Source organism: Bartonella sp. LJL80 (assembly GCF_054871565.1).
Map to the genome: position 1 here is coordinate 345,093 of NZ_JBTXLM010000002.1, position 199,842 is coordinate 544,934.

At 48.5% G+C, this 199,842-nt stretch carries 191 protein-coding genes, 4 tRNA genes and 2 pseudogenes (1 of these 197 cut by a window edge); 125 read left to right on the forward strand and 72 right to left on the reverse strand.

The annotated features are described in order from the left end of the window. On the forward strand, positions 1–52 hold the 3' end of the coding sequence (locus ACYSNS_RS05850; protein WP_461722201.1) for an HAD family hydrolase. It extends 647 nt beyond the left edge of the window; 52 of the gene's 699 nt are visible here — the last part of the coding sequence; its start codon lies beyond the left edge, outside the window; the stop codon is at positions 50–52. 9 nt (positions 53–61) lie between these two features. Here ACYSNS_RS05850 and ACYSNS_RS05855 read toward each other — a convergent pair whose 3' ends face one another. The 5 genes from ACYSNS_RS05855 to ACYSNS_RS05875 all read right to left on the reverse strand — a co-directional run bounded on the left by ACYSNS_RS05855 (position 62) and on the right by ACYSNS_RS05875 (position 2,382). Then, positions 62–343 carry a hypothetical protein gene (locus ACYSNS_RS05855; RefSeq protein ID WP_461722202.1) on the reverse strand — a complete coding sequence of 94 codons (282 nt, stop codon included), beginning with the start codon at positions 341–343 and terminating at the stop codon, positions 62–64. Between the two features lie 200 nt (positions 344–543). Beyond that, positions 544–1,227: a hypothetical protein gene (locus tag ACYSNS_RS05860; protein ID WP_461722203.1), complete on the reverse strand. Its 684-nt coding sequence runs from the start codon at positions 1,225–1,227 to the stop codon at positions 544–546. Positions 1,228–1,235: 8 nt separating this feature from the next. Beyond that, positions 1,236–1,493 carry a hypothetical protein gene (locus ACYSNS_RS05865; RefSeq protein ID WP_461722204.1) on the reverse strand — a complete coding sequence of 86 codons (258 nt, stop codon included), beginning with the start codon at positions 1,491–1,493 and terminating at the stop codon, positions 1,236–1,238. An 89-nt stretch (positions 1,494–1,582) separates the two neighbouring features. Continuing rightward, positions 1,583–1,954, reverse strand: a complete 372-nt coding sequence (locus ACYSNS_RS05870) for a TIGR02301 family protein (protein WP_461722205.1) — start codon at positions 1,952–1,954, stop codon at positions 1,583–1,585. Then, the gene (locus tag ACYSNS_RS05875) at positions 1,954–2,382 is read right to left on the reverse strand and encodes an NUDIX hydrolase (RefSeq protein WP_461722206.1); all 429 of its coding nucleotides are present in this window, start codon (positions 2,380–2,382) and stop codon (positions 1,954–1,956) included. The genes ACYSNS_RS05870 and ACYSNS_RS05875 overlap by 1 nt, the downstream gene beginning before the upstream one ends. A gap of 64 nt (positions 2,383–2,446) precedes the next feature. On the opposite strand from ACYSNS_RS05875, the gene ACYSNS_RS05880 reads away from it, so the two are divergent. From ACYSNS_RS05880 to rarD, 4 genes are all read left to right on the forward strand, one after another. After that, the gene (locus ACYSNS_RS05880; RefSeq protein WP_461722207.1) at positions 2,447–3,202 is read left to right on the forward strand and encodes an SOS response-associated peptidase; all 756 of its coding nucleotides are present in this window, start codon (positions 2,447–2,449) and stop codon (positions 3,200–3,202) included. 103 nt (positions 3,203–3,305) lie between these two features. Next, entirely contained in the window at positions 3,306–4,808 is a 1,503-nt protein-coding gene (gene cysS, locus ACYSNS_RS05885; protein ID WP_461722208.1) for a cysteine--tRNA ligase, read from the forward strand. A gap of 48 nt (positions 4,809–4,856) precedes the next feature. Further along, complete coding sequence (locus ACYSNS_RS05890) at positions 4,857–5,528, forward strand: DUF421 domain-containing protein (RefSeq protein WP_461722209.1); 672 nt, start codon at positions 4,857–4,859, stop codon at positions 5,526–5,528. A gap of 43 nt (positions 5,529–5,571) precedes the next feature. Further along, entirely contained in the window at positions 5,572–6,516 is a 945-nt protein-coding gene (gene rarD / locus ACYSNS_RS05895; protein ID WP_461722210.1) for an EamA family transporter RarD, read from the forward strand. A 55-nt stretch (positions 6,517–6,571) separates the two neighbouring features. Here rarD and ACYSNS_RS05900 read toward each other — a convergent pair whose 3' ends face one another. Next, on the reverse strand, positions 6,572–7,171 hold the full coding sequence (locus tag ACYSNS_RS05900) for an LOG family protein (RefSeq protein ID WP_461722404.1): 600 nt from the start codon (positions 7,169–7,171) through the stop codon (positions 6,572–6,574). A gap of 153 nt (positions 7,172–7,324) precedes the next feature. Here ACYSNS_RS05900 and ACYSNS_RS05905 point away from each other — a divergent pair, with 153 nt between their 5' ends. The 4 genes from ACYSNS_RS05905 (at position 7,325) to pssA (ending at position 11,865) form a co-directional block, all read left to right on the forward strand. Beyond that, complete coding sequence (locus ACYSNS_RS05905) at positions 7,325–8,272, forward strand: LysM peptidoglycan-binding domain-containing protein (protein WP_461722211.1); 948 nt, start codon at positions 7,325–7,327, stop codon at positions 8,270–8,272. Positions 8,273–8,301: 29 nt separating this feature from the next. Further along, positions 8,302–10,194, forward strand: a complete 1,893-nt coding sequence (locus ACYSNS_RS05910) for an ABCB family ABC transporter ATP-binding protein/permease (protein ID WP_461722212.1) — start codon at positions 8,302–8,304, stop codon at positions 10,192–10,194. A 103-nt stretch (positions 10,195–10,297) separates the two neighbouring features. Further along, a complete protein-coding gene (locus ACYSNS_RS05915) occupies positions 10,298–10,996 on the forward strand; it encodes a phosphatidylserine decarboxylase (protein WP_461722213.1) in 699 nt (232 codons plus the stop codon). Positions 10,997–11,004: 8 nt separating this feature from the next. Beyond that, complete coding sequence (gene pssA / locus ACYSNS_RS05920; RefSeq protein ID WP_461722214.1) at positions 11,005–11,865, forward strand: CDP-diacylglycerol--serine O-phosphatidyltransferase; 861 nt, start codon at positions 11,005–11,007, stop codon at positions 11,863–11,865. A gap of 5 nt (positions 11,866–11,870) precedes the next feature. On the opposite strand, the gene ACYSNS_RS05925 is transcribed toward pssA, so the two are convergent. The 11 genes from ACYSNS_RS05925 to rpsF form a co-directional block, all read right to left on the reverse strand. Beyond that, entirely contained in the window at positions 11,871–12,419 is a 549-nt protein-coding gene (locus ACYSNS_RS05925; protein WP_461722215.1) for an AAA family ATPase, read from the reverse strand. A 333-nt stretch (positions 12,420–12,752) separates the two neighbouring features. After that, complete coding sequence (locus tag ACYSNS_RS05930; protein ID WP_461722216.1) at positions 12,753–13,505, reverse strand: SDR family NAD(P)-dependent oxidoreductase; 753 nt, start codon at positions 13,503–13,505, stop codon at positions 12,753–12,755. Continuing rightward, positions 13,505–14,995, reverse strand: a complete 1,491-nt coding sequence (gene purF / locus ACYSNS_RS05935) for an amidophosphoribosyltransferase (protein WP_461722405.1) — start codon at positions 14,993–14,995, stop codon at positions 13,505–13,507. Before purF ends, ACYSNS_RS05930 begins: the two co-directional genes overlap by 1 nt. 77 nt (positions 14,996–15,072) lie before the next feature. Then, a complete protein-coding gene (locus ACYSNS_RS05940) occupies positions 15,073–15,648 on the reverse strand; it encodes a CvpA family protein (protein WP_461722217.1) in 576 nt (191 codons plus the stop codon). Between the two features lie 156 nt (positions 15,649–15,804). After that, complete coding sequence (radA, locus tag ACYSNS_RS05945) at positions 15,805–17,205, reverse strand: DNA repair protein RadA (RefSeq protein WP_461722218.1); 1,401 nt, start codon at positions 17,203–17,205, stop codon at positions 15,805–15,807. Between the two features lie 5 nt (positions 17,206–17,210). Beyond that, a complete protein-coding gene (locus tag ACYSNS_RS05950) occupies positions 17,211–18,713 on the reverse strand; it encodes a replicative DNA helicase (protein WP_461722219.1) in 1,503 nt (500 codons plus the stop codon). A gap of 359 nt (positions 18,714–19,072) precedes the next feature. Beyond that, the gene (locus ACYSNS_RS05955) at positions 19,073–20,413 is read right to left on the reverse strand and encodes a class I SAM-dependent methyltransferase (RefSeq protein WP_461722220.1); all 1,341 of its coding nucleotides are present in this window, start codon (positions 20,411–20,413) and stop codon (positions 19,073–19,075) included. A gap of 233 nt (positions 20,414–20,646) precedes the next feature. Beyond that, complete coding sequence (gene rplI, locus ACYSNS_RS05960) at positions 20,647–21,219, reverse strand: 50S ribosomal protein L9 (protein ID WP_461722221.1); 573 nt, start codon at positions 21,217–21,219, stop codon at positions 20,647–20,649. A gap of 24 nt (positions 21,220–21,243) precedes the next feature. After that, on the reverse strand, positions 21,244–22,224 hold the full coding sequence (locus ACYSNS_RS05965; protein WP_461722222.1) for a DUF2232 domain-containing protein: 981 nt from the start codon (positions 22,222–22,224) through the stop codon (positions 21,244–21,246). Positions 22,225–22,335: 111 nt separating this feature from the next. Then, positions 22,336–22,584, reverse strand: a complete 249-nt coding sequence (gene rpsR / locus ACYSNS_RS05970; RefSeq protein ID WP_461722223.1) for a 30S ribosomal protein S18 — start codon at positions 22,582–22,584, stop codon at positions 22,336–22,338. Next, positions 22,584–22,994: a 30S ribosomal protein S6 gene (gene rpsF / locus ACYSNS_RS05975; RefSeq protein WP_461722224.1), complete on the reverse strand. Its 411-nt coding sequence runs from the start codon at positions 22,992–22,994 to the stop codon at positions 22,584–22,586. The genes rpsR and rpsF overlap by 1 nt, the downstream gene beginning before the upstream one ends. Before the next feature lie 355 nt (positions 22,995–23,349). Here rpsF and ACYSNS_RS05980 point away from each other — a divergent pair, with 355 nt between their 5' ends. The 12 genes from ACYSNS_RS05980 to ACYSNS_RS06035 all read left to right on the forward strand — a co-directional run bounded on the left by ACYSNS_RS05980 (position 23,350) and on the right by ACYSNS_RS06035 (position 36,135). After that, complete coding sequence (locus ACYSNS_RS05980) at positions 23,350–23,937, forward strand: undecaprenyl-diphosphatase (protein WP_461722225.1); 588 nt, start codon at positions 23,350–23,352, stop codon at positions 23,935–23,937. Between the two features lie 79 nt (positions 23,938–24,016). Beyond that, on the forward strand, positions 24,017–24,961 hold the full coding sequence (gene fabD / locus ACYSNS_RS05985; RefSeq protein WP_461722226.1) for an ACP S-malonyltransferase: 945 nt from the start codon (positions 24,017–24,019) through the stop codon (positions 24,959–24,961). A gap of 15 nt (positions 24,962–24,976) precedes the next feature. Continuing rightward, a complete protein-coding gene (fabG, locus tag ACYSNS_RS05990) occupies positions 24,977–25,714 on the forward strand; it encodes a 3-oxoacyl-[acyl-carrier-protein] reductase (RefSeq protein WP_461722227.1) in 738 nt (245 codons plus the stop codon). A gap of 414 nt (positions 25,715–26,128) precedes the next feature. Beyond that, entirely contained in the window at positions 26,129–26,365 is a 237-nt protein-coding gene (locus ACYSNS_RS05995; protein WP_461722228.1) for an acyl carrier protein, read from the forward strand. Positions 26,366–26,477: 112 nt separating this feature from the next. Continuing rightward, positions 26,478–27,740, forward strand: a complete 1,263-nt coding sequence (gene fabF / locus ACYSNS_RS06000) for a beta-ketoacyl-ACP synthase II (RefSeq protein WP_461722229.1) — start codon at positions 26,478–26,480, stop codon at positions 27,738–27,740. A 94-nt stretch (positions 27,741–27,834) separates the two neighbouring features. Continuing rightward, complete coding sequence (gene mltG / locus ACYSNS_RS06005; protein WP_461722230.1) at positions 27,835–28,941, forward strand: endolytic transglycosylase MltG; 1,107 nt, start codon at positions 27,835–27,837, stop codon at positions 28,939–28,941. A gap of 430 nt (positions 28,942–29,371) precedes the next feature. Next, a complete protein-coding gene (locus ACYSNS_RS06010) occupies positions 29,372–31,123 on the forward strand; it encodes a thiamine pyrophosphate-binding protein (RefSeq protein ID WP_461722231.1) in 1,752 nt (583 codons plus the stop codon). Between the two features lie 90 nt (positions 31,124–31,213). Continuing rightward, on the forward strand, positions 31,214–32,506 hold the full coding sequence (locus ACYSNS_RS06015) for an MFS family transporter (protein WP_461722232.1): 1,293 nt from the start codon (positions 31,214–31,216) through the stop codon (positions 32,504–32,506). Positions 32,507–32,576: 70 nt separating this feature from the next. Continuing rightward, positions 32,577–33,344, forward strand: a complete 768-nt coding sequence (locus tag ACYSNS_RS06020; RefSeq protein ID WP_461722233.1) for an IclR family transcriptional regulator — start codon at positions 32,577–32,579, stop codon at positions 33,342–33,344. A 51-nt stretch (positions 33,345–33,395) separates the two neighbouring features. Further along, the gene (locus tag ACYSNS_RS06025) at positions 33,396–34,268 is read left to right on the forward strand and encodes a YicC/YloC family endoribonuclease (protein ID WP_461722406.1); all 873 of its coding nucleotides are present in this window, start codon (positions 33,396–33,398) and stop codon (positions 34,266–34,268) included. 52 nt (positions 34,269–34,320) lie between these two features. Further along, complete coding sequence (gene gmk, locus ACYSNS_RS06030; RefSeq protein WP_461722234.1) at positions 34,321–34,989, forward strand: guanylate kinase; 669 nt, start codon at positions 34,321–34,323, stop codon at positions 34,987–34,989. A 75-nt stretch (positions 34,990–35,064) separates the two neighbouring features. Beyond that, positions 35,065–36,135, forward strand: a complete 1,071-nt coding sequence (locus ACYSNS_RS06035) for a serine endopeptidase (RefSeq protein WP_461722235.1) — start codon at positions 35,065–35,067, stop codon at positions 36,133–36,135. 114 nt (positions 36,136–36,249) lie between these two features. On the opposite strand, the gene rsmA is transcribed toward ACYSNS_RS06035, so the two are convergent. From rsmA to lptF, 6 genes are all read right to left on the reverse strand, one after another. Beyond that, positions 36,250–37,080 (reverse strand): 16S rRNA (adenine(1518)-N(6)/adenine(1519)-N(6))-dimethyltransferase RsmA, encoded by an 831-nt coding sequence (gene rsmA / locus ACYSNS_RS06040; protein WP_461722236.1) that lies wholly within the window; start codon positions 37,078–37,080, stop codon positions 36,250–36,252. Beyond that, positions 37,077–38,084, reverse strand: coding sequence for a 4-hydroxythreonine-4-phosphate dehydrogenase PdxA (gene pdxA, locus ACYSNS_RS06045; RefSeq protein ID WP_461722237.1), 1,008 nt, complete (start codon positions 38,082–38,084; stop codon positions 37,077–37,079). Before pdxA ends, rsmA begins: the two co-directional genes overlap by 4 nt. Further along, positions 38,084–39,040, reverse strand: coding sequence for a SurA N-terminal domain-containing protein (locus ACYSNS_RS06050; RefSeq protein WP_461722238.1), 957 nt, complete (start codon positions 39,038–39,040; stop codon positions 38,084–38,086). The genes pdxA and ACYSNS_RS06050 overlap by 1 nt, the downstream gene beginning before the upstream one ends. 123 nt (positions 39,041–39,163) lie before the next feature. Further along, positions 39,164–41,527 carry an LPS-assembly protein LptD gene (locus ACYSNS_RS06055; RefSeq protein ID WP_461722239.1) on the reverse strand — a complete coding sequence of 788 codons (2,364 nt, stop codon included), beginning with the start codon at positions 41,525–41,527 and terminating at the stop codon, positions 39,164–39,166. After that, complete coding sequence (gene lptG / locus ACYSNS_RS06060; RefSeq protein WP_461722240.1) at positions 41,528–42,619, reverse strand: LPS export ABC transporter permease LptG; 1,092 nt, start codon at positions 42,617–42,619, stop codon at positions 41,528–41,530. Beyond that, positions 42,616–43,800, reverse strand: coding sequence for an LPS export ABC transporter permease LptF (gene lptF, locus ACYSNS_RS06065; RefSeq protein WP_461722241.1), 1,185 nt, complete (start codon positions 43,798–43,800; stop codon positions 42,616–42,618). Before lptF ends, lptG begins: the two co-directional genes overlap by 4 nt. A 355-nt stretch (positions 43,801–44,155) precedes the next feature. Here lptF and ACYSNS_RS06070 point away from each other — a divergent pair, with 355 nt between their 5' ends. From ACYSNS_RS06070 to ACYSNS_RS06085, 4 genes are read left to right on the forward strand one after another with little or no spacing between them, the layout of a single operon-like run. Continuing rightward, positions 44,156–45,643, forward strand: a complete 1,488-nt coding sequence (locus tag ACYSNS_RS06070) for a leucyl aminopeptidase (RefSeq protein ID WP_461722242.1) — start codon at positions 44,156–44,158, stop codon at positions 45,641–45,643. A 1-nt stretch (position 45,644) separates the two neighbouring features. After that, positions 45,645–46,094 carry a DNA polymerase III subunit chi gene (locus ACYSNS_RS06075; protein ID WP_461722243.1) on the forward strand — a complete coding sequence of 150 codons (450 nt, stop codon included), beginning with the start codon at positions 45,645–45,647 and terminating at the stop codon, positions 46,092–46,094. Continuing rightward, entirely contained in the window at positions 46,094–46,261 is a 168-nt protein-coding gene (locus ACYSNS_RS06080; RefSeq protein ID WP_461722244.1) for a hypothetical protein, read from the forward strand. The genes ACYSNS_RS06075 and ACYSNS_RS06080 overlap by 1 nt, the downstream gene beginning before the upstream one ends. Continuing rightward, on the forward strand, positions 46,258–46,521 hold the full coding sequence (locus ACYSNS_RS06085) for a hypothetical protein (RefSeq protein ID WP_461722245.1): 264 nt from the start codon (positions 46,258–46,260) through the stop codon (positions 46,519–46,521). The genes ACYSNS_RS06080 and ACYSNS_RS06085 overlap by 4 nt, the downstream gene beginning before the upstream one ends. A 49-nt stretch (positions 46,522–46,570) precedes the next feature. Here the strand turns inward: ACYSNS_RS06085 and ACYSNS_RS06090 are convergent, their stop codons facing one another. Both ACYSNS_RS06090 and ACYSNS_RS06095 read right to left on the reverse strand, forming a co-directional pair. Then, on the reverse strand, positions 46,571–47,860 hold the full coding sequence (locus tag ACYSNS_RS06090; protein WP_461722246.1) for an MFS transporter: 1,290 nt from the start codon (positions 47,858–47,860) through the stop codon (positions 46,571–46,573). Between the two features lie 185 nt (positions 47,861–48,045). Next, positions 48,046–48,384, reverse strand: a pseudogene (locus tag ACYSNS_RS06095) (dihydroxy-acid dehydratase); the annotation flags it as partial. A gap of 383 nt (positions 48,385–48,767) precedes the next feature. Here ACYSNS_RS06095 and ACYSNS_RS06100 point away from each other — a divergent pair. Next, positions 48,768–49,999 (forward strand): annotated as a pseudogene (locus ACYSNS_RS06100) (metal-dependent hydrolase family protein). Between the two features lie 57 nt (positions 50,000–50,056). On the opposite strand, the gene ACYSNS_RS06105 reads toward ACYSNS_RS06100, so the two are convergent. Then, positions 50,057–50,656 carry a LuxR C-terminal-related transcriptional regulator gene (locus ACYSNS_RS06105; protein ID WP_461722247.1) on the reverse strand — a complete coding sequence of 200 codons (600 nt, stop codon included), beginning with the start codon at positions 50,654–50,656 and terminating at the stop codon, positions 50,057–50,059. 113 nt (positions 50,657–50,769) lie between these two features. Between ACYSNS_RS06105 and ACYSNS_RS06110 the strand changes: the two genes are divergently transcribed. Then, complete coding sequence (locus tag ACYSNS_RS06110; protein ID WP_461722248.1) at positions 50,770–52,035, forward strand: MFS transporter; 1,266 nt, start codon at positions 50,770–50,772, stop codon at positions 52,033–52,035. 903 nt (positions 52,036–52,938) lie between these two features. On the opposite strand, the gene ACYSNS_RS06115 is transcribed toward ACYSNS_RS06110, so the two are convergent. Next, positions 52,939–54,822 (reverse strand): ABC-F family ATP-binding cassette domain-containing protein, encoded by a 1,884-nt coding sequence (locus tag ACYSNS_RS06115; RefSeq protein ID WP_461722249.1) that lies wholly within the window; start codon positions 54,820–54,822, stop codon positions 52,939–52,941. A 231-nt stretch (positions 54,823–55,053) separates the two neighbouring features. Here ACYSNS_RS06115 and ndk point away from each other — a divergent pair, with 231 nt between their 5' ends. Continuing rightward, positions 55,054–55,476: a nucleoside-diphosphate kinase gene (gene ndk / locus ACYSNS_RS06120; RefSeq protein ID WP_461722250.1), complete on the forward strand. Its 423-nt coding sequence runs from the start codon at positions 55,054–55,056 to the stop codon at positions 55,474–55,476. A gap of 110 nt (positions 55,477–55,586) precedes the next feature. Here ndk and ACYSNS_RS06125 read toward each other — a convergent pair whose 3' ends face one another. The 10 genes from ACYSNS_RS06125 to ACYSNS_RS06170 form a co-directional block, all read right to left on the reverse strand. Next, the gene (locus tag ACYSNS_RS06125; protein ID WP_461722251.1) at positions 55,587–56,438 is read right to left on the reverse strand and encodes a YbaY family lipoprotein; all 852 of its coding nucleotides are present in this window, start codon (positions 56,436–56,438) and stop codon (positions 55,587–55,589) included. A gap of 441 nt (positions 56,439–56,879) precedes the next feature. Next, on the reverse strand, positions 56,880–57,341 hold the full coding sequence (locus tag ACYSNS_RS06130) for a molybdenum cofactor biosynthesis protein MoaE (RefSeq protein ID WP_461722252.1): 462 nt from the start codon (positions 57,339–57,341) through the stop codon (positions 56,880–56,882). Continuing rightward, the gene (gene moaD, locus ACYSNS_RS06135; RefSeq protein ID WP_461722253.1) at positions 57,341–57,592 is read right to left on the reverse strand and encodes a molybdopterin converting factor subunit 1; all 252 of its coding nucleotides are present in this window, start codon (positions 57,590–57,592) and stop codon (positions 57,341–57,343) included. Before moaD ends, ACYSNS_RS06130 begins: the two co-directional genes overlap by 1 nt. 10 nt (positions 57,593–57,602) lie before the next feature. After that, complete coding sequence (gene pgsA, locus ACYSNS_RS06140) at positions 57,603–58,184, reverse strand: CDP-diacylglycerol--glycerol-3-phosphate 3-phosphatidyltransferase (protein ID WP_461722254.1); 582 nt, start codon at positions 58,182–58,184, stop codon at positions 57,603–57,605. Between the two features lie 185 nt (positions 58,185–58,369). Continuing rightward, positions 58,370–60,379: an excinuclease ABC subunit UvrC gene (gene uvrC, locus ACYSNS_RS06145; protein WP_461722255.1), complete on the reverse strand. Its 2,010-nt coding sequence runs from the start codon at positions 60,377–60,379 to the stop codon at positions 58,370–58,372. 2 nt (positions 60,380–60,381) lie between these two features. Next, the gene (locus ACYSNS_RS06150; RefSeq protein WP_461722256.1) at positions 60,382–61,143 is read right to left on the reverse strand and encodes an SDR family oxidoreductase; all 762 of its coding nucleotides are present in this window, start codon (positions 61,141–61,143) and stop codon (positions 60,382–60,384) included. Positions 61,144–61,361: 218 nt separating this feature from the next. Further along, a complete protein-coding gene (locus ACYSNS_RS06155) occupies positions 61,362–61,949 on the reverse strand; it encodes a glutathione S-transferase N-terminal domain-containing protein (protein ID WP_461722257.1) in 588 nt (195 codons plus the stop codon). Further along, positions 61,949–62,425 carry a hypothetical protein gene (locus ACYSNS_RS06160; RefSeq protein ID WP_461722258.1) on the reverse strand — a complete coding sequence of 159 codons (477 nt, stop codon included), beginning with the start codon at positions 62,423–62,425 and terminating at the stop codon, positions 61,949–61,951. The genes ACYSNS_RS06155 and ACYSNS_RS06160 overlap by 1 nt, the downstream gene beginning before the upstream one ends. Before the next feature lie 55 nt (positions 62,426–62,480). Then, positions 62,481–63,338: a 23S rRNA (adenine(2030)-N(6))-methyltransferase RlmJ gene (locus ACYSNS_RS06165; RefSeq protein ID WP_461722259.1), complete on the reverse strand. Its 858-nt coding sequence runs from the start codon at positions 63,336–63,338 to the stop codon at positions 62,481–62,483. A gap of 29 nt (positions 63,339–63,367) precedes the next feature. Then, positions 63,368–64,042 (reverse strand): L,D-transpeptidase, encoded by a 675-nt coding sequence (locus tag ACYSNS_RS06170; RefSeq protein WP_461722260.1) that lies wholly within the window; start codon positions 64,040–64,042, stop codon positions 63,368–63,370. Positions 64,043–64,044: 2 nt separating this feature from the next. On the opposite strand from ACYSNS_RS06170, the gene ACYSNS_RS06175 reads away from it, so the two are divergent. From ACYSNS_RS06175 to ACYSNS_RS06235, 13 genes are all read left to right on the forward strand, one after another. After that, a complete protein-coding gene (locus ACYSNS_RS06175; protein ID WP_461722261.1) occupies positions 64,045–64,173 on the forward strand; it encodes a hypothetical protein in 129 nt (42 codons plus the stop codon). A 215-nt stretch (positions 64,174–64,388) separates the two neighbouring features. Further along, the gene (locus tag ACYSNS_RS06180; RefSeq protein WP_461722262.1) at positions 64,389–65,240 is read left to right on the forward strand and encodes an EamA family transporter; all 852 of its coding nucleotides are present in this window, start codon (positions 64,389–64,391) and stop codon (positions 65,238–65,240) included. Positions 65,241–65,295: 55 nt separating this feature from the next. Next, positions 65,296–67,425 carry a molybdopterin oxidoreductase family protein gene (locus ACYSNS_RS06185; RefSeq protein WP_461722263.1) on the forward strand — a complete coding sequence of 710 codons (2,130 nt, stop codon included), beginning with the start codon at positions 65,296–65,298 and terminating at the stop codon, positions 67,423–67,425. A 44-nt stretch (positions 67,426–67,469) separates the two neighbouring features. Continuing rightward, positions 67,470–68,486, forward strand: a complete 1,017-nt coding sequence (gene nagZ, locus ACYSNS_RS06190; protein WP_461722264.1) for a beta-N-acetylhexosaminidase — start codon at positions 67,470–67,472, stop codon at positions 68,484–68,486. 61 nt (positions 68,487–68,547) lie between these two features. Further along, positions 68,548–69,342: a segregation and condensation protein A gene (locus ACYSNS_RS06195; RefSeq protein ID WP_461722265.1), complete on the forward strand. Its 795-nt coding sequence runs from the start codon at positions 68,548–68,550 to the stop codon at positions 69,340–69,342. Further along, positions 69,335–70,021, forward strand: a complete 687-nt coding sequence (gene scpB / locus ACYSNS_RS06200; RefSeq protein WP_461722266.1) for an SMC-Scp complex subunit ScpB — start codon at positions 69,335–69,337, stop codon at positions 70,019–70,021. Before ACYSNS_RS06195 ends, scpB begins: the two co-directional genes overlap by 8 nt. An 85-nt stretch (positions 70,022–70,106) precedes the next feature. Then, on the forward strand, positions 70,107–70,448 hold the full coding sequence (locus tag ACYSNS_RS06205) for a twin-arginine translocase TatA/TatE family subunit (RefSeq protein ID WP_461722267.1): 342 nt from the start codon (positions 70,107–70,109) through the stop codon (positions 70,446–70,448). Between the two features lie 42 nt (positions 70,449–70,490). Further along, positions 70,491–71,132, forward strand: a complete 642-nt coding sequence (tatB, locus tag ACYSNS_RS06210; protein WP_461722268.1) for a Sec-independent protein translocase protein TatB — start codon at positions 70,491–70,493, stop codon at positions 71,130–71,132. Continuing rightward, positions 71,129–71,926, forward strand: coding sequence for a twin-arginine translocase subunit TatC (tatC, locus tag ACYSNS_RS06215; RefSeq protein WP_461722269.1), 798 nt, complete (start codon positions 71,129–71,131; stop codon positions 71,924–71,926). Before tatB ends, tatC begins: the two co-directional genes overlap by 4 nt. Before the next feature lie 62 nt (positions 71,927–71,988). Then, a complete protein-coding gene (serS, locus tag ACYSNS_RS06220) occupies positions 71,989–73,266 on the forward strand; it encodes a serine--tRNA ligase (RefSeq protein ID WP_461722270.1) in 1,278 nt (425 codons plus the stop codon). A 21-nt stretch (positions 73,267–73,287) separates the two neighbouring features. Then, positions 73,288–74,052, forward strand: coding sequence for a 5'/3'-nucleotidase SurE (surE, locus tag ACYSNS_RS06225; protein ID WP_461722271.1), 765 nt, complete (start codon positions 73,288–73,290; stop codon positions 74,050–74,052). 2 nt (positions 74,053–74,054) lie between these two features. Further along, a complete protein-coding gene (locus tag ACYSNS_RS06230) occupies positions 74,055–74,714 on the forward strand; it encodes a protein-L-isoaspartate(D-aspartate) O-methyltransferase (RefSeq protein WP_461722272.1) in 660 nt (219 codons plus the stop codon). A 374-nt stretch (positions 74,715–75,088) separates the two neighbouring features. After that, on the forward strand, positions 75,089–76,201 hold the full coding sequence (locus ACYSNS_RS06235) for a peptidoglycan DD-metalloendopeptidase family protein (protein ID WP_461722273.1): 1,113 nt from the start codon (positions 75,089–75,091) through the stop codon (positions 76,199–76,201). A 93-nt stretch (positions 76,202–76,294) separates the two neighbouring features. On the opposite strand, the gene ACYSNS_RS06240 is transcribed toward ACYSNS_RS06235, so the two are convergent. Further along, positions 76,295–77,161, reverse strand: coding sequence for an ATP-binding protein (locus ACYSNS_RS06240; protein WP_461722274.1), 867 nt, complete (start codon positions 77,159–77,161; stop codon positions 76,295–76,297). 248 nt (positions 77,162–77,409) lie between these two features. On the opposite strand from ACYSNS_RS06240, the gene yajC reads away from it, so the two are divergent. The 4 genes from yajC (at position 77,410) to ACYSNS_RS06260 (ending at position 81,552) form a co-directional block, all read left to right on the forward strand. Then, positions 77,410–77,826: a preprotein translocase subunit YajC gene (gene yajC, locus ACYSNS_RS06245; RefSeq protein ID WP_461722275.1), complete on the forward strand. Its 417-nt coding sequence runs from the start codon at positions 77,410–77,412 to the stop codon at positions 77,824–77,826. A 232-nt stretch (positions 77,827–78,058) separates the two neighbouring features. Then, positions 78,059–80,299 carry a protein translocase subunit SecD gene (secD, locus tag ACYSNS_RS06250; RefSeq protein WP_461722276.1) on the forward strand — a complete coding sequence of 747 codons (2,241 nt, stop codon included), beginning with the start codon at positions 78,059–78,061 and terminating at the stop codon, positions 80,297–80,299. 9 nt (positions 80,300–80,308) lie between these two features. Then, positions 80,309–80,695, forward strand: a complete 387-nt coding sequence (locus ACYSNS_RS06255) for an Mth938-like domain-containing protein (RefSeq protein ID WP_461722277.1) — start codon at positions 80,309–80,311, stop codon at positions 80,693–80,695. Continuing rightward, positions 80,692–81,552: a phytoene/squalene synthase family protein gene (locus tag ACYSNS_RS06260; RefSeq protein ID WP_461722278.1), complete on the forward strand. Its 861-nt coding sequence runs from the start codon at positions 80,692–80,694 to the stop codon at positions 81,550–81,552. Before ACYSNS_RS06255 ends, ACYSNS_RS06260 begins: the two co-directional genes overlap by 4 nt. Here ACYSNS_RS06260 and ACYSNS_RS06265 read toward each other — a convergent pair. The 5 genes from ACYSNS_RS06265 to ACYSNS_RS06285 are packed head-to-tail and all read right to left on the reverse strand — an operon-like array spanning position 81,547 to position 86,975. Continuing rightward, the gene (locus tag ACYSNS_RS06265; protein ID WP_461722279.1) at positions 81,547–82,779 is read right to left on the reverse strand and encodes a molybdopterin molybdotransferase MoeA; all 1,233 of its coding nucleotides are present in this window, start codon (positions 82,777–82,779) and stop codon (positions 81,547–81,549) included. The genes ACYSNS_RS06260 and ACYSNS_RS06265 overlap by 6 nt on opposite strands. A gap of 4 nt (positions 82,780–82,783) precedes the next feature. Beyond that, positions 82,784–83,263, reverse strand: coding sequence for a cyclic pyranopterin monophosphate synthase MoaC (gene moaC, locus ACYSNS_RS06270; protein WP_461722280.1), 480 nt, complete (start codon positions 83,261–83,263; stop codon positions 82,784–82,786). After that, positions 83,256–84,056: an indole-3-glycerol phosphate synthase TrpC gene (gene trpC, locus ACYSNS_RS06275; protein ID WP_461722281.1), complete on the reverse strand. Its 801-nt coding sequence runs from the start codon at positions 84,054–84,056 to the stop codon at positions 83,256–83,258. The genes moaC and trpC overlap by 8 nt, the downstream gene beginning before the upstream one ends. A 2-nt stretch (positions 84,057–84,058) precedes the next feature. Continuing rightward, positions 84,059–85,078, reverse strand: a complete 1,020-nt coding sequence (trpD, locus tag ACYSNS_RS06280; RefSeq protein ID WP_461722282.1) for an anthranilate phosphoribosyltransferase — start codon at positions 85,076–85,078, stop codon at positions 84,059–84,061. 7 nt (positions 85,079–85,085) lie between these two features. Further along, positions 85,086–86,975 (reverse strand): peptidyl-prolyl cis-trans isomerase, encoded by a 1,890-nt coding sequence (locus ACYSNS_RS06285; RefSeq protein WP_461722283.1) that lies wholly within the window; start codon positions 86,973–86,975, stop codon positions 85,086–85,088. 159 nt (positions 86,976–87,134) lie between these two features. Here ACYSNS_RS06285 and tpiA point away from each other — a divergent pair, with 159 nt between their 5' ends. The 16 genes from tpiA to ACYSNS_RS06365 all read left to right on the forward strand — a co-directional run bounded on the left by tpiA (position 87,135) and on the right by ACYSNS_RS06365 (position 103,193). Further along, positions 87,135–87,899, forward strand: coding sequence for a triose-phosphate isomerase (tpiA, locus tag ACYSNS_RS06290; protein ID WP_461722407.1), 765 nt, complete (start codon positions 87,135–87,137; stop codon positions 87,897–87,899). Between the two features lie 81 nt (positions 87,900–87,980). Continuing rightward, positions 87,981–88,430 carry a preprotein translocase subunit SecG gene (gene secG, locus ACYSNS_RS06295; protein WP_461722284.1) on the forward strand — a complete coding sequence of 150 codons (450 nt, stop codon included), beginning with the start codon at positions 87,981–87,983 and terminating at the stop codon, positions 88,428–88,430. A gap of 240 nt (positions 88,431–88,670) precedes the next feature. Then, positions 88,671–89,285 carry a L,D-transpeptidase gene (locus ACYSNS_RS06300; RefSeq protein ID WP_461722285.1) on the forward strand — a complete coding sequence of 205 codons (615 nt, stop codon included), beginning with the start codon at positions 88,671–88,673 and terminating at the stop codon, positions 89,283–89,285. Positions 89,286–89,518: 233 nt separating this feature from the next. Next, positions 89,519–91,147 (forward strand): CTP synthase, encoded by a 1,629-nt coding sequence (locus ACYSNS_RS06305; RefSeq protein WP_461722286.1) that lies wholly within the window; start codon positions 89,519–89,521, stop codon positions 91,145–91,147. Between the two features lie 3 nt (positions 91,148–91,150). Continuing rightward, complete coding sequence (locus ACYSNS_RS06310) at positions 91,151–92,020, forward strand: VOC family protein (protein ID WP_461722287.1); 870 nt, start codon at positions 91,151–91,153, stop codon at positions 92,018–92,020. A gap of 1 nt (position 92,021) precedes the next feature. Then, entirely contained in the window at positions 92,022–92,855 is an 834-nt protein-coding gene (gene kdsA, locus ACYSNS_RS06315) for a 3-deoxy-8-phosphooctulonate synthase (protein ID WP_461722288.1), read from the forward strand. Between the two features lie 92 nt (positions 92,856–92,947). After that, on the forward strand, positions 92,948–94,222 hold the full coding sequence (gene eno / locus ACYSNS_RS06320) for a phosphopyruvate hydratase (RefSeq protein WP_461722289.1): 1,275 nt from the start codon (positions 92,948–92,950) through the stop codon (positions 94,220–94,222). Positions 94,223–94,481: 259 nt separating this feature from the next. Next, the gene (locus ACYSNS_RS06325) at positions 94,482–94,892 is read left to right on the forward strand and encodes a TM2 domain-containing protein (protein WP_461722290.1); all 411 of its coding nucleotides are present in this window, start codon (positions 94,482–94,484) and stop codon (positions 94,890–94,892) included. Between the two features lie 338 nt (positions 94,893–95,230). Then, positions 95,231–95,560 carry an FtsB family cell division protein gene (locus ACYSNS_RS06330; protein ID WP_461722291.1) on the forward strand — a complete coding sequence of 110 codons (330 nt, stop codon included), beginning with the start codon at positions 95,231–95,233 and terminating at the stop codon, positions 95,558–95,560. 129 nt (positions 95,561–95,689) lie between these two features. Beyond that, positions 95,690–96,730, forward strand: coding sequence for a pyruvate dehydrogenase (acetyl-transferring) E1 component subunit alpha (pdhA, locus tag ACYSNS_RS06335; protein ID WP_461722292.1), 1,041 nt, complete (start codon positions 95,690–95,692; stop codon positions 96,728–96,730). A gap of 55 nt (positions 96,731–96,785) precedes the next feature. Then, a complete protein-coding gene (locus ACYSNS_RS06340; protein ID WP_461722408.1) occupies positions 96,786–98,132 on the forward strand; it encodes a pyruvate dehydrogenase complex E1 component subunit beta in 1,347 nt (448 codons plus the stop codon). 13 nt (positions 98,133–98,145) lie between these two features. Then, positions 98,146–99,462, forward strand: a complete 1,317-nt coding sequence (locus ACYSNS_RS06345; RefSeq protein ID WP_461722293.1) for a pyruvate dehydrogenase complex dihydrolipoamide acetyltransferase — start codon at positions 98,146–98,148, stop codon at positions 99,460–99,462. 2 nt (positions 99,463–99,464) lie between these two features. After that, positions 99,465–100,106 (forward strand): SGNH/GDSL hydrolase family protein, encoded by a 642-nt coding sequence (locus tag ACYSNS_RS06350; protein ID WP_461722294.1) that lies wholly within the window; start codon positions 99,465–99,467, stop codon positions 100,104–100,106. A 126-nt stretch (positions 100,107–100,232) separates the two neighbouring features. Next, on the forward strand, positions 100,233–101,693 hold the full coding sequence (gene lpdA, locus ACYSNS_RS06355) for a dihydrolipoyl dehydrogenase (RefSeq protein ID WP_461722295.1): 1,461 nt from the start codon (positions 100,233–100,235) through the stop codon (positions 101,691–101,693). Between the two features lie 74 nt (positions 101,694–101,767). Continuing rightward, a complete protein-coding gene (gene lipA / locus ACYSNS_RS06360) occupies positions 101,768–102,730 on the forward strand; it encodes a lipoyl synthase (RefSeq protein ID WP_461722296.1) in 963 nt (320 codons plus the stop codon). Between the two features lie 4 nt (positions 102,731–102,734). Continuing rightward, positions 102,735–103,193 carry a type II toxin-antitoxin system RatA family toxin gene (locus ACYSNS_RS06365; protein WP_461722297.1) on the forward strand — a complete coding sequence of 153 codons (459 nt, stop codon included), beginning with the start codon at positions 102,735–102,737 and terminating at the stop codon, positions 103,191–103,193. A gap of 51 nt (positions 103,194–103,244) precedes the next feature. Here ACYSNS_RS06365 and ACYSNS_RS06370 read toward each other — a convergent pair whose 3' ends face one another. Genes ACYSNS_RS06370 through rirA form a run of 3 tightly spaced genes read right to left on the reverse strand, consistent with a single transcriptional unit; the run spans position 103,245 to position 105,420 of the window. After that, positions 103,245–103,724 (reverse strand): CinA family protein, encoded by a 480-nt coding sequence (locus ACYSNS_RS06370; RefSeq protein ID WP_461722298.1) that lies wholly within the window; start codon positions 103,722–103,724, stop codon positions 103,245–103,247. Next, positions 103,721–104,980, reverse strand: a complete 1,260-nt coding sequence (locus tag ACYSNS_RS06375) for a bifunctional 2-C-methyl-D-erythritol 4-phosphate cytidylyltransferase/2-C-methyl-D-erythritol 2,4-cyclodiphosphate synthase (protein WP_461722409.1) — start codon at positions 104,978–104,980, stop codon at positions 103,721–103,723. Before ACYSNS_RS06375 ends, ACYSNS_RS06370 begins: the two co-directional genes overlap by 4 nt. Continuing rightward, positions 104,962–105,420, reverse strand: coding sequence for an iron-responsive transcriptional regulator RirA (gene rirA / locus ACYSNS_RS06380; RefSeq protein WP_461722299.1), 459 nt, complete (start codon positions 105,418–105,420; stop codon positions 104,962–104,964). Before rirA ends, ACYSNS_RS06375 begins: the two co-directional genes overlap by 19 nt. 433 nt (positions 105,421–105,853) lie before the next feature. Here rirA and ACYSNS_RS06385 point away from each other — a divergent pair, with 433 nt between their 5' ends. The 9 genes from ACYSNS_RS06385 to ACYSNS_RS06425 all read left to right on the forward strand — a co-directional run bounded on the left by ACYSNS_RS06385 (position 105,854) and on the right by ACYSNS_RS06425 (position 117,497). Further along, positions 105,854–108,067 carry a sensor histidine kinase NtrY-like gene (locus ACYSNS_RS06385; protein WP_461722410.1) on the forward strand — a complete coding sequence of 738 codons (2,214 nt, stop codon included), beginning with the start codon at positions 105,854–105,856 and terminating at the stop codon, positions 108,065–108,067. A 1-nt stretch (position 108,068) separates the two neighbouring features. Continuing rightward, entirely contained in the window at positions 108,069–109,433 is a 1,365-nt protein-coding gene (gene ntrX, locus ACYSNS_RS06390) for a nitrogen assimilation response regulator NtrX (protein ID WP_461722300.1), read from the forward strand. Between the two features lie 3 nt (positions 109,434–109,436). Next, a complete protein-coding gene (gene trkA / locus ACYSNS_RS06395; RefSeq protein WP_461722301.1) occupies positions 109,437–110,813 on the forward strand; it encodes a Trk system potassium transporter TrkA in 1,377 nt (458 codons plus the stop codon). 12 nt (positions 110,814–110,825) lie between these two features. Then, complete coding sequence (locus ACYSNS_RS06400) at positions 110,826–111,629, forward strand: glycosyltransferase (protein ID WP_461722302.1); 804 nt, start codon at positions 110,826–110,828, stop codon at positions 111,627–111,629. After that, positions 111,629–112,180, forward strand: a complete 552-nt coding sequence (locus ACYSNS_RS06405; protein WP_461722303.1) for a hypothetical protein — start codon at positions 111,629–111,631, stop codon at positions 112,178–112,180. The genes ACYSNS_RS06400 and ACYSNS_RS06405 overlap by 1 nt, the downstream gene beginning before the upstream one ends. A 64-nt stretch (positions 112,181–112,244) precedes the next feature. After that, positions 112,245–112,877: an ATP-dependent Clp endopeptidase proteolytic subunit ClpP gene (clpP, locus tag ACYSNS_RS06410; protein WP_461722304.1), complete on the forward strand. Its 633-nt coding sequence runs from the start codon at positions 112,245–112,247 to the stop codon at positions 112,875–112,877. Between the two features lie 230 nt (positions 112,878–113,107). After that, positions 113,108–114,382 carry an ATP-dependent Clp protease ATP-binding subunit ClpX gene (gene clpX, locus ACYSNS_RS06415; protein ID WP_461722305.1) on the forward strand — a complete coding sequence of 425 codons (1,275 nt, stop codon included), beginning with the start codon at positions 113,108–113,110 and terminating at the stop codon, positions 114,380–114,382. Positions 114,383–114,559: 177 nt separating this feature from the next. After that, positions 114,560–116,983: an endopeptidase La gene (gene lon / locus ACYSNS_RS06420; protein WP_461722306.1), complete on the forward strand. Its 2,424-nt coding sequence runs from the start codon at positions 114,560–114,562 to the stop codon at positions 116,981–116,983. Between the two features lie 235 nt (positions 116,984–117,218). After that, complete coding sequence (locus tag ACYSNS_RS06425; protein ID WP_461722307.1) at positions 117,219–117,497, forward strand: HU family DNA-binding protein; 279 nt, start codon at positions 117,219–117,221, stop codon at positions 117,495–117,497. 54 nt (positions 117,498–117,551) lie between these two features. Here ACYSNS_RS06425 and ACYSNS_RS06430 read toward each other — a convergent pair whose 3' ends face one another. From ACYSNS_RS06430 to trmFO, 3 genes are read right to left on the reverse strand one after another with little or no spacing between them, the layout of a single operon-like run. After that, a complete protein-coding gene (locus tag ACYSNS_RS06430; RefSeq protein WP_461722308.1) occupies positions 117,552–118,169 on the reverse strand; it encodes a YrbL family protein in 618 nt (205 codons plus the stop codon). A 48-nt stretch (positions 118,170–118,217) separates the two neighbouring features. Further along, on the reverse strand, positions 118,218–118,892 hold the full coding sequence (locus ACYSNS_RS06435; RefSeq protein ID WP_461722309.1) for an HAD family hydrolase: 675 nt from the start codon (positions 118,890–118,892) through the stop codon (positions 118,218–118,220). Position 118,893: 1 nt separating this feature from the next. After that, positions 118,894–120,291, reverse strand: a complete 1,398-nt coding sequence (trmFO, locus tag ACYSNS_RS06440) for a methylenetetrahydrofolate--tRNA-(uracil(54)-C(5))-methyltransferase (FADH(2)-oxidizing) TrmFO (protein ID WP_461722310.1) — start codon at positions 120,289–120,291, stop codon at positions 118,894–118,896. Between the two features lie 171 nt (positions 120,292–120,462). On the opposite strand from trmFO, the gene ACYSNS_RS06445 reads away from it, so the two are divergent. The 7 genes from ACYSNS_RS06445 (at position 120,463) to ACYSNS_RS06475 (ending at position 126,117) form a co-directional block, all read left to right on the forward strand. Beyond that, a complete protein-coding gene (locus ACYSNS_RS06445; RefSeq protein ID WP_461722311.1) occupies positions 120,463–121,047 on the forward strand; it encodes a hypothetical protein in 585 nt (194 codons plus the stop codon). Positions 121,048–121,285: 238 nt separating this feature from the next. Then, positions 121,286–121,368: transfer RNA gene (locus ACYSNS_RS06450), tRNA-Leu, on the forward strand. A gap of 148 nt (positions 121,369–121,516) precedes the next feature. Continuing rightward, positions 121,517–122,971, forward strand: a complete 1,455-nt coding sequence (gene tig / locus ACYSNS_RS06455; RefSeq protein WP_461722312.1) for a trigger factor — start codon at positions 121,517–121,519, stop codon at positions 122,969–122,971. 131 nt (positions 122,972–123,102) lie between these two features. Then, positions 123,103–124,602: an Asp-tRNA(Asn)/Glu-tRNA(Gln) amidotransferase subunit GatB gene (gatB, locus tag ACYSNS_RS06460; RefSeq protein WP_461722313.1), complete on the forward strand. Its 1,500-nt coding sequence runs from the start codon at positions 123,103–123,105 to the stop codon at positions 124,600–124,602. 5 nt (positions 124,603–124,607) lie between these two features. Then, positions 124,608–125,096, forward strand: a complete 489-nt coding sequence (locus tag ACYSNS_RS06465) for a GNAT family N-acetyltransferase (protein ID WP_461722314.1) — start codon at positions 124,608–124,610, stop codon at positions 125,094–125,096. Positions 125,097–125,200: 104 nt separating this feature from the next. Beyond that, positions 125,201–125,599, forward strand: a complete 399-nt coding sequence (locus ACYSNS_RS06470; protein WP_461722315.1) for an NADH:ubiquinone oxidoreductase subunit NDUFA12 — start codon at positions 125,201–125,203, stop codon at positions 125,597–125,599. Between the two features lie 89 nt (positions 125,600–125,688). Beyond that, complete coding sequence (locus ACYSNS_RS06475; protein WP_461722316.1) at positions 125,689–126,117, forward strand: DUF2155 domain-containing protein; 429 nt, start codon at positions 125,689–125,691, stop codon at positions 126,115–126,117. Positions 126,118–126,172: 55 nt separating this feature from the next. On the opposite strand, the gene prfH is transcribed toward ACYSNS_RS06475, so the two are convergent. Together prfH and ACYSNS_RS06485 are read right to left on the reverse strand one after the other, a co-directional pair. Continuing rightward, the gene (gene prfH, locus ACYSNS_RS06480) at positions 126,173–126,790 is read right to left on the reverse strand and encodes a peptide chain release factor H (protein WP_461722317.1); all 618 of its coding nucleotides are present in this window, start codon (positions 126,788–126,790) and stop codon (positions 126,173–126,175) included. After that, positions 126,787–127,953: an RNA ligase RtcB family protein gene (locus ACYSNS_RS06485; protein WP_461722318.1), complete on the reverse strand. Its 1,167-nt coding sequence runs from the start codon at positions 127,951–127,953 to the stop codon at positions 126,787–126,789. Before ACYSNS_RS06485 ends, prfH begins: the two co-directional genes overlap by 4 nt. Before the next feature lie 396 nt (positions 127,954–128,349). On the opposite strand from ACYSNS_RS06485, the gene ACYSNS_RS06490 reads away from it, so the two are divergent. The 4 genes from ACYSNS_RS06490 (at position 128,350) to ACYSNS_RS06505 (ending at position 131,342) form a co-directional block, all read left to right on the forward strand. Further along, on the forward strand, positions 128,350–128,853 hold the full coding sequence (locus ACYSNS_RS06490; protein ID WP_461722319.1) for a hypothetical protein: 504 nt from the start codon (positions 128,350–128,352) through the stop codon (positions 128,851–128,853). Between the two features lie 164 nt (positions 128,854–129,017). Beyond that, a complete protein-coding gene (locus tag ACYSNS_RS06495; protein WP_461722320.1) occupies positions 129,018–129,452 on the forward strand; it encodes a L,D-transpeptidase in 435 nt (144 codons plus the stop codon). A 284-nt stretch (positions 129,453–129,736) separates the two neighbouring features. Then, positions 129,737–130,615 (forward strand): hypothetical protein, encoded by an 879-nt coding sequence (locus ACYSNS_RS06500; RefSeq protein WP_461722321.1) that lies wholly within the window; start codon positions 129,737–129,739, stop codon positions 130,613–130,615. Between the two features lie 13 nt (positions 130,616–130,628). Beyond that, positions 130,629–131,342: a rhomboid family intramembrane serine protease gene (locus ACYSNS_RS06505; RefSeq protein ID WP_461722411.1), complete on the forward strand. Its 714-nt coding sequence runs from the start codon at positions 130,629–130,631 to the stop codon at positions 131,340–131,342. On the opposite strand, the gene ACYSNS_RS06510 is transcribed toward ACYSNS_RS06505, so the two are convergent. Then, positions 131,343–132,173, reverse strand: coding sequence for a TrmH family RNA methyltransferase (locus ACYSNS_RS06510; RefSeq protein WP_461722322.1), 831 nt, complete (start codon positions 132,171–132,173; stop codon positions 131,343–131,345). A gap of 207 nt (positions 132,174–132,380) precedes the next feature. Between ACYSNS_RS06510 and ACYSNS_RS06515 the strand changes: the two genes are divergently transcribed. The 12 genes from ACYSNS_RS06515 to rpoC all read left to right on the forward strand — a co-directional run bounded on the left by ACYSNS_RS06515 (position 132,381) and on the right by rpoC (position 146,562). Then, positions 132,381–132,464, forward strand: a tRNA-Tyr gene (locus tag ACYSNS_RS06515). A 22-nt stretch (positions 132,465–132,486) separates the two neighbouring features. After that, positions 132,487–132,560 (forward strand) — tRNA-Gly (locus tag ACYSNS_RS06520). 167 nt (positions 132,561–132,727) lie between these two features. Further along, positions 132,728–133,903, forward strand: coding sequence for an elongation factor Tu (gene tuf, locus ACYSNS_RS06525; RefSeq protein ID WP_461722323.1), 1,176 nt, complete (start codon positions 132,728–132,730; stop codon positions 133,901–133,903). A 42-nt stretch (positions 133,904–133,945) separates the two neighbouring features. Beyond that, positions 133,946–134,021, forward strand: a tRNA-Trp gene (locus tag ACYSNS_RS06530). Positions 134,022–134,237: 216 nt separating this feature from the next. Beyond that, the gene (gene secE, locus ACYSNS_RS06535) at positions 134,238–134,450 is read left to right on the forward strand and encodes a preprotein translocase subunit SecE (protein WP_461722324.1); all 213 of its coding nucleotides are present in this window, start codon (positions 134,238–134,240) and stop codon (positions 134,448–134,450) included. A gap of 20 nt (positions 134,451–134,470) precedes the next feature. After that, positions 134,471–135,001 carry a transcription termination/antitermination protein NusG gene (gene nusG, locus ACYSNS_RS06540; RefSeq protein WP_461722325.1) on the forward strand — a complete coding sequence of 177 codons (531 nt, stop codon included), beginning with the start codon at positions 134,471–134,473 and terminating at the stop codon, positions 134,999–135,001. A gap of 144 nt (positions 135,002–135,145) precedes the next feature. After that, a complete protein-coding gene (rplK, locus tag ACYSNS_RS06545) occupies positions 135,146–135,574 on the forward strand; it encodes a 50S ribosomal protein L11 (RefSeq protein ID WP_461722326.1) in 429 nt (142 codons plus the stop codon). Between the two features lie 4 nt (positions 135,575–135,578). Beyond that, positions 135,579–136,280 carry a 50S ribosomal protein L1 gene (gene rplA / locus ACYSNS_RS06550; RefSeq protein ID WP_461722327.1) on the forward strand — a complete coding sequence of 234 codons (702 nt, stop codon included), beginning with the start codon at positions 135,579–135,581 and terminating at the stop codon, positions 136,278–136,280. 310 nt (positions 136,281–136,590) lie between these two features. Further along, positions 136,591–137,109 carry a 50S ribosomal protein L10 gene (gene rplJ / locus ACYSNS_RS06555; protein ID WP_461722328.1) on the forward strand — a complete coding sequence of 173 codons (519 nt, stop codon included), beginning with the start codon at positions 136,591–136,593 and terminating at the stop codon, positions 137,107–137,109. A gap of 104 nt (positions 137,110–137,213) precedes the next feature. Then, a complete protein-coding gene (rplL, locus tag ACYSNS_RS06560; protein ID WP_461722329.1) occupies positions 137,214–137,585 on the forward strand; it encodes a 50S ribosomal protein L7/L12 in 372 nt (123 codons plus the stop codon). A gap of 479 nt (positions 137,586–138,064) precedes the next feature. Beyond that, on the forward strand, positions 138,065–142,201 hold the full coding sequence (gene rpoB, locus ACYSNS_RS06565; protein ID WP_461722330.1) for a DNA-directed RNA polymerase subunit beta: 4,137 nt from the start codon (positions 138,065–138,067) through the stop codon (positions 142,199–142,201). Positions 142,202–142,353: 152 nt separating this feature from the next. After that, positions 142,354–146,562, forward strand: a complete 4,209-nt coding sequence (gene rpoC / locus ACYSNS_RS06570) for a DNA-directed RNA polymerase subunit beta' (protein WP_461722331.1) — start codon at positions 142,354–142,356, stop codon at positions 146,560–146,562. A 622-nt stretch (positions 146,563–147,184) separates the two neighbouring features. On the opposite strand, the gene ACYSNS_RS06575 is transcribed toward rpoC, so the two are convergent. The 4 genes from ACYSNS_RS06575 to ACYSNS_RS06590 all read right to left on the reverse strand — a co-directional run bounded on the left by ACYSNS_RS06575 (position 147,185) and on the right by ACYSNS_RS06590 (position 150,485). After that, on the reverse strand, positions 147,185–147,973 hold the full coding sequence (locus ACYSNS_RS06575; RefSeq protein WP_461722332.1) for an ABC transporter permease: 789 nt from the start codon (positions 147,971–147,973) through the stop codon (positions 147,185–147,187). Continuing rightward, a complete protein-coding gene (locus ACYSNS_RS06580) occupies positions 147,970–148,734 on the reverse strand; it encodes an ABC transporter ATP-binding protein (RefSeq protein WP_461722333.1) in 765 nt (254 codons plus the stop codon). The genes ACYSNS_RS06575 and ACYSNS_RS06580 overlap by 4 nt, the downstream gene beginning before the upstream one ends. Positions 148,735–148,738: 4 nt before the next feature. After that, the gene (locus tag ACYSNS_RS06585) at positions 148,739–149,767 is read right to left on the reverse strand and encodes an ABC transporter substrate-binding protein (RefSeq protein ID WP_461722334.1); all 1,029 of its coding nucleotides are present in this window, start codon (positions 149,765–149,767) and stop codon (positions 148,739–148,741) included. A gap of 316 nt (positions 149,768–150,083) precedes the next feature. Beyond that, positions 150,084–150,485: a hypothetical protein gene (locus ACYSNS_RS06590; protein ID WP_461722335.1), complete on the reverse strand. Its 402-nt coding sequence runs from the start codon at positions 150,483–150,485 to the stop codon at positions 150,084–150,086. Positions 150,486–150,654: 169 nt separating this feature from the next. Between ACYSNS_RS06590 and mgtE the strand changes: the two genes are divergently transcribed. Together mgtE and ACYSNS_RS06600 are read left to right on the forward strand one after the other, a co-directional pair. Next, positions 150,655–152,070, forward strand: coding sequence for a magnesium transporter (mgtE, locus tag ACYSNS_RS06595; RefSeq protein ID WP_461722336.1), 1,416 nt, complete (start codon positions 150,655–150,657; stop codon positions 152,068–152,070). A gap of 5 nt (positions 152,071–152,075) precedes the next feature. Continuing rightward, positions 152,076–152,462, forward strand: a complete 387-nt coding sequence (locus ACYSNS_RS06600; RefSeq protein WP_461722337.1) for a MerR family transcriptional regulator — start codon at positions 152,076–152,078, stop codon at positions 152,460–152,462. Between the two features lie 52 nt (positions 152,463–152,514). Here ACYSNS_RS06600 and ACYSNS_RS06605 read toward each other — a convergent pair whose 3' ends face one another. Further along, entirely contained in the window at positions 152,515–153,498 is a 984-nt protein-coding gene (locus ACYSNS_RS06605; protein ID WP_461722338.1) for a DUF1624 domain-containing protein, read from the reverse strand. 97 nt (positions 153,499–153,595) lie between these two features. Between ACYSNS_RS06605 and ACYSNS_RS06610 the strand changes: the two genes are divergently transcribed. The 3 genes from ACYSNS_RS06610 (at position 153,596) to ACYSNS_RS06620 (ending at position 156,483) form a co-directional block, all read left to right on the forward strand. Beyond that, positions 153,596–154,273 (forward strand): nitroreductase, encoded by a 678-nt coding sequence (locus ACYSNS_RS06610; RefSeq protein ID WP_461722339.1) that lies wholly within the window; start codon positions 153,596–153,598, stop codon positions 154,271–154,273. 372 nt (positions 154,274–154,645) lie between these two features. Beyond that, positions 154,646–156,043: an L-serine ammonia-lyase gene (locus ACYSNS_RS06615; protein ID WP_461722340.1), complete on the forward strand. Its 1,398-nt coding sequence runs from the start codon at positions 154,646–154,648 to the stop codon at positions 156,041–156,043. Between the two features lie 8 nt (positions 156,044–156,051). Then, positions 156,052–156,483 (forward strand): DUF1489 family protein, encoded by a 432-nt coding sequence (locus tag ACYSNS_RS06620; RefSeq protein ID WP_461722341.1) that lies wholly within the window; start codon positions 156,052–156,054, stop codon positions 156,481–156,483. A gap of 31 nt (positions 156,484–156,514) precedes the next feature. Here the strand turns inward: ACYSNS_RS06620 and ACYSNS_RS06625 are convergent, their stop codons facing one another. Together ACYSNS_RS06625 and ACYSNS_RS06630 are read right to left on the reverse strand one after the other, a co-directional pair. Then, the gene (locus tag ACYSNS_RS06625) at positions 156,515–156,790 is read right to left on the reverse strand and encodes a hypothetical protein (protein WP_461722342.1); all 276 of its coding nucleotides are present in this window, start codon (positions 156,788–156,790) and stop codon (positions 156,515–156,517) included. Between the two features lie 33 nt (positions 156,791–156,823). Beyond that, positions 156,824–158,188 (reverse strand): D-alanyl-D-alanine carboxypeptidase, encoded by a 1,365-nt coding sequence (locus ACYSNS_RS06630; protein ID WP_461722343.1) that lies wholly within the window; start codon positions 158,186–158,188, stop codon positions 156,824–156,826. A gap of 320 nt (positions 158,189–158,508) precedes the next feature. Here ACYSNS_RS06630 and clpS point away from each other — a divergent pair, with 320 nt between their 5' ends. Together clpS and clpA are read left to right on the forward strand one after the other, a co-directional pair. Beyond that, positions 158,509–158,808 carry an ATP-dependent Clp protease adapter ClpS gene (clpS, locus tag ACYSNS_RS06635; protein WP_461722412.1) on the forward strand — a complete coding sequence of 100 codons (300 nt, stop codon included), beginning with the start codon at positions 158,509–158,511 and terminating at the stop codon, positions 158,806–158,808. Positions 158,809–158,814: 6 nt separating this feature from the next. Continuing rightward, positions 158,815–161,163, forward strand: coding sequence for an ATP-dependent Clp protease ATP-binding subunit ClpA (gene clpA, locus ACYSNS_RS06640; RefSeq protein ID WP_461722344.1), 2,349 nt, complete (start codon positions 158,815–158,817; stop codon positions 161,161–161,163). Between the two features lie 159 nt (positions 161,164–161,322). On the opposite strand, the gene ACYSNS_RS06645 is transcribed toward clpA, so the two are convergent. From ACYSNS_RS06645 to ACYSNS_RS06655, 3 genes are read right to left on the reverse strand one after another with little or no spacing between them, the layout of a single operon-like run. Further along, a complete protein-coding gene (locus ACYSNS_RS06645) occupies positions 161,323–161,748 on the reverse strand; it encodes an HIT family protein (protein ID WP_461722345.1) in 426 nt (141 codons plus the stop codon). 30 nt (positions 161,749–161,778) lie between these two features. Beyond that, complete coding sequence (locus tag ACYSNS_RS06650; RefSeq protein WP_461722346.1) at positions 161,779–162,531, reverse strand: glycerophosphodiester phosphodiesterase family protein; 753 nt, start codon at positions 162,529–162,531, stop codon at positions 161,779–161,781. 3 nt (positions 162,532–162,534) lie between these two features. Further along, positions 162,535–162,996: a RidA family protein gene (locus tag ACYSNS_RS06655; protein ID WP_461722347.1), complete on the reverse strand. Its 462-nt coding sequence runs from the start codon at positions 162,994–162,996 to the stop codon at positions 162,535–162,537. A gap of 149 nt (positions 162,997–163,145) precedes the next feature. Here ACYSNS_RS06655 and ACYSNS_RS06660 point away from each other — a divergent pair, with 149 nt between their 5' ends. The 14 genes from ACYSNS_RS06660 to lpxB all read left to right on the forward strand — a co-directional run bounded on the left by ACYSNS_RS06660 (position 163,146) and on the right by lpxB (position 177,365). Beyond that, the gene (locus tag ACYSNS_RS06660) at positions 163,146–163,970 is read left to right on the forward strand and encodes a cell envelope integrity EipB family protein (protein ID WP_461722348.1); all 825 of its coding nucleotides are present in this window, start codon (positions 163,146–163,148) and stop codon (positions 163,968–163,970) included. Positions 163,971–164,184: 214 nt separating this feature from the next. Continuing rightward, positions 164,185–164,958 (forward strand): 30S ribosomal protein S2, encoded by a 774-nt coding sequence (gene rpsB, locus ACYSNS_RS06665; RefSeq protein WP_461722349.1) that lies wholly within the window; start codon positions 164,185–164,187, stop codon positions 164,956–164,958. 111 nt (positions 164,959–165,069) lie between these two features. Next, on the forward strand, positions 165,070–165,993 hold the full coding sequence (gene tsf / locus ACYSNS_RS06670) for a translation elongation factor Ts (RefSeq protein ID WP_461722350.1): 924 nt from the start codon (positions 165,070–165,072) through the stop codon (positions 165,991–165,993). 147 nt (positions 165,994–166,140) lie between these two features. Then, on the forward strand, positions 166,141–166,863 hold the full coding sequence (pyrH, locus tag ACYSNS_RS06675) for a UMP kinase (protein ID WP_461722351.1): 723 nt from the start codon (positions 166,141–166,143) through the stop codon (positions 166,861–166,863). A 34-nt stretch (positions 166,864–166,897) separates the two neighbouring features. Beyond that, entirely contained in the window at positions 166,898–167,458 is a 561-nt protein-coding gene (gene frr / locus ACYSNS_RS06680) for a ribosome recycling factor (RefSeq protein ID WP_461722352.1), read from the forward strand. Positions 167,459–167,487: 29 nt separating this feature from the next. Continuing rightward, on the forward strand, positions 167,488–168,216 hold the full coding sequence (locus ACYSNS_RS06685) for an isoprenyl transferase (RefSeq protein ID WP_461722353.1): 729 nt from the start codon (positions 167,488–167,490) through the stop codon (positions 168,214–168,216). An 80-nt stretch (positions 168,217–168,296) separates the two neighbouring features. Continuing rightward, positions 168,297–169,112, forward strand: coding sequence for a phosphatidate cytidylyltransferase (locus ACYSNS_RS06690; protein WP_461722354.1), 816 nt, complete (start codon positions 168,297–168,299; stop codon positions 169,110–169,112). A gap of 14 nt (positions 169,113–169,126) precedes the next feature. Beyond that, a complete protein-coding gene (rseP, locus tag ACYSNS_RS06695; protein WP_461722355.1) occupies positions 169,127–170,275 on the forward strand; it encodes an RIP metalloprotease RseP in 1,149 nt (382 codons plus the stop codon). A gap of 229 nt (positions 170,276–170,504) precedes the next feature. Beyond that, on the forward strand, positions 170,505–172,919 hold the full coding sequence (gene bamA / locus ACYSNS_RS06700) for an outer membrane protein assembly factor BamA (protein ID WP_461722356.1): 2,415 nt from the start codon (positions 170,505–170,507) through the stop codon (positions 172,917–172,919). A 47-nt stretch (positions 172,920–172,966) separates the two neighbouring features. Next, the gene (lpxD, locus tag ACYSNS_RS06705; RefSeq protein WP_461722357.1) at positions 172,967–174,010 is read left to right on the forward strand and encodes a UDP-3-O-(3-hydroxymyristoyl)glucosamine N-acyltransferase; all 1,044 of its coding nucleotides are present in this window, start codon (positions 172,967–172,969) and stop codon (positions 174,008–174,010) included. 4 nt (positions 174,011–174,014) lie between these two features. Continuing rightward, positions 174,015–174,494: a 3-hydroxyacyl-ACP dehydratase FabZ gene (fabZ, locus tag ACYSNS_RS06710; RefSeq protein WP_461722358.1), complete on the forward strand. Its 480-nt coding sequence runs from the start codon at positions 174,015–174,017 to the stop codon at positions 174,492–174,494. A gap of 9 nt (positions 174,495–174,503) precedes the next feature. Beyond that, entirely contained in the window at positions 174,504–175,325 is an 822-nt protein-coding gene (gene lpxA / locus ACYSNS_RS06715) for an acyl-ACP--UDP-N-acetylglucosamine O-acyltransferase (protein WP_461722359.1), read from the forward strand. A 5-nt stretch (positions 175,326–175,330) separates the two neighbouring features. After that, positions 175,331–176,203: an LpxI family protein gene (locus ACYSNS_RS06720; RefSeq protein WP_461722360.1), complete on the forward strand. Its 873-nt coding sequence runs from the start codon at positions 175,331–175,333 to the stop codon at positions 176,201–176,203. After that, positions 176,196–177,365 (forward strand): lipid-A-disaccharide synthase, encoded by a 1,170-nt coding sequence (lpxB, locus tag ACYSNS_RS06725; protein ID WP_461722361.1) that lies wholly within the window; start codon positions 176,196–176,198, stop codon positions 177,363–177,365. Before ACYSNS_RS06720 ends, lpxB begins: the two co-directional genes overlap by 8 nt. A 409-nt stretch (positions 177,366–177,774) precedes the next feature. Here the strand turns inward: lpxB and ACYSNS_RS06730 are convergent, their stop codons facing one another. From ACYSNS_RS06730 to ACYSNS_RS06755, 6 genes are all read right to left on the reverse strand, one after another. After that, entirely contained in the window at positions 177,775–178,515 is a 741-nt protein-coding gene (locus ACYSNS_RS06730; RefSeq protein ID WP_461722362.1) for an amino acid ABC transporter ATP-binding protein, read from the reverse strand. A gap of 62 nt (positions 178,516–178,577) precedes the next feature. Then, on the reverse strand, positions 178,578–179,834 hold the full coding sequence (locus ACYSNS_RS06735) for an NAD(P)/FAD-dependent oxidoreductase (protein ID WP_461722413.1): 1,257 nt from the start codon (positions 179,832–179,834) through the stop codon (positions 178,578–178,580). A gap of 42 nt (positions 179,835–179,876) precedes the next feature. Beyond that, positions 179,877–180,587: an ABC transporter permease gene (locus tag ACYSNS_RS06740; protein WP_461722363.1), complete on the reverse strand. Its 711-nt coding sequence runs from the start codon at positions 180,585–180,587 to the stop codon at positions 179,877–179,879. Beyond that, on the reverse strand, positions 180,584–181,303 hold the full coding sequence (locus ACYSNS_RS06745; RefSeq protein WP_461722364.1) for an ABC transporter permease: 720 nt from the start codon (positions 181,301–181,303) through the stop codon (positions 180,584–180,586). Before ACYSNS_RS06745 ends, ACYSNS_RS06740 begins: the two co-directional genes overlap by 4 nt. Positions 181,304–181,392: 89 nt before the next feature. Then, the gene (locus tag ACYSNS_RS06750) at positions 181,393–182,145 is read right to left on the reverse strand and encodes a transporter substrate-binding domain-containing protein (RefSeq protein ID WP_461722365.1); all 753 of its coding nucleotides are present in this window, start codon (positions 182,143–182,145) and stop codon (positions 181,393–181,395) included. Positions 182,146–182,328: 183 nt separating this feature from the next. After that, positions 182,329–183,387 (reverse strand): ornithine cyclodeaminase, encoded by a 1,059-nt coding sequence (locus ACYSNS_RS06755; protein ID WP_461722366.1) that lies wholly within the window; start codon positions 183,385–183,387, stop codon positions 182,329–182,331. A 295-nt stretch (positions 183,388–183,682) separates the two neighbouring features. Between ACYSNS_RS06755 and ACYSNS_RS06760 the strand changes: the two genes are divergently transcribed. Next, positions 183,683–184,120 (forward strand): Lrp/AsnC family transcriptional regulator, encoded by a 438-nt coding sequence (locus ACYSNS_RS06760; RefSeq protein ID WP_461722367.1) that lies wholly within the window; start codon positions 183,683–183,685, stop codon positions 184,118–184,120. Between the two features lie 49 nt (positions 184,121–184,169). Here ACYSNS_RS06760 and ACYSNS_RS06765 read toward each other — a convergent pair whose 3' ends face one another. Then, complete coding sequence (locus ACYSNS_RS06765) at positions 184,170–185,063, reverse strand: LysR family transcriptional regulator (protein ID WP_461722368.1); 894 nt, start codon at positions 185,061–185,063, stop codon at positions 184,170–184,172. A gap of 168 nt (positions 185,064–185,231) precedes the next feature. On the opposite strand from ACYSNS_RS06765, the gene ACYSNS_RS06770 reads away from it, so the two are divergent. Both ACYSNS_RS06770 and ACYSNS_RS06775 read left to right on the forward strand, forming a co-directional pair. Beyond that, positions 185,232–186,518 (forward strand): MFS transporter, encoded by a 1,287-nt coding sequence (locus ACYSNS_RS06770; protein WP_461722369.1) that lies wholly within the window; start codon positions 185,232–185,234, stop codon positions 186,516–186,518. A gap of 54 nt (positions 186,519–186,572) precedes the next feature. After that, the gene (locus ACYSNS_RS06775; RefSeq protein WP_461722370.1) at positions 186,573–187,742 is read left to right on the forward strand and encodes a M20 aminoacylase family protein; all 1,170 of its coding nucleotides are present in this window, start codon (positions 186,573–186,575) and stop codon (positions 187,740–187,742) included. 169 nt (positions 187,743–187,911) lie between these two features. Here the strand turns inward: ACYSNS_RS06775 and ACYSNS_RS06780 are convergent, their stop codons facing one another. Then, positions 187,912–189,219, reverse strand: coding sequence for an MFS family transporter (locus ACYSNS_RS06780; RefSeq protein ID WP_461722371.1), 1,308 nt, complete (start codon positions 189,217–189,219; stop codon positions 187,912–187,914). 197 nt (positions 189,220–189,416) lie between these two features. Here ACYSNS_RS06780 and ACYSNS_RS06785 point away from each other — a divergent pair, with 197 nt between their 5' ends. From ACYSNS_RS06785 to ACYSNS_RS06810, 6 genes are all read left to right on the forward strand, one after another. Beyond that, the gene (locus ACYSNS_RS06785) at positions 189,417–190,211 is read left to right on the forward strand and encodes a thymidylate synthase (protein ID WP_461722372.1); all 795 of its coding nucleotides are present in this window, start codon (positions 189,417–189,419) and stop codon (positions 190,209–190,211) included. Further along, a complete protein-coding gene (locus ACYSNS_RS06790; protein ID WP_461722373.1) occupies positions 190,208–190,717 on the forward strand; it encodes a dihydrofolate reductase in 510 nt (169 codons plus the stop codon). Before ACYSNS_RS06785 ends, ACYSNS_RS06790 begins: the two co-directional genes overlap by 4 nt. A 114-nt stretch (positions 190,718–190,831) precedes the next feature. Further along, complete coding sequence (gene hflK, locus ACYSNS_RS06795) at positions 190,832–192,016, forward strand: FtsH protease activity modulator HflK (protein ID WP_461722374.1); 1,185 nt, start codon at positions 190,832–190,834, stop codon at positions 192,014–192,016. A gap of 2 nt (positions 192,017–192,018) precedes the next feature. Continuing rightward, positions 192,019–192,915 carry a protease modulator HflC gene (hflC, locus tag ACYSNS_RS06800; protein WP_461722375.1) on the forward strand — a complete coding sequence of 299 codons (897 nt, stop codon included), beginning with the start codon at positions 192,019–192,021 and terminating at the stop codon, positions 192,913–192,915. Beyond that, on the forward strand, positions 192,915–193,097 hold the full coding sequence (locus tag ACYSNS_RS06805) for a DUF2065 domain-containing protein (protein WP_461722376.1): 183 nt from the start codon (positions 192,915–192,917) through the stop codon (positions 193,095–193,097). The genes hflC and ACYSNS_RS06805 overlap by 1 nt, the downstream gene beginning before the upstream one ends. Positions 193,098–193,238: 141 nt before the next feature. Next, entirely contained in the window at positions 193,239–194,732 is a 1,494-nt protein-coding gene (locus ACYSNS_RS06810) for a Do family serine endopeptidase (protein ID WP_461722377.1), read from the forward strand. Here ACYSNS_RS06810 and ACYSNS_RS06815 read toward each other — a convergent pair. Both ACYSNS_RS06815 and serB read right to left on the reverse strand, forming a co-directional pair. Continuing rightward, positions 194,713–195,276: a GNAT family N-acetyltransferase gene (locus tag ACYSNS_RS06815; protein WP_461722378.1), complete on the reverse strand. Its 564-nt coding sequence runs from the start codon at positions 195,274–195,276 to the stop codon at positions 194,713–194,715. The genes ACYSNS_RS06810 and ACYSNS_RS06815 overlap by 20 nt on opposite strands. Beyond that, positions 195,273–196,172, reverse strand: coding sequence for a phosphoserine phosphatase SerB (gene serB, locus ACYSNS_RS06820; protein ID WP_461722379.1), 900 nt, complete (start codon positions 196,170–196,172; stop codon positions 195,273–195,275). The genes ACYSNS_RS06815 and serB overlap by 4 nt, the downstream gene beginning before the upstream one ends. Before the next feature lie 15 nt (positions 196,173–196,187). On the opposite strand from serB, the gene miaA reads away from it, so the two are divergent. Together miaA and ACYSNS_RS06830 are read left to right on the forward strand one after the other, a co-directional pair. Then, positions 196,188–197,057 carry a tRNA (adenosine(37)-N6)-dimethylallyltransferase MiaA gene (miaA, locus tag ACYSNS_RS06825; protein ID WP_461722380.1) on the forward strand — a complete coding sequence of 290 codons (870 nt, stop codon included), beginning with the start codon at positions 196,188–196,190 and terminating at the stop codon, positions 197,055–197,057. 330 nt (positions 197,058–197,387) lie between these two features. After that, on the forward strand, positions 197,388–199,842 hold a 2,455-nt coding region (locus tag ACYSNS_RS06830), incomplete at its 3' end, for an autotransporter outer membrane beta-barrel domain-containing protein (protein ID WP_461722381.1).

Consider the following 199,842-nt stretch of genomic DNA (forward strand, 5'->3'; position numbering starts at 1 on the left):
GGTTGAACGGTTGGCCCAACTGGACTTTGTGCTGCAAACTCTCAAGTTATGAAGTCATTTCTTATTCTGCTTGTGATGGGTCAGGAGCCCCTTCATAGAGATTGTCGTCGATGAGGTCATGATCCTCATTTTGAAGAGGGCGGAGTGCCATGTCAATTTCATCATCGGCGATAGAGCCGGTGGGGTCATCTTCGAGCGACTGCCCAAACGATTCTTCAATAGCATCAACCATATCCGGCATTGTCTGATCGCTTTCGCCCTCGATCTCTGCAGGCGTCAAAGGTTGCGCGACGGTCTCATCTGTTGAGCGGCCTGTTGGGTTATTACTATTATAAGGTGACATATATTTTCTCCATTGCCTATGCAATCATGCATGAGAGCACTTTTCGACCTGATGCTATCCGGCCGACGTGTCTCAAGCTTTTGATTTGTCGCGGTATCGTATCCGATCGATGATTCGCATCAATCGGGAACCGTTCTAATAATGGAATTTTAAAGCAATGGTTCCGTTAGCACTATTGGTAAAAGCGTTTGGTGTACGGCTCAATCGCCGGTAACAAAAAAGCGCCATTTGCCATCCGGCGTGATGCCTATACGATAGAAAGCGTATGTGCCGATTTCTTTCATTTGCTCCAGGTCACCAGCGGTCATAATCTGAAAAAGCTGTACCAATTGCGGATTGGTCAAATGTTCAACCGGTATAGCTACAAAATAGGGCCACACGTATATTTCTTCATTTTCGCCCTCATCGAGGTGGACATATCCGGAATTGAAAAGGTCAATCAAGATGGCCAAAGTTTCAAGACCTTGCCCATCGCCCGATTGCTGCTTGATAAAAGCAATGGGATCTTTAACATCATCACCGACAGAAAGCTGCGTGGGCTCCGCGCTGTTCCCAAAGAGGTTCTTTAGATTATTAACATCGCCGGTTTTGGCAGCATCGATAATTTTCTGCCGCATGAGTTTCACAGGTGCGGGAAGTTTATCAATATCATATTCGATAGCAGGCGGGGGCGTATTTGCTTGATCCGTTGGCACTGCACTGCCGGCATCCATGCCGGGAAGAGGTATAGGGTTGGAGTCGTCATCACCGCTATTGTTTTTATCGCTATCCTGCCACCCACTTCCTGAAAAGTCAGTCAAGGCTGTCTGATAAGGACCAGCAACGGCACCTACCGTCATAGTAAAAACAAAAAAGAAACCAAAAGCCAGTGTTTTCAATACCATATCGATCTCTATTGAATCGTTTTATAATCAGCAAAATCACCCATGACCACTTTATCACGCATATGCGACAAAAGCTTCAATGCCTGTTTTTCAGAACGGTTGCGCATAAGATGACGCAGTGCTGTATCGAAGGCTGCTTCGGCTAGAATTTCAGGTTCTATACCATTGGAGATGCCACCTGCCCATGCTTCCGTCTGATATTCCACAGCCGCAAGCTTTTGTTCTTCAGCAATGACGGCGGCTAGGTCTGTGTTAGAATGGCTCATAGACAAACTCGTCAAATCCTCGTGCAAAATTCGATTTCAGACACTTTAGCAGATTTTGATACCTTGTCAGTTTGATAAGGCAAAAAAGGTTAATTGCCGAAACGGTTCAGTAATTCCTTCGACAAGGCTTCACCTTCGGCAATATAACGCCGGTCGGCATCAATGGCTGAAACTGTGCAACTATGATAACTATCCGAAAACGCGCGATATGCATCATTAAATGCGGCATAGAGCCGGGCGCGCCTTGCAGGATTGGGATTTTCAGCCTTTACAAGTTCTGCCATGCGATCACGCCATTGCGGTGTCGCTTCACCACACAAATTTCTAAGATAGTGTAGCGATCCAAGGATCTCGGCAAGACGCAACATTTTGGAATCATATTGTGGCGCCTGTTGCGCAAAAGCCGGGGTTGCTCCCAGCGTTAAACACACAATAATCAAACTTTTCAATACATTGCGCATTAAACCGGACTCTCATTTTGAACCAATTGGCGTGCCACATCGACAACCGATGGGATAACTCTATATTGCGTCATCTCGTCCAATGACAACCAGAAAACACCTGCAGCATCGTCGTCCGCCAAAGCTTCCCCCTGAAAACTCAAAGCGTGATAGACCGAGAGATAAAATCGCGCTTGCTGCCCATGGTTTTTTGCGAGATCAAGAGTTACAAGATGGCTCAATTCACCAGCTTTAAGATGCGTTTCTTCCATCAATTCACGTCTGGCGGCATGTTCTGGAAGTTCACCGGGTTCTATTCTACCGCCCGGAAAAGCCAGCCAGTTTTTATAGGCTGGCTTTGCACGCTCGATAAGCAGGAATAGACCGTCTCGACGGCAAACCACGGACACAGCTTGAACAGAATGCGACGGTGCGACGGTGAATTTCATGTGCAAAACAATATAGATTTGCTAGAAAAGTCGCAAGAGTCTTAATGAAGGCAGAAGGTAGCCTATGTGCGGTCGATTTTCAATTTGTGCTACGGCCAGACTGGTCGGAGAAGCTTTTGGCGCATGGATTGAGGGAGAGTTTCCCTATCGTTATAACATAGCGCCGACCCAGCCAATCTTGCTTATCCGCTCTCCCGAATCCTATCGTGATTCACGATCCAATCTGCCACCGCATGACATGATGCTTGCACGCTGGGGATTTATTCCGGCTTGGACAAAACAACCCGATAGCTGGCCTTTGACCTTCAATATCCGGGCAGAAACCGTGAGTGAAAAAAAATCGTTCCGCAATGCGCTTCACTATCATCGGGTTATTGTTCCGGCTACCGGTTTCTATGAATGGAAAAAAGCGCCTAACGCTAAGTCCCAACCGTTTTATATTCATCAAAAGGAAGGCTCGATCATCGGTTTTGCCGGCCTAATGGAAACATGGAGTGGGGCAGAGGGGTCGCAGGTAGATACCGCAGCTATTCTCACCTGCGCTGCAAAGCCTCCATTATCGGCGCTTCATCGCCGCATGCCAGTAGTGGTCAGGCGAGCAGATGTGGCACGATGGTTGGATTGCCGCAGGTATCGGCCGGACGATGTTATGGATATTCTGCAGCGATCCTCTATTGAAGATCTTGCTTACCATGCGGTGTCAGACAAAATTAATAACGGTGCTTATCTTGGAAGTGACGTGCAGGACGCCATTTTGTTGCAAGAAACGGAAAAAAGCGCTGGCAAAGAGACTGAAAACAAACAATTCGATCTTTTCTGAGCCAAGACGGTCAATATTCAGGGGTAAAGATTGTTAGAGTCTTGACCGCTCGTGTAAGGCTTGTCAGAACTCTTATCCCTATTAGGTTATCGAGAGAATGGTGATGACAGATTTACGCTTCTATAACACGCTGACGCGGATGAAAGAGGAGTTCTCTCCTATTGATGCGAAAAAAGTGCGTTTATACGTATGCGGACCGACTGTTTACGATTTCGCCCATATCGGCAATGCGCGCCCCGTCGTCGTTTTTGATGTTCTGTTTCGGCTTTTACGCCATATTTATGGCGATCAATACGTGATCTATGCACGCAATATCACCGACGTCGATGATAAAATCAATGCTCGGGCCGTTCGTGACTATCCGGATTTGCCACTCAATGATGCTATTCGCCAGTTGACTGAAAGCACAAACGCGCAGTTTCAAAAAGATGTCACAGCATTGGGGTGTCTCGCACCGACGACGCAGCCGCGCGCAACAGACCATCTAGACGACATGCGCGCCATGATTGAGCGCCTGATAGAAAAGGGACATGCTTATATCGCAGAGGACCATATCCTGTTTTCCGTTGCAAGCATGGGGCAGAACCCACGCTATGGAGCCCTTGCGCGTCGTTCGCTTGATGAAATGATGGCGGGTGCGCGTGTAGACGTTGCTGCCTATAAGCGCGATGAAATGGATTTCGTATTATGGAAGCCGTCACGTGACGGCGAGCCCGGATGGCCTTCTCCTGCTAATATCACTACGAACGGACGCCCAGGTTGGCATATTGAATGTTCGGCCATGTCGATGGCAAAGTTGTTAAAGCCCTTTGGCGGCGGACTGCAATGCGATGACCCGAATGAGAACGTCTTCGATATTCATGGCGGTGGGATTGATCTGGTGTTTCCTCATCACGAAAACGAAATTGCACAGAGTTGCTCGGCCTTTGGCTCGCATCGTATGGCAAACATCTGGATGCATAACGGTTTTCTTCAGGTCGAGGGGCAGAAAATGTCCAAGAGTCTGGGCAATTTCATCACCATACGCCAAGTGTTGGAAAGCAACGTTGGCGAACTTCATGGCGTTGTCGACGAAGCATTGAAGCAGGAGTGGATAGGCTTATCGGCGAGACTTTCCATGTTACAAACGCATTACCGCGAGCCATTGAACTGGACAGCACAGCGATTGGCGGAGTCCAGCACCGAATTGTATCGTTGGTATGAACTGCTGAGGCGGTCAGTGACGTCTGTGGATGATCTATCCCATGTGCCGGCTGAATTTGTTGCTGCCTTGGCAGACGACCTGAACAGTTGGAACGCGATCACGCTTTTGCGTCAATATTATAAACAGGATGACACTTCATTGCTCGCCCAGGGGATGGCATTGCTTGGATTGTTGAATGAGACGTGGGTTACAGATAGCGAATGTGCGCTGTTTAAGCGAGAAATGTCGCTCGATGAAAGCTATATTGCGAAAAAAATCGAAGAACGGCTGCAATTCATCGAAAATAAAAACTGGCAAGAAGCGGATCGAATACGCGACGAACTGGCAAGCAGTAATATTGCATTGAAGGATGGGAAAGATCCATCTACAGGAGCGCGCACTACCAGCTGGGAAGCAAAATAATAAACTGCCGCTGATTGGGTGCCGGTAGCTGCTTAAAAAGGTGAAAATATGGAATATTTCTACGGATACGGCTACGTTGCCCTAAAACTTGCTATTGGTTTGGCAGTTTTTTTGCTCATCCTGCGGACCACAGGTCGGGGCAGTCTCAGTCAAATGACGCCGGTGGACTTGGTAAGCAATTTCGTGATGGGTGGCATTATCGGCGGTGTTATCTACAATCCGGATATCAGCGTGATTCAATTGCTGATCGTCTTGCTTATTTGGGAAGTGCTCGTTGTCGGGCTTAATTATTTAAGGCGTCATTCTGTTTTCTTCCATCGTATCGTTGCCGGCGGAGATGTTGCGCTGGTGCTTGATGGTGAATATCAGATGGACGAGATCAAAAGGCTGAACATTGACATCAGCGATTTCGCCACGATGCTGCGTATCAAAGGCTGCAGCTTGCATGAAGTTGCCTTTGCGCGTCTGGAGTCAAACGGCGATCTTTCGGTTATCCGTAAAGAAGAAGGTAAAAGTTCAACGATATTGATTAAAAACGGTAATATCGTTGATGGCTGTCTGGAAGAGATAGGCAAGACAGAAACATGGTTGAAACAACAACTTAAGAAACAGGGCACATCCATCGAAGACGTTTTTGCGGCTGAATGGTATGAAGAAAAAAGCGCGAATGGCAAGATACGTAGCGGGCTGTTTGTTGTACCTGTTCCGAAATCGAAATAGTGCTTTGAAAAAGATGTAATATCATATCGAGAAAGTTTGTGACGTGAAAAAGTCTGAACCGCTGCCGATCATTCCGACTCCCAATCTTTCCGGTTTTGCAGCAGCATTCGGAGCTTATCTGATATGGGGTATCTTTCCGCTTTATATGAAAGCTGTTGCTCATATTCCGGTTATGGAAGTGGTTGCCCACCGCATTTTATGGGCATTGCCGACAGCTTTGATCATTTTGGTTTGCTTAGGCCGAACAAAAGACCTTATGGCTGCTTTGCGCACCCCACATATGGTTGCAATGGCCTGCCTGACGTCGGCACTTATTACCATGAATTGGAGTGTTTACATCTGGGCTATTGCTAACAATCACGCTGTTGATGCGGCATTGGGCTACTATATCAATCCGCTGTTCAATGTCATGCTGGGACTGGTATTCTTGCGTGAAAGGTTGGATTTCTGGCAGTGGATATCTGTTGGCTTGGCTTTTTTTGCCGTCGCCATCCTGACCATTCATGCAGGTGGTTTGCCTTGGGTTGCCGTGTTGCTTCCAATAACTTTCGGCCTATACGGATTCTTTAGAAAATCACTACCGATAGGGCCGGCTCAAGGCTTTGCTTTGGAAACAATTCTGTTGTTTATACCGGCAATCGCTCTGGCGGGCTATTTCTTCTGGACTGGGAATTATCATTTTGCCCATGGTTCATGGCAGGATACTGGACTGTTGATTATGGCGGGCCCATTCACAGCTATCCCGCTTATCCTTTTTGCTACCGGTGCCAAACGGCTTAGTCTGATTACATTGGGATTGATGCAATATCTTACGCCCACGTTCCTTTTTCTTATAGCTATTTTTGTGTTCAAGGAACCATTTTCGAGAATTCAGCTGATGGCATTTTCATTGATTTGGCTGGGATTGATCATCTACACAATATCAAGTTTCGTATCGATGAAACGACGTAAAACCATAGAAACTATCGTTAAATTGCCATCCCAATAAGCGGTTGCCACGACGATTTATGGACGCAGTTTCCCTTAAAGGTTACGGTTGATTGCTAGAGTTTTTCTATCGGCCCGTGCTGCGGATTGGTACGCGCCGCTTCGTTGATAATTGCATCGAGGATGAGTGCAGCATCGTCAACAACCAACGGTCTTACCTTTTGTTGGGTATGGATGAAGCCTTCTCTGGTCATATGATCCAGAAGCGCGACCATCGGATTCCAGAAACCGTTAATATTGGCAAATACCATGGGCTTGGTGTGGTGGCCAAGCTGTGCCCACGTCATCATTTCGACGATCTCTTCCAAAGTCCCTATACCGCCAGGCAGCGTGATGAATGCGTCCGAGCGTTCAAACATCAGGTGTTTGCGCTGACGCATGGTTTCGGTTACAATCAACTCATCCAAGCCATTGAGATCTTTTTCTGTGGCTTCTTTATCCATTAAAAAGCGCGGGATGATGCCGGTGACCTTGCCGCCATGTTCCTGCACAGCTCTCGCAACAGCACCCATTATACCCTTTGTTCCACCACCATAGACAAGGCGGATATCAGCCTCAGCCATCATCTGGCCGATAAGCTGCGCTGACCGTACGTAGGTTTCATCATGGCCGGTAGAAGAGCCGCAATATACACAAATCGATTGAATTTTTGTCATAGCCGATATTTGGATGGGCAAGTGGAGAACGTCAAGTGAAAAACAAAGATAGAGGATAAGGCAGGGTGTTATCCAGATAATCATTCCGTTTAACCCGCAATTGGAATAGAAAATGAAGTTTATAAACTGATATCGATGAAACAGGGACGGTGTATGGTATTCAATTTGCGCATCAAAAAGGCTTCTGCGATATTGGCTCTGCTTATATCGACAGTATTTTGCTGCTTGATTGCGCCCGTTAACGCGCAGACGGTTGAAGGACCCAAATTCAAAAGTTTTTCATTAAACGACAAAGGCCTTGCGGTCATTAATGGTGAAGCAGCGGCTTTTTCAGCGGTTGAGTTGATGGATGGTGCCCGTAAACTCGGAGATACAAAAGCGGATGATAAAGGTGGTTTCACAATTGAACTGCAAAAACGGCTTGGAAACGGGCAATATCAATTCGTTCTCAGGGCGACGGATCCGCAAGGTATGTCGATCACATCGGTTCAAACGGCCAATGTCTCAGTCGCAGGCCCACGCGAGCAAGATGTTATTGCACTTGTCAAACAACCCGATGGGACGCGGCGTTTTATTTCAGGCGAACCCCGTATTATAAAATCCGACAAGGCTCATGATGAAAGTTTTGACGTTGATCGTGTTATTTATCAAAGGGATTCACTCGCCATTGTAGGGCGTGGTCCTGCAGGTATGCAGGTTATGGCGAGTCTGGGGGATATGCGTATTGGCACCGAAACCATTGCAGCCGATGGTTCATTCCTCTTGCTGCGAATTTTGACCTTACCTGCTGGTGATCAGGTTTTTCGTCTGGACCTCATTAACGAAACCGGTGAAACCGTTGCCACATTGGGCGTGCCCTTCGGTTTGGATGATCAAAAGCGTATGATCAGCCAGATGTATCGCGATGGTAGGCCTGTCAGAACTGTTTTCGTTCAACGGGGCGATACACTGACGTCTATTGCACAAAAAGTTTATGGTGACAGTCGTTATGAGCCGCAGATTTATTTGGCCAACCGTGACACATTGCGAAACAAAGACCATATTGTTGTTGGTCAGGAAATCTTATTGCCCTCGATCGAAGATATACAGCCTCTGCGCTAAAACAAACCAGAAAACAGCTTGAAAGTCTTATGAAACAAGAAGAAAATTTAAAAACCGTTTCGGCGGAGTCCGGCCAGACATTTCGTACCTTGCTCAATCTGTGGCCTTATATGTGGCCTTCAGACCGACCAGACCTTAAAATGCGTGTCATATGGGCTCTGTTTTATTTGGTCTTGTCAAAGTTGGTGCTGATTTCGGTGCCATATTTTTTCAAATATGCTACGAATGCTCTCAATGTCGATTATACGCCACCAGCTTGGCTACCGGCTATTTTTGCCGCGCCGATCATGATGGTGCTGGCGTACAATGTTGCGCGCATCGTGCAGGCGGGCTTAAACCAGTTGCGTGATGCCCTTTTTGCAACAGTGGGCCAGCATGCAGTGCGGCAACTGGCATATAAAACATTCGTTCATATGCATGAGTTGTCGCTGCGTTTCCATCTTGAACGCCGTACCGGTGGGCTGTCTCGTGTTATTGAGCGTGGAACCAAAGGTATCGAGGCAATCGTTCGATTTACGATCCTCAATACAGCACCGACGATTCTCGAATTTGCCCTGACGGCGCTCGTATTTTATATCAGCTATGGCTGGCGCTACTTGATTGTCGTGGCGCTGACGGTGGGTCTTTATACATGGTTCACCATCAAGGCCAGCGATTGGCGCATAGCCATTCGTCGTGAAATGAATGAATCCGATACTGAAGCCAATACTCGCGCCATCGATTCACTTTTGAATTTTGAAACAGTGAAATATTTCGGCAATGAAGACCTTGAAGCGCGACGTTTCGATTCCTCCATGGCGAACTACGAAAAGGCAGCCACAAAAACGTGGATATCACTTGGCTGGTTGAATTTCGGACAGGCCGTAATCTTCGGCTTGGGTATGGCTGCACTGATGTTGATGTCGGCTTATGAGGTGTTCAACGGTACACAGACATTGGGTGATTTCGTTTTTATCAACGCGTTGTTGATGCAATTGTCCATTCCGCTGAATTTTATCGGTTCGATCTATCGCGAGGTACGGCAGGGGCTTACCGATATAGAAGCGATGTTCGATCTGCTTGATGTCCAGCAGGAAGTAACCGATCGCCCCGATGCCAAAGAGCTGGTCGTCGACAAGGGCGCGATACATTTTGAAAATGTCGAATTTTCCTATGACCCGAGCAGGCCCATATTGAAAGGCGTCGACTTCAAGGTTCCGGCAGGAAAAACAGTGGCGATTGTCGGGCCGTCCGGTGCCGGTAAGTCAACGATATCAAGATTGCTTTTTCGCTTTTATGACGTGCAAAATGGCGCGGTCACGATTGACGGGCAGGATGTGCGATCTGTCACCCAGAAAAGTTTGCGTCATGCAATTGGAATGGTGCCGCAAGACACGGTGCTATTTAACGATACCATAGCCTATAATATCCGCTATGGGCGGCCCGACGCAACAGACGAAGAGGTTAGAAAAGCCGCAGAGATGGCGCAGATCAGTGATTTTATCGAACAATTGCCCGATGGCTTCCAGTCAATGGTCGGTGAGCGTGGATTGAAGTTGTCGGGCGGTGAAAAGCAGCGTGTCGCTATTGCACGAACGCTTCTGAAAGCCCCTCCGGTTCTTATTCTTGATGAAGCCACATCTGCTCTCGATACTGCGACAGAACAGGAAATTCAACATGCGCTCGATATTGTCAGCCGTGGCAGGACGACTCTGGTGATAGCCCATCGATTATCCACAGTTATTGGAGCCGATGAAATATTGGTGCTAAAAAGCGGGCGCATAGTGGAACGAGGCAGACATGCCGAACTTTTAGATAAAAACGGGCTTTACGCTTCGATGTGGAACAAACAACTTGAAGCTTCTAAAGCAGAAGAACAGTTGCGTAAAATGCGTGAGGAGGATGAACTCGGGGTTGTTTCGCGTGGCGAGCCGGCCATATGAAACAAAGGGTCGCTTTTTGCTGCATAGTTGATTAAAGAAGAGCAATGCAGGGAAACAACCAAGGTAGGCCATGTTGGTAAGGCCAGTTTGAACGGGAATATACATGAGTATAGTACGATCAGTTCGCAACAGTTTTGCACCTATCCACAAAGAAGGCTATCCCTTCATTGCTGCGTTTTTTATCGCTTCGCTCATCTTGGGTTGGATTTGGAGCCCTTTGTTCTGGTTCGGTTTGGTCATAACCTTATGGAGCATATACTTCTTCCGTGATCCAGAGCGTGTCACACCGATAGATCCGCATCTGGTTACCAGCCCTGCAGATGGTCGCATCTCGTTTGTTGGCCCGTTTTTACCGCCTGAAGAACTCGGTTTAGGAAAAACGGAAATGATGCGTATTTCCGTTTTCATGGATGTGTTCTCATGTCACGTCAATCGTATACCGATGGATGGACGATTGCGCTCAGTTGTCTACCGGCCGGGGAAATTCGGTAATGCCGAGCTTGATAAGGCCAGCGACCATAATGAACGTAACGGGTTGGTTATCGAGACAGCGCATGGTGAGATTGGTGTTGTTCAGGTCGCCGGTCTGGTCGCACGCCGGATTGTTTGTTGGGCTAAGGAAAATGAACCTGTCGTTGCAGGTAAACGTTTCGGATTGATCCGTTTCGGCTCCCGCCTTGATGTTTACCTTCCTATTGATGTGAAAGTTCGTGTAGCAATCGGCCAAAAGGCGATTGCGGGTGAAACAGTTTTTGCATCTTTTGATAAAAGCGCTACCATTACCGATTTTAGACTGGATTAGATTTAACGATGGAGAGCCCTTCGCCATTTCCTTCTTTCGATCCTGAAGGCCACAGGCCTGACGAAGCACATCGTCGTCGCTCGCCGATACCGATGCGTTATGTCATACCCAATGTCATTACCATCCTGGCGATTTGTGCTGGCGTAAGCGGAATAAGGCTTGCTTTCGAACATCGATATGAGTCTGCAATCCTCATGGTTCTTCTGGCTGCTATTCTGGATGGCGTCGATGGGCGTGTAGCCCGCTTGATGAATGGTAGCTCGCCCTTCGGTGCGCAGATGGATTCGTTGGCGGATGTTGTAAATTTCGGCGTAGCACCAGCGTTAGTCGTCTATTCCTTTGTGCTTGATCAAGCCCACCAGGTCGGTTGGATCGCGGCACTGGTTTATTGTGTTGCCTGTTGTCTGCGTCTTGCGCGCTTTAATGTCATGCTTGACAATGCTGATATACCCGGCTGGCAAAAAGAATATTTTGTCGGTGTTCCTGCGCCCGCTGGTGCCCTCTTGGTTTTGTTGCCAATTTATCTTGGAACGCTGGGATTGGAACCTGGTGTAGGTTGGGCTCTGCTATTTAGTTTATACACCGTTGTTATAGCTTTCTTATTGGTCAGCCGCCTCCCGGTCTGGAATGGCAAAAGCATAGGACAGCAATTACGACGGGATATCGTTGTCCCGGTCATGCTTGTCATCGTCATTTATGTGGGCTTTCTAGCAACCTATACTTGGCAGACACTTCTCGTGACAGCCGTCGGCTATATGATTTTCCTACCCTTCAGCGTTATCGCCTATCGCAAGCGTGCAAGGTTGGAAGCCGCAAGAATAACTGATGATGCGCCAGATTCCTCCGCAGAGCAATCTTCAGAAAAGTAGCAACATCATTGCTTGCTCAGAGAGTTGTTGATGAACGCCAGCCGCTCTTCGATGCTATCACATGGCAATGTCACGGTTTGATATCCGCTCTGTTTATAGACGTGGCGCATTGCTAAGAATGTCTGTTCGGCTAAAGCAAAGTCCTGCTTTCTTTCTCGATCATTATGATAAATGTCCTTCCAGGCTGGCGCTATGAATACAAGCGGGTTGTAACGATATTGCCTTATCGCATGAGAAAAATGCGCGGGAACATCCAAGTTGGAGAGATAAAGGTAACCGGCTAGATCTGGAAGACCACGGTCGAAAAACACGTTGTCTTGCTCCAGTTTGGCTTCTTGATAGTTCCTTAAGTCCCACGTCAACATAGCTTCGGCAAAACATTGCGCTGATTTCCATGGTAACGCTGGCCCATCTATCAATGTTTGATATTTTATGATCGCACGGCCTGCTTCAGGCATAACTGCATAACCTTTGCGCTTCAATGCATTCAGCAGGGTGGTTTTCCCTGAACCCGGGCCACCGGTAATGATGTAAAATTTTTTGTATTGTTCCATGTATATCCTTCATGATTTGTAAGAAAGACGTACCGACTGAAAAAATGCAGCGTGAGGGCTATAAGTGTGGGTCTAAAAGAGTGAATCGCCTATATAGGAATATAAACGATAACGGATCCTTTTCTTATCCTGTTGCCATCGGGAGAAGAGGGAGAATAGACATCAAATTGCATAGTATCCGCGAACAAAAAAATCGAAGTGTTCGAATGATATTAGTCAGAAAAGGCGGACTTAATTGCCTAACCTCATAGATTTTGTGGTTCTATCCCATGCAAAAAAAACGCTAGATACGGTCGCTGCAGCTTACAGTTGGGTTGCTTGAAACCGACTGTGTTAATCGGGATTGTGGTAATTCAGAAAACAATTTTTGCGGGCGTCGAATAGACGACCATTTTCCTGCAGATCAGGCGATGCAAGCTGTGCTATTTTTGCTGCTATCTCTTCTGCAGTCGGCAAAATCTCTGGGTCTTCTCCCGGCATAGCGTTGGCACGCATAGATGTGCGCGTAGCACCGGGATTGGCAATATTCACCTTGACGTTTGTTTGTTTCAGTTCGTCGGCCCAGCAACGACCTAAAACTTCGATGGCAGCTTTTGATGCAGCATAGGGGCCCCAAAATGCACGCGCAGTATGTGCTACACCGGACGACATGATGATAGCACGCCCTGCATCAGAGTGCCGCAATAATGGTTCCACCGCACGAATCAAGCGCCACTGGCTGATAAGGTTGATTGTAAAAACGTCTTCGAATATCTTCGCCTCAACATGCGCAACGGGCGCGATTGTACCCAATACACCTGCATTAGCGACCAATACATCAAGCTTTCCCCAACGCTCGCGAATGGAGTCACCCAAACGGTCTATCGCAACCATGTCATGAAGATCGAGCGGCACCAATGTTGCACTGGCACCCATGGAGCAGATATGATCATCCAATTCTTCGAGACCGCCTGTCGTGCGTGCGACAGCAATGATATGCGCGCCCCGTTTGGCGAATTCCAACGCAAGCTGATACCCTATCCCGCGGGATGCGCCGGTAATGAGAGCAATACGACCGGAAAGATCGAAGGGGTATTCAACATCCATTAACGGCTGCTTCTCAGAACCGATAACTTATGAACATTATTGACATTTTCCTGGTCAACCAGACGGGTAGGATAATCGCCCGTAAAATAATGATCAGTGAATTGCGGATCGTCATTATTGCGCACGGTGCCACCCACTGCCTCATACAGACCGTCAATAGACAGAAACTGCAAGGAATCGGCGCCAATAAAAGCACACATTGATTGCAGGTCAGGATACTGATTGGCCAAAAGCTTAGCAGCTTCCGGTGTGTCGATGCCATAAAAGTCTGGATGAAATATCATCGGGCTTGCGACGCGGATATGGACCTCGCTTGCACCCGCATCCCGCAGCATCTGCACAATCTTGACGGAAGTCGTCCCGCGAACAATCGAATCATCGACAAGGATAACTCTTTTTCCCTCAATCACTGGACGGTTGGCCGAATGCTTCAGCTTAACACCGAATGCACGGATCTGCTGTGTTGGTTCGATAAAAGTGCGGCCAACATAATGGTTACGGATGATGCCCAGTTCGAATGGAATGCCACTTTGCTGCGCATATCCGATTGCGGCAGGCGTCCCGCCATCAGGCACGGGCACGACAACATCGCCTGCATAAGGAGCTTCTTTGGCCAGATGAATGCCCATGTTTTTTCGTGCTGTATAAACGCTTCGTCCACCAACGATGGAATCCGGACGGGCGAAATAGACATATTCAAAAAGGCATAGCTTTTCAGGTTTTTGAACTTCCGGTTTGATAACGGTCGTTGTGATTTCGCCGCTTTTCTGGATTTCACAAATGATGATTTCGCCATTTTCAACGTCACGAATGAATTTAGCCCCAATAATGTCGAGTGCACAACTTTCCGAGCAGAAAATAGGTTTTCCATCAAGTTCACCCATTACCAAGGGGCGAATACCAATAGGGTCACGTGCGGCAATCAGTTTTGTGCGGGTAAGTGCCAGCATGGCATAACCGCCTTCGACCTGCCTTATAGCATCAACAAAACGGTCGGACGATGACACATGGCGGGAGCGGGCGATAAGGTGCAGAACAACTTCCGAATCGGATGTAGACTGGCAAATGGCACCCGAAGCAATCAATTCACGCCGCAATGTCAGACCATTGGTCAGATTGCCATTATGGGCAATGGCGATGCCCCCCACTTCAAGCTCGGCAAAAAGCGGCTGCACATTTCGCAATGCTGTTTCGCCCGTTGTTGAATAGCGGGTATGTCCAATTGCACGATTGCCGGGCAATCGCGCCAATGTTGCCGGATTTGTATAGTGATCCCCAACAAGACCCATGTGTTTTTCCTGATGAAAAACAGAATCATGGTAGGAAACGATGCCCGCCGCTTCCTGCCCGCGATGTTGCAGGGCGTGCAGACCAAGAGCGGTTAACGTCGCCGCATCCTCATGTCCTAAAATGCCGAAAACACCGCATTCTTCATGCAATGTATCGTCATCAAGCGAAAAATTCTGGTGAGAAGGATCGTTCTTTGCCATCATGGCCTTCCGGTATAGATGTTAAAAACAGTTAATATCACAAAATAGGAGCCGCTTGAAGGTTGGCAGCAAAAAAATTAGTCGCCACTTTGTGCCGGTGTCTCTGCAACGCCGCTTTCGTTTGCCGGTTCATCTTTTTTCAGAACACTGGAGGCCTTGTCAAAGATCCACTCGGGGTCTTTGGGAAGCAAATCCCAAACCTTCATGCTGAGTGAATCCAACATAGGTTTGGTCTTGGCATCTTTCAACCAAGGCGATTGTTCTTCTGGCTTAATCAGCTGATTTACCAGCAGCATGGCGATAACCATAATAAAAAGGCCGCGCAAAACACCGAAAATAAAGCCGACGGTCCTGTCTAATGCACCGATACGGCTATCGATGATCAAATCCGCAACCTTCATCGTAATGACCGACACGATGATAAAAACGACGATGAAAACGATGGCAAGGCTTGCAATCAATGCGATTGTTTTGTTGGAGAGGTAAGGCTCGACAAAGGGAAGGATGTGTTTGTAAAGCAGTAATGCTGCAATGGCGGCGATACCCCAGGATGCCAGCGACAAAACCTCACGTGAAAAACCACGTACCATGGCCAAAAACGCTGAAACCAAAATTACAGCGATAACGATGCCATCAAGGGCTGTTATGAACATCAGTGTTGTCCTTACGTGTCGCGTCGGTGGGCTATCAAGATCAGCAAAGCTTTACTGACAATGCTCGGCTATTGGTATGATGCTTTTAGGGTCAATATCAATATTTTTTTCAAGTTTACAAAGGTTTCCACCCGATATCGGCTTGGCAAAACGCATTCAGTAATCCTGTGTTGGTGATGTGCGCTTTTTTCCCGATGCAATGGCTGCAACCAATTCGGGCAAATCGGAAAAACTTGTCTGCCGGAAAGAAGGCGATTTCAAGGTTTCACTGGTGCCGGAAGGTTGGATAGCACCTTTGAAGCCCAGTTTTTCAGCTTCTTTCAGTCTTTGACCTGAATGTGCAACCGCGCGCACAGCGCCAGAAAGGCTAACTTCGCCGAAATAAACAAAATTTGCTGGCAGAGCTATGCCGGCAATTGACGAAACCAAGGCTGCAGCGACCGCTAAATCGGCTGCTGGCTCCGAAATACGATAGCCGCCCGCCACATTGAGATAAACATCATGCTGGCCAAAACGCACGCCGCAGTGGGCTTCAAGCACGGCAAGAATCATTGAAAGCCTGTTACCGTCCCATCCAACTACAGCGCGTCGAGGCGTGCCAAGGGAGGAGGGCGCAACCAAGGCCTGTATCTCGACAAGAATGGGACGTGTACCTTCCATGCCGGCGAAAACAGCGGCACCGGGAGCTTTTTCATTCCGTTCGCCCAAGAATAATTCCGAAGGATTGCTGACTTCGCGTAAACCTTTGTCAGACATTTCGAAGACTCCGATCTCGTCGGTCGGCCCAAAACGGTTTTTTACTGTTCTAAGAATACGATAATGATGTCCGCCTTCACCTTCAAAATAAAGCACGCCATCAACCATATGCTCGACGACGCGAGGGCCAGCAATCTGGCCATCCTTGGTCACATGGCCGACGAGAACCACGGCAGCGCCGGTTTGTTTGGCAAAACGGATCATCGCTTGCGCACCGGTGCGTACCTGCGTGACCGTGCCGGGGGCAGAATCCGCCATATCCGACCATAAGGTTTGGATAGAATCAATGATGACCAGATCGGGCCGCTTTGATTGGGTCAAAGTTGCAAGAATATCTTCAACATTGGTTTCAGCGGCCAATTCAACACTTGTATCGGCGGCATTCAAGCGCTGAGCCCGTAACCTTATCTGCGCGACGGCCTCCTCACCCGAAACATAAACAACACTGTGGCCCTGTCGTGCCAAGGCTGCTGCTGCTTGTGTCAACAGGGTGGATTTGCCAATGCCTGGATCGCCGCCCACCAATAATGCCGAACCGCGAACAAAGCCACCGCCCGTTACCCGATCCAGCTCTGCTATGCCTGACTGGATGCGGGGTGCATCTTCAATATCGCCCGATAGTGTGGTTAAAGCAACGGCGCGTCCCTTGCGGCTGCTTTTGGCGGGGCCACTCCCTATACCGCCAGCCGTACCTTCTTCGACGAGCGTGTTCCATTCTCCGCAGGCATCGCATTTACCTGCCCAACGCGTATGGATGGCGCCGCAGTTTTGACAGATGAATTGCGTGCGGTTTTTTGCCATCAGGTCTAACCAAACTGGTCCGGCAGGTAATCGCTTTCGGCCAGGTCGGTAAAGCGGGTGAATTCAGATTGGAAGGCCAGTCTTACGGTTCCGGTGGGGCCATGGCGCTGTTTGGCGACGATAACTTCGGCCTTGCCAAATACGTCATCCATGGCTGTCTGCCATTCCAAATGCTCTGTACTGCCGAGTTTCGGCTCCTTATTCTTGATATAGTATTCTTCACGATAAACGAAGAGCACAACGTCGGCGTCCTGCTCGATAGAACCCGATTCACGAAGGTCGGAGAGTTGCGGACGCTTATCTTCACGGGTTTCAACCTGACGGGAAAGCTGTGAAAGAGCAATAATGGGAACATTAAGTTCCTTCGCCAAAGCTTTCAGGCCGGTCGTGATCTCTGTTATTTCCTGCACGCGGTTTTCAGATGCACGTTTGGAGGCACCGGTCATTAGCTGGACATAATCGATGATCAGGACGTCGAGACCATGCTGGCGTTTGAGACGTCGGGCACGGGCAGCCAATTGCGCGATGGATATACCACCTGTTTGATCGATATAAAGCGGCGCTTTCTGTAAACGGCTCATGGAGCGCAGTAGTTTGGCAAATTGATCTTCCGAGATGTCACCACGTCGGATTTTCGATGATGAAACTTCTGCTTGTTCCGAGATGATACGTGTTGCCAATTGCTCAGACGACATTTCCAGTGAGAAGAAGCCGACAATGCCGCCTTCATTTTCTTGGCCTGATGCCTTGTTTTCCTCACCCTGAATAAATGCATTGGCTACATTGAAGGCAATATTGGTGGCCAATGACGTCTTACCCATGCCGGGGCGTCCTGCCAATATGATAAGATCGGAACGTTGCAGACCGCCCATCTGTTCGTCGAGCTTTCTGATTTGCGTAGGAATACCGGAAAGACGGGATGTTCTTTTCTTGGCGGCACCAGCCATATCGATTGCTTTTTTGACAGCATCATTAAAGCTTTCGAAGCCGCCGCCATATTTGCCTGTTTCTGCCAAGGTGAACAGTCGTTGCTCGACCGTCTCGATCTGTTGCGACGGTGCCACATCAATCGGAGCATCAAAGGCGGTGTTAACGATCTCGTTTCCCAAATCAATCAGCGAACGGCGGATATATAGATCATAGATCGCACGTCCATAATCTTCGGCGTTGATAATCGTCACTGCTTCGGTTGCCATACGGACAACATAGTTGAATACAGTCATGTCGCCGATCTTATCATCCGCCGGTATAAACGGTTTGATTGTAACGGGATTGGCAAGTTTGCCTTTTTTAATCGTCTCGCCCAGAACGTCGAATATTGTTTGGTGCAAAGGTTCAAAAAAGTGTGTGGGCTTTAAAAAGTCCGATACCCGGTCGAGTGCATCGTTGTTGATGAGGATAGCACCCAAAAGCGCCTGTTCCGCTTCTATATTATGCGGCACCTGCCTGAAGGTAGAACCTTCTTCACCTTTTGCCTGGCCCAGATTGAGAACTTTTGCGTCTGCCATGGATGTGTCGCTATCCGCCTGTATGTGTCCGAATTAATTTAATGTCGTCGCCAAAGACCGTGTTAAGGAGTTAACGCTTTCAAGCACTATAATTCCTGCCGATCAGTCACAATGAGCTTATTGATCTCTTAGATAAGAGATCGGGCGTGGAAACTCAAATGCTTCGTCAACTTTTGTATGAAAATAATTTGATACAAATACCGGCATCACTGCATTAGCATTTAACGGTCTCGGTCCGGAATTTGCAAGCATAAACACAGAACATTGCGCACATTAAAAATAGTGCCGGCGGCATAGGCCTCTTTGACACATAGTCGTCGCTGATCCCGAATTGAGAGCGGGAAGACAATCTGCTTTGTTTAGCTTGATACCTGCTTTTTCTTGGTTTTCGATGAAGCTGGTTTATCCTTTGTAGCCATCGCAGCTATTTTTTTCGTATCCGCCATTGGGTTCTTTTTTTGCACCAAATTGGGGTCGGCATCGATTTTGCGCAAACGCGCTTCTTCCTGTGTGATGTAATCGCGTGTCAACGGCACCGCATCCTGTTTATGGGCCAATTGTATTTGGAACACCATCATGCCCTGCCAGCGGAAAGCACTTTCGGATGCAGCGAGATAAAAATCCCACATGCGGCAGAAACGTTCGTCATAGAGCGCTTTTGCTTCATCCCAATGGGCAAGAAACGATTCGCGCCAAGCCTTGAGTGTGTCAGCATAATGTAAACGCAAAATTTCAATGTCAGTGACAATGAGGCCGCTACGTTCAATGATCGGCAGAACTTCTGATAGAGAAGGAATATAGCCGCCTGGAAAAATGTATTTTGCAATCCAAGGGTTTGTCGCTCCCGGCTCGCCTGAACGACCGATCGAATGCAGCACAAAGCGTCCTTCCGGCTTCATCAGGCGTTTAACGTGGTCGAAATATTCTTTGAAGTGACCTATACCGACATGTTCAAACATCCCGACAGAAACGATCTTGTCAAACTGGCTTGTCAGGGCACGATAATCTTGGAGAAGAAACTTGGCTTTATTGTCTAGTCCCATATCCTTAGCACGTTGATTGGCAATTCCATGCTGCTCATGCGACAATGTCACACCCGTAACATCCGCACCCAAAACTCGCGCCATATAAAGACCTAATCCACCCCAGCCGCATCCGATATCAAGTAGCTTCTCACCTTCTTTAAGCTGTAACTTTGCGGCAAGGTGGCGCTTTTTTGCCAATTGCGCGTCATTCAAGCTTGTTTCAGGTGTTTCGAAATAGGCACAGGAATACTGGCGATCGGGATCAAGGAACAAATCATATAGTTCCCCTGATAAATCGTAATGATGGCGAACATTGCGGGCTGAACGATTGAGCGTATTCATCTGTGCAAAGCGTTTGGTCGCTGCGCGCATGAAAGAAAGTGCTTTCATCCATACCTGGTTTTCAGCAATAGGCCCGGTGCTTTCGAAAATGATTTCGAGCAGCACTAAGATATCGCCCTCGATAAATTCAAAACCACCTTCCATATAGGCTTCGCCCAATTTCAGTGCAGGATCAAGCGCAACTTCGCGCTCCCATTTGGGTGATGTAAAACGGATATGGACGGGAGTGCCGGTGTTATCGCCAAATTGATACGTAACACCGCTGCTGTCAGTAATGGAAAAATTGCCTTTGGAAATGATATGGCCAGCCGCCGTTTTCAATAAAGCAAACATCTAAACCGTTCCTGTTTTCGCTCAATAACCATACAAGCATCACCGCTTGATCCTATTGTTTTAAAGAAAACTAGCGGCAAATCGTCTCTCTATCAATAATGCCATTTTCAAAAAAAAACACCCGACCAGAGGGCCGGGTGTGTTCATATTTTGGTGACCGCTTGACATGCTAACTGTTCCAGTGAACCGACATGTTTGCGACCCGATGGCTCAAACTATGGATAGATAGACGCTTATGCGTCTTCTCCCATATCATCTTCATCCTCATCAAAGACTTCTTCAGCGAGAGGCTTTTCTTCAATGCCGTAAATTGCTTCGATTGAAGTCAGATCTTCACCAGCTGCCTGACGTTCGGCTTCATCGGCCGAGCGAGCAATATTGATAGTGACAGAAACCTGTACTTCAGGATGAAGGCTGATTTCAACGCTGTGGAGACCGATGGTCTTGATCGGATGGTTCAGTTCGATCTGATTGCGACCTACAGAGAAGCCCTCCGAAGTGATGATGTCTGAGATATCGCGTGTGGAAACAGAACCGTAAAGCTGACCAGTTTCACCAGCAGAACGCACAACGATAAATGATTTGCCATCAAGCTTATCAGCAACCTGCTGAGCTTCGCTTTTACGCTCAAGATTACGGGCTTCAAGCTGTGCACGCTGTGCTTCGAACTGCTTTTTATTCGTGTCATTGGCACGCAGCGCTTTGCCCTGAGGAAGAAGGAAGTTACGTGCGTAACCATCCTTAACCGACACAACGTCGCCCATTTGACCGAGACGGGCAATGCGTTCAAGTAGAATAACATCCATGATTATTTCCTTTCAGATAAAGTTTTAAGATTTTACGCCGCTTGTTTGGCGGCGGTGTTGGATGGCTGCCCAAACCCCCATCAGGAAAATCATGATAGAGATCGGAAAAGCAAAGACGAATGTAAAAATGGCTATATAAACGAGTGACAAAATGACGGTGCGTCCACGAACACCGCGCGTCAGATTGTGCAAATAAGCCAGACCGCTAATTGAAAGCGCAAGCATAAACGTTGTGTAGAAAACGATCGCACAAAGATCGATGATGGAACCGAACTCGACGAATGTTGCAAGAAAAGTGACAAGAAAAATAACAACCGCTGCTAACGGCAACCGAAAACTCGTCGGCCAATCTTCACGGGGGCGAGCCAAACGCTTCATCCGTTGCGCGCCCACAAGCGAAAAATAAAGATTTCCAATCAGAAAGATCAAGCTGTAAGTCGCAAGCCCACTTGAAAGTAAGGGTACTATATTGCTCACAATCATATCGCGGAAAGCGAGAATATCCGCTTCATTCGCAGACTGGGCCTGCCGCATGGCGTTGGCAAACAAATCGGCAACCTGTTGCGCTATCATCGGGGTTGATGGCTGGCTATGAAAATACGCGCCAATAAGAACGCAGATGATGGCAATAAAGCTGGTAAGAAGAAAGATGACAGATGATAGTGGATACCATTTTACACTGCGCCCATCAGCATCGGGTTGCGCCAACCCCAAAAGCCATGAAGCATAGACGGCAGGCAAAAAGAACAACAGCATAAAGCCGAAACCGACATGAAAATTCTGAGCGATTCCGAGGACGAGCGTAGCTGTTAAAAGGGCAATGACGCTTGAAAGCGTGCCCCAACCGAATGCAGCAATAAAAATCGGTAAAGAAATGAAACAGCCTAAAATAATGGATAAAACCGGTAGAACGGTAACCAGACTGACAATCGCCATGCCAAGCACAGCGGCAAACAAACCGGCTAAAAGACCGACCGATAAGTTTTGAGAATTTGTCTGTGTCATACTCGCTGTCCTGCTGTGGCAGTTAGGGGCGGGGATTCGCTCCAACTCCGGGTTTTTATCATCCTGCCCGAACAGGAAAATATTGCCGGGATTGCTCCCGGCAATACATAATCACTTTACGACGTATGGCAACAGGCCAAGGAAGCGGGCACGTTTAATGGCTTTGGCCAATTCGCGCTGTTTCTTCTGGCTTACAGCTGTAATACGGGAAGGAACGATTTTGCCGCGCTCTGAAATGTAGCGCTGCAACAACTTAACGTCCTTATAGTCGATTTTCGGTGCGTTAGGACCAGTAAAAGGGCAGGTCTTACGACGACGGTGAAAAGGACGGCGTGTCGGGATCTGATTGATATCAACCATTATTCTTCTCCTTCGGCGGCATCGTCTTCACGTGGGCGGCGCGGACGGCGCGGACGCTCTTCATCCTTGCCGAAGCGGTCATCACGGTCACGGCGCGAAAGCATTGCGGATTGGCCTTCTTCATGTTGCTCAACACGAATGGTCATATAACGCAGGATATCTTCGTTAATGCGCATCTGACGTTCAACTTCAGCAATTGCTGCTGCCGGTGCATCGATGTTCATCAGTGCATAATAAGCCTTACGATTCTTACGAATACGATAAGTCAGGGGACGCAAGCCCCAATTTTCGATACGCCCGACTTTTCCGCCATTTGCTTCGATAACACCCTTGTAGAGTTCTACAAGCTGGTCAACCTGCTGTGGCGCAATGTCCTGTCGGGCAAGGAACACATGTTCATAAAGAGCCATTGTTTTGCCTTTCTTCCATTAATCTATGCCAGCTTTGACGCAGAGCCTCTGCGACTTGTCTTTTCAGGGGAGTACCCCAAGAAGAAAGGACGCGTGACTTCGAGACATTCGAGAGCGGAGACACGGGAGGCCCGAAACAGTTATGCTTCTTACCGGAAATAAACCGGTCCTCCGTTCAACCCCCAGCCAAATGCTGACAACGAACGTGCGGTCATTACAGTCAATTTGTGAAAATAGCAAGCCAAGCCTGCAAAAAACCATTATTGCGTTCAAAAAGAGGCTTGATCATAGCAATGTATATTAAAGATGACATGCTTATGGAGCATTTTAGTATGAAAGCGAAGGTGAAGGCGGAATGGCTTTTTTAGCGCAGATTGACACGGTACTTTTTACTTTTTTGGCCGGAACAGCACAGACATGGACGATTCTCGTCTGGTTCGGCGTCTTCTGCGCAAAATTTCTTATCTATTTTATTCCGTTCCATTTGTTGATCTTATGGTTCATCGGTGGACTTGTTGAAAGGAAAGCCGCTGTTGCGGTTGTGTTGGCGGTGTTTTTAGGGTTGATTATCAGTCATGCCATTGGCGTATTATTTTTCCGTCCGCGTCCATTTGCGGCCGGTTTAGGTGCTGCTCTCATAGATCATAAGAACAATGCATCTTTTCCAAGCAATCACGCATTGATCTTTGCCGCATATGGTGTGACGCTCTATCTCTGCCGATATAAAAATGCCGCCATGGTAGCGCTGGCTCTGGGCGTGCTGACATGTTGGGCGCGCGTTTTCACCGGTGTTCATTATCCTTTCGATATCGTTGGTGGCGTTGTGATTGGCGCAATTATGAGCGCTGTCACTTTGCGGTTCATTTTGCCTTTGGTTCCCACGCTTTGCTATCATATCCCGCCATTGAGGGAGCAGAAGATGCGAGATATCCAGACGGATTAGGCGGCTTTTTCTTGACTTTATCATGATTGATGGGCCAAGAGCGGAGTGGCTATGTTTTTCAACCAAGGAGTAAACACGAATGGTTGCTGCATTTACTTTTCCCGGACAGGGAAGTCAGGCTGTCGGTATGGGCAGAGCTTTGGCGGAGCAATTTGTCGAAGCACGCGCCGTATTTGAAGAGGTTGACGATGCCCTTGGCGAAAAACTCTCGGCAGTTATGTTTGATGGGCCCGATGATGTGCTGACACTGACCGCAAATGCACAGCCTGCTTTAATGGCTGTTTCGATGGCCGTCATTCGAGTGCTTCAATCGCGAGGATTGAATATCAAGAGTAAGGTTGCTTATGTTGCCGGCCATTCGCTGGGTGAATATTCGGCGCTTTGTGCAGCCGGTACGTTCAGCCTCGCTGATACGGCCCGTTTATTGCGGACGCGCGGCAATGCGATGCAAGAGGCGGTTGCTGTGGGTGAGGGTGCAATGGCGGCGATTATCGGCCTCGACGAAGAGGCTGTTGAGGAAATTTGCAGTGCTGTCTTGGGGGATGGTTCCTGTCAGATCGCCAATGATAATGGTGGTGGGCAACTAGTTATTTCCGGCGAAACTAAAGCCGTGGAAGCCGCCGCTAGGCTGGCGTCAGAAAAAGGCGCGAAACGGGCTATCATGCTGCCGGTATCGGCACCGTTCCATTCAAGTCTGATGCAGCCTGCAGCAGACGCGATGAAAGACGCTTTGTTGGATGTCAATAAGTTTGCGCCAGTCGTGCCGCTTGTTCCTAATGTCACGGTTGCACCTGAAAGTGATCCGCAGAAAATCATTGAATTGCTTGTGCATCAAGTGACTGGAAGGGTCAGATGGCGTGAAACCGTAGAGTGGTTTGCCGGTAACGGTGTCGATACACTGTTTGAAATTGGTTCTGGTAAGGTTCTTACGGGGCTTGCCCGGCGTATCGATAAAGATATCGCGGGTATAACGGTCGGTAGCGGGGAAGAGATTGAGAATGCGCTGAAAGCGCTAGGTGTATAGGTCGAGGATTTCAAAATGTTTGAACTGAACGGGCGCAAAGCGCTGATTACGGGTGCAACAGGTGGTATTGGCGAGGCAATTGCGCGGGCGTTTCATGCGCAGGGTGCAATCGTCGGACTTCATGGGACTCGGGTTGAAAAGCTGCAGGAATTGGCAGATAGCCTTGGAGAAAACACTTTTGTCTTCCCGGCGAATCTTTCTGATCGTGCCGCGGTCAAAGAACTTGCAGAGCGCGCAGAAAAAGAGATGGATGGGGTTGATATCCTGGTGAATAATGCCGGCATTACCCGTGACGGTCTCTTTGTGCGCATGAGTGATGAGGATTGGGATGATGTGCTTGCTGTCAACCTTTCTTCTGTGTTTACTCTGACGCGAGAGCTGACCCATCCTATGATGCGCCGTCGTTTCGGCCGTATAATCAACATTTCCTCGATTGTTGGTGTTATTGGTAATCCCGGTCAGACGAATTATTGCGCGACCAAAGCAGGTGTCATCGGTTTTTCCAAATCTTTGGCCCAGGAAATTGCAAGCCGTAACGTTACGGTCAATTGTATTGCACCGGGCTTTATTGAGTCGGCGATGACAGACAAGTTGAATGACAAGCAAAAAGAAACAATCATGTCGGCAATCCCGATGAAGCGCATGGGGACAAGCGCTGATGTTGCGGCTGCTGCTGTCTATCTAGCCAGTGACGAGGCCGCGTTCGTGACGGGGCAGACAATGCACGTCAATGGCGGGATGGCGATGATTTAAGGCTGTTTGCCTCAAGAGCCTAAATTTCGAGACAATCAAAAGCTGCGATCTTGTGATTCAAGTCCGCAGTTTTTTTGCATTTTGAACGCTTTTTGACGTTTCAACTCCCATTCCGGCCCATATGATTATCGCTGATGAGCCGTTTTGACACCGTTTAATCGTTGAATACAGGCGAAATTCGGCTGAAAACTGAAGAAAGACGACTTATTTGCTAAATTATCTTTGCGTCTATGCGTTTGCCATGGTAATTGCCGCGCTTGAACCCGGTTACTTAAATCGGTTCGTCCCGCAGGGGATATCCACAGGATGCGTATGAAACCCTAAAAATGGTTGGGGGAAACGCATCTATTGCTTGATTAGATGAGCCCATGCCGCTAACCAAGGCAGGGAAACAACAAAAGTCGAGGATCCGACATGAGTGATACAGCAGACCGCGTCAAGAAAATCGTCGTAGAACATCTTGGTGTTGATGCAGACAAAGTAACCGAAGGCGCAAGCTTCATCGATGATCTGGGCGCTGATAGCCTTGACACCGTAGAGCTGGTTATGGCTTTTGAAGAAGAATTCGGTGTAGAAATTCCCGATGACGCTGCAGAAACAATCTTGACCGTTGGTGATGCGGTTAAGTTCATCGACAAGGCTTCTGCCTAAAACGATCTTGAAGACAGAAGCCTTACGGTTTTTGTCTTCAATTCTATCTCCGCCATTAGACGCTTTTTAAAGGCGTATGGTTATTGTTGACATTAAATTCAGGGTTGGAAGTATGAGGCGTGTTGTCATTACCGGTTTGGGGTTGGTTTCTCCGTTGGCCGGCAATGTAGAGCATAGCTGGAAACGGCTTCTCGAAGGGCGTAGCGGTGTCCGTCGCGTTACTGAATTTGAAGTTGACGATCTTCCTTGTCAGATTGCTGGCCGTATTCCTGTTGGTGACGGTAGTGATGGCACTTTTAATGCCGATCTACATATGGAGCCTAAGGAGCAGCGTAAGGTTGATCCTTTTATCGTCTACGCTATGGGTGCTGCAGACGAAGCACTTGATGACGCAGGCTGGCATCCCGAAAGCGATGAAGATCAGATACGTACTGGCGTTATGATCGGTTCGGGTATTGGTGGTGTCGAGGGTATTGTTGAAGCCGGTTATACGCTTCGCGATAAGGGTCCCCGACGTATTTCTCCGTTTTTTATTCCAGGTCGCTTGATCAATCTCGCATCCGGTTATGTGTCAATTAAGCACAAGCTGCGTGGCCCTAACCATTCGGTCGTTACAGCCTGTTCAACGGGTTCACACGCAATCGGTGATGCATCGCGACTGATCGCCTTGGGTGATGCCGATGTTATGATTGCGGGCGGAACAGAATCACCGGTGAATCGTATTTCACTGGCAGGTTTTGCTGCTTGCAAGGCATTATCAACAAACCGTAACAACGATCCTGAACATGCGTCGCGTCCTTATGATGTTGATCGTGACGGCTTTGTTATGGGTGAAGGTTCAGCTCTTGTTGTGCTTGAAGAATTAGAACACGCCAAGAAGCGCGGCGCAAAAATTTATGCGGAAGTGATCGGATATGGTTTGTCGGGCGACGCCTATCATATAACCGCGCCTACCGAAAGCGGTGAAGGTGCGCAGCGTTGTATGGAAGCGGCGATCAAACGTGCAAAAATATCGCCTTCTGATATTGACTATATCAACGCTCATGGCACTTCTACTATGGCAGATACTATAGAGCTTGCTGCTGTCGAGCGCGTTCTCGGTGCGCACGCAGCTGACGTTTCCATGTCCTCGACCAAGTCGTCAATCGGGCATTTGCTGGGTGCTGCGGGTGCGGCTGAAGCTATTTTCAGCGTTCTCGCAATTCGTGACAATATAGCGCCTGCGACACTTAATTTGGACAATCCTTCGGCTGAAACGAAGATTGATCTGGTTCCGCATAAGCCGCGTGAACGTAAAATCAATACAATTCTGTCAAACTCATTCGGGTTTGGTGGAACGAATGCTTCGCTGATTATGCGGCGTTTTTCGGAATAGTAAACATTCTTGTAGAGTCTCGCCTTTTTGCCTTATTCTGAAAATAAGACGATAAAAATGGCTTATGTCCACGAAGCAAGCAAGGTGTGCATTCATGTCTGACGATGAAAAGCATTTGACCTCAGAACCCCATGATCAGTCCTCGGGCCATTTTGAGAATGAAGTCACTGCTCCGTCAGAACAAAAAGCCAAGCGCTCGCGTATAGCACGCAATCCTCTAGTTATATTAGGCAATTTCTTTTTGATGCTGGTTGTTGTGGTCATACTGGCGGTTGGAATTCCAATTTACATCGGAAAGAACATGTTTGTCGGTGAAGGGCCGTCGACAGACGAGCAAACAGTTCTGATCCGTCCTGGTACCGGTATACGCGAAATCGCATCGATCCTTGAAAAACAGGGGCTGATCCGTTCATCTGATGTATTCGTATATGGTGTAGGCTATCACGACAAAGCCAAGATGTTGAAAGCGGGTGAATATGCAATTCCCGCCCATGCATCAATGCAACAGATTATGGACATTCTGGTGGGAGGTAAGTCGATTGAATATACCTTCACTGTACCCGAAGGATTGACTGTTCGTCAGGTATTCGATCGCTTGGCTGCTAATGAGGTTTTGACAGGAGATCTGCCGCAAGATCTTCCGCCGGAAGGCAGTTTGATGACCGATACCGTCAGCTTCATGCGTGGTACGACCCGTGCTCAGATTGTCAAAAGGTTGCGCGACGGGCAATCCAAGCTTATTGCCGATATTTGGGCAAAGCGGGCGGCCGATCTACCGCTCAAAAACATCAATGAATTCGTTACCTTGGCTTCCATTGTTGAAAAGGAAACAGGCATCGCATCCGAGCGACCGCAAGTGGCGGCGGTGTTCTACAATAGGCTAGCAAAAAACATGCGGCTACAGTCTGATCCGACTGTCATTTATGGTATTTTCGGCGGGGCTGGAAAACCATCTGATCGCCCGATTTATCGGTCCGATCTCGATCGTGAGACGCCTTATAACACGTATAAAATTAATGGGTTACCACCGACACCGATCGCCAACCCTGGTCGTGATGCGTTGGAAGCTGTTGCCAATCCACCGAAAAGTGACGCTCTCTACTTCGTAGCAGATGGTAGCGGTGGTCACGTGTTCTCCAAGACGTTGGATGAACATAACGCGAATGTGCGAAAATGGCGCGCTTTGGAAAAAAGCGAGTAATCGACCTCTAAACGACGCATTCTATCTATCTAATCTCTCATTCCTTCGTTCAGAACATTGCTGTGGGCGCTGTTTCAGCAGTCCCATGTGGCACGCTGTCTTTTTATTGCAGTCTGACAAACAGTCGTGTCGCGCTGCATCATTTTCTAACCCGGTCAATAACCATTATCCGGCGTTCCGTACTGTTATCCCAAAGTTTCCCATCGTTTATCGCTTGAAGAATTCGAAAGATGATTGATCGTCCCAGGCAATCCAACGATGTCCTTCGCTGTTTTAGACAACGCTATACCTCTGCATAATTTCCATTGAATAAGACAATAATTGTGATGAATGAAATATCTTGACGATATCCATTAGTCCAGTTTATTCTATTGGAAGGAATAAATATTTTAATGAACGGAACAAGTATCTTTTAGGGAGGAATGAAACGATGACGGCACAAGGTGATCAAGCTGAAAGTGGCCTGACAATGCAAGGTGGTGAAGCGGTAGCGCGAATGCTCAAAGCTTTCAACAGCGGGCCGATGTTAGGGATGGGGGGATTTCAGCTGCTGCCGATGTATGAAGCGGCACGCAAGATGGATATGCCGCATTATCTTATCAATGACGAGCGTGCAGCAGCATTTGCTGCTGACGCTTATGCCAAAGTGAGTGGTCGCGTGGGGTTGGCTGATGCCTCATTAGGACCTGGGGCAACAAATCTTGTTACAGGTTTAGGTGAGGCGTTAAATGCGGGAACGCCAATGGTATGCGTCATCGGCGACACCCACCGAGCGCATTCCTGGAAAAATATGACACAGGAAGTGCGGCAAATCGATATTTTGCGGCCGGTTTGCAAAGAACTCATTCGGGTTGAAATGATCGAGCGTATACCGGAGTTGATGTGCCGAGCTTTTTCCATCGCAACATCTGGCCGACCCGGCCCTGTGGTGGTTGATTTGCCAGAAGACATCATGCACGCAACTTACACGTTCCAGCCTGCGGATTTCTATGTTGATCCAGCGAATGAACAGGTTCCCGCATTGCGTTGTCGGCCTGAAAAGCGCGCAGTCGAGAAGGCGGCCGCTTTGCTTGCGCAGGCGAAGCGACCACTTATTCTGGCCGGTGGTGGCGTGCATATTTCGGGTGCGGCACAAGAATTAACGCGCTTTGCCAGTGCAACCAATATTCCTGTCGCGCATACTCTCACCGGAAAAGGCGCCATTGCCTGTACCCATCCCCTCAATGCCGGTTTATTTGGTCGCTATGATCGAATAGCCAACCGGCTGATCGAGGAGGCGGATGTATTATTTGTTGTCGGCTGTAAGCTGGGAGAGATCGCCACCAAGCGATATACATTGCCACTCAAGGGTACCCCCATCATCCATCTTGATACTGTAGCCGAGGAATTTGGGCGTACCACGCATGCCGATGTCAAGTTATGGGGTGATGCGCTGTGCGGTTTACAGGATGTCTACGAAGCGATGGGGGATGCCGCACGGTCATTACATGAAAGCCTGCAACCTTATGCAGATGATGTGGTCAATCGCATGGGCATTTGGCGCGAAGAGGTTGCAGAACGCTTATATTCAAGTGAACGCCCGATTAATATGGCGCGCTTGTTGACAGAGCTCAACAATATCCTGCCGGAAGATGCAATACTTGTCGCCGATGGCGGGTTTGCTGCGCATTGGGGAGGGTTACTCTATGATACCAAGCGTGCCGGCAGAGGCTTTTTACCCGATCGTGGATTTGCATCGATCGGCTATGGTCTACCTGGCGCTATCGGCGCAGCTCTGGCGGCACCTGAACGAACAGTTATGGCGCTCACCGGCGATAGTGGTTTTTGCATGGTGCTCGGAGATCTCGAGACCGCGAAACGCTTAAATTTGGACGTAACAATCATCGTCGTCAACAATGCGGCATCGGGATATGTCAAAGCTTTACAACATCTCGTCTATGGCAGCGGTCACTATCATTCATCGGATCTAAAAGAAGTCGATTTTGCTGCTGTTGCCAAATCATTTGGTTGTGCGGGCATACGTGTTGAAGACCCTGAAGAGATTCAGGATGCTTTGAAAAAAGCCATGTCCATAAAAGGGCCGGTTGTATTGGACGTCATTGTCACGCGTGATCCGGCAAAAATGCTCCCTGGTGTAGATAACCGCGCAGCGGTGATTAAAAAGGGTGATCGCATAGCCTGAGGCATGCAAACTGAGATATCGTCGAATAGCGAAACCGCTGTGCAGAAGGGGGAGGATGCCTTTTGTCGTGCGGCCACGGGGAGGTTTTTTATGAATGGTAATACACATGACACACGAAAGCGGATCATAGCGATCTTTTCAAGCGCTTCGGGTAATTTGGTTGAATGGTATGATTTCTATATCTACTCGTTCACAGCTTTATATTTTGCGTCATCTTTTTTTCCGGCTGGCGATACGACAACGCAATTGTTGAATGCCGCAGCTGTTTTTGCCGCCGGTTTTTTGATGCGACCGATTGGTGGCCTTCTTTTTGGCAAGATAGCCGATCGTGTAGGGCGTAAAAAGTCGATGCTCATCTCTGTCATGATGATGTGTTCTGGGTCTTTTATCATCGCAATATTGCCAACTTATGCGACAATCGGTGTGTTTGCGCCGATCCTTCTTCTATTAACACGGCTTATGCAGGGTTTATCTGTCGGCGGTGAATATGGAACAACGGCGACTTATATGAGCGAGGTCGCTATCTCTGGAAGACGAGGATTTCTTAGTTCTTTCTTGCACGTGACGCTGATTGGGGGGCAATTGACAGCAGTGCTGACACTTGTGGTACTGCAGACATTGCTCAGTGATCAACAATTGCATGATTGGGGCTGGCGCATTCCTTTTTTCATTGGCGGCGTATTGGCAATTGTTGCTCTTATTCTTCGCCGCAATCTTCACGAAACATCGACACAAGAAACAAGATCCACACGAGAAGCCGGCAGCCTTATCAAGCTCTGGAAACAACACAAACGGGCTATTTTATGTGTCTGCGGATTTTCGGCTGGTGGCTCCTTATTTTTCTACACATTTACAACCTATATGCAAAAATACCTTGTCAATACTGCTGGTTTTACCAAAGCAGACGCCTCCACAACTATGACCTGGGCTCTGCTCGGCTGCATGATCCTGCAGCCGATATTTGGATTTTTTTCTGATATCATAGGGCGTAAAAATGCCTTGCTGATTTGGAGTTTTCTTTCAATTTTTATCACGGTGCCGCTTTTGACGTTGATTGGTCGGGCAGAGACGTTGTTCATCGCTTTTGCGCTGATTATGCTCGGGCTTGCAACGGTGAGTATGTATAGTTCCATCAGCGGAATTGTTAAGGCAGAATTATTCCCACCCCAAGTACGGGCACTCGGTGTTGGCTTTCCTTATGCAGTTGCAAACGCACTCTTTGGCGGGACTGCCGAATACATCGCCTTATGGTTCAAATCGATAGGCATGGAATCCGGCTTCTTCTGGTATGTGGCATTTATGATGGTGGTTACGTTTGTTTCCGTCATGGCAATGCCGGACGCCCGCAAAAGTGGATATCTGCAAGGCGAGGGTATTCACTAAGCATGTGATTGCCCGTTGGAACAGGATGATATAGAAGCGGAAATATATGTAAAACCGCTTTAGAAAAGTCATGACTGTTTCATCAAATCAAAATCAGGGAATCGAGCGCACAGTTGCACTGCTCAACGTCGTTACCAATCATTCCAGCGATGGGGCGCGTTTGGCTGATATTGCCGAAGAAGCACAACTGTCGCGTTCTACAACACATAGGCTGTTGTCCGGTTTGATCTCGGTGGGCTTGGTTGAGCAAGATCCGGAGACACTCCGCTATAAGCCCGGTTTTATCCTTTATGCATTGGGAAAGAAAGCGTCTGCGCGATTTGGTTTGTTGCAAATTGCTGAAAGCAGCATGAAAAAGCTCGCTTTAGAAACTGGTGACACAGTTTATCTACAAATACGTTCAGGCGATGAGGCTGTCTGCATTGGCCGTCGCGAAGGCAACTATCCGATTAAAACGCTGACACTTTCGATTGGTGATAGAAGACTGCTTGGCATTGGCGCGGGCAGCCTGGCCCTGTTGGCAGCATTGCCCCGACAAGAGTGTGAGCGTATCCTAAAACGTCATGGCAACCGGCTTAACGGTTTTCCACAGGTGACAGCCGATGATATTGCGGACTTTGTGGAAGAAACCCGCGCGAAGAACTATGCATTCAATCCCGGTTTATTCATCGCAGGTATGGGCGCGGTCGGCATTGCCCTATCAGACAATCATGGTCAGCTACTAGGGTCATTGAGCATTGCAGCTATTGAAAGCCGTATGGCCGAAGAGCGCCGTCCTCTGCTTGTCGATCTCATGCGGCAAGAGGCGACCAAGATTGCCGATATAATTGGTGGTTAAAGAGTATAAGCGTTATTTTTATTTTATAGGAGTTTAACAACATTGCAGAGCATGACCGGATTTGCCAGGGCGAGTATCAATACAGAGCACGCTGATATTGTTTGGGAGGCCCGTTCCGTAAATGGCAAGAACCTTGATATAAGGTTACGTTCAACGATGGGGCTTGAAGCAATCGAAAGTGACTTGAAAAAAAGAGTCGCCGCTGTCTTCGCTCGCGGGTCGATTGGATTGTCATTGACGGTAACTTTCCAAAATGGAAATAATGGTCTGGTTGTTAACCGCGATTATCTGGAAAGCCTTATCTCGCTTGCCCGCGATCTTGAAGATAACTATGGATTGGCTAAACCCTCTATCGATGGGCTTCTCGCACTCAAAGGTGTGGTCGAACATAGCACGACAAGCAATGAAACGATAATGGACGATGTCTTGAAGCAGGCGGTTTTTCGCAGCTTTGATCAAGTCATTGAGGAACTTGCTTTGGCACGAAAAGCCGAGGGTGCCAATTTGCATGCCATATTGCTTTCACAGCTGGACGAAATTTCCGTACTTACCAGCAATGCACGAAATGATCCGTCCCGCTCGCTTGAGTCGGTGTGCGAGAGATTGAAGCAATCGGTTGAAGCTCTACTCGACGCCAATAGCACATTGGATCCACAGCGTCTGCATATGGAAGCTGTTCTTCTAGCAACGAAAGCCGACATTCAGGAAGAACTCGATCGGCTGGATGGGCACATCAAAGCCGCGAGAAGCCTTTTGGATGCAGGCGAGCCGGTCGGTCGCCGATTGGATTTCCTTGCACAGGAATTCAATCGCGAAGCCAATACGCTGTGCTCGAAAGCACATGCAAGCTCTCTTTCCACCACAGGTTTGGCGCTCAAGGCCGTTATTGACCAGTGGCGCGAGCAGATACAAAATATCGAATAACGATTTCTTTCGAAATCAAGATGATTTCATCTTTTTATAAGGACAATCGACTATGACCGATACAACAATGCGTGAGCAAAATTTGAAAAACGCTGGACGCAGGCGCGGCTTGCTTATGGTGTTATCATCACCATCAGGTGCCGGGAAATCTACGCTTTCGCGCCTTCTGCTCGAAGATGGAAATTTGGGTTTGTCGGTCAGTGTGACAACACGTCAACGCCGCCCAAGCGAGGTTGAAGGTATACATTATCATTTCATCACAAAAAAAGAGTTCGAGCGCAAACGTGACAACGATGAGTTGATAGAGTGGGCAGAAGTACACGGCAACTACTATGCAACCCTGCGTGAAACAGTTGAGACCGCTTTGGAAGCAGGACGTGATATGCTTTTTGATATCGACTATCAAGGAGCAGAGCAGCTGCAGGAGAAAATGCCCGACGATGTCGTCTCCATCTTCATTTTACCGCCTTCTATGAAAGAACTTAAAGCTCGCTTGAATAGACGTGCTGAGGATGCGCAGGATGTCATTCATTTGCGTTTGGAGAATGCACGCCGCGAAATCGAGCAATGGCGTTCTTATGATTATGTGTTGATCAATGAGGATTTGGAACAGTCATTTTCTTTGATCAAAGCAATCTACCTTGCCGAAGCCATCAAGCGCGAACGCTGCCTTTATCTGGATTCATTTGTTGATGGTCTGATAAGCGAAAAAATCGATTAACGTCTAGCGAATGCGAAAGGGGCTTGCTTTTATATCAAAAATATGAACATTGTTCATTTAAAGATGGAGCAAGATATGAAGAAGTCGCAACGCTGGACTGAGAAATGGTTTACTCTAGGCTTATGGCTGGTGGCCTTCATTTTTGCCGGTTTTCTTATCCAGCTTGGTGGTAGTCTGGTCGAGGATTTGCCTAAAGTTGAAAATGCAAAGTCGGTTGATGATTTCATTGATCAAAATGCTTTGTCCGCTTTGCAACTGAAGCAGCGTGCGGCGGAGAATACGCTTGCTGACGCGCGGACCAAAGCGCAGATCGCACAGGAAACGGCTGATCGATCTGCATTAATCTATCAATCGACGAAGGAACAGTTCACCAATTGGTTGGAAACACGTCGTACAACAGCACGCAGCAATCAGGACGATGAGCTGGTTGCCCAGACCAAGCAACTTAATAGTCTACAGCAGGCAGAGCTGGAAGCGCAGCAAAACAGGCAGTCAGCCGAAGAACAGCTGTCTCTTGCCCAGTCTACATATCGTCTAGAAATGTCGGATATTGACGACCGAACAGCAAAGATAAGGCAGGCCGCCTACGAACAATATGATTCTGCATCGCGCTGGTTGGAACTAAAGGTTTTTCTCTATCGGCTGGCTTTAACGATGCCGCTCTTGATCATAGCCGGTTGGCTCTTTGCTAAAAAACGCAAAAATGCCTATTGGCCCTTTGTCTGGGGCTTTGCAATCTTTGCTCTGTTTGCCTTTTTTGTCGAACTTGTTCCATACTTGCCAAGCTATGGCGGATATGTCCGTGCCATAACCGGTGTCATTCTCTCAGTCATTATTGGTATCAGCGCTATACGCGGCTTCCACCGCTATATCGAACGACAAAAACAGATTGAACAACAGCCTGAGCAGGAACGCCGTCTTGAGATAGAATATGATAAAGCCACGGCACAATTGGCAAAAAGCATCTGTCCGGGATGTGATAGGCAAGTTGATATGACTGGAGAACACGCTGATTATTGCCCCCATTGCGGTCTATGTCTGTTTAATCATTGCGACCACTGTAATGTTCGTAAAAGTAGTTTTTCGTTATTTTGCTACTCGTGTGGCGAAGCCGCCGCGCAGGAAAATACCAAAGCACATGGCTGATGCGAGATTTGATTAAACCAACACAGCCAACTAAAAGGGAATGGAAAAAACCAAGCGGAGCAGGAAAGCTGTTAGATGCGAACGGTTTAATGCATCAAAAAAACGGAATAACAATTACCGCTCAATTAAGTCTGCCAAACGAACAAATTCTTCGATACTAAGCGTTTCAGCGCGCCTTGTTCCTTCAATTTCGGCCTTTTGCAGAAGAGTCTCTCCGCCCAGAGGCTTCAGGCTTTGCCGCAGCATTTTTCTTCGTTGGCCAAATGCGGCTTTCGTCACGCGTTCCAAATTCTGCGCCGAACAGGGCAAGGGATGCTCCCGTGGGACGATATGTACCACTGAAGACGTCACCTTCGGGGGAGGTGTGAATGCCTGCGGCGGAACATCAAATGCTATCGTCGCTTGACTTCTCCACCCGGCCAAAACGCCCAGACGACCATAATGGTCGGATTGAGGTTTGGCAGTAATGCGTTCCGCAACTTCCCTTTGGAACATCAATGTCATCGACTGATAAAAGGGCGGCCATGATTGCGGCAACAGCCAATTGACAAGCAATTGTGTACCGACATTATACGGAAGATTGGCGACTATTCGGGGCTTTTCATCACCTGTTATAAGCGAAGCAAAGTCTTGATCAAGCGCATCGCCAAGTATCACGTTCAATTTTCCCGGATAGAGCGCAGCGATTTCATCCAAAGCAGGCAGACACCGTTCATCGCGTTCAATGGCTGTCACAATAGCGCCTTGCGCTAACAATGCCCGTGTAAGCCCGCCCGGTCCCGGACCCACTTCAATCACCGGTTTTCCAGCAAGATCGCCGGCTTGCCTTGCGATTTTAGACGTCAAGTTGAGATCAAAGAGAAAATTTTGTCCCAATGATTTTTTCGCTTGCAGGCCGTGTGTTTCTATCACTTGCCTGAGGGGAGGGAGGGTGTCGATGCTCATTGTGGTTGGCTGTTTTCTGCAAGCCTGTTCGCCAGTTTCAATGCAGCAATAAAGCTGTCAGGCGAGGCAATACCCCTATCGGCAATATCGAACGCGGTGCCATGATCGGGCGAGGTGCGAATAAAAGGAAGACCCAATGTCACATTGACTGTATCATCAAAGCCGATTGTCTTTACTGGTATCAATGCTTGGTCATGATACATGCACAAGGCAACATCATATGCTTTTCGCGCGCGCTCATGAAACATCGTATCGGCAGGCATAGGGCCAATAATATCCACACCTTTCTTACGCAAAATTTCAATGGCTGGTATGATAATGTTCTGTTCCTGTTCTCCCATAGAACCTGATTCACCAGCATGCGGGTTCAAACCTGCAACGGCAATACGCGGAGCAGCAAGTCCAAAGCGTGATTGCAGATCGGCAGCGGTAATCAAAGCTGTTTCTACAATAAGGTCAGTTGTCAGCACCCTTGAGACGTCTTCAAGCGGGATATGAACAGTAATAGGTATTGTGGATAATTCGGGGCCTGCCAGCATCATCACGGGTTGAACAGCTTTTCCGGTCAATCTTTCAGCCAATGCTGCTAGAAACTCTGTGTGCCCAGGAAACTTGAAACCCGCATCATAGAGCGTCTTTTTTGCTATCGGACAGGTGACGAGACCTTTGGAGTGCCCCTCGAGAGTGAGCTTCGCTCCGCGCTCTATCGCCTCAATAACACCCGCGGCATTGCCAACATGCGGTTGTCCTGCGCAGGCTTTCTGTCGGCTTTCCAGTGCAATGACAGGTAAAGCATTGGTGAAATCGAATTCTGGATTGTCTGACGATACGATTTGCAGTGGGACACTGAAATCTAAAAGCTTCGCACGTTCTCGTAAAACATCTGGATCAGCCAGAATGACAAAAGCCGGAACGTCCGCCGAATGCCGAAGTGACCAAGCTTTCAACGCGATTTCCGGCCCAATACCCGCCGGGTCGCCACTACTTACGGCAAGAGGCAACATTATGGATTTTGAATGCGGGCCTTATCCCGCAACTCCTTCACATATTTCGCGCTCAAGTCCTCAGCCTTTTTGTCTCCGGTCTTTTCATTGTCTTGAATAGAAAAGACCAATTGGGCTACTTTATCGTCAGAAACCTTTTTGATTTCACAAACGGCCAAAGCTTCCACTCCCCTTGGCGTTTCTTGGGGCGGCGTCATTTTTCCAGCCGGTGTCGCGCGTACCGCTTTATCCCATTCTTCAGGCAATTGCGGTTCCAGAATTCGGCCAAGATTGCGCACAGTCACATCAAGCATTTTGGTTGCTTGATTTTTAAGATTGTCACAGCCCGTAAAGTTAGCGCGGAAATTGTTCGCATCCTGTTTGCGTTTACCCAAAATCGTTGCACGACGGTTTGCAGGGACGACGAAAATAACCTGCTGGAGCGCATATTCATTGGTGGATGGTTTTACGCCACCATTTTTAATCATGCGCTGGACAGCTTCTTGTTCTGTAATCATGCCACCTTCAGCGCGATAACGTGCACTGACAAGCCGTCCCCATCCCATTTGCACGCGAATATAGGTTTTAAAGTGATCAGCAGTGACGCCCGCTTGTGCGAGCATCTGCGTCATTTGCGCAACTGTCATATGGTTACGTTCGGCAAAACCGGCAAAAGCATTGTTAACTTCATTGTCACTGACATCAATGTTGCGGCGTTTCATTTCAACGCGCTTCAACATCTCTTCAATCAGCTCTTCTTTGGCCAATGCATTGAGATTGCCATTGCGTCGTTGCAGTTTTAAAAATGCAGCGCGGCGCTGAATATCGTAGTTGGTGATCGCGTTACCATCAACGATTACAGCAACCGCCGTTTGAGCAGACGCACTGGGAGCAAAAGCTGCTTCGATGGATAATCCTGTTGCACCCAATGTTGCAGCAAGGACCAAAGCAAGAGCGCTATTTTTAAAGTTCTTCATCGTAATCAGCTTTCGCATTTTCCGCCTATTGGACAATATTAGACAGATTATAGACTTTTTATTACGTCAAAACAATGACAAGCCCTAAACGGGACCGGCCATCTGCCTGACGTCAATTGCATATCACATCGCTTGGCCTATATCGGCAATCGTTCTGAATGAAAGCATAAAGCCGAATTTATGAGACGGCTCATTCTCCCAAGGATTTCGCGTTTGCTGGTAACCGAGCATGAAGCCAAAGCATTCATCCAGATAATTTAACCCTGTGCCCGCTTTTACGAATGTGTCAGACACGAGATCGTAACTGGTATTGGCACTGATCGACCAGTAATCAGCAAATTTAAAGCCACCCTGTACCGAAACTTCCTGACGATCTTGTGCATAGCCGTAATCAGGCTGGCTCTGGATATAAGCATATTGCGTCGACGCCCAAACGCGCGACCAATTTTGGGATATTTCCATTTCACCACGACGGATGGCCCCGGTTTCTTCATCAAACCGACCGCGTGAAGCGATGGCAAAGCCACTTTCGTTGCTTGCACCAATCATCGCGACATAATCGGAACGTGCCGTTTCCAAGCCTGAATCCGAACCTACACTAACGAAGTCCTTGGCTTGATAAGAGTTTTTGCCACCGATCTGGAAAGATTGGCCAGCCAATGCATAGAGCGACCAGCCATTGTTGAAGTTACCTGAATAACGTAAACCGACATTGGCGCGACTGCCACCTTCTACACGGTCATAACCGGAGAATTTGTCGCGTTGGAACAGAGTTGTTGCGTCAAAAACAAAGCTTTGAGCATCTTCATTGGGTAGGCGTCCGGCATATTGTTCGTTATTACGAACAAACAGCTGAACCATTGGTTCCAAAATGTGTGTGGAATTGCCTGCCGTGAACAAAAGCGGATAACGCAATTCCAATCCGGCAGTCGCCATACCGCGGAAAGCATCCGATGCTATGTCGACATTGCTATAGCTACCGGTTGTTGTGTAACCGCCATAACTGCCATGGGCATCCGTCGCTATACCGTCACCACGCAGTGCAAGAATCGGTGTTAACACCAACCCGCCCTGTGTAATGAAGCTGCGCTTCCATTCTACATCCGTGGTTAAACGGAAACTGGTGCCGGCCATACCCGCAAGGCGAGCTGTATCAAGGGGATTACCCTGCCAGTCAGCAAATGCGAAGTCGGAACGATCGCGATAAATCGATTGCATATTGGCATGGAATGTAAATTCGCCGCCATAGACCGATTCATCTGGTATAAAGCTGTAATCTATGCGTGGAAGCACCCAAGGCTGCCTTGTGTAGCGCTCGCTTGGATTATCTTTCAGCATCGAATCTTGAACTTCGAAATGGTAGAAACGCATGTCGAAGTAATTTCTCCCAGCCAAACCGGTCAGGTAAATCTGTGAGCGGAAGACATCATTCTTATAGCCTTCCAAGTCATAGGTGCGGCTGAAGTTTCTGTCGGATTGCGCTAAGATATCCCAGCCATACTTCCAGCTGGAATTGATTTCAAAATCACCCTTTGTCGAAACCATATAACGATTGTCATTTTGACTATCGATGGAGTCGTGGTCGAAATCGCCGGGATTGACCTGATAGATATGTGCGAAACGGATATTGTAAGTACCCGTTTCCAAGCGATGCCGCCATTCACCCTCGGTCAATAAGCCTTGATTGGTAAAGCCAGTTGCTGAAAGGGTAAAGTCGTAATTCGGTGCCAAATTCCAGAAATAGGAATTGCGCACACCCAGCCCCATATCATTACTATAACTAAAACCTGGCGTCAGAACACCGGATTTACGTTTAACCGTCGGATCGGGCATTTCGAAGACGGGAAACCAAGCAACCGGAACACCGAAGATTTCAAAATGACTATCTTCGAAACGCATCGTTTTTGTTGCGCCATTCCAAATGATTTTCTTTGCTTTAACCTGCCATAAGACTTCACTGTCCGGCTTGTAATAACAAGGCTCACAGGCGGTATAAGCACCATTATTAAAGACAGTCATTTGTCCACCACTGCGCTCAGCGCTTTCGGCGGCAAATCTTGTATTATCGGCGGTTTCGGCGCGCAGCGAATTGACAAACCCTTCGCCGAGATCTTCTGTCATATCAATCTTGTCAGAATAAATCTTGCTACCGTCAGGTTGAACGATCTCAACATCACCTTCGGCCATAACACGGCCTGTCTGCTGGTTGTATGTTACTTTACGAGCAACGATTCGGTTGCCATCATATTCAATCTGCACATTGCCTTGTGCGGTAACAGTGTTAGCGTCGCGGTCGTATACCAATTCGTCTGCCGAAAGCAGCATACGAGCATTGGGATTGGTTTCATGGCTAGCGGATAAAACGCCTAATTCCTGCGCTGAAACAAAATCTATCAAGCCTAAACCAAACACACAGCCAAGCGCTGTACTAATGGTTAAAGCCTTCAGACTTTTCGCAATTGTCATTCCACTTTTCAACTGTCTCACCTAGCCATCCTCTTTATGCAACAAAAAGGAGATACCAAAAAATAACGCAATTACAACCGGTACCCATGCTGCAACAAACGGCGGGACATAGCCCGCCTTACCGAAGGCTTGAACAAGCACCGAAACGACATAAAGCACGAACCCGGCAATGATGCCACCCAGAATCAGCGTACCAGACTGTCCAAACCGTACAAATTTTAAAGAAACCGTCGCGGCGATCAGCGTCATTGCAATCAAAAGTGCAGGAAGTGCAATCAAAGATTGCAGCTGCATATCGAACGCATTGGCTGAATAACCGAATGATTTTGCTATTTCGATTTTTTGTGGAAGATCATAGAAAGGTATGGTGGCAGGGTCAGCCAACCGCTCTTCGACAAACTCGGGCCGCAAGTGGGTCTCAATCTTGAATTCTACAAAATTTTCAGGCTCTTGACCCGCTTTGTAGCGTGTGCCTTCCGATAGGTTCCAAGCGTTTTCTTCAAGCTTTGCAGAGGAGGTATTCAGCCAATCGTTGACCGTACCGTCATCATTATATCGCACGAAGGTTGCATCAATAAGCGTCAGCCCGCGATCGGCGACAGCTTTAGCACCTATGGTTGTAGTTCCCTGATCTGTACGTTGTGTTAACCATGGTATGCGATCACTGTCTGTGGATACCTGTGCATTGTCACCACGCCATTGCGTCATCAACTTTTCAGACTGGTTGGTGCCCCAGGCAGCCAAGGGATTGACAATGACAACACCGAAGAGGCCGAACAGAAATGCGCCAAAGCATGCTGGCATAAGAAACTGCCATGCGGATACTCCAATGGAGCGAGCAATCACCAGTTCGAGTTTGCGGTTAAGCGATATCAAAGTTGCCATAGCCGAAAACAACGCAACAAATGGAAAGAGTTGTTGCATGATAAATGGAATGCGCAATGCCGATATACTGAGTGCGCCCAATGCGGAATAACCGGGAAGCCCAGCAAGGCGCCCTGCATTTTCAGTGAAATCCATCAACAGAGCGAGAACGAAAATACCCAAAAGAAAATAAAGGGTTATCTTTATATATCGCATAAAGAAATAACGTCCGAGGGTCCAACCTATCATGACAGCCCCCCATCTGTTTGTTTGTTGCGACTGAACCTCGTTTTGATCGAATCAGCCACGCTGTGGATCTTGTCGCTCCATTTCGTAGGTAAGCCCATCTTACGATTTGTAATCAGCATGAAGAGAATGACTGCACTCACCCCAAGAGGCGTTATGTAAAGCAGGGGGATATAAGCAAGATCGCTGTCGGCGCGGTCGCCGAAGAAATAACCAAGCCAATAGACCAGAAGCGACAAGGAAATGGCTGAAAACGAGGCTGAAATGCGGGCTTGGCGGTGCGAGCGTGCGTCACCGGCGACCGCTAGAGCAATAAGGGCAAATACAAGCGGATAGAGCCATTCGGTAAAACGACGGTGAAGTTCGGCCGTGTATTGCAATGGGCGACGCTGATAATAGGTATCATTCACGTCGGGATTAAAGAGATAAGTCAAGGGACGGTCTTTAGGGAATATTGTTGGGGTACCGTCACTTGCAGTAAATTCGCCCAAATTGAACGTATAAGAACCGAATTTGATGATTGATACATCGCCGCTTTGATTGTTGCGTCTTTGCACTTCACCGTCATTCAAGATCAGAAAATCGCCCTTGCTGTTGCTTACAACGGCACCATTCACGGCATAATAGAACAAATCTGTCGATGGATCCCGTTGGTCGGCTATGAATAGACGACCAATGGTTCCATCATCATGTCGTTCACCGATTTCCATGTAAAGATTTGTCGTCAGCTCGCGAAAATTGCCTTCCTGAATAAATACGCTGATCAGGTCTGAATGCGCTGAAGCCATCATTTCACGCATTGTGAGACGCGCCTGCGGAGTAATAAAATTCGCGATGACAAATGATAGAAGCGATACGATAACCGCCAAGAATAAAACGGGCTTCCACACGGTGCTGCGCGGCGCGCCCGATGCGTTGATCACGACGAGCTCCGAATCCTGATTCATCGTCGAGAGAGTCTGGGCAACCGCAATAACCAATGCAAAAGGGATCACCAGTGGAATGGCGGAAGGAATGAAAAGCGATGAAAACTGCAGCACGGCGAGAAAGGTCTGGCCGCTGGTCGTCAGAAAATTTATCCGCGCGAGTACCTGTACAGTCCAGCTAATGCCAACTGATGCCACCAAAACGGCGCCAAACAGGATAAACACCCGTTTGAGGATGTATTGCTCGATAATGCGCATAGACGGAGTTCACACCCTCACAACCCGAATTTCAAAAACACACTTTGTGCAACCAGAACGCTACACGATAAAACCGATCTTAAATTCTCTCATTGTGGGTATCATTGCGAGCCTAACAAGAGACGAAAAAAAACAGTTAACAGAATCTTAATCAACACTTTCTTTTGCCACAAGTAGGATGAACCTTTCAAGCGCTTGGCGACATCTATTCATGAAAGTGATAAAAAAAGCACGGTCCGGCTTGAACAAGCGGAAAACCGGCGTCATTATAGATATATAATTGAAGCGGGCATGAAGTCTATCTGGTATATTCCCTCATGTCTTTTAAACAAAAACCTGAAGGCAGGAGCCTGACATGCCCAAATCCATCCAAATCAGTTATAGCACGATAGCTGCACCCAAGAAGGGGACGCTGATCGTTCTGGTCGATGACCAAGGAGGTATGGCTTTTGAAATTGAGAAGATTGTTGGAAAAGCGTTGATTGAGCGTATCCTTTCTGTCCGGGATTTCAAGGGAAAGAAATTTACCTGCGCAGATGCCGTATGCGACGGAAAAAAAGGGTTTGATCGCCTTCTCTTCGTTGGTATAGGCAACCGAGACGAATTACATGGTGATGATTGGCTGAAAATAGGTGGGGTTGCACGAGCAAAAGCGGCCCATGACTCCCATGTAACTGTTTGTTTGACGGCAGCTGGAGATCCATTGAAAGCCGCATCGATTGAAGATTTTCTCAATGGTTTTCGTCTTCGTGATTATACATTTGACCGTTATAAAACTGTCGCTAGCCGTGATCAGAAGAAGAAAAAGGGCCAGAAAATTGTTGTGCAGCTGGAAGAGCTTGAGCGGTTAGAAACAGCCATAACGCGCGCGGATGCATTAAGCGATGCGGTTGTTTTGGCCCGCGATCTCGTCAATGAGCCTGCGAATATATTGGGGCCTGAAGAATTTGCCGCGGCAGCGCAGAAATTGACGAATCTCGGCGTCAAAGTCGAAGTTTTGAATGAAAAAGACATGAAGAAACTTGGAATGGGTGCCTTGCTTGGCGTATCGCGCGGTTCAAGAAAACCGCCATTCCTTGTGGTCATGCATTGGCAGGGTAGTAAGGCCAAGTCAAAACCATTGGCGTTCGTGGGTAAAGGTGTGGTGTTTGACACCGGCGGTATTTCGCTCAAACCCGGTGCCGGTATGGAAGACATGAAGGGCGATATGGGCGGTGCAGCAGCTGTTACCGGCCTTATGATGGCGCTTGCTGCAAGAAAAGCTCCTGTCAATGTGGTCGGTGTTATCGGTCTGGTAGAAAATATGCCAGATGGCGATGCTCAGCGTCCGGGCGATATCGTAACCTCTATGTCGGGACAGACAATTGAAGTTATCAACACGGATGCTGAAGGCCGGTTGGTCCTGGCTGATGCGCTCTGGTACACAAAAGAAAAATATAAGCCGCAATTGATGATCAATCTTGCGACACTGACCGGTGCGATTATGGTTGCGCTTGGTACGGAGTATGCGGGGTTATTCAGCAATGATGACGAGCTGGCCGAAAAGCTCTATAGCGCCGGCACGAAAAGTGGTGAAAAGGTTTGGCGGATGCCGTTAAATGACGCTTACGATAAGATCGTCGATTCAAAATTTGCCGATATGCGCAACAGTTGCGGCCGCCATGCCGGGGCAATTACGGCAGCGCAGTTCTTGAAACGCTTTGTCGGCGAAACACCTTGGGCGCATCTTGATATTGCAGGGACAGCCATGGGCGCGCCGATGAACGAATATAATCAATCATGGGGGTCGGGCTACGGCGTGAGATTATTAGAGCGCTTCGTGACCGACTTCTACGAGGCTTAAAGTGGCTGAAATCCTTTTCTATCACTTGACCCAATCAACGCTCGATGATGCCTTGCCGGGATTGGTCGAGCGTTCGCTTGCGCGCGATTGGAAGGTAACGATACAATTTGTCAGCGAAGAACGACGCGATGCAATGGATGCCTATTTATGGGTCTATGCGGATGATTCTTTTATCGGACATGGCACCGAACGTGACCCCCACGCGCAGCTGCAGCCGGTTTATCTTACCACGGGATATGACAACCCCAACCAGTCACAAGTGCGATTTTTAGCGGAAGGGGCTATGTGTGAGGATGTGCGTCAATATGAACGTCTGGTGGTGATGTTTGACGGTCGTGACACAGAGTTGCTAGCGCAAACACGCGAGCAGTGGAAAGCGTATAAAGCGCAAGATCATGCTCTGACATATTGGCAGCAAACGGATGATCGCCGCTGGGAGAAAAAAGCCTGATGCGTCTTACTCCGTTCATTCTGGTCATCATTGGTATTTTGGGCTTAATCTATCCAGAGAAATTCATCGCTGAAGATTCAGGTGGCGGACGATGGATTTTCATCATCATAATCCTTTTGGGGGTTATAACGATGTGGCGGCATATTCAACGTATGAAGAATAAATGATGTTCGATCGTTTGCTGATTCTTGCATGGGCGATAGCTATCGCATTTCTCAGCGTATCCGCTTTGGGGACAACGCATCTTCTATCGACAACATTCATGGTGACCAACGTCGGACGGGCGGCAGACGTCTTATTTGTCGCAACGACTATTATAGTAGCCGGACTGCTGTGGTACTTCGTTCCTCAACCGTTGACGCCCATAAAAAAAGTGGCGGCCTCTCTGCCACCACTTTTTCTTTTACTCTATTTCATTTTTTCCTGATGTTAAAAAATCGAACATCAAGAAACATTTGAGTGAATGCGCATGATCATCATCCCGAGATTTCTTCATCGGTGAAACCGACAAAACAAATCAGTGATATGAAGGCCGAGAGCAACAGATAGTAACCGATATAGGCGGTTCCGAAGTTTTGCACCAAAGACTCGGCGATGTAAGGTGCGAAAGATGCGCCGACAATGCCTGCGAGATTGAAGGTCATTGAAGCACCACTATAACGGATCGCAGTGGGGAAGGGGCATGCCAGTGTCGCGCCGATTGGCCCATAAGTGAGGCCCATGAGACCAAGCCCGACGATTGACAGAGTGAAAACACCCCAAATTCCCGAATCCAGTAAGTAAGGCACGGCAAACGAGAAGATGCCAATGAAGATCGTAACCCAAATCATCAAAAGCCGGCGTCCGATACGGTCAGAAATCTTTCCTGCAAAAGGAATTAGGAGGCCGAAGAACACTGCGCCAAGCATTTGTACCTCAAGAGCTTTGTCAAATGGCAAATGCAGGTGGTTTGATGAATAGGAGAGAAGATAGGCACTGAAGAGATAGAACAGTACAAAGGTTGTCATACCGGCAAACGTGCCGAGGAACAATGCGCGCGGGAACTTCAAAAACACCTCGGCCATTGGTACCTTAACGCGTTCTTCCCGTTCGATTGCCTTTTTGAATTCAGGGGTTTCGCTGATAGACAAACGCACCCAGAGGCCAACGACGATCAAGATAAGTGATGCAATAAATGGAATACGCCAGCCCCATTCATAACGCTGGGTTTCAGACAGAAAATTCCACATCAGCCAGAAAGTCCCGGATGAGAGGATAAGCCCGATAGGCGCACCCAATTGTGGAAACATGGCGTACCAACCGCGTTTCTCAGGTGGTGCATTCTCCGTTGCCAGCAAAACTGCTCCGCCCCATTCTCCACCTAATCCCAATCCTTGGCCAAAACGGCAGAGCGTTAAAAGAAAAGGTGCCAGCCAGCCAATCGATTCATACGTTGGGAGAAAGCCGATCAAAACTGTCGATATTCCCATTGTCAGCAATGCAGCGACAAGAGTCGCCTTGCGTCCCACCTTATCGCCAAAGTGGCCGAAAATGATGGATCCAAGCGGTCTGGCGAAAAATGCGGCAGCAAAAACCGCAAACGAACTCAACAATGCAACAGCTGGGTCACCTTTAGGAAAAAACAAAGCTGGAAAAAGCAACGCGGCAGCTGTAGCAAAAACGTAGAAATCGAAGAATTCAATCGTCGTACCAATCAGACTTGCCAAGAGAACTTGTCCGACCGAATTTTTAGGTTGGGCACCTTGTGTTTTGGCATTGGGTGACATGAATGGAATGCCTCCTCCGGCTTTAGAGAAATGAAGTTACAAAAAACATCGGCCAGAGTTATAAAAATTTCTCATGCGTGTCGAGTCGGCTTTGAGGAAAAAGTGATTTCCAGCATAAAAACCTCATCTCTCAATATTCGAGATGAGGCCGCTGTCAGCTGTTTGAGGTTTAGGTGTCACAATGTTTAATGGCTTTCCCGTAGTACCTCGCTGCCGCGTTTGCCGATGAGAAAATCGAGATCAGCACCTGTATCGGCTTGCATGACGGTTCTGGCATAAAGCCCGGCATATCCGCTTTCTATCGGCTTTACCGGTGAAATCCAGACGGCTTTACGGCGCACTAATTCCTCATCGCTAATGTTCAGTGTAAGGGAACGCGCGGGCACGTCGAGACTGATGGTGTCACCGTTTTGAACAAGCGCCAACGTGCCGCCTTCTGCTGCCTCTGGCGCAGTGTTAAGGACCACAGTGCCGTAAGCTGTATCCGACATACGCGCATCTGAAATACGCACCATATCAGCTATGCTCATGTACTAGTTCAATGATTTGCTGGCATAATGTTTCTTAATTATTAACAGAGCGCTCATACGGATGATCCGTTTCTATTAAACGCTTAGAAATGTTCTATTTCCTTATAGAGCCCACCAAGCTCTATGAACACGCTCTTCTTATAAACAAAGTTATGTTGAATGCTATAAATAAAAAGCTACGGTTCCAACATATTGGAAATCAGGTACTTAAGTAAAAAAAAGCTTAGCTGCAATTTTCGTATCTTGTTATGGTTTATCAGGGGACTTTGTCCGTGAGGCTTTGGCTTAATCATAATTATCAAATATTGCCTCAACCAACTTGAGAGATATGAAAGGCGCGGTCATCCCCACGGAACAATCAAGAAAAGGGAAGATAAATGTCAACAATTCTGTTTAAAAATGCTCGACTGGTGGATGGTATTTCATCGGAGCGATCTGACCCAACAAACCTTCTTGTGGAAGATGGTAAAATAAAAGAGCATGGTAGCTCTGTCACCTTATCGGGCGTAGAAACCATTGATCTCAACAATAGAACGTTAATGCCAGGATTGATTGATGCACACGTGCATGTCATGGCATCAACACCAGATCTTAAAGCCAATAGCGAATTGCCTGATTCACTTGTTAGGTTCGGTCTCTTAAAATCATGTACGATATGATTCATCGAGGCTTTACCACAGTACGTGACGTTGGAGGTGCGACAGCAGGCCTTGTTCAGGGTTCTTTAGAAGCCATGACGCCAACCCCGCGACTTGTTATCAGCGGCAAGGCACTGTGCCAAACAGGGGGGCATACAGACTATCGTGGACGTTATGATGATGCACCAGTACGTCAGTATCACCTTCCACTAGGGGCTATGGGTCGTGTTGTTGATGGCGTTGATGCCATACGTAAAGCCGCCCGCGAAGAAATAAAAGGTGGTGCTGATTTCATTAAAATTATGGCAAACGGCGGGGTTTCGTCTCCAACAGATCCGATTCATTTTTTAGGTTTCTGCCGTGAAGAGCTGATTGCCGTTGTCGAAGAAGCAGAAAATGCAGGCACTTACGTCTCAGCGCATCTTTACACAGATAAAGCGATAAGGCGTGCCGTTGAATGCGGCGTTCACTCGCTTGAACACTGTAATATTATTGGTAAAGAAACAGCCATCTTGGCTAACCAAAAGGGGTGTATAGCAGTGCCCACACTGGTTACTTTCGAAAAACTGTTCAGCGAAGGTGCATCTATGGGCCTACCTGCAACATCTGTTGCCAAAGTTGATGATGTCCGCTTATCAGGCCTTCAGTCGCTAAAAATTATGCGCGAGGCTGGGTTGCCAATGGCTTACGGCACAGATCTTCTTGGCGGAATGCATGTTCACCAATCAGAAGAGTTTATCATTCGCACGCAGGTACTGCCTGCTCATGAAGTGATAGCATCTGCAACATCTGTGGCAGCAAAACTTTTACGCATGGAAGGCAAAATCGGCTGTTTAGAGTCGGGCGCTTATGCAGACCTCATTGTGGTTGATGGTGATCCGCTTGCTGATGTGAAGCTTCTGACCGGCCAAGGCCAACATATGCCGATTATCATGAAAGGCGGGCGTTTTGTGAAAAAAAACGGGTTCTGATTTGTAGTTTGCAAGACATTGCCGATCATAGGAATGAACGGCAATGTTCCACTTTTTCTATGATCTATTGAGTAATGGCTGCCGATTCAATAGATCAAGCAGGTCTTGTGTGGTTTTAACACGAAATTTTCTTAAGAGATTCAGCCGATAAACATCTATAGTGCGATAACTGATACCCAGTTTAATCGCGATTTCTTTGCTTGAGAGGCCATCGAAAAGAAGTCGTGCAACATCTTTTTCCCGATTAGTAAGCTCTTTAAATGTGGAGTGAATTCCATCGTCTTTCAAATCCTGAAATATCCAAATAACCCACTTATATGGATCGTCACGATGAAGTGATGTGCCTGAAACGCGGCACCAAAATGCCTTGCCGGTGTATTTTCGCAGCAGCTTGTCGTGTGTATAATGACCTTTTTGCGAAAGTATGGGGGCAACCGTTATTGCAACGGCACTAAAGTCTTCTTGAGAAGCATAAAACGCATCAAAAGATCTGTTTCTTAGATCAGTATCGCCACATTCCCAAAGCTCGGAAAATTGGTCATTATAGGCGTAAACACTACGATAGTTTAGTACAGCGCATGCAATAGGCAAACATTTGAAGACACTCTCAAATGAAACTTTGGGTGTATCAGTATCATAAATATTCTTTCCTCCCATATTCAGCCTCCTCATGATTACCTAGGTAAATGGCAAATGTGGACTCAATTCAATCTTATTTATACACATGATTGATTACCAAAAAGCATAATAATAAATATATGGGGAATATAATGGACACATTAAAACTAGCTTCGAAAAGAAGAAAAGCCATCATTGCTACGGTTATAGGAAATGGGCTAGAATGGTTTGATTTCACAGTTTATAGCTACTTCGCCATCATTCTGGCAACGGTATTTTTTCCAACCGGAAACTACCTGACATCGTTATTGTTAACGGTTGCGACCTTCGGTGTTGGTTTTATTATGCGTCCCATCGGTGGTATCATCTTGGGGATTTATGGTGATAAGGTCGGACGAAAAGCTGCACTGACAATTACAATTCTCATGATGGCCACAAGTACGCTTGTTATCGGCCTTACGCCTTCTTTTGAAACGATAGGATTTGCTGCACCTGTCATTATTGTTCTGGCAAGATTGGCGCAAGGCTTTTCTGCAGGGGGCGAAATGGGTAGCGCATCCGCATTCCTAACAGAAAATGCACCTGAAAACAGGCGTTCTTATTATGCGAGCTGGATTTTATCGAGCATAGGGTTTTCAGTCGTACTTGGGGCTGTTTCGGGAACACTCGTTACGCTTTTATTAGATGAAGAATCTTTGCAGAGTTGGGGTTGGCGTATTCCATTCATTCTCGGTTCGCTCATTGGTCCTATCGGTTATTATTTTCGTACACATCTAAATGAAAGCCCTGCTTTTGAAGCGCTGAAAGACAAGAAAGAAAAAACGCCTCTGCGCGATGTACTGTCTAATCATCTCCGTGAAACGACCGTCAGCCTGTTAATTGTAATTCTGTGGACCGTATCGTTTTACATATTGCTGTTTTATATGCCTACCTATGCTTCTGGAATTCTTGGTATGCCGAAACAAGACGGTTTTATTTCTGGGATTATGGGTGGACTTACGATGATGATCGCTGCACCCTTGGCCGGTCTGCTTGCTGATCGCATCGGTTCCCGTGTAGTTATGTTAATCGCTGCTATATTTATATTTCTGCTTGCATGGCCAATGTTCGCCTATATCAATGCATACCAAACACTGGCATCTCTGATTGTCTTCCAATGTGTATTCGGTATTCTTTCGGGCATATACACCGGACCTATCATTGGAGCATTCGCTCACCTTTTTCCAACACAGATCATGTCAACAGGTGTATCGGTCGCCTATAATTTCGCTGTAACAATATTCGGCGGGTTTGCTTCCTTAATAGTTACATGGTTTATCGCCTTTACCGGCAACAATATGTCGCCAGCTTTTTACGTCATGATTGGAGCGGGATTGAGTATAATAGGAGTTCCATATGCGCCCAAGCGTAATGGTTGAATTAAAGGAATTTAGGTCTTACGGAACACAAGAAAAGGATACAATAATAGTTCGCATTGAAATCATAAGCTACATCGTATTTCTTGTTATTCCAGATTAGGCATTTTAGTGTTCAAGATTTTCGGTTTTTTTTATTTGTTATTTGGTGGTTTTATTGAGGTGAGGCCAATGAGTGATTTATGTTATTGAGCGAAGAACAGATGAGGGGGTATCGTTCTGTTATTCGCTGCCTCATAAGAGGAGGGTGACAAGCCCGTTATCGGCGGCATTGGCTGTATCATCAAACATGGTCTGCAATAAAAAGATCCGCCGGTCGGCAAAAAGGTTCGCTTTGATTCTTTAGACCAGCTTCATAAGCCGCAGCAGGCTTGTGAATGTTTGACCGTATCTTCACCTGTGTCACGAGATAGGGCCAAAAGCGTCAACGCACCATTACTATCGCCCTAAACTTCAAGGCGCATCGTATAGGGCGAGCCTTTCAAGAAACGATTCTTACCGTCTCATCAAGTGCACGAATGATGATTTGAACTCGAAGTTGCAAAGGGTCCGTGATAAAGTTGGAAAGCCAATTTGCCTTCTGCTGACTGGAAAGCAAATGTATGACTGGAGAAGAACATGCTCTTTAACTAAATGCCGCAGGATAATATAGATTGGTTCCGGTCGGCTTTTCATAAAAGGAAGATCCAGAATTTCGTCCCGCCAGAAAGCGTATAGCTACCCATATGTTCGCCACCAAGCCTATCAGCTAGGTAATAGTGTCAAGAACCTGTTTTTCCAAGATGAAAGTTGACGATGCGTTGTTACTCGTTATGAAAGATGTGAGTACACCTCTTTCGGAGATATCTGCATCGGTGCGACTCTCGGTTCCCAACTTGATTAATGAGCCCTGAACCTCATCTGCATTCAGCCCATGGCAGCGTCATACTCATCACTGAGTTTGAGCCAGCGAGCTTCGGCATCATCTAGGCGTTTTGCCGCGTCAGCACGCTCTTTGGCCTTTTCAGCGACAATTTCGGGAGATTTTGCATAAAGCTCCCCATCCGCCAAAGCATCATCAAGCCGCGCTATCAACTTTTGCAGCCGTTCCATAAGCGCTTCCGTATCCGTGATCTGCTTGCGCAAGGGTGCAAGGTTGGCCCTTTTCTCAGCATTGGCTTTGCGCTGGTCATTTTTGGAACGCGACGCTGGTGCCTCCTTGACGGTTTTCACTTCTTTGGGTTTTGACAACCCAAGAACGTCCACACGATAATCATCCATATCACCGTCATATGGTTTCACACCACCGTCTTTAACCAACCACAGGCGATCCATTGTCGCCTCAATGAGGTGGCGATCATGCGCGATGAGGATAACTGCACCATTGAATTCATTCAAAGCATGCACCAACTCTTCACGACTATCAATATCGAGGTGGTTTGTCGGCTCATCGAGGATCAGCAGGTTGGGGCCGTCAAATGTTGCCAAGCCCATAAGTAAGCGTGCCTTTTCACCGCCGGATAATTCTTTAGCCTTGGTCATCATCTTTTCAGTTGCAAGGCCCATACGCGCTACAGCTGCTCTAATCTTCGCTTCCGGCTGACCGGGCATCAATCGACGAACATGCTCAATCGGATTTTCTTCCGGTCGTAAATCATCCAGCTGATGTTGGGCAAAAAAAGCAACCTTCAGATTAGGGGACAGTGTAATGCTGCCTTTTTCAGCAGGTAAACGCCCCGATAGCAATTTGGCAAGGGTGGACTTACCATTACCATTAGAGCCTAACAGTGCGATTCTGTCATCATTATCAATTCGAAGATCGAGATTGCGCAAGATTGGCTTGTCGGTTTCGTAACCCACATCAACCTTGGATAACGCGATGATAGGCGACGCAGCGATCTTTGTTGCCTGCGGAAAAGTAAAAGGCTGCACGTGCTCGTCTTTCCAGACAGCAACAGGCTTTAATTTTTCAAGCGCTTTCAAGCGTGATTGCGCTTGTCGCGCCTTTGTCGCTTTAGCGCGAAAACGGGCAACAAACGCTTCAATATGTTTGCGATGTGCTTCTTGTTTCGTCGCCTGCTTTTGTTGCAGCTCGATCGTCTCGGCGCGCTGGCGTTCAAACTGGTCGTAGTTGCCACGCCAGAATGTCAGCTTCTTATTTTCAAGATGCATGATTGATGTGGTTGCACTGTTGAGCAAATCACGATCATGGCTGATGATGATAACGGTGTGCGGATATTTGCGCACATATTCCACCAGCCATAAAGTGCCTTCAAGATCAAGATAGTTGGTTGGTTCGTCCAATAGGAGCAAATCGGGTTCGGCAAAAAGAACGGCAGCAAGCGCAACACGCATACGCCAGCCGCCGGAAAATGACGATGCTGGTCGGTTTTGCGCCGCAGCATCAAATCCAAGGCCGGACAAAATGCTGCCAGCGCGCGCTTCGGCGGAATGCGCATCAATATCCGTAAGCCGGGTATGGATTTCAGCAATACGCATCGGGTCTGTAGCTGTTTCCGCTTCGCTCATCAGTTGGGCGCGTTCCTTGTCGGCTTCAAGCACGATTTCAAGCAGCGATTGTTCCGTTGCCGGCGCTTCCTGGGCCACCTGACCGATACGGGTATCTTTCGGCATGCTGATGTCACCGGTCTCAGGCGCGAGATCGCCGGTAATTGCACGGAATAGGGTGGATTTGCCAGTACCATTATGGCCGACAAAGCCGGTTTTTGAACCTTCCGGCAGCATAACACTGGCGTGGTCGATCAGCAAACGTCCGGCCATGCGGATGGTGATATCATTTAAAATCAACATAATGTTTCAGGCTTTTGCATGGCTTGGATTGAAGTGCAAGAAAAATCGCTGCAAATAGCCGCGCGTCAAAAGGCTTTGACCGTCATATCGTCAATTCCTAGCCGATTTATCACGCAATAACAGTTTTGCCGCGTGTTTGTCATTGTTGATGAAGGGTTTTACTTGGCAAAAGTCTGTTATCCGTTTATAGAACCGGCAACTGAAATTCTCTCAACAAAAAGGTTAAGTCACATGGCTTTAGAACGTACTTTTTCGATGATTAAACCTGACGCTACCCGTCGCAATCTCACTGGCGCTATCACCAAGATGCTGGAAGATGCGGGTTTGCGCGTTGTCGCATCCAAGCGCGTTTGGATGAGCCTGCGCGAAGCTGAAGGTTTCTACGCTGTTCATAAAGAACGTCCTTTCTTTGGCGAATTGACCGAATTCATGTCTTCCGGCCCGACAATTGTTCAGGTTCTTGAAGGTGAAAACGCTATCGCTAAAAACCGCGAAGTTATGGGCGCAACAAATCCAGCTGATGCTGCCGAGGGTACGATCCGCAAGGTTCATGCACTTTCGATCGGTGAAAACTCCGTTCACGGTTCCGATGCTGTTGAAACAGCGAAAGAAGAGATCGCCTATTGGTTTTCCGGCACGGAAATCGTTGGCTGAAGCATCTTACAATGTCTTACAAAAAAGCCCGGTGTAACAACCGGGCTTTTTTGTATCTTGTCATGTCATATTTTTCAGAATTTCGAAACGTGCGCCGCTTCTGGTTCCGATCAAAGATCGGGGACTAGACGGGCAATATAATTGCCGTCGGCATCCTTTAGAAACAAGCGGCCAATATCGTCGAAAGTGTAGCTATTTGCCTTGCCCATCATTTCGACAAACCGGCTTTCCTGCTGTGATATTGCCTCCGCACAGGCCATGAATGTCATTGCCGGTGGGGCAAAATCAAGCGTTTGGTCTGCCTCGTTAATGGTCACGGAAGAAAAGTAACGGTTGCAGCCACCTGTCCCGCTTACGCGGTATTTTGGCGTGTCTTTATTATCTGCATTATCAGCCTTTTGATCGATCATGATTGTCATATGCGAAGAATCGATGATCCCTCCACCAAAGATATCTTCCACACGCCATTCTTGTCCGTTGATCACGGTCGGGACAGTTTGTTTTGTTGTAGTTGTTTGCGCAACCATGCCTAGATTGATAGCGTAGTTTGCTGTTTTGTCGGTAAGATCGACTGGCATTCTTTCATCGCTGACAAACCAGAGGATGTCTCCCACAACAATCCGCGCTTGAAGGGCGTATTTCGATCCATTTTTAAGCTTGCTATTATCGACAGGCAAAGCGAATGCGATAGGGACTTGCCCCTTGGGTTGTATAGATGTTTCAGAGACAACCGGAAAAGGACCATCAGGATTTGATACGTCCACTAGCTGAACAATGAGATAGGCATGTTGGGGCAGGGCAATGCGCTGGCGATAAGAAACGCTGCCATGGATCGTAGACGTTTCCGCTGCACTTATTGCAGGGACAGACGTATTAATAACCATTGCCGGTATAGAAAGGACTGCCAGACTGGCTAGAGCAGCAGCACCGAGGGATAAAGCTGCTATGATGCGACGTTTCATATATGTATGTGACCTTTACTTAAGATGTTCAAGCGTCTGACTGACAGCAATTTTGACAATAAAATTTGCAGATTGCAACCTGACCATCAACGACTTTGCACAAAGCTATAGCGAAATTTCAGGAGAAATTAAGGCGGCGGCATTTGACAGTTCAGCACGAAAATAAGAGACTTGCTATGATCGGGAAATAAACCACATGCATATGTCTCATGCAAACAATCAATAGACCCAATCGCATTTGAAAGATTGGCTTCAGGGAAAAGCTTTCAAGATTCAACCCTTGTTAGGGGCGCGTTAGAGCAATTCCTGAAAAGTATGGAACGCCTATGCGAGAAAAATTATTCACAGGATCATTTCCTTTTTTCCCTTCGACCGGAATAGAGCTTCGGTAAAACAGAGAGATTTAGAACAGAATTACGAACCAACACAAAATGGATATCTCTAGAGCCAGCGTCTTTTCGTTTCGTCATCTTCGTCTTTCGCCATGACCCAATCGCTCGTTTCGCCATTGGCAAGATGTTCTTTTTTCCAAAAAGGTGCTTCGGTTTTCAGATAATCCATAATGAAGTCAGCGGCTTCGAAAGCTGCCCGTCGGTGTGATGAGGATGTGGCGACCAATACAATCTGCTCACCTGCCTTGATATAACCAAAGCGGTGAATGACCGTGATGCCGATAAGCGGCCACCGCTGTTTAGCCTGTTTTACGATAGCACTGATGTGTTTTTCGGCCATATCGGGATAATGCTCAATCTCGAGTGCCGAGAGCGTGCCATTCTCATCCCGACAAAAACCGGTAAAAGCGACGATTCCTCCAATAGCCTTATTACCGGCATGAAGCTTTTCAACCTCTGCTGACATGTCAAAGTCATCAGACTGAACGCGTACACTGAAAGTCATGGACATCAACCGCCTGTCATCGGGGGGAAGAGTGCGACTTCGCTTGCGCCGGCTAAAGCAATATCATGTTCGACATGTTCTTGATCAATAGCGACGCGAATGAGCTCCGGCGCTTCAAGGGCATAAGCGTAGTTGTCGCCCAAGCTTCGCAAAAATCTCAGCAAATCGGCAACTGTTACCACCGTATCAGGTATGGCAAGGTCTTCTTCATCACGACCAATGCGCTCTCGAACCCAGGCAAAATAACGTAACTTCATTTCTGATCTTTCAATTTATCACATGTTTCAGACCGGCTCGAAAATAATCCCATCCAGTCCAAAGCGTGAGGATAGCCGCGACCCAAAGCATAACCAGTCCGAATTCCATTGCATAAGGAATGACTTTATTGCCAGCCGGCCCCGCTAGAAGAAAAACGATGGCGACCATCTGTACGGTCGTTTTCCACTTCGCTAATCGGGAAACCGGAACGCTGACCTTAAGTTCCGCCAAATACTCTCTGAGGCCGGAAACAAGAATTTCACGACATAGGATGATAATGGCGGCCCATAGTGTCCAACCCGCTATGGTACTGTCAGCAGCGAGGAGAAGCAGACAAGCAGATACAAGGAGTTTATCGGCAATAGGATCCAACATGCGGCCGATATTGGAGGTTTGTTTCCAAATGCGCGCGAGATAGCCGTCAAAAAAATCGGTAACAGAAGCAACAACAAATATCGCGACGGCGGTCCAACGTGCAGGATCGGTCGATTGCAAACGTCCTTCAGCAAAAAAACACAACACAACAAGAGGAACAGCGACAATACGCGCATAGGTCAGGATGTTGGGCAGAGAAAAAGTATGTTTCTTCATAGAGCCGTTTTCTGTCCTCTAATACTTATCGGCCAATCTTGTATGGGACAACAAAATCAATCCGAATACCGATTTTTATATGCGCTGCTGAATAGATGAAACCGTTTAACACACAAACCATTCAACAAAATCACTTATATCTTTGATCTTATACATCTAACGGGCACAAAATGTGGAAACAAGCTTTATCTTTCGTTAAAATGATCGTGAATTTGCCGCGCCATTGCAGCCGATATACCATCGACCTTCATAAGATCTTCAACCGCCGCGCGCGACACGGCTTTGGCTGTACCGAAATGGCTAAGTAGCGCACGCTTGCGTGAAGGTCCGATGCCTTCCACTTCATCAAGTGGGTTCTTGATCATTTCTTTCTTGCGTTTCGCGCGATGGGTACCAATGGCAAAGCGGTGTGCTTCATCGCGTAACCGTTGCAAAAAATACAATACCGGATCGCGCGGTGGAAGCATGAACGGTTGACGTCCAGACATGAAGAAACGCTCACGTCCCGCCTCGCGGTCCACGCCTTTGGCGACACCAATTGCGGTGACAACCGTATCAACACCAAGCTCACGCAACATCTTGCGGACGACACCCATCTGGCCTTCACCGCCGTCAATCAGGATCACATCTGGCCAGGTTGGAAATGCATCTTCGTCCGTTCCTGTTTGTTGCGCGCTTTCATCAGGCAATCCATAATCCTTAAGAAGGCGTGAGAACCGGCGTGTTATCACTTCTTTCATCATGCCGAAATCGTCACCGGGAGTGATATCGGTAGAGCGGATGTTGAACTTGCGATACTGATTTTTGATGAAACCATCCGCACCCGCAACGATCATGCCGCCGACGGCATTCGTGCCCATAATGTGGGAGTTATCGTAAACCTCGATCCGGCGGGGAACTTTGGATAGTCCGAATGTCTCAGCCATACCTTCAAGCAATTTGTTTTGGGTTGAGGTTTCGGCCAAGCGCCTGCCCAAGGCTTCGCGCGCATTGGTATGAGCGTGGTCAACCAATGCTTTGCGTTCACCGCGCTGTGGTACGGTTATCGTCAACTTACGTTCTGCTTTAAGGCTCAAGGCTTGCGACAGAAGCTCTTGCTCTTCCACCGCTTCAGATAAGAGAATCAGCTTTGGTACAGGCTTGTCATCGTAGAATTGGGCAAGGAACGCTTCCAAAACTTCTGCGGCAGAGATCGACGGATCGGCTTTTGGGAAATAAGCGCGATTTCCCCAATTCTGGCCGGTCCTGAAAAAGAATACCTGAATGCAGGTCATTCCGCCTTGTTGCGCGATTGCAAAAACATCAGCCTCATCGACCGTTTGCGGATTGATACCCTGATGGCTTTGCACGTGTGATAACGCTGAAAGGCGATCGCGATAGATAGCAGCGCGCTCAAAATCCAGTTGCTCGGCCGCCGCATGCATGGCTTTTGCCATTTCATCCTGGATTGTCTGGCTCTTACCTGAAAGAAACGCCTTCGCCTCGTCAACCAGTTTCATATAATCGGCGTCGCTGATTTCATCGGTGCAGGGTGCTGAGCAACGTTTGATCTGATGCAGTAAGCACGGCCTCGTTCTGCTATCAAGGACAGAATCGGTGCAGGTACGCAGCAAGAAAGCGCGTTGCATCGCATTAATTGTCCGTGTAACGGCGCCGGCGGATGCAAAAGGGCCGAAATAATCGCCTTTACGCGAACGCGCGCCACGATGCTTAAACACCGCGGGTGCGCGGTGGTCACGCGTGATAATAATATAGGGAAAGCTTTTATCGTCCCGCAGAAGAACATTAAATCTTGGGCGCAACCTCTTGATAAGATTCGCTTCCAGCAATAACGCTTCAGTCTCCGTATTCGTTACAACAAATTCCATATGGCATGTTGCACGAATCATCCGCGCGATGCGGTTACTATGTCCTTGGCCGCGGGCATAGTTGGATACGCGCTTTTTCAGATTACGGGCTTTACCAACGTAGAGCACATTCGATTCTTCATCGAACATACGATAGACGCCGGGTTTATTCGGCAGATTTTTGACGAATTCCTGAATAAGGAGTGCGCCGCTCAGCTTTTTCTCATCATCAGGATAATTCGCGCTATCCCAAGTAATATCGGGTAGCGTTGGTGCGATATCCTCTTCCTCTTTGGGAAGGAAATTCTCATCATCGGCATTGCCGATATTCTTGTGTTCAGCGGTCATTTCTATTCAATCTGACCGGCAAGGTCTGGTGTTTGCCACATGAGATGCTGACCACCATCCAATGCGATCATCTGGCCTGTGACCGAAGTCTGTTGCCAAAAATAGCGCACAGTAGCCCCAAACTCTGTCAGTGATGGGCCGTGTTGCAACAAAACTGCTTGTGTCTGATCAAGAAAATCCTGATCGCTTTGTCTCGGGCTCTTCAATGATGGTCCAGGGCCTATAGCATTCACACGAATATGGGGTGCCAATGCTTGCGCAAGTGTTTGCGTCAATGTCCACAATGCAGATTTAGAGAGCGTATAGGATAAAAATTGTGGATTGGGCTTCCAAACTCTCTGGTCAATCATATTCACAATCAAGCCGTTGCCGTCTTTGGGAAGATAATTGTGCATCGCATCGGCAAGGATAGTAGGTGTACGAAGATGAAGTGCAAAATGGTCGTCCCAAACTTTCTCATTTAGAGAACCGATGTGATCATCAATGAACAGCGATGCATTATTGACGAGTAGCTCGACAGGCCCCATCTTTTGGACGACCGCGTCTGTCAGCCCTACGCCTTTCGTTTTTAAAAGATCGGCATGGAAGCAATGCGCTTCAGCCCCCAAACTTCTCAATTCGTCAACAAGTGCGTTGGCTTGATCACGTCCATTCAGGTAGTGGATAGCAAGATTAAAGCCGTTTGCAGCCAGATCTAGCGCGATCGCGGCACCAAGCCTTTTGGAACCTCCGGTAATAAGGGCAACAGGACGTTTTTGCTTCATTATGTTCATCGTATCCCGGGTTTGCTGTCTGACTTCGATTTTACATCCCCGTTAATGTGCTCTCCAGACGCGAAATTATACATTAAAGGTGTGCCCAGAAAATGGCCATCTCCGACGCTTAAATCAAGTGCCTCATATGAAAACAATCTTGCCAATGCCTGCTGTGTCTCTGATTTTTGCAAAGACTATGTCAGTCAAGATGAAACCACGAAAACTTTTTATGGCAATAGCGCCTGCAAATCTGCGTATTTCAGTATGAATAGATCACGCCAGTTTTTAAGCTGCGGGCGTTTTTCGTCCCATAAACCGGCAAATCGGAGCTCAGCGAAATTCAGGACAATAGCAAGTGTCAGATTGCCGGCATCGAGTTTGTCGAGCTGGGGAACATTTTCCTCAAAGTAGTCCAACATCCGCGTCGCTTTTCCCCATTGTTTATCCAACCATGGCTGATGCACCAATGCTTCAGGGCGGTAGCGTCTTTCATAGACATGGGCAACCAATACATCGCATAGACCATCAGCTGCGGCTTCCAGACGCTCCACCTTGATCCGTGCCAGCGGATCTTGCGGAAAAAGCTTGTTTCCGCCTAGATAATCCAGATAGCTCAGAATGACGGGACTATCAAAAAAGACATCTCCATCATCGGTAATAAGCGCCGGTATTTTTCCCAGAGGGTTAAATTTGGTGAGCTCTTCAGGATCGTGAAAGGTATCGACGGCTATTTCTTCAAGGTCAATATTCAGATAATAGGCGGCCAATCGCGCTTTCGCAACGAAAGGCGATGTAGCCGATCCCAAGAGACGCATTAACGAACTGCCCGGCAGTTACCGTCCTGAATGCGCCATTTGTCAAATCCTTCCACACAGAATTCAACATTGAAACCGCCTACACCGGTAAAACCCTGCCCGAATTCGACCATATACCAGACCGGATAGGTGCTGCCATCATTCATGACAGCCGTTGCACTGCAATACTGACGGTCTATATTCAGCTTGGTTGCCGCTGGCTCTTCACGCGTCATCACGATATTGCCCATATCCTTGATGCGGACGAGAGGTAAACCGGGGACATGACGGACTTCGTGATAGAATTTATAGCTCACACTGCTGAGCACGTGCTGGTGTCCGCAGACGCCGGCGCCTGAATAAGTAGGCTCGACGGATGTGACCATATCAGCGGCCTTGGCAATATTGCCCGCGCCTAAAAGACCGCAACAAACGACTGTTGCTGATAAAACGACGCGGAAATTTGCTTTAGAAAACGACGAAAATTGCATATTCATTCTATCCTGTCATTATGTAGCTTCAATGTGTTGCATTGTGTCTGTTCCGTCAAGATCAAACAGCTTCACCACGTACCCATTCCTGAATGAGCTGTGCATGTTTATCTTGCGCCAGCCGCTGGAGCAATAGGGGCTTTAATGCCTCAATCTCCTTTTGCAAAATATAGGGTGGATTAACCACAATCATACCGCTCCCATTGAGTCCCGGTTGGTCTGAAGACCGGCGGATGCGCAGTTCCAGCCTTAGGATCTTTGGGATTTCCGTATCATATAATGCGCTTAGATAATTTTCCAGCTCGGTATAATGTTTTACCGGATACCAAAATGCATAAGTCCCGCCCGGAAAACGCCGATAGGCTTTTATCAGCCCATCGGTCATTTTTTGAAATTCGCCCGCCTCTTCAAACGGGGGATCAATAACTACAAGCCCACGCTTTTCTTTGGGGGGAAGATGGGCGCCCAACGAAAGGTAACCGTTGAGATGTAAGACGCGGGTTTGATAATCACCTGCGAAATTTTTGGCTAATTGCTGATAGTCCTGTTCATGAAGTTCAATTGCGGTCAACCGATCTTGTCGACGCAACAACTGGCGAATAATCATAGGAGAACCGGGATAACGCTTCAGCGGATGACTGCGGGTATTCATTTCGTTGACAATATTCAACCACGGCGCCAGAAGCGGCTGTAAATCTGTCGGCACGGGTGTTTCCAAGAAACGACCTACGCCATCCCTCCATTCCCCGGTTTTCTGGGCTTGTTGAGAAGAAAGATCATAGATACCAATGCCTGCATGCGTATCGACCACACGGAACGCTTGGTCTTTGTGTTTGAGGTATTCAACGATGCGGCTGATGACGATATGCTTGAATACATCGGCAAAATTGCCAGCGTGATAGATATGGCGATAATTCATGAGCGCTGACTTAACATGTCTGGCATGGGTCAGCCAAGGCCCATTTTATGCGGCAGCACCACAGCGCGAGCACCCACAGATACACGGCTATAAAGGTCTATAATATCCTGATTGAGAAAACGGATACAACCCGATGAAACGCGTTTTCCGATTGACCACGGTTCCGTTGTACCATGTAGTCTGAAAAGCGTATCTTGACCGCCACGGTAAAGGTAAAGTGCACGCGCACCCAACGGATTGGTGGGGCCGCCTTTCATACCGCCCGTCAGATGACCGTAGCGCTGTGGTTGTTTCCGGATCATGTTGTCGGTTGGTCGCCAAGACGGCCACACAGCTTTGCGCCCAATGGTTGCTTCGCCCTGAAAATCGGTGGCAGATGTTTTGGCAACACCAACACCGTAACGGACAGCCCGACCTTGCGGCAAGACGAAATAGCAGAAAAAATTATTCGGATCGACAACGATAGTGCCGGGCTTATAAGGCATATTGAAGGCGACTTCCTGCCGCAGATAGTCTGGGTTGAAGCGGCTGATGTCGACAGCTTTTACAGGAACGCCATTGTCGATGCGGGCCGAATAATTTGCAACGGCCTGTGAATCGAGTGAGCGAGCCTGTGGCGACGATGGCGACTTGCGTAGGACAGTTCTTTTCGAAGCTTGTGGTTCAACATAAACGGTGCCGCCGTTGCTTTCCAAAGGTACCATTGATGGCACTGGATGACGAAAAGTACAGCCTGCCAGAAAAGTTGGTGCTGCGATCAAAAATGTTCGTCTGCTTATGGCCAAAATTATCGATTCCCGGCGTTGATCAAATGGTAGGTTTATGGTTTTTATGAATATGCATATAACCTTGCGCGAGGATTGCATCACGCTCTGTTCTAGCAAGATGGAGCACACAGTGCTTGATGCAAGTTTCTACGGATGTCGCTTTTATCACAAAGATGTGCGGTGTTTATACAACTGTTTGTGTCATTCTCTCAAATCAATCAACATAGTTGCGTAAACGCATCGCGCAGTGATCGCTATAAGGCGTAAAACGGGATAGACTTTGATGTCGGGTTTAATGGTCTTGGTGGTTTTGAGCGCCGCATTGATGCATGCAGGCTGGAGCATATTGGTTAAGCTCAATGGCCACGCAACGTTGAACACGACAGCATTCATGGCGGGATCAGCCTTTCTCGCATTGTTGGGATTGCCTTTTGTAGACTTTCCAACAATGGCAAGTATGCCTTTCATGCTTGTTTCGATCGCCATCCAGATCACTTACATGGCACTTGTTGGTATTATTTATCAAAGGGGTGATATCAGCCAGTCTTATCCGATCATGCGGGGTATGCCGCCATTATTCATTGCATTGGTAAGCGGCCCCCTTATTGGTGAAAGCCTAACGTGGCGGGGTTGGATTGGCATTCTACTGATATCGTTCGGCGTATGTGTGTTGGCTCTAGAGGCTTTGCGAAGGGCCGGCAGAATAGATGCGGCTGTTTTGCCTTTAACATTTGTCAATGCAGTCTTGGTGGCTTGTTATACCGTACTGGATGGCATAGGCATTCGAATTTCTGGTTCTCCTTCTGGCTATATATTATGGATATTCTTTCTTATTGGTGCACCGCGCGTGGCCTATGCATTATTGCAGCAAGAACGGCGCACTGTGTTTGTGACCTATATTACCCGATATTGGTGGCTCGGTATTCTAGGCGGCATGCTTTCTCTAGGCGCTTATGGCTTGGCATTATGGGCTATGACGTTTTTGCCTGTTGCCGTTGTAGCGGCATTGCGTGAAACATCCATACTTTTTGCAATTATCCTGTCTTTTGTTGTTCTTCGCGAAAAAATAGGATTGGCGCGTATGATTGCTGCTGTTTTTATCGTTTGCGGTGTAATTGCGGTGCGGCTGGCATGATCGGCCTTACGATGTTAAAAGAGTGTTTATAAGATATTCAGGATGCCATTTGCTGATGAACGATAAAACAATTGGTCATAGTGCATGCCCGCATGATTGCCCCTCAACCTGTGCCCTTGATGTCGAGATTTTGGCGCCCAATCGCATCGGGCGCGTACGCGGCTCGAAGGAAAACAGCTATACAGCTGGCGTTATCTGCGCAAAAGTTGCCCGCTATAGCGAAAGAATTCATCACCCTGAAAGGCTGTTAAGGCCATTGGTTCGTTCAGGGGCGAAAGGCGAGGGGAACTGGAAAGAAGCTTCATGGGATATCGCGCTCGACCTCATAGCTGAACGTTTCCAGAAAGCCGTAGCAAGCTATGGCTCCACAACGGTATGGCCGTATTATTTTGCCGGCACGATGGGGTTGGTACAGCGAGACTCCATCAATCGGCTTCGCCATGCGGGACGTTATTCCCATCAATTTTCCACTTTTTGTACCAATACAGCATTGACGGGTTACTACGCCGGCACAGGACGCATTGCGGGCGTCGATCCACGCGAGATGGCGAAATCCGATTGCATTGTTATATGGGGAACAAATGCGGCGAGCACGCAGGTCAACGTGATGACACATGCCGTCAAAGCGCGAAAGGAACGCGGTGCAAAAATCATAGCTGTCGACATTTATGAAAGTGCGACGGTCAAACAAGCAGATTTGGGATTGGTCTTGAAGCCCGGCACTGACGCAGCCCTTGCATGTGCTTTGATGCATGTATTTTTCCGCGATGGTTTCGCCGATTGGCCTTATTTGGAGCGCTATAGCGACGACCCCAAAGGGTTGCGAGATCATCTGCGTTTTAAAACACCGCAATGGGCTTCGGATATGACCGGTGTCCCGGTTGAAGATATCGAACTATTTGCAAAAATGGTGGGAACGACCAAACGCAGCTTTTTTCGTCTTGGATATGGTTTTACCCGCCAGCGCAACGGTGCCGTAGCTATGCATGCAGCATTGTCAGTGCCGACCGTGCTTGGCGCATGGCAATATGAAGGCGGCGGAGCGTTTTTGTCGAATGCGAGTATTTTCGCATTGAACAAAAACGAAATCGAAGGCCAGTCATTCGCTGATCCAACGATTCGCGCGCTTGACCAGTCGAAAATCGGACGAATTCTCGCACGTGACGAAGTCGAACTCTATGGCGGACCACCAGTAACGGCCTTGTTTATCCAGAATACAAATCCTGCCAATGTCGCGCCCGAACAGCGGCTCGTGCACGAAGGTCTTTCTCGCTTGGATGTGTTTACGGTCGTGCACGAGCAGTTTATGACCGATACCGCCAAACTTGCCGATGTTGTGCTGCCCGCGACAATGTTTCTCGAACATGATGATATCTATAGGGGAGGTGGTCAGCAACATATTCTGCTGGGCCCTAAACTGATCGAGCCTCCAGCCGGGCCGCAACCAAACCTGTATGTGATAAACCAATTGGCGAAACGTTTGGGACTGGATCATCATCCGGGCTTTGATAAGACAGCCATAGAACTGATCGATACAATGTTGCGGCTAAGCAAACGAGGCACATATAATGAATTGCGGGAAAAACGTTGGCTTGACGTACAACCAGACTTTGAGCGGGCGCATTTTATGAAGGGCTTTGCCTGGCCAGACCGAAAATTCCGTTTCAAGCCCCAATGGACAGGCGGCGTTTCACCCGACACCCCGCCAAAAACGATGGGTCATCTGGGGCCGTATCAATCAATGCCTGAATTTCCAGATCAGTGGGACGTTTTGGAAAATGTGGATGCGGAGCATCCTTTCCGGCTTGCAACGTCACCGGCACATAATTTCCTGAATTCTTCATTTTCAGAAACCGAAACGTCGATGCAAAAGGAACGGCGACCAGAACTGATGATGCATCCCGAAGATGCTGCGCAATATGGTGTAGACGATGGTGAGTTGGTGGAAATTGGCAATCAACGCGGAGAAGTTGTGCTTCATGCAAAAATATTTTCTGGCGTGAGGCGGGGCATTGTCATATCTGCCGGACTGTTTCCCAATAGCAGTTTCCTACGAGGCGAGGGCATCAACGTACTGACCGGCGCCGATTCACCGGCTCCAAACGGCGGTTTGGCTGTTCATGACATTAAAGTGTGGGTGAAAAAGCTGGACGTCATCCCTAAAGAAAACGTATTGGCTAATTAACGCTGTTGTTGAAATCGCATAGTGCAAGCAAAGGTAAGCGCAAAATGTCAAATTTGAAAGCCATGATCACCGGTGTGTCCGGACTCGTTTTAAAGCCAGAGGAAGAAGCTTTCATCACCGAGAATCAGCCTTGGGCCTACATATTGTTCGCACGCAATATCGGTACGGCAGAAGAGGTTCGTCATCTGACAGCGTCATTACGTTCTGCAAGCGGGAGGGACGATGTTTTTATTTTCATTGATCAGGAAGGCGGTCGGGTGCAGCGTTTGCGCGCGCCGCTGGCGCCGGACTATCCGCCTGCTGCCACTTTAGGAAACATCTATCATAACGATAAGGAAAAGGGTTTGCGGGCGGCATGGATTATGTCGCGTTTGCATGCGTTTGACCTGCGGCGCTTGGGTATCAACGCCGACTGCCTGCCATTGCTTGATGTACCGGTGGATGGAGCGCACGATGTTATCGGCGCACGCGCTTATGCCCACGATCCAGAAACGGTCAGTGCATTGGGACGGGCAGCTGCAGAAGGATTGCAAGCTGGCGGTGTTTTACCTGTTATGAAGCATATTCCCGGCCATGGGCGGGCGTTTTGTGATACCCATTTGGAGCTTGCCCATGTCGATGCGACGCTTGATACGTTGAAAAAACACGATTTTGTTCCGTTTAAGGCATTGTCGGACCTGCCTGTGGCGATGACAGCGCATGTTGTCTATGAAGCCATCGACAGCCAAAAACCCGCAACACTCTCACAAATCGTGGTCGAGAAGATCATCCGAAATGAAATAGGTTTTGACGGTCTTTTGATGACCGATGACCTTTCGATGAAAGCATTATCGGGCGATTTGGGTGCTTTGACGCAACAATCCTTTATAGCCGGATGTGATCTAGTTCTCCATTGCAATGGCCATATTGACGAAATGCGTGCTATAGCCGCCAAAACACCTGTTTTGAGCGGAAAGGCGTTGCAACGTGCGGACAATGCGTGCCAGACTATGCGCCAGCCTGACGATGCGGATGAAGTAGCATTGCGGGCCGAGTTTGATGCATTATTAGCTGTTGCTTAGTGGGTACTGAAAATTGGCACCGAATGCAAAAAGACAGATCAGTGGCCATGCGCAAAAGGCCATGGACACAATATGGACGCCTACCGATGATCATGGGGTAAGCGAGCCGACACTAGTGATCGACGTTCAAGGGTTTGAAGGTCCGATGGATCTCTTGCTGCATCTGGCGCGCAACCAAAAGGTCGATCTTTCAAGGATATCCATTGTTGCGCTGGTGCAGCAATATCTAGAGTTTGTCGAACAAGCGCGTTTGCTACGGTTGGAATTGGCTGCCGATTATCTGGTGATGGCGGCTTGGCTGGCCTATCTGAAATCTCGTTTGCTGGTGCCCAAGGCAGCCAGCGATGACGGAGAGAGCGGCGAGGAAATGGCCGAGCTCCTGCAGTTTCGATTGCAAAGACTGGAAGCCATGCGTGAAGCCGCAGGGCGTTTAGTCAATCGCAACCGCTTAGGCCGAGACATATTCAAGCGTGCCGACCCGGAAATGGTAATTGTGGAAAAAAAGCATCTTTATGATGCTTCTCTTTACGACTTGCTGACGGCTTATGCCGGATTACGTCAAAGACAGGCGGTAAGTCATGTAGAAGTTGGTAAGCGCACGGTCTGGTCTCTAAAGTCGGCCCGTCAGCTGCTGCATCGTCTTTTGGGGGTTGCTGTTGATTGGAAAGCGCTGGATGAATTCCTGTTTGCTTATATTCCCACCGCTGCCGAACGCCGCACGGCATTAGCAAGTGCGTTTGCCGCCAGCTTGGAAATGGTTAGGGAAGGGCAGATGGAAATCCGTCAACAAGGGGCGTTCTCGCCGATCTATCTACGAGCTCTCCCTTCGACCACGACGGTGCCAGACAATGGTTGAATCCAATAATGGCGAGCTAAATTTCACACCCCAGCTGGTGCGTATGGCTGAGGCCATGGTTTTCGCGTCAAGCCAGCCTGTCACCCGCCGCGCATTGGAAGAACGTCTGCCGGCTGGCAGCAATATTGATGCAATCATGCAAGTTCTGGCCGAAGATTATCAAAATCGCGGTGTTCACCTCGTTAAAGTGGGCGACGCCTATGCGTTTCGCACCGCGCCGGATTTGGCATTCTTATTAAATCGCGAAGAAGAGAGCCCGCGGCGTTTATCGCGTGCGGCTTTGGAGGTTCTGGCGATTGTCGCCTATCATCAGCCTGTCACGCGTGCGGAACTTGAAGATATAAGAGGCGTTGAAACATCAAAAGGTACGCTGGATGTTTTAATGGAAGCAGGATGGGTAAAAATTCGCGGACGTCGTCGTACACCGGGTAGACCGGTGACTTACGGAACGACGAATGATTTTCTTGATCACTTCAGTCTTCCCGACATCAGTGACCTTCCCGGTATGGAAGAATTAAAAGGCGCTGGCCTTCTATCGTCAAGACTTCCGGTTAATTTCAGAATGCCAGCACCTTCGGCCGATCCTGATGCGCTTACCGATGATGAGGAGCCGCTTGAGGATATCGATTTGGAACAACTGGGGCTTCTTACCCCGCTTGATGCCGAAGAAAATACGTAATTACACATGGTTGTGTTTGAAAGACTTGTAAAAAGTGACTATGAATAGAACCAGACGACAGTTCTAGATTTTAAGAGAGTTTATAATGGGAAATATTTTTTCACCAACACATCTCATCGTTATTCTGCTGATCATCCTTGTGCTTTTCGGACGTGGCAAGATATCTGAATTCATGGGCGACTTTGCCAAAGGTATCAAAAGCTTTAAAAAGGGAATGAAAGATGAAGACGAGACGGAAGAAGAAACCGTCGAAACACCGCCTGCGATGAAGACGATTGATGTGCAGCCTGAACCTGCGCCCGCACCCGTTAAGCGTAGAGCAGCGCCGCAAAAAACCGCATCGGCGAAGACATCAACCTCTGCCCGTACAACGAAAGCAAAAACAACAAAAACGCCAGCACGTAAAACGACAAAGTCCAAGTCGTGAAATGTAGTTTGATGGTAATGAAACAAAGCCGGGTTTGAATGAATGTTCGGAATTGACGGACCTGAATTCGTAGTCATTCTGATTGTGCTGATTGTGGTGGTCGGCCCGAAGGATCTGCCTAAAATGTTGAAGGCATTTGGGAAGGCAACCTCGCGTATGCGTGCAACTGCAAACGAATTCCGTCGGCAGTTTGATGATGCGATGCGCGAAGCCGAGCTTGATGATCTTCAAAAGACGATCTCTGATGTAACCGATCTCGATCCGCGCAATAAATTGACAAAAATGTTCGATCCTATCCGTGATGTTGCGAAGGATGTTAAAGCAAGTATCGATGTTAGCAATACATTGAAACAAAAGGACGACACAGAGCGAAACGCATCAGAAGACAGCGGCTTGGATCATGGCGTTGAGCGACGAGTGGAGGCTATGGAAGCCGAAACCGCGCAACCGTTGGAAAAGCCCGACGATAAAAAGAAAAAGCTTCCGGCGCCGCGGAAGCGAACCGCGCGGATCAATGAGGCGGACTCGGCATTGCCTGCTGAAACCGGTGTCTCTTCGAAATCCAAGTCACAAACCAAAGCTGTATCAGCATCGAATGGCAAGACCGGTAAAACTGCGACAAAAGCAACGCCCCGCGTTGCTCAGCAAGCTACGCCCAAAAAAAATAGGAAAATACAGTCGTGAGTGTGGAAGAAGACGAAGTTGAAGCCAGTGCCGCGCCCCTTCTGGACCATCTGATTGAGCTGCGTCAGCGTATTATTGCTGGCCTCGTGGCTTTTTTTATTGCTTTCATTATTTGTTTTCTGGTCAAAGACTACATCCTCAATATGCTGCTTTGGCCTTATCAGTGGGCGATGAAAATATCTGGTGGTGATCCTGAAAATATTCGATTGCAGTCAACGCAGGTTTGGGAAACCTTCCTCACCAAGATGAAGCTTGCAGCTTTCGGTGCTGTCATTCTATCATTTCCTTATTTGGCATTTCAGCTCTACAGCTTTATAGCGCCCGGCCTTTATAAGAATGAGCGCATGGCGTTTCTGCCGTTCTTGGTAGGTGCACCAATCCTGTTTTTGTTGGGCGGCGCTTTCGTTTACGGTGTTATGGCGCCCATGATGCTATGGTTCAGCCTTTCACAGCAACTGTTGCCGGATTCACATCTCAAGGTTGAATTTATAGCGCGTATTTCTGATTATCTGAGTTTTATGACGTCTTTTATCCTGATTTTTGGATTGATCTTCCAGTTGCCACTTGTCACAAGTTTGCTGACAAAAGTTGGTTTGCTGACATCGGATATGTTGGTGTCGAAACGCAAATGGGCGATTTTGATCGCGATTATTATTGCAGCAATGGTCACGCCATCCGATTTTTTCACAATGTTCGGTGTCGCATTGCCTACAATCCTTCTCTATGAAGTATCAATTCTCGTCTCGCGCTGGATAGAAAAGAAACAGGCCAAAGAACGTGATAAGGCTTCCTGATGAAGGTTTTGTCAGCTAAGAACAATCAGAATTGATAATGAAGTTTCAAACAGGAATATCCTATGCTTGATATCAAATGGATACGTGAAAATCCGCAATTGCTTGATGAGGCCTTGGCAAAAAGAAGTGCCGAACCGCAGGCTGATAAGTTGCTTGCGCTCGACTTGGAGCGTCGCAATCATGTGTCCAAGGTGCAGGATGCGCAGGAAAGACGCAATGCCGCATCCAAGGAGATCGGTCAGGCGATGGCGTCTGGCAATCAGGAACGTGCAGAAGCGTTAAAAGGCGAGGTTGCAGACCTTAAGACTTTTCTTCTTTCCGCAGAAGCTGAGGAAAAGAGCCTGACACTTGCCTTGGAAGACGCCTTGTCACGTATACCCAATATACCCTTGGATGATGTCCCTATTGGCAAAGACGAAAATGATAATATCGAAATACGCAAGTTCAGCGAGCCGCGTGTTTTCGACTTTGTTCCAAAAGAGCATTTCGATATTGGTGAGGGGCTGGGCCAGATGGACTTCGAACGGGCAAGCCGCCTGTCGGGGGCAAGGTTTACCGTTCTTTCAGGAGGTCTCGCCCGACTTGAACGTGCACTTGGTCAATTCATGCTGGATCTGCACATTGGCGAACATGGTTATCGCGAAGTTTCTGTGCCCATCCTCGTGCGCGATAATGCCGTTTATGGTACGGCACAATTGCCCAAGTTCGCTGAAGATCTTTTCCAAACAACAGACGGACGCTGGCTAATCCCCACGGCAGAAGTACCTTTGACAAATTTGGTCAGTGGCGAGATTTTGGATATTGCGGAGTTACCTTTACGTTTCGCGTCTCTTACCCCATGCTTCCGTTCTGAAGCGGGCTCAGCAGGGCGCGACACCCGCGGTATGCTTCGCCAGCACCAGTTCTGGAAAGTTGAAATGGTGTCGATAACGGATGCGGATAGTTCCCTTCAAGAACTTGAACGGATGACTGATTGCGCCGAGGATGTGTTAAAGCGGTTGGAACTGCCCTTTAGGACTATCGTGCTATGTACGGGGGACATGGGTTTCGGTTCGCGCAAAACCTACGATATAGAAGTATGGCTACCTGGTCAGGATACCTATCGGGAGATTTCGAGCTGTTCTGTCTGTGGCGATTTCCAAGGGCGGCGTATGAATGCACGCTATCGCAAGGATGGCGAAAAAACACCGCGCTTTGTGCACACATTGAATGGTTCGGGAACTGCCGTCGGTCGTTGTCTGATAGCTGTTCTGGAAAACTACCAGCAAGCAGATGGCTCGGTCGTCATACCGGATGTTCTGCGTCCTTATATGGGTGGTTTGGAACGTATAGAGGCTTGAAATCACAATAAGGAGCAACCGATGCGTATATTGTTGACGAATGATGACGGGACACATGCAGAGGGTTTGGCTGTTCTTGAGCGTATCGCACGCCAGCTTTCCGATGATGTTTGGGTTGTTGCACCGGAAACCGATCAAAGTGGTCTGGCGCATTCTTTAACCCTATCCGATCCATTGCGCTTACGTTCTATTGATGAGCGGCATTTTGCATTGCGTGGCACTCCTACGGACTGCATTATTATGGGGGTACGGCATATTTTGCCTGAACCACCGGACCTGATTTTGTCCGGCGTCAATGCCGGGGGCAATCTTGCCGATGACGTAACCTATTCAGGTACGGTGGCCGGTGCGATGGAAGGAACCTTGTTGGGCATCCGATCCATTGCTTTGTCACAGGAGTATAAAACGCTTAATGGTCGCCGCGATATTCCGTGGGGCACAGCTGAAATGTGCGCACCGGCAATCTTGCGTAAGCTTATCAAAGCCCCGGTGCCTGAAGGTGTGTTGTTGAACTTGAACTTTCCAGCCTGCGCGCCAACGGAAGTGTCGGATGTGCGTGTAACGGTGCAAGGTAAGCTTGCGCACGATATCCGTATTGACGAGCGCTCAGATGGACGCGGCTTTCCGTATTATTGGATGCATTTTGGCCGCGGTTCGGCCGATGCCGCTGAAGATACGGATTTGCGTGCAGTCCGCGATAATGCGATCTCTATAACGCCATTGCAACTCGATCTGACCGCTTATCGGTCACGCGATATGCTGGTAAAAGCTTTGGCTGAAGAGTAAAAATGACGCAAGCTGTACCATTGTCAGAACGAGAGGAACTTGCAAGTCTCGTCCTTAGAATGCGGGGAAGGGGACTGGATAATGTGCGGCTTTTTTCAGCGCTTGAACGCACATCACGTCGGCAATTTCTCTCGGCGCCCTATATAGAAACCGCATATGACAATGCAGTCGTTCCGATTGAATGCGGCGAGTATATTGAAAGGCTGGAAGAACAGCTTTTTATTATGTCAGCCCTTTCATTGGAAAAGAAGCATCGTTTGTTGGAAATTGGCACAGGCTCAGGCTTTACCGCAGCCGTTATGTCACGGCTCGCCGGTCGGGTGACAACGGTTGAACGCTATAAGACCTTGTGTGATCTTGCCCGTCAAAGATTTCATGCCTTGGAGATCGACAACATCGTTCTAAGGCAAATGGACGGCAGTCGGGTGATTTCCGGGGCAGGGCCATTTGATCGGATTGTGATATGGCCATCGACAGACCAGGAGCCGCAGGCATTCCTGGATCTATTGGCTGGTAACGGTATTCTCATTCAGGCGATTGGCCCGGCAGATGATGTTCAAATGGTCGTTCGCTATACAAAAACCGGAAGCCGTTTCGAGCGCGCTGATATGTTCAAAGTGCGTTATCAACCTTTCATTGAAGGTGTGGCTGCTGCGCTTTAACGCCCCCGCTTCCGTTGCCATCCATCTTTCTCACGTCATCTTCGGAAGCCAATAAAGCGTGTAGCGAAAAGTGCGTATCGGTTTTCGCGCTTTAATACGCGATAATATGGATAGTTAATGTATGTCGTGTAAATGCAATAAACCGATACATGCAATAGGTCTCGCTGTGTTAAAAAACGCATCGCTCGAGCTTTTCTGCCGATGTCGGCACCTGCTGTTTTCCGGCTGAGATACAGCATTCTCGTTTTTTTTAAATGATGGTTAAAAAAAATAACATAAAAAAAACGGATTTTAACTGTCGGGTAACATTAACGCTATTTAATGGCCGCAGTTGAGTATCGGGTAAATGGGCAGAAACCATGTGTTTGAAAGTAATGAGTAAAGCTTCTCGCCGCTATCTACAGGGTGCGGCAGTTTTGGTTGTAGCGGGATTGGTGACGGGATGTAGTTCCGGTACCCAGCGCTTTACCGACAGTTTCTATACGGGTGCAACGCCAAACCAGCAGCAAGCCATCAATAAGCAGCCTGTTTATCAGCAGATGCCGCAGACAACTGGTTCGATCCAGAGTAGCGAGCTGCCGCCGGCCGCGTCGCAGCCCACCTATGGCGCTGCATCGCAACAGTCAACGCAGGTTGCTTCTGCCGGTCAAACTATGGGAACGCCACCGCAAAATCTCGGGACGATGCCAGCCAATTCTGCCACATCGACTGCAAAAAGCGGCTCCTACATTGTTCAAAGCGGTGATACGCTTTTCAGCGTATCGCGTAAAACCGGTGCCAGTGTTGATTCGCTAAAATCTGCAAACGGTTTGAGTAATGGTGCAATCCGCGTGGGGCAGTCACTTATTGTTCCAGGTGGGCATGGCAATGCCTCGCCAGCCTCGCAGAACTCAACGGTTGTAGCATCTGCTGCGACATCAAGCAGCCAGACATTGAATGCGCCGAAAACAACGACATCTGTTCAACCGGCAGCGCAAAATGTAGCTCCTGCCAAGACCGTAGAAGCTGAACCTGCGAAAACAGTGGCCGAACCTGCCGTTGCCAAGGGCGGCGATACAACAATCCAGCAGGCCGAGCAGGTTGCCGTTGTTGCCCCTCAGGCTACCGGTATTTCCAAAATGCGCTGGCCTGCTCAAGGACGCATTCTTTCAAGCTACGGCCAGAAGGAAGGAACAAGTACCAATGACGGTATCGACATTATGGTTCCGGAAGGCTCATCGGTAAAAGCTGCAGAAAATGGCGTCGTTATTTATGCGGGTGATGGGTTGAAAGAGTTCGGCAACACGGTACTCATTCGTCATGAAGACAATATCGTAACGGTCTACGGGCATAACAGCAAAATTCTGGTCCAACGTGGTCAGAAAGTTCGCCGTGGCGATGAAATCGCGAAATCCGGTATGTCTGGAAATGCATCAACACCGCGTGTACACTTTGAAGTTCGTAAGAATTCATCACCCGTCAATCCGGTGAAGTATCTCGAGAACTAAACGTTTAAAGCGGCTGAAAGGCTGCTACAGCCGAGCCACGATGATCTGATAACGATAGAAAAAGCCCGAACTTTTCGTTCGGGCTTTTTGCCGTTAGGTGAGTGGCTTCCCAAGTCGCCCCGCCAACTCTTGAATAAATTGCCAGGCGACGCGGCCTGATCGATTGCCGCGTGTTGTAGCCCATTCCAAAGCATCGCGGCGGATTGTTTCAGGCGAATCTACCAAACCGTAATGACGAACATAGCCATTGATCATTTCGAGATATTCATCTTGGCTGCATTTATGAAAGCCCAACCAAAGTCCGAACCGATCTGAAAGAGAAACTTTTTCTTCAATGGCTTCCGACGGATTAACCGCCGTAGAACGTTCATTGTCGATCATGTCGCGCGGCATTAAGTGACGGCGGTTTGACGTGGCGTAGAAAAGCACATTATCGGGACGTCCTTCAACACCACCGTCAAGTGCAGCTTTGAGCGATTTATATGATGTATCATCATGATCAAACGAAAGATCATCACAAAAAAGGATGAATCGATAGTCCGTTTTCTTTAATTCACCCATCAGGATTGGGAGGGAATCGATGTCCTCACGATGGATTTCAATGAGTTTAAGGGGAAAACCTTCACGACTCTCGGCGTTAACCGCGGCTTGAGCGGACTTGACCAAGGATGATTTGCCCATCCCGCGCGCGCCCCAAAGGAGAACATTATTTGCCGGAAGACCATTTGCAAAGCGCCGTGTATTGTCGAGAAGCGTGTCGCGAACGGTTTCGACGCCTTTGATCAGTTCTATATCAATACGATTTACCTTGGTGACCGGTTGAAGGAACAGTTTGTCTGGGTCCCATACAAAACAGTCGGCGCGGTCCAAGTCCAAAGGTGCCGGCTCAGGTGGAGCCATACGACTTAAAACGGCTATAAGTTGATCCATTTTCTGGATGAGAATTTCATTTTCGCTCATTTTAATTTTCCGACAGATGAAAAAGGTTCTGGTTAACATATATACTGAACAGACAAAATCTCTCGCAAGCGAAGTTTTGCCGGTTGCGTTCCGGCTGGCAAGGCTTTAATGCCAATATAGAAATCACGACCGCGTGATGCGGTTACCCGAATGTCTTGCAAAAGTTATGCCGGCCGGCAACCTTTTGCTCGACAATATAATCTGAACGGGCGTTGTAAGCCCGTGTCCTTACCGACGAGGAGACATCAATGTTTATTACCAACGCTTACGCACAGGCAGCAGGCGCTTCGGGTGAAATGTCGTCACTGATGACATTTGCGCCTTTCGTTTTAATTTTCGTTATTATGTATTTCTTGATTATCCGCCCACAGCGCGGCCAAATGAAGAAGCGGCAGGAAATGCTAAATGCTGTTCGTCGTGGGGATACTGTTGTCACAGGCGGCGGTATTGTTGGTAAAGTCACCAAGGTCAATGACGAAAACGGTGAAGTTGAAGTCGAAATTGCCGAAAATACACGTATACGCGTTCTGCGTTCGACCTTGGCCGACGTCCGTGTAAAGGGCGAGCCTGTTGCAGAAACAAAGCCAAAAGCTGTTGCCAAAAGCAAGCCGGCTAAAAAAGCAGCTCCGAAGGCCGACAACAAGGACGAAACACCTGAAGCATAATCATGCCTTCAACAGGTACTTTGAAGTCTGTTAGACTTTTGCTAGAAAAGGTTCCCGCTATGCGGGAACCTTTGATTCTTTAATCAGGTCCGCATGATGTGATAAAGCGGACGTGAAATGCAGAGTTTTGCTATTTTGCGCAGCAATTTCTATGCTAAAAGATTAGGGTTATTTGCAACCATGATGACTTTGTTCGGCAGAAACAAGGTTTGACGCGTTTTAGGAGCCTGTCATGCTCTATTTTCCCCGCTGGAAACGGCTCCTGATCTGGCTTGTAATATTGCTGGGATTTGTTGTGGCATTGCCCAACATGCTGCCCCAAACAGTCTTATCAAAGCTTCCACAATGGTATGCAACGCTCCATCTGCCTATGGGGATCGATTTACAGGGCGGCTCTCGCCTCGTTGTGCAATTGCCCAGTGATGCTATCGATAAGCGCGAGGAAACCATAAATGTCATGCAGCGCAGGCTCGATGTTGGCGCGGCTGATTTCGCCGACTACACTATCAGCAAGCAGGGACATGACAAGATACGGATTGAAGTTCCCGGATTATTCGATGTTCAATTGCTCAAAGACATTGTTAGTGTCACTGCGCGTCTTTCGCTTTATGAGGAAGATAGTTCGGTATCAGCCAACGATGTGATAACGGGCAAGGTTGCCTTACCAGCGGGATCGATTATTGGCTATTCCATGGATGACCCGCCGACCGGCTATCTTATGAAGCAAACACCATTTTTGACCAATGCCGAGGTTGCCGGTGCATATGCTGAAAAGCAGGCAAATAATCGCTCTATGCTCACGGTGGCATTGGATAGTGACGGCCAAAAGAAACTGTCGGATTTCACCCATAATAGCCCGCAAAAACGTTTGATTATCGTGTTTGATAACGAAGTTCTGGCTGCTTTGCGGTTTCCTGTTCCGATCAATGACGGCTATATCCGCGTCGGCCCGTTGCCGGACGATGTCGCACAAAACCTGCAAACCGTGCTGGCAACCGGCCCCTTGCCAGCGGATCTGACCTTCATTGAAGAGCGTACGATCGGCGGAGACCTTGGCACGGATTATGCCAAAGCCGGTATTTACGCGGCCTTTGGCGCGTTAATCGTGGTCGCGTTGTTTATGATCCTGTCATACGGTCTTTTGGGACTTGCAGCCGATATTGCCCTTGCGGGAAATCTCTGCATTCTGGTTGCCGTACTCAGTCTTATCGGAACACCTTTGACGCTTGCCGGGTTTGCGGGACTGGTGCTTATAATTGGCGTGTCCGTTGATGCCAACATTCTCATCTATGAGCGCATACGCGAGGCAAGACGGCAAAACTATTCAGTAACGCAAGCAATTGAAGCGGGGTTCTCCGGTGCTCTCAGCACCATTTTGGATGCGAATGTTACAACCCTGATTGCAGCCGTTGTTCTGTTTATGCTCGGTGTTGGCCCGATACATGGTTTCGCGTTAACTGTCACGATCGGCATTTTGACGTCATTGTTCACGACATTCACCTTTACACGCATGATGATCAGTTGGTGGATTAGAACGTTCCGACCGCGTGAAATACCGCAACGCATCATCCGGCTTATCCCCCAAAATACCAGTATCCAATTCATGAAACTGGGAAAAGTGACTTTAGGTTTTTCACTCGTTCTCATCTTGGCGACGGCTGGATTATTCTGGACGGCTGGCATCAATTACGGCATCGATTTTACCGGTGGTTCACTAGCGGTTCTCGAAGCGAAAAAAGGTCAGGCAGATCTCTATGATGTTGCCGATCGGGTCATGGACCTGAATATTGGCGGAGTGGTCGTATCACCCTCGAAAAAGCCTTCTGAAGCGCTTTTGACGATAGCGAGCCAGGGAAATGGCGAAGATGCCGAACAAACAGTTGCGGTAAAGCTTCGCGGGGAGTTCGACCATGATTATACGTTGCAGCGTATGGATGTCGTTGGCCCTACGGTGTCAAACGAGCTTAGCCGTGCAAGCGCATTGGCAATTATAGTATCACTGCTGGCAATCTTCGGTTATGTCTGGCTGCGGTTCCGGTGGCAGTTTGCCCTTGGTGCTGTGTTGACAACTGTCCACGATATTATCATTCTTGTCGGGGTATTCTTGCTGTTCCAATGGCAGTTCAACCTTTGGAGTATCGCAGCATTACTGGCAATTATCGGCTATTCATTGAATGATACGATCGTCGTTTATGACCGCATCCGTTTTCTTCTGAAACGCAAGGGCGGCATTGCCATGACTTCAATGGTGGATATTGCGATAAACCGTACCCTTTCACGGACAATTTTGACATCGCTTGCAACTTTGGTCGCTCATATACCATTATATTATTTTGGCGGTGCAGACATGAAGGATTTCGCTTCCGTTCTGCTGTTAGGTATCGTGATTGGAACCTATTCCTCGATATTTATAGCCGGCCCGCTATTGGTCCTATTGGGTGTGAAGCCGTCAACCAATATTGGACAGGAATAAAGGTGCATCATGTTTGACGCGATACAAATAAGAGAAGCGCATTTTCCCGGCCGTGCGCCCATTGATGCCTATGGTAATTGGGGTTTTCGCTTTGCCGATATGTCGCATCGTGGCTCAATTGTATGCGTTCCTTCCGGCATATACGGCATCGAGATGCCAAACCCTGTGCCATCAATGGCTGATATCAGTAGGGTTCTAGAGGAATCGGCAAATATCGAGGTCTTTTTAATCGGCACAGGTGTTGATCTCCTGAGGCTGCCTGAAGAACTGAAAGCAGCATTGCGCGACAAGCAGATATCAAGCGATACAATGAGCACGGGTGCAGCGGTTCGTACATTTAATGTGCTGTTGGCAGAAGATCGTGCCGTCGCAGCATTGCTTTATGCTGTCGAATGAATACGCCAGATTCATACTGTGTCGAGTTTTTGCGCAAAAACGACCGTGAAAGGTATCTTTCGGTATTGTTTGCGCCGCAGCAGAAGCGAAACGGGCTTGCTGCGCTCTATGCATTCAACGTTGAAATAGCCCGTATCCGAGAAACCGTCAGGGAACCTCTGGTTGGTGAGATACGGTTGCGATGGTGGCGCGACGCCATTTCTGGTGATCAAACGCAGGACGGTGAGGGCCATCCTGTATTGCATGCACTTTTGCAAGTGATTAACCAGTATAACCTACCAAAAGCCGCTTTCTTACGTTACTGCGATGCACGTATTTTCGATCTTTATAACGATCCTATGCCCGATACGCATGCGCTAGAGGCATATTGTGGGGAAACGGCAAGTGCGATCCTGCAATTGGCTTGCCAGATACTTGATCAAGATGCGGCACACCATGCCGTCGATGCATCTGGCCATGGCGGTGTTACACAAGCGATAACAGGTTTGCTGCGCCTTCTCCCCTTCACGCAAATGCGTGGGCAAATGTATCTGCCCGCAGATATTATCCGTGCAGTGGGCGCAAACCCGCAAGATCTCTCCTCAAGTCAGGGCAATGGAGAAGAAAAGGCAAGAGTTGTTACGGCAGTCACGGCACTTGCGCAGGAACATTACGCGATTTTCCGGTTAAATTATGCGGAGCTTCCTAAAAGCCTTAAAACGGCTTATCTGCCGTTGGCAATCATTCCCGCCATACTGAAAAGAATGGAGAAGGTTGGAGCCGAAGCGTTTATCGAGTCGATCCATTTATCGCCATTACAGCAATTGTGGTTGGTAACGAAGGCAGCCGTCAGTGGAAAAATGCCGAAGGGTTCATAACCCAGCATCGTCGGGAATAAACACCTTGCACATGTCACCTTCGGCCATCGCAGCGCTATTTTCATCTTGGATGATCAAACAATCAGCGTTGGCCAAAAATTTTATAAGCGAAGAATCCTGACTTTTTACCGGGGTAGCCAGCCACTTTCCCTCGGGATTTCGCGCAAGAGTGGCGCGCATGAAATGGCGGCGCGGGCCGTTTGCAGGAAGCGATGACGTAAGCAATGCCGTTTCAATACGGTGCGCATGGTGGCGGCCGGACATTTTTTCCAAGATAGGCACCAAGAACAGATGGGCGCATACGAGGCTCGATACCGGATTACCGGGAAGTCCTAAAACCAGCATCTTGTCTTGACCGGGAAGCGTGCCAAACATGAGGGGTTTCCCCGGACGCATGGCGATTTTCCAAAAATCCAAATCCATGCCCTGATCTTTCAAGACTGTCTGGACGAGATCATATTCTCCAACCGAAACACCACCGCTTGTCAGCAGAAGATCGGCTTTGGCCTGCTTTGCTTTGTCTATTGCGATACGGATTGAATCCTTATCGTCACGTGCTATTCCAAGATCAATGACGTCGCAATCATGGTTACGCGCAATTTGCGCAAGGCCAAACGAATTGGAGCAGATAATCTGGTCTTGTTCCATCGGGTGTCCGGGAAGGACCAACTCATCGCCTGTTGCTAAGATCGCGATACGTGGACGCCGAACAACGCTGATCGATGCGTGACCGCTCGATGCACATAGCGCGAGAGCTGCGGGTGAAAGAAGCTTTCCTTGTTTTAAAACCACGTCATTCGTTTTAAAATCGCCACCGGCGGGGCGAATATTATCATCAGGGCAAACTGCTTTTTGGAGCGTTATTGAACCGTCCGCGTTCTTCTCGATGTTTTCCTGTATGATAATTGTATCGGCATCATCAGGAACAGGCGCACCAGTGAAGATACGTACGGTTTCCCCTTCGCCAAGAGCACCATTGAAGCGCCGGCCCGCAGCCGCTTCCCCTATAACTTTAAAAGTCTTTGTCCCTCTATTATAATCGGCAAAACGCAATGCGTAACCATCCATCGCAGATGATCGGAATGGCGGTTGGGTCAATTGGGCGCTTATATCCTGCGCCAAAACCTGCCTTCTGCCAATATGGCTCAAGCTTTGATGATGGCTTTCAAGCACGTTCGTTGCGGATAGAAGACGACCCAAAGCATCATCGATATTAAGCAGTGCCATAGCGCTATCCTCTTTTCCACACTCCGGATTTTCCGCCGTGTTTCTCTTCTAAACAAATATCTGAAATAATCATTGTTTTATCAAGCGCTTTTGCCATGTCATAGAGGGTAAGACACGCAACGGACACCGCGGTCAAAGCTTCCATCTCGACGCCAGTCTTGCCGTTAAGGCTGGCTGTTGCCGTCACACGATAACCGGGAAGGGTCTTATCAGCAACAATATCAATAGAGACTTTTGTCAATTGCAGAGGATGACAAAGGGGAATGAGATCAGAAGTTTTTTTTGCTGCCATGATGCCGGCTATTCGGGCACTGGCCAAAACGTCGCCTTTTGGTGCATGGCCATTCTCGATAGCCTCAAGCGTTTTCTCGGACATGGTGATGCGCCCGCTTGCAACCGCGGTGCGCAAGGTTTCAACCTTACCACCGACATCGACCATATGCGCTTCGCCTTTGTCGTCGAGATGCGTCAGTTTCTCAGGCATTCGGCAGACCCAATAACGTCTTTGTTGCCGCAGCAACATCGTTTTGCCGCATCAGACTTTCACCTATCAGGAAGGAACGGATGTTGCTTTTTTGCAAACGCATAAGATCATCATGCGAGAATATGCCGCTTTCCCCCACAAGCAGACGATCGTCCGGCACCATATGCGCCAGCCGCTCGGCATTGGCCAAGTCAACATGGAAATCACGGAGATTGCGATTGTTGACGCCTATCAATGGCGACTTCAACTTCAAAGCCCGTTCCATTTCTTCTTCGTCATGTGTTTCTATAAGCACGTCCATTCCAAGCTCAAACGCGGTGTCCTCCAGCTCCAATGCAAGCGCGTCATCGACGGCTGCAAGAATAATCAGGATGCAATCCGCCCCCCAGGCACGCGCTTCATAGACTTGATAGCTATCAAACAGAAAGTCCTTGCGTAAAACAGGCAGCGTACATGCTTTTCTCGCTTGACGAAGAAATTCTGGCGCCCCTTGAAAGGAAGGCGTGTCTGTCAACACTGAAAGACAGGCAGCACCCCCCTTTTCATAAGCCCGGGCCAATGCAGGCGGATCAAAATCCGGTCGGATCAACCCCTTTGATGGACTGGCTTTTTTTATTTCTGCTATCAGCCCGAACGCACCGCTTTGCTCTTTATTCTGCAAAGCGCGATAGAATCCGCGCGGCCTATCGGCATCTTTTGCAATCGCTATGATATCGTCCAATGGCAATGCTATTTTTGCGGAAGCGATCTCGTCGCGTTTATAAACTTCTATCTTCTTAAGGATATCACTCATCGTCACGCACCCGGATTGTTCGAAACACGAACAAGTTGTTCAAGCTTTGCCTTGGCTTTTCCCTGATCAATACTATCGGCCGCTATCTCGACCCCCTGTTTCAAGGTTTCGGCCTTTCCCGCAATGATGAAAGCTGCTGCAGCATTTAACAAGACGATATCCCGATAGGCGCCTTTTTTTCCGTCGAGAACAGCCCGCAAGGCATCGGCATTATGCTGTGGATCGCCACCTCTCAGTGCATCCATCGTAACACGCTCCAGTCCGGCTTCTTCGGGCGTGACGATAAAGGTTGTCATTTCGCCATTTTTCAACGCGGCTACCTGGGTTTCTCCGGCCGTTGTCAATTCGTCCATACCGCTGCCGTGAACGACCCAGAGCGATTTTGAACCCAAACCTTGAAGCACCTTCGCAATTGGTTCCACCCATTCTGGTGAAAACACGCCGATCAGCTGATTGGTGACACCGGCGGGATTGGATAGCGGGCCGAGTATGTTGAAGATCGTTCTGGTGCCAAGCTCTACACGGGCCGGCCCGACATGGCGCATGGCTGAATGATGGGTAGGGGCGAACATAAAACCCAAACCCACTTCGCGGATACAACGACCAATAACCTCCGGCGTAGCATCTATATTGACACCGAGAGCAGCCAGCGCATCGGCAGCACCTGACTTTGAAGACAGCGCTCTGTTGCCGTGCTTGCCAACCGGGACACCTGCGCCTGAAACGACAAATGCCGTAGCCGTGGAGACATTATAGGAACCGGATTGATCCCCCCCTGTACCGACAATATCGACGGCACCATCGACCGAAGCGACGGGCAGCATCTTTTTGCGCATGGAAGCAACCGCTCCCGATATTTCATCAATCGTTTCGCCACGCACCCTAAGCGCCATGAGGAAACCACCAATCTGGGCGGGCGTCGCTTGCCCCGACATCATGATGGTGAAAGCCTGTTCAGCCTCGTCCCGCGTCAATGGTGTACCCGTTGCCGCCTTGTTGATGAAGGGTTTCAGGTCGCTCATCACATCCTCACTGCAGATTATTCAATATCTGGTTGTAGTTGTTTGTATTGACTTTGACAGGGTGTTCATCGCTAGCAATCTGCAACATTTCCAGCCGAAGATCTTCTGCTATTGACATGTCGATATTTTTGCGAGCCTCCGGCGCCAATGACTGGGCACTGGTGCTAAGCGGTTCAACGGATTCTGTCACTGTATAGAGTATACGGTTGTCCGCAAGCGCGCCTTTTGCCATGCCATTATGGCCTTTGGGGCCGGCAAAAACAGCATTGACACCGTCTGTCCCTAACACTTCCGCAGAAGAGCCACGCTGTAGGCCACGGGCGGTCTGCTTTTGCAGATTCAATGTTTCAGCCAATTCATCGATTGTCTTGCCAGAATCGAGTTCTTTGGCGAGTTCGGTGGCTTTTTCATCAAGTCGGCGCTGGATTTCTTCAGCTTTCCAACCGTTTATGGCGGTTTGACGAACCTCATCAAGTGTTCTGTCGCGTGCAGGTGTTATCATGGCGACGCGATACCAGAGATATCCGCCACCCTGCAGCGCTATGGGGTCCATGTCAGCACCTTCGGTTGACTGGAAAATGGCATCCAGTAAAATCGGCTGCTGCGGCAGGTCGGTGAGCGTCTGGCCTTCCGGTGTTTCTGCTTTTTCATCGACTGTTATATCTTGAAGCCGCAATTTATATTGTTGCGAAAGCTCCTGTAGCGAAACGCCCTCAAAACGCGCATTTTCAATGGCGTCGTGGTTTTCACGCATTGCTTTTGCAGCATTCGTTTGCGCCAAGGTTTGTCTGATGCCGCTTTCAGCCTCGGCAAACGGAATGGGAGCCGAAGGCGTTACATCGACAACGCGGAAGATGACAGGCCCCTGTAAATCATTGATAACGGCGCTCACACTGCCTTTGGCAAGCGTGAATACATCCGATGCAATCGTGGACGGAAATTCGGTCTTCGCTGAAGGCCCTTTGGTTATCTTTTCAAGCGTTTGGTTTTGCGATTTTACAAGGTCATCGAATGACATTCCGTCAGAAAGCTTTTTAGCAGCGCTATCAGCTTCTGAACGTGTGTTAAAGCGGAGTTCCTGAATGGTGCGCTTTTCTGGAGCAATGAAACGCGAAGCGTTTTGATTGTAATAGGCTTGAGCTTCATCTGCGGATATATCTTGCGGCTTCGCAAGTTCTTCCGCTGTCATTTGCATCAGTGTTACTTTACGATATTCCGGCGCGCGAAATTCGTTTTTGTGAGCGTCAAACCACTTGTCCAATGTGGCTTGATCAGGATCACCAATGGCATCCAATTCCTTCGGTGTGATCACCAGATAGTCGGCGGTACGGGTTTCTCCCTGATAGGTTAAAAGCGCAGAATAGAAAACATCTGGTGCTTTCATGCCGCCAACTGCACCGAAGACGAGCTGGTCGCGTTTTTCCTTGGTCGCATAATAGGCAACGAGATCGGCCTCACTCACTCGTAACTGTTGCAGGTAATTCAAAAATAAATTGCGGTTGAAGCCACCTTGTTGATGAAAGAAGCTATCTGCACCAATTGCCCGTGCTATACCATCTTTTGAAACGCCTATCTTCATCAAACGTGCTTGCTCATCAAACAGCACATCTTGCTGCAATTGATTCAAGACAAACTGAGGGATGCCGTATTGCTGCGCTTCGCCGGGGGTCAGCATGCGACCCAGATTGGATGCAACCGATACACGCATGGTTTGGTCTCCCAAAGCCAGACGATAGGTGTCGACCTTGATTTTAGACTTTCCCGAGATCAAAAGGTCGTTGCCGGTGCTTTCGCGCAACTCCGGTACGCCCCACAAAAGTGCAAAGCAGAGGAGAAGGATTCCGAGAAAGACTTTGGCAATCCAAGAGTTGACGGCGTTACGTATGGTATCAAGCATCGGTTGGTTCCGTTTTGAATTGGCTTCATAAAAGCAAAAAGCTCTGATAGGATTTGCAACAAAGGCGCACAAGATGCAAGGTTAAAGACTTGCTTTGGCTGTGCGATTTGGTAGTTAAAGTCGTAAAAATGCTTTTATGACCGTTATTGAGGTGAAATGATGACCCCGAATGTTCGACCGTTGGTCGCTGGAAACTGGAAAATGAATGGTACTGGCGAATCTCTGACGGAATTGCGTGCAATTGCCGCCGGTGTCAGCTCGGATCTCGGCCTGTTGTTTGAAGCTTTGATATGCGTGCCTGCTACGCTCTTGTCGCGCGCGGCAGATACGCTGGATGGCGAAAAGTTATTATTGGGTGGGCAGGATTGCCATATTGCCGATAGTGGCGCCCATACAGGCGACATTTCCGCACCAATGTTGAAAGAAGCCGGAGCAAGCCATGTCATTGTCGGTCATTCGGAGCGCCGTACAGACCATCATGAAAGCGATGATGTTGTTTGTGAAAAAGCACAAGCAGCATGGCGCGCCGGGCTGGTTGCCATAATCTGCGTTGGCGAAACACTCGCACAGCGTGAAGGCGGGCTTACTCTCGACATTGTCGGTCAACAACTTGCCGGCTCGCTACCTGCTGGCGCAACAGCACAGAACACAGTCGTTGCTTATGAACCTGTTTGGGCAATCGGTACCGGAAAAACACCGACCGTTGATGATGTGGCCGAAGTGCACGCTTTTATCCGTCGACAGCTTGTAGAGCGTTTTGACAGCGCAGGGCAGGAAATGCGTCTGCTCTATGGTGGTTCGGTAAAACCATCCAATGCTGTTGAACTGTTGGGTGTTAACAATGTCGATGGTGCGCTGGTTGGCGGGGCGAGTTTGAAAGCAACGGACTTTTTGGCTATTTGCGATGCATATCGGAAATTATAAGGAAAGATTTTCCGGTTGCCTCTTGGATTATGTGTTATTTGCGTGTAAACAGCCGCGAACATTAAAGTTAGAGCAGAGCATATGCAGACAGTATTGATTGTCATCCATCTTCTAATCGTTATCGCCCTTGTCGGTGTCGTCCTGATCCAGAGGTCAGAGGGCGGCGGTCTTGGTATTGGCGGTGGTTCGGGCTTCATGACAGCACGCGGAACCAAAAATGCGCTGACGCGTCTGACAGCAATTCTTGCGATCTGCTTCTTTGCTACATCTATCATTCTCGTCGTTGTGGATAGCGTTTCAAATCCAGCTTCTGACATTCTCAATCGTATTCCTACGACCGAAGGTCAGGCTCCTGCAACGGGGCAGGCACCAGCTGATGGCGCACAACCTTCTATTCTGGAACAGTTGGGCGGCAAGCCGGAAACCGAAGGCGATACCCAGTCTCAACCGCAAAGCCAGCAGGCTCCCTCTGTACCAGCACAGGAAAATCCGGTGCCTCAGCAGCCTGAAAACCCCGTTCCGGGAAATTGATGACATTAGTTTTCATCGTATGGTGAGACTTTAAGGGCGGTTTTCCGCCCTTTTTGTTTGGTTTGGGCATGCGCCGACTTTATTGCAGAATAATAAAGTGTTGCAGTGCTGCCATAGATGGTCAACATCTTTTGTTGACGAGACTGGAAGTCATTGAGAAGCGTATTAATTCAGCGTATGTGATGACCATAAGTTTCCAACAAGACGCACTTTAACCATTCGTCGCGGGATTGAGATGAGATGATCCATCGTTTATTGATTGCCGGTCTTTCCGGTGTGTTTATTGTATCCGCGGGCGCAGCTGTTGCTGCTCCAAAAGATAATCCGCAGGTAGCGGCTGCCGGCGCTGGCGGGCGTGTTCAGATCCCTGCCGTAAAAAGCTATAACGTTCCTGAAAAATACCGCCCACAAACGGTTTCTTTTTCTGGTTACAAGCCGGGAACTATCGTTATAGATCCAAAGAACTATTTTCTTTATTTGATCGAAACACCGACGACAGCTCGTCGCTATGGAATTGCTGTCGGTAAAATCGGCCTGCAATTTAAAGGGACTGCCAATATTCGTTTCAAGCGTGAGTGGCCCCGTTGGATACCAACCAAGGATATGGTGAAGCGCAGCCCGGAACATTATTCGAAATTTGCAAATGGCATGGATGGCGGTCCGGGAAATCCGCTCGGAGCGCGCGCGCTTTATCTTTGGCAAGGCAATAAAGACACCTATATCCGTATACACGGCACTGTGCAGCCTTGGACAATCGGTTCATCTGCCTCTAACGGTTGTTTCCGCATGATCAATGACGATGTGCTGGATCTCTATGATCGTGTTGATTTGGGAACTGAAGTTGTCGTTCTGTAAGTCCTAATGTTTGTCCGAATGGAAAGCCCCGCCTGATTGCGGGGCTTTTTTTATTGGCGATAAAACAGAGACTTAGCGCGATTTGGTGAATCGTTTTTTCAATAACTTGAATCAATGCATGAGCGCTCGTGGTGAGTGACCGTTTCAAAGGCTTGTGGACTTTTATATTTTTTGCGCCAAAATTTCATTTTTTACTGGAAGAATCATATTGGAGCGCTTATCACCATAAGCCCATGGCACGATATGTTTTCATTACTGGTGGCGTGGTTTCTTCCCTTGGAAAAGGCATAGCCGCAGCAGCTTTAGCTGCCTTATTACAGGCTCGCGGGTATCGCGTACGTATCCGCAAGCTAGACCCTTATCTTAATGTTGATCCGGGCACGATGTCGCCCTATCAGCACGGCGAAGTTTTTGTCACAGACGATGGCGCCGAGACAGATCTTGATCTTGGTCACTATGAACGTTTTACCGGACGTTCCGCCAACAAGCAGGACAATATTACAACTGGCCGTATTTACCGCAACATTATTGAGCGTGAACGCCGTGGAGACTATCTCGGCGCGACTGTTCAGGTTATTCCGCACGTAACGGATGAAATCAAAAACTTTATTACCGAAGGTAATGAAGATTATGATTTTGTCTTGTGTGAAATTGGCGGCACCGTCGGCGACATTGAAGCAATGCCTTTCCTTGAGGCTATTAGACAACTGCATAATGAACTCCCAAGACAAAGCGCGGTTTATGTCCATTTGACATTAATGCCGTATATACCGGCTGCAGGTGAACTTAAAACCAAACCAACACAGCATTCGGTCAAAGAACTTCAGTCGGTTGGTATTGCCCCCGATATTTTACTTGTTCGCTCCGACCGTCCGATTCCTGAATCGGAAAGGCGCAAATTATCACTGTTTTGTAACGTCCGTCCTACCGCGGTTATTCAGGCACTGGACGTCAAGGCAATCTACGATGTTCCCATTGCCTACCATCGTGAAGGGCTCGATTCGGAAGTGCTCGCTGCTTTTGGCATTGATCCGGCACCGAAGCCGAAGATGGAACGCTGGGAAGAAATTACACGCCGTATACATAATCCCGAAGGTGAGGTTACCATTGCGATTGTTGGCAAATATACGGGATTGAAAGACGCTTATAAATCTCTGATAGAAGCTTTGACGCATGGCGGCCTTGCCAATAAGGTCAAGGTCAATCTTGAATGGATCGAATCCGAACTTTTCGAAAAAGAGGATCCAACGCCCTATCTCGAAAAAGTTCATGGTATTCTTGTTCCGGGTGCATTCGGTGAGCGTGGGGCGGAAGGCAAGATCCAAGCAATCCGTTTTGCCCGCGAACGTAAAGTGCCGTTCTTCGGTATCTGTTTCGGTATGCAAATGGCGTGTGTCGAAGCGGCGCGTAACCTTTGCGGTATTGAAAATGCGTCGTCGACGGAATTCGGTCCAACGAAGGAACCTGTTGTCGGTCTTATGACAGAATGGCTAAAGGGGAATGCGTTGGAAAAACGTGCAGCCTCCGGTGATCTGGGCGGAACAATGCGGCTTGGCGCTTATGAAGCTATGCTGGGTGAGGGCAGTCATATAGCCAAGATTTATGGAAAATCGGATATATTCGAACGCCATCGGCACCGCTATGAAGTTAATGTGGATTATAAGCAAAGACTTGAGGACTGTGGTCTGGTCTTTGCCGGAATGTCACCGGATGGAATTTTACCAGAAACGGTGGAATATCGCGACCATCCTTGGTTTATCGGTGTACAGTACCATCCGGAATTGAAATCGAGGCCTTTTGAACCTCATCCTCTGTTCGCCTCATTTATTGAGGCGGCGATGGAACAAAGTAGACTGGTGTAGTTTTTGAAACGATTTGTCGACCATTTTGTCTTGCCAGTGGCCTCATTAGAGGCTGCGGCAGGCAATCTGTCGCGTTTAGGCTTCACCGTGGCTGCCGAGGGGCGACATCCATTCGGAACAGCAAACCGCTGTGTTTTTCTATCACGCGACACATACCTAGAATTTCTAGCGGTGGATGATGACAACAACTACCTAAAAGCGATTGAAGCGCGAAACCAATTCATCGTAAGAGACCGTTACTGGCGGCAGAAAAACGGTGATAATGGCTTTTCTGCTATGGTTTTCAAGACGGATGATGCAGATCAAGATCATCTGGAATTTCTAGATGCCGGCATCTCTGCTGGTGACATGCTGGAATTCGAACGTCCCTTCCGATTGCCGGATGGTGATGTGCAAAGAGCCGCTTTTCGCTTGGCTTTCGCAGTGGAATCCAAAGATAGTGATGTGTTTTTCTTTTGCTGCCAACGCATTGGCAGTCAGATGGGTGGAAAGTCAGCTTTGGAGCAGCATCAAAACGGTGCCAATCGTTTGTTGACCGTTTATATGTCCGCCGAGAAACCGGATCGTTATCGCGAAGTTTTAGATAAGATTTTCCGCTCTTCTCCATCTTTGATTGAGCCTGATTTGATTTGTTACCAACTTCCAAATGCCGAAGTCAGATTACTATCAAACCAGGCGATGTTTGATTTCTGCGGCGTCGAAACAGCTGGAAATTCTAAGTTGTCGTTTCGTGGTTTAGGTTTTGGGGTGTCGTGTTTGACGAAACCAGCATCATATTTCCTGCATAATAATGTTGCACATAAGAAAGAACGTGAACGTTTGATTGTCGTGCCGGAAGATAAGCAGAGCCCCTTTTACGTATTTGAGGAATGAAATGACCACAGCAAACAGCTCCATCACTGTCGGGAATGTTACGTTCAGCAATAAGGCTCCGTTGTCGTTGATTGCGGGCCCTTGCCAAATGGAAAGTCGCGATCATGCTTTTGATATGGCCGGCGGTATTAAGGAAATTACCGATCGACTGGGCATCGGACTGGTCTATAAATCAAGCTATGATAAAGCCAATCGTACATCGTTGAATGGCAAACGCGGAATTGGCCTTGAGAAGGCAATGGACGTTTTTGCCGACTTGAAAAGCCAATTCGGTTTTCCCGTTCTGACTGACGTACACACGGAAGACCAATGCGCTGCCGTCGCACCCGTAGTGGATGTATTGCAAATACCGGCATTTTTGTGCCGGCAAACCGATCTTTTGATTGCAGCTGCTAAAACCGGACGGGTTATTAATGTAAAAAAGGGTCAGTTTTTGGCGCCTTGGGACATGAAAAACGTTCTGGCCAAGGTCACCGAGAGTGGAAATGCCAATGTCATGGCATGCGAACGCGGTGTCTCGTTTGGCTATAACACCTTAGTTTCCGATATGCGGGCGTTGCCAATCATGGCATCATTCGGTTCGCCGGTCATATTTGATGCAACCCATTCTGTGCAGCAGCCGGGCGGGCAGGGTGGTTCTTCAGGTGGTCAACGGGAATTTGTTGAAACTCTGGCGCGCGCGGCTGTTGCCGTTGGTGTTGCCGGTGTATTCATTGAAACCCATCAGGATCCAGACCACGCGCCCTCCGACGGGCCCAACATGGTAAAGTTGAGTGATCTGTCAAGTCTGCTTGAGACTTTGATGGCCTTTGATAAACTGGCAAAGCAACTGTAATCAATTTCATACATGTCGGGGAATATTCCCGACATGTATTTGGTTAAAGCATAAGACTAATCAAACAAACCCAATCGGGAAGGAAACGATAGATGACTGCAATTGTGGATATTGTTGGCCGTGAAGTTCTGGATAGCCGTGGCAATCCGACTGTCGAAGTTGATGTCGTGTTGGAAGATGGCGCATTTGGCCGCGCGATCGTTCCTTCCGGTGCGTCCACAGGCGCGCATGAGGCGGTAGAGCTTCGTGATGGTGGAACACGCTATCAAGGTAAGGGTGTCGAAAAAGCTGTTGCAGCTGTTAACGGTGAGATCCTGGAAGAGCTCGGCGGACGCGATGCTGAAGACCAGATTGCCGTGGATCAGGCGATGATCGCATTGGATGGCACGCCGAACAAGGCTCGCCTCGGTGCCAACGCTATTCTGGGTGTATCATTAGCTGTCGCGAAAGCGGCTGCGGAATCGGCCGGGTTGCCACTCTACCGCTATGTTGGAGGCACGCAAGCCCATCTTCTGCCAACTCCAATGATGAACATTATTAATGGCGGCGTCCATGCCGACAACCCGATCGACTTTCAGGAATTTATGATTGTACCGGTTGGTGCGCCAACCTTGAAAGAGGCCGTCCGTTACGGGGCAGAAGTTTTTCATACACTCAAGAAACGCCTGAAAGACGCTGGTCTTAATACCAATGTGGGCGATGAAGGTGGTTTCGCACCGGATTTGAAGAGTGCCGAAAATGCACTGGATTTCATTATGGAGTCTATCGAGGCTGCTGGATATAAGCCCGGTGAACAGATTGCCATTGGTCTCGATTGCGCATCAACCGAGTTCTTCAAAAACGGCGCCTATGTCTACGAGGGCGAGGGCAAAACCCGCAATGCATTGCAGCAAGCCGAGTATTTGGCGAAATTGATTTCTTCTTACCCCATTATCACGATTGAAGATGGTATGGCAGAAGATGATTGGGAAGGCTGGAAAGTTCTTACCGATCTCGTCGGCAATAAGTGTCAATTGGTTGGTGATGATCTATTTGTGACGAATTCTGCCCGTTTGCGCGACGGTATTAAAATGGGTGTGGCCAACTCAATTCTGGTTAAAGTCAATCAGATTGGCTCCCTTAGTGAAACATTGGATGCCGTTGAAACAGCCCACAAGGCAGGTTATACTGCTGTTATGTCTCACCGTTCGGGTGAAACAGAGGATTCAACGATTGCGGATCTGGCTGTTGCCACCAATTGCGGACAGATCAAGACGGGTTCTTTGGCTCGGTCTGACCGGTTGGCTAAGTACAATCAATTGATTCGTATTGAAGAAGAGCTTGGACCGCAGGCACGTTACGCTGGCGCATCGGCATTTCGTATCTAAGTTCTCTGAATAGTGAAATTAAAAAAAAGCGGGCTTCTGCCCGCTTTTTTATTTCATTCCATGTTTTTTATACCGTACATATTCGCTCCCACACTATTTTATTATGTATGGAAATTTGGTTTCTCCTCATGTTGAAGAGTTCTTGCTATGCGTACTTTGGAAAAATATCTTGAAAAACCAAATGAAACACATGTTCATATTGCGATTGCCATAGACCGGTTTTATAAACCTCTATCTTTATTTCATTAGGAGAATTTATATGAGGGGATCTATTCTTAGTTACAATCAGAATAGAGGGCTGATCTCGGGACAAGACGGCAATCGTTACGAGTTTGTGCGCATGGATTGGGCGGGCCAAGGTGAGCCAGCTGCGGGCGCTGAAGTCGACTTTATTGGCGAAGGAAATCTGGCCAAGAACGTCTTTCCACTACAGGTAGGATCGAAACATTCCAAGATTGTTCTTGCAATTGTTTGCTGGTTCTTTGGTGTATTAGGTGTTCATCGTTTTATGGTCGGAAAAATCGGTACGGGTATATTGATGCTCGTTTTGACATTGACGGTTATTGGCATTTTTATCACGGCCATTTGGGCTCTGATCGATTTTATCGTTATTCTCATGGGTAACTTTACCGATAAAGACGGCAATAAAATCGATAGTGAACGGATCTAACATTACCCGTTTCGGGTTTGTGTTACTTTCGAATTTGTAGATGGATGGTTTCGCGCTCTGCGAGCCATCCATTTTTTTGCGATATGTTTTGCGCAATAAAGATCTGGAGCTTGGCAGACCGGGAAACGAGATTTGGCAATATGGAACTATTCGATCGGCTAAACGCGCTTATGTCGATGCGATGAGAGGTCGATTGGTTAGATTATTCCAGTCGGGTGCTATTGCTCTCAGGGAAGCTGTTGAAATAAACAAAAAAAGTGCGCCCTTTTTTGATGGCGGTAATCGGACGTTAATCAAAATTGTGCATGACTGAGCCGAGTCGTTCAGGAAGCGAGAATATGTGGACCAAGCAAAAACGTAGATCAATTAAAGGGCGATTTGTTTTGCCATTGATGACGATTGGTGTCTTGGGATATTTCGGCTATCATATCTATCATGGTGAATATGGGCTTTACTCGCGTGTAAAGGTTGAGCAGCATATTGATAGTTTGAACGCTGAGTTGACAAAGCTTGAGACGGAACGGCTCGGAATAGAAAAGAAAGTCGCATTGTTGAAAGACGGCCATATAGAACGCGATATGCTCGACGAATATGCGAGGAAAAATTTGAACCTTTCTAAGCCGAACGAGTTGGTTATTTTGACCTCTCCGGGTGATCTTTCGAATTAACCAAAATCGAGTTAATTAAGAAAATCAATTTAAATACAATCGATTAAAAGAAATTCACAGCGTTTTTATAGTGCTTGTATCTTTCGCTCGGACAGCGTATTTTTAAACAACCATTATAGGGAGTTTGATATGGCAGCACGGGCTAAAAAAACTTCTGCGAAAAAAACGCAGATTGCATTATCCAACACCGCCAAAACGCCGAAGCCGGCAGATTTCACCAAGGAAGAAGAGCTGGACGCATATCGCGAAATGCTCTTGATCCGTCGCTTTGAAGAAAAAGCGGGTCAGCTGTATGGTATGGGCTTTATCGGTGGGTTTTGTCACCTTTACATCGGGCAGGAAGCTGTCGTCACAGGTACGTTGAAGGCTGCCAAGGAAGGCGACCAGATTATCACATCTTATCGTGATCATGGACATATGCTGGCTGCAGGCATGAGCCCTCGTGGTGTCATGGCAGAATTGACCGGGCGTCAAGGCGGCTTTTCCAAGGGTAAAGGCGGCTCCATGCATATGTTCTCAAAGGAAAAGAACTTTTACGGCGGTCATGGTATTGTGGGCGCGCAGGTGCCAATTGGTACAGGTTTGGCGTTTTCCAATCAATATTTAGGTAAAGACAATGTCACTCTGGTCTATTTCGGTGATGGTGCAGCCAATCAGGGGCAGGTCTATGAAAGCTTCAATATGGCATCGCTTTGGAAGCTTCCTGTGATCTATGTCATTGAAAATAATCAGTATGCGATGGGGACAGCCGTTTCGCGTGCGTCGGCTGAAACTGACTTCTCACGTCGTGGTCTTTCCTTTGAAATTCCGGGGCTTGTAGTTGATGGTATGGATGTTCGTGCTGTCAAATCTGCTTCGGATGAAGCAATTGCCTGGGCGCGTGCGGGCAAAGGCCCGATCATTCTTGACATGCAAACCTATCGCTATCGCGGACATTCGATGTCCGATCCGGCCAAATATCGCACGAAAGAAGAAGTGCAGAAGGTTCGTGCTGAACATGATCCTATCGATCAGGTAAAAAACCGGTTGATCGATAAAGGATGGGCGAGCGAAGATTCGTTGAAGGATATCGATAAGCAGGTTCGTTCAATTGTTGCTGATGCGGCCGATTTTGCACAAACTGATCCGGAGCCGGATGTTTCCGAGCTCTATACCGATATTCTAGTTTAAAGCGAGGAAAGCGACTATGTCTATTGATATTTTGATGCCGGCGCTTTCTCCAACGATGGAAGAAGGTAAACTCTCGAAATGGTTGAAAAAAGAGGGTGATACAGTAACCTCCGGTGATATTATTGCCGAGATTGAAACCGATAAGGCTACAATGGAAGTTGAGGCTGTTGATGAAGGTACAATAGGAAAGATCCTGGTGCCTGAAGGTGCTGAAGGTGTGAAGGTTAATACACCGATCGCGGTTTTGCTTGAAGAAGGTGAAACGGCAGATGACATCGGAAAAGCGGTTAATCCATCCAAAACCTCGGCGGAACAAGAATCTGCGCAAAAGCCTGCGCCAGAGTCTGCTGCTCCGGCAGTGGCTGCGCCCGCACCGGCGATTGTCGCATCTGATCCTGATATTCCTGCCGGTACGGAAATGGTCATGATGACAGTACGCGATGCGCTTAATCAGGCAATGGCTGAAGAGATGCGTCGTGACGAAACAGTCTTTTTGATGGGTGAAGAAGTTGCTCAATATCAGGGCGCTTATAAAGTCAGTCAGGGATTGTTGGAAGAGTTTGGCGCACGTCGCGTTGTCGATACGCCGATAACCGAACATGGTTTTGCCGGTCTTGGTGTCGGTGCTGCCTTTGGTGGTTTGCGGCCGATTGTTGAGTTCATGACCTTCAACTTTGCTATGCAGGCAATTGACCAGATTATCAATTCAGCTGCCAAGACACGGTATATGTCGGGCGGCCAAATGTCTGCGCCGATGGTTTTCCGCGGCCCCAATGGTGCTGCGGCACGCGTGGGGGCGCAGCATTCACAGTGTTATGCGTCTTGGTATAGCCATATTCCAGGTTTGAAGGTTGTTATGCCTTATACTGCGGCTGATGCCAAAGGTCTTTTAAAGGCCGCTATCCGCGACAATAATCCGGTTATATTCCTTGAAAATGAGCTGCTTTACGGCCATCAGTTTGAAGTTCCAAAACTTGATGACTTCGTTTTGCCGATTGGCAAGGCGCGGATCCATAAAGCCGGCAATGATGTGACGATGGTTGCTTATGGTATGGGCATGAATTACGCTGTCCAAGCACTTCCGGAATTGGAAAAGCTCGGTATTGACGCAGAGTTGATTGACCTTCGGACTATCCGTCCCATGGATTTGCCGACGATTATAGAATCGGTCAAGAAAACCGGCCGCTTGGTTACCGTTGAAGAAGGCTATCCGCAGTCATCGGTTGGTACAGAGATTGCAACGCGCGTCATGCAACAGGCTTTCGACTATCTCGATGCACCTGTGGTGACCATTGCAGGTAAAGATGTTCCGATGCCTTATGCGGCAAATCTTGAAAAATTGGCCTTGCCGAGTGTGGCCGAAGTGGTCGATGCAGTGAAATCTGTGACCTATAAGGCTTAGAGGAGAGTGCACCATGCCGATTAAGATTACCATGCCAGCGCTGTCTCCCACGATGGAAGAGGGCAATCTGGCAAAGTGGAATGTCAAAGAAGGCGATAAAGTCGCTTCAGGTGATGTAATCTGCGAAATCGAGACTGATAAAGCCACGATGGAAGTGGAAGCTGTGGACGAGGGAACAATCGCGAAAATTGTTGTTCCCGCTGGTACGCAGGGTGTCAAAGTTAATGCGCTTATTGCGGTCCTGGCTGAAGAAGGAGAGGATCTCGCGGAAGCAGCAAAAGCTGCCGATAGCACTGCAACGTCATCGCCGACTCAGGTTGCTGCCGCGCCGGCGCCAACGGATGCCGCTCCCAAAGCGGTTGTTTCAGCTGTTGCCGCAGCACCGGCCCAAAAAGGTGAGCGAATTTTCGCATCGCCTCTGGCACGCCGGTTGGCTACGCAAGCTGGATTGGATCTGTCGGGTATTGCAGGCAGCGGCCCGCATGGACGTATCATCAAACGCGATGTCGACAAGGCTGTTGCAGGCGGTGGCGCAAAGCCTGCTGCGTCTTCGGCTCAGGCACCAGTATTGGCCACCGGTGCATCGGATGAACAGACGCTTAAGCTGTTCAAAGATAATGAATATGAGCTTGTCCCGCACGACGGGATGCGCAAGACAATTGCCAAGCGACTGGTTGAATCCAAGCAGACAGTACCGCATTTCTACGTCACCGTAGATTGCGAGCTTGATGCATTGTTGAAATTGCGCGCTGAGCTGAACGCAGCAGCACCGGTAACCAAAACCGAGAACGGTGAAAAGCCGGCATACAAGCTTTCGGTCAATGATCTGGTTATCAAAGCGACAGCGCTGGCTTTGAAAGCTATCCCCGATGCCAATGTCTCGTGGTTGGATAGCGGCATGATCCGGCATAAGTTCGCGGATGTCGGCGTTGCAGTTTCGATACCAAATGGGCTGATAACCCCGATCATACGCCACGCTGATGAAAAGTCACTTTCCACCATTTCAAACGAAATGAAGGATTTGGCCAAGCGTGCGCGGGAGCGTAAGTTGAAACCTGAGGAATATCAGGGCGGCACCACAGCAGTATCCAATATGGGTATGTATGGGGTTAAAGACTTTGCTGCTATCATAAACCCACCGCATGCAACTATTTTCGCAATCGGTGCCGGCGAACAGCGGGCAGTTGTCAAAAATGGCGCGCTTGCCATTGCGACAGTGATGTCGGTGACCTTATCTACCGACCATAGAGCGGTGGATGGTGCTCTGGCTGCGGAACTTGCTCAAGCTTTCAAAAAGCTCATTGAAAATCCGCTTGGCATGTTGGTGTAGTTATGGGCAAGACAGTCCTTGCATTTGGTGACTCCCTTACGTGGGGCCTTCATCCGTCAGGACTGTCACGCCATGCACCATCGCATCGTTGGCCTTGCGTGTTGAAAACACACTTGCCGGTGGGAATAGACGTTATCGAAGAAGGCTTGTGCGGGCGCACGACCGTATTTGATGATATGACAGTCGCTGAAGAGCGTAATGGTGCGAGAGTCTTACCGACAATTTTGGGGTCGCATCAACCTGTTGACCTCATCATTATCATGCTTGGAACAAACGACTTGAAATCGTTTATTGCGGGTTCTGCTGTCGCAGCCAGCTTCGGGATGAGACGTTTGGTACAAATCGTGCGTTCGCATCCCTATATGTTTGATATCGTCGCGCCGGATATTCTGCTTGTCGCTCCGCCGCATTTGGTGGAAAGCGGTAATCCTTACAGTTCGGCACGGTTCAATGGTGCGTTGGGGGAAGCAAAAAAACTATCCATGTTATATTCCGATCTTGCCGATGAGCTGGAATGCGCATTTTTTGACGCTGCATCTGTTGCCGTCGCTTCACCGTTGGATGGCGTGCATTTGGATGAAAATAACACAAAAGCAATTGGCAAAGGACTTGCGCCGCTGGTGAGTATGATACTGGGCCTTTAGTGCGGTTCCTGAATGATGTGAAACATTTTCGGATAATACACCGCGTTAGTTCAATAAGTGAGAGCGATTGAGACAGTAAAGTCAAACCAAAATCACTCTGAATATATCTTTCCTATGGAGGGAAAATTGGCGAATTCTTACGACATTATTGTTATCGGTTCAGGTCCGGGTGGATATGTTACCGCAATTCGTGCCGCACAACTTGGATTTAAGACGGCCATTGTAGAGCGTGAACATCTCGGTGGCATCTGCCTCAATTGGGGATGTATCCCGACCAAAGCCTTGTTGAGATCGGCTGAAATTAAACATTTCAGCGAACATGCCAAAGACTACGGTCTAAAGTTGAATGGCTCCATTGAGGCTGATGTCAAAGACGTTGTGCAACGGTCGCGGGGCGTGTCAGCACGATTAAATGCCGGTGTTGGCTTTTTGATGAAGAAAAACAAGATCGACGTGATCTGGGGCGAAGCGAAGCTTACAAAAGGCGCAAAAGGCGGGCAACCGGCCGAGCTCATGGTTGGGAAGATGGCCAAGCCGGTTATGCAGCCGCAAAATCCAGTACCGAAAGGAATTCTGGGTGAGGGCACTTACACCGCGAAACATATCATCGTCGCAACGGGTGCCAGGCCGCGCGCGCTTCCCGGTATTGAACCGGATGGAAAATTGATCTGGACCTATTTTGAAGCCATGGTTCCGCAGACAATGCCAAAATCTCTTGTGGTTATGGGGTCAGGCGCGATCGGCATCGAATTTGCATCATTTTATCGCGATATGGGTGCCGATGTTACTGTGGTCGAGATGATGCCGCAGATTATGCCGGTGGAAGATATTGAAATATCAACCTTTGCCCGCAAACAACTCGAGAAAAAAGGTATCCGTATTCTGACTGAAGCAAAAGTGTCCAAAGTTGAAAAAACGGCGGACACGGTGACAGCGCATGTCGATATCAAGGGTAAAACAGAAACGATAACCGCAGACAGGCTGATTTCTGCGGTTGGTGTCCAAGGCAATATCGAAAATATCGGTCTTGAAGCGTTGGGAGTAAAAACCGATCGCGGATGCATCGTCATCGATGAATGGAGCCGTACGAATATTGAAGGCGTTTATGCCATCGGAGACGTGGCGGGTCCGCCGATGCTTGCCCATAAGGCAGAGGAAGAGGGCGTGATCTGCGTCGAGCGTATTGCTGGTCTGAAAACGGTTCATCCTCTTGATAAAGGTAAAATACCGGGCTGTACTTACTGTACGCCGCAGGTAGCTTCTGTCGGTTTGACAGAAGCTAAAGCCAAAGCTGTAGGCTATGATATCCGTGTTGGGCGCTATTCGTTTTCAGCCAATGGCAAGGCCATCGCGCTAGGCGAGGATCAGGGATTGGTCAAAACGATCTTTGACAAAAAGACAGGGCAGCTATTAGGTGCCCATATGGTCGGTGCAGAAGTCACGGAACTCATTCAAGGTTTCGTTATCGCCATGAATTTGGAAACGACGGAAGAAGAGCTGATGCATACCGTATTTCCGCATCCGACCCTTTCTGAAATGATGAAAGAGAGTGTGCTTGATGCTTATGGTCAGGTTTTGAATGCCTGATCGCAATAAGGTGGCAATTGCATTAAAGCGTCGTTTGCCCCATATGGTGAAGGTTAGCGAATTCGAGGTCTTAAATGGTTACGGTTGTTGATTTAGTAGCAAACAGGCGTGTGCGCCATCCGGAAAAGGCACACCGTCCGGATTCAGAAGTTTTGAAGAAACCGGACTGGATTCGCGTGAAGGCGCCGACATCGCGCACCTATGCGGAAACCCGTGACATTGTACGAACCAATAAATTGGTGACTGTCTGTGAAGAGGCAGGCTGTCCCAATGTCGGTGAGTGCTGGAATCAGCGTCATGCAAGTTTCATGATTTTGGGTGAGATCTGCACACGCGCTTGTGCATTTTGCAATGTTTCTACCGGTATTCCACTGCCGCTTGATAAGGATGAACCGGAACGGGTCGCGGATGCCGTTGCGCAAATGGGCCTTAAACATGTCGTGATAACCTCGGTGGACCGCGATGATATGCCTGATGGCGGCGCACAGCATTTTGCCGATGTGATTCATGCTATTCGCCGCAAGTCACCCACAACCACGATCGAGATTTTGACACCCGATTTCCGTCATAAGGATGGGGCGCTTGAAATTGTTGTTGCAGCCAAGCCCGATGTATTCAACCATAACCTTGAGACGGTGCCGTCAAAATATTTGAAAGTTCGTCCAGGGGCGCGTTATTTCCATTCAATACGTCTGCTGCAACGGGTCAAAGAGCTCGATCCAACAATCTTTACCAAGTCCGGTATCATGGTCGGTTTTGGTGAAGAGCGGAATGAAATTTTGCAATTGATGGATGATCTGCGCACCGCAGACGTCGATTTCATGACGATTGGCCAATACCTACAACCGACCCGCAAACACCATCCAGTTATCCGGTTTGTTCCGCCAGAAGAGTTTGAATCCTTTGCCAAGATCGGCAAGACAAAGGGCTTCCTTCATATGGCATCGAGCCCATTGACACGCTCATCTCACCATGCGGGTGACGATTTTGAAGCGTTGCAAAAAGCGCGTGCCGCAAAGTTGGCAAAAAACGGATAAAAGAATGCCAACTTTCACGACACATAGGCCGGTAAAACATACACCCACTGAAATGTTTGATCTTGTTTCGAACGTGGAGCGCTATCCAGAGTTTCTGCCAATGTGCGAAGCTCTCATTGTTCGCTCGCGGAAAGATCGCGACAATAAAACGCTTCTGGTTGCCGATATGACTGTTGGCTATAAGATGATACGTGAAACCTTCACGACACAGGTTTTTCTCAATCCGGCAGAACATGTCATCGACGTCAAATATATCGACGGCCCTTTCCGCTATCTCGAAAACCGTTGGATGTTTCATCCGGTTGATGGCGATGAATCTTGCGATATCGAATTTTTTATCGATTATGAATTTAAAAGCCGTATGTTGGGCATGTTGATGGGATCAATGTTCGATATTGCTTTCAGGAAATTCTCTGAAGCTTTCGAAAAGCGAGCCGATGAAATTTATGGCGAAAAACCTTAAAATCACCAGATAAATAGCGCAAATTTGCATTGTCTGATATTGATGTGATTTCTATTCACAAAGCAGATCCAGGGCGCGTTCAACGGTTTTCAGTCTGATAACGTCGCGCTCAAGATTTCCGAATTGTGCCGCATGGTGTCTTGTGTCGTAGTTGGTTCGGGCAACAGCCATATGGACAAGACCAACAGGTTTTTCTTCCGTTCCGCCCCCTGGGCCTGCAACACCGGTTACGGATATAGCAATATCTGCCGATGAATGGCGAAGACCGCCTTCTGCCATAGCGATAGCGACTTCTTTAGAAACCGCGCCATAGGTTGCGATGAGTGATGGTGGCACTCCAACCAAAAGGCTTTTCGCTTCGTTGGAATAGGTAATGAAACCGCAATCCACCACATCGGACGAGCCGGCAATATCGGTCAAGCTCGCAATAATGAGGCCGCCCGTGCACGACTCAATGGTCGTTAAGCGCAGATTTTCGCGTCTGCAAAACTCTAAAACCTTTTTTGCTTTCAGAGCACTGATCAATGTCATAGCGGAACCTCACCCGGATAGACTACATTGGCTGTCGCAATTGCTGCTATACCCTCTTTACGCCCCACAAACCCCATTTTTTCATTGGTAGTCGCTTTAATAGAGATACGATCAGCTGAAACTCCCAACATTTCCATCAATTTTTCGGTCATAGCTTGACGGTGCGGACCAATCTTCGGTGCCTCTGCAATCAAAGTGATGTCGGCATTGATGATGCGACCGCCAGCCTGACGCACAATGCTTACGGCATGACGTACAAAAATATCGGATGATGCACCTTTCCACTGCGGGTCGGAAGGCGGGAAATGCGTGCCAATGTCACCCGCACCACGGGTGGCAAGCAAAGCATCGGTCAAGGCATGCAAGGCTACATCCGCATCGGAATGGCCGTTCAGCTTCCTGTCATATTCAATATCAACACCGCAAAGTGTGACATGGTCACCCGGCTCAAAAGAATGGACATCGTATCCATTCCCTGTTCGAATGTCAGGAAATTCACAAGCTGTATTGGAAGCCATGTCGGTCTCTTTCGTGATGCGGGCGGTTGCGGTTATGATGTCATCGGGCCAGGTGATCTTCAAGTTTGCCGGATCACCCTCAACGATATGAACGGGAATATCGGCCCATTCGGCGAGTGCGGAATCATCGGTAAAAGATGCAAATCCATGCTGATGCGCGTTTTCGTGGGCTTGCAGAATGGCCAAGAAGGGGAAAGCCTGCGGCGTTTGTGCGCCATAGAGATTACTCCGCGCCACAGTTTCGACCACAGTTCCTGCGGCATCACACCGTTTCAGTGTATCTGTAACGGCAATGGCAGGCAAAACGCCTCTTATAGGCGTTAAGTTGCCTTTTATTCGATGCAGCAAGTCGAGGCTGACAAAAGGGCGGGCGCCGTCATGAATAAATACGTGATCAGGGCCATCAACGGCCAAAGCACGAAGCCCGAATAAAGTGGATATTTGTCGGGTGGGGCCACCTTCAACGATGGTGACATGCTGCTTTAGCACACCAAGCGCTTGGTCACATAGATGATGATCATCTGGATGGATCACAACAAGGATCTTGGAAAACAACCCGCAATCGATGAAGTTACGTAATGTATGGGCGAGAACAGCTGCATTTCCGAGAAGACGATACTGTTTAGGGCCATTTTGCGGCGCCCCCACACGTTCACCGCGGCCGGCTGCCAATATGATTGCTGCAATGGAAATAATCGGATCTCCTGATAAAAGATTTATCAGCTTGCCATTTTGCAGCTTTCTTCAGCATCATCAATACCCAATTGACGACGGAAATTCGGCCGCTGTAAATCAGCAATCGATGTTGCAGAAAGAACCTCGAAAAATGCCCTCAATGCTTTTCCAAGTGTAGCATTAAGCCCGCAAGCATTGACCAAAGGGCATTCAATGGCATCGTTTTCAAAACACTCAGCCATTGCAAAATTGTCTTCGGTTACCTTGACAACGTCTGCGACCGAGATGTCTTCAGCCGGTTTTGCGAGTTTTACACCACCGTTGCGGCCACGAACTGTCTGCATCAAGCCAGCTTCAACCAGCGGATGAAGAATTTTAAACAAAAACAATTCTGATACCGAATACGCCTTAGCGATTTCAGGGACGCGGCTTAGTTCTCCAGAATTGGCTGCACAATACATCAACATCCGAATGGCATAATTGGTCTGTTTGGTAAGCCGCATAACCGTCCCTTTCTATTAAATCAATTTCTTAAGTCCGTAGTTTAGAACTATTCTGAAAAATGTGAAGTCTTTTCTTTACCTTTTTTAGAAGGTTTTATTATGGCACGTTTGTAGATGCTGCAAATGGAGCATTTGCACGCATAGAAATGGTATAGAATCGCACATTATCCATTCAAAATATGGACGAAAATAACAGCTGCGGGAATGCGACATATGAGGCATTTCATCGTTTGTGCGCATACGATTCGCTGTTTTGAACTTGGATCGAGTGAGTTTGTCGCTCAAAAAGTGCATTTTTTTCCGCAAAAGCCTGCGAAATCGGCGCGTTTACAGTTTCTGTTGCATTTTCGCCACAAAGCGTTGCATGATCACAACAAAAGCTTCAACCTGCAGAGTGAAAAAGACAAAAGTGGCCGAGCAAACCCGTAAACTCCTGTCGACTGGAACCACACGAAATATGCGCGTGGTGTTTGGCATTCTCATCATTGTCATGGCACTGCTGACGGCATTGATTTCGTTTACCATTTTGCTTGGTTTTACGCCGGTTGTTCCCAATACGTTTGTGACGTTAGTGCTCATCTGCGTCAACAGTGTTTGGGTTTTGGGGCTGATAGCGGTCACATGTTATGAAATGGTGCCGATCATTCGTGCCTGGCGTGCAGGAAAAGCCGCATCGCGGCTGCATGTGCGGATTATTTCGCTCTTTGCAATTGTTGCGACCTTGCCCGCAGTGGTGGTTGCCATCGTGGCCGGCGTTACGCTCAATCAGGGATTGGATCGATGGTTTGATACCACGACAAGGCAGATTGTCGCCTCTTCCATTGATCTTGCCAATGGTTATGCCGACGAAACATTGCAAAATCTGAAAAATTCATCCTATGCTATGGCATTGGCGTTGGATAACCGGCGGCTGCTCGCACTCAATCCGACGGAATACCGCTTGCAATTAACACGTCACGCTGCCGGACGCGATTTGCGCGGTGCTTTCTTGTTAAGCCCCAATGGCACAATTTTCCTTTCGAGCAATCTTGGAGGTGAGGATAAGCTGCCGATCCCGCCAGCCAATCTCATTGTGCAGGCGACATCCGGTAGTCCTTTTACGTTCCAACCGGGACAACATGACTATTTCGGAATAATTCTGAAGTTGAATGATATTCCCAATACATTTCTTTATCTTGTACGCGATGTTGATCAGCGTGTTCTATCTGCTTTGCGATTAACCGAGGCCAATACGGCGCGCTATCGTGATCTCAACGAAAATCGTGTGCCAACCCAGATCGCCTTTGCTGTTCTTTATCTCTGCCTTTTCCTCAGTCTGCTTTTATCTGCAATATGGACTGGGATAGCCGTGGCAGATCGTCTTGTCCGCCCCATCAGGCTTTTGATCGGTGCGGCGGATGACGTGGCTTCCGGCAATATGGATGTCATCGTGCCGGTTCGCGCCAAGGATGGTGATGTTGGCCAACTTTCAAAAACATTCAACTATATGGTGAGCGAGCTGAAAAGCCAGCGCAACGAGCTCATTGCCGTGCGCGATCAGATTGATGAACGGCGTCGTTTTTCCGAAGCCGTACTGGCGGGTGTTACGGCAGGGGTTGCCGGTATTGATGAAAATGGCGATGTCACGGTTATCAACCGTTCGGTCGAAACAATGTTTGGTATCGATGCGGAAGAGGTCGTTGGTAAAAGTCTGTTGTCGCTGAGTTCCGACATAGGGCAGGTTTTTGAGATTGCAAAATCGACAGGGCGCAGGAATCATCGTGAGCAAGTCACCTTTTCGCATGATGGCCGAACACGCGTTTATAACGTGCAGATCACCATGGAAGAAGATGACGGTCAGGGGCAATCATGGGTTTTGACTATTGATGATATCACCGACCTTGTCGAGGCGCAGCGGTCTTCCGCCTGGGCTGATGTGGCTAGAAGGATTGCGCATGAGATCAAAAATCCGCTGACGCCAATCCAGCTTTCCGCTGAACGGATACGTCGCCGTTATGGCAAGGTAATTGTTGAAGATCGTGAAGTTTTCGATCAATGCACTGATACGATTATCCGACAAGTAGGTGATATCGGACGTATGGTGGATGAATTCTCGTCTTTTGCACGTATGCCAAAACCAGAAATGCGGAAATTGGATATGCGCGAACCGCTGCGCGAAGCCTGTTTTTTGGTTGAGGTCTCGCGCCATGATATAAAGTTCGAGCGTGACCTCGGTGATGAAGCACTTATGGGCGAGTTCGATAGCCGGCTTATTGGGCAGGCATTCGGCAATGTTATCAAGAATGCCAGCGAGGCGATCGATGCAGTGTCTGCCGAGGAAAAGCTTGCAGGCCATATTCTTGTTCACGCCTATCGTGAGGGTGAGAACATTATTGCTGATATTATCGATAATGGAAAAGGGTTGCCTAAGGAACAGCGACAAAAATTGCTTGAACCTTATATGACGACTCGTGAGAAAGGTACCGGTTTGGGCTTGGCGATTGTAAAAAAGATCGTTGAAGACCATGGCGGGCATATGGAATTGCATGATGCGCCGGAAAGCTATTATGGCGGCCGGGGTGCGATGATCCGCATGGTTTTCCCAGCGGTCGGGGTTAATGGTTCAGATGCTGTTAAGGTAGCTGGCGAAAACAGGACGGGTGAATAAAATGGCTTCGGATATTTTAATCGTCGATGATGAAGCGGATATACGCGAACTGGTGGGCGGAATTTTGGATGATGAGGGGCATGAGACGCGCCTTGCTGCAAATTCCGACGAAGCTTTGGCGCAGATAGGCAATCGTGTTCCCAGGCTGATTTTTCTTGATATATGGTTGCAGGGTAGTCGCCTGGATGGTCTGGCGCTTTTGGATGAGATCAAAAGCCGTTATCCTGGTTTGCCGGTTGTGATGATCTCCGGTCATGGCAATATCGAAACCGCCGTATCAGCGATTAAACGCGGCGCTTATGATTTTATTGAAAAACCTTTCAAAGCCGATCGTCTGATTTTGGTTGCCGAACGGGCATTGGAAAATTCCAAACTGAAGCGCGAAGTGTCCGAACTGCGCAAACGCTCGAGTGACACCCCCGAATTGCTGGGCAAATCTCTGGTCATGAATCATCTGCGGCAAACCATCGAAAAGGTTGCCCCTACCAATAGCCGAATTATGATCACCGGCCCGTCTGGCTCGGGCAAAGAAATGACAGCGCGGGCCATTCACGCTTTGTCGGCGCGCGCAAACGGCCCCTTTGTGACGATCAATGCCGCAGCAATTACGCCGGAACGCATGGAGATAGAGCTGTTTGGCACAGAGATGGATGGTGGTGAGCGCAAAGTTGGTGCCCTTGAAGAAGCGCATGGCGGTATCCTCTATCTTGATGAAGTTGCCGATATGCCGCGCGAAACGCAAAATAAGATTTTGCGTGTGTTGACCGACCAAACATTTGAGCGTGTAGGGGGCAGCAAGCGCGTCAAGGTGGACGTCCGCGTGATCTCCTCGACAGCGCAAAATCTTGAAGGTTTGATTGCGGAAGGTCGCTTCCGTGAAGATCTGTTCCATCGCTTGGCAGTGGTACCGATTTCCGTACCCCCATTGTCCAGCCACCGCGAGGATATACCGGAACTGATCAGATTTTTCGTCCAGCAGATAGCACAACAGGCAGGTATCAAGCCGCGCGAGATCGGGGATGATGCCATGGCGGTTTTGCAAGCGCATAGCTGGCCGGGTAACGTGCGCCAACTGCGCAACAATGTTGAAAGATTGCTCATTCTTGCGCGCGGTGAAGATGGTGACGGGCCGATTACCGCCGAATTATTACCGGCCGAAGTTGGTGATACGCTGCCACGTGCGCCGACGGATTCTGATCAGCACATCATGGCTCTACCGTTACGCGAGGCGCGAGAACTCTTCGAAAAAGAATATCTGATTGCGCAGATAAACCGTTTTGGAGGTAACATCTCGCGCACGGCGGAATTTGTCGGCATGGAACGTTCGGCGCTCCATAGAAAATTGAAGTCGCTTGGAGTATCTTGAGTTATGCGTGTCATTATCTGCGGCGCCGGTCAGGTTGGCTACGGAATTGCAGAACGCCTTGCAAGCGAACAGCATGATGTAACGGTGATCGATATTGAACCGAAGCTGATTGAGAAGGTTCGTGATACGTTGGACGTGCGCGGGCTTGTCGGTCATGGTTCGCAACCGGATATTTTGCGGGCGGCAGGCGCCGACGAGGCAGATATGCTGGTTGCCGTAACATTGTTTGATGAAGTCAATATGGTTGCTTGCCAGGTTGCACATTCGCTGTTTAACGTGCCGACAAAAATTGCGCGTATACGCGACCAATCCTACCTCGATCCGCGCTATCAAAATCTGTTTGCGCGGGAGAGCCTGCCCATTGATGTGGTCATTTCGCCCGAAGTCGAAGTTGGTGAAATGGTGTTGCGGCGTATAGCGCTACCAGGTGCCCTCGATGTTCTTTATTTCGGCGATGATGATATCGTTGCACTTGCGCTTGAATGTATGGAAGATTGCCCGGTCATTGATACGCCGCTTAGGCAGTTGAGCGATCTCTTTCCCGATCTTCAAACGACCGTCACAGCTGTAAAACGTGGCAGCAAACTGTTCATTGCCCATGCAGACACCGAGTTGCAGGTCGGAGATATAGCTTATCTTATCGCGGCCCGCGGTCAGGTGCGTCGTGCCCTTGGTTTATTTGGTCATGAAGAACAGGAAGCCAACCGGATTATCATTGCCGGCGGTGGGCATATCGGCCTTTACGTGGCAAAGGCGATGGAAAAGCGCCATCATAAAACGCGGCTGCGGATCATCGAGGCGGACAGGGATCGCGCTTTGGCCATAACCGACCAACTCGACCGCACAACCGTGCTCAACGGCAGTGCTTTGGACTCTGCTATTTTACAGGAAGCCGGTGTAGATCAGGCAGATTTGATTGTGACACTGACCAATCAGGATCAGGTTAATGTACTAAGTGCCATTATGGCAAAAAGGCTTGGCTGTAAGGCCAATATGGTATTGATCAACAATACCGCCTATCAGGAATTTACACGTGCTGTTGGTATTGATGCGCATCTCAATCCGCGCAGCGTTACGGTATCGAAGGTTTTGCAACAGATGCGGCGTGGCCGCATACGCTCGGTTTATTCGGTTTCAAACGGTGAAGCCGAGATTATAGAAGCAGAGGCTATGCAGACCTCACCGCTCGTTGGTAAGCCCTTGTCAGAGCTTAAACTGCCAGAGGGATTACGCATCGGCGCAATTTACCGCAACAAAATCATTATGCGTCCTTTGGCGGATACGCGCATCATGTCGGGAGATCGGGTTGTGATTTTTGCTTTGGCTGATACAGTGCGCGATGTAGAACAGCTATTTAGGGTTAGTCTGGAATATTTTTAGGACGCGGGAATAATGGATATATGCACATTCTGGTATGGTGACCGATTGCGTCCAATTGATTGGCTGTGTCTTTCCTCCATGGTGCAAACAGGGCAGCGGGTTAAGCTTTATAGCCATGGGCCTATTGTAAATGTACCCGAAGGCGTGGAACTCGTAGAGGCGGAACCGATCATGCCTCTTTCGACGCTCTATCGGCTCGACCCGAAATTTCCAGATTACAAACCTAACCGGACAATAGTCCAGTTTTCCGATTTTTTTCGCGTTATGCTGATGAAGCATCAGGCGGGCGTTTGGCTTGACACTGATGTTTATCTGGTCAAACAGTTTCATCCGCAGGAGGGGGATGTTTGGCTCGCACGCGAAAACGTAGAACGAGTAGGGGTCTCAGCCCTTTATTTGCCGCCGGATAACCCGATAATTGCTGAATTCGAGGCTTATCTTTCAGGGGGTGAAATGGTGCCCAATTGGCTGGGGTTCCGGCGCCGCGTTTGGTTGCCGCTTCGTCTGCGAATGAAAAAAATACCGGTTTTACCCGGACGCCTTGGGATCACGGTTTTCGGCAATGACGGTATATCGCGATTGGCCAAACGCTATGGTTTCTTCAATCAGGCCAAAGAAAAAGAAAGCTTCTACTATTGGACAGGACGGGACGCAGAACGCATATTCGATCCGGCATATGGCCTCGAGCCCCTGAATGATCCGCGTTTTATCGGGTTCCATATTCACAAAAAGGCTAAAACAACCCTGCCACCGCAGCAAGGCAGTTTTTTTGATTGGGCGGTGAAACGCATTCCGGGGTTCATGGAGCAGGCTTAGTGGGGAATAAACATCAAGATTTGCATTCCTCTCTCATGCGGCTTGATTGTTTTTTGCGTCGCCACGACAGCGCAACGCTTGCGCTTCAAAAGCTATGCGAGGGAAGGACCCTGACCATCTCAAGGCTCAATCAGCTTGATAGACCCATTCCCGAAGTCTTTTCGAGCTATCGGGGGCGAGCACAAAACGCTGTGGCAAAATACCGTCATGTCGCGATCAAAGACAGTGAAACGACGCTTTCCCTAGCGCATAACTGGTATTTTCCTTCGATTCTGTCATCAGACATGAATGAGCAGCTTTCGGAGACGGATAAGCCGTTTGGATTGGTGTGTGCGGCGCTTGCTTTCAAGCGTGTCTCGCTGAGATCGACCCTGTTTTGGCATAATCTGAATGAAATACGCGACAATGGTGATGTCATACTCCGTCATTGTGCTGTCTTGACGCTAGCCGACGGGGCACCTATTTCTTTTGTGGAAGAAAACTACTTGATTGATATTTTCAGCTACACCAATACCGATAAATTGAATGTGGGTTGCGAAAGCAATTGTTGATATTCTATTGATAGGTTTGCCTTGAGGCCGGAAACGGCGATTCGTATAACAATGGAAGTGCAAAATGAGTGATCCGATCCAAACGGCCCTAAGTCTTGTTCCGATGGTTGTTGAACAGACCAATCGCGGTGAGCGGGCTTATGATATTTTTTCCCGCCTTCTCAAGGAAAGAATTATCTTCATAAACGGCCCTGTTGAAGACAATATGGCGATGCTGGTTTGCGCGCAATTGTTGTTTCTTGAAGCCGAAAATCCCAAAAAGGAAATTAGTCTCTATATCAATTCACCCGGTGGCGTTGTCACATCGGGAATGGCGATCTACGATACGATGCAATTCATTCGTCCGGCCGTTTCAACGCTTTGCATGGGGCAGGCAGCATCCATGGGGTCTCTTCTTTTGACAGCCGGTGCCAAAGGCCACCGTTTTGCTTTGCCGAATGCGCGCATCATGGTGCATCAGCCTTCTGGCGGCTTCCAAGGGCAGGCGTCCGATATCGAAAGACATGCGCAGGACATCATCAAGATGAAGCGTCGGTTGAACGAGATTTACGTGCAGCATACCGGTCAGGAATATGAGACGATCGAAAACACACTTGATCGCGATCATTTCATGACAGCTGAAGAATCAAAAGCGTTCGGTTTGATTGACGATGTTGTGCAATATCGTGCCGAAGCGGAAGAAGATAAGAAAGATTGATGTAACCTTGAGGAATGCGGCTGTTGCAAGCGGTTTTTAGCCGTCCTGAAAATGGCCGTTTTTTCTCTGTATAGAAGTTTATAAACGAATATATGCATATTGCATGTGAGAAAAGTGGCTGAAAAACGTGTTGCCGCTTGGCTTTTATGTATGTTTCCTGAGGCAAGGGGCTTGAAAAACCTGACTGAAGGGGCAAGATATTCCGTGCATTCGGGCGAAAGGAAATTGAAATGAGCAAAATTGGAAATAGCGGGGGCGATTCTAAGAATACGCTTTATTGCTCATTCTGTGGCAAAAGCCAGCATGAAGTGCGCAAGCTTATCGCTGGGCCGACCGTGTTCATCTGTGATGAATGTGTCGAGCTATGTATGGATATCATTCGCGAAGAAAATAAATCATCCGGTGTCAAAGCCCGTGACGGCGTGCCGACTCCACAGGAGATTATGGCTGTTCTTGACGATTATGTCATCGGTCAGTCTCATGCCAAGCGTGTCTTATCGGTTGCAGTTCATAACCATTACAAGCGATTGGCTCATCAGTCCAAGAGCAATGACATCGAGCTGTCAAAGTCTAACATCCTTCTTGTAGGGCCGACCGGTTGCGGAAAAACCTATTTGGCGCAAACCTTGGCGCGGATCATCGATGTTCCTTTTACAATGGCAGACGCCACGACGTTGACTGAAGCCGGCTATGTTGGTGAAGATGTAGAAAATATCATTCTTAAACTTCTGCAATCGGCAGATTATAACGTTGAACGTGCGCAGCGCGGCATCGTCTATATCGATGAGGTTGATAAAATCTCACGCAAGTCTGATAATCCATCCATCACCCGTGATGTTTCCGGTGAAGGTGTTCAGCAGGCTTTGTTGAAAATCATGGAAGGTACTGTTGCATCGGTGCCGCCTCAGGGCGGGCGTAAACATCCGCAGCAAGAATTCCTGCAGGTTGATACGACAAATATTCTGTTTATCTGTGGTGGCGCATTTGCGGGCTTGGAACGTATTATTTCTGCACGCGGTGAAAAAACATCAATCGGCTTCGGTGCAACCGTTAAGGCTGTCGATGACCGTCGTGTTGGTGAGATATTCCACGATTTGGAACCAGAAGATCTTTTGAAGTTTGGTTTGATTCCGGAGTTCGTCGGTCGTTTGCCCGTCATCGCTACTTTGGAAGACCTTGATGTTGATGCTTTGGTGCAGATCCTGTCTCAGCCGAAAAATGCATTGGTCAAACAATATCAGCGACTGTTCGAGATGGAAAACGTTGAATTGACCTTCCATGAAGATGCGTTGCGCGCTATCGCTAATAAGGCGATTGAGCGCAAAACTGGTGCGCGCGGTCTTCGTTCGATTATGGAGAAGATCCTTTTGGACACCATGTTTGAACTTCCGACGCTTGAGGGCGTGCAGGAAGTGGTGATTTCAGCCGATGTTGTTGAAGGCAAAGCGCGTCCACTGTATATTTATTCCGAGCGTGACAGCGAAAAAGAAAACGCTTCTGCTTGATGAAGCTTAGCAGGCGGCCTTTCGGGGCCGTCTCTTCCGCTTTCGCGGGAAGTGGTCATACAAGCTCTTGATTTATTTGCCCGGTGTAACCACTTAATCCTTCTGTGCGCGACCATTCGCTTTCACAAGGGATGGCCAGCGTGGCAAACGAGCCTCAGGCTCCAGAAAGGAAATACTATGCAATATGGTTTAGAGAAGACAGTGGGCGACTCTAACGGGCTTTATGCCGTTTTGCCCCTTCGCGATATTGTTGTCTTCCCGCATATGATTGTGCCCTTGTTTGTTGGCCGCGAAAAGTCTATTCGCGCGCTTGAAGAAGCAATGGGCCAGGATAAGCAGATTTTGCTGGCTACCCAGAAAAATGCTTCAGAGGATGATCCAAAGTCAGAAGATATTTATGACATTGGAACCCTCGCCAATGTGCTGCAATTGTTGAAACTGCCAGACGGTACCGTCAAGGTTCTCGTCGAGGGCGCAAAACGCGCCAAAATCAGCAAGTTCACTGATAATGACGAATATCATCAGGCTTATGCTGCAGCTCTTGATGAACCAGAGGACGATAAGGTTGAAGTGGAAGCCTTGTCGCGTTCGGTTATTGCTGACTTTGAAAATTATGTAAAACTGAACAAAAAGATTTCTCCGGAAGTTGTCGGTGCCGTCAGTCAGATCGACGAGCCGTCAAAACTTGCCGATACTGTTGCTTCGCATTTAGCAATCAAACTCTCTGAAAAGCAGGAAATGTTGGGTCTGCTTTCAGTTCGGGAGCGTTTGGAAAAAGCGCTGTCTTTCATGGAAGGCGAAATTTCGGTCTTGCAGGTCGAAAAGCGTATCCGCTCACGCGTGAAGCGTCAGATGGAGAAAACCCAGCGCGAATACTATCTCAACGAGCAGATGAAGGCCATCCAGAAAGAATTGGGCGATGGCGAAGATGGTCGTGACGAGTTGTCCGAATTGGAAGAGCGTATCAAAAAGACTAAGCTCTCGAAGGAAGCTCGTGAAAAAGCTGACGCCGAGATGAAGAAGTTGCGCAACATGTCGCCTATGTCAGCTGAAGCGACGGTAGTACGCAATTATCTTGATTGGTTGTTGTCGATTCCTTGGGGCAAAAAATCCAAGATCAAGAATGATCTGGGATTTGCCGAAAAGGTTATGGATGACGAACATTTTGGCTTGGATAAAGTCAAGGAACGCATCGTTGAATACCTTGCTGTGCAAAGCCGCGCCTCCAAGATAAAAGGCCCGATTATCTGCCTCGTTGGCCCTCCCGGTGTTGGTAAAACATCGTTGGCGCGCTCTATCGCCAAGGCAACCGGTCGCGAATATGTCCGTATGTCACTTGGTGGTGTGCGCGATGAGGCCGAGATCCGTGGTCATCGTCGTACCTATATTGGTTCCATGCCGGGCAAGATCGTTCAGTCGATGAAGAAAGCCAAGAAAAACAACCCTCTTTTCCTTCTCGATGAGATTGACAAGATGGGGCAGGATTTCCGCGGTGATCCGTCTTCTGCATTGCTAGAGGTGCTTGATCCGGAACAGAACAGCACGTTTATGGATCACTATCTGGAAGTCGAATATGATCTTTCAGATGTCATGTTCGTGACCACAGCCAATACTTTGAATATTCCCGGTCCTTTGATGGATCGTATGGAAATCATCCGTATCGCTGGTTACACAGAAGATGAAAAGATGGAGATCGTAAAACGTCATCTATTGCCAAAGGCCTTGAAAGAGCATTCTTTGGCGAAGAAGGAGTTCACTGTCTCCGATGGTGCTATCCGTTCGATTATACAATATTATACACGCGAGGCCGGTGTGCGTAGTCTTGAACGTGAGTTGATGAAGCTTGCGCGTAAAGCTGTGACGGAAATTATTAAAACCGGTAAAAAAACCGTCAAAGTCGATGAAAACAACATTGATGATTTCCTTGGTGTGAAGCGCTATCGGTATGGTCAGGTTGAAGGCGAAGATCAGGTTGGTGTCGTTACCGGTCTGGCTTGGACAGAAGTTGGCGGCGAGCTGTTGACCATTGAAGGTCTTGTCATGCCGGGTAAAGGCAAAATGACCGTGACAGGTAATCTCCGCGATGTGATGAAAGAGTCTATCTCTGCAGCGGCATCCTACGTCCGTTCGCGTGCAGTCGATTTTGGCATCGAGCCTCCATTGTTCGAAAAGCGTGATATCCACGTTCACGTTCCTGAAGGCGCGACACCAAAAGACGGACCATCTGCCGGTATCGCGATGGTTACGGCTATTGTCTCGGTGCTGACAGGCATTCCCGTTCATAAGGACATCGCCATGACAGGCGAGATTACCTTGCGCGGTCGCGTATTGCCGATTGGAGGCCTGAAGGAAAAGCTTCTTGCAGCGCTTCGTGGTGGGATAAAAAAGGTGCTGATACCAGAAGAAAACGCCAAGGACTTGGTTGATATTCCTGACAATGTAAAAAACAATATGGAAATCATTCCGGTTAGCCATGCAAGTGAGGTTCTCGAACATGCACTTGTCCGTCGTCCAGAGGCGATCGAATGGGTTGAGCCAGTGACACCTGTTGGAAAAACCGCAACGTCCGACGATGATGGGCTTGCGTCTATCGCTCACTGATTCACTGGGTTTCCAGCCACAATTGATAGAAAAAAGGCAGCAAAAGCTGCCTTTTTTCATTTTCGTTTGTAGCAGTTACAAAAAAAAGTTGAATTTCCCGTGAATAACTATGTTTTTCCCCGAAAAACCGGCCTTTTTAAGTATTTTATGGCTTCTGTTTGCCACACTTTTCAATAAACTCGCAACCAACCGGTTAAGTTGTGTTGTCCGGTAACACAGAGAAAGGAAATATCCAATGAACAAGAACGAATTGGTCGGCTCCGTAGCCGAAAAAGCTGGCATCTCCAAGACACAGGCAGCCGCTGCTGTTGATGCGTTCATCGCTTCTGTAACAGACGCTTTGAAAGACGGCGGCGACGTTCGCCTTCCAGGCTTCGGTTCTTTCGAAGTTTCTCATCGTGCAGCTACAAAAGGCCGCAATCCTTCAACCGGCGCTGAAATCAATATTCCGGCACGTAATGTACCGAAATTCTCGGCTGGTAAAGGCCTGAAGGAAGCTGTAAACAGCAAATAATATTTGAGCTCAACTCAAAGAAAAGCCCGGTTTGTGCCGGGCTTTTTATTATCCTTATTTTACCCCTAGCAGTGGTTTTAAAGCGTCGAGGAATTCGTCCAATTCTTTAATATTGCGAGAATGATTATGCTTGGAAAACCATTTGCGTTTTTGGAACACACCACTTTCGCCGATGCCGTCGATTAATACGAGTTCTGCTTCACCATCGCGCCAAGTCAGCAGAATATTGTCGAATTTAAGGTCGTGATAGATGAAGTTTGTATCCCGCGCCCATTCAATGAACTCAATGATCTGAGTTTTGTACAAAGGCATTTCGCTGTGATAAGCGCCGATAGGTTTGGCGTAACCGCCATGTTGATCTCTCTCTGCCTTAACGACCAATCCCCATCCAATGTCTGTGGCTATCAAGCCGGTAATTTGCACGAGGTGCTTTTCACGTGTACTCGTATGGGGAAAATGACGAATATATTCGGCAATCTCTTTGGTGTTGTTTGTATTGATATTGAGCGACTTTCGCCATTGGCGAAAGCGGGAATAATGCGATATTTTTTCTTGCCATGCTGCCTTGGGAATCTTTATGAGAAGATCAGGATTTTCAGGATGGGGAAAGACTGCCCGTGTTGTCCCTTCAAATAGCGGTTGTCTGTCTGATAGCTTAAGAATGACGTCCAATTTTATCCTCCCCCTTCATACGCAAATCTTGAGTTCAATGATTTTTAATCATGAAAGACATTCCGCGACCAGTTCAGGTGTTAATGCACTGTAATGGCTGATAACTTTCGTCGGATTGAATGTTTGTACCGGTTGATCGGTATAGCCGAAATCGACAGCAATGACGGGGATATCCGCACCTTGTGCTGCCAGAATATCTGCGCGGCTATCACCTACCATGACGGCTCTTGCAAGATCTCCACACGCAAGCTCTATCGTGGATAGAATATGTCTTGAATCAGGCTTGCGATAAGCGAATGTATCTCCGCCCGTGATGGCACTGAAGCGATAAGATTCTTCCAAACCGTTCAAAAGATGACGGGCCAGATTTTCATATTTGTTTGTGCATACGGCAAGCTTATAGCCAGCATGGGCAAGTGCATCGAGGCACGTATCGACACCGGCGAAAAAACGCGTTTTTCCCGGCATATTCATTTCGTAATGTCGTAGAAAATCAGCAAGCAATTTATCGATAAGCTGGTTTTCCGGCTCAACGTTTTGGAATAACAAGGCCCGCTCGATCATGATGCGACCGCCCATTCCAACGAGGCGGCGTATATCCTGAGGATCATATGCTGTAAGCCCTTCTTCGGTCAGGCAATAATTCAAACTATCCAGTAGGTCAGGTGCCGAATCAACAAGGGTTCCATCAAGGTCGAAAACGACGATAGGGGCGTTTGTCATCTTATTTTTCCTCTTTCAGCCAGTTTTGGAAGTGCACCAATGCCCGGGCGGTCATTGCCTGTTTTTTTGCATTTGTCTTTTCCTTGCCTCGCAGACGCTTACCTTCTGGTTTTGCCACTTCGATGGGCGGGAAAAGACCGAAATTAATATTCATCGGTTGAAAAGACCGCTTTCCCGTCTCTTCAGCCATGAGATGTCCACCGGTTATGTGGTTGAGCAGGGCGCCAAAAGCGGTCGTCAGCGGTGGGATGCGCGGTTCCGTTCCTCTGTGTTCAGAAGATGCAAAAAGCCCGGCAAGCAGGCCGATGGCAGCCGATTCGACATAGCCTTCGCAACCTGTAATCTGGCCGGCAAAACGTAAACGCGGTAAATTTTTCAATCGCAGTGTTGCATCAAGCACGACAGGAGAATTGAGATAGGTATTGCGGTGAAGACCGCCAAGTCGCGCAAATTCCGCATTTTCCAATCCGGGTATCATTCGGAATATGCGGGTTTGCTCGCCATATTTCAGCTTTGTTTGAAAGCCGACCATGTTGTAAAGCGTGCCAAGGGCATTATCCTGCCGCAACTGTACAACACCATAGGCCTTGATGTCGGGCTGATGCGCATTGGTAAGCCCCATTGGCTTCATCGGGCCGTGCCGCAAGGTTTCGACACCGCGTTCGGCCATGACTTCTATCGGTAAACAGCCGTCGAAATACGGTGTGCTTTCAAATTCGCGAAACTCAGTCTTTTCACCATCGATAAGTGCCTGAATGAAAGCTTCATATTGCTCTTTATTGAGCGGGCAATTGATGTAGTCCTTGCCCGTTCCACCTGGGCCAACCTTGTCATAGCGCGACTGGTGCCAGCAAATATCCATATTGATACTGTCGGTGTGGATGATAGGGGCGATGGCATCAAAGAATGACAGCGCATCGGTGCCGCTCGCTTGCTGTATGGCGGTGGCAAGGCTTGGAGATGTAAGTGGGCCGGTTGCAACAATGACGCTACCCCACTCTTCGGGCGGAAGATCTTGCAATTCGCCACGCTCTATTGAAATAAGCGGGTGGTTTTCCAATCTATGCGTTACGGCTTGCGCAAATCCATCTCGGTCGACGGCAAGAGCGCTTCCCGCGGGCACTTGATGGGCATCGGCTGCTTTCATAATGAGTGAACCGGCAAGACGCATTTCTGCATGCAATAGTCCAACAGCATTAGTCGATGCGTCGTCGGAGCGTAAAGAATTGGAACAGACCAACTCTGCCAGATGATCGGTTTTATGAGCATCTGTAGGCCTCACCGGCCTCATCTCATGCAAAATAACTGGAATACCGGATTCAGCAATTTGCCAAGCGGCCTCGCTACCTGCAAGACCGCCGCCGATGATATGGATAGGTTGGTTGGACAATTTGGACATGAATTTTCTTTTTACCGATATTAAGAATGAAGATTGATCCCATTCTTAGCCTATGCCCCCGTGATCATCTACATGATTATTGCCGCAGACCCATTTCGCCATATAATCTCATGCGCGAAAAATAAAAACGTCCTTGGATGCCGATTGGCAGGATACGGTTGGAAACAAACCATGTGGTCAAAATCATTCTTTCCAAAATTGTCAGTTTCAACATTGGCAATATTTGCTCTAATATGCGCCTCACACGCACAAAATGTACAGCCACGTTTTCGTGTCTGTCACGGTTATGATTGCCACTACCGCACGATGGTGACGCTGACAGCGGCAGATCAGGCGAAGATCCGCCGATTGTTTTCGACCACCGCTGATGCTGCAGGTGAGAGAAAGGCAATAAGAAAGTCCGTCGCGATTTTTGAAGAGCGTTCAACGCAAGTGATAGGTGTTCGCGACGAACCGAAAATGGCGTTTGGTCGTCCTAATCGTAAAGGGCAAATGGATTGTATTGACGAATCAACGAACACAGATGCATTTCTCCATTATCTCAAAGCAAACGGCCTGTTGAGATATCACGACGTATCACGACGCGATTCGAGAGGTTTTTTCATTGATGGTCGGTATCCACATTGGACCGCGGTTATAGTTGACAGACAAAAACAAAAATGGGCTGTCGATTCCTGGTATGAAGCAGGGGGAGGGGAACCCGACATTATGCCATTGAAAGCTTGGAAAAAGCGCGGGCGCGGCGGTTCACGCTAGACTTGAGTCCTGCATAAGGTTGACTGATGGCCATGTTAACAAAGATGTCTTGATCAGCATTCGTAAAAACATGAAGCGATCCAAGCATCCTTTGTTCATGCCCTATCGGGCGCGTAAAAATAAAAAGAAATGCTAAAAACAATAAAGTTTGGCTTTTTTCCTTTGATTGATAGAAATTGGGTGATATAGAGACGCCGCTTGCGTAAGGTTTATTGCAGTCCTGTCTGACAGGCTACAAGCGGATGTGGCGAAATTGGTAGACGCACCAGATTTAGGTTCTGGCGGGAGACCGTGGGGGTTCGAGTCCCTCCATCCGCACCACAGCAATTGCCTTGGATGCAAAACGGATTTCTGCGGGGTTTCGCTTCAAGCGGAAGTCCGCTTCATGTGTATCTGACGCGACGTGTCAGAACAGAATTGTTACCGGAGGAGGCGTAGCCCTTTTCCTTAGAGAAATGAAGGTTGTTCGATGCAGGTTACCGAGACGCTTAATGAGGGACTGAAGCGCGAGATCAAGATAGTGATCCCCGCTAAAGATCTGGAAGCTAAATTGAATGAACGTCTTGACGACGCAAAGGACAAGGTCAAACTGAATGGCTTTCGTCCCGGTAAGGTGCCTGCAGGTCATTTGCGCAAGATGTATGGCAAGTCCTTTATGGCGGAAGTTGTCAATGAGATTTTGAATGAATCTCCGCGTTCCATTTTGGCTGAGCGTAACGAGCGTTCTGCAACACAGCCTCAGATCGACATGAGCGAAGACGAAAAAGAAGCCGAAAAAGTGCTTGATGGCAAGGCTGATTTCGTTTTCACATTGAAGTATGAAGTTTTGCCGAAGATCGAGTTGAAAGACGTTTCCGGCATTGCAGTGACACGCGAAGTTGTTGATGTTCCTGAGAAGGATGTTGACGAGCAGGTCGAGCGTATTCTGGCTTCAACGCGTACATATTCGGAAAAGAAGGGTAAAGCTGAAGATGGTGATCGTGTAACGATTGATTATCTTGGCAAGCTTGATGGGACACCTTTTGACGGCGGCGCTGACAATGATGCGCAGTTGGTCATTGGTTCGAAGCAGTTCATTCCGGGCTTTGAAGAGCAGCTTGTCGGCGTCAAGGCTGGCGATACGACAACCATCACGGTTAAATTCCCCGACAATTACGGTGCTGAACATCTGGCTGGAAAAGATGCGACGTTTGACATAACGGTCAAGGAAGTCTCTAAGCCTGATGCTTTGAAGGTTGATGATGAAGCTGCCAAAAAGCTTGGTCTGGAATCATTGGAACGCCTGCGCGAAGTCGTTCGTGAGCAGATTGAAGGTCAGTATGGTTCGGTTACGCGCCAGAAAGTAAAGCGTCAAATTCTTGACGCTCTTGATGGTGATTACAGCTTTGAAACACCTGAACGTCTGGTTGAGGTTGAGTTCAATAATATTTGGGCTCAAATCAATAGCGAATTGCAACAGGCCGGTCGTACATTCGAAGATGAAGATACGACTGAAGAGGCAGCCCGTGAAGAATATCGTAAATTGGCTGAACGCCGTGTACGTCTTGGGCTCGTTCTTTCGGAAATCGGTGAAAAGGCCGGTGTAGAAGTCACGGAAGATGAGTTGCAGCGCGCTGTTTTTGATCAGGTACGCCAGTATCCCGGTCAGGAAAAAGAGATCATGGAATTCTTCCGCCGTACACCGGATGCAGTTGCCAATCTTCGTGCACCTATTTTTGAAGAAAAGGTTGTTGATCATCTTCTCGGACAGGTCAAGGTTACCGATAAAAAGGTGACAGCTGAAGAGCTGATGAAGGAAGACGAAGAAGACGCTGCACCGAAGAAAAAGGCTGCGCCAAAGAAAAAAGCGGAAGATAAGGCTGAAGGCGATGAAAAAGCAGCGCCGAAAAAGGCTCCTACCAAAAAAGCCGCAAAGAAAGATTGATCTTTCATGTTTCATGAAAAAGGCCCGGTTTAACCGGGCCTTTTTTGTTGGATGGTTCACTCTGCTCTTGCACTTGAGGCTTGTTTGGACTAGCCAATAAAGACATCTCGAAATTTTATAATGGATTGGCAATGACAATCGTTGATACCCGAACTGCAGAAGCAAGACGTTTTATTTCCGGTGCCACAGGCGATTGGGAAGTGATAATCGGTTTGGAAGTACACGCGCAGGTTACATCCAATTCGAAATTGTTCTCGGGCGCATCTACAAAATTTGGTGCGGCGCCGAATAATAATGTATCGCTTGTTGATGCAGCTATGCCGGGTATGTTGCCAGTCATTAACATGGAATGTGTGCGTCAGGCGGTGAAGACCGGACTAGGGCTGAAAGCCCAGATCAATTTGAAATCGGTTTTTGATCGTAAAAACTATTTCTATCCTGATTTGCCACAAGGATATCAGATATCGCAGTTTAAACAGCCAATTGTAGGTGAGGGCAAGATCATCATTTCTGTTGGCCCCGATAATAAGGGCCAGTTTGAAGATATCGAGATCGGCATCGAGCGTCTGCATCTGGAGCAGGATGCTGGTAAGTCGATGCACGATCAACATCCAACAATGTCTTTTGTCGATCTTAATCGCTCGGGTGTTGCGTTGATGGAAATTGTTTCCAAGCCTGATCTGCGTTCTTCCGATGAGGCTAAGGCATATCTGACAAAATTGCGGACGATTGTTCGGTATCTTGGTACCTGCGATGGTAACATGGATGAAGGTTCGATGCGCGCCGACGTCAATGTTTCGGTTCGCCGTCCAGGTGAAGGCTTTGGTACACGTTGCGAGATCAAGAATGTCAATTCGATTCGCTTTGTCGGACAGGCGATTGAATATGAGGCCCGTCGCCAGATTGCAGTTCTCGAAGATGGTGGAACAATTGATCAGGAAACGCGACTCTTTGATGCTGCGAAAGGGGAAACCCGTTCCATGCGCTCAAAAGAAGAAGCGCACGATTATCGTTATTTTCCCGACCCGGATTTGCTGCCATTAGAATTCGATCAGCAATTCGTTGATGCCTTGGCGGCCGATCTTCCAGAGCTTCCAGACGATATCAAAGAGCGGTTTGTCTCCCAGATGGGACTGACGGTTTATGACGCATCCATCTTGGTCACGGAAAAGGCTATCGCCGACTATTTCGAGCATGTTGCAAAAGGCCGTGACGGTAAACTGGCCGCAAACTGGATCATAAATGATCTTTTGGGTGCATTGAATAAGGCTGGTTTGGACATCGTTGATACGCCCGTATCGGCTGAACAGCTGGGCGGTATCATCGACCTCATCAAGGAAGGTACGATTTCAGGTAAAATTGCCAAGGACCTTTTCGAAATTATCTGGAATGAGGGTGGTGATCCGGCAAAAGTCGTGGAAGAGCGCGGTATGAAACAGGTTACCGACACCGGAGCGATTGAAAAAGCTGTTGACGAAGTCATCGCAGCCAATCCAGAAAAAGTTCAACAGGCCCAAGAAAAGCCAACTTTAGCCGGTTGGTTCGTGGGGCAGGTTATGAAGGCGACCGGCGGTAAAGCCAATCCGCAGGTTGTCAATGATTTGGTAAAGGCTAAACTCGGGATAGAATAATAATCATGTGGATCCGTACCGCATCCAAAGATGATATTAATGCCATACATGACCTTCTTGTCGAAACGTGGCACGCAACCTACGACGATCTCATTGGTCGTGAAGAAGTAGAAAAAATGACGGCGCAGTTCCACGCGCCGGAGCTTCTCAAAAAATATCTGAGTCGTCCATCATCGGAATATGTTGTGGCTGATGATGGTGAGACCCTCCATGGTGTCGCTTATGCCGTACAGGGAGCTGTGAAAGGTGATTCCGAGATTGCAGTATTGTTTCAACTCTATGTGAAACCGGAAAGCCAACGTCAGGGGATAGGCCAGCGTTTGTTGATTGAGATTGAAGAGGCATTTCCTGCTGCACGCAAAATTCGCGTGAATGTGCATCAAAAAAACGAGCGGGCGCGGCAGTTTTACGCAATGCAAGGCTATAAACAGCTTTCCAAAATACCGGAGCATACTGCGCCAGATGATGTTGTTTTGGAAAAAACGCTGTTTTGATGCAAACAATTAATTGCTTGCCTTTATGGCGTTGCAGCGCCATAACAAAGCATATTTTTTGATCGCTTGCGGCTTAAGGGCTGATTAGAGGAGCAGAAACGGATATGGCTGGTTTTCTGAAGCAAACCTTCACTTGGTGGAATGGTAATACCATCAATACGCGTTTTTTCACATGGCGCAAAGGCAAGCGTATTGGTGAAGACCAATTCGGCAATATTTATTATGAAGGCAGCCGACACAAGGATGGTTATCCTCGTCGCTGGGTCATCTACAAAAACTATTCGGAAGCATCGACAATTCCTGCTGGTTGGCATGGTTGGATGCATCACAGAACAGATACTCCGCCAACGCAAGAAAACTATCAACCGCGTGAATGGGAAAAATCCCACTTGCCGAATATGACCGGCACAGCAGAAGCCTATACACCTAAGGGGTCTATCGCTCGTCATGGCGAACGCCCGCGTGTAACAGGTGACTATGATGCGTGGACGCCCGAGAAGTAGTTTTTCGGCCAAGACTGACGATGTTCGTGGTCTTGCCATAATTAGCGATTAAGCGGTTTTATCTGAATTAAAGTCATTGATATGGTGCTATGCAATTTCTAAAACCGTCAAATTTCAAGTCTTTGGTCGCTTTATGTGCATTTGTCGGTTTTTCGATGCCGATAGCTGCGTCGATGGCTCAAGAAACGTCACGTGTCAGTAATCCTGTTGCCGTTTTTTCGGGGCTCGACAAGATCACAGGACGGATAACAAGTTTTGACGTTTATATCGGCGAAACTTATCAATTTGGCGCGTTGCAAGTGACACCGCGTGTTTGTTATACCAGTTCAGCTGACGAGGCGACCCGCACGGATGGTTTCGTCGAGGTGAATGAAATTACTTTGGATAAAAAAATCCAACGTATTTTTACCGGATGGATGTTTGCGGATAGTCCGGGACTTAACGCTGTTGAACATCCGATTTATGATGTTTGGTTGAAAGACTGCAAGCAGACATCAAAGGTTCCAGCCCCGCAATAATCGCTATGCTGTGATGTAGCGGAGGAGCTTCAATGAGCTTCCCCCGCGCACAAGCTTAACGAATATGCCGCTTTTCATTTCCCCGTACCAGTGTTCTATGCAGTTGTGCCATATCCTGTTTTAGCTTTTCCGCTTTTCCGGTTTGCAACAGTTCGAGCATAAGCTGCAATTTTTGCATCGCTTTGGCTTTGTTTCGATGTTGAGAACGTTCATCGCGCGATATAACCCTGATACCGGTGGGTAGATGTGTAATTCGGACAGCGCTATCCGTCGTGTTTTGATGTTGGCCCCCAGGACCACCAGCACGCATCGTATCGATACGTATTTCTGATGGTGCGATGCTGATCAGGTGATCTTCAGCGCTGTTTTCTACCAGATTAACGCCGACATACCAGTTTTTGCGTTTGTGGTTTGGTCGCACTGGACTTGCAAAGGTGAAGCGGATTGTACCCGTATATTGATGCGCAAAAGCAAAAGCATTTTCACCTTCCAGCGTCATGATTGCCGAAGGTGGACCATAATTGTCGATTTTATCTGCATTATGGATCGAACATGCAATCAGACTGGCTTTCGCTTCTTCTTTTATCATATCAACAAGCTTGCCAAGTGCGATGCGGCATTCAACAGGGCCACTTCCGACGGTGAGGAAGAGATGGCATTCTTGACGGTTCATTTGTTTCTCCCTCTCAATGTTTTTACACCATCATAATTATCCAGCTTGGCTCTTTTAAATGTTACCAAGGGGCGCATTGCTGCGATTGGAACAACAAGTTGCCGCTGTCTCAATTGTTCTATTACCATTTCAATATCTTTATAGGCCGCACCTTTTTCCTCATTGAGGAGGCGCTTATCTTCGCAGATAATTCGCCCACCCCAAGGATTGCGCGACATAGTATGCCGTGATTTATCCCCATCGACGCCTCGTCCCGTCATGGATTGGCGATCGTATTTTCTGCCGGCGCCGTGTGAAACAGAAAAATGGGAAGATGCGACATGCGCACCCGGCGCTACAATGTAGCTCAGGCTGTCACGGGATCCCGCAATCGGCAATAACGAACCGGTTGCCCTTGCGGCGCCCTTGCGATGCAGCCAACCTTGTTTTGTTTGTTCGATAATGTTGTGTGGGACGTCGCATATTGGTTTTACATCAGCTTTCAAAAGTTCCGCCACACGTTCTGCCACCATGCGCCGGTTCAAGCTTGCCCAAGCTACAGCCTTGTCGTGGGATTGCTGATAGGTATTTGCGGCATCAATCGAAAATGGATCCTTGCCGAATTGGTTCTCAAAAGAATCGATAATCATCTGGCCGTATCCACGGGAACCGGAATGAACGAGAAGATAGACCAAACCAGGTTCAAGCGAAGAATGCGTGATAGTTTCTTCGATAATCTGTAATTCGCAAAAATGGTTGCCACCTCCGATGGAACCGAGTGATGCGGAAAACAGATCAGAAGTCAGGCCGATTTCTTCTAAGCGTTTTGACGTATCCATTGCTTCAAAGGTTTCAAGTTGACGTAGTTTTTCCGCCGTTTTATCTAATTTGATACGTTGGGCTTTTAAATCCAATGCAAAAAACGACATGCCGCATCCGATGTCGTTGCCGATGACACGCGGAAGCGGATGGCGTGCGTTGAACGCAATCCCGACAGGGCCATATTTGCCGACATGCAGATCTGGAAATGCCGAGATAGAAGTTATCACTTGAGATTGCGCGAGTTGATCGAGTTGATAGAGCGCCTGACCGTCAACCCAACATTTCTCATCGAAATGTTGACGAAGAATAGCCCGACACTTCACAGCTGGCTGTGATGCAGTAAGTATAACTGAAATAGACATAGAAAATCCTGATAACAGGGAACAAAAGCGCGGTTTATTTCAAGCGCCTTGTTCAGGAAGCCTGGAAATTATTGGCAAACCCGCGAAGGGTAAAAAGAAAGATGGTTCATAGTCTTTACCCCTGTTCCTTGTTTCAATTGCGGTTCTCCTGTCACAGCGTGTATTTTAATGCAAGCGTTTTAAAGCAAGACAACTATAGTCTTGTCTCTGTGAGATATATTTATCACACCGCGAAAGCGTCTACTGCATGATTTACATTGCATGCAATAGGGGCTTCCATGGCGTGAGATCACAGAGCTTGCAGTCGCAAGCTTTAGGAGGTTCGCAAGCAGCATAAGCTTGGGGTAAGGCTGTGTCTGTAGCTTTGAAACCATTGAATATAGCGAAGGCTTGGATATGCTGCTATCACGTTGGTTATTGAGTAAAATAGGTGCGATTGCGCTCCCCCTGTTACTGGTCGGGTGTCAATGGACGACGCAGCCATCGACAACACATGATTATTATACGCGGGTCACTGAGATCAGTTCTAAAAGTTTTTATTTTACCAATAACCCGCTTATTCAGTTGGAAATGCAGGCCAAATGGATCAGCAATCAAGGTTATACGATTGATACCATAGCGACGTCCACGAATTCGAATGATCTGGATTTGAGCCTGGCGTGGTCGCAAAAGCGCAATTATCGCTATGTTGCCCGCGAGAAGTTAAACGTCGTTTGCACTATCGGATGTACAATGTCGGAAAAGGGAAGATTGTTCATACCTGAAGACGAGTTCCGCCAATATGCACAAACGGGATTTGCATTCAAACTGGTAGGACGTGGAAATTATGTTGATGGTTTTCTTGATGCGCGCGCTTTTCAGCAGGTGCTGGATCAGATGAAATCTATGCCGAAATATTAAAGACCTTTGCAACGGTGTGTAATACTCGAATGCTTCAATAGAGTGATTAGTGGTGCCATCTTTGAAAATTAACCATTCTTTAAGGTTTTTATTTCCTTTCCGTATTCTCGCTTTACTTTAACTTTTGCTCATCAGCGATTGATGAGTAAGGGGAGAAGAGACAAATGTTATCGAAAATACTGAGAGTTTTTGTTGTTCTGTTTATTGGATTTTTTTCTTACATGGTTTCGGCATCAGCCGCGGATATTGTAGCCGTTGTAAATGTGCAAAAGCAAATGATGACGGTGAAGAAAAACGGTCAGATTGTCTATAACTGGAAGGTTTCAACCGGCCGAAAGGGATATACCACTCCGAGCGGAATCTATCGTCCGCAGCGTATGCATAAAATGTGGTACAGCCGCAAATATGATAATGCGCCTATGCCTTACGCTATCTTTTACAACCAAGGCTATGCTATTCATGGGACGAACGCCACGGGGCGTCTCGGCAGTCCAGCGAGCCACGGTTGTGTGAGATTGAATACTGCAAATGCCAAAACGCTTTATGGTATGGTACAGCAGGCGGGCGCGCAAAACTTGAAGATCGTGATTACGCATTGAACAAACTGACGACAGATTGGCCTGATTTTTTAGACTTTTATCAAATTCGTTTTTATATGATCGGTATTTTTGCCGGTATTCTGCTCGCATGCTTAATGCCTATGGCCGAAACTGGAAGCGTGGCAATCAAGCTTATCCTGCCGTTACTATTGTTTGTCACATTTCTACAAGTGCCGATAGACTCAGTAGTCAATGGACTTAAAAGTGGAAATTTTATCTCTGCGCTACTTGTGGGGAATTTTCTCTTCGTTCCCGTTTTGGTCATGATACTTGCATGGATTTGTATGAAGATCTGGATATGGACGATCGCGGATATTTCTGAAGTCTCCTATCTCATGTTCATCATTCCCGCAGTATTTGTGCTTTTGTCACCTTGTGTGGATTACGTCGTCAGTTTTTGCAAAATGGCAAAAGGGGATGCGGCACGTTTGACCGCAGCGTTGCCGCTTTTGCTTATTTGCCAATATTGTCTTTTCTTCATTTTATTCGCAACAAGCATTTCGGGTGGTCATTCGCCTGGCGGCGGTTACGCAAAGCTATCCAATTTCGTTGTTGAGTTTGTGTCTATCATAGTCCTACCGCTGCTTCTTGCCTGGTCGCTACAGGGACTATCAAAACGCCGAAAAAGAATCAGGCGAGCAACCCAATTTTTCAAAAATAGCGTCGTGCCAATAACCGCATTTACCTTGATGGTCGTTATGGCTTATGCATTTTCTGAAATTCTATCAGAACTCGGCATCCATCACTATTTTTATGATTTCGCTCAGCAAAACCAATTAAATGAGCCATGGCAATCGGGTGAAAAATACCTCACTGAAGAAGATTTACAGAGCTTGGCTTATGATCGCGGCAGTCCTGTCATTCATATTCAGCTTCTATATGTGGCATCGTTATACATCGCCTATGCGTGTCTTGCTCCTTTCCTTGGTCTTTTTACAGCCAAGCTTTTCCGTTTAAAGCGCGAGCAGAAAATTGCCGTTATCTTCAGTCTTTCTACCCGGAATTCTTTGGTTATCCTTCCGGTTATGCTTCTTTTTGTCGGAGCCAATGAGGCAGGATTAGCGACAGCTGTTATTTTGACACAAACTTGTGTCGAATTAATCGCGCAGATGTTCTATGTCCGCATTGTCCCGCGTTGGATTAAATCAGAAAGCCCATCGTAAGAAGCGCCTTTTCATGCATGAAAATCAGCAAGTCCATCCGGATGTAACAAAGCCACCAATATTGAATATCCCACCGGTGATTATCCTCATCGTCGGCGTTTGCTTGGGTGCGTTTTTCGTGCCGGAATATCTGTTTTCACAAGCGCTTTATGAAAAATACATTGCCTATTGTGCGTTCATTCCGCAATTTTTCCGTCACGTAACGATGCAAGTCTGGTACACACCTGTCAGCTATTCGTTTATGCACGGAAGCATTATGCATGTCGTGGTGAACATGCTTTGGCTTGTGATTTTCGGATCTCCACTCGCCAACAGGATCGGAAATATTCGCTTTTTGATATTTTGGTGTGTTTGTGCCATCGCCGCTGCTTTTGCGCATGGTTATCTGTATTCAGCAAGTTACACTCCACTTGTCGGGGCATCCGGTGCTATCTCCGGGATGATGGGTGCTGCCGCTCGATACGGGTTCCGCCGGGTGGAAACACTTGGTCGCGACAGTAAGCCGGAATTCGCGGGGCCTATCCTATCGATCCCCCGCTCTTTAGCATCAAAGAGCGTATTGGTCTTCATCGGTACATGGCTGCTTATCAATGTTTTTACAGGTCTTGGATCCGTAAGTGGCGCGGATGGCGAGCCGGGTATCGCTTGGGAAGCCCATATTGGTGGATTGGCGGCAGGATTCTTCCTCGCCGGTTTATTCGACCGCCGCCGCCAATATGAATATTGATTATGGATGTAAATATCGATTGGCTGCGTACAAAGCAATTGCAGCCGCATTTGACACATTGAGCGATTTGATTTCACCGGGCATATCCAACCGTGCCAGTGCTGAAACCGTCTCTCGTGTTTTTTGACGCAGGCCTTTTCCTTCGGCTCCAAGCACCAACGCGACATGTCGCCCGCTCAGTGTCGGTTCAAGAGCCAGAGGTCCCTCGGAATCAAGGCCGAAGGTGACAAAGCCGGCATCATGTAATTCACCGATGGCATCGGCAAGGTTACGCACAGTGATATGGTCAATCAACTCAAGTGCGCCGGAAGCGGATTTTGCAAGGACACCGCTTTCCTGCGCCGAGTGCCGGTTTGTCGTGATGACCGCACCAGCATTGAAAGCGACTGCCGAACGCATAATCGCACCAACATTATGCGGGTCGGTTACCTGATCCAGAATGATCACAAGATCGGTATTCGACAATTCTGACAAACGGCGCGTTTTCAGCGGCTCGGTCTCGAGTACCACTCCCTGATGAACTGCATCGCTGCCAACCAATGCATCAAGTGCCTTGGGATAAACCATTTCGACAGGGAAGGGTAAGCTTGATTCGTCAATCTCGAGCCTTGCCAATGCATTTTGCGTTGCAAGCAGGCGTAAGAGTTTGCGCTTAGGGTTCTTCAACGCCGCTGATACGGTGTGGATACCGTAAAGTCTCAGCTGTCCCTGTTCCACAGGTGCGGCATCTGTCTTTGGGCGTTGCGGTTTAAAAGGTCTGCCGGGCTGCGCATCGCGATGTTGGCGGCGTAGACGGGCATAATGAGAATCTTTTGGCGTTTTTTCTTTCATGCCTTCCTATAGCGCAACGTATAGGCCAAACGGTAGAAAAAAACGCTACGGCGTGAAAATTATTGTTATGAAATTCAACAGAACCTGATTTAACCTGTTGACAGCGGCAACGCTAATCGTCATAACGCCCCCCGCAGGCAGAACAAGTTTGTTATGAAGTTGTTCTGCCTGCATATGCCTTATCGCGCAACTCCGCTGGCAATATATGGAGGGGTGCCCGAGTGGTTAAAGGGGACGGACTGTAAATCCGTTGCGTATGCTACGTTGGTTCGAATCCAACCCCCTCCACCATTGCCGGAGCCGGAGTCAATGCGCGGGTATAGCTCAATGGTAGAGCAGCAGCCTTCCAAGCTGAATATGCGGGTTCGATTCCCGCTACCCGCTCCAGACGATCGTTGGCGGTCGGGCATAATTTGGATGAAACAATGTTTCATCTTGAACCGGACGGATTTTCCGTCTTTTTGGGTATAGGGCCGGGCTGAGAAATCGGACCGGTTACATTCAGTTCTGAAGCCCGATTTTGCGGGTGCTAACAAGACGAGAGATCGACGGCGATGGCAAAGAGCAAATTTGAACGTACGAAGCCGCATGTAAACATCGGCACGATTGGTCACGTTGACCATGGCAAGACATCGTTGACAGCAGCGATTACGAAGTATTTTGGTGAATTCAAGGCTTACGATCAGATTGACGCGGCACCTGAAGAGCGCGCACGCGGTATCACGATTTCGACAGCCCACGTTGAGTATGAGACGGAAAACCGTCACTATGCACACGTTGATTGCCCTGGACACGCCGACTATGTTAAGAACATGATCACCGGTGCTGCCCAGATGGATGGTGCAATTCTTGTTGTTTCGGCAGCTGATGGCCCGATGCCTCAGACACGTGAGCACATTCTGCTTGCCCGTCAGGTTGGTGTTCCTGCGATCGTTGTTTTCCTGAACAAGGTCGATCAGGTTGATGATGAAGAGCTTTTGGAACTGGTTGAACTGGAAGTTCGTGAGCTTCTTTCGAAGTATGATTTCCCGGGCGACGAAATTCCGATCGTCAAGGGTTCTGCTTTGGCAGCACTTGAAGATAGCAACAAGACAATTGGTGAAGATGCAGTTCGTCTTCTGATGAGCGAAGTTGATGCTTACATTCCAACGCCAGAGCGTCCTGTTGATCAGCCTTTCTTGATGCCGATTGAAGATGTTTTCTCGATCTCCGGCCGTGGTACGGTTGTGACGGGTCGTGTAGAGCGCGGTATTGTCAAGGTTGGTGAAGAAATCGAAATCATCGGCATTCGTCCGACATCGAAGACGACAGTAACCGGCGTTGAAATGTTCCGTAAGCTTCTTGATCAGGGTCAGGCAGGCGACAACATCGGTGCGCTTCTTCGTGGTATTGACCGTGAAGGTATTGAACGTGGTCAGGTTTTGGCTAAGCCGGGTTCAGTGACACCGCACACCAAGTTCAAGGCAGAAGCTTATATTCTGACCAAGGACGAGGGTGGTCGTCATACACCATTCTTCACAAACTACCGTCCGCAGTTTTACTTCCGTACAACAGACGTTACGGGTATTGTAACGCTGCCAGAAGGTACAGAGATGGTGATGCCAGGTGATAATATCACTGTTGATGTTGCCTTAATCGTTCCGATTGCGATGGAAGAGAAGCTTCGCTTCGCTATCCGTGAAGGTGGCCGCACCGTCGGTGCCGGTATCGTTTCTAAAATCATCGAGTAATGGTGTTGCGGCTGTTCTTCAGTCGCTTCATCTTTCGAGGATAGGGGTATAGCTCAGTTGGTAGAGCGGCGGTCTCCAAAACCGCAGGTCGCGAGTTCAAGCCTTGCTGCCCCTGCCACTCCTTTGTATGCTTTGCATCAAATATAAAGAAGGCGGTTAATAACCGCCTTTTTTGTTTTTTTGGACGAGGGCTTGCGTTTTTCTGCCTAAAGGTTTAATTAATGATGTTGAAGAGATCGCGTAAGGCTGTTATGAGGCTTTCCGCGGTTTTATCGTGTTTGATGTTGGCTGTATGATTCGTGCAGTTGTTTAAGAATTTAATGTAAGGCAAAAGATGGCTTCCAAGACCAATCCGATTACCTTTTTGAAGCAGGTTCGTGCAGAAACTGCAAAGGTAACATGGCCGACTCGTCGCGAAACCACTGTTTCGACGATTATGGTTCTTCTAATGGCGGCTTTTGCTGCTGCCTTCTTTTTTATTGCCGATCAGATTATGAATTTTGGCGTTTGGGAGAGCATTGATCTCCTGAAGCGTCTTTTTAGTTGATAGCTTAAGGGAAAATAACCGTGGCTGCACGTTGGTATATTGTTCAGGCTTACTCGAACTTTGAAAAGAAGGTTGCGGAAGCTATCGATAAGGAAGCGAAGCAGAAAGGGCTTGACCATCTGTTTGAGCGTATTCTGGTTCCAACTGAAAAGGTTGTCGAGGTTCGTCGTGGCCGTAAGGTGGATTCCGAGCGCAAGTTCTTTCCAGGTTATGTTCTCGTTCGTGCGAATTTGACGGATGATGCGTATCATTTGATTAAGAATACACCGAAGGTTACCGGTTTTCTTGGTTCTGATTCGAAGCCTGTTCCGATTTCGGATCGTGAGGCAGAGCAGATCCTGATGCAGGTTCAGGAAGGTGTTGAACGTCCTAAGTCTTCGATTTCATTCGAAATCGGCGAGCAGGTTCGTGTCGCTGATGGGCCGTTTGCATCGTTTAATGGTGTTGTTCAGGAAGTTGAAGAAGAGCGTTCGCGCTTGAAGGTCGAGGTTTCGATTTTTGGTCGTGCTACGCCTGTAGATTTGGAATTCGGTCAGGTTGAAAAGCTCTGATCTCTTTCGGGGTTCGCTCCGAATAAATGGGTGGAAGGTAATGGTGGCTTTTGCCGGCTATGTGTTTCCGCACCACCCGACTGCGGGCCGGTTTTCCGGTTTTTATGAAGCGCCGTTTACGGCATAGTTTAAAGGCAGATTGTTATGGCTAAAAAAATTGCAGGCCAGCTGAAGCTGCAGGTACCGGCAGGGGCGGCTAACCCGTCTCCTCCAATCGGTCCTGCTCTTGGTCAGCGTGGTATCAACATTATGGAATTCTGTAAGGCGTTTAATGCCGCTTCGCAGGAGATGGAAAAGGGTGCGCCGATTCCGGTTGTCATTACTTACTATCAGGATAAATCTTTTACGTTTTCGATGAAGACGCCGCCGGTATCGTTCTTCTTGAAGAAGGAAGCCAACTTGAAGTCCGGTTCTAAGGAGCCAGGTAAGATTTCTGCCGGCACGATTTCGCGTGACAAGGTACGTTCGATCGCAGAAGCAAAAATGAAAGACCTTAATGCAAATGACATTGAGGCTGCTATGCGTATGGTTGAAGGTTCTGCCCGTTCTATGGGCCTGGAAGTGGTGGGCTGAGAACATGGCAAAAGTTGCAAAAAGATTGAAAAAAATCCGTGAAGGCGTTGATGTTGACAAGCTCTATGCGTTGAACGATGCAGTGAACATGGTCAAAGAGCGCGCTGTCGCGAAATTTGATGAAACTATCGAAGTTTCGATGAATCTGGGTGTTGATCCACGTCATGCTGACCAGATGGTTCGCGGCGTTGTCAATCTGCCTAACGGCACCGGTCGTAATGTCCGTGTTGCTGTTTTTGCTCGTGGTGATAAGGCAGAAGAGGCGAAAGCCGCTGGTGCAGATATTGTCGGTGCGGAAGATTTGTTTGAGATCGTCAATGGTGGCACGATCGATTTTGATCGTTGTATTGCTACTCCGGACATGATGCCATTGGTTGGTCGTCTTGGTAAGGTTCTTGGCCCGCGTAGTTTGATGCCAAACCCTAAAGTCGGTACAGTGACGCCTGATGTTGCTGCGGCTGTTAAGGCTTCTAAGGGCGGTGCTGTTGAGTTCCGTGTTGAGAAGGCTGGTATTATCCATGCCGGTATCGGCAAGGCTTCTTTTGGTGCGCAGCAGTTGGCCGAAAATATTATGGCTTTTGCTGATGCGGTTATCAAGGCAAAGCCACAGGGCGCTAAGGGTGAATACGTTAAGCGTGTCGCTGTTTCTTCAACGATGGGCGTCGGCGTTAAGGTTGATCCAGCAACGGTTCGTCCTGCGCAATAAGAAATAAACCGGTTTTCCGGTTTCAACTATCCGGGCTCCTTAAAGGCCCGGGTCATACCGAAAGAAATTTCGGAATGTCCTGTCCGAGATTGTGGGTGACACTTCGGTGTCTTAATCAGATGAAAACCTGCATGAGACTGTGGTAATGACCTGAATGTTGCAAGACAAAGGGTTTGAACCAGCGTTGCCTTTGATCGTGAATGCGTGAAGAAGGGGGCAGGATCCTCGTCGATGACAAGAAATGGTTTCTTGTCATCAAAGGCAACCCGACAGGTTCCGTTTTTACGGGCTTGTTAAATGGAGAGAGACAGTGGATAGAGCGGAAAAACGCGAATTTGTCACATGGCTCAATGGGGCTTTTAAAGAGTCCGGTTCTGTCGTTGTGGCACATTATTCCGGTCTGACAGTTTCGCAGATGAACGATCTTCGTTCAAAAATGGGCGAAGCTGGCGGTACCGTTAAAGTCGCAAAAAACCGCCTTGCCAAAATCGCTCTTCAGGGCACGGAATCAGAATCAATGGCAAGTCTGTTCACCGGACAGACTTTGATTGCTTATTCTTCTGATCCTATGACGGCACCGAAAGTTGCTGTCGATTTTTCCAAGACCAATGACAAGCTTGTCATTCTTGGCGGTTCTATGGGTGCAACCAGCTTGGATGCTGATGCGGTGAAGTCTTTGGCTTCTCTGCCTTCGTTGAACGAGTTGCGTGCAAAGCTTGTGGGTATGATTTCTACCCCTGCTACCCGTATCGCCATGGTTGTTCAGGCACCTGCAGGTCAGGTGGCGCGCGTTGTTGGTGCATATGCCCAGAAGGGCGAAGCGGCTTAAGGCTGTTTCGCAGGCTGGCTTTCAAGGTTTACATTTATGTATTTCTTGGTGGTCGGTTAACTGTTAAACAAATGTTCAAACCTTTTGATTGAAGGAATTATAAAATGGCTGATCTAGCTAAGATCGTAGAAGACCTTTCCAACCTGACAGTTTTGGAAGCTGCTGAGCTTTCAAAGATGCTCGAAGAAAAGTGGGGCGTTTCTGCTGCTGCTCCTGTAGCTGTTGCTGCTGCTGGTGGCGCTGCTGCTCCTGCAGCTGAAGAAAAGACCGAATTTGATGTTGTTCTCGTCGATGGTGGCGCACAGAAAATCAACGTCATTAAAGAAGTTCGTGGCATCACAGGTCTCGGCCTTAAAGAAGCCAAGGATTTGGTTGAAGGTGCACCGAAGCCTGTTAAAGAAGGCGTTGGCAAGGACGAAGCTGAAAAGCTCAAAGCACAGCTCGAAGCAGCTGGCGCCAAGGTTGAGCTTAAGTAAGCTTATTTTTCCGGTGGGTTTTTCCAGCCCACCGGTTTCCTCCCTTTTATCGGGTGGAAATCATTTGGATTGAACCCTTTTCCTGACAGTTCGGTGGCTGTCAGGAAACGGGTTTAAACCGTTCAAGGACCAGGCAATAGTATCGACGAATGGATGGTTGATCGTCAGGCTTTGAGAAAATAGGGCGCTCCGGTTGCATGGGGGTGTCATCGCATTCCCCAAGAAGTCGCTCGGTTTTTTGGATAAGGCAATGCAATAAAATAGGCATACCCGAAAACGTCGCAAGACATTTTCGATCAGGTAGTGCGCAAAAACAGAGTGTCATTCGGAAACCCGCAAGGTTTTCTTGGTTAGAATGACGCGAAACAGGTAAAAATGGATCAATTGCGATCCAAATAAACTGGTCTGCATAAGCAGGCTGATGATGTAAAGCTTTCGGGGTCTAGTCCACCCTGATGAGCAAAGATCAAGGAGCGACGATGGCTCAGACCCTATCATTCAACGGTCGCAAGCGCGTACGCAAGTTTTTTGGCAAGATTCCCGAAGTGGCGGAGATGCCGAACCTTATTGAGGTTCAAAAAGCATCATATGACCAGTTCCTTATGGTTGATGAACCTAAAGGCGGGCGTGCCGATGAAGGCTTGCAGGCAGTGTTCAAATCGGTGTTTCCGATTACGGATTTTTCGGGCGCTTCAATGCTCGAATTCGTTCGTTATGAATTCGACCTTCCAAAATTTGATGTGGAAGAATGCCGGCAGCGCGATCTAACTTACGCAGCACCTCTCAAGGTGACGCTACGTTTGATCGTGTTCGATATTGACGAAGATACAGGTTCGAAGGATATCAAAGACATCAAGGAGCAAGACGTCTATATGGGCGATATGCCTTTGATGACGGATAACGGCACCTTTATTGTTAACGGTACAGAACGTGTTATTGTTTCGCAGATGCACCGTTCGCCGGGCGTTTTCTTCGATCACGATAAAGGGAAGTCGCATTCGTCAGGCAAGCTTTTGTTTGCGGCCCGTGTCATTCCTTATCGCGGCTCTTGGCTTGATATTGAATTCGATGCCAAAGACGTTGTCTACGCACGTATCGACCGTCGTCGTAAAATTCCCGCCACAAGCCTCCTTATGGCTTTAGGCATGGATGGGCAGGACATTCTGTCGACATTCTATAACACGGTTACTTTTGAGCGCGCGAAAGACGGATGGCGTATTCCTTATTCGGCTGATCGCTTCAAGGGTATGAAACTTGTTTCTGACCTGATTGATGCGGATAGTGGTGAAGTTGTTGCCGAGGCTGGCAAGAAGTTGACCGCAAGGGCAGCCAAGCTTTTGACCGAGAAAGGCCTGAAGGCCATCAAGGCATCGGAAGATGATTTGTTTGGTTCCTATTTGGCTGAAGATATCGTCAACTATCAAACGGGTGAGATTTATCTCGAAGCCGGTGATGAGATTGATGAAAAGACGTTGAAAGTCTTGCTGGATACGGGTGTGGACGAAATCAATGTTCTTGATATCGATCACGTCAATATCGGTGCTTATATCCGCAATACTTTGGCGGCTGACAAGAATCAAAGTCGTCAGGATGCATTGTTCGATATTTACCGCGTGATGCGTCCGGGGGAACCTCCCACAATGGACACTGCGGAAGCAATGTTCAACTCGTTGTTCTTCGATCCTGAGCGCTATGATCTTTCGGCTGTCGGCCGTGTGAAGATGAATATGCGTATGGATCTCGATTGCCCGGATACGGTTCGTATTCTGCGCAAAGAAGATATCTTGGCTGTTGTCAAAATGCTCGTAGAGCTGCGTGATGGTCGCGGCGAGATTGACGATATCGACAATCTCGGCAATCGTCGCGTTCGCTCGGTCGGTGAATTGATGGAAAATCAATACCGTGTTGGTCTGCTTCGTATGGAGCGTGCCATCAAGGAACGGATGTCTTCCATTGAAATCGACACGGTCATGCCGCAGGATTTGATTAATGCAAAACCAGCCGCTGCTGCCGTTCGCGAGTTCTTCGGTTCTTCGCAGCTTTCGCAGTTTATGGATCAGACCAATCCGCTTTCGGAGATCACCCATAAGCGCCGTCTTTCGGCACTTGGCCCTGGTGGTCTTACCCGTGAGCGTGCTGGCTTTGAAGTCCGTGACGTGCATCCAACCCATTACGGTCGTATCTGCCCGATTGAAACGCCGGAAGGCCCGAATATCGGTCTGATCAACTCGTTGGCGACATTTGCGCGTGTGAACAAATACGGTTTCATTGAAAGCCCGTATCGTAAAATCATTGATGGCAAGGTGACGACCAAGGTTGTTTATCTGTCAGCTATGGAAGAATCAAAGCACTACGTAGCGCAGGCCAATTCGTCGCTTGATGCTGAAGGTCAATTCACGGAAGAGTTCGTGGTTTGCCGTCATGCCGGTGAAGTTTTGATGGCTCCGCGTGATCATGTGGATTTGATGGACGTTTCGCCGAAACAGCTTGTTTCGGTTGCAGCAGCTCTTATTCCATTCCTTGAAAACGATGACGCCAACCGTGCGTTGATGGGTTCGAACATGCAGCGTCAGGCCGTGCCGTTGGTACGTGCAGAAGCGCCGTTTGTTGGAACCGGTATGGAGCCGATTGTTGCCCGCGATTCTGGTGCTGCGATTGGTGCGAAACGTGGTGGTATCGTCGATCAGGTCGATGCGACACGTATTGTTATTCGTGCAACGGAAGATCTCGATCCGTCCAAGTCGGGCGTCGATATTTATCGTCTGCAGAAATTCCAGCGTTCCAACCAGTCGACCTGCATCAACCAGCGTCCATTGGTTCGCGTCGGTGACCGCATCGAAAAAGGCGATATCATTGCTGATGGTCCTTCGACCGATCTCGGTGATCTGGCACTTGGCCGTAACGTGCTTGTCGCGTTTATGCCTTGGAATGGCTACAACTACGAAGACTCTATCCTGCTTTCTGAAAAGATTGTTTCGGATGACGTTTTCACCTCGATCCATATCGAAGAGTTTGAAGTTGCAGCTCGCGATACCAAGCTTGGACCGGAAGAAATTACGCGCGATATTCCCAATGTTTCTGAAGAAGCACTGAAGAATCTCGATGAAGCCGGTATTGTCTATATCGGTGCGGAAGTTCAGCCGGGCGACATTCTGGTCGGTAAGATCACACCAAAGGGCGAAAGCCCGATGACGCCGGAAGAAAAGCTTCTGCGTGCCATCTTTGGTGAAAAGGCTTCGGATGTGCGTGACACCTCCATGCGTATGCCTCCAGGGACTTTCGGTACGGTTGTTGAAGTTCGTGTCTTTAACCGCCATGGTGTGGAAAAAGACGAACGTGCTATGGCTATTGAACGTGAAGAAATTGAACGTTTGGCCAAAGACCGTGATGACGAACAGTCAATTCTCGACCGTAACGTCTATTCTCGTCTCGTCGATATGCTCAATGGCAAAACTGCTATTGAAGGCCCTAAAGGGTTCAAGAAGGGCACCAGCCTTGATGAAGCCGTTATGGGTGAGTATCCGCGCTCGCAGTGGTGGCAGTTTGCTGTTGAAGATGAAAAACTTCAGGGCGAAATCGAGGCTCTGCGCAAGCAGTATGACGAATCCAAGGATGCATTGCAGCGTCGCTTTATGGACAAGGTTGAAAAAGTCCAGCGCGGTGACGAGATGCCCCCAGGGGTCATGAAAATGGTGAAGGTTTTTGTTGCTGTGAAGCGCAAAATCCAGCCGGGCGATAAGATGGCCGGTCGTCACGGAAACAAGGGTGTTGTATCGCGTATTCTGCCTGCAGAAGATATGCCATTCCTTGAAGACGGGACCCATGCCGATATCGTGTTGAACCCGCTTGGTGTGCCGAGCCGTATGAATGTTGGTCAGATTCTGGAAACGCACCTTGGTTGGGCGTGTTCGGGGATGGGCAAGCAGATCGGCGAGTTGCTAGAGGCTTATCAGAAGTCAGGCGATATCAAGCCTTTGCGTCAGCGTATTGAGGATGTCATTCCTGACAATGATCGCAATGAGCCGGTACGCAACTATGACGATGAGAGTGTCGTTCGTCTGGCGAGCCAGATGAAGCGCGGTGTTTCTATCGCAACGCCGGTTTTCGATGGTGCTCATGAAGCAGATATCAACGTTATGTTGAAGGAAGCTGGCATGAATACATCGGGTCAGGTGACGTTATATGATGGCCGTACGGGTGAGCCTTTCGATCGTCAGGTGACGGTTGGGTATATTTATATGCTCAAACTGCATCACTTGGTTGATGACAAGATCCACGCCCGTTCGATCGGACCTTACTCGCTTGTTACCCAGCAGCCGCTTGGTGGTAAAGCGCAGTTCGGTGGTCAGCGTTTCGGTGAAATGGAAGTCTGGGCTCTGGAAGCTTATGGCGCCGCTTACACCTTGCAGGAAATGCTGACGGTCAAGTCGGATGACGTTGCAGGCCGTACCAAGGTCTATGAAGCCATTGTTCGTGGCGATGATACATTTGAAGCCGGTATCCCTGAAAGCTTCAATGTGTTGGTCAAGGAAATGCGCTCGTTGGGCCTCAATGTCGAGCTTGATGACACCCGTGAATTGCTGGCGCAGCAGTCGCTGCCGGATGCAGCCGAGTAAATCTTGAGAAGGCGCGCTTTTTAATAAGCGCGCCTTTATCGGCCGTTAAAAGCCGAAAAAAATGGATTTCTATTGAGATAGCCATGGTTTTTCCAAACGTGGAAAACAGGCTTATCGCAACGGGTTCAAGAGAACCCTTGAAGGAGAACGGCATGAACCAAGAGGTCATGAATCTTTTCAATCCTCAGGCGCCAGCGCAGACGTTTGACTCTATTCGTATTTCGATCGCGAGCCCTGAGAAGATTCTGTCCTGGTCTTACGGCGAAATCAAAAAGCCGGAGACCATCAACTACCGTACGTTCAAGCCTGAACGTGATGGTCTTTTCTGCGCGCGTATTTTTGGCCCGATCAAGGACTATGAATGTCTTTGCGGCAAATATAAGCGTATGAAATACAAGGGCATTATTTGTGAAAAATGCGGTGTGGAAGTCACTCTTTCACGCGTGCGGCGTGAGCGTATGGGCCATATTGAGCTTGCAGCTCCTGTTGCTCATATCTGGTTTTTGAAATCTTTGCCAAGCCGTATCGGTACGCTTCTTGATATGACATTGAAGGACATTGAACGTGTTCTTTATTTTGAAAATTATATCATTACTGAACCGGGCTTAACGTCGTTGAAGATGCATCAGCTTCTTTCCGAAGAAGAATATATGATTGCAGTTGACGAATTTGGTGAAGACCAGTTTACGGCATTGATCGGTGCTGAAGCTATTTATGAGCTTCTGGCAGCGATGGAGCTCGAAAAAATTGCTGGTGATCTTCGTGCCGAATTGGCTGAAACAACTTCGGAATTAAAGACGAAGAAGTTGATGAAGCGTCTTAAGATTGTTGAAAACTTTCTTGAGTCCGGCAATCGTCCTGAATGGATGATCATGAAGATCATTCCGGTTATACCGCCTGATCTGCGTCCATTGGTGCCGCTTGATGGTGGTCGTTTTGCAACGTCCGACCTCAATGATCTTTATCGTCGTGTGATTAATCGTAACAATCGTTTGAAGCGTTTGATCGAGCTGCGTGCTCCCGGCATTATTGTGCGCAATGAAAAGCGTATGTTGCAGGAAGCCGTGGATGCGCTGTTTGACAATGGCCGTCGTGGTCGCGTGATTACAGGCGCCAATAAGCGTCCGTTGAAATCACTGTCGGATATGTTGAAGGGCAAGCAGGGACGTTTCCGTCAGAACCTTCTCGGCAAGCGCGTCGACTATTCAGGTCGTTCGGTTATCGTGACCGGTCCAGAATTGAAACTGCATCAATGCGGTCTGCCTAAGAAAATGGCTTTGGAACTTTTTAAGCCGTTCATCTATGCACGTCTTGATGCCAAGGGCTATTCTTCAACCGTCAAGCAAGCCAAAAAGCTGGTTGAAAAAGAACGTCCAGAAGTTTGGGATATTCTTGATGAAGTCATTCGCGAACATCCGGTTCTGTTGAACCGCGCGCCAACGCTTCACCGCTTGGGTATTCAGGCTTTCGAACCCACCTTGATTGAAGGTAAGGCTATCCAGCTGCATCCGTTGGTTTGTACAGCGTTTAACGCTGACTTTGACGGTGACCAAATGGCGGTTCACGTTCCGCTTTCTTTGGAAGCACAGCTTGAAGCACGCGTCTTGATGATGTCGACCAACAATATTCTTCATCCTGCAAACGGCGCGCCAATTATCGTGCCTTCACAGGATATGGTTCTTGGTCTTTATTATCTTTCGATCGTTTCTGAAAAAGAACCGGGCGAAGGCATGATTTTTGCCGATCTTGGTGAGCTGCATCACGCTTTGGATAACAAAGTGGTGACTCTGCATACGAAGATTAAAGGCCGTTTCAAGAATATTGATGCGGATGGCAATGAAGTCGCGAAAATCTACGATACCACACCGGGTCGTTTGATTATCGGCGAACTTCTGCCGAAGAACGCCAATGTTTCGTTTGATATTGTCAATCAGGAAATGACCAAGAAAAACATTTCCAAGATGATCGACCATGTCTATCGTCACTGCGGTCAGAAAGATACGGTCATCTTCTGCGATCGTATTATGCAGCTTGGTTTTGCCCATGCTTGTCGGGCTGGCATTTCGTTTGGCAAGGACGACATGGTTATTCCCGATAGCAAGGCGAAATTGGTTCAGGAAACCGAAGCTTTGGCGAAGGAATACGAGCAGCAGTATAATGACGGTCTGATTACCCAGGGTGAGAAGTACAACAAGGTTGTTGACGCTTGGGGTAAATGTACCGATCGTGTTGCTGATGAAATGATGAAACGCATTCAGGCTGTTGAATTCGACCCGGAAACTGGTCGCCAAAAACAGATGAATTCGATTTACATGATGTCGCATTCCGGTGCGCGTGGTTCTGCCAACCAGATGAAACAGTTGGCCGGTATGCGTGGTTTGATGGCAAAGCCTTCAGGCGAAATCATCGAAACTCCGATCATTTCGAACTTCAAAGAAGGTCTGACCGTGAATGAGTACTTCAACTCAACCCACGGTGCCCGTAAGGGTCTTGCCGACACGGCTTTGAAAACCGCGAACTCGGGTTACTTGACACGTCGTCTAGTTGACGTTGCACAGGATGCCATTATTTCATCTGTCGATTGCGGCACGGAAAAAGGCTTGACGATGCAACCTATCGTCGATGCTGGTCAGGTGGTTGCTTCGATTGGTCAGCGTATTCTCGGGCGTACAGCTCTTCTTGATATCCTTCATCCGATTTCGGGAGAAGTTATTGTTGAAGGCGGTCGTATGATTGAGGAAGCCGATGTTGCAGTGATTGAAGAGGCTGGTATTCAGACTGTTCAAATCCGCTCAGCATTGACCTGCGAAACCCGTCTCGGTGTTTGTGCCAAGTGCTATGGCCGTGATCTGGCTCGTGGTACACCTGTTAATCAGGGTGAAGCGGTCGGTGTTATTGCGGCTCAGTCGATCGGTGAGCCCGGCACTCAGCTGACAATGCGTACATTCCACTTAGGCGGTACAGCGCAGGTTGTGGACTCGTCCTATCTCGAAGCTTCTTATGAAGGCACTGTTGAACTGCGCAACCGTAATGTGGTTCGTAATTCAGAGGGTCATCTGGTGGTTATGGGCCGTAACATGGCTGTTCTCATTAAAGATGAGACAGGCAAGGAACGTGCATCTCACCGTGTGACTTACGGCGCCCGCATCTTTGTTGATGACGGTGATGTGGTAAAACGTGGTCAGCGTATCGCTGAATGGGATCCGTATACCCGCCCGATCATGACCGAAGTTGAAGGTTATGTAGGTTTTGAAGATATGATCGATGGTTTGTCTGTTACCGAAACAGCCGACGAATCGACCGGTATCACCAAGCGTCAGGTTATTGACTGGCGTGCAAATCCGCGTGGTGCCGATCTGAAGCCTGCAATGATCATCCACACAGACAAGAAGAGCGGCAAGATCGCAAAATTGTCGAAGGGTGGCGAAGCCCGTTACATGATGTCGGTTGAAACCATTCTTTCGGTTGAACCCGGTGCCCATGTTAAGGCTGGTGACGTGATTGCCCGTCTGCCAATGGAAAGTGCAAAGACCAAGGATATTACCGGTGGTCTTCCACGTGTGGCAGAGCTTTTTGAAGCCCGTCGTCCAAAAGACCATGCTGTGATTGCTGAAATCGACGGTACGGTTCGTTTTGGCCGCGACTACAAAAACAAACGTCGCATCATGATCGAGCCTAATGATGAAACGATTGAACCGGTGGAATATCTCATTCCAAAAGGCAAGCCGTTCCATCTTCAAGATGGTGACCAGATCGAAAAGGGTGACTACATCCTCGACGGCAATCCGGCGCCGCACGACATTCTGGCGATTAAGGGTGTTGAAGCGCTGGCTTCCTATCTCGTAAACGAAATTCAGGAAGTCTATCGTCTTCAGGGCGTTTTAATCAACGACAAGCACATTGAAGTGATTGTTCGCCAGATGTTGCAGAAAGTCGAAATCACTGAATCCGGTGATTCAGGCTATATTCCGGGCGATAATGTTGACCGCATCGAGTTGGATGAAGTCAATGACCGTCTGATTGAAGAAGGCAAGAAGCCTGCTTCGGGTAATCCGGTTCTTCTGGGTATTACCAAAGCATCGCTCCAGACACCTTCCTTCATCTCTGCTGCATCGTTCCAGGAAACAACCCGCGTTCTTACCGAAGCGGCTGTCGCTGGCAAGATGGACACACTGCAGGGCTTGAAAGAAAACGTTATCGTCGGTCGGCTTATCCCAGCCGGTACCGGTGGCACGATCGCGCAAATCCGTCGCATTGCAACTGCACGCGATGATTTGATTGTCGATGAACGTCGTAAGTCAAGTGGTGGTGAAGCCGCTAATGCCATGTTGGCGGATATGACCAACACAGCTGCCGAATAAGCGCAGCTTATGATTTGGAAAAGCCCCGGTAAAACCGGGGCTTTTTTGTATGCAGACAATTCTTATCTTCTATTCAAAATGGTCATTTGGAAATTAAAGACGCGTTCAATTAAAGGATAAGGAAGGTATCCCCATTGGTTTTCGTAGGAAAATAGGGGGGCGTTCGTTGCGAACAGCTTCAAAAAAAGCGTTGTGTCGATTTAGATAATCATCGCAGCAAAACTTAGAGCGCTTTTCGACTTGATGCTATCCGGCCAGCGCGTCTCAAGCTTTTAATTTGTCGCGGTATCTTATCCGACTGATGGTTCACATCAATCGGGAACCGCTCTAGAGCATTTTCCGAAAAGTGTGAAGCGCATCCGTGGGGAAAACGATTCACAGGATCGTTTTCTTAATCCCACTCCTATCGGACAAAAAATGCGGAAAACTAAAAACTTAGAGCACATGTTCGATTCAGCGAACACCGAATGTGCTCTAAAGCGCCCTTTCGGTCTAACACAAAAAAGACGCGCTCCAGCAATGTTAGAGCGAAACTGTGCGCTTATTGCGTTGCAAAGTTCAGAAGATTGCTGTCCAAATTGAGGCTTTCAGCTATCTGCCAATAGATTTTCCAATATTTTTGTCAGCGCCAGCGGAGAAACCGTTTTTCTATGATGCTGATAACCCAATTCATAATTAAACCGAAGAGCGAAAGAATAACAACACCGGCAAAAAGCTGAGGCAAATTATAATAGGCACCTGCATTGTTAATGTAGGCACCAATGCCGAATTCAGAGCCGATCATTTCGGCTGCGACAAGCAGGATAATACCGATTGAGAGCGAGATCCGTAAGCCTGATAGGATGCCGGGTAGGGCACCGGGCAGAACAATCTTGCGAACGATTGACCACCAGCTGAGATTGAAGCTTTGCCCCATACGTATCAATGTTCTATCGACATTATCGACAGCGCCGTATGTAGCGACGACCGTAGGCGTGAAAATTCCAAACGTCAGAAGCGCATATTTCGAGGTTTCATCGATGCCGAACCAGACTATAAATAAGGGTAAAAGCGCGATTTTCGGGATTGGAAAGAGTGCGGCAATAAGGCCGATAAGACCTGCTCTTATATAGGTGAACAGTCCCATCAAAATGCCAACGCCAATGCCGCTTACAACGCCGAGAACAGCGCCGACAAACAGTCGTCTCAAAGAGGGCGCAAGATTGCCCCACAATTCTCCTGAGCGGAACAGTTGTACCAGCGTCATGAAAATCGTTGAAGGCGCAGCAAATGCGACTTGTGATATAAGGCCGGAACGTACGGCATATTCCAGAAACAGAATAAACACAGCAAATACAACGATACCTATCAGGTAATAAGGTTTGGGTGCGAACCCTTTTCCACGAAAGGGTACAGGACGCATATCGCTCATGCTTGCAGCTCCTTATCGGCAGCCTGTGCCTCTTCCCGCATCATTTGCCAAAGTTCATCTTGCTTGCTGGCCAATGTGTGATCCGCCATATGCCTTTGATCCAACGGTATATCGATTTCCACCATGTGACGAATTTTTCCAGGTCGGCGCGAAAGTACAGCAATGCGGTGCCCTAACCGCACAGCTTCGCCGAGATTATGCGTGACATAAACAGCAGTAAAGGGTTGGCGTAGCCATAGGCTGACAAGATCATCCATCAAAAGGTCGCGTGTCTGACTGTCGAGGGCCGAAAGCGGCTCATCCATCAACATGACATCCGGGCGTACAGCCAATGCCCGTGCTATGGCAACACGTTGCTTCATGCCGCCAGAAAGCTGCTTGGGCAATGCCGAGGCAAAATCAGAAAGTCGGGTGCGTTCCAATACGTCTGCAATAATGTCTTTCCGCACTTTGTGTGGAAGAGAGTGATCTTCCAGTACAAGGCTGACATTGCCTTCCACTGTTCGCCAAGGCAACAATGCAAAATGTTGGAAAACATAGGTCAATGGATTGAGACTATTTGCAGCCGGAGCGCCAATTTGTAAAACATTTCCATGTTCGGGTACTTCAAGTCCACCGAGGAACCGTAAAAGTGTCGATTTGCCACAACCGGATGGACCCACCAGACATAAAATTTCGCCTGCGCGAACATCAAGATCGATCCCGTCGAGTACCGTCACATCGCCATAGCGATGGCTGACATTTTGTAGCTTGAGTTCCATACTTTTAGATAACCTTCACAAACGATGTATCGAAAAGTAGGTCTTCTGTGACGTCCACCGTCATCATGCCGCTATTTTTGATCCAGTTCAATTGATCAAGACACGAGGCTTGACGCAGTGTCAGGTTTTTGTTGATACGCATGGAGGCATCGACCAAATTCGCCTCTGCCTCGCTCTCTGGAAGTTCGCGATCGATGTAGCGATGCAGGATTGTGCATAGATCCTGCACATCGGATGCATTGGTTGTTTTGTCAACAAAAGCATTATTGTAATCATCAATCGCCCTTGAATAGGCGCGTATAAACGCTTCGGTACGCCGCCGATTAGCCGCATTGGCTTTTGAGGTGAAAAGCGTTGTGACTTGATAGTTATCAACATAATCTGAAACCAGTCCGATTTCTTTGGCTTGATTTTGGCTGACGATCTTCTTTGCAATTCCTGGTTGCACGATGAGACAATCAATCTGATTGCTGCCGAGAGCGCCGATCAAAGCACCGACTTTCTGCAGAGGCCTCATGGTAAGCGTCTTGACATCAAAACCACATGCCTGCGCAATCTTATACCCCATGTAATCGAAGGAAGATCCGGCTGTTGTAATCCCGAAAGAATGATTGGGTAATTTTTCTGGACTGGTCAAGCCGCCTTCATAGGCCTTGTTGGATGCCAAAATTACGTGCCCGCGTTTGCCTTTTTCTTCTGCCAATGCGCCGCCAATAATACGAACAGTATCATTGGCAGCAAGTGAAACCAAACCTCCGGTGATCGCGGTTAGACCATAATCGACACCGCCGGACGCTACCGCAACAGCAAGCGCTTGTGCTGCTTCAAAATATTTAAATGTCACATTCAGACCTTCTGCGGAATAATAACCGCGGTCAAATGCGATGAATGACGGGGATTGGCTGGGAAGCCTTATGACACCGACTGTCATAGCGTCGCCGGAAGCAGATGCATTTGCACCCGTGGCCAATAAAGCCGACATAGCGGCCAATTGTGTGAGCATTGTCCGACGGTTTACGGTGTAATTTGTCATGATTTCGTCCCAAATAAACAATCCCAAAGTCTTTTCTACCGGGACAGCGCGAATATCAAGCCTTTTCAAGGAATAAAAAGCCAGATTGCCATACGCGCATCAATTTAATCGGCGGGGTTGTGTTCGCTTTTCAATAAGCCTTTTGGGTGAAACAGCTTGAGCACTACAGCAAGGCTGCAGAATGGCGGCTTACGCGGGTTTTATCGTTCAACGCCTTCGCTCGGTAATTTAAATCGGCAAATAGCTTTATCATCAGGCGGTTTCGCGACGTTTCTTAGCGGCAAAAATCCTGCGGTCAAATGAAACGGTTCAGACGCTAATTTTCGTCGCCGTCATCATCGCCATGTGGATGGGGCTCGCCTATCTGAATGTTGGCATCTTCCAAGGTGAGTTCACCGCGTTCGCAAGACTGATACATCCAGTCGGCGAACTTTGTTTTCAGCGCATTGAGGAATTGAAAGTCGGCATAGTAGATGCGGTTTGCAGCCATGCACCAAGGGACATCGTCAGCGGGAATGCCGGATTGTTTATGCAAGGCTTCGGTGACATAAGCCACCCCTTCCGCGCAGTTTTGCGAACGGCAGTAGTTTTTATCCTGCGCAAAGGCATAAAGCTCGTTTTGCCCTATATGATTGATCAAAGGGATAAAAGATAACGCGCCGCCAATAAAAATGACGAACAACAAGACAAAGGTTATAACCCATTTGTTTTTGTGCATATTTTCAGTATTCCCGACGATCGCATCGTGATGCGTAAAACCATGTGAAGATGACAGAATAAAGACTAATACCGCTGGAATATACAGATAAATCGCTTTTAATGTTGGAAAAATAGCTTCTCTCTTCCGGCTGCATGTTCTATTCGAAGAGAGCAATGGAAAAACAGCTATGAATGAACCGTCAATGTCACCGTCTGAAACATCCGATGTTTTGCCAAAAACTATTTATGGCGAAGATGGAGCCATTGATGCGTCATTTCTGGAGCGGGTGGAAACGGCGCTCGACGACGACGATGCGTTTTTTTTGCATGAAGATGTAGCCAATCTGCATCCATCCGAACTTGGGCATCTGATTGACGCGCTTGCGTCGGAACAGCGCCAGATTTTGGTGCAAAGGCTGGGAGATGAATTTGACTTCGCTGCCTTGACCGAAGTTGACGAAGCCATCCGTCTTGAGATTATGGATGCGCTGCCAAATGCGCAGATTGCCGAAGCGGTTCAAGAGCTCGATTCTGATGATGCCGTCTATTTGCTTGAAGATCTCGACGAAGAAGATCAGGCAGAAATTCTTGCGCAGCTCCCTTTTACCGAACGTGTTCGATTGCAACGGTCGCTGGATTTTCCAGAAGATAGCGCTGGTCGGCGTATGCAGTGCGAGTTTATTGCCGTACCGCCATTTTGGACAATTGGTCAGGTCATCGACTATATGCGCGAGGACGAAGGTCTGCCAGACCATTTTATGCAAGTGTTTGTCATTGATCCTACCTTTCACCTGCTAGGGGCGATAGACCTTGATCGCCTGTTGCGCAGCAAGCGGCCTGTCCGGGTGGATGAGGTTATGCATGAAACCCGTTACGTTATACCCGCCACCATGGATCAGGAAGCAGCTGCGCAGATATTCGAGCAATACGACCTTCTATCCGCTGCAGTTGTGGATGAGAATGAACGGCTCGTCGGTGTTTTGACCATTGATGATGTCGTTGACGTCATTCAGGAAGAGGCGGAAGAAGATATTTTGCGTATGGGCGGCGTCGGCGACGAAGAACTATCCGACACAGTGATACAAACGGCACGATCACGTGCGCCCTGGCTTTCCGTCAATCTGCTGACCGCCTTTATTTCGGCCGCTGTTATCGGGCTTTTCGACGGTACGATCCAACACATGGTGGCGCTCGCCATTCTCATGCCGATTGTGGCATCCATGGGTGGCAATGCGGCGACCCAAACCATGACGGTTACCGTACGCGCTATCGCCACGCGCGACATTGATATCTACAATGCGGCCCGCGTGATACGACGTGAATTGTTGATCGGTATGATGAATGGAGCCTTATTTGCTTCGCTTATCGGTCTTGCTGCGGGATTGTGGTTCGGCATTCCCGATATCGGCATGATTATCGGCGCGGCTATGGTTATCAATATGATAGCCGCGGCTATGGGGGGAATATTGATCCCGCTTTTATTGCACCGCTTTGGTGCCGATCCGGCGATTGCATCGTCGGTTTTTGTCACGATGGTCACCGATGTTGTCGGTTTTTTCGCCTTTCTTGGATTGGCGACGTGGTGGTTCGGTTTTAACGGATAGCGCTTATGCATGAATATTATTCCATCAGCGAACTGACCAAGGAATTCGGTGTAACAACTCGTACGTTGCGTTACTATGAGGATGAGGGCTTGCTCGTGCCTTTTCGTCGCGGGCGCACCCGGCTTTATACACAGGTAGACAGGCATCGCCTGCAGCAAATAATGCGAGCCAAACGCTTAAATTTTTCCTTGGCTGAGATTGCGCAATTGCTGACCATGTCCGGTGCGCCGCCAGAGGACGAGGGCAGGGTGCAACAGATGATTGCGGTCATCAAGCATAAACGCGAAGAACTGCGACAGATGCGACGCGATATCGACGAGTCCCTCCACGAACTTGAACGCATAGAGGAAACGTGCTTCGAGCGGCTGGCCGAACTGGACGTTAACCGCTGATTTTGTCTGATATTATCAACTTTACAATACTGCGGAACAACAAAGCAGTCTTTTAGGGCTTGGTTGTTTGATCATTCAGGTGTTCGGTCATTTTGCTCCAGCACATATTGATCGGGATTTGCAGCCTTTCGTCAGTCTGTTCAATTTCACCGCGTGAAAAAGCACCTAAAAGCTTTTGTGCTTCGATACGGTCGAAAACACATCCGCAAAAGGTTTGACAGGTCGCCTTATCTGCTTGGGCGGCGCATTCGGTGATGCAGGCATTTTCCATGGGCAAACGGAGTACTTGCGGTGATGGTGGAACAAATTGTGACACAACAAAAAGGATCGCGAGCAGGATTGGCTGGTGTACGAGGTAGAATAATAGGCTGTGACGGCCAAGCCATTGCAGTGTCTGGTTGAGCCAATGGGTGCGAAAGCCCGCGCGCAAAAGGTGCATAATATTTGTGATCGTCATGAGGCGTGCAAGCGTTATGCCCGCTAACCCCGCTGCAAACCACGGGAAAAACGGAACGTAATCGAACGATAATGGCGGAGATGTCGACAAACCGACCCAAAGCAATAGCGGCGTATTGAAACTATCCGATTGCAGGAAAGTGTTTGCAGCGCAAACAGCAATAATGACGATAATGTTGAGCACCAATGGTGTGCGCAGAAACAATAGGCCCACGATGCTGGTTAAGGCGATTTCGTGCAGAATGCCGAAATAGATGAAGCCTTGTGGCAAAACAAAATAGGTGACCGCCGAAACGAGGCAGGCAGAGAGCACAATCATAATCAGGCGTTTGCTGAAGGATCGCCATCTTATCGTCTGGCCATGGGCAAGATAGAGACTGAAACCTGACACAAACAAGAAAGAGAAAGCGACAATACGCGCCAGAATAAGCAGACTGCCTTCAGCTGGAACTGTAGACGGAATATAGGAGAAATAGCTCAAATCCCAACTGAAATGGTAAATGAGCATACCAAACAAAGCCAATCCGCGAATAATATCAAGCTTCTGCAGTCGTTTATGGCTTGTTGGTGTATCGTTCATAAGCTTACCCTTTTTTATCTGTTTACCATAAACAGTAGGCTTTGCTATGAAGACACATGAACAGGCGTTATTTTCCTGTGGGTATAAGGAGAAACAAATGCCGAAACGGGAAAATGTCCATGATGTGATCGAAAGCCGTAAATCCATTCGTGCTTTTTTGGATAGACCGGTAGAGCGTATAACACTTGAGCGGTTGTTGCAGCTTGCCGGAAGAGCCCCTTCAGGTGCCAACATGCAGCCATGGCAGGTCGTTGTCATCACCGGGGAACCGCTGCGCGTCCTTGGCAAACGGCTTTATGATCTTTCCTTATCCGGTGTGGAAGTCGAACGCGAATATAACTATTACCCACAGCATTGGCGCGAGCCCTATCTCGCGCGTCGCCGTAAGTTGGGGTGGGATCTTTACCGTAGTTTAGGCATAGCCAAGACGGATCGTAGTGAGATTGCCCGGCAGCAAGCCAAGAATTTCAGATTTTTTGATGCACCCGTCGGGCTTATCTTTACAATGGACCGCGATATGGAGATAGGCAGTTGGCTTGATTTGGGGATGTTTATACAAACATTGGCCTTGGCTGCGCGGGCTGAAGGACTTGATACCTGCATCCAGGCAGCTTTTTCCGAATATCATCAACAGGTTGCTGAAACATTGCAGATCGATAGCCATCGGCAGGTGATCTGTGGCATGGCAATGGGCTATCGTGACGAATCTGCGCCGGAAAACAATTTTGCCACAGAACGCATGGATATTTCACAATTTGTCCGGTTTATAGGCTGATGAACCCATCTTAGACTGTTATAAATTGACACAGTTTTTGCAAGTTTACCGCCTGTTAATCAGAAATGAGCGTTTTTTATGTCTTTTAATCGCTGTTAACTTGTTTTTAACGTTGTGTATTGCGACCAGTGCGTTTATAGGTCGCCACCTCGACAAACTTCCTGTTTCGCAAAACGGGACGTGATCAGTTTAAAAGGTTGGTTTATGGAAAACGCTGTAGAAAAGTCTTGTTGGGCCGTGGCAGCACGCGCAACATTGGCATTCGTTGGTTTGATCTTTCTTGCCTATCTGACAATCGGTTTTTGAACGAGACAGAACGCTCAAAACATCTTATAGATAAGAGTTCGTCTGTCTATAAGTTGATAAAAGCCCATGTTTCTCTCTGTCTTCGAACTCTTCAAAATTGGTATCGGCCCGTCCAGTTCCCATACGATGGGGCCAATGACGGCTGCAAATATGTTTCTGGACGAAATTGCTTCAGGCGCATGGCCTAAGCCAGCAAATGCTTCGGTTACGCATATTCGTGCCTATCTGCATGGATCTCTTGCGTTCACCGGTGTTGGCCACGCAACCGATAGAGCAGTTATTTTAGGACTTTTGGGACTAAAACCGGCAACCATCAATCCCGATAGCATGGATGCGCTGGTCGAGACGGTAAATGCCGAGAAACTCGTTCATGCAGCCGGTCATCCACCCTATCATTTTGATCCCAAGGTGGATCTTATATTTCAGCGCAAAAAAGCCCTTCCCGGACATGCTAACGGTCTTGCTTTTGAAGGACTTGATGCGGATGGAAACCTGCTCATTCGTCGCGTCTACTATTCGATTGGCGGCGGCTTTGTCGTCACTGAAGACGAGATAAACCGCGTTCGTCATGATGATAAAAAGGAGGTGGCAAATGTGCCTTATCCTTTTGCATCGGCGCGCAGCATGCTTGAAATGGCCAAACAGAGCGGCCTGACAATTGCCGAGATGAAACGTGCAAATGAAGAAACGACCATAGCGCGTGAAATGCTAGATAAAGGTCTTGATGACATTTTTGAGACAATGACGGCGTGTGTCGATCGTGGCCTGTTACGTGAGGGAGAGCTCCCCGGAGGTCTGCATGTCAAGCGTCGTGCAAAACGGCTGCATGACAAACTTGAAGATGACTGGAAAAAGAACCGGTCTAACCCGCTTTTGGCAAATGACTGGCTTTCGGTTTATGCGATGGCCGTCAATGAAGAAAATGCTGCCGGCGGGCGTGTTGTAACGGCACCGACCAACGGAGCAGCTGGCGTAATACCGGCGGTTTTGCGTTATTATCTGCGCTTTAATGACGGTGCAGATCGGGCAGGGGTGTATAATTTCTTATTGACGGCGGCAGCTGTCGGCGGTGTCATTAAACATAATGCCTCAATATCCGGTGCCGAGGTCGGTTGTCAGGGGGAGGTCGGATCAGCGTCTTCAATGGCGGCCGCGGGGCTGACCGCGGCGCTCGGAGGCAATGCGCTACAAATTGAAAATGCGGCGGAGATTGCTTTGGAGCATCATTTGGGCATGACCTGTGATCCGGTGGCCGGTCTGGTTCAGGTGCCCTGTATCGAGCGAAATGCATTGGGAGCGGTAAAGGCCGTAACTGCAGCATCCTTGGCGCTTCATGGTGATGGCACACATTTTGTTTCGTTGGATGCGTGCATCGAAACAATGCGGCAAACCGGTCGTGATATGAGTGATCGCTATAAGGAAACCAGCAAGGGCGGCCTTGCAGTCAATGTTACGGATTGTTAAAAACACCTATGGCGCTTCATATCGTAAAATTATGTGTTGGTTGTTCTTCAATAGAGGAATTGGCAAGCTGGATTGATTTCAGGCTCGATGAAAAGCGCGCCATGGGGGAAGCGCCAGAGCAGTTTCATACCACCAGAATGGTGCCTAAAAGGCAGGATGAGATTCTCGATGGTGGTTCACTCTATTGGGTCATCAAAGGAAATATTCAATGTCGGCAGAAAATATTGGATATTCGCCCTTTTACTGACGCTGAAGGCATTCATCGTTGTCATTTTGTGCTGGAGCCAAAGATTATCCCAACCATCTGGCAGCCAAGAAGGGCATTTCAGGGATGGCGCTATCTTAAAGAAGATGAAATCCCTGCCGATGATGTCTTCAATGGAGATAGCCAATTGCCAGCCGCATTAAAGCAGGAACTGGCCAGCTTAGGTCTTTTGTGACCGTCATGTGTGAAGGACAGACTATGTTCTGTTAGATGTTTGTTGCGCCGAGCCGTAATTTTACCGCGGCACTGCCATCGCGGCTCGCCACACGTAAATGGATGCGAACCGGCTCCAGGGACATGCGACGATTGCGCTGGGCCTGACAAATTAACAGTCCGATGAGTGACCGTGTACCAAGACCACGCGGGGTGTTTTTAAGATCAGCCAATTTGGTGGCGGCATCTTGAAGCGATCGTAATGTTAGCAGCGAACGCGGTTGTGAGAACGATCCGCTGCTGAAATCCAAATCAATAGCATTTGCCATGGCTGTTACCTTTTACGCAAAACTCAAACACATTTACTGTGATATCGCGTAGCAGTTAAAATTTGCTTTCTTTAATGCAGAACATGCGTCCCATGCTGCTTTTTTCGAGTTAAACCCTACAAAACGTGCGCGGTAGTAACGCTGACCGTCTTTATCGAAAACCTGTGTGTAAGGGCTGGCACTTGCCAGCACGGGGCGCGCAGCTCCCGCAGCATTGGATAACATCGTGTCCGCTTGTTCCTGATTTGGCAGCGAGCCGATCTGTATTGCCCAACCGGAAGGGGCAGGACGCGCATTTGCTGGTGCTGATGCCGTGATAACCGGATCGATATTCTCGTTAAGAGGAACTTTCGGGGTGGGGGCGGGTACGATTGCCTGATTGGCCGCCGCAATGGCAGAACGCGTCTGGCGAGGCTGGCTTGCAAGGGCTGTCAACACCGCTGCATCATCGCTGCTTTGCGAAGCTGCAACAACTTTTGCTACTGGAACAGGTGCTTCATGTCCGGCGGGTAGGTCATACTGGGTTGCAGCCATCAAAGGTGCGCGTGTCTTGGAGCGGCTGGCTTGAGGCAGATAACGACGCAACAATTCGGCCATATGCGCATCACGAAGGGCTGATGAGCGTCCGCCCATCACAACGGCGACGATGGAACGGCCATCCATGCGCATGGATGTTGCAAGATTGGAGCCTGACATACGGGTATAACCGGTTTTAATACCATCGACGCCCTGCATGTTTTTTACGAGGCGGTTGTGCCCGTTGATTGTTTGCCCCCGAAATGAAAAGCTGGTTGTTTTAAACCATTCATACTGGCGGGGAAAATGTTCACGCAGTGCCAAGGACAAGATGGCCATATCACGCGCGGTGGAATAATTTTGTACGTCGGGAAGCCCGGAAGCATTGGCAAAATTGGTATTCATCATACCAAGGCGGCGTGCTTTCGCGGTCATGATTTGGGCAAAACGCTGTTCAGAGCCACCCAGATACTCGCCGATTGCGGAAGCGACATCGTTGGCCGACTTTGTAATCAATGCCTTGGCAGCCGCTTCAGCCGGAATGGTTTGACCGGGTCTGAAACCTATCTTTGTGGGTGGGCGCGCCGCAGCATAAGCAGAAACCGGAATAGGCGTGTTGGGTGTCACGCGACCAGACTGCATGGCTTCAAAAAGCATATAAAGGGTCATCATTTTGGTCAGTGACGCGGGGTATCGTCGTGCATTGGCATTGACCTGAAAAAGCGTTTTCCCCGTGTTTGCGTCCACAACAATAGCGGCGTATTTATCCGCATAGGCGCCCTGTGGCGCTGCTTTTGCTATTGTGAAAGACATAGAAAGTGCCATGGTGGCAATTGCTGTTTTTTTGACGAAATTCGCAATTTTCTGGTAGGCTATACGCACTTTAAGATACCCTTTTTGACGCCCGACGAAATCCGCGGCAGAGTTTCCCCTGTCGTGGCATTCGGCAAAACTCTACCCAAACACCGTTACCAATCCGTTTATACGAATCATTTTTCTCATTTTTTGAAATGGCGGTTTCTTAAAAACTGCTATGAATCTCGGCGCGTATTGAAACATTTGTTGCAATGCGATTTGAAGGGCTTAAAATTCCGATTAAAAGCACTACATGGAAAGCCATGATGGAAAGCAGAACTAAAGCATTCGAGTTGACGATAAACAGGACCACTATGCACCGGGAAGGCGGCGATAGTGGGGATGAAATGGGGCATGATGCAGGCGTTGTGACCCAGATTAAGCCAAAACTTAAAAAACCCGATCATTATCGGGTCCTTCTTTTAAATGACGACTATACACCCATGGAATTTGTGATTTTTGTATTGGAAAAATTCTTCCGCAAAAACCGCGAAGATGCCACCCGCATTATGTTGAATGTCCATCAGAATGGTGTCGGGGAATGCGGTGTTTATTCTTACGAAGTTGCCGAAACAAAGGTTGCGCAGGTTATGGATTGCGCACGCCAGAACCAGCATCCGCTGCAATGCGTGATGGAAAGGAAGTGATCGCCAATGCCTTCTTTTACGCCCAGTCTTGAAATGGCGCTGCACAAAGCGCTTACAATTGCCAGCGAAGCACATCATGAATATGCAACGCTGGAACATCTTTTGCTTGCTTTGCTTGATGACGTCGACGCAAGTTCCGTCATTCGCGCCTGTAGTGTCGATATCGAGCAGCTCAGGTCGCGCTTGACGCAATATATTCAGTCCGAGCTTGATGCCCAAATTGGCGATGATGAGGACACCAAGCCCACAACCTCGTTCCAACGTGTCATTCAGCGCGCCGTTATCCATGTTCAGTCCGCCGGACGGGACGAGGTTTCGGGGGCAAATGTTCTGGTAGCAATTTTTGCTGAGAGAGAAAGCTTTGCTGCATTCTTCCTGCAAGAATTGGGCATGACCCGATATGATGCTGTCAGCTTCATATCGCATGGAATCGCGCCTGATGGTTTGCCTGGCTTGTCGCTTGATGATCACGATGATGATCTTGACGAGGATGACGGGCAGACTGCGAAAAAAACGCCGGATGCGCTATCGGCCTATTGTGTCAATCTCAATCAACGGGCGCGCGACGGTAAGATAGATCTTCTTATCGGTCGCGATAAGGAAGTCGCGCGTACCATACAAATTCTGTGTCGGCGGTCGAAAAACAATCCTTTGTTGGTTGGTGATCCGGGTGTCGGTAAAACCGCCATAGCCGAAGGCTTGGCGAAAAGAATTGTTGATGGCGATGTGCCTGAGGTTTTGCTTGGCGCTACTATTTTCTCGCTTGATATGGGTGTGCTCGTTGCCGGCACACGATATCGTGGTGATTTCGAGGAACGGCTGAAACAGGTTGTAAAAGAGCTCGAAGCCTATCCCGGAGCAATATTGTTTATTGACGAGATACATACGCTTATAGGTGCCGGCGCAACTTCAGGCGGCAGTATGGATGCTGCCAATCTGTTGAAGCCAGCTTTGTCTTCGGGTGCAATCCGTTGCATCGGTTCGACGACCTATAAGGAATACCGCCAGATCTTCGAAAAAGATCGCGCATTGGCACGTCGTTTCCAAAAGATCGACGTCAATGAACCTTCCGTTTCCGATGCCATTGAAATCCTTAAAGGTCTGAAACCTTATTTTGAGGATTTTCATCAGATCAAATATACGGATGAGGCCATGAAAGCTTCTGTCGAACTGTCATCGCGCTACATGGCCGATCGCAAATTGCCCGACAAAGCGATTGATGTTGTCGACGAAACGGGTGCAGCCCAGATGCTTTTGCCGAAAGGGAAACGCAAAAAGACAATCGGTGTCAAAGAAATTGAAGCAACCATAGCAACAATGGCTCGGATACCCCCCAAGGCGGTCTCTCGCGATGACCGAAAAACACTTGCCAACCTTGAAAAAGAATTGAAGCGTGTCGTTTATGGTCAAGACAAGGCGATTGATGCATTGACGTCGTCGATCAAGCTTGCGCGTGCAGGCTTGAGAGAGCCGGACAAACCAATCGGAAGCTACCTTTTTTCCGGGCCTACTGGTGTCGGTAAAACCGAGGTTGCAAAACAATTGGCCTCATCGCTTGGTGTTGAGCTTTTACGCTTTGATATGTCGGAATATATGGAACGGCATACGGTATCGCGTCTTATCGGTGCGCCTCCCGGTTATGTCGGCTTTGATCAGGGTGGACTATTGACCGATGCAGTGGACCAGAATCCGCATGCGGTGGTGCTTTTGGATGAGATCGAAAAGGCACATCCTGACCTCTTCAATATACTGTTGCAGGTTATGGATCATGGCAAATTGACCGATCACAATGGCAAGCAGATTGATTTTCGCAATATCGTCTTGATCATGACCACGAATGCTGGTGCTTCAGATATGGCAAAGGCGGCGATCGGCTTTGGCAAGACACAGCGTGATGGTGATGATGTCGAGGCAATCAATCGGCTGTTTACACCAGAATTTCGCAACCGCCTGGATGCCATAATCCCGTTTGCACCGCTGCCCGAACCTGTCATCCATCAAGTTGTGCAGAAGTTCATCCTTCAGCTTGAGGCACAGCTGGCCGATCGTGAAATTACCTTTGAACTATCTGATCCTGCAATCAAGTGGTTGGCCGATAAGGGTTATGATGCGCGTATGGGAGCACGTCCGCTATCTCGTGTCATACAGGAATACATTAAGAAGCCGCTTGCCGAAGAGATCCTTTTTGGCAAGCTGCGCAATGGCGGCACCGTGAGGGTAATGACCGACAAACAGGATAAGACAAAACTCGATCTTGAAATCATAGGGGCGGAGCCGGTGGTGAAGCCAAAAAACGGCGGAACACCGAAAGAGGATCTGAAAAGATCAACGAAAAGAAAAAGCCCAGCCAGCTAATGGAAAGCCCCGTTCAAATTTCACTTTGAACGGGGCTTTTTTAAAGCTGTTTAAAAAACGCTTTAGTCAGAACCAACTGAGAAACAGCCTGTATTCCAGTGTTTGGGCTTCAACCAGCCGATTGATAGCAAGCTTGGGCCAAATCCTTTGTCTGGTGGCCTAATGCAGCGCCGCGCGGATTTTTTTTGCCTGTTCTTCGAGAGCTGCAGGATCGGCCATAGCCCCGCTATGAGGTTTTAATTCAACACCTTCGAAGCGCGGTATAATGTGAAAATGCAGATGATAGACAGTCTGTCCGCTTGCCGGTTCGTTAAATTGCATCACTGTGACGCCGTCAGCGTCAAACGCCGCTTTGACCGCTCTAGCGATTTTTTGCACGGCTTTTATAACCGGAACGAGGGTGTCTGGTTTTGCATCCAGTAGATTGCGTGAACCAACCTTCGGGATCACCAGAGTATGGCCGCGCCCTTGTGGCATAACGTCCATAAAAGCCACCACATCATCGTCTTCATAGACGCGGACTGACGGAATTTCGTTGCGAAGCAATTTGGCGAAAATATTATCTGGATCGTATGTCTTACCCATGGTGTCTCCTCACATTAATCCTTAAGAAAATCAGCTAACCGATTCATGTAAAATCTTTAATCTCTTTTCTTCCCTGTCAGGATCGAAGCCCTCAAAGATCATCTGATCGGCATTCTTACTTGCTTTATCCCATTCGTCACGCGACTGGATCGTCCAGGCGAGGATCGGCATATCAAGTTTCTGCTTGGCAAAGCGTACAAACGGATTGAATAGCTCACGATGGTTATAGGCCACAAATTCCATATCATGAGCCAGCATTGCAAAGTGTTCTTCAATATCCTTGCGCTGGTTGCCTTCCGCTTTGATACCGTGCGGAATGGTCGGATTGGATATGCGGATGCGCCGCAATAAATGAATGTCTTGCGACATCACGGCTGATTTATTATCAAAATGGGTCAGCAGTTCGGTAACAGTGGAGATCAGTCCTACATCCAGTCCTTCATTGCCTTCTAAGTTTACCAATACGGGCACTTTTCCCGCAATGGCTTCCAGCATTTTTTGCAATGGTATGATCTGCTGTTTTCCATCGCCAAAGCGGAGATTGGCAATATCGACCGCGCGCAAATCGATGATACGTTCGCGACGGTTGCAGAGGCGCTCCAGCGAAGGGCCGTGAAAAATGATTGGCACGCCATCACGAGAAAGCTGAACATCGCAACAGATCGCATAATTGGAAAGCGCTGCAAACTCGAAAGCCTGCAGCGTATTTTCCCAAATGGACTTGTTGAAATCATGCAATCCGCGATGTGCAATGGGTCTGGTCGTTAGCCAGTCTAACCGCATCGCTTAGACTTCCAGAATGGCTTCGACTTCCACCGGAACATCCATCGGTAAGGCTGCAACGCCTACTGCCGAACGTGCATGTTTGCCTGCATCGCCAAGAATATTGACGAAAAGGTCTGATGCACCATTGGCCACCTGAGGGATTTCGGTAAAGTTCGGATCGGCTGCGACGAAAACCGTAATTTTGACAACGCGCTTGATTTTATCAAGACTGCCAAGTGCTGCTTTTGCCTGAGCAAGAATATTGATGGCGCAGGCTTCAGCTGATTTTTTTGCCTGCTCTGCTTTTACTGTTGCGCCGACTTTACCAACAGCAACAGGCTTGCCGTTTGCTAATGGCAATTGACCTGAAATAAACATCTGGTTGCCGCTTTTTGCAGCGGTTACATAATTTGCCACCGGTTGCGCAGCCTCAGGAATGGTGATGTTCCACTGTTGCAAACGGCTTTCGATTGTATCAGACATAATCTACCTCTTTTCCGGTCCTATGATATTCGCTCCATAACGCATTTTTATGGACATGAAAATGCGCCGATGAAAAAAAGAAATTTACTCGCTTTCATGCAGACTTATATGATAACGCCTGAATTAAATGAAAGATAGGATTGGACCATATGTCGAAAATGCTTTTCGCCTTGGCTGTTTATGCCTCCAGCATCGCTGTTGTACAGGCTGAAGAGCCGGTCTATATGGCGCCGCATCTGGCTATTTATGATTTGCAGCTCGACAATGCATCTGACAAATCGGGCATATCGGGGCTAACCGGCCGTATGGCCTATGAGTTCAGCGGTTCGATGTGTGAGGGCTATACGACCCGTTTTCGTTTTGTAACGCGCATCAATATGGAAGATATGCCAGCCCGTTTGACGGATCAACAGACGACGAGTTTTGAAGCGGGAAACGGCAAAGAGTTTCGTTTTGTCAGCAAAACGCTGATCGATCAGGAAGTAACAAACGAGACTGACGGTGTGGCAAAAATTGAAAAAAACGAGCTATTGGTAAAGCTTAAAAAGCCGTCTGAGGTTGAGCATAAATTAAAACCGGCTGAGTTTCCGACAGCACAGACCGAAGAGGTTATCCGGCAGGCAAAGGCCGGTCGTCACTTTTACAGGACGGTTCTATTCGATGGGTCGGATGATGCCGATAGCCTCACCGAGGCGACAGTTGTCATTGGTGATAAAAAGGACGCCAAGGCCGATAGCGAAACCAAAGTCATGGGCAAACTTGGAGAGCAAAATTACTGGCCGGTAACCATTTCCTATTTCGATGATGGTGAAAGCCAGGATGGCTTGCCAGTCTACCGTACAAGCTTTTTGCTTTATGAAAATGGTGTAACACGGGATCTGGTCATGGATTACGGCAATTTTTCCGTACGCGGCAAATTGCGGACACTTGAGCTTTTCGAAGACAAGACGCCGAAGGAGGCGTGTAAAAAGTAGCATTACACCAAAAAAGCTTGGGAAACTGTGACGTAACATTGCGCTTGTCCATTCGCTTTATGCAAAAGTGCTTGAAACTTTGTGAGAATTCGCTTATGTAGCGCCCATTCCACACGCGGAAGTTGGGTGATTGCGGGAGAAATCCGTGGTCGTCCGCCGGTGGCAGGTGTTTCCTGCCTCTTTCCGCGGAGGTTCAACCGGAAAGGATAAAACAATGGCATTGCCAGATTTTTCTATGCGTCAGCTTTTGGAAGCTGGTGTTCACTTTGGTCACCAAACACATCGTTGGAATCCAAAGATGGCCCCTTATATTTACGGCCAGCGCAATAATATTCACATCATCGATCTTGCCCAGACTGTTCCCCTTCTGCATCAGGCTTTGAAGCTTGTTTCGGACACAGTTGCTCGTGGCGGTCGTGTTCTTTTTGTTGGTACCAAGCGTCAGGCTTCAGACATTATTGCTGATGCAGCGAATCGTTCCGCCCAGTATTATGTCAATGCACGTTGGCTTGGCGGTATGTTGACCAACTGGAAAACAATTTCGAATTCCATTCAGCGTCTTCGTAAAGTTGACGAGATTTTGGCAAGCGAAGCACAGGGCTTCACCAAGAAAGAGCGTCTCAACCTTGAGCGTGAGCGTGAAAAATTGAACCGCGCCTTGGGTGGTATCAAGGATATGGGTTCCGTACCTGATCTTATGTTTATCATTGACACCAACAAGGAAGGCATTGCAATCCAGGAAGCAAAGCGTCTTGGTATTCCGGTTGTTGCTGTTATCGATACCAATTGCGATCCGGACAATATCGATTATCCAATTCCGGGCAACGATGACGCTTCTCGAGCTATTGCCCTTTATTGTGATTTGATTGCAAAGGCTGCTCTTGACGGTATTGCCCGTCAGCAGGGTGCTATGGGCGTGGATTTGGGTGCACAGGCTGAAGCTCCGGCAGAGCCTGCGCTAGAAGCAGCTGCACCTGCCGCAGAATAAGAATAGAACGGCGCCTATTTAGAGGGCGTCAATCCGCTAATATGCAAGGTCGCAGGCGTGCTGAGGAATAATCCCTGCACGCTTTCGCCTTTATAGAACAAAGAGGCAAATATGAGCATTACAGCTGCACAGGTGAAAGAACTTCGTGAATTGTCGGGTGCCGGCATGATGGATTGCAAGGCTGCTTTGGCTGAAACAAATGGCGATATGGAAGCTGCCGTTGATTGGCTGCGCAAGAAGGGTATTGCCAAGGCCGATAAAAAGGCGGGCCGTACCGCAGCAGAAGGCTTGATCGGTGTTGCTTCGAAAGGACCGAAGGCGGTTCTGGTTGAAGTGAACTCTGAAACAGACTTTGTTGCCCGCAATGATGCTTTTCAGGATATCGTCCGTAATGTTGCAACAGCAGCTCTTGATACCGACGGTTCATTGGATGCTGTTTCGGTTTCAGTCTATCCTGGTTCAGCAAAAAATGTTGCTGAGACCATTAAGGATGCGATCGGTACGATTGGCGAAAACATGACTTTCCGCCGTTCTGCTGAGCTTTCGGTCAATGATGGTATTGTTGCGACTTACATCCATAACGGTGTTGCGGATGGTCTTGGCAAGCTTGGTGTGCTCGTCGCTGTTGAAACAACCGGTGATAAGGAAGCTGCTGCTGCATTTGGCCGTCAGGTCGCTATGCATGTTGCCGCAACCAACCCTCTCGCCCTGACACCGGAAGAAGTTGATCCGGCAGCTGTTGAGCGTGAAAAGTCGATTTTCTCCGATCAGGCACGTCAGTCGGGTAAGCCGGAAAATATCATCGAAAAGATGGTTGAAGGCCGCATGCGCAAATTCTATGAAGAAGTTGTGTTGCTATCGCAGGCTTTTGTTATGAACCCTGATGTCACAGTTGAAGCTGCTCTGAAAGACGCGGAAAAGACAATCGGTGCACCAGCAAAAATCACCGGTTTCGTTCGTTTCGCTCTGGGTGAAGGCGTGGAAAAAGAAGAAACTGATTTCGCAGCAGAGGTTGCAGCAGCAGCCAAGGGTTAATCTCCGGTTGTTGTTCCGATGCATTTAAAGCTCAAAGCTTCTGACATCGGATGAAAAAAAATAGCACATATGAAGGGCATCGCGTGACAACGCGGTGCCCTTCGTGTATCGAAGGCAAAAATTTGCATTTGCGTTTGGAGACGATTGATGACTGCTGCCCCCCGATACAAGCGTATTCTACTCAAAGCTTCCGGTGAGGCGTTAATGGGGGCGCAGAGTTTTGGTATTGATGTGACGGTTGCTGACCGTATCGCGATGGATATCGCTGAAGCCCGCGCAATGGGGGTTGAGGTGGGCGTCGTTATTGGTGGTGGCAACATTTTCCGCGGTGTCGCGGTAGCCTCTCATGGCGGGGATCGTGTGACCGGTGACCATATGGGAATGCTGGCGACTGCGATTAATTCGCTGGCATTGCGCACATCATTAACAAAACTCGGCGTTGAAGCGGTCGTTCTATCGGCCATCGCCATGCCTCAAATTAGCGAGAGCTTTTCGCAACGCAAAGCTATCAGTTACATGAACCAAGGCAAAGTCGTCATTTTCGCTGGCGGAACCGGAAATCCATTTTTTACCACCGATTCGGCGGCTGCCCTTCGTGCGGCGGAAATTGGGGCGGATGTTTTGCTTAAGGGCACGCAGGTCGATGGCATCTATTCAGCCGATCCCAAAAAAGATCCGACAGCAACGCGTTTCGACAGATTGACCCATGATGAAGTTTTGCAGCGCGGGCTTTCCGTCATGGATACGACAGCAGTGGCTTTGGCGCGTGAAAACAATGTTCCGATTATCGTCTATTCCATCCATGAAAAAGGTGGACTGGCGAATGTATTGAATGGAACCGGTAGATTTACAGTGGTATCTGAATCATAATTCCGCTTGAACGAGCATTTTAGGAGAATGTAGCATGAGTGACGCTAAAAACATCGACGATCTCAAGCGCCGTATGGATGGCGCCATTGCATCTTTCAAACACGAATTGGGCGGTTTGCGTACAGGCCGTGCGTCCATTAGCTTGTTAGAGCCACTGACCATTGAAGCTTATGGTTCGGTTGTGCCGATTAATCAGGTCGCCAATATTTCAGTGCCAGAATCGCGTATGCTTTCGGTGTCTGTTTGGGATAAGACAATGGTGGGCGCGGTGGAACGGGCCATTCGGGATTCCGGACTTGGCTTGAACCCGATCACTGACGGTACCAACTTGCGCGTTCCATTGCCCGAGCTGAATGAAGAGCGCCGCAAGGAATTGGTAAAAATCGCTCATCAATATGCCGAGCAGGCACGCGTAGCTGCGCGCCACGTGCGTCGTGACGGTATGGACGGCTTGAAGAAGGCTGAAAAAGATAGCGAAATCAGTCAAGATGAAAGCCGCAGCTTGTCAGAAAAAATCCAGAAGCTGACGGACGATACCATTTCTGAAATCGATAAGGTGCTTGCTGTTAAAGAAGCAGAAATCATGCAGGTTTAACGGCAAAAAAACCAGTTAGGGCCCTTTTTATGTCTTATCCGCGTCATATCGCCATTATCATGGACGGCAATGGACGTTGGGCGCGTGCACGCGGATTGCCGCGTATTGCGGGACATAGAGCGGGCATGGAAGCGCTTCACCGTATCGTTCGACATGCCGGTAATCAAGGCTTGGAATGGTTGACTGTTTTTGCTTTCTCATCGGAAAATTGGTCTCGTCCCGCTGACGAGGTAAGTCATCTGATGGGGCTGTTGAAATTGTTCATCAAGCGCGATCTGGCCGAATTGCATAGCAACAATGTGCGTATTCATATCATCGGCGACCGCGAGGGAATTCCCTCTGATATCGGTAAGTTGCTATATGATGCTGAATCAATGACCAAAGGGAATACCGGTCTTAATCTGGTTGTTGCCTTCAATTATGGCGGGCGCAACGAGCTGACGCGCGCTGTAAAACAGTTGATTGCCGAAGTCGTAAATGGTTCTTTGCAGGTGTCCGATGTTGACGATAGGATGATCGCCAATAGCCTTGATACCTGTGCTATGCCGGATCCGGATCTTATTATTCGCACAAGTGGCGAACAAAGGTTGTCAAATTTCCTGTTGTGGCAATCTGCCTATAGCGAATTTTATTTTTCAAGCTGCTATTGGCCGGATTTCAATGAAAAAGAATTGGAAGCGGCTTTGGCGGATTTTTGGTCGCGTGAAAGACGCTTTGGCACGCTTGGCAGTTGCCAGCACAACAAAGAGGCATTTTAGTGTGGCGAGTTCTGAGATGAAATGCGCCAACAACAGTGTTAATCGTCAAGCTGTCCATAGAGTGCCTGATTGGAGTGCATATGTCTAATTTGTTCGCCAGAAGTTTAACAGCTCTGGTTCTGGGCGCAGTCGCGCTTTGGTTGACATGGCTCGGCGGTGTAGCCTTTGCATTATTTGCCTGGGCGATTGGCGGTTTGGTTCTGCATGAGTGGATGGGGATAACGTCGGTCAATTGGAACCGGTTGCTCAAACCATTCGCTTACGCGCTCTATGTGGTTTTGGCCGTTTTGTTGGCTTTTGATATTTCTGCGCCGATTGTTTTTTCGGTTCTGGGGCTTTCGGCTGTCCTTCTTGCAATTTGCGCAGGTAAACATACCGGTTGGGTGGCCGGTGGTTTTTTATATGCCGCTTTGCCGGCGGCGGCATTGGCCTATCTGCGCGGTGACGAACCCTTTGGATTTGGTGCAATCATTTTCCTTTATGCGGTTGTCTGGGGTACGGATATTGCCGCTTACTTTAACGGGCGCGCATTAGGTGGCCCGAAACTTGCGCCGAAATTTTCGCCTAACAAAACCTGGAGCGGCGCTATCGGTGGCGCCGTGGCCGGTGTGGCTGGTGGTACATTGGTAGCCTATCTAGCATTGGATACCAGCCCGGCAAATCTTTTTGTGCCTCTATTGGCGCTCGCTTTGTCTGTGGTGTCTCAAATCGGCGATATATCGGAATCGTGGGTCAAGCGCCGGTTCGGCGTCAAGGATTCGGGAAATCTTCTGCCTGGTCATGGCGGATTTATGGATCGCGTTGATGGACTGGTTTGTGCCGCATTTTTGCTTTATCTGATCGGTGCTGTCATGTCTGATGTGACGGTGCCGTCAAACATGTTCAACGTCATTTAATCGCGGAGACGACATTGGAAACATTCGGTCTCATTGCTGATATATTCATACCCGTCATACGGGTTTTTGGCGTTATTTGTGCGGTGATGGTCATCATTTTCGTACATGAAATGGGACATTATCTGGTGGGTCGCTGGTGCGGTATCGGCGCATCGGCTTTTTCCCTGGGGTTCGGGCCTGAACTTTGCGGTTATACCGATAAAAGGGGCACACGCTGGCGCTTGGCTTTAATACCGCTTGGTGGTTATGTGAAATTCGTCGGCGATGAAGATGCGGCCAGCATGACTGCCAGCCCTCAAAGCGCTTTATTAAAGGGATCATTCTCCGCAGCAAATGCGTGGAAGCGTGCGGCAACGGTTTTTGCCGGTCCATTATTCAATGCGTTGTTTACGGTTGTTGTCCTGTCCTTTTTCTTTTTTTCTTATGGACGTGTAGCGATAGAGCCCGTTGTTGGCTCGCTGGTTGATAAGGCGCCAGCGATGTCTGCCGGGTTGAAACCGGGTGATCGTTTTTTGGAGATGGATGGTCAACCGGTTGAAAGCTTCGAAGACCTGATTGCTTATGTCTCTTTTCATGGTGGTGATCCAATACAGTTTCGTATGGAGCGGAATGGTGCGCCATATGATGTGGTTATCACACCGACGCCGACCGAAAGAGATGACGGTTTTGGAAACAAGGTGCGTGTGGGAATGATCGGTGCGGGTGCGCCAGCCGACCCCAATAATCCGCAACGCCTTGATCCGGCTTTTGAAAAGCGCATCAATTATGGCTTCTTTTCGGCCATTGCCGAGGCGACCGACCGTTCCGTATTCATCGTAACCCAGACTGTTCGGTTTATTGGTCGCTTGATACAGGGCAGGGAAGACCGCTGTCAGTTGAGCGGCCCGTCTAAAACCGCCAATATCGCATGGCAGGTGAGTGAATCGGGCTTTATGTCGCTTTTGAATTTTACAGCATTTCTTTCCATTGGAATTGGATTGATCAATCTTTTCCCGATTCCCCCGCTTGATGGTGGACATCTTGTCTTCTACGTGATTGAAGGGGTGATCGGACGGCCTGTGCCCAAACGTATTCAGGAAACGGTGTTTAGAATCGGTCTGTTTGCTGTCTTGGCATTTATGGTCTTTGCCGTTTCCAACGATTATTTATGTTGGTTTGGTTGAGTAGGCTATGGTAATGGTTCATACGAACCGAAGCCATTTGGTAAAAATAAGGGTGGAAACTGTTTACCATATTTACGAAATGCCGTGACATACATGCCACGGTGGGTAAAGAAGTAAACAGATTTTAACGGAAAGCCTTGCTTGTATAAAAAAACCCGTTATTAGGGTATTACAAGCATTCTTGGGCGCATTGTGTCCGGAAATAAAAGAAACAAGGGTAAAGAAGCCAATGACGGCGAATTCGAAATTTCTTAGCGCAGCATCTGCACTGGCACTTACAGTAGCTATGGCCGTACCGGCTACCGTAGCGGTCTCGATCACAGGTATGGGGATTGCACAGGCTGCTGTTGTCCGTGCCATTGAGGTGCGTGGTAACCAGCGTGTCGATGCGCAGACGATTCGTGACAACACCGGTATCAAGGTCGGAAAGAACTTTTCCAGCCATGATATTGATGAGGGCTTGAAGCGGCTTTTCGCAATGGGGCTCTTCTCTGATGTCAAGATGAATCAGGTTGGCAACACGCTTGTTGTTTCCGTCAAGGAATACGAAGTCGTCAATCAGGTGCTCTTCCAAGGCAATAAGAAGATCAAAGACCCGGACTTGCAGCGTGTGATCTCGCTGAAGTCACGTGAAGCTTTCGATCCCGCCAAGCTTGCAGCCGATGAGCAGACGATCCGCGATGCTTACCGTTATGTTGGTCGTAACGATACCGCTGTTTCAGCCCAGACTGTTGACTTGGGTCAGGGCCGTGTGAATGTTGTCTTCAAGATTACAGAAGGCAAGAAAACCAAGATTGATGATATCTCATTCGAAGGAAATAATGCTTTCGGAGATCGTCGTTTGCGTGATGTCATTGCCACCAAGCGCTCAGGTATGTTGTCCTGGTTAACCCGTGGCGACGTTTACAGTGAAGATCGTCTGGCTGCGGATGAAGAAGCGCTGCGTCGTTTCTATTACAATCGTGGTTATGCTGATTTCCAGATTGTTTCATCCAATGCGGTTTTTGATGAAGCAAGCAATTCTTATAAAATCAACTTCGTTGTTGACGAAGGTGCCCGATATAAACTTGGTGATGTACAGGTTGATAGTACCGTTGATGGTATTGATACAGAATCAATGCAGAAGGCATTGAAGACCCATTCCGGTGATGTTTACAGTGCCAAGCGCATTGAAGACTCTGTTCTAGCTATCAATGATCGTGTTGCTGATTCTGGTTATGCTTTTGCCAAGGTTGAGCCTCGTGGCGATCGTGATTTCAATAATCATACGATTTCAATTGTTTACAATATCGATCAAGGTCCGCGCGCTTACGTTGAGCGTATTGAGATTCGTGGTAACGATAAAACACGTGACTATGTTATCCGTCGTGAGCTCGATCTGAATGAAGGCGATGCATACAACCAGACGATGGTGCAGCGTGCGAAGCGTCGTTTGGAGGGTTTAGGCTTTTTCCAGACGGTTAATGTTTCGACAGCGCCCGGTGCAGAGCCTGATCAGGTTGTGCTGATTGTTGATGTGACTGAAAAGTCCACGGGTGAATTTTCTATCGGTGGTGGTTATACAACCGGTGGTGATTCTCCAGGTGCTTCGGTTGAAGCTTCTATTACCGAGCGTAACTTCCTTGGTCGCGGCCAGTATATCCGTATCGGTGTCGGTGCTGGTGAAGATGACGCCCGTAACTATAATCTGTCGTTTACAGAGCCATACTTCCTCGGTTATCGCTTGTCTGCAGGTTTTGATATCTTCCGTCGTACGTACCGTATGAATGATGATTATGATGTCAAGCAGACAGGTGGATCGCTGCGCTTTGGTATCCCGATCACAGAACAGTTGACCGGTAGCGTTGCCTATAACTACGTTCAAGAAGAATATGACCTTGATCATAGTAGTCGTTATGAAGACCAGGCTGCAGAGCTAGGTGTCAGCAAGGACTACTTGTTGATGAATGAATATTCCGGTGCCATCGTGCAGGCTGCTAAATACAGTCCTTGGATCCGTTCTTCTATCAGCTATGGTCTAACGTATAACACTGTGGATGATATGAAGAACCCGCATGACGGTTTCTTTATTCGTGGTGTTCAGGAATATGCCGGTGTTGGTGGCGATGCGAACTTCTTGAAGACATCTGGTAAGGCCATGATGTACAAGACGATCTCTGAGCAATTCGATATTGTTGGCTTGTTGTCTGTCGGTGGTGGTTATATCCACGAAATCGGTGATGATGGCGTTCGTATCTTTGATATGTTCAAAAGCAGTTCGGATATGATCCGCGGCTTTAAATACAATGGTATCGGCCCACGTCAACGTTCAACCGATGGCGATAAATACTTCCTCGGTGGTACAACCTACATGAATGCGACTGCAGAATTGCAGTTCCCAATGCCGGTTGTTCCTGACAGCTTGGGTATGCGTGGTGCGGTATTTGCTGATACGGCAACATTGTACGGCAATACCTATGATCCGGTTTACAGCTTTGAAAATCCGGTTACGGGTGACGACAGCGCATGGCGTGCTTCTGCCGGTGTCAGTTTGATGTGGGCTTCGCCATTCGGTCCGTTGCGCTTTGACTATGCTTGGCCAATTGCCAAGGAAGAGGGCGATCGGACACAGAACTTCAACTTTGGTGTGTCCACCAAGTTCTAATTCTTACTTTCTCCCGGTCTTAACAGGCCGGGAGAGAAAGTGTTCTGATGGCGGATTCGATATTTTTTACGCCGTCCCGACAGTTGACTGTCGGCGAAGCGGCAGCCTTGACAGGCGCTGCACTGCGCAATCCCGAGCTGGGTGGCACAGTTATCCAGCATCTTTCATCTCTTGATGGCGCAGAGCCGGGTTCCCTTGTTTTCGTTGAAAGCCGGAAGTTCGCAAGTGCTTTGCGTGGAAGCCCTGCCATAGCGGTGTTTTGTGCCGAAGATGTTGTGTCCAAGGTGCCGCCAGGTATCGCAGTCATGGTAACAGCGACACCCCATCGTGATTTTGCGATGATCGGTCGTATTCTATTCCCTGCATCGGCCAAACCTACACCATGGTCGGGGGAGGCGGGACTTTCGCCGCAAGCCTATATTCATCCTGATGCGCGTTTGGAAGATGGTGTGACCGTTGAGGCCAGCGCCGTTATCGGAAAAGGCGTTGAGATAGGTTCTGGAACGTTGATTTCAGCAGGTGCGGTGATCGGTGAAAACTGTCGCATTGGCAGAGATTGTTATATCGCACCATCTGTTTCCCTACAATATACACTTCTTGGCAACCGCGTGTACCTCTATCCCGGCGTAAGAATCGGACAAGATGGGTTTGGCTATGTCGGTGGCGCTAGTGGGGTTGAAAAAATCCCTCAACTCGGCCGTGTCATCATTCAGGATGATGTCGAGATCGGCGCGAATACGACCATAGATCGCGGTGCTTTAAAAGATACTATTATAGGCGAAGGTACGAAGATTGATAATCTCGTTCAGATAGCTCACAATGTGCGCATTGGCCGCCATTGCCTTATTGCTGCGCATTGTGGCATTGCCGGGAGTGCATCTATTGGCGATATGACACAAGTGGGCGGAAGCGTCGGCATTGCCGACCATATCAAAATTGGTTCGCGGGTGCAGATTGCTGCTGCAAGCGGTGTGATGAACGATATTCCAGATGGCGAGAAATGGGGCGGAAGTCCGGCTCGTCCATTCAAACAATGGTTCCGAGAAGTTGCTGCATTACGAAGCATGAGCAAATCCAGCAGGGAGAAATGACATTATGAACGCCGACGTTACAAAAACCAGCCTTGAGGCTGTGGACATTGGCAGATTACTGTCGATCTTGCCCCATCGCTATCCTTTTCTATTGATTGATCGCATCATTGAGATCGACGGTGACCAGTCTGCGATCGGCGTCAAGAATGTCACGATCAACGAACCGCATTTCACCGGACATTTCCCTGAAAATCCGATTATGCCCGGCGTGTTGATTATCGAAGCGATGGCGCAAACCGCAGGTGCTATTTCGCTGCTGGATCAGGGTGATGAAAAGCCCGGCGTTGTCTATCTGATGACGGTCGATAACGCAAAGTTCCGCAAGCCGGTTGTTCCCGGTGACCAGTTGAAGCTTCACGTGAAGAAATTAAAACAACGCGGCGGAATAAGAAGATTTTCCTGCATTGCAGAGGTTGACGGTGTTCGCGTTGCTGAAGCAGAAGTTGCTGCGATGATTGCAGTTGCTGAAGATAACAAAGGTTAGGCGCAATCAATGTCCGGTTCTCATGTTCATCCGACAGCTTATGTCGAAACAGGTGCCCAACTTGGCGATGATGTCAAGATCGGCCCATTCTGCCATATCAGCGCTCAGGCTGTGATTGGTGACGGCTGCGAGCTGATGAGCCATGTCGTGGTCATGGGAGCTACCACAATAGGGGCAAATAGTGTGGTATATCCGCATGCTGTTCTTGGTGCAGACCCACAAAATAACAAGCATAAGGGCGGCCATACAACATTGGTCATCGGTAAAAATTGTATCATCCGTGAAGGGGTGACAATGCATCGTGGCTCTGATTCCAGCACTGCAACAACGATTGTGGGCGATCACTGCCAATTCTTGGCTTATGCTCATGTGGCTCATGACTGCGTTTTGGGTAATCATGTGACATTTTCCAATAATGTCATGATTGGTGGTCATGTGGTTATAGGCGATCATGTGATTATCGGCGGCGGCGGTGCGGTGCATCAATTTGTTCGTGTTGGACACCATGCATTTGTCGGTGGTCTTGCAGCTTTGGTGGGAGACCTTATTCCTTTCGGGACTGCTATTGGTGTTCACGCTTGGCTCGGTGGTTTGAATATTATCGGTATGAAGCGCTCAGGCCTCGAGCGTAAGGAAATTCACGCAATGCGCCATGCTGTCCCTATGCTTTTTGATCGTACCAAACCAGTTCGTGAACGTGCGGCCGATGTCCGTGCAGCCTATCCACAATCGCTAGCTGTGGAAGATATGATTAATTTCATCGAGGCTGAACATAAACGGTCTTATTGCACACCAAAAATAGATGGTTCTGACGGCGTTTCAGACGAGTAAAGGCAATGGTTCAAGGTGACGCCAGAAAAATCCTTTCCGGTCGTACAGCCATCATTGCGGGAAACGGCGTGTTACCCGTCGCTGTGGCGCATGCCATAGAGGATGCCGGTGAAAAGCCTTTTCTCGTGCCATTGAAAGGTGAAGCAGATCCCTCGCTTTACGGCTATGACCATTGCGAGATTTCTGTTGTCCAGCTTGCACGTTTGATAAAAGCCCTCAAAGGCGCAAAAATCAGCAATGTCATTTTGGCGGGCGGGGTTAAAAGCCGTCCAAACCTTTCAGAATTGCGTCCGGATTGGACCACTCTGTCGGCTTTGCCACGTTTATTCCGTGCTTTAGGGCAGGGGGATGATGCGCTGTTGAAAGCGTTTATCAGTGTTGTAGAAAAATATGGTTTTCGCGTCGTGGGTGCTCATGAGGTGGTGCCCCAATTATTGGCGCCCGATCATTTCAATTTGACTCGTCGTCGTGCTACCGAAAAAGAGCTTCACGATATGATGCTTGCAGCGCAAGCAGCTGCCATATTGGGGCAGTTGGATATAGGACAGGGGGCTGTCGCCGTAAGGGGACGTGTCGTGGCGGTCGAAGGCGCTGAGGGTACGGATAATATGCTAAGTCGTATTCGTCACATGCGCGAAGAACGTCGTATACCGCAAAAAGGTGGCGTGTTAGTAAAGCGCGCAAAGCCACAACAGGACGAGCGTGCAGATCTTCCGACCATAGGGCCCGATACAATCCGCAACGCGTTTGCAAGTGGACTGGTAGGTGTTGCGGTGGAGGCAGAACGCAGCTTTATTCTTTCATTAAAAGAGACCGTAGAAGAAGCAGATCGGTGTGACATATTTATTGAAACCTTTGGAAAGAATGAACATGTCTGAAGGCCCCCTCAAGATCGCGATTGTTGCGGGCGAAGAATCCGGTGATTTGTTGGGCGCAGACCTGATTGCGGCTTTGGCGCGCAAAACCGGGCGCAATATCCGGTTGATTGGTGTAGGCGGAAGCCACTTGGAGGCGCTTGGCTTAAAGAGCCTGTTTAATGCCGATGATATCGCCCTTATGGGATTGGGAGCTGTACTGAAGAAGCTGCCATCGTTGCTCCAGCACATCCATCGTCTGGCAAAGTTTATAGCTGCTGAAAAACCTGATTGCCTCATCGTCATAGATAGCCCGGATTTTACGCATAGAGTGGCGAAGAAAGTCCGTAAGCTGGCACCGAATATCCCGATTATAAAATATATAGCACCTTCGGTTTGGGCATGGCGTCCAGAGCGCGCAAAAGCAATGGCTGCCTTTGTAGATCATGTGCTGGTTGTTTTACCCTTTGAAGAACGGGTGATGCGTGAGCTTGATGGCCCACCTGCGACTTATGTCGGGCATCGGCTTTTAACCTATCCGCCGTTACAAGCACTTGATGGTATTCGGGCAGGACTTTCCAATAACGCACCCGCGAAACAGACCGTTGTGGTTTTACCCGGTTCCAGGCGCTTTGAGATACGAGGTCTCATGCCGGTTTTCGGAGAGGCGCTCGAAATCTTGATGAAAAGGAAGCCAGACACGCAAATCATTCTACCGACGCTTCCGCGTTTGGTTGATGAAGTGCGATTACTGGCGCAGGATTGGAAGTGTCATGTCGATATAGTGGTTGGGGAAGAGGCTAAATGGCTGGCATTCGCCAAAGCCCATGCGGCACTGGCAGCGTCAGGCACAGTATCGCTTGAGTTGGCTTTGTCCACGATCCCCATGGTGCTTGGTTATCGGGCCGACCGTTTTTCCAAAACATTTATCCTGCCAAAGGTAAAGGTATGGAGTGCAGCTCTTCCCAATATCATTGCGGATAGACCGGTCGTGCCTGAATATTTCAACGAGTTTCTTCGCCCCGGAATGTTGGCTCGTCAGGTCGAGCAACTGCTTTTGAACGGGCCAGTTAGACAGGCACAATTAGACGGTTTTGCCCATATCCGCAAAGTCATGAAAACGCCGCAGCCTTCAGGCGAAATCGCCTCGCAGGCGATTATGAAGTATTTACCACTTCAAACTTAAGGCTGCACTCCTGCAGGGCGCCATCTGTTCAGGATAAGACGTTTGTCCACGGTAAGTAATCTTTCCAGCGCCGCGGGCTAGAGGATTAGCAGTATCTCGGATATTACAAAGGCGTTTTTATTCAATTGCTTAGCGGCGATCATTCAACTTCCTAAAGCGTGTAGAAAAAGTTGGCAAACGCATCCGCAGGTGAAACAGTCCACCGGACTGTTTAATACTTCAGATCCTATCGCGGTAAAACCTGCGATGGAACCAATAGCTCATGCATGTCGTGTGAATGCAATGAGCCGCGACATGCAATCGTCAATTTAGAGCATTATCCGAAAAGTGAGAAGCAGTTTTCGGACAAAAAAGCGGCAAAAACAAAGACCTAGAGCACGTGTTCGATTCATTGAACACTGAATGTGCCCTAGTGCTTTATCTTTGCCAGAAAATCCTTGGCGCGTTGGCTATCAGGATTGCTGAAGAATTTTTCCGGTGTTGTATCTTCAACGATTTTTCCATTTTCTAGAAACAGCACACGCTCCGACACTTGACGGGCAAATCCCATTTCATGCGTGACGCAAAGCATGGTCATACCGGTTTCGGCTAGTTTAACCATAACATCAAGCACTTCACCGACCATTTCGGGATCAAGCGCTGATGTCGGCTCGTCAAAAAGCATCACTTTCGGTTCCATACACAAAGCGCGTGCAATGGCGACACGTTGCTGTTGACCGCCAGAAAGCTGTGAAGGATATTTGTCGCTTTGTGCTTCAATACCGACTTTCCTGAGATAACCAATTGCCCGTTCCTTGGCCTTTTCCTTAGGCAGCTTTTGCACGGTCATGGGGGCGAGAATACAATTTTGCATGACAGTCATATGTGGAAATAGGTTGAAGTGCTGAAACACCATGCCCACTTCGCGCAGCACTTTCTTCTGTTGATTGATTGGTGCTTTGCAAATATCAGTGCCGGCAATACAGATACTGCCTTGTTGCGGCACTTCGAGTTGATTGATACAGCGGATCAGTGTTGATTTTCCAGAACCAGAGGGGCCACAAAGGACAATTCTTTCCCCGGCCGATACATCCAGTTCGATATCATGCAGCGCCTGAAATTTTCCATACCACTTGTTCAGACCAGTAATATCTACGATCGGGTTTGCCATTTTATCCGCTTTTTCATTTGTTGTTTGTGCCGCACACATAGTGGGTCTGCTCCCATATCATCTTAAAAAAATCGTTTTAGGCTGAATGCATCAGGTGATGTTAACGTTGCTTGTCCCGTCATCATTTGGCTCAATAGTTTTCCACTAACCGGACCGAGCGTTAACCCGTGATGGGCATGTCCAAAATTCAGCCAAAGACCTTCATGCTTTGGCGCCGCGGAAATAATCGGCCGCATATCGGATAGACATGGGCGATAACCAAGCCATGGAACTGTCTCAAGCCTCTCGCCAAATGGAAATATCGTTCGGGCGATTTTTTCAGCGCGATCAAGCTGTGTCCAACGAGCAGGGGCATTATCGGCGGCAAATTCAATTCCCGTTGTCAAACGGATACCCTGCCGCATTGGTGCCAACACAAAACCGGACTTCGGATCGCACAGTGAGTGCTGCAACGGTGTATTGCTGTCAATTTGGCGATAATGCATGTGATATCCCCGCTTGATGGCAAAAGGTATGTGCGGATAACCGAGTGTCTTTAGGAAACGGGCAGAGTCAGCTCCCAATGCCACGACCATTTGCGACGCTTCCACATGCTGGGCATCATCTGTAATCGACCAGCCATTTTTTGTGGCCGTGGCGGCAAAAGCATCCATTAGGACAAAAGTACCACCTTGTTGCTGGAAATAGTCAGCATATGCAGCTGTTAAGCCGCCAGGATCGTTTACCGTTTTAGGGTCCAGCCAGTGAATGCCGCCAGTCATTTTTTCACTGACGAATGGTACACGCTGTATCAATCGTTGTTTATCCAAGACATCATATTGCAGCCGATAGGAAGAGAGGCTTGCAGCTTCTTTTTTTGCGTGCTCGAATTCATCATGGTGATGATAGACTTCCAGCCAACCTTTGGGTTCAATGAAACCTTCGGCTCTTGCAAGCTTTGCAAGAAAATCATGTTCAATGACACTGTTCTCGATCAAGGGAAGCAGGGCATCAGTTGATTTTTGAAGGTTTTTCGCGGCGGACTGCTGCCAAAACTGGAAAATCCAGGGGGCAATCTTTGGCAGATAGGACCAGTCAAAGCGGACATCTGTCTGATTGTTGAGGGCATAGCCAAGAATTCTACGAAAATTTCGCGGAAAGCTATAAGGGATCACACTCGAGCGCTCAATCAGACCGGCATTGCCGAAGCTCGTTCCTTGGCCCGGCTGCTTTTTGTCGACAAGGCATACCTTTCTGCCCAGCAATTGCAGATGCAACGCCGTACTGACGCCAACAATTCCCGCGCCCAATACGATGACATCAAATTGCTTCATGGCGATGGCTCAATCCTGTTTTCCTAGATAGACAGATCAATGATACGTCTAACGCAAATGGCGGGTAAGGCGGCGTTCCGTCAATGCGATGGAACGGCGGATGATTTCCACAACCAGCAAGTAAAGTATGGCAGCCCAGATATAGACTTGAAAATCGAATGTGCGGGAATAGGCAAGCTTGGCAATGCCCATCAGATCGTAAACTGTAACGAGTGAGGCTATTGCACTTGCCTTTATCATCAAAATGAGTTCGTTGCCGAGCGGACGCAGTGCCATGATCATGGCTTGCGGCAGGATAACACGTAAAAATGTTGTTGCGGAGCTGAGCCCAAGCGCTTTCGAAGCTTCAAATTGTCCAGTGGGCACGGATTGCAGGCTGCCGCGGAAGATTTCGGCCTGATAGGCAGCCGTATTCAGTGCAAAGATGAACAGGCAACAATACCACGCACTTTGGAAAAACCACCAAAGACCAACGCTTTGCCAAAAGACGCTGAATGACCCGATACCGTAGTAAAATAAAAAGAGTTGCGCCAATAGCGGTGAACCGCGGAAAAAGTAGATATAAGCCCGCGCCGGATATTGCAGCAGCCGGTTGTTGGATAGTCTGGCCAAAGCGATCAGGATGCTGAATACCAAACCGATTGTGTACGAGATTGCAACCAGTTCGATGGTTACGATGAATCCATCAATGAAGCGCGTACCGTATCGGCTGAGAATGTCAGGATTTATCAGGAAATGGAGCCAGTGGGGTACAGTCATGCGGCAACCTTTTTAAAACTGACATTGGCACGATTTTCCAGATGGCGGAATATGATGGATGACACTGCAGAGAATAGCAAATAAAGCAGGCACGCCACCAGATAGAACAGCATTGGCTGCTTTGTTGCGGCTACGGCCAAATTCGTCTGACGCATAATGTCTACCAGCGAAATCGTCGATACAAGGGACGTATCCTTCAACAGCGTTAGCCAATTGTTTGAAAGGCCCGGCAATGCGTTGCGCGTCAGCTGCGGCAGGATAATACGAAAGAATGTCGTCGAGCGAGAAAGGCTAAGCGCTTTTGCCGCTTCATATTGGCCGCGATCAAGAACCTTGAACGCGCCCAGCCATACCTCGCTGGAGAAAGCGGCAAAAACCATCCCCAGTGCCAGAACTCCTGCAAAAAAAGCATTGATCGAAAACTCTGCCTGAATATCAAAATATGCCATGATGTAAATCACGAGCGTCTGCAAACCGTGATAAACCAGAAAGAGCGTCAGTAGCTCCGGCAGGCTACGGAAGATTGATGAAAAGAAAGTGGCGATAACGCGCAAGATCGCGATATCGGATTGGATCATCAGTGCCGAAATTAATCCGAGCGGTAGCCCCAATGGCAAGCAGCATAACGCAAGTGACAAGGTTACGCCCGCACCCGCCAGCATTACCATGCCCCAGCCGCCGCTGCCAAACGACAGCAATGACATATATTCGATCATCGCAACGCTCCGGTTACAGGTTGTTTTTTGATAAGCCGGAACGATACGTCCAACATTCCGGCTTTGGTCGGTGAAATCCGCAATGGCTCTTAATAGATGTCGGTTTTGAAATATTTCTGGACAATTTTGTCATAAGTACCATCAGCACGGATTTCTTCGATAGCCTTATTAAAACGTGCTTTCAAATCGTCCGAATTTTTGCGGATTGCAATGGCAACCGGTTCTTTGGTTTCTTCGATTTCGCCAAGCAATTTACAGCAATCTTTTCCTTCATTATCAAGCCATGTCAAAAGGGGGAACTTGTCATGGATGACAGCGTCAAGACGATGGTTGAGAAGATCACTATTGGCTTCTTCCGGTGTAGGATAAAGCTTCAAATTGACGCCTTCGGGAGCGTAATAATCTTCCGCGTAGATCGCCTGTGTTGCACCGGCCTGCGCACCGAGATTTTTGTTTTTCAGAGAAGCTGCGCTGGTATCTTTGATATCAGAATCCTTAGGTACGGCAATCGCAAGAGTGGTAGTATAATAGCGGTTGGTAAAATCGACTTTTTGTACGCGTTCAGGTGTGGGAACCATTGATGCTATCACCGCGTCATATTTTTTTGCCAAAAGGCCGGGTATTATGCCTTCCCAATCCTGGGCGACAATCGTGCAGTCATCCTTCATTTTTTCACAAAGTGCTTTGGCGATATCAACGTCAAAACCATGAAGATTGTTGTTGGAGTCGACATAATTAAAGGGGGGATAAGCACCCTCGGTGGCAATGCGCAAGGTCTCGGCCTGTGCCGATACCGCCCATACAAGGCTGCCTGCCATAAGTCCTGCTGCGAGTAACTTCATTATGTCCTCCTTTTATAGGTATCATGCGGTAAAACCGATTTAAATCGGCAATAGTCTTAACGCTATCTCTTTGCGAAGAGCAATGCAAAATCGAAATTGTCGCAGCATATCCACGCAACGATGAGAAAAACGCCTAAAGCCCCATCATTTACAGCGCTGTTTTCCCGTTCTTAATCATATCCTTCACGCAGCCATACTTGATTTCTTGCGCATCAACATTCCGAAGAGATCTCTTGGATCGTCCGGATCGGCCACCATGTCCAACATCTCGAAAAACGGGGCATGCTCTAGCTGGTCGTAAACATAGCGCAGCGCTGAAAAATCCTCGGTGGCAAATCCCACGGAATCAAACAATGTAATATCGGTATTGCTTTTACGCCCTTGTGTCGTACCCGAAATCACCCGCCACAGTTCTGTGACCGGATGATCTTTTTCCAGTTGTTGAATTTCTCCCTCAATGCGCGTTTGCGGCGGATATTCAACAAAGATATCAGAGCGCATCAAAATATCGCGGTGCAGTTCTGTTTTACCCGGACAATCCCCGCCAACAGCATTTATATGGATACCTGAACCGATCATGTTGTCGGTGAGGATCGTGTTACACTGTTTGTCGGCGGTAACCGTCGTTACGATTTGCACCCCCTGTACTGCTTCTTCGGCGCTGGTAAAGGTATTGACGGAAAAGCCCTGTTGGATAAGATTTTGAGCGCATTTGTGGGTCGCTTGCCGGTCTATGTCGAAAAGGTTGATGTTTTCAATGCCTAATAGCGCACGAAATGCCATGGCCTGAAACTCTGATTGTGAACCATTGCCAATGATCGCCATATGCGTTGACGCTTCAGGCGCCAAATACTTGGCTGCCACTGCCGAGGTTGCAGCCGTTCGCAATGCAGTTAATAGCGTCATTTCAGAAATCATGACCGGATAGCCACTTTCAACATCGGCCAACAGGCCAAATGCTGCCACTGTCTGTAGTCCCTGCCGCGTATTGCTGGGATGACCATTCACATATTTGAAGCTGTAAAGTGTGCCGTCGCTCGTCGGCATCAGTTCTATGACGCCATCGGCAGAGTGTGATGCCAGTCTCGCGGTCTTTTCAAAAAGTTCCCAGCGTCGGAAGTCCTCTTCGATAGCTTGCCCCAATTCAACAAGAAACCGTTCAATTCCGAGTTGCAGAACAATCTTCATCATAGAGTCGACACTGATGAATGGTACTGTATTAAGCGACTTGTTTTTAAGCATAGATTTCCTCTGTCAGTGCGTAAATTCGCGCTGAATTAAACATTCTTCTTAAAATAGGATCCATCGGGCTGTTTAAAAATCTGCCCGTAATGCAGGAAAAATCCTCTCCTCCAACGTATAATTCCCCGTGGCTATAGCCACTTATTTTGCCGCGAAGAGCTAAAACAGCGCTCTCCGCGGTCCATTTCGTTACACACAGTTGAAAGCAAATTAATGCCGCTGTAAATATTGAAAATTGATAATATTTTGAGTTATATTATACAAAATGCTAAGCTCATTTATTCAGATTGGTTAAATGTCAAACTTGGATGAAAAAATTATCAGGGCGCTTCGCCATAATGCTCGCAGCACGATTTCCGAGTTGGCAGCGGAGCTTGGGGCTTCACGTGCAACGATCAAATCCCGTATAGAACGATTGGAACAGCGCGGAGAGATTATTGGCTATACGGTCATCCTGCGTTCTGATGCGGTTGAAGCCGCGGTGCGCGGTATCATGATGATCGAGGTGGAGGGCCACTCCGCCGATAAGGTCATTAAGACCTTGGGCGGATTAACCGAAATATCGGCAATCCATACGACCAATGGGCGTTTTGACATTATTGTTGAATTGTCTGCGGCGAATTTGGCAGATTTCGACAGTGTGTTGCGACGTATTCGCCTTATTACGGGTATTACGGCCAGCGAGACGCATCTATTGCTGGCGACACCACGCTCGACCCGCGCCTATCTTTAATACAAAAGTGGCAATGTGTGCATCGTGGTGATAGCATTTTGCTATGGACTTAGCGGGTGATGTCATATCGACTGCTCACAAAATCGATAAGATGTTGAAGCGCTTCTTTATGCACTGGTTTGCGATAGGCAAATTCCAGATCGTAACTGCCGGAAAGCATTGGATGTTCGATAAGTTTGATATTGGCTGGGCAATTATATCGTGAAGCGCTTGATATAATGGTATAGCCTAATCCGCTTGACGCCATGCCGAGACATGAATTGAAATCCGTTGCACATTCCAGAATATGCGGGCGGAAATTGGCCTTCCGACATTCAAGGAACATAAAATCGTAGAATTCAGGTGACATTTCGCGGGGGAAAAACAAGCACTGTTCGTTTTCGAGCGCATCGAGATTTTCCAAAGACATTTCAGCGATGTCGCTGTCGACACTGCATGCGATAAGCAGCCGGCATTTCATCAATGGGATACCTGCTTTTGTCGGATCGGCCTGCAAGCGCCATGCCATAAATCCAGCATCAAGAGTGCCTTGTGCCAAACGCTCGGATTGGCCGATGGACAGGGTTGGCTCCAAGGAAAGGTTGATCTGCGGATGGACGTGACGAAAATCCCGCACAACGTTTAAAACGACCGGATTCCAGGTGTAAGTGGGCGCTGTTCCCAAATGCAGCGTTTCACCAAGCCCGCTGACCCGCTTAACATTGGTGGTCGCTTGATCTAGAGCTTGAAGAATTGTTGGACATTCTTTGAGCAATTGTTCGCCCGCGGGCGTTAATTCTATCCCCTTTTGGCGGCGGAGAAAAAGTGAAACGCCAAGGCTTCTTTCCAATTCCTTGACTTGGCGGCTCAGCGCCGGTTGCACAATAAACAGATGACGCGATGCTTCTGATATGCTGCCATATTGGGCTATGGCCTGAAAATAGCGGATTTGCTTGATGTCCAATGGGATGACTCCGACTTTAAGCGGTTCCCTGTCGAATTACGCTGGTGTGGATCATATGTCAATTGTCCATGCCGTTTTGCTATGGATCGCATTAAAAAATAACAGTCCAATATTTTTTCCGCTTTCGATACGTTTGCGGCATGCATTTTCAATGAGAGGGGAGAGTCCATGAAAGACACTCAGCATATAGAGGAAAATAAAACCGTATCCAAGAAGGTTATCACCGCCGCCGTTATGGGGGGGGCGCTGGAATGGTACGACTTTGGCGCCTATGCCTTATTTGCATATGTCATTTCGCATCAGTTTTTTCCGACTGAAAATGAACTTGTGTCTATGCTTTTGACATTCATTACCTTTGCAGTCGGCTTTCTAACACGACCGCTGGGGGCAGTTATTCTGGGCGCTTATTCAGACCGGATTGGACGCAAGGCTGCGTTATCGCTGACAATGATCTTGATGGCCGTCGGAATGGGCATCATAGCTTTTTGTCCCACCTACGAACAGATCGGCATTCTCGCTCCCATCATTATCGTTATAGCCCGTCTTATCCAAGGTGTATCTGCCGGCGGAGAAATTGGCAGTGCATTGTCGATCCTTGTTGAAACTGCACCCGCACATAAACGCGGCCAGTATGCGGCTTGGCAGCAGGTGAGCCAGACCGGTGCATTTCTTGTTGCCGGTGTTGTCGGCTGGGTGATTACAGCGTTTCTTTCGCCTGAGCAGGTGGCATCTTGGGGATGGCGCGCGGCATTCGCATTCGGCATGCTGGTTGCACCTGTCGGCTTTTACGTTCGCCGTCAGATCGATGAATCACCGGCATTCCTGGCCGAGCAGAAAAAGGGGCCGAAAGAATATGTGCCTTTCGCCATCCTGTTGCGCAATAGCTGGAAACCACTGCTGATCGGCATAGGTATTGTTATGATCTGGACTGTTACCAGTAAAACAGCCAGTTCATTCATGGCCACTTACGCGATTAAAAACCTCCACATGGAATTGTCATCGCCGTATCTTGGCATGATTGTGGTTGGTATCGTACTTTTGTTCTGCCCATTCGTTGGCGCATGGTCTGACCGTATCGGCCGCCGTCCTATCATGATTGGTGCCGCCATCGCTATTTTGCTTTTTGCGTATCCGTCATTTTGGATATTATCGTCTTACCCGACGGTTTGGGTGTTGATCGGTCAGCAATTCTTTTATGCGGTATTAATGGTGCTTTATACAGCACCGGCTTCTGCGGCGTTGTCAGAACTATATCCGACAGCTTTTCGTTCCTCCGGTATCGCTTTATCCTACAATATCGCTGTGACGATTTTTGGTGGTTTTTCTCCCGCCATATCAACGGCTCTTATCGGATTGACCGGAGATAATCGGGCAATTGCCTATTACATTATGTTTGCCGCGGTTATCAGCATTATCGCGCTGGTCTATTCGCGTAAATTTACTGAAATGAAGTAAGAAGGAAACAGCGCAGATATGGTTCATAACCTTGTCTGCGCAAGGTGGTTTGAAATGACAAAGAATAGCAAGGCGGTTGCGGATTACATCGCGTCCTATCTGCCGGAGATGGTGGCGTTGCGTCATCAAATCCATACAAATCCTGAACTGGGTTTTGAAGAAAAATCGACGTCGAATTTAGTCGCCGGTCTATTGGAAAAATGGGGTTATCAGGTCTCGACCGGAATTGCTGGAACGGGTGTCGTTGCGACGTTGCGCGCAGGGCAGGGTACAAAAACACTCGGCTTGCGTGCCGACATGGATGCGCTGCCGATCATGGAACAGACGGGTCTTGCCTATTCCAGTCGCAACAGTGGTAAGATGCATGCATGTGGACATGACGGTCATACAACAACACTATTGACGGTTGCCCGCTATCTGGCGGAGACCAAAGACTTTTCCGGTACGCTGCATTTGATATTCCAGCCAGCGGAAGAAGGATTAGGCGGTGCACGGAAAATGGTTGAAGAGGGGCTCTTCGACAAATTCCCCTGCGATGCTGTTTTTGGCTATCACAATGTACCAGGGGTGCCTGCTGGCAAATTCTGTTTCATCGAAGGAGCGGCCACGACTGCTTCCGACCGTGTGCGGATTGTTGTCAAAGGCAAAAGCGGCCATGGCGCCCAACCGCAAACTGCCATTGATCCTATTGTGGTTGGCTCGGCAATTGTCAGCGCCCTGCAAACCGTAGTGTCGCGCAATATTGATCCGTTAAATTCTGCTGTCATTACCGTGGCAAGTTTTCAAGCGGGCGACGCCTATAACATCATTCCGGAAACAGCAGAGTTGAAGCTGACTGTCAGAAGTTATGATGATGAAACGCGCGATCTTCTCGAAGCACGCATCAATGACATTGCGAAATATCAAGCTGAAGTGTTTGGTGCGCAGTGTGATGTGACCTATATGCGGATGAACCCCGCCTGTAAAAACGATCGTGAATTGACACGTTTCGGCCGCGATGTAGCTGAACAGACCTTTGGTGCCGGTGCTGTTTTGGACCGCGTTAAGCCTTTTACTTTCAGCGAGGATTTCGCCTTCATGCTACAGCAAAGACCGGGGTGCTACCTGTTTATTGGAAATGGTAACACGGCTAATCTGCATAATGATCATTATAATTTCAATGATGATCTGTTGTTGACCGGTGCAACCTATTGGGCGGAACTTACCAAAGCGTTTCTCGTTTAAGCATTCAAGACATTCGAAATAAGAAAAAGCCCCGTTCAAACGGGGCTTTTTCAGTTTTCAATATCTTAGAGCGTTTTCCGACCTGATGCTATCCGGCCCGCGCGTCTCAAGCTTTTGACTTGTCGCGGTATCTTATCCGATTGATGATTCACATCAATCGGGAACCGCTCTAATGGATATCATGTCCTTGCAGATATCCTTCTTTGCGCGCATCCGGCATGAGCAGAGCCGAGATAAAGGCAACGACCATCATTGCGGTGACATAGTAATAGAAGGTCGATTCATAGCCGATGTCTTTAAGCCAGAGAGCGATTGATTCAGCTGATCCACCAAAGATTGCATTCGCAACCGCATAAGACAAGCCAACGCCCAGGGCACGAACAGAGGCGGGGAACATTTCCGCTTTAACAATCCCGCCGATCGACGTGTACATGCACGCAACGCAAAGCATGGCTACAATACCGAGGAAAGCAATCCAGATGCTCGTCGTGTTACCAATCAGTGTCAGCATTGGTATTGTCAGAACGATGGAAAGCGCGCTCCAGATCAGCAATGAGGTTCTTGTACCTATACGGTCGGCCAAAGAGCCGAACAAAGGCTGGAGACACATGAAGATGAACAACGCACCTGTCATCAATGTCGTGGCGGTATGCTTGTCAAAACCTGTCGTGGTGATCAGATATTTCTGCATGTAGGTGGTGTAGGTATAGAATGTCAGCGAACCGCCAGCGGTAAAGCCGACAACAAGAAAGAATGCCTTGCCGTGGTTGCGCAGCAAGCCGATAACACTGCCGGCTTCGGAGCTTGCGCGAGTTTCAGCGGTAGAAGTTTCATGCAATGAACTGCGCAGGTAAAGCGCAACAATGGCTGCGACAGCGCCGATAACGAAGGGAATACGCCAGCCCCAAGCCTTCAACTGCGCTTCGTCAAGCCACAATGCCAGCAGGAATACCACAAGACTTGCCAGAAGTTGTCCGCCAACCAAAGTGACATACTGGAACGAACTGAAAAATCCGCGTCGTCCTTTCAGGGCCACTTCGCTCATATAGGTTGCGGTGGTACCATATTCGCCACCAACAGAAAGTCCCTGCAGCATACGGACCAGAAGCAGCAATACGGCTGCCATAACACCGATCGATTCATAGGTGGGCAGGATTGCTATGAGAAGAGAACCAAAGCACATCATCAATACGGAGATAAGCATGGAGCGCTTACGCCCATAACGGTCGGCGATGCGGCCAAACAACCAACCACCGATCGGGCGCATCAGAAAGCCGATAAAGAATACACCGGCGGCTTTCAACAATTCTGCGACAGTATCGCCATTGGAGGGGAAAAATTGCGATGCAAAATAGATTGATGTGAATGAATAAACGTAAAAATCATACCACTCGACAAGATTGCCGGAAGCGCTGGATACAATGGCTTTGATCCTTTTGCGCGTATCATGTGCGTCATAAACTGGTTCGGTTCCCATGAAAACTCCTTTTAACAAAACCCCGACTGTATCAAGCTTCTTAGCCAAACTTGCCGCGCACGTCACGCATTTTCACGTTTGCGTGATAATTTCCTGTTGAATGATATGGCGGCGGTATTTCAACACCGGCAGCGAGCCATTAAAGTACTGGCTCGCCTGTATTTTCCGCAGCATCACGAATCGGCTATAGAACGTTTATGAAAAACTATCTTGATCTCCTCTCCCATGTTTTGGAAAATGGTGTCGATCGGTCCGACCGTACAGGCACAGGAACGCGATCGGTATTCGGTTACCAGATGCGTTTTGATCTGGCACAAGGTTTTCCGGTACTGACAACTAAAAAATTGCATTTACGGTCGATTATCTATGAGCTGCTATGGTTTCTGCGCGGTGAGACCAACATTTCATGGCTGAATGAAAATGGTGTTTCGATCTGGAATGAATGGGCTGACGAAGATGGGGATCTGGGGCCTGTTTATGGCTATCAATGGCGTTCATGGCCGGCACCGGACGGGCGGCATATCGACCAGATCAGCAATCTGTTGGCAATGATCCGAAATAATCCGGATTCGCGTCGCTTGATTGTATCGGCATGGAATCCGGCTTTGGTTGATGAGATGGCGCTGCCACCATGCCATTGCCTGTTTCAGTTTTATGTGTCGCAGGGCCGTTTATCGTGTCAGCTCTATCAGCGTTCAGCAGATATTTTTCTCGGTGTCCCGTTCAATATCGCGTCTTATGCCTTACTGACGATGATGGTTGCGCAGGTGTGCGATCTGAAGCCGGGCGAGTTTATCCATACATTCGGCGATGCGCATCTTTATGCCAACCATTTTGATCAGGCAAAAGAACAGCTGGCCCGACAGCCTACGGCTCTTCCGACCATGAAAATCAATCCTGATATAAAAGATCTTTTTGCATTCAAATTCGAGGATTTCGAATTGCAAAACTATGTTGCCGCGCCGCATATAAAGGCACCGGTGGCCGTATGAGCATCCCGCTATGTCTTATCGTTGCTGTTACTGAAAATGGTGTCATCGGGCGCGACGGTGCCATGCCATGGCAACTATCGACCGATTTGAAGCGGTTCAAAGCGATAACAATAGGTAAACCGGTGATCATGGGGCGCAAAACCTGGGATTCGCTCGGGCGTCCGCTGCCCGGCCGCATGAATATCGTCATCACAAGGGATCCGTCTTTTGCGCCGCAAGGGGCGGTCGTGGCACATTCCCTGCAAGCAGCCTGTGAAGCGGCTCGCATAGAAGCTACCCGGGCAGACAATCCAGCTATTTTTGTGATTGGTGGTGGAGAGATATTTAAACAGGCTCTCCCATTTGCCGATCGCATGTATATCACTGAAATTCTGGCTTCAATTGATGGAGATACCTTTTTTCCGTCTTTTGACGCGGACAAATGGAAGGCTGTCGACGTTCAGATGGTTCCTAAGGGTGAGAAAGATAGCCATCCAACCCGTTATGTGGTCTATGAGCGGAAATAAAAACGAAAAACGGACAAAAAAGATCAGCTTTACGTTGAAAGCCGTGTCCGGCATCCCTATAAACGGTAAACGATCAATTTCGCGTGAATGGTTTACGCAGGACAAGAGGTGACTATGCCCTGGAGCAATCAGAATGGCGGCGGCCCATGGGGCGGCGGCGGTAATAACGGCGGCAGCCCATGGGGTGGAAATGGCAATGATAACGGCGGAAACAAAAATCCGTGGGGTAAAAAGCCATCCGGCTCAGGCGGTAATGGTGGTGGCAATGGCGGCGGTAACGGGCCCGATATTGACGACATTCTGCGCAAGGGACAGGATCGGTTGAAGCAGGTCGGCGGTGGCGGCGTGTTTTTCGTCATTATTCTGCTGGCAATTGCATTTTGGTTATTCCAGTCATTTTATATCGTTCAACAAAATGAACAGGCTGTAGAGTTGCGGTTTGGTGTGCCCAAGGATGGTATTGTCGGCGATGGTTTGCATTTCCATTTCTGGCCGATTGAGACATATCTGAAAGTCCCGTTAACCGAAAAAACCATCGCGATCGGTGGTCAGCCGGGGCAGGCACAAACCAGTGACGGATTGATGCTTTCGAGCGATCAGAATATCGTCAACGTGAATTTTTCTGTTTATTATCGTATTTCCAATCCCGGTCAGTTTCTCTTCAATGTGAGTGATCAGGAAGGGACCGTGCGTCAGGTGGCTGAGAGTGCAATGCGCGAGGTTATCGGCAGTCGTCCGGTGGACGATGTTTTGCGTGACAAAAAAGAAGAAGTTGCCGATGACGTTAAAAAAGTCATCCAGTCCACCGTCGATAAATATCAATTGGGTGTAGAGGTCAGTCGTGTTTCAATCAGTGAGGCCGCACCGCCAACGAAAGTTGCCGCAGCGTTCAACTCGGTCCAGCAGGCCGAGCAGGAACGTGGCCGTATGATTGAGGAAGGAAACCGCGTACGCTTCAACAAGCTTGGTATGGCCAATGGTGAGGCATCTCGTACCCGCGAGGTCGCCAAGGGTGAGAAAGCCCAGATGGTAGAGGAAGCTACAGGACGTGCAGAGCGCTTCCAGGCGATCTCACGCGAAGCTTCCGTTTCACCCGAAGCGACAAGATATCGCCTCTATATGGAGACAATCGGGCGTATTCTGGCATCTCCGAATAAGCTCGTATTGGATCAAAAAAATGGCGGGCCTGTTTCCTATCTGCCACTCAATGAATTGATGCGCGGCCAGCCTGCAAAAGCATCGCCATCGACAAGCACAGCCATGCCGCAAACCGGCGCCGTTGTGACAGGAGGACAGTAATCATGCAGCAGAACCGTTTTTTCATTATTATCGGTATCATCGTTGTGCTGATTGTCGCCGTGTGGATGTCTGTTTTTGTCGTTTATCCACGCCAACAGGTTGCGGTGAAGCGTTTTGGACAGATTGTACGCGTCGAGCCAAATCCGGGCATTTATTTTAAAACGCCGTTCATTGACCAGACTGTCATTATTGACAATCGTTTGCTGCGATACGATGTGCCCACGCAATCCGTTCAGGTTCGTGGCGGTGCATATTATGAGGTGGATGCGTTCTTTATCTATCGTATCACCGATCCGAAACTGTTTTTGCAGCGCATAAGCTCGGGGCGTCCGCAGGTTGCCGCACAGGAAAACTTGGCGCCGCGCTTTATAGATGCTTTACGCGCAGTTTACGGTAAACGTGAATTCAGAGCTGCTCTTTCAGATGAACGTGGTGCGATGATGGGGGAAGTTCAGCAGCAGTTTTCCGCTGATGCAGGCTCACTCGGAATTACCATCGTGGATGTTCGTATCCGCAAGACCGACCTGACCGATGCGGTTTCTGAAGACGTCTATCGTCAAATGGCGGCGGAACGTGAGGCAGCAGCGGAAAATATTCGTGCGCGTGGTCAACAGGAACGCGATCGAATCGTCGCGGAAGCCAACCGCGAATATGAAGAAATCGTTGCGGCGGCAAAACGTGATGCGGAAATCACACGCGGTGAAGGTCAGGCAGAAAGTATCCGGTTGTTGCTTGACGCCAGAAAGACAAATCCATCTTTCTATGATTTCTGGCTGGCTATGGAAAATTACCAGAAGCTGCAGTCGACACCGATGGTCATTTCACCCAATGAGGATTTCTTCTATTATTTCCATAATCCTCTCGCAGTTGGTAAAGCGGCTGCTCCGGCTGGAAACTGATGTCGGTATTTCTAACCGCCATAGGTTTAGCCCTTTTCATAGAAGGGCTTGTCTATGGCGGTTTTCCATCGGTTGTGAAGAAGATGATGGCACAAGCATTGGCAATGCCAGACAGAAATCTCCGATTGTTCGGTTTTGTCTTCATGTTTCTGGGGCTTGCGGTCATCTGGCTTTCTAAATGACATGAAACCTGTCCGGCTTGGTACTTCATCGCTTCATTAACAATACGATGCAAGACACGCAATTGCGCATTCCCCTTTGACATAAAATGCTCTAAATGGTGCATTAACAGCGTTTGTAATGCCGACTGATTGGATGGAAATATGTTGTTGAAGCGCCTTGCCATAACTTTAGCCGCGTGTTCAGTATTGTTCTGTACACAAACTGGCGTATGGGCCGAGGCGCCAATACAACATAAGGCACCTGAATCGGTGTCTGACTTGGCCGCCGGCCTGTTGGACGCGGTGGTCAATATCTCCACATCTCAAACGGTTAAAGGCACGGAGCAGGGTGACAATACGACGTCGCCGAAAGTTCCGGAAGGGTCGCCTTTTCAAGAATATTTCAATGATTTCTTTTCCCATGATGAGGGTAAAGATAGCAGCAACCAATCCCGCAAGGTTCAGTCATTGGGATCCGGTTTCGTGATCGACGCCCAAAAAGGCCTCATCGTGACCAATAATCACGTGATTGCAGATGCAGATGACATTGAGGTCAACTTTACCGACGGTTCCCGTTTGAAAGCGAAGTTGCTCGGCAAGGATGCTAAAACCGATTTGGCCTTGCTGCAGGTTGATCCTGACGGAAAAAAACTCACAGCGGTGGGGTTCGGAGATTCCGAAAGCGCGCGTATCGGCGATTGGGTTATGGCAATCGGTAACCCGTTTGGGCTTGGCGGTACGGTTACTGTCGGTATAATTTCGGCCCGTAATCGTGATATCAGTGCCGGCCCCTATGATGACTTCATTCAAACGGATGCTGCGATCAATAGGGGCAATTCCGGTGGTCCGCTATTTGACATGAGCGGCAAGGTTATCGGCATCAATACGGCCATTATATCACCTTCCGGTGGCTCAATCGGTATCGGTTTTGCCATCCCATCGGACATGGCCATTGGCGTTCTTAATCAATTGCAGGAATTCGGTGAAACGCGTCGTGGTTGGCTTGCCATACGTATCCAGCCGGTGACACAGGATATCGCTGATAGTTTGAAGCTTCCGAAAGCCGAGGGTGCGCTCGTTGCGGGCAAGATAGAAGATAAAAGTGTTGATCATAAGCAGCTAAAAGACGGCGATGTTATCGTGCGTTTTGCCGGGCGCGCGATCAAAGACGCACGCGACTTGCCACGCATTGTCGCGGAAAGCCCTGTCAATAAGGTGGTGGATGTTACCGTCATCCGCGATGGCCAGATGAAAACCGTTACTGTCAAATTAGGACGCCTTGAGGAAAAGGAAACCGGGGCGGAAGCGTTAATGGAAAACGCCGATGAAGGTGAAGAGAAAACGCCGGCAACCGATGCGGTTCAATTCATGGGCATGGCTCTTTCGGCAATAAATGACGATTTGCGTAAGCAGTTTAATATCGGCGCGGACGTTGAGGGTGTCGTTGTCACGGCAGTTGTTCCCAATAGTGCGGCCGACGAAAAACGCATCCGCAAAGGCGAAGTGATCGTCGATATCAATCAGGAAGTTGTCAAAACACCGGAAGATGTCAAAAAGCGGTTGGATAATCTGCGTGCAACGGGACGTAAAAACGCACTGCTCATGGTGTCCGGCAGCGATGGCGAGTTGCGGTTTGTTACCGTTCGGATGGATTGATTCCGTTCAAGGATCTAATTTCATAAATCACATGCGGCTTTAATTGGCGATGCGTATCAGGCACACGCGGATGTAAGAATGATTGGTCAGGTCTGGCTGTCATCCCGATTTTTTGCATAACTTTTATTGATGGCCCATTCGTCTCCACAGCAAATGCGACGATGATTTTGAACCTCATTGTTTTGAAACCAAAATCCACAAGCGCTGCGGCAGCTTCGCTGGCAAAGCCGTTATTTTGATAGGTTGGCAGAATACGCCAACCAATTTCGACGGTATCTTTTGGTATAAACGGTTCCAAATCTGTCCGAAGAAGACCGATCATACCGATAAATGTTCCACTGCTTCGCAGACGTAAGGCGCGAAACCCTAAGCCTGAAGCAGCAAGGTTTTCAGCGTTCGTTGTAAACAACGCATCCGATTGTTCCCGCGTTTTCCGGTAGGGAAAAAACGTCATAATATCTTTGTCGGAATTCATCGCATGGAAATGCCCTCGATCGTCCTCTTGCCATTGCGTTAATAACAGCCGATCAGTCTCTATCATCATGTCCTGAAATCGCTTTTCCGATAACCCTGTATATAAAGGAGAGCGGTGAGATCTCCATGGTCAATGCGCATGGAGGCCGCTTCAGCAACAACCGGTTTCGCATGAAGTGCCACGCCAGATCCGGCTTTTTGCAACATAGCCAGATCATTGGCACCGTCACCGACCGCCATGACATCTTCCGGTGCGATTTCCAGCTGCCCGCAAAGCTCCAACAGCTTATCAAGCTTGGCTTGCTTACCAAGGATAGGCTCATTGACCAGACCAGCCAGTCTATCTCCCTCAACCATCAGCTCATTGGCATTATGTTCGTCAAACCCAAGCAGCGATGCCACTTTTGCGGTAAATATGGTGAAACCACCCGAAACCAATGCGGTATAAGCCCCATTTGCCCGCATTGTGGCAATGAGTGCAGGGCCTCCAGACATGAGAGTGATCCGTTTGGCAAGTACATCTTCAATGATGCTTAATGGCAAACCTTTGAGCAAGGCCACGCGTTCGCGCAACGCCGGTTCAAAAGCGATTTCCCCGTTCATAGCCCGTCGGGTAATCTCGGCAATAAGCGGGCGCAATCCAGCTTCTTCTGCCAATTCATCAATGCATTCCTGCTCGATCATCGTTGAATCCATATCAGCGAGCAGCATCTTTTTTCGCCGTTTATCTTGTTCTTGTACGACGACATCGACAGGTGCCTCTCCCAAGGCTTCACGCAGCCTGGTCATTGCAACATGTTTCTCGATATCGTGGCCCAAGGGCAGATCGCATGCGACCCCGTCACAAAGCCAATAAACAGCACTTGCATTAACATGCTGAGAGGCTTTATCACCAAGCTCCGGTGTCAGAACAGGATTATCCGGATGGGCAATGAGTGTGGCAACGAGCATTTGGCTGGCAGACATGGGAAACTCTCAACAATGACAAAAAGACATGTCACTTTGATAGCTGGCCCGACCGCAAGCGGCAAGTCGGATTTTGCGCTCAAGCTTGCAAAGCAATCGTCGGGAATCATTATCAATGCGGATTCCATGCAGGTTTACGATGTTTTGCGCGTAATAACTGCTCGCCCATCCGGACATGATATGGCTGAAGCCCCCCATTTCCTTTATGGCCACGTCGATCCCGCCGTGAACTATTCAACGGGCAAGTGGCTAAGAGATGTGACGGCTTTATTGCAACAACTGCCATCTGCACCATTGATTTTTGTCGGCGGTACCGGTCTTTATTTTCGCGCGCTCACTCAGGGGCTGGCGCAAATTCCAGAAATTCCTATCGATGTGCGTGAAAATTTGCGGCATCGGCTCGATGAAAGTGGTTCGGCAGAACTGCATCAATATCTTCAAACGATAGATCCACAATCGGCATCGCGTATCGAAACGAATGATAGCCAGCGCATCATCCGTGCGCTCGAAGTTTTTGATGCGACAGCTAAAACACTAAGCTGGTGGCAGCAACAAAAATCCGAACCCTTGCTTGATGAAGAAGAAATACAAAAATACTTGTTGTTGCCAGAGCGTGAGAGCGTCTATCAGCGGATAAACCAACGTTTTGACCATATGGTAGAACAAGGTGCATTGGATGAAGTTCGTCTATTGGCAAAGATGGAGCTGGATCCTCTTTTGCCTGCGATGAAGGCCATTGGTGTTCCAGAATTTTTGGCTGTCTTAAGTGGTCAACAACCGCTTGAATCGGCAATAGAGACTGCCAAGATGCAGACCCGCCGTTACGCCAAGCGACAAATGACGTGGTTTCGGCACCAAATCGATTCTCACTGGAATCGTGTTTGATTATCGACCGAATGCTCTATTGCAACAGCTTTATTCGGCATCATCAGTGAAGAATTGTTATTATAATTGTGTGGCTAACAATAGCTTGTTTCAATAAGGCACGCGTTATGGTTTTATCACGTCCTAGACTGTTGCTTTAATACAATATCTAAAACAAAAAGAAGAAAATGAACTTGGTAGGATTTCCATTTTGCTTTGAAGGCATATCTGCTTATGTTATGAGCGCGGTTCGAAAAAATCCAATAACCTTCAAAAGCGGCGGGGGAAAGTGGATGTCATATAATGCGATTGAGCACCTTCGCCTTCTTTTTGCCTCTTACCGGGGCGGTATTGAGTCCTTCTGTATTAAAAGCTGCAGAAACGATTTACTCCAGCGGCACGCCAACATTTGCGTCGCTAGCAACCTATGATACCATTCAAGGTACATCAAGTAGCATTGTTGTTACGAATGCTGGCACCGTTTTAACGGCAGAATATACCAACAATAGTGATGATGGCACCCCGTTACCCCAGGGTGTGATCCATATCGGGAATGGCGCCGCCGTTGGTGATACACAAGCCTACTTGCGCGTAGAAAATGGCGGGTCGGTGGTCGCTCAACAGTCGTTACGCATCGGCGGTGCTGATGGTTTAAACTCGTCGGTTAGCGTTTCGGGCGCAAATTCCTCGCTTTACGCAGCCCAGCTCGTGGTCGGCTATGGCGGTGCGAATTCAACAAACACATTAAGCGTGACAGATGGCGGTCGGGTTGATTCCCATAATGTTTATGCCGGTCTCTACGCCGATGGTAACATCGTTGTTTCAGGCGATCAGTCTCAATTAAATGTAACGCGCGGCACAAATGCCGCTGGGACACCGTTTGGGCAATTAAATATCGGCACTTTTGGCCATACGGGTATCGTTACAGTCGAAAACGGTGGTGAGATCAATAGCGGTGCCAATACGATTTTCACACTGGGCGGCATTGGAAGCGACATAGCGACTGATACCGGCAGCAAAGGTTATCTGTATATCAAGGATGGTGGCATCGTAAATGCGGCAGTGCTGGCTATTGGCAATAGTTACTATCGATCGGAGGGGTATGTCAGTGTCACGGGCGCAAACTCCATTCTGAATGTTGGTACGTTATATGTCAGCGGCGACGATGGGATCGGTCAGGCGACTGTATCGGATGGCGGAACGATCAATGTTACTGGAACTTTCTATCTAAGCGCAGGAAGTGCCGGGAGGGGCAGCTTCTATCTGGGTGAAGGAGGAACCCTGATAGTCGGTGGTACGAATGGCATAGTCTATGGTGGTAGTTCGGGGGGGTACGACTTTGTCCTGGATGGGGGGACGTTGAAAGCTGGTTCAAGCGATCTGACAACTTCGGTCAACATGACTTTGGCGAATGGGCGTAATTCGATTATTGATTCCGATGGAAAAAATATCACGCTTTCCGGTAATTTAAGCGGAAGCGGCGGGTTAGAGAAGGAAAGCGATGGTCGTTTGACATTAAGCGGCTCCAATACGTTCACCGGCAGCTTGACGGTTAATAACGGAAGTGTCGTTGCTGCATCGGACGGTGCTCTTCCAGACAATATTGCTTATATTGTCAACGCCGGACAACTTGATGCCAGCGGATATGGTTTTGTTGCATCATCCCTATCAGGAACCGGTGGCACGATTTCATTGGGTGTGAACGATACGATAACGATCAATCAAGATGTTGATACATCATATGACGGTACATTCGAAGGCCAAGGTCAGAATTCTATTGTAAAATCCGGCCAAGGACGTCTGACTTTGAATGGCGATAGTCCAACCTTTTTAAGCAATATTGATCTCTCCGCGGGCGGGATTGAGGTTAATGGTAATCTGCAGAACACATCGGTGAACATAGCAGATAATGCTGTGCTTTCAGGGACTGGGCAGGTTGGCAATGTGGTTATTGCCAATGGCGGCCTGTTGAAAGTCGGACGCGTATCAGAACCAACACTAGCTGCAGATTTCACGACGGGAACAATAGAAAATAACGGGACGATCCAACTAAGCCAGAATAGCGAAACGGTGGGTAGTCGTTTGCTCGTCAATGGCAATTATAGTGGCAATTCCGGCACCTTCATTTTCAATACGCAGCTTGGCGATGATAGTTCCCCGACGGATTTTTTGCATGTGTTGGGCAATAGCTCTGGTCAGTCCTATGTGCAAGTTGTCAATCGGGGTGGCCTTGGTGCTTTGACCACCGGTGATGGTATCCAGCTGATCAAGGTCGATGGCACATCATCTGCCGATAATTTCTCGCTGAAGAGTGATTATAGCTTTGAAGGGCAGGCCGCTGTCGTCGGTGGAGCCTATGCCTATTCCCTCTATGCTGGCAATAAGGCTGGCGACTTTGCCGGTGATTGGTATCTGCGTTCGCTCTATGTCAAACCTGTCGAACCACCACAACCGCCTGTTGGGCCGGTGGAGCCGCCAGTCATTGAACCCAAGCCCGTTTATTCCGCTGTCGTGCCGATGTATGAGGTCTATCCGCAAATCTTGCAGCAGTTGAACAAGCTTGGCACGTTGGAGCAGCGAATTGGCAACCGCACATGGATTGGTACAGGCTCTGATCGGCAGACGGCCACCATCAATGAGATGGAAGGCCGCGGTTTCTGGATGAAGGTGGAAGGCTCCACCGGCCATATCAATTCCAATGTCAGCAAGACCCGCAGCAACTATGACCTTGATATGATCAAGACACAGATCGGCCTCGACTTCGAGGTGACAGAAAGCGATGCCGGCAAGCTGATCGGCGGCGCCT

Bases quoted from the DNA above. Each gene is read 5' to 3' on its own strand.
- ACYSNS_RS06010 (WP_461722231.1), top strand. From the start codon at position 29,372: ATGACGGCACAAGGTGATCAAGCTGAAAGTGGCCTGACAATGCAAGGT.
- radA (WP_461722218.1), bottom strand. From the start codon at position 17,205: ATGGCAAAAAACCGCACGCAATTCATCTGTCAAAACTGCGGCGCCATC.
- prfH (WP_461722317.1), bottom strand. From the start codon at position 126,790: ATGAACCGTCAAGAATGCCATCTCTTCCTCACCGTCGGAAGTGGCCCT.
- ACYSNS_RS06035 (WP_461722235.1), top strand. From the start codon at position 35,065: ATGAAGAAGTCGCAACGCTGGACTGAGAAATGGTTTACTCTAGGCTTA.
- ndk (WP_461722250.1), top strand. From the start codon at position 55,054: ATGGCTTTAGAACGTACTTTTTCGATGATTAAACCTGACGCTACCCGT.
- ACYSNS_RS06505 (WP_461722411.1), top strand. From the start codon at position 130,629: ATGCATGAAAATCAGCAAGTCCATCCGGATGTAACAAAGCCACCAATA.
- rplK (WP_461722326.1), top strand. From the start codon at position 135,146: ATGGCTAAAAAAATTGCAGGCCAGCTGAAGCTGCAGGTACCGGCAGGG.
- lon (WP_461722306.1), top strand. From the start codon at position 114,560: ATGCAATATGGTTTAGAGAAGACAGTGGGCGACTCTAACGGGCTTTAT.
- ACYSNS_RS06470 (WP_461722315.1), top strand. From the start codon at position 125,201: ATGGCTGGTTTTCTGAAGCAAACCTTCACTTGGTGGAATGGTAATACC.
- trpC (WP_461722281.1), bottom strand. From the start codon at position 84,056: ATGAGTGATATCCTTAAGAAGATAGAAGTTTATAAACGCGACGAGATC.
- secD (WP_461722276.1), top strand. From the start codon at position 78,059: ATGCTCTATTTTCCCCGCTGGAAACGGCTCCTGATCTGGCTTGTAATA.
- ACYSNS_RS06585 (WP_461722334.1), bottom strand. From the start codon at position 149,767: ATGACAAATTACACCGTAAACCGTCGGACAATGCTCACACAATTGGCC.
- ACYSNS_RS05995 (WP_461722228.1), top strand. From the start codon at position 26,129: ATGAGTGATACAGCAGACCGCGTCAAGAAAATCGTCGTAGAACATCTT.
- ACYSNS_RS05965 (WP_461722222.1), bottom strand. From the start codon at position 22,224: ATGACACAGACAAATTCTCAAAACTTATCGGTCGGTCTTTTAGCCGGT.
- ACYSNS_RS06775 (WP_461722370.1), top strand. From the start codon at position 186,573: ATGACAAAGAATAGCAAGGCGGTTGCGGATTACATCGCGTCCTATCTG.
- ACYSNS_RS06350 (WP_461722294.1), top strand. From the start codon at position 99,465: ATGGGCAAGACAGTCCTTGCATTTGGTGACTCCCTTACGTGGGGCCTT.
- ACYSNS_RS06165 (WP_461722259.1), bottom strand. From the start codon at position 63,338: ATGAATTATCGCCATATCTATCACGCTGGCAATTTTGCCGATGTATTC.
- ACYSNS_RS06110 (WP_461722248.1), top strand. From the start codon at position 50,770: ATGGACACATTAAAACTAGCTTCGAAAAGAAGAAAAGCCATCATTGCT.
- ACYSNS_RS06810 (WP_461722377.1), top strand. From the start codon at position 193,239: ATGTTGTTGAAGCGCCTTGCCATAACTTTAGCCGCGTGTTCAGTATTG.
- serB (WP_461722379.1), bottom strand. From the start codon at position 196,172: ATGTCTGCCAGCCAAATGCTCGTTGCCACACTCATTGCCCATCCGGAT.
- gatB (WP_461722313.1), top strand. From the start codon at position 123,103: ATGACAATCGTTGATACCCGAACTGCAGAAGCAAGACGTTTTATTTCC.
- ACYSNS_RS06400 (WP_461722302.1), top strand. From the start codon at position 110,826: ATGGATATATGCACATTCTGGTATGGTGACCGATTGCGTCCAATTGAT.
- rpoB (WP_461722330.1), top strand. From the start codon at position 138,065: ATGGCTCAGACCCTATCATTCAACGGTCGCAAGCGCGTACGCAAGTTT.
- ACYSNS_RS06130 (WP_461722252.1), bottom strand. From the start codon at position 57,341: ATGTCCATGACTTTCAGTGTACGCGTTCAGTCTGATGACTTTGACATG.
- tig (WP_461722312.1), top strand. From the start codon at position 121,517: ATGCAGGTTACCGAGACGCTTAATGAGGGACTGAAGCGCGAGATCAAG.
- ACYSNS_RS06485 (WP_461722318.1), bottom strand. From the start codon at position 127,953: ATGTCTATTTCAGTTATACTTACTGCATCACAGCCAGCTGTGAAGTGT.
- ACYSNS_RS06025 (WP_461722406.1), top strand. From the start codon at position 33,396: ATGACCGGATTTGCCAGGGCGAGTATCAATACAGAGCACGCTGATATT.
- pyrH (WP_461722351.1), top strand. From the start codon at position 166,141: ATGACTGCTGCCCCCCGATACAAGCGTATTCTACTCAAAGCTTCCGGT.
- ACYSNS_RS06685 (WP_461722353.1), top strand. From the start codon at position 167,488: ATGTCTTATCCGCGTCATATCGCCATTATCATGGACGGCAATGGACGT.
- fabZ (WP_461722358.1), top strand. From the start codon at position 174,015: ATGAACGCCGACGTTACAAAAACCAGCCTTGAGGCTGTGGACATTGGC.
- ACYSNS_RS06195 (WP_461722265.1), top strand. From the start codon at position 68,548: ATGGACACAATATGGACGCCTACCGATGATCATGGGGTAAGCGAGCCG.
- ACYSNS_RS06180 (WP_461722262.1), top strand. From the start codon at position 64,389: ATGTCGGGTTTAATGGTCTTGGTGGTTTTGAGCGCCGCATTGATGCAT.
- ACYSNS_RS06155 (WP_461722257.1), bottom strand. From the start codon at position 61,949: ATGCGTCTCTTGGGATCGGCTACATCGCCTTTCGTTGCGAAAGCGCGA.
- ACYSNS_RS06445 (WP_461722311.1), top strand. From the start codon at position 120,463: ATGTGGTCAAAATCATTCTTTCCAAAATTGTCAGTTTCAACATTGGCA.
- ACYSNS_RS06255 (WP_461722277.1), top strand. From the start codon at position 80,309: ATGTTTGACGCGATACAAATAAGAGAAGCGCATTTTCCCGGCCGTGCG.
- ACYSNS_RS06345 (WP_461722293.1), top strand. From the start codon at position 98,146: ATGCCGATTAAGATTACCATGCCAGCGCTGTCTCCCACGATGGAAGAG.
- clpX (WP_461722305.1), top strand. From the start codon at position 113,108: ATGAGCAAAATTGGAAATAGCGGGGGCGATTCTAAGAATACGCTTTAT.
- uvrC (WP_461722255.1), bottom strand. From the start codon at position 60,379: ATGACCGCTGAACACAAGAATATCGGCAATGCCGATGATGAGAATTTC.
- ACYSNS_RS06170 (WP_461722260.1), bottom strand. From the start codon at position 64,042: ATGGTACCTTTGGAAAGCAACGGCGGCACCGTTTATGTTGAACCACAA.
- ACYSNS_RS06780 (WP_461722371.1), bottom strand. From the start codon at position 189,219: ATGGGAACCGAACCAGTTTATGACGCACATGATACGCGCAAAAGGATC.
- ACYSNS_RS06230 (WP_461722272.1), top strand. From the start codon at position 74,055: ATGACGCAAGCTGTACCATTGTCAGAACGAGAGGAACTTGCAAGTCTC.
- hflC (WP_461722375.1), top strand. From the start codon at position 192,019: ATGCAGCAGAACCGTTTTTTCATTATTATCGGTATCATCGTTGTGCTG.
- ACYSNS_RS06590 (WP_461722335.1), bottom strand. From the start codon at position 150,485: ATGCACAAAAACAAATGGGTTATAACCTTTGTCTTGTTGTTCGTCATT.
- ACYSNS_RS06805 (WP_461722376.1), top strand. From the start codon at position 192,915: ATGTCGGTATTTCTAACCGCCATAGGTTTAGCCCTTTTCATAGAAGGG.
- ACYSNS_RS06185 (WP_461722263.1), top strand. From the start codon at position 65,296: ATGAACGATAAAACAATTGGTCATAGTGCATGCCCGCATGATTGCCCC.
- ACYSNS_RS06365 (WP_461722297.1), top strand. From the start codon at position 102,735: ATGCCAACTTTCACGACACATAGGCCGGTAAAACATACACCCACTGAA.
- ACYSNS_RS06660 (WP_461722348.1), top strand. From the start codon at position 163,146: ATGTCGAAAATGCTTTTCGCCTTGGCTGTTTATGCCTCCAGCATCGCT.
- rplI (WP_461722221.1), bottom strand. From the start codon at position 21,219: ATGGATGTTATTCTACTTGAACGCATTGCCCGTCTCGGTCAAATGGGC.
- ACYSNS_RS05925 (WP_461722215.1), bottom strand. From the start codon at position 12,419: ATGGAACAATACAAAAAATTTTACATCATTACCGGTGGCCCGGGTTCA.
- lipA (WP_461722296.1), top strand. From the start codon at position 101,768: ATGGTTACGGTTGTTGATTTAGTAGCAAACAGGCGTGTGCGCCATCCG.
- lpxB (WP_461722361.1), top strand. From the start codon at position 176,196: ATGTCTGAAGGCCCCCTCAAGATCGCGATTGTTGCGGGCGAAGAATCC.
- ACYSNS_RS06070 (WP_461722242.1), top strand. From the start codon at position 44,156: ATGCCCAAATCCATCCAAATCAGTTATAGCACGATAGCTGCACCCAAG.
- lpxD (WP_461722357.1), top strand. From the start codon at position 172,967: ATGGCGGATTCGATATTTTTTACGCCGTCCCGACAGTTGACTGTCGGC.
- bamA (WP_461722356.1), top strand. From the start codon at position 170,505: ATGACGGCGAATTCGAAATTTCTTAGCGCAGCATCTGCACTGGCACTT.
- rsmA (WP_461722236.1), bottom strand. From the start codon at position 37,080: ATGAGCATCGACACCCTCCCTCCCCTCAGGCAAGTGATAGAAACACAC.
- ACYSNS_RS05875 (WP_461722206.1), bottom strand. From the start codon at position 2,382: ATGAAATTCACCGTCGCACCGTCGCATTCTGTTCAAGCTGTGTCCGTG.
- ACYSNS_RS06370 (WP_461722298.1), bottom strand. From the start codon at position 103,724: ATGACATTGATCAGTGCTCTGAAAGCAAAAAAGGTTTTAGAGTTTTGC.
- serS (WP_461722270.1), top strand. From the start codon at position 71,989: ATGCTTGATATCAAATGGATACGTGAAAATCCGCAATTGCTTGATGAG.
- purF (WP_461722405.1), bottom strand. From the start codon at position 14,995: ATGGCAAAGAACGATCCTTCTCACCAGAATTTTTCGCTTGATGACGAT.
- ACYSNS_RS06050 (WP_461722238.1), bottom strand. From the start codon at position 39,040: ATGAAGAACTTTAAAAATAGCGCTCTTGCTTTGGTCCTTGCTGCAACA.
- fabD (WP_461722226.1), top strand. From the start codon at position 24,017: ATGGTTGCTGCATTTACTTTTCCCGGACAGGGAAGTCAGGCTGTCGGT.
- ACYSNS_RS06770 (WP_461722369.1), top strand. From the start codon at position 185,232: ATGAAAGACACTCAGCATATAGAGGAAAATAAAACCGTATCCAAGAAG.
- lptG (WP_461722240.1), bottom strand. From the start codon at position 42,619: ATGATAGGTTGGACCCTCGGACGTTATTTCTTTATGCGATATATAAAG.
- rirA (WP_461722299.1), bottom strand. From the start codon at position 105,420: ATGCGGCTTACCAAACAGACCAATTATGCCATTCGGATGTTGATGTAT.
- cysS (WP_461722208.1), top strand. From the start codon at position 3,306: ATGACAGATTTACGCTTCTATAACACGCTGACGCGGATGAAAGAGGAG.
- ACYSNS_RS06610 (WP_461722339.1), top strand. From the start codon at position 153,596: ATGCCGAAACGGGAAAATGTCCATGATGTGATCGAAAGCCGTAAATCC.
- ACYSNS_RS06605 (WP_461722338.1), bottom strand. From the start codon at position 153,498: ATGAACGATACACCAACAAGCCATAAACGACTGCAGAAGCTTGATATT.
- tatB (WP_461722268.1), top strand. From the start codon at position 70,491: ATGTTCGGAATTGACGGACCTGAATTCGTAGTCATTCTGATTGTGCTG.
- ACYSNS_RS06465 (WP_461722314.1), top strand. From the start codon at position 124,608: ATGTGGATCCGTACCGCATCCAAAGATGATATTAATGCCATACATGAC.
- ACYSNS_RS05890 (WP_461722209.1), top strand. From the start codon at position 4,857: ATGGAATATTTCTACGGATACGGCTACGTTGCCCTAAAACTTGCTATT.
- ACYSNS_RS06205 (WP_461722267.1), top strand. From the start codon at position 70,107: ATGGGAAATATTTTTTCACCAACACATCTCATCGTTATTCTGCTGATC.
- ACYSNS_RS06020 (WP_461722233.1), top strand. From the start codon at position 32,577: ATGACTGTTTCATCAAATCAAAATCAGGGAATCGAGCGCACAGTTGCA.
- pgsA (WP_461722254.1), bottom strand. From the start codon at position 58,184: ATGAAGAAACATACTTTTTCTCTGCCCAACATCCTGACCTATGCGCGT.
- ntrX (WP_461722300.1), top strand. From the start codon at position 108,069: ATGGCTTCGGATATTTTAATCGTCGATGATGAAGCGGATATACGCGAA.
- ACYSNS_RS06340 (WP_461722408.1), top strand. From the start codon at position 96,786: ATGGAAGAAGGTAAACTCTCGAAATGGTTGAAAAAAGAGGGTGATACA.
- ACYSNS_RS06500 (WP_461722321.1), top strand. From the start codon at position 129,737: ATGAAGATCTGGATATGGACGATCGCGGATATTTCTGAAGTCTCCTAT.
- ACYSNS_RS06625 (WP_461722342.1), bottom strand. From the start codon at position 156,790: ATGGCAAATGCTATTGATTTGGATTTCAGCAGCGGATCGTTCTCACAA.
- clpS (WP_461722412.1), top strand. From the start codon at position 158,509: ATGGGGCATGATGCAGGCGTTGTGACCCAGATTAAGCCAAAACTTAAA.
- ACYSNS_RS06760 (WP_461722367.1), top strand. From the start codon at position 183,683: ATGTCAAACTTGGATGAAAAAATTATCAGGGCGCTTCGCCATAATGCT.
- ACYSNS_RS05870 (WP_461722205.1), bottom strand. From the start codon at position 1,954: ATGCGCAATGTATTGAAAAGTTTGATTATTGTGTGTTTAACGCTGGGA.
- ACYSNS_RS05855 (WP_461722202.1), bottom strand. From the start codon at position 343: ATGTCACCTTATAATAGTAATAACCCAACAGGCCGCTCAACAGATGAG.
- trmFO (WP_461722310.1), bottom strand. From the start codon at position 120,291: ATGTCCAAATTGTCCAACCAACCTATCCATATCATCGGCGGCGGTCTT.
- kdsA (WP_461722288.1), top strand. From the start codon at position 92,022: ATGACCACAGCAAACAGCTCCATCACTGTCGGGAATGTTACGTTCAGC.
- yajC (WP_461722275.1), top strand. From the start codon at position 77,410: ATGTTTATTACCAACGCTTACGCACAGGCAGCAGGCGCTTCGGGTGAA.
- ACYSNS_RS06655 (WP_461722347.1), bottom strand. From the start codon at position 162,996: ATGTCTGATACAATCGAAAGCCGTTTGCAACAGTGGAACATCACCATT.
- gmk (WP_461722234.1), top strand. From the start codon at position 34,321: ATGACCGATACAACAATGCGTGAGCAAAATTTGAAAAACGCTGGACGC.
- ACYSNS_RS06125 (WP_461722251.1), bottom strand. From the start codon at position 56,438: ATGAAACGTCGCATCATAGCAGCTTTATCCCTCGGTGCTGCTGCTCTA.
- ACYSNS_RS06475 (WP_461722316.1), top strand. From the start codon at position 125,689: ATGCAATTTCTAAAACCGTCAAATTTCAAGTCTTTGGTCGCTTTATGT.
- ACYSNS_RS05905 (WP_461722211.1), top strand. From the start codon at position 7,325: ATGGTATTCAATTTGCGCATCAAAAAGGCTTCTGCGATATTGGCTCTG.
- ACYSNS_RS06755 (WP_461722366.1), bottom strand. From the start codon at position 183,387: ATGCTTAAAAACAAGTCGCTTAATACAGTACCATTCATCAGTGTCGAC.
- clpA (WP_461722344.1), top strand. From the start codon at position 158,815: ATGCCTTCTTTTACGCCCAGTCTTGAAATGGCGCTGCACAAAGCGCTT.
- ACYSNS_RS06090 (WP_461722246.1), bottom strand. From the start codon at position 47,860: ATGTCACCCAATGCCAAAACACAAGGTGCCCAACCTAAAAATTCGGTC.
- mltG (WP_461722230.1), top strand. From the start codon at position 27,835: ATGTCTGACGATGAAAAGCATTTGACCTCAGAACCCCATGATCAGTCC.
- ACYSNS_RS06815 (WP_461722378.1), bottom strand. From the start codon at position 195,276: ATGATGATAGAGACTGATCGGCTGTTATTAACGCAATGGCAAGAGGAC.
- ACYSNS_RS06490 (WP_461722319.1), top strand. From the start codon at position 128,350: ATGCTGCTATCACGTTGGTTATTGAGTAAAATAGGTGCGATTGCGCTC.
- ACYSNS_RS05950 (WP_461722219.1), bottom strand. From the start codon at position 18,713: ATGGCAGACGCAAAAGTTCTCAATCTGGGCCAGGCAAAAGGTGAAGAA.
- ACYSNS_RS06015 (WP_461722232.1), top strand. From the start codon at position 31,214: ATGAATGGTAATACACATGACACACGAAAGCGGATCATAGCGATCTTT.
- moaC (WP_461722280.1), bottom strand. From the start codon at position 83,263: ATGCCTGAGAAACTGACGCATCTCGACGACAAAGGCGAAGCGCATATG.
- rpsB (WP_461722349.1), top strand. From the start codon at position 164,185: ATGGCATTGCCAGATTTTTCTATGCGTCAGCTTTTGGAAGCTGGTGTT.
- ACYSNS_RS06285 (WP_461722283.1), bottom strand. From the start codon at position 86,975: ATGCTTGATACCATACGTAACGCCGTCAACTCTTGGATTGCCAAAGTC.
- ACYSNS_RS06620 (WP_461722341.1), top strand. From the start codon at position 156,052: ATGGCGCTTCATATCGTAAAATTATGTGTTGGTTGTTCTTCAATAGAG.
- ACYSNS_RS06510 (WP_461722322.1), bottom strand. From the start codon at position 132,173: ATGAAAGAAAAAACGCCAAAAGATTCTCATTATGCCCGTCTACGCCGC.
- hflK (WP_461722374.1), top strand. From the start codon at position 190,832: ATGCCCTGGAGCAATCAGAATGGCGGCGGCCCATGGGGCGGCGGCGGT.
- lpxA (WP_461722359.1), top strand. From the start codon at position 174,504: ATGTCCGGTTCTCATGTTCATCCGACAGCTTATGTCGAAACAGGTGCC.
- ACYSNS_RS06600 (WP_461722337.1), top strand. From the start codon at position 152,076: ATGCATGAATATTATTCCATCAGCGAACTGACCAAGGAATTCGGTGTA.
- rpsF (WP_461722224.1), bottom strand. From the start codon at position 22,994: ATGGCTCTTTATGAACATGTGTTCCTTGCCCGACAGGACATTGCGCCA.
- ACYSNS_RS06115 (WP_461722249.1), bottom strand. From the start codon at position 54,822: ATGTTGATTTTAAATGATATCACCATCCGCATGGCCGGACGTTTGCTG.
- ACYSNS_RS06235 (WP_461722273.1), top strand. From the start codon at position 75,089: ATGAGTAAAGCTTCTCGCCGCTATCTACAGGGTGCGGCAGTTTTGGTT.
- ACYSNS_RS06265 (WP_461722279.1), bottom strand. From the start codon at position 82,779: ATGGCACTGCTTAATATCGATGATGCTTTGGGTCGTCTTCTATCCGCA.
- ACYSNS_RS06650 (WP_461722346.1), bottom strand. From the start codon at position 162,531: ATGCGGTTAGACTGGCTAACGACCAGACCCATTGCACATCGCGGATTG.
- ACYSNS_RS05910 (WP_461722212.1), top strand. From the start codon at position 8,302: ATGAAACAAGAAGAAAATTTAAAAACCGTTTCGGCGGAGTCCGGCCAG.
- eno (WP_461722289.1), top strand. From the start codon at position 92,948: ATGACTGCAATTGTGGATATTGTTGGCCGTGAAGTTCTGGATAGCCGT.
- ACYSNS_RS05865 (WP_461722204.1), bottom strand. From the start codon at position 1,493: ATGAGCCATTCTAACACAGACCTAGCCGCCGTCATTGCTGAAGAACAA.
- trkA (WP_461722301.1), top strand. From the start codon at position 109,437: ATGCGTGTCATTATCTGCGGCGCCGGTCAGGTTGGCTACGGAATTGCA.
- frr (WP_461722352.1), top strand. From the start codon at position 166,898: ATGAGTGACGCTAAAAACATCGACGATCTCAAGCGCCGTATGGATGGC.
- pssA (WP_461722214.1), top strand. From the start codon at position 11,005: ATGGAGAGCCCTTCGCCATTTCCTTCTTTCGATCCTGAAGGCCACAGG.
- rplL (WP_461722329.1), top strand. From the start codon at position 137,214: ATGGCTGATCTAGCTAAGATCGTAGAAGACCTTTCCAACCTGACAGTT.
- fabG (WP_461722227.1), top strand. From the start codon at position 24,977: ATGTTTGAACTGAACGGGCGCAAAGCGCTGATTACGGGTGCAACAGGT.
- ACYSNS_RS06495 (WP_461722320.1), top strand. From the start codon at position 129,018: ATGTTATCGAAAATACTGAGAGTTTTTGTTGTTCTGTTTATTGGATTT.
- ACYSNS_RS06785 (WP_461722372.1), top strand. From the start codon at position 189,417: ATGAAAAACTATCTTGATCTCCTCTCCCATGTTTTGGAAAATGGTGTC.
- rpsR (WP_461722223.1), bottom strand. From the start codon at position 22,584: ATGGTTGATATCAATCAGATCCCGACACGCCGTCCTTTTCACCGTCGT.
- tpiA (WP_461722407.1), top strand. From the start codon at position 87,135: ATGACCCCGAATGTTCGACCGTTGGTCGCTGGAAACTGGAAAATGAAT.
- rpoC (WP_461722331.1), top strand. From the start codon at position 142,354: ATGAACCAAGAGGTCATGAATCTTTTCAATCCTCAGGCGCCAGCGCAG.
- ACYSNS_RS05860 (WP_461722203.1), bottom strand. From the start codon at position 1,227: ATGGTATTGAAAACACTGGCTTTTGGTTTCTTTTTTGTTTTTACTATG.
- ACYSNS_RS06750 (WP_461722365.1), bottom strand. From the start codon at position 182,145: ATGAAGTTACTCGCAGCAGGACTTATGGCAGGCAGCCTTGTATGGGCG.
- nagZ (WP_461722264.1), top strand. From the start codon at position 67,470: ATGTCAAATTTGAAAGCCATGATCACCGGTGTGTCCGGACTCGTTTTA.
- ACYSNS_RS06330 (WP_461722291.1), top strand. From the start codon at position 95,231: ATGTGGACCAAGCAAAAACGTAGATCAATTAAAGGGCGATTTGTTTTG.
- ACYSNS_RS06745 (WP_461722364.1), bottom strand. From the start codon at position 181,303: ATGATCGAATATATGTCATTGCTGTCGTTTGGCAGCGGCGGCTGGGGC.
- ACYSNS_RS05955 (WP_461722220.1), bottom strand. From the start codon at position 20,413: ATGTTTGCTTTATTGAAAACGGCGGCTGGCCATATCATTTCCAAAGGC.
- surE (WP_461722271.1), top strand. From the start codon at position 73,288: ATGCGTATATTGTTGACGAATGATGACGGGACACATGCAGAGGGTTTG.
- ACYSNS_RS05940 (WP_461722217.1), bottom strand. From the start codon at position 15,648: ATGTTCATAACAGCCCTTGATGGCATCGTTATCGCTGTAATTTTGGTT.
- trpD (WP_461722282.1), bottom strand. From the start codon at position 85,078: ATGAGCGACCTGAAACCCTTCATCAACAAGGCGGCAACGGGTACACCA.
- ACYSNS_RS06240 (WP_461722274.1), bottom strand. From the start codon at position 77,161: ATGAGCGAAAATGAAATTCTCATCCAGAAAATGGATCAACTTATAGCC.
- ACYSNS_RS06435 (WP_461722309.1), bottom strand. From the start codon at position 118,892: ATGACAAACGCCCCTATCGTCGTTTTCGACCTTGATGGAACCCTTGTT.
- scpB (WP_461722266.1), top strand. From the start codon at position 69,335: ATGGTTGAATCCAATAATGGCGAGCTAAATTTCACACCCCAGCTGGTG.
- ACYSNS_RS06105 (WP_461722247.1), bottom strand. From the start codon at position 50,656: ATGGGAGGAAAGAATATTTATGATACTGATACACCCAAAGTTTCATTT.
- ACYSNS_RS06305 (WP_461722286.1), top strand. From the start codon at position 89,519: ATGGCACGATATGTTTTCATTACTGGTGGCGTGGTTTCTTCCCTTGGA.
- tsf (WP_461722350.1), top strand. From the start codon at position 165,070: ATGAGCATTACAGCTGCACAGGTGAAAGAACTTCGTGAATTGTCGGGT.
- ACYSNS_RS06790 (WP_461722373.1), top strand. From the start codon at position 190,208: ATGAGCATCCCGCTATGTCTTATCGTTGCTGTTACTGAAAATGGTGTC.
- ACYSNS_RS06085 (WP_461722245.1), top strand. From the start codon at position 46,258: ATGATGTTCGATCGTTTGCTGATTCTTGCATGGGCGATAGCTATCGCA.
- rplA (WP_461722327.1), top strand. From the start codon at position 135,579: ATGGCAAAAGTTGCAAAAAGATTGAAAAAAATCCGTGAAGGCGTTGAT.
- secE (WP_461722324.1), top strand. From the start codon at position 134,238: ATGGCTTCCAAGACCAATCCGATTACCTTTTTGAAGCAGGTTCGTGCA.
- ACYSNS_RS05880 (WP_461722207.1), top strand. From the start codon at position 2,447: ATGTGCGGTCGATTTTCAATTTGTGCTACGGCCAGACTGGTCGGAGAA.
- ACYSNS_RS06730 (WP_461722362.1), bottom strand. From the start codon at position 178,515: ATGGCAAACCCGATCGTAGATATTACTGGTCTGAACAAGTGGTATGGA.
- miaA (WP_461722380.1), top strand. From the start codon at position 196,188: ATGACAAAAAGACATGTCACTTTGATAGCTGGCCCGACCGCAAGCGGC.
- ACYSNS_RS06160 (WP_461722258.1), bottom strand. From the start codon at position 62,425: ATGAATATGCAATTTTCGTCGTTTTCTAAAGCAAATTTCCGCGTCGTT.
- ACYSNS_RS06575 (WP_461722332.1), bottom strand. From the start codon at position 147,973: ATGAGCGATATGCGTCCTGTACCCTTTCGTGGAAAAGGGTTCGCACCC.
- ACYSNS_RS05915 (WP_461722213.1), top strand. From the start codon at position 10,298: ATGAGTATAGTACGATCAGTTCGCAACAGTTTTGCACCTATCCACAAA.
- ACYSNS_RS05980 (WP_461722225.1), top strand. From the start codon at position 23,350: ATGGCTTTTTTAGCGCAGATTGACACGGTACTTTTTACTTTTTTGGCC.
- ACYSNS_RS06615 (WP_461722340.1), top strand. From the start codon at position 154,646: ATGTTTCTCTCTGTCTTCGAACTCTTCAAAATTGGTATCGGCCCGTCC.
- ACYSNS_RS06580 (WP_461722333.1), bottom strand. From the start codon at position 148,734: ATGGAACTCAAGCTACAAAATGTCAGCCATCGCTATGGCGATGTGACG.
- ACYSNS_RS06740 (WP_461722363.1), bottom strand. From the start codon at position 180,587: ATGACTGTACCCCACTGGCTCCATTTCCTGATAAATCCTGACATTCTC.
- ACYSNS_RS05930 (WP_461722216.1), bottom strand. From the start codon at position 13,505: ATGGATGTTGAATACCCCTTCGATCTTTCCGGTCGTATTGCTCTCATT.
- ACYSNS_RS06425 (WP_461722307.1), top strand. From the start codon at position 117,219: ATGAACAAGAACGAATTGGTCGGCTCCGTAGCCGAAAAAGCTGGCATC.
- moaD (WP_461722253.1), bottom strand. From the start codon at position 57,592: ATGAAGTTACGTTATTTTGCCTGGGTTCGAGAGCGCATTGGTCGTGAT.
- mgtE (WP_461722336.1), top strand. From the start codon at position 150,655: ATGAATGAACCGTCAATGTCACCGTCTGAAACATCCGATGTTTTGCCA.
- ACYSNS_RS06690 (WP_461722354.1), top strand. From the start codon at position 168,297: ATGTCTAATTTGTTCGCCAGAAGTTTAACAGCTCTGGTTCTGGGCGCA.
- ACYSNS_RS06150 (WP_461722256.1), bottom strand. From the start codon at position 61,143: ATGAAGCAAAAACGTCCTGTTGCCCTTATTACCGGAGGTTCCAAAAGG.
- ACYSNS_RS06300 (WP_461722285.1), top strand. From the start codon at position 88,671: ATGATCCATCGTTTATTGATTGCCGGTCTTTCCGGTGTGTTTATTGTA.
- pdxA (WP_461722237.1), bottom strand. From the start codon at position 38,084: ATGTTGCCTCTTGCCGTAAGTAGTGGCGACCCGGCGGGTATTGGGCCG.
- ACYSNS_RS06645 (WP_461722345.1), bottom strand. From the start codon at position 161,748: ATGGGTAAGACATACGATCCAGATAATATTTTCGCCAAATTGCTTCGC.
- tuf (WP_461722323.1), top strand. From the start codon at position 132,728: ATGGCAAAGAGCAAATTTGAACGTACGAAGCCGCATGTAAACATCGGC.
- ACYSNS_RS06260 (WP_461722278.1), top strand. From the start codon at position 80,692: ATGAATACGCCAGATTCATACTGTGTCGAGTTTTTGCGCAAAAACGAC.
- pdhA (WP_461722292.1), top strand. From the start codon at position 95,690: ATGGCAGCACGGGCTAAAAAAACTTCTGCGAAAAAAACGCAGATTGCA.
- ACYSNS_RS06720 (WP_461722360.1), top strand. From the start codon at position 175,331: ATGGTTCAAGGTGACGCCAGAAAAATCCTTTCCGGTCGTACAGCCATC.
- secG (WP_461722284.1), top strand. From the start codon at position 87,981: ATGCAGACAGTATTGATTGTCATCCATCTTCTAATCGTTATCGCCCTT.
- lptF (WP_461722241.1), bottom strand. From the start codon at position 43,800: ATGCGCATTATCGAGCAATACATCCTCAAACGGGTGTTTATCCTGTTT.
- ACYSNS_RS06325 (WP_461722290.1), top strand. From the start codon at position 94,482: ATGAGGGGATCTATTCTTAGTTACAATCAGAATAGAGGGCTGATCTCG.
- ACYSNS_RS06175 (WP_461722261.1), top strand. From the start codon at position 64,045: ATGGCACTGGATGACGAAAAGTACAGCCTGCCAGAAAAGTTGGTGCTG.
- clpP (WP_461722304.1), top strand. From the start codon at position 112,245: ATGAGTGATCCGATCCAAACGGCCCTAAGTCTTGTTCCGATGGTTGTT.
- ACYSNS_RS05900 (WP_461722404.1), bottom strand. From the start codon at position 7,171: ATGACAAAAATTCAATCGATTTGTGTATATTGCGGCTCTTCTACCGGC.
- fabF (WP_461722229.1), top strand. From the start codon at position 26,478: ATGAGGCGTGTTGTCATTACCGGTTTGGGGTTGGTTTCTCCGTTGGCC.
- ACYSNS_RS06080 (WP_461722244.1), top strand. From the start codon at position 46,094: ATGCGTCTTACTCCGTTCATTCTGGTCATCATTGGTATTTTGGGCTTA.